The sequence below is a fragment of the Stappia sp. 28M-7 genome, assembly GCF_014252955.1.
GTDB lineage: Bacteria > Pseudomonadota > Alphaproteobacteria > Rhizobiales > Stappiaceae > Stappia.
In genome coordinates, this window is record NZ_JACMIA010000001.1 from 4451938 (window position 1) to 4677839 (window position 225902).

Here is a 225902-nt window from a genome sequence, read left to right on the forward strand (position 1 = left end):
CATGCCTGTCTGCCCGAAACCTGGCCGAACCGTCGGCCGAAACCATATCCGAAACTGCGTTCGAAATCACGCCCGTGCGAACCCGTGCGCCTGCCGGCCAAGGCGCCAGTATTGGCGCGCGCGCCCTGCAAGGCCAGTCACTTGGGAGTTACCCCGCCAGCGGCCTGTCCGCGGCTGCGGCCGGGAACACAACGGTTCCTGCGGCCCCTCCCTGCGGACGGTCCTCGCACTGCTCGCGCCTTGCTGACGCAAGATTCTGGCGTTTTGGCGGCAAAAGCGCGGGCTTGGCGCCCGCAGGCCTTACAGCGACCGGCCGATGGCCAGGAACTTGTCGCGGCGATGGGCGCGGATTTCCTCGCCGCTCATGCCGTCGAAACGGGCCAGCGCCTTGTCGATGGCCGCGCCCGCGCGGTCGATGACGATGGCCTTGGCCCGGTGCGCGCCGCCCAGCGGCTCCTCGACGATCTCGTCGATCACCTTGAGCTGGATCAGGTCCTGCGCGGTGATCTTCATGTTCGTGGCCGCATCCTGGGCCCTGGCGCTGTCGCGCCACAGGATCGAGGCGCCGGCCTCCGGCGAGATCACGCTGTAGATCGCGTGTTCCAGCATGGCGACATGGTTGGCCGTGGCAATCGCGATGGCACCGCCCGAACCGCCTTCGCCGATGATCAGGGCAAGGTTCGCCGTGCCCAGGCCCAGGCACGCATCCGTCGAGCGGGCGATGGCCTCGGCCTGGCCGCGCTCCTCGGCGCCGATGCCCGGATAGGCGCCGGCAGTGTCGACGAAGGAAACCACTGGCAGGCCGAACCGCTCGGCCATGTGCATGATGCGCACCGACTTGCGGTAGCCCTCGGGCCGCGCCATGCCGAAATTGTGCTTGAGCCGCGCCTGGGTGTCGGCGCCCTTCTCCTGGCCCAGGATCGCCACCGAGCGGCCGCGGAACCGGCCGATGCCGGCGATAATCGCCGCATCCTCGGCATAGCCGCGATCGCCGGCCAGCGGCGTGAAGTCCTCGATCAGCCCGGTAATATAGTCGGCCGCATGCGGACGGTCCGGATGGCGCGCCACCAGGGTCTTCTGCCAGGGCGTCAGCCGCGAATAGAGGTCGCGCAGCGTCTGCTCGGCCTTCTTCTCCAGCCGCTCGATCTCGCCCGATATCTCGACCGCCTCGCCCGAACCCGCGACCGACCGCAACTCATGGACCTTGCCCTGCAGGTCGGCGACGGGTTTTTCGAACTCGAGGAAGCTGTGCATCGGTTTACCGGTCCAGAAAGTCTGCGGCGCGGCCTCATGCCGCCGCCGGGTCATTTGCGGCGCGACACTGGCGAGGGAGGCTGCCCCTGTCAAGTTGCCCACCGCGTCGACATGGCGTGCGCGGGGCGAAAATGCAAGCGCCGGCGGGAACGATCCGCGCCGGCGCTTGCGAAAACCGGGATGTGTCCTGTGGTTTTTTCGTCCTAGCGGGCGGCCTGGTCCTGCCCCGACTTGAAGTCGAGCTGGCGCGGCTCCACCACCAGAGTGCCGCTGTTGGTGCCCATCTCGATGCGATAGGGCACGAAGACCCGGCCGGAGCCGAGCGGAGCCAGCCAGGCTTCCATGCGGCGGTTCTCGGCCATGTACTTCACCGACTTGGTCGAGGGACGATGGCCGGCGACCGGGATCCAGCGTGCCGAGCACACCACCACCTTGCCGTCATAGCCCTTGCCCGAGACTTCGCGGATTTCCTTGAAACCGAGCTGGATGTCGAAGCGCGTCCAGCCGTCGAAGACCGGGATGCGGCGCTCGCAGACCGAGGCGTCCGGCTGGCCCTTGGCCGCCTTGACCGGCATCAGGATGGCGCTCAGCGGGTCGACCACGTTGCGCGTGTGCTTCTTGGTGACCTCGATCCGCTCCGGGTTCGGCTTGAACTTCGGCGTCACGCGCATCGAGCGCACCTTGCCCGAGCCCTGCGCCAGATCGACGAAGAAGTCGCGGTCGGCCGCGCGCGAGGCCATCTTGTAGCTCGACGGCACCACCTTCTTGCCGGACACCCAGCCGGAGGCCTCCGCTCCGCCCTTGCCGGCGGAAAACAGCGTGCCGATGCCAGCCGGCTCCATGCCCACCTTGGCCGAATAGGCATTGGCCTGCACCACCAGCGACAGCGAGCCGCGGGCGATCTTGAAGCCCGCGACGGAGATATCGTAGACGCCGCCGAGCCGCGCGGTCTCGGCGCTTGCCGGGCCGGCGGCCAACGGCGCGACCAGGAGGGCAGCGGCGGCAAGGCCGGCGGGAAGCAGGCGGCGGATCTGGGCCCCGGAAGACGGCTGGGGCCTTGCAGACGAAAGGGAGAGCCTGGACATCGGAACCTCACACACCGCGCGGCCACGGCCGGCAGGACAACACACTCGACTTCGGCTTCGCTCCGGCGCCTTTGATTCCGCAGCCCGCTTGGGCGTCCGCGGAACCTGTCACCGCCTCCCGCCCGCGCCTTTCAGCCCGTCCCGCACCTGGCGTCCGTCGGCCGGACACGCCGTGTCGAAGAGATGGGCCGAAGCCGGATGGTTAAGCGAAAGACCGTCCCCGCGCGGTCCGGCCTGATGCCGGTCGGTTCCCGCGGGACGGCGAACCGTTCACGCATGCATTTTCAGCCAGCACGGTAACCGCATGGTTAACGGACTGCAAATGTCCTGCATCGACCTGCGCACGCAAGGCGCTCCGCGTTGCGCCCGCGCCACGCTTGCGCTATCGGGGGGCTGCGCCATCGACGGGCCGAAGCGCAAGGCGCCCCGCCCTGCCGCTTTCGCGCGATTTCGCGTGCAAGACGCCTTGACGGCGCGTCGCGCGCCCCGTATAGCAGGCCGACTTTTCGACCATTGCCGGACAATGGGCGCCGGGCCGTGCGGGTCCGCGAACGCCCCGGCAATCTCCAGCAGGGGCATCCGCCCCGTCTTGAAACGATCGGGGCTTGCTCCGAGAAGAAAGAAAAAGGTGTCCCATGGCACGCCGTTGCGAACTCACCGGCAAGGACGTGATGACCGGTAACAACGTCAGCCACGCCAACAACAAGTCGCGCCGCCGGTTCCTGCCGAACCTGTGCAACGTGTCGCTGATTTCCGACGCGCTGGGCGAGACCTACAAGCTGCGCATCTCTGCGCATGCGCTGCGCTCGGTCGAGCATCGCGGCGGCCTCGATGCCTTCCTTTTGAAGGCTGCCGAGAGCGACCTGTCGCCGAAGGCCCGCATCCTGCGCACCGAGATCAAGCGTCGCCTGGCCGCTTCGGCCGCCGCTGCGGCCTGATACGCGCCCAGGTCAGCGTCTGTCCGGCAGGCTCGCCCGCCGGACCTGATGCGACCATCGACGAACGAGCTTGCAGGAGGCGCCATGGCGCCTCTTTTCGCGTTTCCGGCATCCGCCGGGGCCGCTTCGTACCCGGCCGGCATGCGGCCGAAGGTCAGGACCCATCGACATGACGCAGACCCGCTTCGCACCGGCATCCTTCACCCTCGCGCAGGCCGTTCCCGCGGTCCTTGCCATGGCGGTCGTCGTCGTCGCCTCCAATATCCTGGTCCAGTATCCGCTGGACGCGACGCTGGGCGGGCTGAACCTTGCCGACCTGCTGACCTGGGGCGCCTTCACCTATCCGGCCGCCTTCCTCGTCACCGACCTCACCAACCGCCGCTTCGGCCCGAGCGCCGCACGCAAGGTCGTGCTGGTCGGCTTCGCGCTCGCAGTGCTGCTGTCGATCTGGCTCGCGACCCCACGCATCGCGGTCGCCTCCGGCTCGGCCTTCCTGATGGCCCACCTGCTCGACATCGCCGTCTTCGACCGGCTGCGCCGCTTCACCTGGTGGCTGGCGCCGGCCGTCTCCTCGACGCTGGCCTCGATCCTCGACACGGTGCTGTTCTTCGGTCTCGCCTTCTCCCTCGCTGCGACCCCGCTGCTCGGCTATGGCGACGAGTTCGCGACCTCCGCCGCTCCGTTCCTCAGCGTCTTTTCGCTGGAGCTGCCGCGCTGGCTGTCCTGGGCCGCCGGTGATTTCACGGTGAAGCTGCTGGTCGCCGCCGCCCTGCTCGTGCCCTACCGGCTGATGCTCGCGGTTCTGATCCCGGCCCCGGCCGGCGGAAACGCCAACCGCGCCTGATCCAGTCCAGTTCAGACAAACAAAAAGCGCGCCCTCCGGCGCGCTTTTTCGTTTTCGGGGTAGTGTTCAGGACGCTCTTTCGGAACAGCCCCCTCTCAGGATGTCATCCCGGTCAAGCGCAGCGCAGAACCGGGACCCATTGGCACCCTCGGCAGGCGTGAGGCGAACAGGCCTCTCCTGCGTCTTCCCGGGCAAGGCGTAGCCGCGACCCGGGACCGGAGAGCCACCGACCTGTCGTCAGCGCTCAACCGCCTGCGCCGATCCTCAAAGCGCCTTCCTACAGCGCCGGCGCGGGCAGCCCCCGGCGGGCGCAGGCCGCCTGCACCGTGTTCGCCAGCAGGCAGGCGATGGTCATCGGCCCGACGCCGCCCGGCACCGGGGTGATCGCCCCTGCGACCTTCACCGCCTCGTCGAAGGCGACGTCGCCGACGAGCCGCGTCTTGCCCTCGCCGCGCTCGGGCGCCGGCACCCGGTTGATGCCGACATCGATCACCGTCGCCCCCGGCTTCACCCAGTCGCCGCGCACCATCTGCGGCCGGCCGACGGCCGCGACCAGAATGTCGGCGCGCCGGCACAGCTCGGCAATATCGCGCGTGCGCGAATGCGCCATGGTCACCGTGCAGTTGGCGTTCTGCAGCAGCAGGGCCACCGGCTTGCCGACCAGGATCGAACGGCCGAGCACCACCGCATCGAGGCCGGAGAGATCCCCGCCATGCGCCTCGCTCGCCAGCATCACGCAGCCCTTCGGCGTGCACGGCACCAGGCCCGGCCGGCCGAGCACGATCCGCCCGGCATTGGTCGGGTGCAGCCCGTCGACATCCTTGGCCGGGTCGATGGCCAGCACCACCTTGTCCGTGTCGATCTGCGCCGGTAGCGGCATCTGTACCAGGATGCCGTCGACCTCCGGGTCCGCGTTGAGCCGCGCCACCAGGTCGAGCAGCTCCGCCTCCGGCGTGTCCGCCGGCAGCCGGTGTTCGATCGAGCGCATGCCGCATTCCTCGGTCTGGCGCACCTTGTTGGAGACATAGACCTGGCTCGCCGGATCCTCGCCGACCAGCACCACCGCAAGGCCGGGCGTCACGCCGTGGCCCGCCTTCAGCGCGGACACCGCCTCGCGCACGTCGCCGCGCAGGCGCGCCGCCCGCGCCTTGCCGTCGATCAGCTTTGCAGTCATGGAACCTCCGGAAGACACCGTCAAAGTTGGGCAAAGTCGAGTTACTTTAGCTGCCCGCCGCCGGCGATGTCGGCAAGACGAGCGGCAATTGCATGCGCATCCGCGTCATCGCGGGCGCCAAGGACAAACGTCTTGAGCCGGGCCGTCGCCCCGGCGGTCAGCCGCACATCGCGCTTCGCAAGGCCGAGTTCCGCGGCGAGAACGGCAGCGACGGCCGCATTGGCCGCCCCCTTGTCGGCGACCGCCCGCACCCGCACGCAGAGCACGGCGCGCCCGTCGGACAGGCGCGTCACCCCGTCGATGCCGTCGCGCGCGGCGCGCGGCGTTGCCCGCACCGCAAGGCGCACCCCGTCCCGCGCCACGCTCCAGGCCGTGTCGGCGTCACCGGTCATCGCGGCAGCGGGGCGGCGCGTCGTCAGAAGACGTTGGGATAGACGTAGTAGGCCAGCACCCGCTGCAGCAGGAAGATGCCGAGCAGCAGGATGATCGGCGACAGGTCGAGCCCGCCCATCGACGGCACGTAGCGGCGGATCGGCCGTAGCAAGGGTTCGGTCAGGTTGTAGAGCACCTGCCCGATCATCGCGACGAACTGGTTGCGCGAGTTGATCACGTTGAAGGCATAGAGCCAGGAGAAGATCGCGCTGGCGATGATCACCCACGTATACAGATTGAGGATGAGGAAGATCACGTCGAGGATGGCACGCATGGACGGCGGGTCTCCGGCTTGGACCGACGGGGGCTTTGACCGACGGGGGTGATTTCCCCTCATGTAGCCGCCACGCGCGCCCGCCGCAAGGCTCCTCGGGGCCGCGCGCCGGGCGGTGCACACGGCTTGTCTACAGGCTGTCCATGCGCACCGGGGAAATGCTTGACAGGGACACCCGCCCTCTCCTAAATGCCGCTCACGCTCGAAGAGCGGGGCCGTAGCTCAGATGGGAGAGCGCTGCAATCGCACTGCAGAGGTCAGGGGTTCGATTCCCCTCGGCTCCACCAATTTCCCCCGACCACTTCATATCACCAGCAGAACGCCCGGATCGCGGTCGTTCGCGAAGGCTCGCAGGCCGGTCTTCCGGATGCGGCCGCAGTCTGTCGCGGCGCTTGCACTCCCTCGCGCGGCCGATCCCTAAAATTGTAGCGATCCGGTTCAGCTGGTGTTCATCTGGCCTCTCCTACAGGGAGGCGACAGGATGATACCCGATGCCGCATCTCGACTTCATGACCCTTTATATTCTGGTGTTTCTCAACTCGCTCGCGGTGACCGCGGTGTGGGCGGGATTCGCCTGGATGTACCGCCCGTACCCGGCGGCCCGCTACTGGCTCGCCGGGACGCTAATGACCCTGCTGGGCGGTCTCGTGCTGGCGACACAGGGCAACGCGGGGGCGCTGGTGCCCGCCGTCCTGGGCAACACCATCGTCATTTTCGGCTTCATGCAGTTCTGGATCGGCTTGCGGCGCTTTGCCGGCCAGCCCGGCGGACAGACCGTTGCCGTCGCCTTCTCGCTGCTCGCCGCAGCAGCGATGATCGCCCTGCACGACAGCGACCGCGGCCGCGCCATCGTCTATGCCTCCGGCCAGTCCATTGTGATGCTGACCTGCCTCTTCCAGCTGCTGCGTCGCCGCATCTCCGGCATCGGCACGGTGATTGCGGCCGTCGCCTTCACGGTGGCGCTCACCGGCCAGTTCCTCGTCGTCGCCTCGAACGGCGCGGTCCTCGCCGGCGCGCTGGACTACAAGATCTATTACGCGCTCGCCTCCTACGCCCTGCTCTGCACGGTCTTCAGCGCCACCGTGTGGAACCTCGGCTTTGCCCTGATGGCCGTCGACAGTCTTCACCGGCAGCTGAGGGGCCTTTCGGAAACGGATGCGCTGACGGGCCTGGCCAATCGCCGCGCCTTCGCCGCGCGCGCGGACCAGCTACAGCAGCAGGCGGACACCCTTCCCTGGTGCCTGATCCTGATCGACCTCAACGACTTCAAGCCGCTCAACGACCGCTTCGGCCATCTTGCCGGCGACGGCGCGCTGAAGCATTTCGGTCAGGTCCTGGTGTCTTGCGCGCGGCCCGGCGATCTGGTGGCGCGCCTTGGCGGCGACGAGTTCGCCCTGCTGCTCCCCGACACCGCCCTTGCACAGGCCGCCGCTCTGGCGCAGACGATCCGCCGCAAGGTGGCCTCCTCTCCCTTCTCACTCGGCAAGGACAGCGTGCCGATGTCGGCCGCGATCGGCGTTGCAGGGTCGCAAGAGGAAACGGCGGGCCACGACCGACTGTTCTCTCTCGCCGACGCACGCCTTTACCAGGACAAGACGGCCTCGAAGGGCGACCAGCGCCCGCGTTCCGGGCAACTGTGGCTGCAGCTGGCCACGCAAGGCTAGAGCCATCATTCCGGTTCGTGTCGGGCGAGGCGGAGATCGCCCTGCTTCAGCATCAGATAGCGGTACATGACCGAGGAGAAATTCTGGTTGTCCGCGCCCGATGTCATCACGCCGGCGAGCAGGTCGAGATAGTCCTGCGCCCAGCGCGCGGACCATGTCGCGGTATCCTCTTCCGGCAAGGGGCCGGCCATGCGCCGCACGTCGACCCGCACCTCCGTGCCCGAGCGCAGGGCCTGCAGCCAGTAGATCGGCACCCCCAGCGCCTGGGCGACCTTCGGCACGGTGTCGAGCAGCGTGCAGCTCACCCCGAACAGGGTGCCGACCGCCTCGCTCCTGAAACCGACCTTCGTGTTGGCCTCGGCGGGAAAATCGGGGATGGAGAAGACGCTCATCCCCCCTTTCAGGAATTTGACGATCCGTGCCGCAGCCAGGCGGTCTGTCATCTGAATGACCTGGTAGCGGCTGTTCAGCTCCTCGTGACGGGTCGCCGAGCTCAACAGGAACGCGGTATTCCGGAAATAGCTCTCGCGAAGAACCACGTTGCCCTGTCCCTGATGCGTTCCGACGATCAGCGTGGGAACGCGCGACCGCATGCGGTCTTCCAGCTCGGCATAGGTGTCGGTCCGCTCGAATGCCAGTTCGATCTCGGGATGCACATTGCGCAAGCCTATGACCCGCTGGACGTAGGTCGCGCGCTGCGCGCGGGCGAGCCACGCTTGCCTGTCGCCATCGCCCTTGCCCTGCAGCTGCCATGCGATCTGCCCGGCGGTCGACGGCAGTGCTGGTTCGGCCAGCCCCTGCTCCGCAGCCTCGATCAGGTCGCAGACATCCTCGCCGCTCATCGGTCGATAAAGGGGATAGGCCGGGATAGTCAGCTGGCCCAGATCGTCGTGATGGCCCAGGAAATGCCTCAAAAGCGCGATGGCATTGGAAGAACCCGGCGCGCGACCGTCCGCCCGGCTGGCGATCAGCGCGGGGAGCACCTCCGGACAGTTCATCATCCGCAAGTCGCACAGCATCCAGGATTCGAGAGTCAGGGCGCCGGAGCAGACCTGCTCGACAAGAAACGCCGCCCCGCCCTTTGTATCGCCGAGCGCGAGGAACAGGGCATAACGCAGCTTCAATCCCGCCTCATGGACAGGATGATGCGCCAGCACGGCCTCGGTCGTCGCCAGCGCCCTGTCGAGCCGGCCCGTTTCGAATTCTGCCCGCGCCTTCAGCACCGACAGCTGGATATCGCGGGGCGACTGGCCACAGGCGCGTCCGGTGCGCTCCGCCAGCTCTGCCCACGCGCAGGTTCCCATGGCGACCTGCGCCCGCAACACGTCGAGCGTGAAGTCGGGAAACCGGCTCTCGGACTCGGCCAGTAGGTGCTCGAGCCTTGCCATGACCGCCCGCGACGGCGCCGTCCCGAAGCCCCACCGCCCCGCGGCCGAGACCAGCTTCCTGACATGTTCCAGAAGCGAGGGGGCGTGCCTTGCATCCTCGATCAGGAGATCGGCGAACGCCTCGATCTCCCCGAGCGTCAGATGCAGATGAGCCAGCGCCCGCCTGACGGCTGTGTGGCCCTTCAACTCGTCGGAAAGTCCGGCGACAAAGGCTTCCGCCTCCCCGATGCGCTCGGCGTTGACCAGTTCGTTCAGGACCAGTGCCGCTCCCTCCGGCGATGCCGGGTCGTCCTTCCAGAGCCCAAGCATCCTTGCATGGGCGACCTCGTGACGGCCCTCGCTGCGCAGCAGGCGGATCTCCAGCCGCTGCAGCGCCGGGGTGAGCTCGCCCCTCGCGATCTGCTCGTCCAGCCGGTTCCGCGCGCGTTCGAAGCGGCGCAGGTCGAGATCCAGCCCGATCCGCAGGTCGGCGTGTTGGTGACGCGAGGCGGACAGCACCGCCTCCATATCCGTCATATCGCCCGCCGGCCATAACGTCAGCACCTTTTGCCGGACGAGCCCCTCGTCGTCCGGCCAGCGGGCCAGCGCCCCGTCGCACAGCCGGAGCGCCGCCGTATGGTCGAGGGCGAGGCGCTCCAGCCCTATCGCCTGGAACACGGCATCGCGATTGTCGGGCGCCTCCCTCAGCGCCGCCCGCGCGGCCTCGAGCGCGGCCCGCGTCGCCCCCGTGTCGGCGAGACAGCGGGACGCCTCCACGTGCAACCTCGCCCGGTCCTGCGGCTTGAGCCCATCCGGCCTTGCCAGGATCCGCTCGACGATGGCCAGCGCCTGCAAGGGATCTGCGGCCCGGCGCAGCGCCACCGCATGGCGCAGCTCTGCCTGCCACTCGGCCGGGTGCTTTTGCGCGAGCACGGCACCGGCCCTGGCGGCCGCCGCGAAATCCTTCATCTGCGTCAGGATTTCGACCCGGGCATAGAGGGCCGGCTTGTGCGCCGGATCGACCGCGAGGATCTCCTCGGCCAGCGCCAGGCTTTGCGCATGCGCGCCGTGCCACAGCAGCGACAGGGAGAGCTCATGTTTGATCGAAAGGTGGTCCGGATGGCGCCGCAAGGCCTCGCTCAGCTGGCGAATGCTCTCCTCCACGCGCCGGCTCTGGCGCAAGGCCGCGCCCTGCTTGGCAAGCACGGCCGGATCGCCGGGAAAGCGCGCCAGCATCTGTCCGGCCGCCTCCAGCGCCGCATCGAACTCCCGCGCCTGCATGAAGGTATCGATCCTGGCATGAAGTGCCGGCCGGTGTGTCGGATCGGCCGCAAGGATCTCCTCCACCAGCGCCAGGCTTTGCGCATGCTTGCCCTGCCAGCGCAGGGACAGCGCCAGCTCGTACCTGATCGCGAGATTGCCTGGATGGCGTCCCAGGGCATCGGACAGATACCGGACGCTCTCCTCCACGCGCCGGCCCTGCCGCAGCGCGATGCCTTTGCTGATGACCGCTGCCGGGTCGTCGTCCGCCTCCCTCCCTGCAGCCTCTGACATGTCTGACATGAGCGACTTCTTGGTTTGGCTATCGCAGCTCAGCTCGCCGCGGTCTTCTCGATGAGCAGGTCCTCGATCACCAGCGCATCGATCCCCGAGGTCACGAAGACCGCCAGCGCATCCTCCGGCGAATGAATGATGGGCTTGCCCATGATGTTGAAGCTCGTGTTCAGGACGACGGGAACGCCGGTCCGCTCGCCGAAGCGCCGCACCAGCTTGTGCATCCAGGGCCCGGTACGGGGGGAGACCGTCTGCAGACGGCCGGTCCCGTCCGCGTGGACGACCGCCGGCACCTGCGCGGCCTTCTCGCCGCGCCAGCGCAGGGTGATCGACATGTATGGCGAGGGTTGGGCGCTCTCGAACCACTCCGCGACATCCTCCTCGCACAACACCGGAGCGAAGGGCCGATAGGGCTCGCGGCCCTTCACCAGCCGGTTGATACGGTCCTTCATGTCGGCGGGGCGGGGATCCGCCAGGATCGAGCGATTGCCGAGGGCGCGCGGACCGAACTCCGCCCGCCCGCGCATGACGCCGACGATCTTTCCCTCGGCCAGCAGCTCCGCGACCCTGTCCTCGCCGTTCATCGAGACATCGCTCACCCGCGCGATGCCGCGAAGGTTCTCCAGTCTGGATACTGCGTCCGGCGTTGCGGCCGATCCCAGATAGGGCGTGGCCGGCAGGACGGGCACCCGGCTCGTCTCCGCCGTGTCCATCCAGCTCAAAAGCGCCGCACCGACGGCGTTGCCGTCGTCCGCCGGGGCCGGTGGCACGAACAGGCGGTCGAACGGCATGCGCCCGGCGATCGTGCCGTTATAGGAGGAGTTCAGCGCGCATCCGCCGCCGAGGATGAGGTTTCCGTCGGCCCCCTCAGCCACCGCAGACAGGATCTGGTCGGCAAGGGCCGCATAGGCGGCCTGCCCGCTTGCGGCAAGGTCGGCCGCGTTCATCAACGGCGCGTCCGCCGGGCGGGCGAACTGCCGGATGCTGCCTGCAAGGGCGGCGAGCGCTTCCTTGTCCGCAAAGCGCAGGCGCCCCCGATCCACTTCCAGGAGCGCGACCATCGCATCGCGGATCTCGGGCCTGACCGTCCCGTAGGCGGCCAGCCCCATCACCTTCCACTCTTCCCCCAGCCGCCAGTCGAACCCGCACAGCTGCGTCAGCCAGGCATACAGCGTGCCCAGGCTCCCCGGCCCCCACGAGCGCCACCGGCGCTTGAGCACCCGGCCGCGAAGATCGAACATCGAAACCGCGCCGGCCTCGCCCTCCCCGTCGACGATCAGGCAGGATGCGGTGTCGACCGGTGCGAAGGCGCTGGCCGTCACCGCGTGGCACAGGTGGTGATCGTAGCGCCGCACCTCGGGCATCTGCCGCGCGATCCCCAGTCTCAGGAGCGAGGCACCCGCATGGGTGTTGATGCCGGCATGCAGTTCCCGCAGCCAGAGGGCATCCGTCACGGGCAGCAACTCGCCCATCAGCTCGACCGGCAGGTCCGCCTTGATCCGTTGCCAGGACGTGGCCACGGCCAGGCTGTCTGAGCCGAAATCGAAACCGACCTGGGTCAGGGCGGATTCAAGGTGCGGCACATGATCGGGCGTGATGCCCCAGGCCCGTTTGTCCTGTACGAAACGTTCCGTTGCCTCGGCGAAGAGAAGATTTCCATCGGCATCGACGATCGCCAGCGCCGGGTCATGCCCGGATGTCGAAAGCCCGAGGTGGAACAGCGCCATCAGGAACCCGCGCGCTTCAGGATGGAGCGTGCGAACTCGCCGAGCGTGTCGTGCTGGAAGATATCGGCCGGGTCCACCTCCACGTCGAAGCGATCTTCCACCTCGCCGCAGACCAGCACCGCATCGATCGACTGCAGCCCCAGATCCGCGAGCGACATCTCCATCCGGATATCGTCTACCGAGGTCTTGGTGCGCTGCGCGACCCTCTCGCGAAGAAACGAGAAAAACTGGGACTCGTCTATTTCAGTCATCTTGATGCTCTGTTCTTCTGAAAACGCACGGAAGCGTGCTGAGGGCGACGGTTTCCGACATGGGGTGGTAACGATGCGCCTGCGTAACCAGCGCCATGTCGGGAAAGGTCTGGAGGAGTGAGGGAATGGCGCGCTTGAGGACCATCACCGAAAGGGCCGCGCCGACGCAGCGATGCAGCCCCTTGCCGAACGAGACATGCCCGTTGCCGCCCGGGGTCTGCCGGTTCAGCACGCGGATGTTCAGCCGCGCCGTGTCGCCGGCCTTCATTGCCATCTCGCTGAGCGTCAGGTCGGCGCGGGCAACGCGGTAGATGAACTTCGGCCCGCTGCAACGCGCGACCAGTTCGTCGATATTCGCCTCGACCCACGCCGGATCGCCTGCCGCCGCCCGTTCCTCGGGAGGGAGCGAGAGGATCCACAGCAAGGCATTGGACAGCGTGTGGGACAGGTTGAAGCTCGCGCCGTAGAGCACCAGCACCACGGCCTTGAGATCCGCTTCGTCGAACCCGTCCGGCGCCTCGGCGACCAGGGCCTCCAGCAGCGAGGGCGGACCGTCGGAGGCGACGGGCACCTCCATCAGCGACAGCGCCTCGGCGAAGACCGCTTGGACGCGCCGCAGGTTCCGCATCGAAAGCCAGGGCTCCAGCACGTCCTGCAGGTGCGGCGCGATGGCGTCGAACCTGTGCGGATCGCGGCTGGAGATGCCGAGGATGCGCATCATCGTGCTCTTGCGCAGCGGATCGGAATAGCCCGAGACCAGATCCGGCGACGCCACCGCCGACAGGGCGCGCAGCGTCTCGTCCAGCGCCCCGTCGACGACACCCTGCCAGAGGGGCAGCTGCGCGGTGCCGAGGAAGCGCATCAGCGCCTGTTTCAGCGCTTCGTGCCGCGGCCCGTCCATGAAGAACAGCGCGTTGCGCGCGATCCTCGTCGCGTCCCCCAGATCCTCGCCGCTCGCCTGCGACAGCAGCGCGAGGTGGCTTTCCATCGGCGGCGGGGCAAAGGCCTCGTTGTCCCGCAAGACCCGGTGCGCGCTGGCCATGTCGCGGATGTCGCAAAGACGCGCGCTCACCCGCCGGGACCGCTTGTCGATGTCGCACGGCAGGGCCGTCGGGGCCTGCATCATCGGCGTGACCACGAACCGGCACTCGTCGGTCTTCAGGACGATATCGGGAAAGGACCGCGCCAGGGCGGGCAAGGCGGTTTCGATCAGCATCTCGCTGAGAAACACTCCGGGACACTTGTGCGCGCCGCTGCCGAAGCTCATGTGGCTTTGGCGCGTGCCCTGGCTGGCCCGCAACCGGCTGTTGGCCGCCACGATATCGACCACGGCGGACTCGCCCTGGCGATAGGGACAGCCGGCGACTTCGGTCGCCTCGCTCGCGACGCGCACCAGCGTGCGGGTGGACTGGTAGAGCCCCAGGATCTCCTGGGTGTGCCGCGCGCCCCATCCGGGCTTGCCGGCCTCGGCCCACAGATCAGCCGGACCGCTCAGCAATCCGTAAAGCGCGAAAGCCAGAGACTGGGTCGCCGAGTTCGAGCCGACCAGCAGGCCGACGACGAAGTACTCCGGCTCCAGAAAGTCCGGCAGATCGTCCCGGCGGCGGCGCAGATAGCCGAGCAGCGTTTCGGGCTCCGCACCCTCGCCGTCCCCGGCCGCAGGACACGTTGCGACCAGCAGGCTCGCCGCCGTGTTCAGGGCCTTCAGCGTCGGCACCGACAGATAGGGCTCCGTCAGGCGCTGCGCGGTTTCGGCCGCGCGAAAATAGTCGTCGTCGGGCGGCAGGTCGAGGCCGAGGATCCTCGGCATGACCTTGAGAAACAGCGGGATCGTGAAATCGCGGACGAGGTCGGGATCACCCGCATGCCTCAGCTCGGTACAGGCGCTGTCGCAGGCCTGCTCCATCAACGCCCGCCACGGCGAAAGCCCGGACTGGCTGAAGAACGGCGCGATCACGCGGCGGGTCTGCAGGTGGGCCGGCCCGCTCATCGCCACGAGCGTGTTGGCCGACAGGCGTCGCAACGCATCGAGGTCGACGCCCCCGCGCCCGGCGATCTCGTCGAGATACCGGTCGATCCGCGGCAGGTCGAGGCTCCGCAGCACCGCGGCCGCCATGGCCGGCGCCTTCACGAAACTGTCGGGATCCGACCAGACGTGGCGGGTCACGCGGCGCCCCCTGCCATCTGCGCCTCGTCGAGACAGATCGCCTGATCGTGCAGGCGGGACAGTTCGAGGGCTGCCTCTCGCCGCCTGATCTTGCCGCTGCTAGTGCGAGGAAGCGTCCCGCGCGGCAGAAAGGCGATACGTTCGAGCCGGACGCCGGTGCCGGCGGCAACCGCCTTGCGGATCCGCGCGGCAACCGCGTGGGGCTCGTCGATCGGGGCGCAGCCGGCACGCAGCTCGATCAGGAGATCCGCCCGGCCGGGCAAGGCTTGCAGACTGTCGAACGCCGCCGCCGCCGAGGCGCTGAGATCGCCATGTTCGCGCGCCGCGAGCCATTCGACCTCCGCGGCGGCCACATTGCGGCCGTTGACGATGATGAGGTCCTTCGCGCGCCCGGCAATGTAGAGCCGGTCGCCCGCAATGCCGCCCAGATCGCCCGTCCGCAGCCAGCGCACCCCGTCGGGCGCGTCGAAGAAGCCGTCCTCGTCGTCGCCCGTCTCGCCGAGATACCGGCGGCAGACGGACGGCCCGCTCAGCCAGATCTCGCCCGTCGCCCCCTCGGGCAGCGCCCGGCCGGTCTCCGGCTCGGCGATCCGGATGCGGCTGCGCGTCTCGGCGGAGAGCAGGCAGCCCTCGAAGCCCGCCCAGGGCTCAGGTGTCGCCGCAGCCTGCCCTGCGCCTCCCGCTTCGCCGGCCGCGAACAGCGTGCATTCCGCCATCCCGTAGCAGGCGAACACCGCGTCCCTGGCAAGCCCGTTCGCCGCAAAGCGCTGGTGGAACCTCTCCAGCAGGCCGCTCGGCACCGGCTCCGCCCCGCAGAACGCCCTCTCCCACGAGCCGAGGTCGAGCCTCTCCGCCTCCTCTTCGGAGATCCGGTTCAGGCATTCGAGAAAGGCGAAGGTCGGCCCGCCGCTGATCGTGCCGCGCCAATCGGAGATCGCCTCCAGCCAGACGGCCGGCCGGCGGATCATGTCGAACGGGCTCATCTGCACCGAATGCGCGCCGGAAAGCAGCGGATAGAGGATGCAGCCCATCAGCCCCATGTCATGATAGTGCGGCAGCCAGTTGATCATCACGCTGTCGCGGTTCATGCCCCAGAGCGACTGGATCAGCCCGCAATTGTGGCGGATCTGGTCCGCCGTCACCGGCACCGCCTTGGGAAAGTGGGTCGAGCCCGAAGTGTGCTGGATCACCGGGAAGGCGCAAGGCGCCGCCCCGCCGGATGCCACCTCCGGCACCGGGGCAGGATCGTCGACGACGAGCACCGGGCAGGCCGGCGCCCCGCCCTCGCCGGTCAGCTGCTGTTCCACGGCACCGCGGTTGTTCGAGGTGCACAGCACCGCTCTTGCACCGCAGGTCCGTGCCATGCGCGCCAGCCGTCCCGGCAGATCCGAGGCGCGGGGCGGGGCGACCGGCACCAGCGTACCGCCGCCGAGCAGCGTCGCCACCAGCGCGATCAGGAACTCCTCGCCGGCCGGCAGCGCCGCCATCAGCACATGCGGTCCCTCGCCGAGGCAGCGATCCCAGAGCGCCTGCATCTCCGTAGCACGCGCGCCCAGCTCCGCCCCGGTCATCGTGCGATACCGGCCGCGGCGCCCCAGCACGGTGATCAGCGGCGCGCCATGGCGCTGCTCGAGCGCTAGCGCGATCTCGCGCTGAAGGCTGGTTTCGGTCGCACGCCTGGTCATCGGGTTGCTTGATCTGGTCGTCGGTCAGGCCGGTTGCGCGATGGGTTTTTCACGGCTCAGGTGGACCTGCCGGCTGCCCTGCTGCGACAGCCGGTGCAGCGACGTGAAGGAATTGAGGAAGATGGAGAGGGCGAACGACAGGTCCCGCGCGATCTCGGGGCGCTGGTGCGACATCTCGTTGACGGCGTCGATGACACGGCGCGCCTGCGGGTCGCTTGCCGCCTGCCGGAAAAGCTTGAAGATTCCGAAAGCGCCCTTGCCCGGCGTCACCTTCCGGTCGCTCGCCCGCAGATGCTCCGGCGGCGGACCGAGGATCGCGGCAAGATGCTCGAAGCGCCTGATCGCGTTGTCCGGCTCGTGCAGCGCCTCGACCAGCCAGATGGCGCCCTCGGCCAGCTGGCGGCGCGTCATCTGCCGCGGCTCGATATTGGTCCACAGGTCGCCGCCCGGAAAGCTCGTTTCCGTCCCGTCGATGAACAGCCGGCCTTCGGCCGCCATCTGCTCGTAAAGCGGCGTGGCGATCGGCGCGACCAGCACCGACACCCGCAGGTTCACCACCGGCAGGGCCATGCCGAACTCGAACTGGCGCTCGAAACATCCCAGGTCGTCATGGTCGAAGCCGACCATCATGCCGCCGGTGACCGTCAGCCCGCCGGCGACGATCCGGCTGATCTCGGTCACGAGGTCCCGGCGCAGGTTCTGCCGCTTCTTGACCTCCTTGAGCGCCTCTTCGTTGCTGGTCTCGATGCCGACGAAGATGTCGCGCACCCCCGCCTGGTTGCACAGCTCGATCAGCTCCGCATCCCGCGACAGGTCGATCGAGGCCTGCGTCGCGAACTGGACCGGCTCGCGGCCCTCGCGCCCGTTCCAGCCGGCAAGCCCTTCCAGCAGGACGCGGGATTTCTTGCGGTGGACGGTGAAATTGTCGTCGGACAGGTTGATGCTGCGATAGCCGAGATCGTAGAGCACCTGCGCTTCGGCCAGCACGTTCTCGATCGGCTTGTGCCGCTGCACCCGGCCCAGATACTGGATCACGTCGCAGAAGCTGCATTCGAACGGGCAGCCGCGGCTGGTCTGGATCACGCCGCTGATCGCCCGGTCGTTGTTGTAGAGGTCCCAGCGCGGCACCGGCGCGCTTGCGAGATCGGCCTGACCGCACAGGTATCGCGGCTGCAGGGTATCGGCCAGCAGGTCGCGGCTCAGCGCGCTCGCGACGGTCTCGAACTCGCCGATGATCAGGCTGTCCGCCTCGCCGTCGAAATCGCCGGGCGCCAGCGACACATGCGGGCCGCCCATGATCACGCGCCGCCCCATGGCGCGGAACCGGCGGGCGATCTCGATGCCGCGGGAGGCCTGGGCAACGTTCATGCTGATGGCGATGACGTCGGACGGATCGTCGAAATCGACATCCTCGGTCATCTCGTCGCACAGCCGGATGTTGAAATCGCCCTCCAGCAGCGCGGCAACGGTGGTGATCCCCGCCGATGCCATCAGGGCATAGCGCTCGTCGATGTTCAAAATCTTGTCGGCAATGAGGGCTTCGCTGCCGAAATTCGGCAATGGCGCGATAAGATATATGTCCACCGGTATTCCGATCCTTGCCGCCCCCCTCGAGTGGCAGCGCGCATTATACACAACCCGTCCGGATTTAGTTACCGGTTTCAACAGGTTTCTCGCGCCTGCCCGCCCCCCCTTTGCACCCCTCACGAAGCGGAGAGCAGGATCACGCCCGCGATCAGCACCGCACAGCCGGCCAGCCGCCACGGGCCGACTCTTTCGCGCAGGATTACCATGCCCATCAGGGCGCCGACCATCATCGACATCTCCCGCATGGGCGCGACGAGGCTCAGCGGCGCGCCGTCGCTCAGGGCCGCGAGCACCAGGATGTAGGACGCCGGCGCCAGCAGCCCGACCCCGACCGCCGTCCACCAGTGGCCGCGCATCGCCGCCATCGCCTGGCGCGGGCGCGCCAGCACCACCGGCAGCAGCATGAAGAACCGCAACAGGTTCGAGACCCATTCCAGCACCACCGGCGCGATGCCGAGCGATTTCACCGCCACCGCGTCGACCACCGTGTAGCCGGCTATGAAACCGCCGGTGACCGTCCCCCAGCGCAGGCCCGCCTGGCCGCCGGGACGGGTGAAGGCGGCGATCTTTCCTTGCGTCGAGATCAGCAGGATGCCGGCAACCACCAGCACCAGCCCGACGACGCCGGTGCCGGTCGGCACCTCGCCCAGCAGCACGAAGGCCCCGAGGCTGGAGAGCATCGGCCCGGTCCCGCGCGCCACCGGATAGACGACCGACAGGTCGGCCACCTGGTAGCCGCGCTGCAGGCAGAGACTATAGGCCAGATGGATCAGGCTGCTCAGCACGATGAAGGCGGCGCCCATCGCCGTCCAGGCGATGCCGCCCTTGGCCAGCAGGTAGATCACCCAGGGCGCATAGGCGATGCAGGCGACGACGTTGTAGGCGAAGACGAAGGTCGCGCCGGCATGGGCCGCCCGTTTCGCCAGCAAATTCCAGGTGGCATGGATGAAGGATGCGAGAACGACGAGAAGCAGAGAGGCAAGCGTCACTGAGACCCCCTTGCGCGGTGCGCGGTTGATCTCGACGTCTCCTCCCCTGGGCTTTTGTCCCTTGGGTGCAGCCGGGGAACTCCCCCGGTTTCTGCAACGCTCGGTCCTGCGGCGAAGCGCCCGGATCCCTAGTTGCCACTCGGTCGATGGCCCATCCTAGCCGGGGCCCGCCCGCCATCGCAACCCGGCTAAGCAGTTTGCCACCGGAAGATGCCCCCCCTTGCGGGATCACTGCCTGGGCTTAAGACTTACCTGTGTGTTTCTCGCTTTCGTCGTCCTGCGCGCGTCTCTGCGCCTGAATCGCATCGGAAAACGCGGCGGCCAGAATGCCAGTCGGCATGGCGATCAAGCCGATCCCGGTCAGTGCGGTCAGGCCGGCGAAAATCTGTCCTGGCGTCGTTTGCGGGTAGACGTCGCCGTAACCGACGGTGGTCAGCGTCGCGATGGACCACCACATCGCCCTCGGAATGCTGCCGAAAGCCACCGGCTGATGCTCGCCTTCCACCAGATAGAGCACGGTCGAGGAGATGAGCAGCAGGATGCCGGCGATCCCCACGCTCATCATGAGTTCATAGCGGCGTGAGCGCAGCGCGGTCATGATCGCGTCGAAAGCCTGCGAAAACCGGCCCAACCGCGCCACACGCAGGATGCGCAACAGCCGGAACAGCCGCAGCAGAAACGCTTCACTGCCCAGAAAGGTGAGAAACAGCGGTGTGATCGCAAGCAGGTCGATCACTGCCGAAGGCGTTGTCATGTATTTCAGGCGACCGAAGAGCCCACGATATGCAGAGTTCTCTCCTGCCACCCAGAGCCGACCAACATATTCGACCAGGAACAGGAGGGTGAAAACGGCTTCGATGCCCAGAAACAGCTTTTCGCGCCCCTCGATGACAACCGGCTCGCTTTCGACGACGGCGACAACCGTCGCCACCATGATCAGCACTGAAATCACCTTGTTGAGCGGCGAGAGCCCCTTTTTCGGCCAAGCTGACGGCTCGAGGAGACAATAGAGCCGGCGACGAAGTGGCCGCTCTGCGTGCGGAGAGGTCATTCGCACCTCTTTTTTGCGGTGCGCCGAAGCGCTGGAAATGAGAAGCGAGAAAATGAATGCCTGAAAAAGCCGGGCGCCCTTGCCTATTTGTCGCGCCGTAGGAGGCAAAAGGTCAAGCGGGCCTGCGCTCTGCCCTCAGCCCCTCAAAAAAAACGCGCGCAAGCTGCCAGCTTGCGCGCGCCAGTCGCCATCCCCGCCGGAAGGGCCGGCGGAAGCTGCTTACATCTTGCAGTCCTGGGCCAGGCTGTCCTTGTAGTCCGAGACGACCTTGCGCACGAAGGACGTGGCGTACTTGCCGTCGTCCCGCTTCACCACCTTCAGCATGTGGAAGTCCTGGATCGGATAGTGATTGGTGTTGAAGGAGAACTTGCCGCGCACCGAGGCGAATTCGGCCGCCTCCAGCGCCTTGCGCATGGCCTCCTTGTCGTCCGTGTTGCCGCCGGTCTTCTCCAGCGCGCTGGCGATCAAGAGCGCCGCGTCATAGGACTGGGCGGCATAGGAGCCCGGCACATAGCCGTATTTCTCCTCGAAGGCGGCGACGAAGGCCTTGTTGGTCTCGTTGTCGAGATCCGGCGCCCAGGACCCGGCGGACAGGAAGCCGACAGCGGCGTCCTGCTGGCCCGGCAGCGTGGATTCGTCCGTGGTGAAGACCGAGAGGAACTTCATCTTGCCCGACAGGCCGGCCGCGTCGAACTGCTTGACCAGCCGCACGCCCATGCCGCCCGGCATGAAGGTGAACAGCGCGTCGGCGCCCGAGGTGGAGATGCGGGCGATCTCGGCCGAGAAGTCCTGATGGCCGAGCGGGGTGTAGACCTCGTCCGCCAGCGTGCCGTCAAAGCCCTGCTTGAAGCCCGCGATATTGTCCTTGCCGGCCTGGTAGTTCGGCACCATGGCGAAGACGTTCTTGAAGCCTTCCTCCGTCGCGATCATGCCGCTGACTTCGGCCGGCTGGTTGTTCTGGTAGGAGGTGACGAAGAAATACGGGTTGCAGTTGCGCCCGGCGAAGGTCGAGGGGCCGGCATTCGGGCTGATCAGGAAGGTCTCGGCCTCGACCACCGGCTTGAAGATCGCCTGCAGCATGTTCGAGAACACGGTGCCGACGACGAAGTCGACCTGCTCGCGCTCGATCAGCGAACGCGCCTTGAGCAGCGCCACGTCCGGCTTCAGCTCGTCGTCCTCGACGACCAGGCTGATCGACTGGCCGCCGAGCTTGCCGCCGTTCTGCTCCAGCGCCAGCTGGAAGCCGTCGACGATCTGCTGGCCGAGCGCCGCCGGCGGGCCCGACAGCGTCACCACCATGCCGATCTTGATGTCCTCGGCCAGCGCCGCCGAGCTCATCAAGGCGCCCAGCGCGACGCCCGCGGCAAGGCCGGTCAGTTTACGCGTCCACGTGCAAGTCATGGTCATTCCCCTCTTCTCGCCCCTTTGCCGGGGTCGATTTGCCTCTGGCGGCATCAAGGCGCCCAGCGCCCCTGCCTGCCGTATCGTCCTGCCGGCCTCCCGTCCGCCGGTCTTCTTCTGTCGTCTCTTCTTGTCTTGTGTCTTCTTGTCGGTTCTGTCTCGTGCCTCAGCCCGCCTTGCGCGCGGCAAAGCCAGCCATCTTGGCATATCCTTCGACGATTGCCTTGCGGTCCTCGTAAGACAGCACATGGTCGATATTGTCGAAGCGGCGCGGGCTCAGCCGCTCCACCTCGTCGATCACGCGCTCCGGTCCGCCGCGCCGGTTGGTGCGCACCACCTCCGCCGTCTTCGGCAGCCGCTCTTCCTCGTAGCGGTACAGCGCCTCGCGCGGATGCTCGGCCGCCGCCATGTGGTCGGCCAGGCACCGTGCATCGAGGATCGCCTGCGCCGCCCCGTTGGAGCCGACCGGATACATCGGGTGCGCGGCATCGCCGAGCAGCGTCACCCGGCCATGGGTCCAGCGCGGCAGCGGGTCGCGGTCCGCCATCGGATATTCGAAGATCGTGCCGCTGGCGCGCACCAGCGCCTCCACGTCGAAGCCCGGCACGGTGAAGCGCCGCGCATAGGGCAGCACCCGCGACAGCGGCGCCTGGCGCGACCAGCTCTCGGGCGGCGGCGGCGACACCGAGCCGTCGGCGACGCGCACATTGACCACCCAGTTCATCAGCTGCCGGCCGTCCTTGGCCGGGGCGATCGGGTAGAGCACCAGCTTGGCGCCCAAACCGCCGGCGATCGCCATCGTCTCGCCGTCCTCCCACACGGGCCATTCGGCCGCCCCGCGCCACATCACGACGCCGGCCCAGCTCGGCGGGCCCTCGTTGGGGTAGAAGCGCTTGCGCCCCATGCTGTGGATGCCGTCGGCGCAGACCAGCACCTCGCCGCGCAGCGTGCGCGAGGTCACGCCCTCGGCCGCATCGGTGAAATGCGCCGTGACGCCGGCCTCGTCCTGCACGAAGCCGGACAGCCGCAACCCGGTCAGCACCGCATCCTTGCCCATCCGCTCCACGGCCGCATCATAAAGCACCTTCTGCAGCCGGCCGCGATGGATCGAGAATTGCGGGAACTTGTGGCCGGCATGCAGGCCGCGCAGCTCGCGCCACACTTCCTGCCCCTGCCGGGTCAGGTAACGCAGCTCGCGCGTCCTCAGGCCCACCTCGTCCAGCCGGTCCAGCAGTCCCAGCCCCGCCAGCTCGGCGATGGAATGCGGCAGCGTGTTGATGCCGACACCCACCTCGCGCACCTGCGGCGCCTGCTCCACCACCGTGGCCTTGATGCCGCGCTCGTGCAGCATCAACGCGGTGGTGAGCCCGCCGATGCCTGCGCCCGCGATGAGGACGGTCATTGTCCCGCCCCGCTGTCTTCCGGCGGCAGGAAGTCGATGGCATGGGCGGCGGAGACCGCGACGATCTCGGCCGGATCCGCACCCGGGCCCATGTTGTGCAGCGCCCAGAACAGGTCGTAGAGCTGCAAGGTCGGCGTCACCCAGAACAGCGTCTTGATGGTGCTTTCGGACTTGTTGAAGATCCCGTGCGGCACGCCGCGCGGCAGCTTGACCAGATCGCCCGGCTCGCCGATCACCTCCTGGCCGTCGAGCAGGAAGGTGAAGCGCCCCTCGAGGATGTAGAGGAACTCGTCCTGGTCCGGGTGGATATGCGGCGGCACGAAGGTGCCGGGCGGCAGCGAGGCATGCCAGGAAAAGCACTCCTCGGTCATCTGCTTGGGCACGTAGGTCTGGCCCAGGATGTTCCAGCGGATCTGGTCCAGGCTCTCGCGGGACTTGACGATTCCGGGCTCCATCGCGGTCTTTCTCCGTTCTGTCTTGCGCGCGCCAGCCGCTCCCGCCGGGGAGCCGACAAAGGCGTCGGTGATCGGCGATGCCGGGTCCTTCAGGGCCTCCAGCACCGTGAAATGATTGTGCTCGCCGTCGACATGGGCGCGCGCCGGCACGTCCAGCCCGCCCCAGATGTCGGCGAGCAGCTTCGCCTGGCGGATGAATTCGGGCCGCTCGCCGCCGCCCACCCAGCAGGTCAGGGGAGCGGCCAGCCCCGGCTCGGCGAGCGCGGCGCTTTCGGCCCGCGCCTCAGCAAGGTCGAGATGCAGCGTGTCGTTCATGCCCGTATGCAGCAGCGGACGCAGGTCGTGCAGGCCGCTGATCGACAGCGTGTGCTCGATGCGATTGCGCACGCCCGCCTCCAGCGGGCTGTCTGCGCAGACCATGCGGGTGACCAGATGGCCGCCGGCCGAGTGGCCCGACAGGCGGATCGGCCCGTCGACACGCGCCGCCGCATGGGCGATCGCCCGGGCGATCTGTCCGGTGATCTGCGAGATGCGCGCCTCGGGGGTCAGCGTGTAGCTCGGCAGGCACACCGCCCAGCCGCGCGCCCGCGCCCCTTCGGCAAAGTCCGTCCAGTAGGACTTGTCGAGCCGCATCCAGTAGCCGCCATGCACGAAGACGGCGAGGCCGCGCGGCGTGCCTTGCGGCCAGACGATGTCGTACGTCTCGCGCGGATGCGCGCCATAGGCGATGTCGAGGTCGAGCCGGTGGCCGGCCGCCTGCATGGCGGCACGGTACTCGGCCGCACGCGCGGACCAGAAGCCGGGCAGCTCGTGCGAATTCGCCACATGGGCCATGTTGGCGAAGGCGTCGTCCCAGTCTCGGGCGGGGGGCAGCAGGGGCATGGGTCTCGCGTCTTGGATCTCGGGTGAAGACTGCGGCGGGCGCGGCGGCACGGCCTCGGGCGAACCGCCCGCCGCGGAGCCGCTCAACCGGGCGATGAGGCGGCGCAGCACGCCGCCCGCTCCCCGGCCCGGCGCGTCTGTGGTCACGCCAGCGGCCGGGCCTGTGGTCAGGCGCCCTCCGGCGGCGGCAGGAAGTCGACCTCGTGCAGGGCCGACAGGCGCACCAGCTCGGCCGGGTCCTTCACCCCGTCCAGCACGGTGAACAGCTCGTAGAGCTTGCGCGCCGGCGACACGCCGAAGACGCAACGTGCGGTCTTGCCCGAGCGGTTGAAGATGCCGTGGGCGATGCCCATCGGCATGCGCACCGTGTCGCCCGGCCCGGCACGCACCACGTCCGCGCCGAACTCGACCTCCAGGTTGCCCTCGATCAGGTAGATCCACTCGTCCTGGGTCGGATGGATGTGCGGCGGAACGAAAGTCCCGTCCGGGATCGTCGCATGCCAGATGAAGGCGTCGTCGCTCTTCAGCTTGGGCACATAGGTGTGCCCCACCACGTTCCAGGAATGTCCGTTGAGGCCGGTATCGGCCTTTGTCACGCCAGGTTGCATCGTCGAGGCTCCGTCTGGACAGGGGTTTTTGCGTTTTTGTTCAGCCGAGCCTGCACCGGAACCGCAAAATCCCTTATCCAGAAAACGAACGCGTGTTGCGGCGAAATATTTTAGACTTGAAATATCAGAGGGAACTTGCGTTGATCATGTCCTGAGAGGCTAAAGCCCCGGGGAACGCCATGACCGCCGAACGGACACTGCCGACGAGGGAGTACTTCGCGAGCCATCCGGTGCTGCGCACCAGCGACCTCGACGAGGCCCGCCATCGGGTCGGCCAGAAATTCTGCGACCACCGGCTGGAGATCGGCAACCGCCGCTCCAGCCTTTCCGTCCGCCACAATGCGGTGCGCGGACTGAACCTGTCGGTCAACTATCTGTCCTACGGCGCCGAGGTCAGCATCGATCCGGGCCTGCTCGGCTCCTTCTATCTCTTCCACCTGCCGCTGTCGGGCCGCACCCGCGTCCAGCATCGCGGCGAGGAGATGATGGCGACGCCGCAGGCTGCGGCGATCCTCAACCCGGACCGCACCGCGCGGCTGGACTGGGGCGAGGGCTGCAGCAAGGTGCTGGTGCAGATCGACCGCACCCATCTGGAGAACGTGGCGCGCGATCTCGTCGGCGCGCCGCTGCCCGGCCCCATCCGCTTCGACATGAAGGTCGACCTGACCTCGCCGCAGGGCCGGCAGCTGCACCGCATGGTCACCGCCTGCGTCGAGGCGGTGGAGGGTGGCCGCCTATTCCATCGCCCGCTCGGCGGCGGCGACCTGCGCGCCGAGCACGATCTCGCCCACGCGCTGTTGATGCTCCAGCGCAGCAACATCACCCACATCATCGAGCGCGCCGACAGCCAGGCGCGGCCCCGGGCGATCCGCCTGGCGCTCGACTACATCCATGCCAATCTCGCCGAGCCGATCACGCTGGCCGACATCGCCCGCGCCGCCGGCATCAATGTCCGCACCCTCCAGAAGGGCTTCCAGCGGGTCTTCGGCCTGTCGCCGATGCAGGTCCTGCGCAACGCCCGGCTGGACACCGCCCACTACCAGCTGCTCGCCCATCGCGACGCGCCCAGCGTCACCGAGGCAGCCTTCTCATGCGGCTTCTCCCACCTCGGCCGCTTCTCGCGCGACTACAAGGAGCGGTTCGGCCACTCTCCGAGCGACCGGCAGGGCCTGCGCACCGCCGGCAGCTGAGACCGGCCGGGTCGAGAGGCAAAAATCGAAATTTCGCGAGATTGAGACGGAATTTCGCAAAATCCTGCGCAAAATTCGAGACGGCTTCGATGCGCCCCGGCGCGGGGAAAGGCCCTGCACTGTCCCCGCCCCCGCCGAAAACGCCCTGCACCAAGGAAATTGATTTTTCACGCCAGTTTGCTATCAAGCCCGGCAGGATGGCGCAGCTGTCCCCGCCGCATAGGCAGCATGGTCCCGTAGCTCAGCAGGATAGAGCATCAGATTCCTAATCTGAGGGTCACAGGTTCGAATCCTGTCGGGATCACCACCTATCCCCGCGCCGCCGTTTCGGCCGCCTGCGGGGCCAGGGCCTCGGCCGGGCCGACACGGCGGGCGATCTCCAGGAAGCCCTGCAGGTAGTCGGTCGCAAGTTCTGCCCGCCGCACGCCGATATTGATGCTCTTGCCGAGCCCCTCCCGTCCGACCCCGATCCGGGCCAGATCCAGCCCCGCCGCGCTTTCGGCCAGCAGCCAGTCCGGCAGCACCGTCACGCCGCGCCCCGCCATCACCATCTGCAAGGTCAGCTCCACGCTTTCCACCGTCACCCGCCGCCGCGGGCGATAGCCGGCCGGAATGAGAAAACGGGTAAACAGATCAAGGCGTTCGGCCGCAACCGGTACGGTCAGGAGGTCCTCGTCCAACAGGTCGGCCGGCTCGATGAAGGCGCGCCGGGCCAGCCGGTGATCGGCCCGCACCGCCAGCTTCAGCTCGTAGTCGAAGACCGGTTCGAACTCCAGGTCCGGCACGTTCACCGGATCAGGCGTCACCAGGACGTCGATCTCGTGCGCCGCCAGCGCCGCGATGCCGTCGAAGCGGAAGGCGGTGCGGATCTCGATATCCACGTCCGGCCAGGCCACAAGGAACGGCCCCGTCACCCGCATCAGCCATTTTTCGCAAGGATGGCACTCCATTCCGATGCGCATCGCCCCGCGCCGGCCTTGCGCGATGTCCGCCAGAACCTGCTCGGCGTGGTCGAGTTCGGGCACCAGGCGGTCCGCCAGCCGCAGCAGATATTCCCCCGCACGGGTCAGCTGCAGGCTGCGCCCCTTCCGATGCCAGACCTTGATTCCGTAGCGGCTTTCCAGCTTGGCGACCGCATGGCTGATCGCCGACTGGCTGAGGTTCATCCTCGCCGCAGCGGCGGTCACACTGCCCGCCCGCACGACCTCGCGGATGAAGACGAGATGTTGCCGGTCGAGCATTTATGCGAGCCCTTCATCCATGTGTGAATTATCATCATTTCTGCTCATATTCCCGATCTGCTATGCGATGGTCAACGCCCGGCGCATCCATTTTGCGTGCCGGATTTTGCCCACCAGTCAGGTTCAAGCCCTCATGTCCGACGCCGCGGCGGCCCAGCCCGCTCCTTCCGAGCACTCGTCCCTCTACCCGTACGCCCGCAGCAACGTCGTTCGCCTCGCCATCGTTCAGGCGCTGGCTGGTGCGAACTCCGTCGTGGTCTTCGCCACCGGCGCGATCGTCGGGCATACGCTGGCGCCGACCCCGGCACTGGCAACGCTGCCGATCACGATTTTCGTCGTCGGCATGGCTGCATGCACCCTGCCCTCCGGCGCCATCGCCCAGCGCTACGGCCGGCGCGCGGCCTTCCTTGCCGGTACGGTTTGCGGTGTCCTGGTCGGCCTGCTGGCAGCGCTCGCCGTCATCATCGGCTCGTTCTGGCTGTTCTGCGCGGCGACCTTCTTTGGCGGCGCCTATGCGGCGGTTGTCCTCTCCTTCCGCTTCGCCGCCGCCGATTGCGTGCCGGCCGACAAGCGGCCCCGCGCCCTGTCGCTGGTCATGGCCGGCGGTGTCTTCGCCGGCGTCATCGGCCCGCAGCTGGTCACCCACACCATGTATCTGTGGATGCCCTACATGTTCGCCGCCACCTTCCTGGCACAGGCGGGCGTGGCGGCGCTTTCCGCACTTATCCTCGCCGGCATCCGCCTGCCCAAGCCGACCGCCGCGGAACGCGCCGGCGGCCGGCCGCTCGGCCTGATCGCCCGCCAGCCGCGCTTCATCGTGGCGGTGGCCTGCGGCGTCGTCTCCTATCTCTTGATGAACTTCCTGATGACCGCCGCCCCGCTCGCCATGCAGCTCTGCGGCCTGTCGCAGGAATCCGCCAATCTCGGCCTGCAATGGCACGTCATCGCCATGTATGCGCCGAGCTTCTTCACCGGCAGCCTGATCACCCGCTACGGCGCGACGACCATCGTCGTCACCGGCCTTGCGCTGATCGGCGCCTCGGCCGTCGTCGGGCTGACCGGCGTCGAGGTGACCCAGTTCTGGGTGACGCTTGTCCTCCTGGGCCTTGGCTGGAACTTCGGCTTCATCGGCGCCTCCGCCATGGTGCTGGAATGCCACCGGCCGGAAGAGAAGACCCGCGTCCAGTCGCTGAACGACTTCGTCGTCTTCGGCACCATGGCCTTCGGCTCGCTGCTCTCCGGCGGCCTGCTCACGGCCTATGGCTGGAGCACGGTTCTGTGGTTATCCTTCGTGCCGCTGACCCTTGCCTTCATCGCCATCGCCGTCTCGCGCAGCTTTTCCCCCGCGCGCGGCTGACTGGAAGGCAAGCCGCCTACGGACAGGAACGACGCGATGCGCATCAACGACGATCTCGACCGACCGGTAACGGTCCATTCGGCTGAGCTCGACTGGATCGCCAGTCCCGCCGCCGGCGTCGAGCGCAAGATGCTCTACCGGGTGGGCGGGGAAATCGCCCGCGCCACCTCCCTCGTGCGCTACGCGCCCGGCAGCGCCTTTCCCGCGCACACCCATGACGGCGGCGAAGAGATTCTCGTGCTGGAGGGAACCTTCCAGGACGAGCACGGCGACTATCCGGCCGGCACCTACTTCCGCAATCCCCCGGGCACCGCGCACAGCCCCGCCTCGGCCGAAGGCTGCGTCATCTTCGTTCGGCTCTGGCAGTTTCGCGGGTCCGACACCGCCCAGATCGTCCACCGCCCCGGCGAGGGCGATCCCGCCCCGCTGCGCAAAGGGGCCGCCGCCGCCCGCCTGCTGTTTGCCGATGCGGCCGAGCGGGTTGCGATCGAGGGCTGGCTGGGCGACACGGCCGTTGCGGTCGAAAACCCGCAAGGCCTTGAGATTCTCGTCATTTCCGGAAACCTTCAGGCCGATGGCGAGCCGCTTTTCGCCGGCAGCTGGTGCCGTCTGCCGGCCGGTATCGACTTCGCGGCGACGACCGGCCCGGATGGCGCATGCCTGTGGCTGAAGCACGCCCCGCTGCAGCACCCGGACGTGCTGGCGATGCCCGGCTGAGCGGCGATGTGCTCGCCCGCACGACCGATCACCGGATTGTGATCCTGCACACCTCGCGCACCACGCGCCATGTGCCCATACCCTTGCTCCCGCACGCGAACCGCACGGAAAATTAAGCCCCTCGGGCTAGATTCTCGCGGTTGACCCGAGAAGGAGCTCCCGGCGTTGCGCCTGTCACCTGTGACATGGGCCGAAAGGATCCTGCCCGCCGCCCTTTTCGCGCGCGTGCAGCCTGTGCTTGCCCGCTGCGAGCGTATCCTCAACGGCGAACCGGACACTTCGCGCGCCCAGCGCATGGCGCTGTCGGTGTTCGCGATCCGCGTGCTCGGCGCCGTGCTCGCCTATGTCATGCAGGTCATCCTCGCCCGGCTGATGGGCGGCCACGAATACGGAATCTACGTCGTTGTCTGGACGCTGGTCGTGGTTCTGGGCATCTTCGCACCGCTCGGCTTCTCGTCCTCGGTGCTGCGGCTCATACCCGAATACCGGGCGCAGGGACACCACGGCCGCCTCCGCGCGCTGCTTGTCGGCAGCCGGCTGGCCGGCGGCCTTGCCGCCACCGGGATCGCCCTTGCGGGCATCCTGGCCGTGTGGCTCGCCGGCGACCTGATCGCCTCCCACTACGTGCTGCCGCTGGCGCTCGGCGCCGTCTGCCTGCCGCTCTTCACCATCGGCAGCATCCAGGACGGCATCGCCCGCGCCCACGACTGGCCGCTTCTGGCCATGCTTCCGACCTTCATCTGGCGCCCGCTGGCGATCCTCGCCGGCATGGCCATCGCCATCTGGGCCGGCGTTCCCGCCACTGCGACCAATGCCTGCATCGTCACGATCCTCGCCACCTGGGGCGTGGCGCTGGTGCAGATGCTGGTTCTCTCCCGCTCCCTGCCGCCCGCCCCGGCAGGCCGCCCGCTGCGCGGCGACTGGACTTTTCGCGACTGGCTGCGGATCTCGCTGCCGATCCTGCTGGTGGAGGGATTCTTCCAGCTGATTACCAGCGCCGACGTGGTGATGGTCAGCCTGTGGGAGGACCCGCATCAGGTGGCGATCTACTTCGCCGCGTCCAAGACGCCGGCGCTTGCTCATTTCGTCTATTTCGCGGTGCGCTCGGCCACCGCCCATCGCTACTCGCACCTGTATCACGGCGGCGCGCGCGCGGAGCTCGGCGCCTTCGTCGCCGACACCGCCCGCTGGACCTTCTGGCCGACGCTGGCCATGTGCGTGCTGCTGGTGCCCGTCGGCCCGCTGCTGCTGTCGCTGTTCGGTCCGGACTTCATCAGCGGCTATCCCGCCATGCTGATCCTGCTGGCCGGCGTGCTCGCCCGTGCCTGCGTCGGTCCGGCCGACGCGCTTTTGACCATGGCGGACCAGCAGGGACGCTGCGCCCGGATCTATGCCCTCGCCTTCGTCCTGAACCTTGCGCTCAACATGACCCTGATCCCGCTGCTCGGCATCAACGGCGCGGCCATCGCCACCGCCGGCGCGATGATCTTCGAGGCCTGCGCCCTGCGCCACCAGGCGCGCCGCCATCTCGGCGTCGACCCGTTTATCCTCGCCCCCCGCGCCCCGCAGGCTGCACCGTGACACGGGGTGCCCGGCCCGCCCACGTCCCGGCAGGGTTAACCAAGGCTGAACGAAGCAGCTTCAATTGTCCCCGCTCTGTGGCATCTTCTGCCTCTGAAACCGACGGTTGCCCCCGACAGGGATCGGGACCGGCAGGCCGGCGGGCAAAGGAGCCGCAATGGCAATCGCCGAAGACGACAGGGCCGACGGCACACGCACGACGGGATCCGGCACCGAGCAGGCAGCACGCCCATCCGCTGCACGCGCCCGCCGTCGCAAGGCCCCCCGCCAGCCGGTCTCGGCGGCATCCAGAGGCCAGCACCGGGAGCGGACGATGAACGCCCTCGTCTTTCGCGCCAGCGAAGCCGAAGCCCATCTGCCGCAGTGGCGCGCGCTCGCCGAGACCGCGCTGGAGCCGAATCCCTTCTTCGGGCCCGATTTCCTGCTGCCCTATCTGGCGCATATGGAAACCGGCAACGTGCGCATCCTCGCCGTGCGCGATGCCGGCGACGGCAGCTTTCTTGCCCTTGCGCCCTTTCTGCGCCGCCGCGCCGGTCTTTTCGTTCCGGTGGCCAGCGCCTGCGCCAGCGACTACGGCCCGCTCGGCACTCCCCTGCTTGCCCCCTCCGCCGACAGCGCCACCTTGTCGCTGCTGCTGGACAAGGCGGCACTGGAGTTCGGCACCCAGACCTTCCTTGTCCCCTATCTGCGCACCGACGGGCCGGTCACCGAGCTGTTCGACGACCTCGCCCGGCAAGCGGGCTGGCGCGTGGCCTGCACTGCCAGAGCCGTGCGCGCCGGTCACTCCGCGGGACCGGCCGGCGAAGAGCAGTTCCGCCAGATCGGAACCCGCCGCCGCAGGGAGCTGAATCGCCAGTTGCGCCGGCTGGAGGAGGCGAATGCCACGGCCCGCTTCGACAGCCTGACGGATCCCGCCAGCGTCGGGGAAGCCTTCGAGAGATTTCTGGCTCTGGAAGCCTCGGGATGGAAGGGACGGCGCGGAACCGCGCTCGCGAGCACCCCGGAGCGCGCGGCCTTTGCCCGCGCCTTCATTTCCTCGCTGGCCGCAAGGGGACAGGTGCGCATCGACACGCTGGACGCCGGCAACACGCCGGCCGCCATGCTGGTGACGGTGCGCGACCGTGACCGGACGTTTTCCTGGAAGATCGCCTATGACGAGCAGCTTGCGCGTTTCTCGCCGGGTGCGCAGCTGACCCGCCGGGCGATGCGTCGCAATCTCGACGAAGCCGGCTTTTCCGACGCGGATTCGCTTGCCATTCCGGACCATCCGATGATCGCGCCGCTGTGGCGCGGCTCGGTGCCCTTCGCCACGCTGGTGGTCTCGAAGGGAACGGGAGGCGCCCTGCGCGGCGCGCTTGCCCGGCTCGACATCGCCGCCAATCGCCGGCTTCGCAAACTGGCGCGCGCGCTGCTGGCCAGGGTGCGCAAGGGCCGCGGCTGAACCGCGCGATCGGGAGGGAGGATTACTCCTCGGTCTCCAGGCCGCCGCGCACCGTTTCCTCGCGCAGCAGGCGGCGGATGACCTTGCCCGTCGTGGTCATCGGCAGTTCATCCACGAAGGCGATTTCCCGAGGATATTCATGCGCCGATAGCCGCGTGCGGACATGGTCGCGGATCTCCTCCTCGAGCGCGGTGTCGGGCGCAATGCCGGAGGTCGGCACGATGAAGGCCTTGACGATCTCCGTGCGCAGCGGGTCCGGCTTGCCGACGACGGCAGCCAGCGCCACCGCCGGATGCGACAGCAGACAATCCTCGATCTCGCCCGGGCCGATGCGATAGCCGGCCGAGGTGATGATGTCGTCGTCGCGCCCGACGAAGTGGACATATCCGTCCTCGTCGACCACGCCCTGGTCGCCGGTGGTCATCCAGTCGCCGATGAACTTGCCGAGCGTTGCCTCGTCCTGCCCCCAGTAGCGCAGGAACATCACCGGATCGGGCCGGCGCACGGCGATCTGCCCCTGCACGCCCGGCGCCAGGACGCTGCCGTCCTCGCCGATCACCGCCACCTCGTGACCGGGCACCGGCTTGCCGATGGCGCCCGACCGGCTGACGCCGAGGGCCGCACACGAGGCCAGGATCGCATTGCATTCGGTCTGGCCGTAGAACTCGTTGACGGTGAGACCGAGATCCTCGCGCGCCCAGTCGTAGGTCTCCCGGCCCAGCGCCTCGCCGGCGGAGCCGACGGTGCGCAGCGCCAGATCGAAGCGCGCGCGCGGATTGGCCACCGCACGCATCATCTTCAGCGCGGTCGGCGGGATGAAGGCATTGCGCACGGCAAACCGCTCGAGCAGCGCGAAGGCCCGCTCGGGATCGAATTTTTCGAAGCGGTAGGAGACGACCGGCACGCCGAGCGTCAAGGCCGGCAACAGCGCGTTGAGCAACCCGCCCGCCCAGGCCCAGTCGGCCGGGGTCCAGAACAGGTCACCCGGCTGCGGCAGGAACTCATGCGCCATCTGGATACCGGGCAGATGGCCGGCGAGCACCCGGTGGCCGTGCAGCGCGCCCTTGGGCTGGCCCGTCGTGCCGGAGGTGTAGATCATCATCGCCGGATCGTCCGGGCTGGTCTCCGCGCAATCGAAGGAAGCCGCCCCTTGCGCCACCAGCGTGTCGAAACACAGGGCGCCGGGCGCCACGCCGTCCGTGGACACGATCACGCGCAGCATGCCGAGCTCGTCGCGGATCTCCGACAGCTTGGCAAGCCCGGCCGCATCCGTGATCACCGCCGCCGCGCCGCTGTCGGCGAGCCGGTAACGCAGCGCGTCGACGCCGAACAGATTGGCGAGCGGCACCGCGACGGCGCCGAGCTTGTAGACCGCAAGATGGCCGAGAAGCGTCTGCGGCGACTGCGGCAGCAGCAATGCCACCCGCTCGCCGCGGGTGATCCCTTGTGCCTTCAGGGCATTGGCAAGCCGCGAGGAGGCCTCTTCGAGCCGGCCATAGGTCCAGCGCTCGATGCTGCCGTCCTCGCGAAGATGCAGCAGCGCCTCGCGCTCGGGCGCGCGGGCGGCAAAAGCGCTGCAGGCGACATCGGCGATGTTGTAGCGCGCCGGGATCCGCCAGCGGAATCCGGAAACGAGTGCCTCGTAGCTTTCGGCGCGCTCCAGCATCGTTCAAGCCGCCTCAGGGCTGCCCGGCCGGCCCGGCAAGCACCAGCGACCAGTACACCTTGTGCCGGGACCCGGGCGCGTAGGCCGTGGCGATGCCCATGCGTGTCGCCTTGCCGTCGAGCATCACCGCATTGTGCTTGGGCGAATCGCGCCAGCCGGAAAAGGCCTCGGCGACGGTCCGGTAGCCGGCGCTGACATTCTCCACCGCATAGGTCTTTTCCTCGCCGGCGGCCGCAAGGCGCACCGCGAGGCTGTTACCGCGCTGAAGCGAGGCCTGGATGTCCTGGGCGCGGGCCATGGCGAGGGCCTGCTTCTGCGCCACTTGCATCAAGGACGGATCGATGGTGAGCGAGCCTGCGCCGTTGGACTGGCGATAGCTGGTGATCATCTGCTGCGCCGCGGCCGCATCGACGGAGGCGTCGACCCGGGCGAGGTCCTTGTAATAGGGCGGAACGACGTTGCGCTCCGGCATGCAGGCGGCGGCAAGCAACCCGACAAGGGCGACACAGCCGATACGAAGCCGAAAGGTCATGGGAGTCTCATAGCGTCCCGCGCGGCGCGGGGCGAGGAAAAATGAAGGGCGGCGGCCGCGCGGCGCCCTTTGACCATGCTGCCCGCTCGTGCCGGCCATGGTCAGGGGCGCAAGGATAGGCCCCTCCCCTTGAGAAAGCGTTGATGGGCGAACCGCCCACGACCCCGCCGCGGAAAACCTCCCGCGGCGGAGCCTGGAAGAGCGGTTCTCGAGGGGTCAGCGTTCGCTTGCCGCCAAAACATCCTCGAACGTGCGCAGGCCCGTGGTCGGCGCGCAGACCAGCACCGCCATGTTGCCGGGCGCGTGCTGGTTCTTCCACATCTTGGTGTGGGCACGCGGGATGTCCTCCCACGGGAAAACCTCGCTCATGCACGGATCGATCCGCCGGTCGATGACCGCCTTGTTGGCCTCCGAGGCCTGCTTGAGATGGGCGAAATGCGAGCCCTGGATGCGCTTCTGCCGCATCCAGACATAGCGGGCGTCGAAGGTCAGGTTGAAGCCGGTCGTGCCGGCGCAGAACACGACCATGCCGCCGCGCTTGACCACCAGGCAGGAGACCGGGAAGGTCGCCTCGCCGGGATGCTCGAACACCATGTCGACATCGTTGCCCTTGCCGGTGACCTCCCAGATCGCCTTGCCGAAGCGCCGTGCCTCCTTCAGCCACTCGTTGTATTCGGGCGAGTTGACCTTGGGCATCTGGCCCCAGCAGTTGAAGTCCTTGCGGTTGATCACGCCCTTGGCGCCGAGCGAGAGCACGTAGTCGCGCTTGTCCTCGTCGGAGATGACGCCGATGGCATTGGCCCCGGCCGCGGCCGCCAGCTGGATGCCGAAGACGCCGAGGCCGCCCGAGGCGCCCCACACCAGAACGTTCTGGCCCGGGCGCAGCTGGTGCGGCGCGTGGCCGAACAGCATGCGGTAGGCGGTGGCCAGCGTCAGCGTGTAGCAGGCCGCCTCCTCCCAGGTCAGGTGCTTGGGACGCGGCATCAGCTGCTGCGACTGCACGCGGCAGAACTGCGAGAACGAGCCGTCCGGCGTCTCGTAGCCCCAGATCCGCTGGGTCGGCGAGAACATCGGGTCGCCGCCGTTGCACTCCTCGTCGTCGCCGTCGTCCTGATTGCAGTGAATGACGACCTCGTCGCCGACCTTCCAGCGCTTCACCTTGGAGCCGACCGCCCAGACGATACCCGAGGCATCGGATCCGGCGATGTGATAGGCCTCGTCATGCACCTTGAAGACCGAGATCGGCTCGCCGAGACCGGCCCAGATGCCGTTGTAGTTGACGCCCGCAGCCATCACGAGAACCAGCACCTCGTTGCTGTCGAGCTCCCAGGTGGGAACCACTTCCAGCTTCATCGCGTCTTCCGGCGGCCCGTGCCGGTCGGGCCGGATGGTCCAGGCATACATCGACTTCGGCACATGGCCGAGCGGCGGGATCTCGCCGATCTCGTAAAGGTCCTTCACCGGGCGATCCTCCGCCTCGCGATTGTCGTTTGCCTGCTGAGCATTGCCCATATCGCGCATGTCCTCCCGTTATGTCGCCGGCAGGTGCAGCAAGGGCCGAGACCGCCGCCGCACCGCCTTTCAGGTTTTCGCCCCCCGCGTCCTCTCCGGCGTCCCGTCCGCCCGTCCGGCGGAGGCCCGGATCGTTGCCGGCGCGAGGTCGTCGGCCGCCCGTCCCTTGCGGTCGATTGCTGCGACGCATCATTCCGAAAGAGGAAGATACGCCCCGCTCGCGAAACTATCGTACCAAAAATAGGCGTTCCGCTATTGGACTATTGCTTAATTGGCGCGTTTGCCCAAGAGTGTTTTTGCATCGCACCTAGAAATAGTGCGTTGCGGGCGCGGGAGGCGCGCTTGATTTCGGGAGGATGGCGCCCCGTCTCAGGACGAGGAGCTTGAGGAAAATCAGGAAGATGCCCGGTCATGCGGACCCCATTGGGCACCGCCGCGGGCACGAAGCTTGCGAGGAGTGTTTCCATGGGCGACAGAGCGACCCCCGGCACGGAACCGGCGACGAAGAGCGCGGGCGGGGCGACACCGGCCCGGCGCGACAGGCCCTGGATCTTCCGCACCTATGCCGGCCATTCGAGCGCGCAGGAGTCCAACGAGCTCTATCGCCGCAACCTCGCCAAGGGCCAGACGGGCCTGTCCGTCGCCTTCGACCTGCCGACCCAGACCGGCTACGACCCGGACCATCCGCTGGCGCGCGGCGAGGTCGGCAAGGTCGGCGTGCCGATTGCCCATCTCGGCGACATGCGGGCGCTGTTCGACCGCATCCCGCTGGAACAGATGAACACGTCGATGACGATCAACGCCACGGCCCCCTGGCTGCTGGCGCTCTATGTCGCGGCCGCCGACGAGCAGGGCGCCGACCGGGCCGAGCTGGCCGGCACGACGCAGAACGACATCATCAAGGAATACCTGTCGCGCGGCACCTATGTGTTTCCGCCCGCGCCCTCGCTGCGGCTGACCCGCGACGTCATCGCCTGGACCTACGGCGCCATGCCGAAGTGGAACCCGATGAACGTGTGCTCCTACCACCTGCAGGAAGCCGGGGCGACGCCGGTGCAGGAGCTCTCCTTCGCGCTGGCGACCGCGATCGCCATTCTCGACGAGGTGAAGGCATCGGGCGCGATACCGGCAAGCGACTTCCCACAGGCGGTCGGCCGCATCTCCTTCTTCGTCAATGCCGGCATGCGCTTCATCACCGAGATCTGCAAGATGCGCGCCTTCGCCGAGCTGTGGGACGAGATCTGCCAGACCCGCTACGGCGTCGATGACGAGCGCTACCGCCGCTTCCGCTACGGCGTGCAGGTCAACTCGCTCGGGCTCACCGAGCAGCAGCCGGAAAACAACGTCTACCGCATCCTCATCGAGGCGCTGGCCGTGGTGCTGTCGAAGAACGCCCGCGCCCGCGCGGTGCAGCTGCCGGCCTGGAACGAGGCGCTCGGCCTGCCGCGCCCCTTCGACCAGCAATGGTCGCTGCGCGTGCAGCAGATCCTTGCCTACGAGACCGACCTGCTGGAGTTCGAGGACATCTTCGACGGCTCCTCGGTGATCGGCCAGAGGGTCGAGGCGCTGAAGAGCGAGGCGCGCGAGGAGCTCGCCCGGATCGAGGAGATGGGCGGCGCCGTCGCGGCGGTGGAATCGAGCTACATGAAGCAGGCGCTGGTCGCCTCGAACGCCGCCCGTCTTGCCGCCATCGAGGCGGGTGAGCAGGTGGTGGTCGGCGTCAATCGCTTCACCGAGAGCGAGCCTTCGCCGCTCGCCACCGGCGAGGACGGCGGCATCCTGACCGTGCCCGAGCATGTGGAGGCGGACGCCGTCGCAACGCTCAAGGCCTGGCGCGAGGCACGCGACGAAGGCGCCGTGGCGGGCGCCATCGCCGCGCTGAAGCAGGCGGCAAGCGAGGGCACCAACATCATGGAGCCGTCGATTGCGGCGGCGAAGGCCGGCGTCACCACCGGCGAATGGGGCGCGGCGCTGCGCGAGGTGTTCGGCGAATACCGGGCCCCGACCGGCGTCGGCAAGGCGGCGCGCGCCGATGCGCAGGACCTTGCCCCGGTACGGGCGGCGGTAGAGAGCGTGTCGGCGAAGCTCGGCCGCCGGCTGAAGTTCCTGGTCGGCAAGCCCGGCCTCGACGGCCATTCCAACGGCGCGGAACAGATCGCCGTGCGCGCACGCGACTGCGGCATGGAAGTCGTCTACGAGGGCATCCGCCTGACCCCGGCGCAGATCGTCAACGCCGCGCTGGAGGAGGACGTCCACGTCATCGGCCTGTCGATCCTGTCCGGCTCGCACCTTGCCCTGGTGCGCGACGTGATGGACCGCCTGCGCGCGTCCGGCATCGACGATATCCCGGTGGTCGTCGGCGGCATCATTCCCGAGGAAGACGCCGCCAGTCTGCGGGCGATGGGCGTCGCCGCCGTCTACACGCCGAAGAACTTCCAGCTTACCGACATCATGAAGGAAGTGGTGGAGATCGTCGGCTCACGCGCGGAAGCAGCTGCGTGAGGGGACCGGAACGCCTCTGCGGTTAAGCCTGTCTGCACTATTTGCAACCGCACGCAAGGGCTGTGACACCACACGTCTTGCGCGCATCGCTCCGGCACGGCATGAAGCAAGGAGTTCGCTCCACCGTCAGACCGCCATGCCCTTGCGAGACAACCAGAAGACCCGACGCCCGCGCCTCGCTCTGCCGCCCCGCACGGTGGCTGCCCTGAGCCTTGCCGCCGTGCTGCTTGGTGCGGCTTGCACGCAAGACGATCCGCGATTTCCTGCTTACTTTCGGTACGCGGTGGATGTGAAGGTCGACGGCGTGCCTGTCACCATCGAGCGCGTCGTGAAATGCACTGGCACCCGTTCGTGGGGCACGTCTGCAGCACCGGGGCGCTGGACTGGCCAGAGCTACGTCAATCCTCCCGCAATAGGTGCCAAGGTTCCCGGCGGTGATGCAGCCGTCTATGTCCGCGTGCCGTTGGCGTGTGCCTGGGCAGCCAGTCCTGAAGCTGCGCAGCAGCGGCCCCCACCTCTCGTCCCTGGTGACATCGTTCCGGTGCTATGGACCGACAATTGGCAGCGGCTGGAGCAGATTGAATACTATTCGACCCGTCCAAGTCTTGCGGGACAGGACAGTCATGTGGAGTTTGTTCGCGTTCAGCCGCTGGAACGGGCGGACAAAAAGGCATTCGAGATGTCTGAGGTGCGAGCCGCGAGGGAAAGTCCCGATCTGCGCCCCGTGGCCCGAGTTCGAGCGAAAGGACACGACGAACCCATCTCCGCCCCCTCGTGGCTGGATCCTGATCGACCTAAGACACCCGCACCCGGTATGACTTGCTTTGCCGCCCTATCCCTGGACCGTGACAACTGGGACCAATGGCCGGCGTTGAAGCCGTGGGTGGACAGCCTCCCAAATGATGGACGATTTTACGAAGTCCGCCCCGCGTTGGGAGACATCGCCACCAGCCTGAACTTTGAAGGAGGGTTCTTCGCTGCGCAAAGTCTGAACAGGATATCTTTGAGCGCAGAAGTCACCTCGGGAGAAGGCGCGCGACGGGCGCTTCAACTATATAACTCCATGCATCCCATAGTTCCGAGCAGAGGCGGTGCATATATCGACAAGTCAAGGCAAGGAATCTCAAGTTGCTCGTTCAATCTATGGTACCATGATAGATCCTACGAGTACCATGTGAAGAAACCCGTCGGCGAACGAAAAAGTCGCGAACACACTGAAATATACTCGGACGCGAAGAGATTCCCGCTGATGATCTCGCCTGATAGAGAATCAGTAATGCTTATTGTTCAATTGGGGCCAATTTACTCTGACACGGATGAACCTGTCGCCATGGACATAATCCACTGACGGCGCGGGCGGAGCAGCCTCCGCCGCCCTCGCCCTGTCCGGTCAGGCCTATTTCTGCAGCTCGCCCTTGAGCCAGCGGCGCCACTGCGAGCGGGTACCGAAGAAGACGTTGCGGTCGACATTGCCGTTGATGCCGTCGACGCGGCCTTCCGCCGTGTACTGCCAGAACACCCAGTTCTGCCGCTTCTCGTACTTGCGGTCCGGGTGGCTTGCCACCGAGCGCAGCCAGAAATCGTAATTGTGCTTGGCATCGACCAGCCGGTCGCGGTGGAAGTCGACGGATGAGTAGATCACCGGGCGCTTGCCGTAATGCGCTTCCACCCGCTCCAGGAAGTAGCGCATGTCGCGGATGACCTGTTCGCGCGGCGGCCGGTCGCGGCAGGTGCGCGAATGGGCGTTCCACTCCATGTCCAGCACCGGAGGCAGCGCGTCCGGGTCGACCGGCACGTTCTGGATGAACCAGGCAACCTGTTCCTCCACCGGCCGACAGAAATAGTAGAAGTGATAGGCGCCGCGCGGCACGCCGGCCGCCTTGGCCTGCACCCAGTTGTCCATGAACTTGGGGTCGAGATAGTCGCCGCCTTCGGTCGACTTGATCCAGGCGAACTCCGTGCCGGCCCGCTTCACCCGGTGCCAGTCGATATCGCCCTGGTAGCGGGCGACGTCGATGCCATGGATGGCGAAGTCCTCCGGTGTCGGATCCGGAAAGTCGAAGGCCGCGCAGGACGCCATAAACAGGGTACAGAACAGGATCAGCACGCGCGCAATCATCGCTCTCTCTTTGGTCCAAAGCCCCCTTTCAACCGGGACCGGACATTATGGCCAAAGCGTTAAGGAAGCGCTTACCAATTGAGCGAAGCGAAAATGAGATGAGGCCAAACCTTACGGTTTGGCCTCACAAGATCGTGATCGAAACGTCCCGAAAGCCTCAGCCGAGCGGCGGGATGCGCAGCACCTGGCCCGGGTAGATCTTGTCCGGATCCGACAGCATCGGCTTGTTGGCCTCGAAGATGGCGGTGTACTTGGAGCCGTCGCCGTAAGCCTTCTTGGCAACGGCCCACAGCGTGTCGCCCTTCTCCACCGTGTGGAAGCCGGCTTCCGGCGCGCTGTCCGCGACCGCAATCTCTTCTTCGACCTTGGCGACGCCCAGCACGTTGCCGGCGGCCAGGATCAGCTTCTCGCGCGCTTCCTGCGTCGGGGCCGCGCCGGCGATCTTCACCGTGTCGCCGGACACCTCGACCTTGACGTCGCCGTCGAGACCGAGCGCGGCCACTTCCTTCTCGATGGCTGCCGCCGCATCGGCCTCCGGCTCGTCTCTGCCCCACAGGGACTTGCCCGCATCCTTCACGAAATCAAAAAAGCCCATGTGACGGCTCCCCTTTGTCCTGCCTCAGCACGGCCCCTGCCGTGCCCACTCAAACGACGCGGCGTGTGCCGCGCCTTTCGACACCAGTGTCGGCCCCAGTCATTACCGCCCGCAAGCGCCAATTCATGTGACAGGCAGCACACAAATCCGCCTCGCGCGCGAAAGCCCGGCCTTGCACGCCGGGTCCGCAACTGGCAATCAGGCAGGAAGCCGTCCAGGCTCCGTCCCGTCCTGCCCAGATCCGGATCGCCCATGACCGACCGCCTGACCATCGCCACCTGGAACATCAACTCGGTGCGGCTGCGCCTGCCGATCGTCGAGAAGCTGATCCTCGACCATGCGCCGGACGTGATCTGCCTGCAGGAAACCAAGTGCGCCGACGGCAACTTCCCGCTCTCCGCCTTCCGCAAGCTCGGCTACGAGCACATCGCGATCAAGGGCCAGAAGGGCTACCACGGCGTTGCGACGATCTCCCGCCGCCCCTTCCTCGACGAAGAGCGGATCGACTACTGCACCAAGGGCGACAGCCGGCATCTTTCGACCGGCATTCCCTTCGCCGGCGACCGCTTCACGCTGCAGAACTTCTATGTGCCGGCCGGCGGCGACGAGCCTGATCCCGAGATCAACGACAAGTTCGCCCACAAGCTCGCCTTTCTCGACGAGATGGCCGACCGCTTCGCCTCGATCTCCGGCAACGCCATGGTCGTCGGCGATCTCAACGTGGCGCCCTACGAGCACGATGTGTGGTCGCACAAGCAGCTGCTGAAGATCGTCAGCCACACGCCCATCGAATGCGAGAAGCTGGAGGCAGTGCGCACCGCCGCGGGCCTCACCGACGTGATGCGCGCCTTCGTGCCGCTGGAGGAAAAGCTCTACACCTGGTGGAGCTACCGCGCGAAGGACTGGTCGGCCGCCGACAAGGGCCGCCGGCTCGACCATGTGTGGGCGAACCCGGCCCTGGCCGGCCAGGCGGTCTCCATGCAGGTGCTGCGCGATGCCCGCGGCTGGCAACAGCCGTCCGACCACGCGCCGGTCCTGGTGCGGCTGGAGGCTTGAAGCCGCCTCCAACCTCCCGGCTCACCCGTCAGGGGCGGATGATCACCTTGCCCAGGACCTTGCGGTCGGCAAGCTCGCGCAGCGCCCTTGCCGTTTCCTCGATCGGATAGACCGCATGCAGGTGCGGCCGGATCCGCCCCTCGCGCATCCAGGCAAGCAGCTGCTCCATGTTGTCGCGATGCGCCTCCGGCTCGCGCACGATGGCATCGCCCCAGAATACGCCGAGCACGTCGCAGCCCTTCAGCATGACCAGATTGAGCGGCAGCTTCGGGATCTGGCCGGCGGCAAAGCCGATGACCAGATAGCGGCCGCGCCAGCCGGTGGCGCGCAGCGCCGCCTCGGCAAGATCGCCGCCGACCGGGTCGTAGACCACATCGACACCGCTGCCGTCGGTCAGCTGCTTCAGCCGCGTCTTCAGGTCTTCTTGCGTGTAGTTAACCAGGATGTCGGCGCCGTGGGCGCGGGCCAGCTCCAGCTTTTCCGCGCTGGAGGCGCAGGCGATCACCCGCGCGCCCATCGCCTTGGCGATCTCGACCGCGGCAAGGCCGACGCCTCCCGAGGCGCCGAGCACGGCAACCGTCTCGCCCGGCTCCAGCCGCGCCCGGTCGCGGAAGGCATGCAGCGAGGTGCCGTAGGTGACCGAAAGACCGGCCGCCGCCTCATCGGAGACCTCGTCGGGCAGGGCGACCAGATCGTCCTCAGTGGCGATCACCGCGCCGCGCACCGCGCCCCATCGCACATAGCCCATCACCCGGTCGCCCGGCTCGAAGGCCTCGATCCCCTCGCCCGTCTCCAGCACCCGGCCGGCAAACTCGGCGCCCGGCGAGAACGGCAGCTCGGGCCGGAACTGGTACTTGCCCTCGATGATCAGCGTGTCGAAGAAGTTGAGCGCCGCCGCGCTCACCTCCACCAGCAGTTCGCCCGGCCCGGGCGACGGCATCTCGATGTCCCGCAGGACAAGGTCCTCGGGCGCGCCGAGGCGTTCGCACAAAACGGCTTTCACACAAGTTTCCCCCAATGTTTCCCCAAGTTTCGCCTAGCACGGGATCAAGGTCCGGAAAAGCCGTGAAACTCGTCAATCTTGTCAGGGCGGCGCCCAGCCGCTATCTCCGGTCACCTGCGGTTGCCCGGCCGTTCGCGGGCACAACGACAAGGAGGTCGCAAGGACCATGCGCGGTTACTTCGCCGTCGGGGCGGAAGGCATTTCGAAGCAGATGAACCTGGGCAACCTGATGCGCTCGGCGCATGCCTTCGGGGCGAGCTTCTTCTTCACCGTCGATGCCGACAAGAGGATCCGCAAGGCTCCCGCGTCCGATACCTCCAAGAGCACCGGCCACCTGCCGCTGTTTCACTGGCCTTCGATCGAGGAAATGGATCTGCCGCAGGGCTGCCAGCTGGTCGGCGTCGAACTGACCGACGAGGCGGTCGACCTGCCGAGCTTCATGCATCCGCTGCAGGCGGCCTATATCCTCGGCCCCGAGCGCGGGTCGCTCTCGCCAGAAATGCAGGCGGCCTGCCAGCACATCATCAAGATCCCGACGAAGTTCTGCCTGAACATCGCGATTGCCGGTGCCGTGGTGCTGTACGACCGCCACCGGGTGCACGGGCAATATGCCGAGCGCCCGCTGACCGCAGGCGGCCCGAAGGCTCCCCGGCCGGCGCACAAGCATGGCGGGCCGATCATGCGCACGGGGCGCAAGATCCCCGGTCAGACCGGCTGAACCGAACGGAAAAAGAGGGATAGGGGCTCAGCGCCGGGCGCGCGAACGCGCCACCCGGCCGAGCGTCAGCAGCACGTCGCCGACCAGCGCCTCGGCAAGCGCCGGCGACTTGCGCGCCGCCGCCACCGCATCCGCCAGCCGCTCGCCCGCCTTGGCCAGATCGTCCCCCGACCACAGCGAGAGCTCGCGCGAAACAAGGTCCCGCCGTTTGTAGAAGATCGGCGGGCGCGCCTGCTCGACGACGCGGGCCGGTGGCACGCCGCGGTCAACCTCTGCCCTTGCGCGGGCGAGAAACTGGAAATGGCGTAGCGCCGCCGAGGCGATCATGTCCGCGCGCTGGCCGCTGGCCGACAGCCGCTCCAGCCCGTGGTCGAGCTTGCCGAGATCGCCGAGCGCAGCCGCATCGATCAACTCGTCGACGGCAAAGGCCGAGGCATCGCCGATCACCGCCTCGACATCGGCAAGGTCGATGCGCTCACGGCCATAGGCATAAAGGCAGAGCTTGCGCACCTCGCCGCGGCTCGCCAGCCGGTCGGCGCCGAGCAGTCCCATCAGCGCCTGCCGCGCCTCGCGGCTGATCGCAAGGCCGGCCTCGCGCAATTCGCCGTCGATGACACGCTCCAGATCGCGCACCTCGTCGCCATAGCACGGGATCGCCACCGCCTTGCGGTCACGCTCGAACTTGCCCCGAAGGCCGGTCCCCTTCTTGAGATCACCCGCTTCGATGACCACGAGCGCGCTTTCCGCGCGCTGCTCGCCGAACAGCGGGTCGACGGCCGGCGTCAGGTTCTTGCCCGCCCCGTCGCGCAGCCACACCACGCGGCGTCCGCCGAACAGCGGCACCGTCGAGGCCTCGTCGATCAGCCGCGCGGGATCCGAGACCACCTCGCCCGCATCCAGGCGGACAAGCGAAAAGGGGTCGTCGACGCCGCCGGAAGCACGCGTCACCAGCGCCTGGGCACGTTCCGACACGAGCCCGGTGTCGGGCCCGAAAACGAGGATCAGGGAGACGTCGGCCGGCGGATCGGCGATGAAACGGTCGATCTCGCCGGCCTTGAGCGCGACCATCGCGGATCAGCCGCGGGACGCGAAGAAGCCGGCAAGCCGCGTCTGGATGTCGCCGGCAACCATCTTCGCCGCCCGATCCTCCGCGTCGCGCTCGGCGCGCAGGTTGGCGAAGCGCTGGCTGGAGAAGTCGAAGGACGCGGAGCCGAAGGCCCGGCCCGTGGTCACCGTGCGTCCGGTGGCGAGATCGCTCAGCACATAGGAGGCGTTGACCGTGACCGTATAGGCGGAGGGCACGTCGGCAAGCCGCTCGACGCCAACCTCGTTCAGCGGCCGGTCGATCAGGATGCGCAGCCGGTAGCGCTGCTCGCCCGCCTCGCGACCCCGGCGGAAGCCGAAGATCAGCTCGTTGCGCAGCACCTGGCCGACCCGATCGAGATCCTCGCTCGAGGCGGTCTCGACCGTATCGATGTCGATGGCCGCAAGCTCGGTGGCGACGGCCGGCGTCGCGCCGGCCGGTCCGCCGATGGTGCCGTAGAGCGGGCGCACCTGACAGGCGCCGGCCAACAGTGCCGCCCCCATGACGAGAACGGCCAGCGCCCGCCGGCGGGCGGGCTGCTGCGGTTGCGGATGGTCACACGACGACATTCACGATCCTCTGCGGAACCACGATGATCTTGCGGGCGGGCTTGCCGTCCAGCGCGCGCTGCACGGCATCGAGCTGCAGCGTAGCCGCTTCGACCTCCTCTTTGGAAGCCTCGCGTGAGACGACGAGATCGGCGCGCTTCTTGCCGTTGACCTGCACCGGCAGGGTGATGGTCGCCTCGACCAGCAGATCCGCCTCGATCTCCGGCCAGCCCTGCGTCGCCAGCATGCCCTCGTGGCCGAGCGCATGCCAGCACTCCTCGGCCAGATGCGGAGCCATCGGCGCCATCATCTGCACCAGGAAGCCGGCCGCCTCACGCTGCGCAAAGCGCATGTCCTCGCCCTCGGCCCCGCCCTGCGCGGCGCGCGACAGGGTGTTGACCAGCTCGTAGATGCGGGCAACGGCACGGTTGAAGGACAGGGCCTCGATATCGGCCGAGACCGCCTGGCACGCCTTGTGGGTGGCACGGCGAAGGGCGGTCGCCGCCTCGCCGAACGCATCCGGGCGGGCCGTCTGCGGCACGCTCTCGCCGATCTCGGAGATCAGGCGCCACACGCGCTGCATGAAGCGCCATGCGCCCTGCACCCCATCCTCGGTCCACTGCACGTCGCGCTCGGGCGGGCTGTCGGACAGCATGAACCAGCGGGCCGTATCGGCGCCGTAGGTCTCGATGATGTCGGTGGGGTCGACGGTGTTCTTCTTCGACTTCGACATCTTTTCGATGGAACCGATGGCGACCTTCTCGCCGGTCTCCACCAGGAATGCCTGGCGCTCCTCGCCGTCGCCCTCGATGCGCACCTCGGCCGGCGAGACCCAGCCGCCGCCCGGCGCCTTGTAGGTCTCGTGCGTCACCATGCCTTGTGTGAACAGGCCGCGGAACGGCTCCTTCACGCTCAGATGCCCGGTCACGCTCATCGCCCTGGCGAAGAAGCGCGAATAGAGCAGGTGCAGGATCGCGTGCTCGATGCCGCCGATATACTGGTCGACCGGCAGCCACGCATCGGCGACGGCCTTGTCGGTGGGCGTCTTGGAGCGCGGATCGGTGAAGCGGGCAAAGTACCACGAGGAATCGACGAACGTGTCCATCGTGTCCGTCTCGCGTCGCGCCGGCTTGCCGCAGGTCGGGCAGGCAACATTGCGCCAGGTCGGGTGACGGTCGAGCGGGTTGCCCGGCTTTTCGAAGTCGATGTCGTCGGGCAGCTGTACCGGCAGGTCGGCGACCGGCACCGGCAGCACGCCGCAATCGTCGCAATGGATGACCGGGATCGGGCAGCCCCAGTAGCGCTGGCGCGAGATGCCCCAGTCGCGCAGGCGGTAGTTGACCTGGCGCTGCGCCTGCGGCGCCCCGTCCAGCGTCTCCGCCTCGAGCCGCGAGGCGACCGCGTCCTTGGCATCCGCGATCGACATGCCGTCCATGAAGGCGGAATTGTAGATCGTGCCGTCGTCGGTATAGGCCTCGTCGCGGATCTCGAACGTCTCCGGATCCGCCCCGTTCGGCAGCACCACCGGGCGCACCGGCAGGTGATACTTGCGGGCAAAGTCGAGATCGCGCTGGTCATGCGCCGGGCAGGCGAAGATCGCGCCGGTGCCGTAGTCCATCAGGATGAAGTTGGCGATGTAGACCGGCAGCGTGATCGAGGGATCGAGCGGGTGGACGACCGTCAGCCCGGTATCGATGCCGATCTTCTCGGCCGTCTCGATGGCCTCGGCGGACGTGCCGATGCGCCGGCACTCCTCGATGAAGGCCGCGATCTTCGGATCGCCCTCGGCGAGCTTGCGCGAGATCGGATGATCCGGCGACAGGCCCATGAAGGACGCGCCGAACAGCGTGTCCGGCCGGGTGGTGAAGATCTCCAGCGCCGCATCGCCAGTCGGCGCGGGCGTCGAGAAGGCGAAGCGCACGCGCAGGCCCTCGGACCGGCCGATCCAGTTCTTCTGCATCAGGCGGACCTTTTCCGGCCAGCGGTCGAGCGTGTCGAGTGCCGACAGCAGCTCTTCCGACCAGTCGGAGATCTTGAAGAACCACTGGGTCAGCTCGCGCTGCTCGACCAAAGCGCCGGAGCGCCAGCCGCGCCCGTCGATCACCTGCTCGTTGGCCAGCACGGTCATGTCGACCGGGTCCCAGTTGACCTTGGAGTTCTTGCGATAGGCAAGACCGGCCTTCAGGAAGTCGAGAAACAGGTGCTGCTGCTGGGTGTAGTACTCGACGTCGCAGGTCGCGAACTCGCGCTCCCAGTCGAGCGACAGGCCCATGATCTTCAGCTGGCCGCGCATCGTCGCGATGTTCTGGTAGGTCCAGTCGCGCGGATGCACCTTGTTCTGCATGGCGGCGTTTTCCGCCGGCATGCCGAAGGCGTCCCAGCCCATCGGATGCAGCACGTTGAAGCCGCGCGCCCGCTTGTAGCGCGCCACGACATCGCCCATGGCGTAGTTGCGCACGTGGCCCATGTGGATGCGCCCCGACGGATAGGGGAACATCTCGAGCACGTAATACTTCGGCCGGGGATCCTCGTTGCGGGTGGCAAAAACCTTCGCCTCGTCCCAGACCTTCTGCCAGCGGCTTTCCGCTTCGCGGGCGTTGTAGCGCTCCGTCGCCATGATCTCGTGTGCTTCGCTCGTTGCAGTGAAAAGAAATGATGTGGCGCGACTGTCACCAGAAATCGCCGGCCCGGTCAACCTGCAAGGCCCGCGCCGCGCGTCCTGCCGGTCCAGGACTTGCATTCGCGCGGCGCCCGTCGCATGTCCATGACAGCAACTCGCCCGCAAAAGCACGAAGAGGCAGCAAGATGTCCCCGCACGCCGCAGAACCGACCCCAACGGATGCCGCCGGACGGATCGCCGGGATCCGCGACAGGATCGCCGCCGCCGAGCATGATGGCGCGCGCGCGGAAGGCTCCGTCACGCTGATCGCCGTCAGCAAGACCTTCGATGCCGATGCCATCCGCCCGGTGATCGCCGCCGGCCAGCGCGTCTTCGGCGAGAACCGCGTGCAGGAAGCGCAGGGAAAGTGGCCGGCGCTGCGCGAGGAGTTTCCCGATATCGAGCTGCACCTGATCGGGCCGCTCCAGTCGAACAAGGCGAAGGACGCGGTTGCGCTGTTCGACGTGATCCACACGCTCGACCGGGAGAAGATCGCCCGCGCGCTTGCCGTCGAGTGCGCCGAACAGCAGAGAAACCTGCGCTTCTTCATCCAGGTGAACACCGGCGAGGAACCGCAGAAGGCCGGCATCGCGCCGCGCGAGACCGACGATTTCGTCGCCTTCTGCCGGGACGAGCTGCACCTGCCGCTGCTCGGCCTGATGTGCATCCCCCCGGTCGACGACACGCCCGGCCCGCATTTCGCGCTGCTGCGCAAGATCGCGGAACGCAACGGCCTTTCCGGCCTGTCGATGGGCATGTCCTCGGATTTCGAGAGCGCCGTGCGCGTCGGCGCCACCCATGTGCGCGTCGGCTCGGCGATTTTCGGCTCGCGCGACTACCCGTGAGCCGGCATGCCGCGTATGCGGCGTTTTGCAGGGGAATGCGCCAGCTCCCTTGACTTTCGCTGGCGTTTGCGGGTATCAGCCCGTCAACTCCGAAAGAGTGACGACAGCTCGATACGCCGCCCGGGACCCGCAAAGGTATAAAGAGATCCCGGAGGTTCACACCCGACAGCGCGATGCGCCCTCGGGTGCCATACCGCTTTGCGGATCGCGCTACGTCCCGTACGGGGGACACGGAAGCGGCTCCGGCCGCCACCTCGAAAGGGTTTAAGGAGACGGCATGTTCGAAAGTCTGTCAGATCGCCTCAGTGGCATTCTCGACAAGCTGACGCGGCGCGGTGCGCTGTCGGAGGCCGATGTCTCCGAGGCGCTGCGCGAGGTCCGGCGCGCCCTGATCGAGGCTGACGTCGCGCTTCCGGTGGTCAAGTCCTTCACCGACAAGGTGCGGACCCGGGCCGTCGGCCAGGAAGTCCTCAAGTCGGTCACGCCGGGCCAGCAGGTCGTCAAGATCGTCCACGACCAGCTTGTCGAGATGCTGGGCGGTGCGGGCGAGCCGATCGACCTCAACGCGGCCGCGCCCTTCGCCATCATGATGGTCGGCCTGCAGGGCTCGGGCAAGACCACCTCGACCGCCAAGATCGCCCTGAGGCTGACGAAGAACGAGCGCCGCAAGGTGCTCATGGCCTCGCTCGACACCCGCCGCCCGGCGGCGCAGGAACAGCTGAAGGTCCTGGGCGAGCAGACCGGTATCGACACGCTGCCGATCGTCGCCGGCCAGTCGCCGGTGCAGATCGCCTCGCGCGCCATGACCGCGGCGCGGCTCGGCGGCTACGACATCGTCATGCTCGATACGGCCGGCCGCACGCATATCGACGAGCCGCTGATGGTCGAGATGGCGGAGATCAAGGCGGCCGCCAATCCGCACGAGATCCTGCTCGTCGCCGACAGCCTGACCGGTCAGGACGCGGTCAACCTGGCGACATCCTTCGACGAACGCGTCGGCATCACCGGCATCGTGCTGACCCGCATGGACGGCGACGGCCGCGGCGGCGCGGCCCTGTCCATGCGCGCGGTCACCGGCAAGCCGGTCAAGCTGGTCGGTACCGGCGAGAAGTCCGACGCGCTCGAGGAATTCCACCCGGCGCGGATCGCCGACCGCATTCTCGGCATGGGCGACATCGTGTCGCTGGTGGAGAAGGCGGCTCGCGAGCTCGACCAGGAAAAGGCGGCCAAGATGGCCGCCCGCATGCAGAAAGGCAATTTCGACCTCGAGGACCTTGCCGAGCAGCTTCGCCAGATGGAGAAGCTCGGCGGCATGTCCGGGATCATGGGCATGATGCCCGGCGTCGGAAAGATGAAGAAGCAGCTCGATGCGGCCAATATCGACGACCGCGTGATCAAGCGTCAGGTCGCGATCATCCAGTCGATGACCCCGCAGGAGCGCCGCAAGCCCGACATTCTCAAGGCCAGCCGCAAGAAGCGCATCGCCACCGGCTCCGGCGTCGACGTCGCAGACGTCAACAAGCTGCTGAAGATGCACCGGCAGATGGCCGACATGATGAAGCAGATGGGCAAGGGCAAGGGCCTGCTCGGCAAGATGATGGGCGGCATGGGCATGCCCGGCGGCGGCATGCCGAACATCGACCCGAAGGAGCTGGAGCGCATGGCCCAGTCCGGCCAGATGCCTGGTCAGCTTCCGGGACAGATGCCGGGCCTGCCCGGCGGGCTTGGCGGTTTGGGTGGCCTGGGCGGCCTTGGCGGACTGGGCGGGGCAAAGCTGCCCGGCGGTCTCGGCGGCCTTCCCGGCCTGGGACGAGGGAAGAAGAAATGACCGACAGCGCCGAGGAAATCCTCGAGCCGGCGTCTGCCGCGATGGACGAGCTGCTGCGGCTGCGCGGCTCCATCGACAATATCGACGCCGCACTGGTTCACATGCTTGCGGAGCGCTTCAAGTGCACGCAGAAGGTCGGCCTGCTCAAGGCCACCCACAGTCTTCCGCCCGCCGATCCGGCGCGCGAGGAACGGCAGATCGCGCGGCTGCGCGCGCTTGCCCGGGACGCCAATCTCGATCCCGATTTTGCGGAGAAGTTCCTGAACTTCATCGTCAAGGAAGTGATCCGTCACCATGAAGCCATTCGCCGCTGACCCCGGCGTCGCACTGAAGTACTAAAGGAGACTACCATGGCCCTGAAAATTCGCCTTGCCCGTGGCGGCGCCAAGAAGCGTCCGTTCTACCGCATCGTCGTTGCCGACGTCCGCTCGCCGCGCGATGGCCGCTTCATCGAGAAGGTCGGCCTCTACAACCCGATGCTGCCGAAGGACAATGCCGACCGCATCGTCCTCGACGTCGAGCGCATCCAGCACTGGATGAGCCACGGCGCGCTGCCGACCGACCGCGTCCTGCGCTTCCTGGACGCCGCCGGCGTGCTGAGCCGCGAAGCTCGCAGCAACCCGAAGAAGGCCGAGCCGGGCACCAAGGCCAAGGAGCGTGCCGAGGCCAAGCGCCAGGCTGCCGAGGAGGCCGCTGCGGCCGAGGCCGAGGCTGCTGCCGGCGGCGAGGAAGCTGCTGCCGAGTAATCGGCGCGCTGCCTGCATGCACCTTCAGGACCCGCACCGTCTGCGGTGCGGGTCCGCCGGGTTTACCCGTTCGCGGATCGACCCGGCACGGGACCGCGGTGCCCTCATAAAGGGAGCCGGTCTCGAATGACATGTATCGGGGACTGCCACCCCGCCTCCCCCGTCAGGAGCACGGCCGCGTGAGCGAGGATCGCATTCTCATTGCCCGCATCGGCGCCGCCCACGGCGTGCGCGGCGAGGTTCGCGTCAAGCCCTTCGGCGACGATCCCCTGTCCTTTTGCGATTACGGCCCGCTGGAAACCGCCGACGGCAAGCGCCGCCTGGTGGTGAAGTCCGCGCGCCTGCAGAAGGCGATGGTCGTCACCCGTTTCGAAGGAATCGACGACCGCAATGCCGCCGAGGCCCTCAACGGCCTCGACCTCTACATTCCGCGCGACGCGCTGCCGGAGCTGGATGACGAGGACGAATTCTACCACACCGACCTGCTCGGCCTCGAGGCCGTCGCGCCGGGCGGAGAGACCATCGGCGAGATCGTCGCCCTGCCCGATTTCGGCGCCGGCACCCTGGTGGAAATCCGCCCGCAGGGCGCCCAGTCCTTCTACGTCCCCTTCACCCGCGAGGCGGTGCCGGAGATCGACCTGGCCGCCGGCAAGGTGACCATCGTCGTGCCGGAAAGCACGGAGGGCGACGAGGCTCAGGACGACGAGGAGCGGGATCCGCGCGCGGACAACGAAGCGGCCGGCTGAGCCTGCGCCGCATCGATGTCCTCGTCCCGGTCGGGAACCGGGGATCCGCCGGCAAGCGCCGCACGCACCTCAAGACGCAGCAGCAGGATCGCGGCGACGACGAGCGTCACGCCGAGCATGTTGGCGGCAATGTCCCCCAGCGAGAATTCGCGATTGGGCACCAGCGCCTGCACCAGTTCCGCCGTCAGCCCCAGCCCCGCGGCGATTCCAGCCGAAATCCGCAGGCGGCAGCAGAAGAATGCGTGGATCGACAGGGTCAGCAGGCCGAAGAACACAAGGTGCTGCAGCTTGTCCCAAGGATGGTCCATCCCGGGATTGTAGATGAAGCCCGCGACGATCCCGTAGGCGACGAGGACGCAGAGCGGCCAGACGCGCGCCGCCGACAGGTCGAGATAGTGCTGCCGCACCAGGGTGCGGACGAGTTCGGCGAGACGGACGAGCGGGCGCAGCATGAAGATCTCCGGGATCGGGCTTCCTTGCTACACGGGAAAGCCTTAAGCGGGGGTTGCGAGAGTTATCCGACGGGGGCCGGTGGCCTGCCGATCCAGGGAGTATGCGATGACGTTCCGGGCGTCGATCCTCAGCCTTTATCCGGAGATGTTTCCAGGCCCCCTCGGCACATCGCTTGCCGGCCGCGCGCTGGAGCGGGGCGACTGGGACTTGGAGCTCCACCAGATCCGCGACCATGCGACCGATCGCCACCGCTCCGTCGATGACACGCCGGCCGGAGGCGGCGCCGGCATGGTCCTGCGCGCCGATATCCTGGCCCTTGCCATCGATGCGGCAAGCCCTGCCGGCGACACGAGGCCGCGCCTGCTGATGAGCCCGCGCGGCCGGCCGCTCGACCAGGCGCGGGTCCGCGACCTTGCGCAAGGGCCGGGCGCGGTGATCGTCTGCGGCCGGTTCGAGGGCATCGACCAGCGGGTGATCGAGGCCCGGGGCCTCGAAGAAGTCTCGATCGGCGACTATATCCTGTCCGGCGGCGAACTGGCCGCCATGGTCCTTCTCGACGCGGTCGTCCGCCTGCTGCCCGGCGTCATGGGCAATGCCGAGAGCGGCGCCCTGGAAAGCTTCGAGACCGGCCTTCTGGAGCATCCGCACTATACCAGGCCGCGCGAGTTCGAGGGGCGCACCATCCCCGATGTCCTGACCTCCGGCGACCACGCCCGCATCGACCGCTGGCGGCGCGAGGAGGCCGAGCGGCTGACCCGCGAGCGCCGGCCCGACCTGTGGCAGCGCCATACGGGCGGCTAGGGCGCAGGTTTCTGCGCCAAACGGGCGCAAAAGGGCATGACAAACGCGGCGAGTTGCGCTAGATAGCGGCCACTCGGGCGCCTGCCGGCGCGAGCCGTGCCGATTGCCGTTTGCCTTTGCCCCGCCAGGACCGCGAAGACAGGACGCGAACGACCGGCCTCTCGCAAGCAGGATGACTCGAACCGAATTTCGCGGCCGGATGCGTCCGGCCAGGCCAAAAACGCGGTGAATTCGCCCCTACGGCTCGACCGTCAGCGGACGCTCTGACCGACACGAACCAAAAGGTAGTGCCATGAACATCATCGAACAGCTCAACGCCGAGGAAATGGCGAAGGTCGAAGCACAGCGCAAGCTGCCGAGCTTCTCCCCCGGCGACACGATCCGCGTGAACGTGCGCGTGACGGAAGGCAACCGTACCCGTACCCAGGCGTACGAAGGCGTGTGCATCGCCCGCTCCGGCGGCGGCATCAACGAGAACTTCACCGTCCGCAAGATCTCCTACGGCGAAGGCGTGGAGCGCGTGTTCCCGATCTTCTCGCCGATGCTCGAGGGCGTCGAGGTCGTGCGTCGCGGTAAGGTCCGTCGCGCCAAGCTCTATTACCTGCGCGGCCGTCGCGGCAAGTCCGCCCGTATCGTCGAGGCGACCAACGTTCGCGCCCGTCGCCTGAACGACGAGATCAAGGCCGACCTCGCCGCCGCCAAGGCAGCGAAGGAAGCCGAGCAGCAGGCTGCCGCTGCCAGCCAGAGCGCCGAATAAGACAAAGGTCCGGCGCGGCCGACCAGGCCCGCCGTTCCACACGATAGAAAAGCCCCGGCCAGATGGCCGGGGCTTTTTTCGTTTGCGCACACGTTCTTGCGGAAAGCCGCGCCCCTACTCGATCCGCCGCAGATGGGCGCGCACCGCAAGGCGCGAGGTCGCTGCCGTCAGCACCGTGACGAGGAAGATGATGGCCAGCACACCGAGATAGCCGCCGACCCCCACCGACACCCCGCCGAGCATGTCCATGGAGCGTGCAAGGCCCTGCAAGCCGGTGCGCTCGTCGGCCAGAAAGCCGAGGACGAGAAAGACGAGAATCGAGGCGACACCGCCGGCGAGGCCGCCCTGCAGACCCAGCAGCAGGAAATGGCGCTGGAACTCCCGGGCAACGAAACTGTCCTCCGCACCGACGAAATGCAGCACCTCGACCACGTCCCGGTTGCCGGCCATGGCCGCCCGCGTCGCGAAGACCACCGACAGGACCATCGAGCCGAGCACCAGCGACAGCACGGCGATGCCACCCAGCACGACCGCATTGGCCATGGCTGCCAGGCGGCTGGTCCACAGGCTGTGATCGTCAACGCTGGCCCGGCTGACCTCGGCGCTGATCACCGCGCGCAGTCCGGCAAGGTCGAAGACGGACGGTTCCGACACCTGCACCTGGATCAGGCGCGGCACCGGCAGGCTCTCCAGCTCCAGCCCAGCGCCGAGCCAGGGCTGCAGCAGTTCCCGCGTTTCCTGGTCGGACAGGGCCCGCACCGCGCCGACGCCGGCCTGCGCCTTGGCCGCGGCCGTTGCCTTCTCGATCTCCCGCAACATGTCGACCCCGTCCGCCGGGCGGATCTGGATCGTCACCTCGCGCAACAGGTCGTTGGACCAGGCGCTCGCCGCCTCGTGAATGATGGTCACCCCGCCGACCGTCAGGCAGGCGAGGAAGCTCATGATCGCGACGACCAGCGTCAGCGCACGCCCGGCAACGGCCTGCGGCGGCACGATGGGCGCGGACGGGCGCAGCTCGTCCGGGGCGCCGCGCTTGCGTGTCTTGGCGCCCGCCTTGGGGCGGCGGGACGCGGCCGGCCGGCCGCTGGGCGGACGGGAGCCGCGACGGCCCTCGCCTCCCGCGCCCCCTGCCGGGCCAGCCCTTGGTGTCCTGTCGTCGTCAGTCATGGATCTGCAACCGTCCTTCGCCCAGTTCCATGCGCCGCGCGTCGACCTGGTCCATCAGCGCCAGATCGTGGGTGGCGATCACCACCGACGTGCCGAGCCGGTTCAGCTCGATGAACAGGCGCAGCAGGCGCCGCGCCAGCGGCGGGTCCACGTTGCCCGTCGGCTCGTCCGCCAGCAACAGCTCGGGCCGGGTGATCAACGCCCGCGCGATGGCCGCGCGCTGCTTCTCGCCGCCGGACAGAACCGGCGGCAGCACGTGCATGCGCTCGCCCAGACCCACCCATTTCAGCAGTTCCACCACGTCGGAGCGGTACTGGCTCTCCTCCTGGCCGATGACGCGCAGCGGCAGGGCGACATTCTCATAGGTGGTCAGATGGTCAAGCAGGCGAAAGTCCTGGAACACGATGCCGATGCGCCGGCGCAGCGCCGGGATCTGGCTCTTCTTCAGCGCCGATGTGTCCTTGCCGAAGGCGCGGATCAGGCCGCGCGTCGGCGTCAGCGACAGGAACAGCAGGCGCATCAGGCTGGTCTTGCCCGCACCGGACGGACCGGTGAGGAACTGGAATGACTGCGGCCTGATCTCGAAGGTCAGGTCGCGCAGGACTTCCGGCCCCATGCCGTAGCGCAGACCGACATTTTCGAATCGGATCACGGCAACCTCTCGTTAACACGTTGGCCGGACACTATCGCTTTGGCATTAACGCTTCATTAACGATATCCGGGCGTCATGGAGGCGAAAACTCCGGTATGCGGCCGGCGGGACAAACCAATGTCTCGCCGTTTGCGGCGTGTTTACGGTCTTGGGCCGACACTGACCGTCTTGCGTACCGGCTTCACCGGATGTCGACCATGCCTTTCCGGCCGGTATTTGTGGGCAAGACGAGGCCGCCTCCACAATGAAGATAACCTGTCCGGATTGCGCAACCGCCTATCGGGTCACACCTGCGGCCCTGGGGCCTGAAGGCCGCGACGTGAAATGCGCGCGCTGCGGCACGCGCTGGCACGCCCTCCCCACCCCGGACACCGCCTCCATCGAGACCGAACTCCCGGACCGCGCCGAGGCGGAAGCCGAGGAGAGCCAGGCCGCGCGCGCCAGGGCCCCCGCCATGGCCGAGGCCGGCGATGCGGATGGCGACGATCTTGCCGACGACTGGGAAGCCGCCCTGGCCGGCGACGACGACCCGGCGGAGGACGCCGCCGGGGACGATGCTTCCATCGAAAGCGAGGGCGGAGACGAGAGCGAGGACGAGGGCGAGGACACCGACGGCGGCAAGGACGTCTTCGCCTCCATGTTCGATGCCGACGAGGCGGCGGACGAGGATGCGGGACAGGAGCTGGCGTCCGGCCTGCCGATGACCACCGATGCCGGAGCGGGCGACGACGCGGAAGCTGCCGCCGCCAAGACGGTCGACATCGAGAGCCTTGCCCGCAAGCCGAAGATCCACGTCAAGCCGCGCTCCAGCGAGCCGATCCTGCGTCGGATCCTGTCCGCAGCCGGCCGGCAGGCGCGCCGCGTGCGCCCGCGCCGGGTGGTCGGCATGCTGCTGTTCTGCGGCGCCATCGCCCTGGGCGCGCTGGCCGTCACCTTCCGCACGCCCATCGTCGCGCGGATGCCCGACCTTGCAGGCCTGTTCCAGCTCGCCGGGCTCGATGTCAACCTGCGCGGCCTCGAGTTCCGCGACCTGCGCACCTTCCGCGAAATGGAGGACGGCTCGATCGTCCTGGTGATCGAGGGCACGATCGCCAATATCGAAAAGCAGCCGATGCCGGTTCCCGCCATCCGCCTGGCCCTGCGCAGCGAGGATGCCCAGGAAATCTACGCCTGGACCATGGAACCGCGCTTGCGCCGGCTCGATGTCGGTGGCACGACGCGGTTTCGCACCCGCCTGTCGGCTCCGCCCGACCTGGCGGCGGACATTCAGGTGCGCTTCGTGGAGCGCAAACAACGGCAGGCCAGGCTGAAATGAGTGAAAGCGTCGACATCCGCACCCTTTACGACGAGGCGGCCATTGCGGCCCGGGTCGAGGAAATCGCCCGCGAGATCGCGGCATCCCGCCCCGAGGGACTTCTGGTCGTCGCGGTGCTGAAGGGCAGCTTCATGTTCGTTGCCGACCTCGTGCGCGCCATGCACCGGGCAGGCCTTGCCCCGGAGATGGAGTTTATCCATTTGTCCAGTTACGGCGCGGGAACGGAGTCAAGGGAAATCCGCGTTTTGCGCGATGTGGAGAGCGATGTCGCCGGTCGGGATGTGATTCTCGTGGATGACATACTGGAAAGTGGTCGCACACTGGCTTTTGCACGAGACCGACTCATCGAGCGCGGCGCAGGCTCAGTGCGCATCGCCGCCTTGCTCGACAAGCCGATGCGCCGCAAAACCGCCATTTCTGCGGATTATGTCGGGTTCGAGTGTCCCGACAAGTTCGTGGTCGGTTACGGGATGGACATGGGGCACAAGTGGCGCCAGCTCCCGTTCATCGGTCACGTGGTCCAGGACGCCCAGGCCTAGCACGCCGCTGCTTGAAGAACGGAGAGGGACATGGCTCGCATTCTGATCGCCGAAGACGACGACGCCGTTCGCAGCTTCGTCAAGCGCGCGTTGGAGCTGGATGGCCATGCCGTGGTCGCCCAGGAGGACGGCGCGGCAGCCGCCGAGACGCTGGCGAAGGAAAAGGGCGCGTTCGACCTGATCCTGTCGGATATCAAGATGCCCGTGATGGACGGCATCGCCTTCGCCCTGATCGCGGCGCGCGACCATCCTGAGATCCCGATCCTGCTGATGACGGGCTTTGCCGACCAGCGCGAGCGCGCCAACGGGCTCGACGCGCTGATCCACGACGTGGTGACCAAGCCCTTCTCGCTCGCCGAGATCCGCCGTGCGGTCAGCGATGCCCTGCTCGGCATCTGCCGCGAGGAAACCCGCCGCTACGCGTAACCGCGTGGCGGCGCGCTGCCGGCCTGTCTCTTTTCCCCGATATCGATAGCCTGACATGCAACGGGCCCGCGCTTGTCCCGCGCGAGCCCGATTGCCGTGTTGGTGCGCGCACCGGGCGCCGCATCGATCAGTAGCGACGCAGCAGCCGCTCCAGATAGTCGAGCTCCAGCATCGGCCGGCTGGGATCGGAGAACCGCCGGCGCAGCTCCTCCAGGATGCGGCGCGCGCGCTGCACGTCGATCTCGTCCGGCACCCGCACCCGGTCGCCGAAATCCGGCCCTTCCGTGCGGCGCGGCCGACCGAGCGGATCCTCGTCCATCGGGCCGCCCTGACGGCCCGCCATGCCCGGCCCTTCGCCCTGGCCCTGCCCCTGGCCGAACATCTGCTCCGCCATGCCCTGCGCGCCCCGGCGCAGCGCGTCGAGCGCGTTGCCCTGCTGGCCGACGGCATCGCCCGGCTGGCCCTGGCCGAGGCTGTCGCGGGCATTGCCCATCTCCTCACCGGCCCGGCCGAGGTCCTCGTTCGACGGCATGCCGTTGCGCGCCATCTTGTCGAGCAGCTGCTGCAGCCGCTCGCCCAGCTCGCCCTGCCCTTCCTGCAGCTGCCGCAAGGCCTCCGCCAGCTCCTCGGGCGTCATCTGCCCCTGCTGGCCTTGCTGGCCCTGCTGACCTCGTTGTCCCTGCTCGCCCTGCTGCTGCTGGCCCTGGTCGAACCGGTTGGTCTGATCCATCAGCTCCTGCTGGCGCTGGATCATCTGGCCGAGCTCGTTGAGGGCCTGCATCATCTCCTGGGTCATGCCGTTCGGCATCTGCTGCGGGCGGCCCGCCTGCAGGTTCTCCAGCATCCGCTGCATCTGGGCGAGAAGCTCTCGGGCGGCATCGCGGGACCCGTTGCGCGACAGTTCCTCGATCCGCGACAGCATCTCGTCGAGATCCTGCGGCCGCAGGATCTGCGCATTCGGGTCCATCTGCTGCATGGCCTGCGGGTTCTGCCGCATCTGTTCGGCCAGGGCCTGCATGTATTCGTTCAGCGCCTGGCGCAGCTCTTCGGTCAGCCGGGCGATTTCCTCGTCCGAGGCGCCCTCCTCCAATGCCCGGCGCAAGGCCTCCTGCGCATCGCGCAAGGCGCGCTCGGCCACCGACAGGTCGCCGTCCTCGATGTTCAGCGCCAGTTCCCACAGGAGGTCGACCACCGCCCGCAGCTCGTCGTCGCTTTCCGCTGCGACCAGCTCGGCCCGGGCGAACCGCATGCCGAGATAGGTCCGCACCTTCTCGCCGAACACCTCCGGGGCCAGCAACAGCCCGTCCAGCGCATCGAGTACGCGCACCTGGGCATTGGCATCGAGCGCCAGATCCCGGCGCTGCTCGACAATGGCCCGCGCCAGCGGCTTGGCGAAACGGCGCTGCGGCAGGGTGAAACGATGCGGTTCCGAATAACCGGTCTGGCCGGCATGGTCGCTGGCACTCAGCACCAGCGCCACCTCGGATCCCGCCCAGGGATGGCTGGTCAGGTCGCGGATCGTCTCGCCCGTGCCGGTGCGCCGCTCGCCGGCGGCCAGCGACAGGGGAAAGCTCGGCGCCTCGACCAGCGGCCGGATTTCCGCGCCGCTGTCCTGGTTGAGACGCTGCGCCGGGCGGATGTCGGCCTTCGCGGAGACGATGCCGTAATCGTCCTGCATCAGATAGGTCAGCTTGAGCGCGCCGCTGAGCTGCTCCTCGGGGTCGTCGAGCAGGCGGATGGTCGGCGCCTCGTCCGGCTCCACCGCAATCTGCCAGGCATGCAGCACCGTGTCGCCGTCGCGGATCTCCAGCGCCGCGGACGCCTCCAGCCGGCTGCGCAGCCCGTCGCCCGTGGTGTTTGCGGCAACGCGCGGCGTCGCTGCACCGCCTTCGCCGTCCGCCGCAGGCGGCGCGGCCAGATCCACGGTTTCCTCGGGCGAGACCAGCAGCACGGAAAGCGCGTCGACGCCCTGCGCCCGGACGATCACTTCGCTGCCTTCCGGCACGCTGATCGCCTTGCCGGGCTCGCGCAGCTCCGCCGTCGCCCCGGTCAGGAACACCGGCGCCCGCCCGGTATAGACCGGCGGGGTGATCCAGGCATCGATCCGGGCCGGAACCGCAGCGACCTGGGGCCCTGCGCCCGCGACGGGCGACAGGCGCGACAGATGGCTGCCTTCGGCCGCGAAATACCCCACCACCAGCAGCATCACCGCCAGCACGCGCAAGGCGAAGGGATCGCGGCGAAACGCCTGCGGGCTCGGCAGGTCGGTGCGCACGCTGGCAAGCGCCACGCTGGCGCGCCGGCGATGTACGTCCCAAAGCGCTCTGGTTTCGGGAGAGTCTCCGCCGCCGTCGAACAACCGGTCGTCGAGTGCGGCCAACGGGCGGTGGCTCAGTCCGGACACGCGCTCGATGCGCGACAGCGCCTCTGCCCGGCCGGGCAGGCGCAGACGGGCGAGCGGAAGAGCCTCCCGCACAGCCGCCGCGAGGAAGCCGAGCGCGGCGATGACCGACAGCCAGGTCGGCAGCAGCGACCACAGGCCGAGCCAGGACAGGCCGACATAAAGGGCAAGGACGATCAGGACGGATTGCAGGAGCGGCCAGGCCTGCTCCCAAAGAAGTGATAGGCGCGTTTGCAGGATCGCGCGTTCCAGACGCGCGCGCGCGGCGGGAACATCGCCGTCCGGCCGGGAAGCATCGTCCCCGGCGCCCTGCCCGGAGCCGGCAGGTTTCCTAGCGTCTGTCACTGTCTGCCTCCGCGGCCCGACCCTTGGGTCACACGCCCCCCTCGATCAGGAAGGGTGGGGCGTTTTGCCCGCTTTGGCAAGGCCGGGCCGGACAAAGGTGCCGGCCCGCCCTCTTCCCTTGTGCAGGCTATCGTCCCGGCTCTCAGTCCTCGTCGAGCCAGGACGGCAGCCGGTCGAGGCCCAGCAGCTCCTCGTAGGTCGGGCGCGGGCGTACCACCGCGTGGCGGTCGCCCTTCACCAGCACTTCGGGAACCAGCAGACGGCTGTTGTAGGTACAGGCCTGCACGGCGCCATAGGCACCAGCCGAATGCACGGCAAGCAGGTCGCCCGGCTCGACCGCCGGCATGTCGCGGTCATGGCCGAGATAGTCGCCGGTCTCGCAGACCGGGCCCACCACGTCCGCCTTGATCCGCGGATGGTCGGGCGCCTGGCGCACCACCGGCCGGATCTCGTGATAGGCCTCGTAGAGCGTCGGGCGGATCAGGTCGTTCATCGCCGCATCGACGATGACGAAGGTCTTCGCCGCGCCCTCCTTCACATAGACGACCCGGGTGACGAGGATGCCCGCATTGCCGGCGATCATCCGGCCCGGCTCGAAGATCACCTTGCAGTCGAGATGCTCGACATGCCGGCGCACCACCTGGGCATAGGCCTCCGGATGCGGGGGCGGCTCGTTGTTGTCGTGATAGGGGATGCCGAGACCGCCGCCGAGATCGACGTGATCGATCGTATGGCCGTCGGCACGCAGGTCCCCGATCAGCCCGCCGAGCCGCGAGAAAGCCGCGTCGAACGGCTCCAGATCGGTGATCTGCGAGCCGATATGCATGTCGATGCCGGAGACCTCGATGCCCGGCAGCGCCGCGGCATGGGCATAGACCTCGCGGGCCCGCCCCCAGGGAATGCCGAACTTGTTCTCGGCCTTTCCGGTTGCGATCTTGGCATGGGTGCGGGCATCGACGTCCGGGTTGATGCGGATCGAGACGCGGGCGGTCTTGCCCTTCTCCACCGCCACCTGCGACAGCTGCGCCAGTTCAGGCTCGCTCTCGACATTGAAGCACAGGATGTCTTCGTCGAGTGCGTAGGCCTGCTCCTGCGCGGTCTTGCCGACGCCGGAGAACATGATGCGCTCGCCGGGGACGCCCGCCGCGCGCGCGCGCCGCAGTTCGCCTTCCGACACCACATCCATGCCCGCGCCGAGCCGCGCCAGCGTCGACAGCACGGCCTGGTTGGAATTCGCCTTCATCGCGTAGCAGACGAGCGTCGGAATGCCGGCAAAGGCTTCCTTGAACACCTTGTAATGCCGCTCCAGCGTCGCGGTGGAATAGCAGTAGAACGGGGTTCCGACCTCGGTGGCGATCGTCTCCAGCGGGACGTCCTCGGCGAAGAGCCGGTCATCGACATAGTGGAAGTGGTGCAAGGCCGTATCCTGACCGTGGATGCGGGCGGGAGAGCCGCCCCTTCAGCCGGCGGAAAACCGCGACGGCTCAGATGATGCTGTCGAGAACGAAGGGCCGGTCCGGTTTCGACGGTGCGGGCGCGGCGGCGGGAGCCGGCTCGCCCGGTGCGGCAAACGCCGGATCGACGTCGCCCGGGCGGTCGAGCGCACCCCGGCGACCGCATCCGGCAAGCGTCAGCGCCAGCACGGCCACGATCAGCACGCCGCCATTCAGGACCCGAGACATGCCAGCTTTCGCCATTGTGAGCGCCGCTCCTCTAGAAGGCCGTTCGAAGCGGGCCGGCATGGCCGGCCCTTGCCGTTTCCTCGCATGCGGCGGCGTTTGCCGCAAGTCCCCCGGCCGCCTCTGGCGGCGGCAAGTCTCCTGCCCCGCCCTGCCGGCGAGGGCAGTGTGCGTCAGCGCCGCGCCGCCTCGCGCTCCAGCGCCTTCAGCCAGCGCTTGGCCTGCTTGCGGACATTGGCCGGGGCCGTGCCGCCATAGCTGGTGCGCGAGCGCACCGACTTGTCGACCGACAGCACGGTGAAGATGTCCTCGGTGATGCGCGGCTCGATCGCCTGCAGGTCTTCCAGCGGCAGCCGGTGCAGCTGCACCCCGCGCTCCACGGCAAGGCCGACGGCGCGCCCGGTGACGTGATGCGCCTCGCGGAACGGCATGCCGATCACCCGCACCAGCCAGTCGGCCAGGTCCGTGGCGGTGGAATAGCCCGAACCGGCGGCGGCCTTCATGGTCTTGGTGTTGGCGGTCAGGTCGCGGACCATGCCGGTCATCGCGGCCAGCGCCAGCGACAGGCTCGGCAGACCGTCGAAGGCCTGTTCCTTGTCTTCCTGCATGTCCTTCGAATAGGCCAGCGGCAGGCCCTTCATCATCACCAGAAGCGCCGTCAGCGAGCCGTAGATGCGGCCCGTCTTGGCGCGCACCAGCTCGGCCGCGTCCGGGTTCTTCTTCTGCGGCATGATCGAGGAGCCGGTCGAGAAGCGGTCGGACAGGGTGACGAAGGCGAACTGCGCCGAGCACCAGATCACGATTTCCTCGGCCAGCCGCGACAGGTGCATGGCGCAGATCGAGGCCGCACCCAGCGCCTCGATGATGAAGTCGCGGTCGGACACCGCGTCGAGCGAGTTGGCTGTCGGCCGGTCGAAGCCGAGCGCGGCCGCCGTCATCTCCCGGTCGATCGGGAAGGACGTGCCGGCCAGCGCCGCCGAGCCGAGCGGACACTCGTTCATCCGCTTGCGGGCATCGCGCATGCGCGAGCGATCGCGGGCGAACATCTCCACATAGGCCATCAGGTGGTGGCCGAAGGTCACCGGCTGGGCCGACTGCAGGTGGGTGAAGCCCGGCATGACGTCTCCGGCATGGGCGAGCGCGCGCTCGCTGAGCGCCTGCAGCAGGTCGGTCAGCTGCTCGTCGAGCGTGTCGAGCGTGTCGCGCACCCAGATGCGGAAGTCGGTGGCGACCTGGTCGTTGCGCGAGCGTGCGGTGTGCAGGCGGCCGGCGGTCGGGCCGATCAGCTCGGCCAGACGCGCCTCGATGTTCATGTGGATGTCTTCGAGCGCGCGGGAAAAGGCGAAATCGCCCGCCTCGATCTCTGACTTGATCGTGTCTAGACCGTGAGCGATCTTCTCGGCATCGTCGGCGGCGACAATTTCGCGCGCCGCAAGCATGCGGACATGAGCCTTCGAACCCTCTATATCCTGCCGGTAGAGCTTGCGATCGTAGTCGATGGAGGCGTTGATCTCCTCCATGATGGCGTCCGGCCCATCCGAGAACCGGCCTCCCCACATGCGATTGCTCATGAACGTGCCTTTCTGGCGCCCCTAAGGAACGGGTAATGGATCGATGACCAACGGAACCAGGCCTCCCCGGCGCACGCTCCTCGTCGGGATCGCCGCCGTGGCCCTGATGGCAGGACTGGCGGGGATATACGTGATCGGCGGGGCGGATGGCAACCAGCAGCAGGCCGGCTCCTGCAGCGCTGCCGCAACGCTTGCCGCCGAGATCGCCCCGCTCGCCCGCGGAGAGGTGGCCGCCTTCCTGCCCGCGAAGGCTCCCTCGCAGCTCTCCGAGCTTGCCTTCAGCAACGACGCCGGCGCGCCGCTCACCCTTGGCGACTTCCGCGACAAGGTGGTCCTGGTCAATCTCTGGGCCACCTGGTGCGCGCCGTGCCGCAAGGAAATGCCGGCGCTCGACCAGTTGCAGGCGGAGCTCGGCAGCGACGATTTCGAGGTGGTCGCCGTCAGCGTCGACCAGACCGGCGAGGAAAAGCCGCGCGCCTTCCTGAAGGAAATCGGCGTTTCCAATCTCGCCTTCTATGCCGATCCCACCATGAAGATCTTTCAGGACGTGCGCGCGCGCGGCCGGGCGCCGGGCCTGCCGACGACCCTGCTGGTCGACGGCAAGGGCTGCGAGATCGGCGCGCTGATGGGGCCGGCCGAATGGGCCTCGGAAGACGCCAAGGCCCTGGTGCGCGCGGCGATCGAGGCCCAACGCAAGACCGCGTCAAGCGGTTCGGGCAGCTGAAGAAGCCGGGACAGAGCGAAACAGAACGACAAAAGCGCCGGGCGGATGCGTCCGGCGCTTTGCGTTTCTCGGCAGGCTTTGAGCGAAAGATCAGGCGGTGACGTCGAGCTTGCCGCCCACGCCTGCCGGCGTCGGGGCCTTGGCCGCGGAGGCGGCAAGGTCGGCATTCTGCTCCAGCATGGCCGCGAGAGCGGCCGTGGCATCGGCATTCTGCTTCATGAAGGTCGCGGCAAGCTGGTTCTGCGTCTGCGCCTGCGACATGCCCACCATGGTGGCGGCAACACTGGACATGGGAGCCTCCTGGTTCGAGCCTTCCCCATCCCTCGCACGATCAGCGTTAACGACAGGTTAACCCGCCCGTTTCAGGCGCCTGGCGCCGGGTGCCCGCCCGCCTTCAGCGGGTGGGAACCGGCACGTCGCCGCGATAGTCGTAGAAGCCGCGCTGGGTCTTGCGGCCCAGCCAGCCCGCCTCGACATACTTCACCAGCAGCGGGCACGGGCGATACTTGGTATCGGCGAGGCCCTCGTAGAGCACCTGCATGATCGACAGGCAGGTGTCGAGGCCGATGAAGTCGGCCAGCTGCAGCGGGCCCATCGGATGGTTGGCGCCGAGCCTCATCGCCGTGTCGATGGCCTCCACCGAGCCGACGCCCTCGTAGAGCGTGTAGATCGCCTCGTTGATCATCGGCAGCAGGATGCGGTTGACCATGAAGGCCGGGAAATCCTCGGCGACGGCGATGGTCTTGCCGAGCTTGCGGGTGAACTCGCGCGCCGCCTCGAAGGTCTCGTCCTCCGTGGCGATGCCGCGCACCAGTTCCACCAGCTCCATCAGCGGAACCGGGTTCATGAAGTGGATGCCGATGAAGCGCTCCGGCCGGTCGGTGGTCGCCGCCAGGCGGGTGATCGAGATCGACGAGGTGTTGGTGGCGAGGATCGCCTCCGGCTTCAGCAGCGGACACAGCTGGCTGAAGATCTTGCGCTTGATCTGCTCGTTCTCGACGGCGGACTCGATGACGAGGTCGACATCGCCGAGCTCGTCCATGCTCTCGGCCGGCACGATGCGCGACAGGGCGGCGGTGCGCTCCTCCTCGCTCAGCTGGCCCTTGGAGACCTGACGGGCCATGTTGCCGTTGATCGAGGCGAGGCCGGACTGGATCCGATCCCGGGAAATGTCGTTGAGCTGCACGTCAAAGCCGGCCACGGCGCAGACATGGGCGATGCCGCTGCCCATCTGGCCCGAGCCGATCACGCCGACTTTCTTGATCTCGACCACCATCGTCCGTTCCGATTTCGTTTCGGTGCTGCCGTGTCGGCGCACGCCGGGAAAAGTGAGGGGCTATTCATGGCAACTTCGCGAGCCCGCCGCAAGGACCCCCCGCGCTTTTTCGCAAGGGGGTTACGGCCCGCCGCAAGGCGCCGCCCGCAAAGGGGAAGGGCCCGCGCATGGCGGGCCCTTCGAAAGGGTCGGGCGCACGCCGCAGCGCGCGCGCCGCGTCTCAGCCCTTAGCGGCTTCGACGGCAGCCTTGAACTGCGGCAGGACCTCGAACAGATCCGCGACGAGGCCATAATCGGCGACCTGGAAGATCGGCGCTTCCTCGTCCTTGTTGATCGCCACGATCACCTTGCTGTCCTTCATGCCGGCAAGATGCTGGATGGCGCCCGAGATGCCGCAGGCGATGTAGAGGTCCGGCGCCACGACCTTGCCGGTCTGGCCGACCTGCCAGTCGTTCGGCGCGTAGCCCGCATCGACCGCCGCGCGCGAGGCGCCGACAGCGGCGCCCAGGGCATCGGCGACCGGCAGCATCACCTCCTCGAACTTCTCCTTGGAGCCGAGCGCGCGGCCGCCGGAGATGATCACCTTGGCCGAGGTCAGCTCCGGGCGGTCGGACTTCGACAGCTCCTGGCCGACGAAGGTCGAGAGGTCGGACTGCGTCGCCGAGATGTCCTCGATCGAGGCCGAGCCGGTCTCCTCGGCGGCAGCGAAGCTCGCCGTCCGCACGGTCACGACCTTCTTGGCATCGTTCGACTTCACCGTCTGGATGGCGTTGCCGGCATAGATCGGGCGCTCGAAGGTCGACCCGTCGATCACGCCGGTCACGTCGGACAACTGCATCACGTCGAGCAGCGCGGCAACGCGCGGCAGGATGTTCTTGCCGTTGGCGGTGGCCGGCGCGACGATCGCGTCATAGCCCTCGGCCAGCGACACGATCAGCTCCGACATCGGCTCGGCCAGCTGCTGGGCAAGGCCGTCGCCGTCGGCGAGCAGCACCTTGGCGGCACCGGCGATCTTGGCGGCCTGCTCGGCGGCAGCGCGCGCGCCCTTGCCGGCGACCAGCACGTGCACGTCGCCGCCCATGGCGGCAGCGGCGGTCATCGCCTTGTGGGTTGCGTCGTTGACGGCGTCGTTGCTGTGTTCGGCAACAAGAAGGATGGTCATCGTCAGTGTCTCCCTGTCGGTCCGATCAAAGCACGCCGGCTTCGTTCTTGAGCTTGGCGACAAGCTCGGCAACGTCGGCCACCTTGACGCCGGCCTGGCGTGCCGGCGGCTCGACGGTCTTCAGCACCTCGAGGCGCGGAGCCACGTCGACGCCGTAGTCCTCCGGGGACTTCTCGTCGATCGGCTTCTTCTTCGCCTTCATGATGTTCGGCAGCGAGGCGTAGCGCGGCTCGTTGAGGCGCAGGTCCGTCGTGACGATGGCGGGCAGCTTCAGCTTGACGGTCTGCAGGCCGCCGTCGACCTCGCGGGTCACGTCGACCGTGCCCTCGCCCAGATCCACCTTCGAGGCGAAGGTGCCCTGGCTCCAGCCGAGCAGCGCGGCGAGCATCTGTCCGGTCTGGTTGCAGTCGTCGTCGATCGCCTGCTTGCCCAGGATCACCAGGCCCGGCTGCTCGTCCTCGACCACCTTCTTCAGGATCTTGGCGACGGCCAGCGGCTCGGTGGTGGCGTCGGTCTTGACCAGGATGCCGCGGTCGGCGCCCATGGCGAGGCCCGTGCGCAGCGTCTCCTGCGCCTGCTGCGGACCGACCGAGACCACGATGATCTCCTCGGCCTTGCCGGCCTCGCGCAGACGGATCGCCTCCTCGACGGCAATCTCGTCGAACGGGTTCATCGACATCTTCACGTTGGCAAGGTCGACACCCGAACCGTCCGCCTTCACGCGCACCTTGACGTTGTAGTCGATCACCCGCTTCACGGGCACAAGGATTTTCATGGGTTTTTCAACCTCCCGCTCACGCGACCGCAAGATTCCGCCGCCGGTCGCCTTTCGTATCCGCAACGTCTCAGGACACCCGGGAACCGCAGCTTTCCGCAGGTTCCTTTCGTCGGGCCGGGACCGTACTGACGCGCTTGATGGCTGTCAACGCCACGTAAGGGAAGCGGACTGCCGCAAAACCGGCATGCCTGCCTCGCGCGCCCCGGCTACAATCCCCCGTTACAATCCCCTGTCGAACAACGGCACGCCGCGCCGGCGCATCGGCACGACCAGCAAGGCCCCGGCGAGCGCGCCGGCGACATGAGCCCACCAGGCCACCTGGTGATCGCCGAAGCCGAAGGCCATCACCACCTGAAACAGGATCCACGCGCCCAGCACCCAGGAGGCCGGCAGGCGCAGCGGCAGCCGGCCGAAGGCCAGCACCCAGACCCGCACCCTGGGATGCAGCACCAGATAGGCGCCGATGACCCCGGCCACCGCGCCCGAGGCGCCGATCAGCGGCACCACCGATCCCGGCTCGGTCAGCGCATGGCCGTAGCCCGCCGCCGCCGCGCACAGCAGATAGAAGACCAGGAAGCGGAGATGGCCCATCGCGTCCTCGACATTGTCGCCGAAGACCCAGAGGAACAGCATATTGCCGCCCAGATGCATCCAGCTGCCATGCAGGAAGGCGTAGGTGACCAGCGCCGCCGGCTCGGGAAACACGGCCAGATGCGGGGCGAGGTCGCGCGCGTCGAACAGCACCGCCGGGATCAGCCCGTAGGACAGGCTCGAGGCCTGCATCGCCGGATCGGACAGCCCGCCCTGCTGGACCAGGACGAAGATCGCCACATTGGCGATGATCAGTCCCCATGTGACAAATTGCCGCCGCACATGCACGAGCGGCTTGTGGTCGTAGAGCGGAATGAACATGGGGCGAGGCGTCCTGTTGTCTGGGGCAGCTTTCCGGCGGACAGGGCCCCGCGTCAAGTGCGGCGAGACTGCCCGGGGGCCGTGCCCCTAGCGGTTCTGCCCCGGCACCCACAGCACGTCGGCCGCGCCCTTGTCGTTCGCCCAGCGCGCGGCAACGAAGAAGAAGTCGGACAGCCGGTTCATGTAGACCAGCGCCGGCCGGCTGACGGTCTCGCGCGAGGCCAGCTCCGTCATCAGCCGTTCGGCGCGGCGCGACACGGTGCGGGCGAGATGCAGCTGCGCTGCCGCCGGCGAACCGCCCGGCAGCACGAAGGAGCGCAGCGGCGACAGGTCCGCGTTGAACCGGTCGATGGCCGCCTCGATGGCCGAGACCTGCGCATCGGTGACGCGCAGCGGCGGATAGGCCGGCGGCTCGTCGCTCTCGGGCGTCGCAAGGTCCGCCCCCAGATCGAAGAGGTCGTTCTGGATCCGCGCCAGCACCGCATCGAGCTCGGGATGGGCCGCGGCCGTCGCCTGGCGCGCCAGCCCGACCACCGCGTTGGTCTCGTCGACCGTGCCGTAGGCCTCGACCCTGAGATCGTGCTTCGGCCGCCGTTCGCCGGAGGCCAGGGCCGTGGTGCCGGCATCGCCCGTCTTCGTGTAGATCTTGTTCAGCACCACCATGACATGTCCTTCTCCGCAATCGGTGTCATCTTGCGCGCCTTACGGCCGCGTGCCCGTCAGATAGAGCACCGCCATCACGATGACCACGGCGAGAAACTGCAGCCCGACGCGCCAGCGCATCAGCATCTGCGAACGCGACGAGGGTCCCCCGCGCATCATGTTCCACAAGCCCAGCAGCAGCACGACCGCCACCGCCCCGACGGCGAAGGGGATCGACATGCGCAGGAAGTCGGCCATGGGAAGTCCTTTCTCAGCGACGGCCGCGGCTCATGCCGGCCGGCCCTATTCCTCGGATCGCGCCGCCCGCGACAGCACCCAGTCGAGCCCGCGGGTCGGCAGAAGTCGTTTCAGTCCGGCCATCACGGTGGTCGGTATCGTCACCCGGTAGCGCGGGCGCGGGCGCTGCGCTTCCACCGCATGGACCACGTGCTTGACCACCGCGCGCGCCGGCAGCTTGAAGGGTGACGGCTCGCCCGCCCGCATGCGGGCAAGGCGCCGTTCGTAGATCGTCCGGTGAGGTGATACGGCCGTGCCCTCCTCGCCGATCACCGCCGCGAAATTTGCCATCGCATTCTCGGTGAAGCGGGTGGCGATCGGGCCGGGCTCGATCAGCGAGACATGGATGCCGGTGCCCGCGAGCTCCAGGCGCAGCGTGTCGCTATAGCCTTCCAGCGCGAACTTGGAGGCGTTGTACGCCCCGCGATAGGGCATGCCGATGAAGCCGAGGATCGACGAGCACTGCACGATACGTCCGTGCCCCTGCCGGCGCATATGCGGCACGACGGCCCGCGTCAGCGTGTGCCAGCCGAAGAAATTCGCCTCGAACAGCCCGCGCAGCGCATCGGAGGGCATGTCCTCCAGGGCGCCGGGAATGGCATAGGCCCCGTTGTTGAACAGCGCGTCGAGCCGGCCGGAGGTGCGTTCGAACAGCTCTGCCGCACCGGCGACGATGCTCGCCTCGTCCTGATAGTCGAGACGAAAGCTCTCGAAGCCCTCCGCGCGCAGCCGGTCGACATCCTCCTGCCGCCGCGCGGTCGCGAAGACGCGCCAGTCGCGGCCGCGCAGCGTATGGGCCGCAGCGGCGCCGATCCCTGAGGAACAGCCGGTGATCAGGATGATGCGTTGCGGCCGGACATGTTCGGCTGCCTGTGACCCGGCCATCTATCCGGTCTTCTCCCGTGCCCCTGCAGCCCGTCCCGATACCGTCAGATTGCCTCGCCGACCAGGAGCCGCGGCGAAGGGCCTTCCAGTCCCGCCGCCTGGCGAATGAAGAACCGCTTCAGCGAGGGCATGCGGTCCACGAGGCCGAGGCCCACGTCGCGCACCGCGCGCACGACATCCATATCGTTCGAAAAGAGCCGGTTCAAGACGTCGGTCACCACCCCCATGCGGAACGTGTCGAACCGCCGCCAGCGCTCGTAGCGCTCCAGCACGTCGAGCGCGCCGATATCCTCGCCGAGCCGCCGTGCCTCCACCAGCACCTCGGCCAGCGCCGCAACGTCCTTGAATCCGAGATTGAGGCCCTGGCCGGCGATCGGATGGATGCCGTGGGCGGCATCGCCCGCCAGCGCCAGCCGCGGCTGCACGAAGGAGCGCGCCAGCGTCAGGCCGAGCGGGAAGGCATGGCGCGGGCCGGCCAGTTCCAGCTTGCCGAGATGGTGGCCGAAGCGGCGCTCCAGCTCCAGTTCGAAGGTGAAGTCGTCGCCCTTCACCAGCCGCTCCGCATCGTCGCGCCGCTCGGTCCACACCAGCGACGAACGATTGCCGGTCAGCGGCAGGATGGCGAAGGGCCCGGAGGGCAGGAAATGCTCCTCGGCGCGGCCCTCATGCGGCCGCTCGTGGGCGACGGTGGTGACGATGCCCGACTGGTCGTATTCCCAGCGCACCGTGCCGATGCCGGCAAGCTTCCGCAGCTTCGAACGCACGCCGTCGGCGGCGACCAGCAGCTTCGCCTTGCGCATCCCGCCCGAGGCAAGGCGGATCTCCACCTCCGACGGCCCGCTGGCGAAGCCCGAGACCGCGTCCGGCGCGATCAGCTCCACGCCGAGCTCCTCGGCCCGGTCGGCGAGCACCGCCACCATGCGCCCGTTCGGCACCATGTGGGCGAAGGGCTCGCCCGGCTCCACCTCGCCGTCGAAGGTCAGGAACACCGGACGCACCGCATCGCGCAGGCGCGAATCGGTGACGATCATCTCCATCATCGGCTGGGCATGCGGCGCGATCTGCGACCATACGCCGAGCCGCTCCAGCATGCGGCTTGCCGCCGCCGCGACGGCCGAAGCGCGCGGATCCTTCTCCAGCGCCTCGCGCGGACGCATGTCGACCACGGCAACGCGGAGGCCGGGATCGGCCTGCTTCAGCGCCACCGCCAGCGAGAGGCCGACATAGCCTCCGCCGCCGACCAGAACGTCGAGCTCGTCCATCTGGATGCCCATCCTGTCGCTCCCGTGTTCCTTGCGACCCATGAGGCAGGTGCCCCTGGGTCAGTCTTGACATTGCCGCCCCGCGCCCCGAAGGCTCTCGCACTCTTTCCGTTCATGCGAACAGGTGCCGGATGCGCTCAGCCGTCGACGACCTCCTCTCGATACTCGATCTCGAGCCGCTGGAACACAATCTCTTCCGCGGCATGAGCCCGCAGGTCGGCTGGCAGCGCGTCTTTGGCGGCCAGGTGATCGGCCAGGCGCTGGTCGCCGCCTCGCGCACCGTGCCGCAGGAGCGCAGCGTCCACTCGCTGCACGGCTATTTCCTGCGCCCCGGCGATCCGGCCGTGCCGATCATCTACGAGGTCGACCGCATTCGCGACGGCGGCAGCTTCACCACCCGCCGGGTCGTCGCCATCCAGCACGGCAAGCCGATCTTCTCCGTCGCCGCCTCGTTCCAGACCTTCGAGGAGGGCCTCGACCACCAGGCGGTCATGCCCGACGTGCCGATGCCCGAGGACCTGCCCGGCGAGGCCGAGCTGAAGGAAAAGTTCCTCGCCCACGCGCCCGAGGCGGTGCGCCGCTACTGGGAGCGCGACCGGCCGATCGAGCTGCGCCCGGTCGACATGACCCACTATTTCAGCCGCAGCAAGCTGACGCCCTCGCAGAACGTCTGGGTCCGGGCCAGCGCCGCCCTGCCGGACGACCCGCGCATCCATTCCTGCGTGCTGGCCTACGCCTCGGACATGACGCTGCTCGACACGTCGCTCTTCGCCCACGGCACCAGCGTGTTCGATCCCAAGCTCCAGGTCGCGAGCCTCGACCACGCCATGTGGTTCCATCGCCCCTTCCGCGCCGACGAATGGCTGCTCTATGCGGAAGACAGCCCCTCGGCCTCGGGCGGGCGCGGCTTCACCCGCGGCTCGCTCTTTTCCCGCGACGGCCAGCTGGTCGCCTCCGTGGCGCAGGAAGGCCTGATCCGCGTGCGCCGGGAACGGTCTCAGGACTCGCAGGCCGACTGATCAGCGGAAGCTGCCGCTGAACCCGCGGATCGCCAGCGGATTGTCGGACAGCGCCGCCGCGTCGGGCGTGTCCGTCGCGGGCGTTCCGGTGAAGGCGTCGAACAGCTTGCGCACGAAGGCTTCCGGCAGGTCGCGGGTGATGAACACCAGCCGGCTGCGCCGGTCCGCATCCGGCCAGGCCGGCAGCGTTGCCGGCGGGTGAAACACGTGCTGCACCCCGTGCAGTACCACCGGCCGGTCCGGGTCCTCGGCGATCTGCACCACGCCCTTCATCCGCAGCAGTTTCGGCCCATGTGCCGAGCGCAAGAGGTCGAGGAACATCTCCAGCGCCGCCGCCGGGATCGGCCGGTCGGTCGACAGCGAGAAGGCGCGGATCGAATCGCCGTGGCGGTTCACGTCATGGGAATGGTCGTGGTCATGATGACCATGGCTGTGGTCGTGGTCGTGATCGTGCCCATGGTGGTGATGTCCGTGGGAATGGCCATGGCCGTCGCGATAGGCTTCTTCGTTGAGCCAGCGCGCCACATCCGCCGTCTTGGTCGCCGGATCGTAGAGCCCGGTGCCGATCAGCCGGTCGGCGCTGGCCTCGCCGCTGGCCGCAATGATCACCGGCGCCGCCGGGTTGAGGCGGGCGATGCGCCGGCGCAACGGGCTCTCCGGGTCGAGGGCAGCCGCCCCTTCCGCAAGATCGGTCTTGGTCAGCACGATGCGGTCGGCGACCGCCACCTGCTTCACCGCCTCTTCCTGGGTATCGAGCGTCGCCAGGCCGTTGACCGCGTCGACCAGGGTCACCACCCCGTCGAGCTGGTAGCGCATCACCAGATAGGGATGCTGCATCACCGTGTGCAGTACCGGGGCCGGGTCGGCGAGCCCCGTCGTCTCGATCACCACCCGCGACAGCCGCTCGGTTCGGCCGTTGTCGAGCCGGCGCAGCAGGTTTTCCAGCGTGGTCACCAGATCGCCGCGAATGGTGCAGCAGAGGCACCCGGAGGACAGCTCGACGATGCCTTCCTCGCCGCCTTCGACGAACAGGTGGTCGAGGCCGACCTCGCCGAACTCGTTGATGATCACCGCCGCGTCCGCGAGCGCGGGATCCTTCAGCAGCGCGTTGAGCAGCGTCGTCTTGCCGGCGCCGAGAAAGCCGGTGATCACGGTCATCGGTATCGGCGGCTTCGGCCCGCGCGGGCGCTTGCCGGTCTGGTCGGTCTCGGTCACGTCACAGTCCTCTCGCGGGCGCCGCCTTGCGGACGGCGCACCAGGCTACGGGCGGGGATTCGGGGAGGGGCGCGGCAGGATCACCAGCGGCTGACCGCGAAAGATCGCGCCCGGCTTTGCCTCTCCCGTCGGCACCTGCGTCGTGGCGGCGGGCAGCAGGGCCGGCGAACCCGTGCCCATGACGGCGACCGGCTTTTCCTTCGGCATCGGCACATCGGCGAGCGTCGCGATCTTCGCTTCCGAGGCCGGCGCCCGGCCCTTCGGCACGCCGAGCCCGACCTGCACCGCCTGGTCGACACGGGACCGCGGGCCGATGATCTCGTCCATCACCTTGCCCCAGTCGGTCTTGCCGTCGTCGCGGGTCGGCACGTCGTCATCGTCGGCCGAGACCACCTGCTGCGGCGCCTGACCGACGATCGGCCGGCGCACGCCGTTGGTCGCCGGGTCGAGCTGGGCATAGGACAGGGCCGTGGTGCCGCGCAGGCCGCCGGTGCCGTAGGTGGCCAGCAGTTCCTCGGCCGTCGGCTTGGTGTTGCGCTTGCAGTAGCCGTCGGCCGGCGGGCCGCCGGCGATGCCGGTCATGGTGTCGATATTGCGCCCGGAGCGCTGGCGAAAGCCCGCCTCGACCAGCACCCGCGCCTTGGCCGCGCGTTCCACGCCCGAGGCCGCGCCCAGCACCACCGCCAGCACGGTGCGTCCGCGGCGCGTCGCCGAGACCACAACATTCAGCCCGGAATTGCAGATATAGCCGGTCTTCATGCCGCTCGCGCCGGGCACCCGCGCCAGGAATTCGCGGTTGGCCGAGCGCAGCGTCTTCTTGCCGACCTTGATCGCCGGCAGGCCGTAATAGTCGTGGTACTGCGGGAACTCGCGCCACAGCGCCCGCGCCAGCACGGCAAGGTCGCGCGCGGAGGACACCTGGCGATTGTCCGGCAGGCCGTGCGGATTGACGAAACGGGTCGCGGTCATGCCGAGCCGGCGCGCCTCGGCGTTCATCATCTCGATGAAGGCGGGCTCGGAGCCGGCGAGCGATTCCCCGACCGCCACGGCGATGTCGTTCGCCGACTTGACGATCAGCATCTTCAGCGCGCTGTCGAGCGTCAGCTGCGTACCGGGCTTGAAGCCCATCTTGCTCGGCGGCTGCGCATGGGCATTGGCGCTGATCGCCACCGCGCTTTCCAGCGTCGCGCGTCCCTCGCGCACCGCCTTGAAGGCGAGATAGGCGGTCATCAGCTTGGTGATCGAGGCGGGGTACCACTGGCGCAGCGCGTCCCTGTGGTCGAGAACCGCCCCCGTCTCCGCGTCGATGACGATCCAGGCGGCGACGTCCGCCCTGGCGGTGTCCCCGGCCTGCAGCAAGCCCGCAACGGCAAGGCTGGCAGCGACCGCAAGGCCGCGCAGGCGCCTGCCCAGATGGCGTCCGGTAAAGTCCAGCACGTCTGAATGCCTCCGCATGTCCGGCCGCCGCGGCGATCCTGCGGCGATTGCGGACCGTCCCGGGTGGGAACGTCGGTCCGCCGATGCTCCCCCTATCTAACCGATCCTGAGGGCAGAATGCAAAGCGCGCTCGCAGGTGCACACGCCCGCCGCCAGCCTGCCCATGAAGACGGCAATTGCCTAACTTTGCGGCAATTAGGTGACCTGCGGGCCCGGCCGACGTCGCGCCTTCCCGGCGGCGACCGACTGGCCCCGCTCTTGCTAAGGTGGAGGAAGCAAAGGGGGACGCCCGTCGTTCTCGCCCCAGCCGATCCGGTACAAGTCCCGGATTCCCATCAGCATTCGATCAAGACCGGACACCGGAATGACCGTTGAACCCGCCGCCCCGGCAACACCGATCCCCGCCATGCAGCGGGTGCGCGGGCATGCGCATGTGTCCTTTGCCCGGCAAGGCGAGACCACCCGGCTGAAGGAGCTCGGCCAGAGCGGCTCCGCCAAGATCCGCCTGCCGAAGACCCACGGCACCCCGCCGGTCGCCGTGTTCCTCAACACCGCCGGCGGCCTGACCGGCGGCGACCGGATCGAGTTCGACGCCACCGCCGGCCCCGGCGCCCATGCAGTGCTGACCACCCAGGCGGCCGAGCGCGTCTATCGCAGCATCGACGGCGCGGCCGAGGTGGCGAGCGCCCTGCGCGCGGAAGAGGGTGCGGTGCTGGAATGGCTACCGCAGGAAACCATCCTGTTCGACCGGGCCGCCCTGCAGCGCTCGCTCACCGTGGATCTTGCGCCCGGTGCCCGGCTTCTGGCGATCGAGAGCCTCGTGCTCGGGCGCGAGGCGATGGGCGAGGACGTGCATGCCCTCGGCTTCCGCGACCGCTGGCGCATCCGCCGCGAGGGCCGTCTGGTCTTCGCCGACGAGGCGCGCATCCAGGGCGATGCCACCGACATTCTCTCCGGTTCGGCGACCGCCGCCGGCAGCCGCGCCTTCGCCACCCTGGTCGATTGCCGCGAGGGCGTCTCCGGCCTGCTGGACCGCGCCCGCGAGGTGATGAGCCCGCTGCTCGGCGAGCGGCTGCGCGGCGGCGTCAGCGCCCTTCCAGACCTTCTTGTCTTCCGCTTCCTCGCCGACAGCGGCCAGGACCTGCGCGCCGGCCTGGTTTCCTTCCTGGAGACCTGGCGCGGGGCGCGCCTGCCGCGCACATGGTATTGCTGAGCGAGCGGACGACGCAGATGAGGACCGAGCAATGAAACTGACCCCGCGGGAAAAGGACAAGCTGCTGATCGCCATGGCGGCGGAGGTTGCCCGCAAGCGGCTCGCCCGCGGCGTCCTGCTCAACTATCCCGAGGCCGTGGCCCTGATCACCGACTTCGTGGTCGAAGGGGCCCGCGACGGGCGCAGCGTCGCCGACCTTATGAGCGCCGGCGGCCAGGTGCTGACCCGCGACCAGGTGATGCCCGGCATCGCCGAGATGATCCACGACGTCCAGGTCGAGGCGACCTTTCCCGACGGCACCAAGCTCGTCACCGTCCACCAGCCGATCCGCTGAAGGAGCCCCAGATGATTCCGGGTGAACTGCTGCCCGCCGAGGGCGATATCGAGCTGAATGCCGGCCGCCGCATGCTGGAGATCGAGGTCGCCAACACCGGCGACCGTCCGGTCCAGGTCGGCTCCCACTATCATTTCGCAGAGACCAACCCGGCGCTCGCCTTCGACCGGGCGGCGGCGCGCGGCCACCGGCTCGACATTCCCGCCGGCACGGCGATCCGTTTCGAGCCGGGACAAAAGCGCAAGGTCACCCTCATTCCCTATGTGGGGGATCGCACTGTCTACGGTTTCAATGGCAAGGTGATGGGCACGCTCTGACCAACCAAGGGAGTCTCCTCGTGACCCGTATTGCCATCCTCACCACCTCCGCCGCCCTGCTCGCCCTGTGGCTGCCGGCCGCCCCCGCTGCCGCCCAGCAGGATCCGGACATCGACTGCGAGAACGCCGTCGTCCAGATGGAGCTCACTTACTGCGCCGAAAAGGAGTGGCAGGCCGCCGATGCCAGGCTCAACACCGCCTATTCGGCGGCGATGAAGTCGATGCGCGAGATGGACGCGAACCTGACCGCCGACCTCAAGGGCGCGGCCGAGGCGCTGAAGGAGGCCCAGCGTGCCTGGATCCCCTATCGCGACAAGGCCTGCGCCGCTGCCGGCTTCCTCGCCCGCGGCGGCTCGATGGAGCCGATGCTCATCTATTCGTGCCTTGCCGACATGACCAAGCAACGCACCACGGAACTGGAACAGCTGGCCGAGGGTCTGGGAAACTGATCCCAGTCCCGGTCGCCGCCGCGCAACGGAGACGCCGATGCCCTTCAAGATCAGCCGCGCCGCCTATGCGGACATGTTCGGACCGACCACCGGCGACCGGCTCCGCCTTGCCGACACCGATCTCGTCATCGAGATCGAGAAGGACTTCACCATCTACGGCGAGGAAGTGAAGTTCGGCGGCGGCAAGGTCATCCGCGACGGCATGGGCCAGTCCCAGCGCACGCGAGCGCAAGGGGCCGTCGACACGGTCATCACCAACGCGGTGATCATCGATCATACCGGCATCTACAAGGCCGATATCGGCCTGACCGGCGGGCGCATCTCCGGCATCGGCAAGGCCGGCAACCCGGACATCCAGCCCGGCGTCGACATCGTCATCGGCCCGGGCACCGAGGCCATCGCCGGCGAGGGCAAGATCGTCACCGCCGGCGCCCTCGACATGCATATCCACTTCATCTGCCCGCAGCAGATCGACGAGGCGCTGATGTCGGGCGTCACCACCATGCTGGGCGGCGGCACCGGCCCGGCGACCGGCACCAACGCCACCACCTGCACGCCCGGCCCCTGGCATATGGAGCGCATGCTGCAGGCGGCCGAGGCCTTCCCGATGAACCTCGCCTTCGCCGGCAAGGGCAATGCCGCGCTGCCGGCGGCGCTGGAGGAACAGATCCTGGCCGGCGCCTGCGCGCTGAAGCTGCACGAGGACTGGGGCACCACGCCCGCGGCCATCGACTGCTGCCTTGCCGTGGCGGACGCCTACGACATCCAGGTGATGATCCACACCGACACGCTCAACGAGAGCGGCTTCGTGGAAAACACCACCGCCGCCTTCAAGGGCCGCACCATCCACGCCTTCCACACGGAAGGTGCCGGCGGCGGCCATGCGCCGGACATCATCAAGCTGTGCGGCGAGGCGAACGTCATCCCCTCCTCCACCAACCCGACGCGGCCCTACACGGTCAACACCATCGACGAGCATCTCGACATGCTGATGGTGTGCCACCACCTCGACAGCTCGATCCCCGAGGACGTCGCTTTCGCCGAAAGCCGGATCCGCAAGGAGACCATCGCGGCGGAGGACATCCTGCACGACATGGGCGCCTTCTCGATCATCGCCTCCGACAGCCAGGCCATGGGCCGGGTCGGCGAGGTGATCATCCGCACCTTCCAGACCGCCCACAAGATGAAGGTCCAGCGCGGCCGTCTGGCCGGCGAGAGCGGCGAGAACGACAACCTGCGCGTCCGCCGCTACATCGCCAAGGTCACGATCAACCCGGCCATCGCCCACGGCATTTCGCAGCATGTCGGCTCGGTCGAGGTCGGCAAGCTGGCCGACCTGGTCCTGTGGGATCCGGCGTTCTTCGGCGTCAAGCCGGACCTGGTGCTCAAGCTCGGCACCATCGCCGCCGCACCGATGGGTGATCCCAATGCCTCGATCCCGACGCCGCAGCCCGTCCACTACCGGCCGATGTTCGGCGCCTATGGCCGTTCGATGACCGCCTCCAGCGTCACCTTCGTCTCGCAGGCCGCCTACGACGACGGCATCAAGGAGCGGCTCGGCCTCGACCGGCTGGTGCTGCCCGTCTCCAACACCCGCTCAGGGATATCCAAGGCCTCGATGGTGCTGAACGACGCAACCCCGGTGATCGAGGTCGACCCGGAGACCTACGAGGTGCGCGCCGACGGCGAGCTGCTGACCTGCGAACCGGCGGAGGTCCTGCCGATGGCCCAGCGCTATTTCCTGTTCTAGGGTCGGAAGCGGAGGAACCGTTACCGACCGGAGGATTTCTGCATGTACACGCTGATCGGCTATCCGCGCACCCGCGCCATGCGCGTCCTGTGGATGCTGGAGGAACTGGGCGAGCCCTACGACTACATCCCGGCGGCGCCGCACGCCGCGGAGGTCAATGCGCTCAACCCGACCGGCAAGGTGCCGGTGTTCAAGGACGGCGACACCGCGCTCACCGATTCCGTCGCCATCTGCCAGTATCTCGCCGACAAGCACGGTCAGTTGACCTATCCCGCCGGCACGCTCGAGCGGGCGCGCCAGGACGGGGTGACACAGTTCACCGTCGACGTGCTGGAAGGGGCGCTGTGGACGGCCGCCAAGAACAGCTTCATCCACCCGGAAGAGCTGCGCGTGCCGGAGGTCAAGCGCGTGTGCGCGGCCGAATTCGCCGAAGGCCTGCGCCATCTCGAGCACCTGCTGGGCGAAGGTCCCTTCGTCATGGGGGCGAAGTTCACCGTGCCCGACATCCTCATCGCCCACTGCGCCAACTGGGCGAGGCTGGCGAAATTCGACCTGCCGGAGAGCGGGCCCGTCGCCGATTATCTCGAGCGGGTCTGGTCGCGTCCCGCGCTTGCCGCCGCCATGAAACGAGGAGCCGAGGCCATCGCATGATCCGTGTGCAGGAGATCCTCGCCGCCGGCAGCTGGGAAGGCGCGCCGGCAGACAGCGTCGTGCTCGACCGGGAAGACCGGCACCGCCGCCGCGCGGTGCTGGATTGCGCCGGCGGTACCCGCGTGCTGCTCGACCTGCCGCGCGCGGTGCAGCTGCATCATGGCGACGCGCTCCTGCTGGAGGACGGCCGCATCGTCGCGATCCTCGCCGCCGGCGAGGATCTCGTCGACATCGAGGCGGAGACGGCCGACGACTTGCTGCGCATCGCCTGGCATCTCGGCAACCGCCACCTGCCGACCCAGCTCCTGCCGGGTGCCCTGCGCATTCGCCGCGACCACGTGATCGAGGACATGGTGGCCCGGCTCGGCGGCAAGATCACGCCGCTCGTCGCCCCGTTCGACCCGGAAGGCGGCGCCTACGGCCACGGCACGGTCGAGGGGCACGACCATGCCCACTCCCATCACGCGCATTCGCATTCCCACGCCTCTTCGCACTCCCATCAGGCCGGCCACCACCATCATCATGGCCATTCTCACGCCCATTCCCACTCGCACACGCATGCGCACTCCCATGACGGCACAGCTGCGGATGGCTCCTGAAACCGGTGCCGGGCCCGGCAGCTCTGCCGCGGTCTCCGGCGCGGGGCTGCATGTCCTGCTCGCCTGGATGTCCCCGTCCTTCCCCGTCGGCGCCTATACCTACAGCCACGGGCTGGAATGGGCGGTCGAGGAGGGCACCGTGCGCGATGCGGCAACGCTGCAGGCCTGGGTGACCGGGGTCCTGCGCCACGGTGCCGGCTGGAGCGATACCCTTCTCCTCGCGCAAGGCATGCGGGCAGCGACCCTCGGCGACGAGGCGGCCTTCCGCGAGCTGCTCGACCTTTCGCTTGCACTGCAGCCGAGCTCGGAGCGCCGGCTGGAGGCGACCGCACAGGGAGATGCCTTCATCGCCGCCATTGTCGGTGCCTGGCCGCCGCCCAGCGACACGGCGGCAACACGCCTCTTCGCCCGCCTGACCCAGGGAGAGGCAGCGCTTGCGCGCGGCAGCTGGACCTATGCGCTGGCGCTAGCAGCTTCCGCCGCCGCCTGGGGCCTGCCGGCCGGGCCGACCGCCACCGCCTTCCTGCACGCCTTTGCCGCCAACCTCGTCTCGGCGGCGGTGCGCGCCGTGCCGCTCGGCCAGACCGACGGCCAGCGGGTCGTCAACGGGCTGGGCGAAGAAATCACTGCCCTCGCCGCCGCCGCGCTGGAGGCCCCGCTCGACGAGATCGGCGGCTGTGCGTTCGCCGCCGACATCGCCTCCATGAAACACGAGACCCAGTACACCCGGCTCTTCCGCTCCTGATGAGCGGCGGCCGCGACGGCTTTTTCGAAGGAGATCAACCATGCCCTCCCCCAACGGCCCCCTGCGCATCGGCATCGGCGGCCCCGTCGGCTCCGGCAAGACGGCGCTGATGGACGCCCTGTGCAAGCGGCTGCGCGACACCTACGACATCGCCGCCATCACCAACGACATCTACACCCGCGAGGACGCCGAGTTCCTGACCCGCTCCGGCGCGCTGGCGCCCGAGCGCATCCGCGGCGTGGAGACCGGCGGCTGTCCGCACACGGCGATCCGCGAGGATGCCTCGATCAACCTTGCCGCCGTCGCCGAGCTGGAGGCCGCCTTTCCCGCGCTCGACCTGATCCTGATCGAGTCCGGCGGCGACAACCTGGCCGCCACCTTCTCGCCGGAGCTTGCCGACCTGACGATCTACGTCATCGACGTGTCGGCCGGCGACAAGATCCCGCGCAAGGGCGGGCCGGGCATCACCCGTTCGGACCTTCTCGTCATCAACAAGACGGATCTCGCCCCGCTGGTCGGCGCCTCGCTGGAGGTGATGGACCGGGACTCCCGCCTGATGCGCAAGGAGCGGCCCTTCGTCTTCACCAATGTCAAGGACGGCAAGGGCGTCGACGACGTGCTCGACTTCATCGTCGCGCGCGGCGGACTGGCGGCCTCGGCCGTCGCCTGAGGCACCGGCTCAGCCGGCGGCGAGCCTTGGCGCCATCGACTGGCGCAGCCGCTTGCCGAGCGCTTCCAGCCCATGGTCGCGGATGCCGATCTGCATCAGGTGGTCGACCGTGTTCAGCACGTAGTCGGGATTGGCGCCGGACTGGCCGACGGCACCGCTCACCAGTTCCAGCTGGCGCTCGGTCGACAGCACGCCGGCATATTGCGGGTGGGTACGGTCGGCCACATAGGTCAGCGCCGTGACCTGCCGGTCGGAGCGCCCTTCCAGCCGCACCCGGCGATGGGCTTCCAGATAGACCATGGTCGCCTGCTCGCGCTCGCGCAGATAGGCGATCACCTCGTCCCGCCGGCTGGCGGCCACGCGAAAGGCCATGCCCCGGCAAGCCCCGCCCCTGTCGAGACCGAGCACCAGGCCGGGCCGCGTCTCGGTGCCGCGATGGACCCAGGAATAGACGCAGAGCGAGCGATGGGCGCCGTGCAGCACGCCCTGCACCGCCTCCTCATACTCGAACCCCGGCCGCCACATCAGCGACCCGTAACCGAATACCCAAAGATCCTGCATCGCTCGCATCCGGCCTCGTGTCGTTCCGTCCGGGTCAGAGGACCTAACAATCCTCATCACCGCTGGCAACAGTGCCGAACGGCCTTGAATCCGCCTCCGGCCCGTGCTTTCAGGCATGACGGCGCCCGCTCGGGGCGCAAAACCGCAGGACAGCTGACATGACCGACGACACGCCCCGTTCCCCGCCGATCCCAGGCAAGCCCCCGCGCAAGGCCGGGTCGAAGCGCGGCTACATCCTGCTGGCGACGCTGGTGGTTCTGGTCATCGCCCTGTGGAGCGGCTACTGGACTGTTGCCCGCGGGATGGTCTCGGACCTGTTCACCACCATGCGCCTTGCGGCAAAGGCGGAAGGCGGCGAGATCGCCTGCACCGACCAGGATCTCGGCGGCTTCCCCTTCCGCTTCGAGCTGTCGTGCAAGCCGCTCGCCGTGACGGGCCTTGGCGGCGAACGCGCCAGTTTCGAGGGCTTTCGCGCCGTCGCCCTCGCCTACAATCCCTGGCATGTGATCGTCGAGGCCGACAGTCCGGCCGCCGTGGAAACGGACCGCCTGGTTCCCGGCCTCAAGGCCGCCTGGACCACCGCCCGCGCCAGCCTGCGCCTCGGCAACAGCGACCTCGACCGCGGCGACATCGAGATCGTCTCTCCGGTCTTCAGCCTTGCCGACGACAGCCTTTCGGCCTCCGCCGTGCTTGCCAACCTGCATCTGCGCAAGTCGCCGGACGTCGCGGGCGCCGCCGATGCCGCCCTGCGGCTCGACGAGCTCGCCCTGCCGGGAACGGCCGCACCCGTCGATGTTCTGGCCAATGTCGGACTTGCCGGCGGCGCGGCGCTGCTTTCCCCGCACGGTGCCGACGTGATCGCCCTGCTGAAAAACGAAGGCGCGCTCACCGTCCGCGAACTGCGCCTTGCCTCGGGCGGGGTCACCCTGTCGGCCAATGGCAGCCTCTGGCTGGACGAGGCCGGGCGGCTCAACGGCACGCTGCCGCTCACCGTCGCCGGGGCCGCCGGCCTGCCGCCGCTGCTCGCCCCGTTCTTCCCGCAAGGCTCCAACGTGCCGACCAGCCTTGCCGGGGCGCTCGCCGCCTTCGGTCAGCCGACGACGCTCGACGGAGAGCCGGCGGTCGCCGTGCCGCTCGCCTTTGCCGAAGGCACCGCGCGCGTCGGCTTCATTCCCGTCGGCACGCTCCCGCCGCTGCGCTGAGGCTGCGGCGGGCGCTCTTCAGGAAAGACCGGCGGCGGCTTCAGTTGCCGCCGCGGTCGATGGCCAGGATATAGCCCTTCCAGTCCGCCGGCTCGGCGATCTGGTCGTAGAGCGTCACGGCCGGGACATTCTTGCCCGGCACGATCCAGCGCAGCTCGTACCAGCCGCGCCGCGCGCCCTCGCCCACCAGCCACTCGATCATCCGCCGCGCCAGCCCGTTGTTGCGGGCGTCCGGATGCACGTAGATCTCGTCCAGCTGGCCGGTGCGCAGGCCGGAAATGATCTCCGGCAGGTCGAAATAGATGGCAAAGCCGACCAGCCGGCCATCGAACTCGGCGCCGATCACTTCCGCCGTCCGGTCGCCGAGGATGCGCTCGGCGTAATACTGGTCGGGCCGGCGCGGGGCGCCGCGCTTCAGCGCCTGCGCGTATTCGGCGATCAGCGGGGCCAGCGCCGGCGCGTCTTCCGGGCCGAGCTTCTTGATGGCGATGGTGCTCATGAACACTCCGAGACAATTCAGGACTTGCCGGACGATACCGGACCGGGCCGCCACCTTGCCCCGAATGGCGCGGCGATTTCAACTGCCTGATGCGCCGCTTGGTAACACCTCGTACGCGCACGATTGACGCGGTCGCAACCGGCTGCGAATAGTCAACGACCTGCCGTATTCCATCCGGAACCGACCCGATGTCCGAGATCAGCCCCGCAGCCACCGTCCGCCTGCGTGCCACCCTTGTCGGCCTCACCGCCGTCCTGATGTGGTCGACCCTCGGCCTGTTCGGCGCCGCCTCGGGAAAGGTGCCGCCCTTCCTGCTCAACGCCCTGTGCTTCGGCCTGTCCGGCATTGTCGCGACGCTCTGGCTCGGCCTGACCGGCCGCCTTGCGCGGATGCGCCAGCCTGTCGGGGTCCTCGCCTTCGGCACGCTCGGCCTCTTCGGCTTCCACTTCTTCTACTTCACCGCCATCCGCAACGCCCCGCCGGTCGATGCCAACCTCATCAACTACACCTGGCCGCTGCTGATCGTCGTCTTCTCGGCGCTGCTGCCGGGCGAGCGGCTGAAGCCCCATCACGTCCTCGGCACGATGCTTGGGCTGGCGGGCGCCGCGCTGCTCGTCACCGGCGGCAAGGGGCTGACGCTCGATCCCACCCATGCGCCTGGCTATCTCGCCGCCTGCGCCTCGGCCCTGTTCTGGTCCAGCTATTCGGTGCTTTCGCGCCGCCTCGGCAAGGTGCCAACGGAAGCGGTCGCCGGCTTCTGCCTCGGCACCTCGGCCCTGTCGCTCGCCGCCCATCTCGCCTTCGAGACCACCGTCTGGCCGGCGAGCGCCGGCGAATGGGGCGCGGTGCTGGCGCTTGCCGCCTTTCCCGTCGGCCTTGCCTTCTTCGTCTGGGACATCGGCGTCAAGCATGGCGACATCCAGGTGCTGGGCGCCGGCGCCTATGCGGCGCCGGTCCTGTCCACCCTGCTGCTGATCGCATTCGGCTTCGGCTCCTTCACCATGGTGGTGGCGCTGGCCTGCGGCCTCGTCACTATCGGCGCGATGGTCGCGGCAAAGGACATGATCTTTCGCGCTCCGACGAAAAGACGACTGGCCGAGACAGAGCCGAACGCCTAGACGAGAGGCTCAGTTCGGACACTTTCAGCAGACGAGGCCCCGATGACCGCACCTGCCACGATCCGCCCCCGCCGCAGCGTCCTCTACATGCCCGGCTCCAACGCCCGCGCGCTGGACAAGGCGCGCAGCCTCGATGTCGACGCGCTGATCCTGGACCTGGAAGACGCGGTCGCGCCGCACGCCAAGGAGACCGGACGCGAGCAGATCCGCGAGGCGCTGGCACAGGGCGGCTACGGCCACCGCGAGGTGGTGATCCGCATCAACGGCCTTTCGACACCCTGGGGCGCCGCCGATCTCGACATGGCGATCGCCGCCCGGCCGGATGCGATCCTGCTGCCCAAGGTGTCCTCGCCGGCCGATCTGGAGCGCGTCGCGCACAAGCTCAATGCGGCGCGCGTGCCGGCCAGCGTCCGCCTCTGGGCGATGATGGAAACGCCGCTCGCCATGCTGAATGCCGCCGCCATCGCCGCCTCCGCCGCCAATCCGGAGACGCGTCTTTCCTGCTTCGTCATGGGCACCAACGATCTTGCCAAGGAAACCCGGGCCGCCCTGGTGCCGGGCCGCGCGCCGATGCGGCCCTGGCTGATGACCTGCGTCGCCGCTGCCAGGGCCTATGGCATCGACATCGTCGACGGCGTCTACAACACGCTCGACGACGAGGACGGGTTTGCCACCGAATGCCGCGAGGGCGCGGAGATGGGCATGGACGGCAAGACGCTGATCCACCCGAAGCAGGTCGCTCCCTGCAACGCCGCCTTCACCCCGAACGAGGCCGACATCGCCTGGGCGCGCCGCATCATCGCCGAGTTCGAAAAGCCGGAAAACGCATCGAAGGGTGCGATCCAGGTCGAGGGCCGCATGGTCGAGCGGCTTCACGCCGACATGGGCGCGCGCCTCGTCGCCATTGCCGACGCCATCGCCTCGCGCAACTCGTGAACATCACCCAGAACGGACGAGATCCATGAAACTCTATCGCTTCATCACCGGACCCGACGACAGCGCCTTCTGCCACCGGGTCACCGCCGCCCTCAACAAGGGCTGGCAGCTCCAGGGCTCGCCGCAGCTTTCCTTCGACGCCGTGCGCGGCGTGACGATCTGCGGCCAGGCCGTGGTCAAGGAGGTCGAGGGTGTCGACTACCAGCCGGACATGAAGCTCGGCGACTACTGAGCGTCGTCCTTGCGGGAGGCGGGCTCGCCCGCCTCCTCCAGCGTGTGGCGCTGGATCAGCGGCAGCTGGGACAGGGTGAAGGCGATGGTGATCGGCATCACGCCGAACACCTTGAACGACACCCAGAAGTCGGTGGAGAAGAACCGCCAGACCACCTCGTTGACGATGGCCAGGAAGAAGAAGAACACGCCCCAGCGGAAGGTCAGCTTGCGCCAGCCCTCGTCATCGAGCCGGAACACGCTGTCGAAGACGTAGCCGAGCAGCGACTTTCCGAACAGCAGACCGCCGAGCAGCACCGAGCCGAACAGCATGTTGACGATGGTCGGCTTGAGCTTGATGAACAGCTCGTCGTGCAGCCACAGGGTCAGCGCGCCGAAGACCAGCACCACGACGCCGGAGACGACCGGCATTACCGGCAGGCGCCGCGTCAGCACATAGGACACGGCCAGCGACGCGGTGATCGCCACCATGAACACGGCTGTGGCGAGAAAGATCGGATCGCCCAGCGCTGCAAGCCCCGGAAAGCGCTCGTAGAGCACTTCGCCTCGCGCGTTGGCGAGGAAGAACAGGCCCAGCGGACCCAGTTCGAGCACCAGCTTGAGGAGCGGCGACAGCTCCTTGCGATCCGGTGCGTTGGGTCCGTGCTCGAATTCCATCAGTGCTCCGTATGCTTTCCGGCAATGGCGGAGGCGAAATCCTCCGCGGTAAACGGCTCGAGATCGTCGATACCCTCGCCGACGCCGATGAAATGCACCGGCAGCGCATGCTTGGCGGCAATGGCAACGAGAATGCCGCCGCGCGCGGTTCCGTCGAGCTTGGTCATCACCAGGCCGGTGACGCCGGCGACGCGGCCGAAGATCTCGACCTGGTTCATGGCGTTCTGACCGGTGGTCGCATCCAGCGTCAGCAGCACGCTGTGCGGGGCGGAGGGATCGTGCTTGCGGATCACCCGCACCACCTTCTCCAGCTCCGCCATCAGCTCGGCGCGGTTCTGCAGCCGTCCGGCCGTGTCGATCAGCAGCACGTCGCTGCCGGCATCGCGCGCCGCCTGCATGGCGTCGAACACGAGACCGGCCGCATCCGCGCCGGTGTCGCGGGCAACGACCGGCGCGCCGGTGCGCGCGCCCCAGATCTTCAGCTGCTCCACCGCCGCGGCGCGGAACGTGTCGCCGGCCGCCAGCATCACCTTGCGCCCCTCGGCCGAAAGTTTCGCCGACAGCTTGCCGATGGTCGTGGTCTTGCCGGTGCCGTTGACGCCGACCACCAGCACCACATGCGGCTTGTGGTCGGTGTCGAGCACGAGCGGCTGCGCCACCGGCGCCAGCACCTTGGTCACTTCCTCGGCCAGGATCCGGCGCACCTCGTCCGGCGAGATCTGCTTGTTGAAGCGCCCCTCGGAAATGCGCTCGGTGATCGCCATCGCCGTCTCGACGCCGAGATCGGCCTGGATCAGGAGGTCTTCCAGCTCTTCCAGCGTCGCCGCGTCGAGCTTGCGCTTGGTGAAGAGCGAGGAAATGCCGCCGGTCAGCGAGGCGGAGGAGCGCGACAGGCCCGCCGTCAGCCGCGACAGCCAGGAACGGCGCGGCGCATCTTCGGATGCCGGCTCCCCGAGGGGGTCGGCAACAGGTGCTTCGACGGGCGCCTCGACCGGCTCTTCGGCGGGCGCATCGGCCAAGGCCTCTGCCGCAGGGACATCCGACGCCGTGGCCTCTGCCCCCGGCTCTTCCGAGGGCGTCAGGGCCGGCTCGGCAACGCGGTCCTCGGCCGGCACAACCTCTGCGGCCTCGGGCGTCTCGGGAGCTGCCGTCTCTTCGCTGGCCGGCGCGTGGCCGGCCGGTTCGACCTGCGGCGCGCCGCTGTCTGGAGCCTGAGTTTCCGGTGCGCTCGTCTCGGGTGTCGTCTCTTGCGTCGTCTCGGGCGTTTCCGGCGTCTCGGGACGCGCCGGGGCCTGCCGTCCCCCGAACAGGCGTCCGAGGAATCCGCGTTTTTGCTCGCTCATGCCGTCATGCCGCCTGTCGACCGGTGGTTACGCCCAGTAGATGCCGCCCGGTATGCCCGGCAATGCGCAGCGTGACAAGGTCGCCCGCCCCCTTGCCGGCCGCGGCCTCGGGCGAGAACTCCACCTGGGTGAACTGTTCGCTGCGTCCAAGGCCCTCGCGCTCGATCAGGACCTGCCGCTCGCGTCCCTGCTCGGCTTCCAGATGGGCGAGCAGAGCCGCCTCGCCCTTTTCGCGCAGCCGTGCGGCGCGCTCCTTCACCACCTGGCGGGGCAGCTGCGGCATGCGTGCCGCCGGCGTGCCCTTGCGCGGCGAGAAGGGGAAGACATGCAGATGCGTCAGCCCGCAATCGTCGACGATGGCGAGCGAATTGGCGAACATCGCCTCGGTCTCGGTCGGGAAACCGGCGATGATGTCGGCACCGAACACCACGTCCGGGCGCAGCCGGCGCACCTCCTCGCAAAAGCCGATCGTGTCAGCGCGCAGGTGCCGCCGCTTCATCCGCTTGAGGATCATGTCGTCGCCGGCCTGCAGCGACAGGTGCAGATGCGGCATCAGCCGTTCTTCCTCGGCGATGGCCCGCATCAAGGCCGGGTCCGCCTCGATGGAATCGATGGAGGACAGCCGCAGCCGCTCCAGCCCCGGCACCAGCTTGAGGATCTTGGCGACGAGATCGCCGAGCTTCGGCGCGCCCGGAAGGTCCGAACCGTAGCTGGTGATGTCGACGCCGGTCAGCACCACTTCCCGGTAGCCGTTCTCGTTGAGCCGGGCGATCTGGTCGACCACGACGCCCATCGGCACCGAGCGGGAATTGCCGCGTCCGAACGGGATGATGCAGAAGGTGCAGCGATGGTCGCAGCCGTTCTGCACCTGGACGAAGGCGCGGGCGCGGCCCTCCAGCCCGTCGATCAGGTGCTCGGCCGTCTCGCGCACGCTCATGATGTCGTTGACGCGGATCTTCTCGCTGTCGTCGATGCCGAACTGCGCGACACGTCCGTAGGAGGCGCGCTCCAGCTTCTCCGAGTTGCCGAGGACGAGGTCCACCTCCTCCATGCCGGCGAAGGTGTCCGCCTCGGTCTGCGCGGCGCAGCCGGTGACGATGATGCGCGCGCCCGGATTGTCGCGCCGCGCCTTGCGGATCGACTGGCGCGCCTGGCGCACGGCTTCCGCCGTCACCGCGCAGGTGTTGATCAGGATGGCGTCCTTGAGGCCGGCGGCCTCGGCCTCGCGCTTCATCACCTCGGATTCGTAGGCGTTGAGGCGGCAGCCGAATGTGACGACGTCGATGCTCACCGGACCACCTCGAGGATCGGTCGGTCGCCGGGCGCTGTCTTCTCGAAGGTCAGCGTCTCCGGGTCCAGCAGCCCCTCGAACTCCACCTCGGTGTCGCCGGTCATCAGGATGTGGTCGTCGCTCTCGCGCCACTCGATGTCGAGCGGCCCGCCCGGCAGGTGCACACGCACCTTGCGGCCCGTGCGCCGGTCGCGCGCGGCGGCAACGCCGACGGCGCAGGCCGCCGTGCCGCAAGCTTCGGTCAGCCCGACGCCGCGCTCCCACACCCGCACCTCGACCTCCTCGTCCGACAGGACATGGGCGAGCGAGATGTTCGCCCGCTCCGGGAACATCGGATGGTTTTCCAGCATCGGCCCGATGCGCGAAAGGTCGTAGGCGCCCGGATCGCGCACCCAGAAGATCGCATGCGGATTGCCGACATTGACCACCGAGGGCGTGTGCAGGATCGGCGCGTCGATCGGCCCGATCTGCAGCTCGATCGCCCGCGTATCGTGGAATTCCTCGGCCAGCGGGATCTCGTTCCAGGCAAAGCGCGGGCGGCCCATGTCCACCGTGACGCGGCGCGCATCGTCCGTTGCGGAGGCCTTCAGCAGCCCGGCATTGGTCTCGATGGTCGCCGCCGCGCTGCCGTTTTCCTCCATCAGGAGGCGGCCGATGCAGCGCGTGGCGTTGCCGCAGGCATCCACCTCGCTGCCGTCGCGGTTGTGGATGCGCATGAAGGCATCCGCCCCGCCGGGGCTGCGTTCCACCGTGATCATCTGGTCGAAGCCGATGCCGCCGTCCCGCGCGCCGATCCGGCGGATCGCGTCCGGATCGAGGCGCACGGGGGCCTCACGGGCATCCCAGACAACGAAATCGTTGCCCAGCCCGTTCATCTTCAGAAAGGGAATCCTGCGCTCGCTCATCGCGAAAATCGTCCATCTCGCCGCCCGCCGCCTGTCACGCGGGGCTGGCTGTCTGCGGCGCGCCCTCCGATATCGACGGCGGCGCGACCGGCCGTTTCCCGACTATATGGCGGAAAAGGGCGCGCGGTTCCAGTGTTCGCGTGTTTTACAGCGCCGGCGGGTCGCAGAAAGCCGGGACGGGACGCCAGCGCGTCCGGGCGAACCTGCCGCCCGGACGCGCTCGTTTCAGCGCTTGGCACCCTCGCGGATGAAGGTGCCCTTCTGCAGCTCGGTCACCGCCTGGATCAGCTCCTGGCGGGTGTTCATCACGATGGGCCCGTGCCAGGCCACCGGCTCGCGGATCGGCGCGCCGGAGACCAGCAGAAAGCGGATGCCGTTCGGCCCGGCGGTCACGGTCACCTCGTCGCCGGTGCCGAAGCGCACCAGGGTGCGGTCGCCGCTCTCGTCGCGCACGTGCACCTCCTCGCCGTCGACCTCCTTCTCCAGCAGCACGCCGAAGGGCTGCGAGGCGTCGCGGAACGTGCCCGAGCCCTCGAAGATATAGGCGAAGGCCTTGCGGTAGGTGTCGACCTTGAAGCGCTTGGTGCGCCCGGCCGGCACGAAGATGTCGGCATAGCTGGGGTCCGCGGCGATGCCGTCGACCGGGCCGCGCTTGCCCCAGAACTCGCCGCAGATGACGCGCACATGGGTGCCGTCGTCGTCGGTGATTTCCGGGATCTCGGTCGAGGGCACGTCCTGGTAGCGCGGGCTCGTCATCTTCAGCGAGGACGGCAGGTTGGCCCACAGCTGGAAGCCGTGCATCCGCCCCCTGGCGTCGCCCTTCGGCATCTCCTGGTGCATGATGCCGCTGCCGGCGGTCATCCACTGGATGTCGCCCGCGCCGAGCGTGCCCTGGTTGCCGAGGCTGTCGCCGTGGTCGACGGTGCCGGCCAGCACATAGGTGATGGTCTCGATGCCGCGATGCGGGTGCCAGGGAAAGCCGGCCTTGTAGTCCTGCGGCCGTTCGTTGCGGAAATCGTCGAACAGCAGGAACGGATCCAGCGCTGTCGGATCGCCGAAGCCGAAGGCGCGGTGCAGCTTGACGCCGGCACCTTCCAGCGTCGGCTTCGCCGTTTCCAGATGGGTCACGGGTCTGACGGACATGGGATCTTGCCTTTCTCCCGCCGACAACGGGGCGGGCTGCCGCGCGCTGTCTCGCGCGCCGTTCCGCCAAAGATAGGCGCCCTGCCCCGCCGCACCAAGGCGCGCCGGCTGGACGCAGTGTTCAACGGATGCCGAACAATCGCACCCCGACGTTCAGCCGACCTCGATGGCGGCGCCCGGCCCGCAGGCCGCCAGCAGCAGCTCCATGTCCGCCCGCGCCACCGCCACGCAGCCTTCGGTCGGCGTGTAGCCGGGCCGGGCCAGGTGGAAGAAGATGGCGCTGCCGAGCCCGGGCACCGAAGGCTGCAGGTTGCAGTCGAGAACGACGACGATGTCGTAGAGCGAATCGTCCCGCCACAGCACCTCATGCGAGGCGGCAAAGGGCAGCGGCACCAGCGTGTTGTAGCGCGGGTGGCCGGGCGCATCGCACCAGCCGGCGCGCGGCAGCGGCGCAACCGGCAGGGCCGAGCGCGGCCGCACGCCCCGGTCGGGACGGTAATAGACCTGCAGCAGTTCGAAGCGTCCTGCCGGCGTTGCCCCGTCGCCCTCGCGCTTGAACCGGGAAATCCCGCCGCGCCCGATCGCACACGGCGCCGTGAAGGAGCCGAGCTGCAGCACGCCGCGCGTCGCCCGAGGCGAAAGCGCCCGGACTTTCAGGGTTTCCCCCCCCTTTTCCGGGCAAGGCAGGGCCGGCCGGCGGCGCGGTGCGACAAGGTCCAGCGTCATGGCGGCGGCGTCCTCACCCCGGTCTCAAGGTTGCGTGAGCAAGATTTGTTGGCGCAAGGCGGGCTTTGCGTCAATGCGCCCTCGCGCAATCGTGTCCGCTTGCTTATGTCAGGAAAACCGGTTCAGATTCCACAGCATGCTCATCGGCCAGGAAAGGACACGACCATGCCCGCACGCAAAATCCTCATCGTCGACGACGACGACGATCTTCGCGAGGCGCTGGTCGAGCAGCTGTCGCTCTACGACGAGTTCGAGACCCAGGAGGCGCCGAACGCCGCCACGGGCATCAAGCTCGCTGAGGAAGGCCACACCGACCTTCTCCTGATGGATGTCGGCCTGCCGGATATCGACGGCCGCGAGGCGGTGAAGCTGCTGCGCAAGAAGGGCTTCAAGGCGCCGATCATCATGCTGACCGGCCACGACACGGACAGCGACACGATCCTGGGGCTCGAGGCTGGCGCCAACGACTATGTCGCCAAGCCGTTCAAGTTCGCCGTGCTGCTCGCCCGTCTCCGGGCGCATCTGCGCAGCCATGAGCAGAGCGAGGACGCGGTCTTCACCATCGGCCGCTATTCCTTCCGCCCGGCGCAGAAGCTGATGACCGACGAGACCGGCGCCAAGATCCGCCTGACGGAGAAGGAAACCTCGATCCTGAAGTTCCTCTACCGGGCGGGCGAGAAGCCGGTGACCCGCGATGTGCTGCTGACCAAGGTCTGGGGCTACAATTCGGGCGTCACCACCCACACGCTCGAGACCCACATCTACCGCCTGCGGCAGAAGGTCGAGCGCGACCCGTCCAATGCCGAGCTGCTGGTGACCGAGGCCGGCGGCTACAAGCTGGTTCCCTGATCTTCCACGCTCCACCGCCCCTGCCGGCATCGCGCCCGGCGGGGCGAACTGTCCACCGGCAGTGCGGCCTCGGGCCCGTTCAGGCGGTTTCCGGGCTTGTGCAAATCGCCGGCTTCGGCGTAATGCTCAAGGCATGAGTCTCGTCCGGGATATGGAATTGTTGCGCCAGGTGCCCTTGCTCGCCGAGTTCCCGGAGGAGCAGATGCGCCTGCTCGCCTTCTCGGCCGAGAATGTCTCCTATCGCGATGGCGAGGTGCTGTTCATCGCCGGCGAGCGCGCCGATGCCGGGCTGGTGGTCGCCAGCGGCGAGGTGCTGCTGGAAGGCGGCGACGAGGAACGCAAGGAGCTCGGCACCTTCGGCCCCGGCAGCCTGATCGGCGAAACCGCACTCCTGGTCGAAACGCGCCGCCCGGCCCGGGCCGTCGCCGTCGGTCCGACCGAGGTGATCCGCATCCGCCGGGCGCTGTTCAAGCGCATGCTGCAGGAATTCCCCGACATCGCCAGCCGCCTGTTCGAATCGCGGGTCAACCGGTTCCGCGCGACCGCCGGAGCGCTTGCCCGTGTCGGCACCGTGCTGGAGCAGCTGGAGCGCGAGCACACGGCGCTGCGCGAGTCCCGCCGCCGCGCCGGCCCGCAGGACGACGACAGCGGCGAGAGCTGAGGGGGCCGCAAGCCGGGCGATGTTCCCGGCTCGGGCTGCCTTGAGGTCCGTCCCGGACCCCGGTCATTCGACGTTCCGCCTCACTTGACGTTCAGCGTCACCGGGATGTTGCCCCGCGTTGCGTGCGAATAGGGGCACACCACATGCGCCTTTTCCACCAGCGCCTGCGCGTCCGCCTTGTCGAGGCCGGGCACGGTGATGTTCAGCGTCACCGCGATGCCGAAGCCGGTGCCGTCGTCGCGCGGGCCGATGCCCACATCCGCGGCGACCTGCGTCTCTTCCGACAGCTTCAGCTTCTGCTGGCCGGCGACGAACTTCATCGCGCCGAGGAAGCAGGCCGAATAGCCGGCTGCGAACATCTGTTCCGGATTGGTGCCGGCACCGCCGTCGCCGCCGAGTTCCTTCGGCGTCGACAGGGTCACCTCCAGGCGGCCGTCGTCGGACTTGGCATTGCCGGTGCGCCCGCCGGTGGCGGAAGCGTGAGCGGTGTAGAGAATGGCCATGTCGATCTCCTTTGCGTGTGTGTTGGTGCGTCACGGAGTGTGGCTCGTTGCCGACCCCTATATAGGCGCAAATTAGATCGCGCACAATATAATTGTGCACGATTTATTTTTGCCGTCCGATCCTCCGCACAGGCTTGTTCGGAAAAATGGCGGAAATCTGCCGCTCGGACGGATCAGCCGCGTTCCGCGGCACCCTGCGCGACCGCCTGCCGCGCCCAAGAACCGAGCCTCAGGACCAGCGGTATGGCGGCAATTGCCAGCATCACGGCGAAGACCCACCAGGCCGGGCGGATCGAGTAGCGGAAGTCGAGATTGGCGGCGAGCACCCGCTCGGCCGGCACGCCGGTCGCCAGCGCGTACCACAGATATTCGGTGCCGGCGGTGGCAAGACCGGCGAAGACCGCGATCCCCGCCAGCACCAGCGGCGAGGTCAGCCGCAAGCCGAGCTTGTGGGCGATGCGGCAGGCGAAAAGCGCCAGGAGGAAGCCGGCCATCAGCACCGCCTCGGTCACGTCCGCCTTCGATTGCAGGAAGAAATGGACCGTCGCCAGCACGGCGATGGGATAGGTCAGCCGGTGCAGCCGGTGCCAGGTCGGCCCCATCCGCCGGATCGCCCCGTCGGTCGAGGTCGCGGCAAGCACCAGCAGGCCGACAAGCGCGGCGAACCCGATGGTGAGATAAACCCGCAGCACGATCTCGCTCGCCACCTTGGCAAGGTCGAAGGACTGGTCGACGACATAAAGGGTGAGATGCGTCAGCGCATATCCCGCCGCCGCAAGGCCGAGCATGCGGCGGATGCCGATCAGCCGTCCCCATCCCGACACCCGCCGCAGCGGACTCACCAGCAGCGACAGCAGCAGGAAGCGGATCGCCCAGTCGCCGGTCCCGTGCAGCACTTCCGTGACCGGCTTGGCACCGAGCGTACCGGCGAAAAGCCCGTAGGCGAGATGAGCGCCCGGCGCCAGGATCGCCAGGAACACCGCAAGCCCCAGCGGCGAGAACCGCCCGTTGCGCTCGCGCCACGGGATATAGGCCCGATAGGCCGGGGTCCTGGTTCCGGATGCCTGCATCTGTCCACTCACTCGGTCTGTCCCTCCAGCGCCCCCGTTACCGGACACATAGTCCCTTGCAGGGTGCAGGTCGCGGCACGCCTGTTCAAGCCTTGGTGAAGCCGCCGTGCACCGCCGTGAGGGAAAGCCTCGTTTGCGCCGGCAGGCGGCCCTCCAAGGGGAAGGCGCGACCCCGCCTCCCCTCCGCCGTCACCCCGGACGAGCGAACCCCACCCGCAGGATGTCATCCCGGTTTCGGCGCAGCCGAAGACCGGGATCCAGTAACCCCGAACGGTTCGAGTGAGGCTCTGGCGCTGCCGGCGGAATGCCAGTGGCGGCTGCCTTCGCGCGATCGCCAGCCCCGGCGGATACTGGACGCCTGCCTGCGCAGGCGTGACAGCGGAGGGTGGAACGAGCGCCGCCCGCCTCACCTCCGCCAAGGGCACCAATGGGTCCCGGCTCTGCGCTGACGCGCGGCCGGGATGACGCCCGAGAAAGTGGCAAGAACCCCGCATCCCCTCTGTCGTCACCCCGGACGAGCATCGCGAGATCCGGGGCCCATTCATTCCCAGAGCGGAGGTAAGGACACACCGCCATCCCCGCGTTTTCCGGCACTCCGCCCTCTCCCCTCGTCATCCCGGGCAAGCGAAGCGCGACCCGGGACCGGAGAGCCGAGGGCCTCTCCCCTCGCGCTCCCCGACAGCCCCCCAAAACAAAAAGGGCCGGCGCATGCGCCGGCCCTTGTCTCATGAAAAACGATCCGCCTCAGATCCAGGGGCGCTCGCCGTCGACCTTGGTCTCGAAGGCGCCGATCGACGGGGCCTTTTCCATCGTCAGGCCGATGTCGTCGAGACCGTTGAGCAGGCAGTGCTTGCGGAACGGGTCGATGTCGAAGCTGACGGAACCGCCGTCCGGGCCGCGGATTTCCTGGGCTTCCAGATCGACCGTCAGCGTCGCGTTGGAGCCGCGCTTGGCGTCGTCCATCAGCTTGTCGAGGTCTTCCTGGCTGACCACGATCGGCAGGATGCCGTTCTTGAAGCAGTTATTGTAGAAAATGTCGGCGAAGCTGGTGGAGATCACGCAGCGGATGCCGAAGTCGAGCAGCGCCCACGGCGCGTGCTCGCGGCTCGAGCCGCAGCCGAAATTGTCGCCGGCGACCAGGATCTGCGCCTTGCGATAGGCCGGCTGGTTCAGCACGAAATCCGGGTTCTCGGCGCCGTCGTCCAGCGTCCGCATCTCGTGGAACAGCGCGGTGCCGAGGCCGGTGCGCTTGATCGTCTTGAGGAACTGCTTCGGGATGATCATGTCCGTGTCGATGTTGATGATCGGCAGCGGCGCGGCGACCCCGGTCAGCGTGGTGAATTTCTCCATGGGCGTTTCTCCTGCGAAAACGGACGCGATCAGGCGGCGAGGCTCGTGGCGGCGTCGACACCGAGCATCAGGTTGAGATTCTGCACGGCGGCGCCCGAAGCGCCCTTGCCGAGATTGTCGTAGACGGCCATCAGCACCACCTGGGCCCGCGCATCGTTGGCGAAGACATGCAGGCGCATGCGGTTGGTGCCGTTGAAGGTCTCCGGATCGAGGTCCGGCGCCTTGTCGGAGCCGCTGAGCGGCGCGACATCGACGAAGGAACCCTGCAGCGCGCCGTAATGGGCCTCCAGCGCGCCGTGGATCTCGGCCGCGCTCGGCGCCTTGGCGAGCAGGTCGAGGCGCAGCGGCACCGCCGTCACCATGCCTTGCGCGAAATTGCCGACCGCCGGCACGAAGATCGGCGTTCCGGCAAGCCCGGCAAAGCGCGTCATCTCCGGCAGGTGCTTGTGGTTGAGGCTGAGCGCATACGGCAGGAAGGCCGGCTTGGCGGCTCCTTCAGCCTCGTAGGCCTCGATCATCTGCCGCCCGCCGCCGGAATAGCCGGAGATGGCGTTGACCGTCACCGGATAGTCGGCCGGCAGCAGTCCGCCATCGATCAGCGGCCGCAGGCAGGCGATCACGCCTTGCGGATAGCAGCCCGGATTGGCGACGCGCTTGGAGGCGGCGATCGCCGCGCCCTGCCCGGCCGTCATCTCGGCAAAGCCGTAGTCCCAGCCCTCGGCCACCCGGTGCGCCGTCGAGGCATCGATCACCCGCGTGGTGTCGTTCTCGATCAGCGCCACGCTCTCGCGCGCCGCATCGTCCGGCAGGCACAGGATGGTGACGTCGCAGGCGTTCAGCAGCTCGGCGCGCGCGCCAAGGTCCTTGCGCCGCTCCGGCGCGATGGACAGGAGTTCCAGGTCGCGGCGACGGGCAAGGCGCTCGCGGATCTGCAGACCCGTGGTGCCGGCTTCGCCGTCGATGAACACTTTCGCGACCATGGCTTGTCTCCGTGAAAAGAAAGACCCTGCCGGCGGGCGAAACGGCTCCGCCTGCCGGCACGGGCTTGCGTTCTACACCAGGGCGGTGCCCCTTGTCATGTGGCAGGGCTCATGTCGGCGCATTCCCGCGCGCCGTCGTCTTCAAGCCTTGGCCGGCTGGCGCGCCATCCCGTGATATTCGGGGTTGGGCCGCATGTCGGTCGCCGCCGCCACCCGGTTCGACATGTTGAAGAAGGCAGCCACCGCCGCGATGTCCCAGATGTCCCGGTCAGAAAAGCCGGCATCGCGCAGGGCCTGGCGGTCGGCTTCCAGGATCTCGGCCGGCCGCTCGGTCAGCTTCACCGAGAAATCGAGCATCGCCCGGTGGCGCGGCGACAGTTCAGCGACCCGGTAGTTCATCACCATCAGCTCGCCCAGCTCCGGATCGCCGGACAGTTGCCGCACCGCCGCCCCGTGCGCCGTCAGGCAGTAGAAGCAGCTGTTCACCGACGACACCGCCACGGCGATCATCTCGCGCTCCAGCTTGCTGAGGCCGCTGTCGGCCAGCATCAGGTCGTTGTACATCTGGGTGAAGGCGGAGAGCTTCGCCTCGTTGAACGCATAGGCGGAGAGCACGTTCGGCACCATGCCGAGCTTCTCGCGGCACTTGTCGAAATAGGCGCGCGTCGCCTCGCTGAGCTCGCTCTCGTCCTCGATCGCCAGCGCGATCGGCCGGTCCGTTGCGTTCATGTCATGCTCCTCCCTTAAGTCTTGCCGAGATGTCGGTCCGCCTCTCCCCGAATTCGGACACCTTTGACCGATAGCGGTGAATCCGGTTCGGGAAAGGATTCCCTCGCGCTCCTACTCGCTCTAGCATGCCGTGCTACCGGCGGCGACCGCGGGATGCACCCCGCGCCAGCCATGTCCGGTGCAAACACGAGAACCGGGCGCGATCGAACCAGAACCGATCAACATGACCCGGATGGTGGGGGACCAATGCCCGAAGCACGTGAGCAAGCAAAAGCCCGACTGATCGATACGGTGGTCGCGGCGCTCGAGCCCGAGATAGGGGAGTTCGCGCGCGACCTGTTCGCCCGCGGCGCGGCGGAGGATGTCATCAGCTACCCCGCGGCGGATCTCGTCGCCATCGCCCGCACTGCCTGGGCCGAGATGGCGAGCCATCCGCTCGGCACGCATCGCATTCACATCTACAACCCCGCCTCCGCCGGCGAGGGCAGCCGCGCCGACGAGATCACCGTCGTCGAGATCGTCAACGACAACATGCCGTTCCTCGTCGATTCGGTGATGGGCGAGTTGCAGGCGAGCGGCTTCGAGGCGCGCCTGGTGCTGCACCCGATCCTCACCGTCGAGCGCGACGCGGAAGGCCGGCTCCTGGCCTGCCACGGCACGACGAAGGCCAGGGCCGAGGGCGCCCGCCGCGAGAGCGTCATCCACATCCATGTCGGGCGGATCGATGCCAGCATCGAGCGCGAGCAGCTCGCCGAGCGGCTCGAGGCGGTGATGAAGGACGTTCGCGCCGCCGTCACCGACTGGAAGCCGATGCGCGACCGCCTCGCCGACGCCATCGCCACCTACAAGAACACCCCGCCGCCGGTGCCCGTCGACGAGCTCGCCCAAGCGATCCAGTTCCTGGAATGGCTCGCCGCCGACAACTTCACCCTGCTCGGCATGCGCGAATACTATTTCGAGGGCGGCGTTGCGGAAGGGGAGCTGTCGCACCGCCGCGGCTCGGGCCTCGGCCTGCTCGCCGATCCGGACGTGCGCGTCCTGCGCCGCGGCTCGGAATTCGTCGTCATCACGCCGGAGATCCGCGAGTTCCTGATGAAGCCGGAGCCGCTGATCGTCTCCAAGGCCAACGTCAAGAGCCGGGTCCATCGCCGGGTCCACATGGACTATGTCGGCGTCAAGCTGTTCGACGACAATGGCGAGCTCGCCGGCGAATTGCGCATCGTCGGCCTGCTTACCGCCACCGCCTATACGCTGTCCACCGGCAGCATTCCCTTCCTGCGCCGCAAGGCCGACAGCGTGCTGGCGCGGGCCGGCTACGATCCCGAGAGCCATTCGGGCCGCGCGCTGACCAACGTGCTGGAGAGCTATCCGCGCGACGAGCTGTTCCAGATCGACCCGGACCTGCTCTACGATTTCACCCTCGCGATCCTGCAGCTTGACGAGCGCCCGCGCATCCGCGTGCTCGCCCGCCGCGACCGCTTCGACCGGTTCGTATCGATCCTGTGCTACGTGCCGCGCGACCGCTACACGACCGAGGTGCGCCTGAAGATCGGCGCCTATCTGGCCAAGGTCTATGACGGCCGCCTGTCGGCCTGGTACGTCACCTATCCCGAAGGCCCGCTCGCCCGCGTCCACTTCATCGTCGGGCGCGACCGCGGCGAGACGCCCGACCCCTCCCAGGAGGAGATGGAACAGGCGGTCTCCGGCATCGTGCGCACCTGGGCCGACGGCTTCCGCGAGGCGCTGCGCGCCGCCTATGGCGGCAACAAGGCGCTGGAGCGGGCGACCCGCTATGCCGACGCCTTCCAGGCCGGCTACCGCGAGATCTACGGCGGCGAGACGGCGCTGGAGGACATCCGCATCGTCGAGAAGCTGGACGAGGCGTCCGACACCGCGCTCGCCTTCTCCCGCCGCGCGCAGGACGCGCCCAACCGCGTCGTCCTCAAGGTCTATCACCACCTGGTGCCGATCCCGCTGTCGGCCCGCGTGCCGATCCTGGAGAACATCGGCTTCAAGGTGATCAACGAGCGCACCTACCGCATCACCCCGGCCGACCGGCCGCTCGCCTATCTGCACGAGCTGTCGCTGGAGCCGGCGGGCGGGGGCGACATCGACCTCACCGACGACCTGCGCGGCCGGCTGGAGGCGATCTTCCTGGCGATCTGGCGCGGCCAGGCGGAATCCGACGGCTACAACGCATTGGTGCTCACCGCCGGGCTCGCCTGGCGCGACATCGCCATGCTGCGCGCGCTCTCGCGCTACCTGCGCCAGGCCGGCATCCGCTATTCCGAGGACTACATGTGGCGGACGCTGAACCGCTACAGCGATGTGGCCGCCCGGCTGGTGGAGCTGTTCCACCTGCGCTTCGATCCCGATCTCGACGGTGCCGACCGCTCGCTGGGCGCGGCCCGGGTCGAGCAGGAGATCACCGACGCGCTCGACAAGGTCGACAGCCTCGACGACGACCGCATCCTGCGCCGCTTCGGCAATGTCATCGCCGCGATGCTGCGCACCAACTTCTTCCAGCTCGACGCCCACGGCCAGCCGAAGCCGACCTTCGCCTTCAAGCTGGATCCGCAGCGCATCGAGGAGCTGCCGCTGCCGCGGCCCTTCCGCGAGATCTTCGTCTACAGCCCGCGGGTCGAGGGCGTGCACCTGCGCTTCGGCAAGGTGGCGCGCGGCGGCCTGCGCTGGTCCGACCGGGCGCAGGACTTCCGCACCGAGGTGCTGGGCCTCGTCAAGGCGCAGCAGGTGAAGAACGCGGTGATCGTGCCGGTCGGTGCCAAGGGCGGCTTCGTGCCCAAGCTGCTCCCCGAGGGCGGCAGCCGCGACGAGGTCTTCGCCGAGGGCACCAAGGCCTACAAGATCTTCATCTCCTCGCTGCTCGACGTCACCGACAACCTGTCCGGCGACAAGGTCTGGGCGCCCGAGCGCGTCGTGCGCCACGACGAGGACGACCCCTATCTGGTCGTCGCCGCCGACAAGGGCACCGCGACCTTCTCCGACACCGCCAACGGCATCTCGGAGAGCCGCAACTTCTGGCTCGGCGACGCCTTCGCCTCCGGCGGCTCGGCCGGCTACGACCACAAGAAGATGGCGATCACCGCGCGCGGCGCCTGGGAGGCGGTCAAGCGGCACTTCCGCGAGATGAACCGCGACATCCAGAGCGAGCCCTTCACCGTGGCCGGCGTCGGCGACATGTCGGGCGACGTCTTCGGCAACGGTATGCTGCTGTCGAAGCAGATCCGCCTGGTCGCCGCCTTCGACCATCGCGACATCTTCCTCGATCCCGATCCGGACGCGGCCGTGAGCTGGGAGGAGCGCAAGCGCGTCTTCGACCTCGGCCGGTCCTCGTGGAACGACTACAACACCGCCCTGATCTCGGAAGGCGGCGGCGTCTTCTCGCGCCAGGCCAAGTCGATCCCCCTGTCGCCGCAGGCGCAGGACATGCTCGGCCTCGCCAAGGCCAAGGCGACGCCCCAGGAGGTGATGAACGCCATCCTGAAGATGAAGGTCGACCTGCTGTGGTTCGGCGGCATCGGCACCTATATCCGCTCCGCCGAGGAAAGCGACGCGGATGTCGGCGACCGGGCCAACGACGCGATCCGCGTCACCGCCGGCCAGGTCGGGGCAAAGGTCATCGGCGAGGGTGCCAATCTCGGCATGACCCAGCTCGCCCGCATCGCCTTCAACCGGGGCGGCGGCCGCAGCAACTCCGACGCCATCGACAACTCCGCCGGCGTCAACTCCTCCGACATGGAGGTGAACATCAAGATCGCGCTCGGGGCCGCCGTGCGGGCCAACCGCCTGTCGGTCGCCGACCGCAACGTACTGCTTGCGGCGATGACCGACGAGGTCGCCGACCTGGTGCTGCGCAACAACTACCTGCAGACGCTGGCGATCAGCCTGACGGAAGCGCGCGGCATGGAGGACTTCGGCTATCAGCGGAGGATGATGCGCCAGCTCGAGCAGGCCGGCCTGCTCGACCGGACCGTCGAGCAGCTGCCCGACGAGGCCGCCCTCGACGAGCTCGCCGCCAGCGAGGCGGGCCTGACCCGTGCCGAGATCGGCGTGCTGCTCGCCTATGCCAAGATCACCCTGTTCGACCGGCTGCTCGACAGCTCGGTGCCGGACGACAGCTATCTCGCCCGCGAGCTCTTCCGCTACTTCCCGCCCGAAATGCAGGAAGCCTATGCGGCGGAGATCGAAGGGCACCGGCTGCGGCGCGAGATCATCTCCACGATGCTCGCCAACTCGATGATCAACCGCGGCGGACCGACCTTCCTCACCCGCATCGCCGACCAGACCGGGGCCGATCCGGCGCAGATCGCCCAGGCCTTCGCCGCCGTGCGCGATGCCTACGGCCTCACCACCCTCAACGGCGAGATCGACGCGCTCGACACCGTGATCGACGGGCAGATCCAGCTCGGCCTCTACCGCGCGGTGCAGGACCTGGTCCTCGAACAGACCGTCTGGTTCCTGCGCAACGTCTCCTTCGAGGGCGGGCTGCAGTCCATCGTCACCCGCTTCGGCACCGGCATCGACACGCTGGCGCCGGTGCTGGCCAGCGTGGTGCAGCCGACCCTCAAGGCGGAGATCGAGGCGGAGACCGAGCGCCTGTGCACTGCCGGCGTTCCCGATCCGCTGGCCGCCCGCATCGCCCGCCTGCCGGTCGAGGCCGAGCTGCCGGACATCGTGCTGATCGCCGAACAGACGGGGCGCGACCTCACCGATGTCGCCGAGGTGTTCTTCCGCGTCGCCGGCCATTTCCGGCTCGGCGCCATGGAGGCCAAGGCGCGGGGCCTGAAGATCTCGGACTACTATGACGGTCTGGCGCTCGACCGGGCACGGGCAACGCTTGCCGGCGCCCATCGCGACGTCACCGGCGAGGCGCTGGCCGCCGGCGGCTTCGATGCCTGGCTTGCCGCCAACGAGGGGCGCGTCGCGCGCACCGCGCGCGCGGCCGGCGAGATCATCGAGGGTGATCTCTCCGTGTCGAAGTTCTCCGTCGCCGCCGGCCTGCTCGCAGAGCTCGCCGGATGACGACACCCGGCGCCGGACATGCCCCGGGTGACATGACACAGACCGCAAACGACAAGGGAGCGCCCGCAGCTGCGGGCGCTCCCGCTCCAGGGCAAACCGGCCTGTTGCCGCCACGCCGCGGCGCGGTCATGAGCTGGCTGTTCTTCGACTGGGCGGCCCAGCCCTTCTTCACGCTGGTCACCACCTTCGTCTTCGCGCCCTATTTCGCCTCCGCGCTGGCGGCAACGCCGGCTGAGGGCCAAGCGCTGTGGGGCTATGCCACCGCCGCCGCCGGCCTGTCGATCGCCCTGCTGGCGCCCGTGCTCGGCGCCATCGCCGACCGCACCGGCGCCCGCAAGCCGTGGATCGCCGCCTTCTCGCTGCCGCTGCTGGCCGGTTCCGCCGCCTTGTGGTTCGCGGTGCCGGGCGAGCCCTGGGCCATCGCCATTGCGCTCGCCGGTTTTGCCGTTGCAACGCTTGGCGTCGAGTTCGCCACCGTCTTCACCAATGCCATGATGCCGGATCTGGTGCCCCGTGCCCGGCTCGGCCGCCTGTCGGGCAATGGCTGGGCGCTCGGCTATGCCGGCGGCCTCGTCTCGCTGGTCATCGCCCTCGGCCTGATGGCGTCGAACCCGCAGACCGGGCTGACCATGCTCGGGCTCGAACCGATCTTCGGCCTCGACCCGGCAACGCGTGCCGGCGACCGCGCCTCCGGCCCGTTCTCGGCGATCTGGTATCTCGTCTTCGTGCTGCCGCTGTTCCTCCTGGTGCCGGACGTGCCGCGCCGTCCCGTTGCGCTCGGCACCGCCGTGCGCCAGGGGCTCGCCGATCTTGCCGCCACCTTGCGCGAGGCGCGCTCCGACCGCCGCATGCTGCTCTTTCTCGCCGCCAACATGATCTACAAGGACGGGCTGGTCGCGCTCTTCGCCTTCGGCGGCATCTATGCCGCCGGCGTGCTCGGCTGGTCCTCCATCGAGATCGGCACCTTCGGCATCCTGCTGACCATCACCGGCACGCTCGGCGCGGTGATCGGCGGGCGGCTCGACGACAGGCTCGGGCCCAAGCCCGTGATATCGGGCGCCCTGTTCGTGCTGATCCTGTGCGGCCTCGGGCTGGTCTCGGTCGACCGCGACACGGTGTTCTTCGTCGTCGAGGCGAGCCCGGCCCAGCCGGGTGCCGGCCTCTTCTCCAGCCTGCCGGAACAGGTCTTCCTGGTGCTCGGCGGCATCCTCGGCGCGGCCGCCGGCCCCCTGCAGGCCGCCTCGCGCACGCTCCTGGTGCATGTTTCGCCGCCCGGCGCGATGACCCGCTATTTCGGTCTCTTCGCGCTCTCGGGAAAGGTCACGAGCTTTCTCGCACCGCTGCTGGTCGGCCTCGTCACCGCCGCCACCGCCAGCCAGGCAGCCGGCATGGCCGTGATCCTGGTTTTCTTCGCCGCCGGCCTCGCCCTGCTGTCGCGGGTCGGCGACCGGCCCGCTTGATCCCCCAAAAGAAAACGGGCGGGGTTTCCCCCGCCCGTTGAAAAGACATCCACTCGACCTTGCGACGCGTCAGGCGCTCTGCTTGGTCGCCGCACGCTCCGCGCGCTTGCGGTCATGCGGATCGAGCAGCGCCTTGCGCAGGCGGATGGTCTTCGGCGTCACCTCGACCAGCTCGTCGTCGTTGATGTAGGAGAGCGCCGCTTCCAGCGACAGGCGGATCGGCGTCGTCAGGCGCACCGCCTCGTCCTTGCCGGCCGCGCGCACGTTGGACAGCTGCTTGCCCTTCAGCACGTTGACCTCGAGGTCGTTGCCGCGCGTGTGCTCGCCGATCAGCATGCCGCGATAGACCTTGACGCCCGGATCGATCAGCATCGGGCCGCGGTCTTCCAGGTTGAACAGCGCATAGGCCACCGCCTCGCCGTCGCCGTTGGAGATCAGCACGCCGGTGTGACGGCCGGCGATCTCGCCCTTGTACGGCGCGTAGTCGTGGAACAGGCGGTTGAAGATCGCCGTGCCGCGCGTGTCCGACAGCAGTTCCGACTGGTAGCCGATCAGGCCGCGGGTCGGGGCGTGGAACACCAGCCGGGTGCGGCCGGCGCCCGACGGGCGCATTTCCAGCAGGTCGGCCTTGCGCTCCGACAGCTTCTGCACGACGACGCCGGAATGCTCCTCGTCGACGTCGATGATGACTTCCTCGATCGGCTCCAGCCGCTCGCCGTTATCGCCGGTCCGGAACACCACGCGCGGACGGCCGACGCACAGCTCGAAGCCCTCGCGGCGCATGTTCTCGATCAGGATCGCCAGCTGCAGCTCGCCGCGGCCCGAGACGATGAAGGCATCGGCCTCGGTGCTGTCCTCGATCTTCAGCGCGACGTTGCCTTCGGCCTCGTCCATCAGCCGCTTGCGGATGACGCGCGACTGCACCTTGTCGCCTTCCGTGCCGGCCAGCGGGCCATCATTGACGCGGAAGGTCATCGACAGGGTCGGCGGATCGATCGGCTGGGCCGGCAGCGCCTCGGTATATTCCGGCGCGCAGATCGTGTCGGAAACGGTCGCCTCGCTGAGGCCCGAGATCGAGATGATGTCGCCGGCGACGCCCTTCTCGATCGGCTGGCGCTCCAGGCCGCGGAAGGCCAGCACCTTGGAGATGCGGCCGGTCTCGACCAGCTTGTTGTCGCGCGACAGCGCCTTGACCGCCATGTTCGGCACTGCCTCGCCCGAGACGATGCGCCCGGTCAGGATACGGCCGAGGAACGGGTTGGACTGCACCGTCGTCGCCAGCATGCGGAAAGCGCCCGGCTCCGCCTTCGGCGGCTGGATATGGGCACGCACCAGGTCGAACAACGGGTCCATGGAGTCCTTCGGACCCTCCGGATCGGTCGCCATCCAGCCCTGCTTGGCCGAACCGTAGAGCACGGGGAAGTCCAGCTGCTCCTCGTTCGCATCGAGCGCGGCGAACAGGTCGAACACCTCGTCCAGCACCTCTTCGGCGCGCTGGTCCGGCTTGTCGATCTTGTTGATCGCGACGATCGGACGAAGGCCGAGCTTCAAGGCCTTGCCGAGCACGAACTTGGTCTGCGGCATGGGCCCCTCGGCCGCGTCGACCAGCAGAACCACGCCGTCGACCATGTGCAGGATACGCTCGACCTCGCCGCCGAAATCGGCGTGGCCCGGCGTGTCGACGATGTTGATGCGGGTGTCGCCGTGGGTCAGCGACGTGACCTTGGCGAGAATGGTGATGCCACGCTCCCGCTCAAGGTCGTTGGAATCCATCATCCGCTCTTCCGTGCGCTGATTGTCGCGGAAGGCGCCCGACTGCTTCAGCAGCACGTCGATCAGGGTGGTCTTGCCATGATCGACGTGCGCGATGATGGCGATGTTGCGCAAGTCCATGTTCGGGCTGCTCCGGAAATGACAACGCGGGCCCACCGGGACCCGCGGATTTTCGCGCCCTCTATAACCGCAGACCCCGATTCTTGCAACGCAGCATTACGCAGGGCCTCCTTGACAGATCCTCGGGACGGGCGCATTTGATAAGGAAACCATACTATCTGGAAAGCTTATGGAACCCGATCTTCCGACCCGGCCGATCGGCTTTCTCGTCGGTGACACCGCACGGCTGTTGCGTCGCCGCTTCGAAAAGGCCCTGGCCGAAGCCGATACCGGCCTGACCGCCGGCGAGGCCCGCACCCTCGCCTTCGTCGAGCACTATCCCGACCAGCGCCAGGGCGCGCTGGCCGAGCGTTTCGGCGTCGAACCGATGACCATGTGCGGTTTTCTCGACCGGCTGGAAAATGCCGGCCTCGTCTCGCGCCGCCCCGATCCGTCCGACCGGCGGGCCAAGCTCGTCGCGCTCACCCCGGCCGCCGAGCCCGTGCTCGACCGCATCCATGCCGAGGCGATCTCGATCCGCCGCGCCGCCCTGGCCGGCATGAGCCGGCAGGAGATGAACACGATCTACACCCTGCTCGAGCGCATGCACGCCAATCTCCAGGCGCAGCATGATCCTCCCGCCGGTGCCCCCGCCGGCGCTCCGGCCGAAACCGCGCTTGCAGACACGCACGACAACACCTGACGAACCAACCGGAGCGCTTATGAGCAGCACCGCCTCTTCCACCGTTTCAGACGCGATCGACGGCCTCCCGCCGTTCGATCCCGCCCTTGCCCCCGGCGCCCCGCGCTCGCAGACCCGGCGCCCGCCCCCGCCCGAGGGCGGCCCGATCATGAGCGAGATGCGGACGTCCCTGCTGGGCGCCGCGCTGGTCGCCATCGGCCCGATCACCATGGCGCTGTACACCCCGGCCATGCCCGTGCTGGCCGAGGCCTTCGGCACCTCCCAGTCGATGATCAAGCTGACGCTGACCGCCTATTTCGCCGGTTTCGCGCTGACTCAGCTGATCTGCGGCCCGCTGACCGACGCCTTCGGCCGCCGTCCGGTGACCATGGCCTTCCTCATGCTCTATCTGGCCTCCACCGTGGTTGCGACCTTCGCGCCCACCATCGAGTGGATGATCATCGCCCGCACCCTGCAGGGCATCGGCGCCTCGGTCGGCGTCGCCGTCTCGCGCGCCATCGTCCGCGACCAGTTCACCGGCCAGACCTCGGCCCGCATCATGAATACCATCGCCATGATGCTGGCGATCGGCCCGGCGCTCGCCCCCACCATCGGCGGCGTCACGCTGGAGCTGTTCGGCTGGCGCGAGATCTTCTGGGCCATGCTGATCTACGGTGTCGTCCTGATCATTGTGACGCAGATCTGCTTCCGCGAGACCAATCCCTATATCGACCGCAACAACCTGCGGCCGCGGGTGCTCCTGCACAATTACGCGACCCTGCTGCGCGACCCGCGCTACATGCAGCCCAGCCTGCTGGTCGGCTTCGGCATCGGCACGATCTACACCCTCGCCTCGGTGCTGCCCTTCGTCCTGATCGATCATGTCGGCCTGTCGCCCAGCCAGTTCGGCTTCGGCATGATGGTCCAGTCCGGCTCCTTCATCTCCGGAACCATCGTCACCGGCTTCGCCATGCGCCGGGTCGATGCCATGCGCCTGCTGCCCTTCGGCATGACCGGCATGGTCGTCGCCGCCTCGGCCCTGCTTGCCTCGCTGACGCTCTACCCGCCGACCTTCCTCGGGGTGATGCTGCCCGTCGGCCTCTTCGCCTTTTCGCTGGCGATGTCGCTTCCTTCCGTCACCAGCGCCGCCTTGCAGGGCTTCCCGCGCATGGCCGGCGCGGCCTCCGCGCTGATGGGCTTTCTGCAGTTCGGCGCCGGCCTGCTCGGCAGCCTGATCATCGCCGCCCTCGGCAATCCACTGCTCGGCATCATCCTGGTGCCGCCGGCGATGCTGTTCGTCGCCGTGGCCTCCTACCTGCTGCTCGGCCGGGTCAACGCCCGCCGCAGCGCCGCCGTCGGCACCGGCTGAAATCAGGCGCCATCCTTCTCGCGATTGGGCCTTGACGCGGCGTGACGAACGGCGCAAGACCGCCACGGAAACGGTTGCGTCGCCCGGGCTCCTGCCCGGACGGCGCGCCTGGGACGGCCCGCAATTTTCGGGCAGCCAATCCTTCGGGTCGGGGCATCCAGGTCGGGACATCCCGCTGGCCTCCCGACCGGACCGGGACACCAGGCCGGGGCAAGCGAATGACATCACTTGGCGGGGAGCACGCAGCCCCCATGCCGGCCCCGCAGGCACGGGCGCCGCGCGGTTTGCGCCACAGCACCGGCGTGCTGTCGCTCGAGCGGCCGCGGGTAATGGGCATCCTCAACATCACGCCGGATTCCTTTTCCGACGGCGGCCGGTTCCTCGCCCGCGACGATGCGCTGTCCAGTGCCCGGCGGATGATCGCCCACGGCGTCGACGTGATCGATGTCGGGGCCGAAAGCACCCGCCCGAATGCCGATCCGGTCTCGGCCGAGGAAGAATGGCGCCGCCTTTCGCCCGTGCTGGCGGAGGTCGTCGCCCTCGGCACCCCGGTCTCCATCGACACCTACAAGGCCGACATCGCCGCAAGGGCCTGTGCCCTCGGCGCCGTCATCGTCAACGATGTCTGGGGCCTGCAGAAGGATCCGGCGATGGCCGACACGGTCGCCGGGACCGGCGCCGCCGTGATCATGATGCACAACCGCGAGAGCGCGGATCCGGATATCGACATCCTCGCCGACATCGACCGCTTCTTCGAGCGTTCGATGGAGCTCGCCGCCCGCGCCGGCATCCCGGCCGAGCGGCAGATGCTGGATCCGGGCATCGGCTTCGGCAAGACCCAGGACCAGAGCTACCAGGTGGTCAACCGGCTGGAGCACTTCTCCCGCCACGGCCTGCCGCTGCTGGTCGGCGCCTCGCGCAAGCGCCTTATCGGCGCGGTGCTGGACGTCGACACCGAGGACCGGCTCTACGGCTCCCTTGCCCTGCACACCATCGCCTTCATCAAGGGCGCGGCCATGGTCCGCGTCCACAATGTCCAGCCGCATGTCGATGCCGCCCGCATCGCCCATGCCACCATGAGCGAGCACGTGGGATGAGCACCGCACAGAGAAAGACCCTGGTGCGCGCCGCGCTCGGCCTGGGGTCCAATATCGGCGACACGCTGGCCAACCTGGAAGCCGCGCTCGCCGCGCTTGCAGCAACGCCCGGCATCGTCGTCGTCGCCCGCTCCTCGGACTACCGCACCCCGCCCTGGGGCCCGGTGCCGCAGGACGACTACCGCAATGCCTGCGCGGTGATCGAGACCCGGCTGTCGCCCCGCGACCTGCTCGACCGCTGCCTGGAGGTCGAACGCAGCCTCGGCCGCGTCCGCGACATCCGCTGGGGGCCGCGCGTCATCGATATCGACGTGCTGATCTACGGCGAGGAGCGGATCGAGGAGGACGGCCTGACCATCCCGCATCCGCGCATGGGCGAACGCGCCTTCGTGCTGGTGCCGCTGGCCGAAATCTGGCCGGACGCGCCGGTCGGCGACGGGCGCACGGCCCGCCAGGCGCTCGCCACCTGCCCGGGCCGCGACGAGATCCGCCCCATCAGGGACTGATCCCGTCCGCCAGCGTGCGCCCGAAAACTCCGGTTATCGCTTGACGTCGCGGCCGAAGTTCGGCGCGTCGGTCTCCTGGCCCGCCTCGACGATCGAGCGGCGGATGCCGCGCGTGCGGGTGAACAGTTCGAACAGCGCATCGCCGTCGCCCCAGCGCACCGCCCGCTGCAGCGCCGACAGATCCTCGGAAAAGCGCGAGAGCATTTCCAGGATCGCGTCCTTGTTGTGCAGGCACACGTCGCGCCACATGGTCGGGTCTGAGGCCGCAAGCCGCGTGAAGTCGCGGAAGCCCGAGGCGGAATACTTGATCACCTCGGACTTGGTCACCGTCTCCAGGTCGTCGGCGGTGCCGACGATGTTGTAGGCGATGATGTGCGGCACATGCGAGACGATGGCCAGCACCAGGTCGTGATGCTCGGCATCCATCGTGTCGACCATCGAGCCGCAGGCCCGCCAGAACGCAGACAGCCGCTCCAGCGCGTCAGGGTCGGTGCCCGGCACCGGCGTCAGGATGCACCAGCGATTGCGGAACAGCTCGGCAAAGCCCGCATCCGGGCCCGAATGCTCGGTGCCAGCGATCGGGTGGCCAGGGATGAAATGCACGCCCTCGGGCAGGTGGGGCGCCATCTGCCGCACCACCGAAGCCTTGGTCGAGCCCACATCGGTGACGATGGCGCCGGGCGAAAGCGCCGGGCCGATCCATTTCGCCACCGCCTCGCTCGCGCCCACCGGCACGCACAGGATGACGAGATCGGCACCGTTCACCGCCTCGGCGGCGTCCAGATGATAGCTGTCGCCCAGCCCCAGTTCCTCGGCCCGGCGCAGCGTCTGCTCCGAACGGGTGGAAATGACGATCTCCTCGGCCAGCCCCTCGCGCCGCGCCACATGCGCGATGGAGGAACCGATGAGGCCGATGCCGATCAGGGCAAGGCGGCGGAATTTCGGATCTGACATGAAACGGCCTGACACTTGCGGTTCCCGCGCGCCGTGGCGCGGGAACCGTCGCCGTGGCGCCTCAGCGCCCGGCGAGGAACTCCTTCAGCACCGAGACGACCTCGCGGTTGGCCTCCTCGCTGCCGATCGACATGCGCAGCGCATTGGGCAGCCCATAGGCACCCACGGCCCGCAGCACGCATCCGCGCGCGCTCAGATAGGCATCGGCCTCCGCCGCGGTACGGCCCGGCTCGTCGGGGAAGTGGATCAGCACGAAATTGCCGACGCTCGGCGTGACCTCGAGGCCCAGCGCCGCCACTTCCTTGCTCACCCATTCCAGCCAGGTGTCGTTATGGGCCACCGCGGCTTCCAGGAAGGCACGGTCGCGCACGGCGGCGATGCCGGCGGCCTGAGAGGCGGAGGACACGTTGAACGGTCCGCGCACCCGGTTCAGCGCGTCGATCACATGCGCCGGGCCGTAGCCCCAGCCGATGCGCAGCGCCGCAAGACCGTAGATCTTGGAGAAGGTGCGCGTCATCAGCACGTTGTCGGCCGTCGCCGCCAGCTCGACACCGGCCTCGTAGTCGTTGCGGCGCACGTATTCGGCATAGGCCGCGTCGAGCACCAGGAGCACGTTCGACGGCAGGCCGGCATGCAGGCGGCGGATCTCGTCGAACGGCAGGTAGGTGCCGGTCGGATTGTTCGGATTGGCGAGGAAGACGACCTTGGTGCGCGGGGTCACGCGGGCCAGCAGCGCATCCACGTCCGTGGTCAGGTTCTGCTCCGGGGCGACGACCGGCGTGCCGCCGGCGGCCAGGATCGCGATCTTGTAGACCAGGAAGCCGTACTCGCTGTAGAGGCCCTCGTCGCCCGGCCCGATATAGGCACGGGCCACCAGCTCCAGGATCTCGTCCGAGCCGTTACCGCAGATCATCCGCTCCGGGTTGAGGCCGTAGACGTCGGCGATCGCCTCGCGCAGGCCCGTCGAACCACCGTCCGGATAGAGCTCAAGATGGCCGGCGCAGGCGCTGTACGCCTCCACGGCGCGCGGGCTCGGGCCCAGCGGCGTCTCGTTGGAGGACAGCTTGTGGAGCTTCGCACCCCCGGTCGACTTGGTCCGGCCGGGCACATACGGAGCGATCTCCATGATGCCGGGGCGCGGCTCGGGACGGGACGGGGAACGGGGATCGGCATTCGTCAGCATGGCCGAAATTTCCTGGCTGCAGCGGTCATGGCCGGCATGTGCCGGCCCGGCGGAGAAAGGCGGCCGACACGCATGCCGGCCTTGCGGAAAGACGGCCGGCACCCGCGGAAAACAGGGCGCCGGCCAGCGCATACTCATAGGCAACAGGCCTGTCGAAAGCAAAAGAAAACATTGACGTTGCCCGGACGGGCTCCTACGTCTGCTGGTCCCTGCGACCCGGCCCCTTTCGAGGGGAAAACCGGCCGTCGCGAGAGAGTTTGACCCCAGGCGGTGCCGGAAGGCCGTGCCACCGCCGCCAGGAGGATGTCCGGCACAGATGAGCAAGGACACGACCGCCGAGGAGAGCCCGCCCGATCAGAGCCCACGGGAGCTGCGGGCCGCGCCGGCCAGCGAGGCCGACACCCCGTCGAGCCGCGTCGAGAAGTTCGGCGGCGACAAGGCGCTGCGGCTCGATTCCGGCACCGTGCTCGATCCCTGGCAGATCGCCTACGAGACCTACGGCACGCTGAACGAGGACCGCAGCAACGCGATCCTCGTCTGCCACGCCCTGACCGGCGACCAGTATGTCGCCTCGCCCAATCCGCTGACCGGCAAGCCCGGCTGGTGGTCGCTGCTCGTCGGCCCGGGCAAGCCGGTCGACACCGACCGCTTCTTCGTCATCTGCGCCAATGTGCTCGGCGGCTGTCTCGGCACCACGGGACCGGCCTCCACCAACCCGGCGACCGGCCGGCGCTGGGGCCTCGACCTGCCGCTGGTGACGATCCGCGACATGGTCCGCGCCCAGGCCGTGCTGCTCGACCATCTCGGCATCGAGACGCTGTTTTCCGTGGTCGGCGGCTCCATGGGCGGCATGCAGGTGCTGCAATGGGCGGTGAGCTATCCAGAGCGGGTGTTCTCCGCCGTGCCCATTGCCGCCGCCGCGCGCCATTCCTCGCAGAACATCGCCTTCCACGAGGTCGGCCGCCAGGCGGTGATGGCCGATCCCAACTGGTGCGGCGGGCGCTATTTCGAGCGCGGCGTGCGTCCCTCCAAAGGGCTCGCGGTGGCGCGCATGGCCGCCCACATCACCTATCTCTCGGACCCGGCGCTGCACCGCAAGTTCGGCCGCAACCTGCAGGACCGCGAGGCGATCACCTTCGGCTTCGACGCCGATTTCCAGATCGAGAGCTACCTGCGCCACCAGGGCATGACCTTCGTCGACCGGTTCGACCCCAACTCCTATCTCTATGTCACCCGGGCGATGGACTATTTCGACCTGGCCGCCGATTTCGGCGGTTCGCTGCCGCGCGCCTTCCTGCATTCGCCGACCCGGTTCTGCGTCATGTCCTTCACCTCCGACTGGCTGTTCCCAACGGCCGAGAGCAAGGCGGTGGTCAAGGCGTTGAACGCGGCCGCCGCCAACGTCTCCTTCGTCGAGGTGGAGAGCGACCGCGGCCATGACGCTTTCCTGCTCGACGAGCCGGAAATGTTCCGCACCGTGCTCGGTTTCCTGACCGGCGCGGCGCATGCCCGCGGGATCGCCCCGCCGGCGGGAGGTGCCGCATGAGCGTGACGACCATCACCACACCCGAGGCCGCGGTGGACGCACCGCCCGTGCCGACGACCGCGCCGCAGGCCGCCGCCCAGCCGGGCAGCGCGCGCGGCGATCACCGCCTCGTCGCCGATCTGGTCATGCCCGGCTCGCGGGTTCTCGACATCGGCTGCGGCGAGGGCGAGCTGCTCGATCTGCTGATCCGCGAGAAGCAGGTGGACGGACGCGGGCTGGAACTGTCCCAGGCCGGCGTCAACGCCTGCGTCGCCCGCGGCCTGTCGGTCGTCCAGGGCGATGCAGACCGCGACCTGTCGGACTATCCGGACGACGCCTTCGACTTCGTCATCCTCAGCCAGACCCTGCAGGCGACCTATGCGCCGCGCCGGGTGCTTGAGGAGCTGCTGCGCATCGGCTCCAACGTCATCGTGTCCTTCCCGAATTTCGGCTTCTGGCGCAACCGCCTGCAACTTCTGTTCGGCGGCCGCATGCCGGTGACCGACTACCTGCCCTATTCCTGGTACGACACGCCGAACATCCACTTCTGCACCATCCGCGACTTCGTGCTCCTGTGCCAGGAGGCCGATGCCCGGATCGTCAAGTCGATGGCGCTGGATGCGGGCGGACGGCCGGTCGGCTTCACCGCGCCCTGGTGGGTCTGGAACCTGATCGGCGAACAGGCCCTGTTCCTGCTGAAGCGCTCGTAGGTCGTGAACTCATAATTGTGCCGGAAACGGCGTCCGGTCGGGCAAAGATATGCCAGGAGGATCGCGAGGGCCGGGGCAGGTCCCCCGGCCGAGCGGTCCGACGCCGCAGATCGCAGCTCGACCGACGCCCTTCGGGTATGCCGGAACCCGCCGGCAACAGCGTCGCAAACCCTTGAAAACATGATGGTTTGCTGCGGTCTTGCTTCTTGTATCCGATCGGGTTCGGGCATACCGTTTCTCGTCAGAATTATGAGTTCACGACCTAAGACCGGATCGCCTCAGGCCGGAACCGGTGCGCCCGTTCATGCCGGGCGCGGCGCCCTCCGGCACGAAGACCGGCCGCAGCGCCTTCATCAGCCGCGTCTCGCCGCCGGCCGGCGCGCCGCGGAAAATCTGCTTCTCCGCCTCGATCACCAGCAGTCCGGCAAAGGCCGGCCACAGCCGGCGTCCGACCCGGTCCCAGGCCGGCGCGCTGCGCAGCACCAGCCGCGAGCGGGTCGGCGGCAGGCACAGCGCCTCGTCGCTTCCCGACGGGCGGAACTGGCAGGCGCGCAGCAGGTCCTCGATCTGTCCCCGCGAGAACGGCCGCCCGTAGCCGAACGGGGATATCTCCGAGCGCGCCCACAATCCCCGCCGGTTGGCGACGACGACGATCATCCGCCCGCCCGGCACCAGCACCCGCCAGATCTCGCGCAGCAGCGCTTCCGCGTCGCCGCAATGATCGAGGCAATGGACCACCAGCGCATTGTCGAAGACGTGATCGGGGAACGGCAACTCGGTCTCGTCGACCAGCGTTGCCGAGTTGCGCCCGCCGCGCGGCCAGGCGACCACGCCCTGCGCCGCCGGCATCGCGGCGATGCACCGCTCCGCCTCTTCCAGATAGGGCCGCATGTACGGCGCGGCGTAGCCGACCCCGAGCAGGGCGCGCCCTTTCAGGTCGGGCCAGCGGGCGCGGATCCGCGCACCGACCAGCACACGCATCATGCGGCCGAGCGGCAGGTCGTAGAAAGTTCTCTGGTGCTGAACGTCGAGATACATGCTGACCCGCCTGAGGCAGACCCCGGCGGGGCGTGCGGGCTGATTGAACCCGTTGCGGCGTTTGGATGCAACAACGCAACTTTTCGGCAGATTGAGACGGAATTTCGCAAAATCCGTCTCAATCTCTCCAATAGTCCTCAGATTACTGTAATCAAAGGATTATTTGCCGGAAAACCCGTCGAAATCGGCGGCCGGGGCACCCGGTCCCGCCCTTTCGATCAGCCGCAGCAGGGCCCGGCGCAGCGTCTCCGTTTCCCCCTCGCCGATCGCCTCGACCAGCCGTGCCTGATGCGCTTTGGCGTCGAGGATAAGTTCATCGACATGCGCTTCGCCTGCCGGCGTCAGCCTTACCCAGACACGGCGCCGGTCTTCCGCGTCCGTCTGCCGCTCGACCAGCCCCTTGGCGACCAGCTTGTCCACGGTCTTGGAGATCGCCGGCTGGTTGGCAAGGCAGCTCTTCGCCAGATCGCCGACGGTCAGCCCCTCGCCCGTTCCCTTCAGGGAGGCGAGGATGCGCCACACCGCGACCGGCACCCCGCGCGCCCGCACCTGTTCGTGGAATTCCGCGCTTGCAACGCTGGAGGCCCGCGCCAGCAGATAGAGCAGGTAGCCGTCGACGAAGCGTCCGTCCCGGCCTGCGCTCGCGCTCTCCGGCTGGCTGCCGGCGGAGGGGCGGCTGGGTGCCGCGATATCGGTCATTGCACGCCTCTCATTCGGGCAGGACGGCCGACGCATCGGCATAGCTCGGGGTCGCGTACCGCCCCGAATGATAGAGCAACGGCTCGCGGTCGGCATGGTCGAAGGCCTCGACCTTGCCGAGGAAAACCAGGTGGTCGCCACCCTCCACCCGGGTCGCGTTGAGGCACTCGAACACCGCGGTTACCCCCGCCAGCACCGGCACGCCGCACTGCCCCGGCTGCCAGGAAACTCCGGCGAAACGGTCCTCCACCGGCCGCGCGAACCGGTCGGACAGCGCCCGCTGATCGGAGGCCAGAATGTTGACCGCATAGTGCCGGGACCGCTCGAAAACGGCGAGATTCTGCGATTTTCGGGCGAGGCTCCACAGCACCATCGGCGGATCGAGCGAGACCGAGTTGAACGAATTGGCCGTCAGCCCGACCGGCCGGCCGGCCTCGTCCAGCGTGGTGACGATGGTGACCCCGGTGACGAACCGCCCGAGGGCGCTGCGGAAGCTGCGGTGATCGCTCATCATGGCCTGTCCTCGTGCCTTCGGCTTGCGGAATGCCGGCGAGCCGCCGCCGGCAACAAGTTCATGCCTAAAAATATTCCTTTTCATACAATAACGAAATTGCTACGCTCCTCCAAGTTCTTTTCGCTTGCTGCGAAAATTGCCCGCCCGGCGCAACAAAACGTCGGACGGCACGGATCGGGCCGTGCCGGACGTCGGCGCGAAGCGATTGGCCGGGGCGGATCGGGAGGAGGATCTGATGCTCGCCGACAGGATCGAGGGAAAGTGGATCGACGCCTTCGCGGCCGTCTTCACCCTCTGCAAGGTGGCGCCGGGGGAGAGTGTCGCGATCCTCTCCGAAACCCAGTCACGCGCCCTCAACGTCCACATCGCGGAACTTGCCCTGCAGCGCCTCGGCGCCCGGCCTTTCCATGTGGTCGTGCCGACGCCCCCGCAGGATGCGCCGGTGCCGGTGCGCTCGACCGGTGCCTCGGCTGCGCTCACCGGACAGGACGCGGCGATTGCCGCCCTTGCCGCCAGCGGCCTTGTCGTCGACCTGACTGTCGAAGGCCTGCTGCACGCGCCGGAGCTGCCGCGCATCATCGCGGGCGGCGCCCGCATGTTGATGATTTCAAACGAACATCCGGACGCGCTTGAGCGCCTTCTGCCGCAGCCGCGCGACAAGGACCGGGTGCGAGAGGCCGTCTCCCGCATCCGTGCGGCGACCGAGATGACCGTCACTTCCGCCGCCGGCACGGATCTCAAGGTCGCCATGAAAGGCGCCTCGACCGTCGGCGTATGGGGCTGGTGCGACCGGCCGGGCTCCGTCGCCCACTGGCCGGCCGGCCTCGTTGTCAGCTTCCCTGCCGCCCACAGCGTCAACGGCACGTTGGTGCTGGATGCCGGCGACATCAACCTGACCTTCAAGCGCTATCTCGAGCGCCCGGTCCGCCTCACCATCGTCGACGACTACGTGACGGAGATCGAGGGCGAGGGCACCGATGCCGAACTGACCCGCCGCTATCTCGCCGCCTGGGGCGACAAGGAGGCCTATGCGGTCGCCCATGTCGGCTTCGGCATGAATGCCGGGGCACGCTACGAGGCGCTGACCATGTACGACCAGCGCGAGACCAACGGCACGGAAGTGCGCGCCTATTCTGGCAATTTCCTGTTCTCGACCGGAGCCAACGAGTTCGCCGGCCGTTTCACCAAGGGCCATTTCGACATCCCGGTACGCGGCTGCACCATCGCGCTCGACGGCGAGCCGGTGGTGATGGACGGCGAGCTGATCGAGGCGCTGCGATGAACGGGACCGACCACATCCGCAGGACCGGGGGCGAGCGCGCCATCGTGCTGCTGCACGGCATCGGCGCCGGTGCGGAGATGTTCGCGCCGCAGATCGAGGGGCTCGGCCAGGATCACGACGCCATCGGCTGGAACCTTCCCGGCTACGGCGGCACCGCGCTGCTGTCGCCGATGACCTTCCCCGCATTGTCTGAGGCCCTGCTCGCCTTTCTCGACCGGCTCGGGCTCGACCAGGTCGACCTGCTCGGCCACTCCATCGGCGGCATGCTGGCCCAGGACTTCGTCGCCCGCCATCCAAGCCGCGTGCGCACCCTGGTTCTGTCCGCCACCACCGCCGCTTTCGGCAGCCGCGACGGCGAGTTCCAGAAGCGCTTCGTCGCCGAGCGGCTGGCCCCGCTCGATGCCGGACGCACGATCCCCGAGCTTGCCCGCGAATTCGTGCCGGATCTCGTCGGACCAGCCTCGGACCCGGCTGCCGTACCAGTCGCGACCGCCGCCATGAGCCGGGTGCCGGAGGCGACCTATCGCGAGGCGATCCGCTGCCTTGCCACCTTCGATGCCCGCGATACGCTGGCCGACATCGCGGCGCCGGTTCTGCTCGTCGCCGGCGAGGTGGACCGCAACGCACCCGCCCCGACCATGCGCCGGATGAGCGAGAAGCTGCGAGACGCCCGCTACCTGGAGCTGCCCGGCACCGGCCATCTGGCCCCGCTGGAATGCCCGCAGGCCTTCGAGACCGCGCTCCGCGACTTCCTGAACCAGACCGAGACCACACCGCCGCAAGAGGGAGCAGGCCGATGACCGTCGCCGATCTCGAGACGCTCGACATGGACAAGCCGATCTTTGATCCCAAGGCCTTCCGCCTGACCGAGCAGGAGGAGGAACTTACCGCCCTCGCCCGCCGGGTGGCCAAGTCCCGCTTCGCTCCGCGTGCCGAGGCCATCGACCGCGACGCGGTGTTCCCGACCCAGAACTACCGCGACATGCACGAGGCCGGCCTTCTCGGCATCTGCGTGCCCAAGGAGGACGGCGGCCACGGCGCCCCGTTCCGCACCTACATGATGACGGCCGCCGAGATCGGCCGCTATTGCGGTGCGACCGCCCTGACCTGGAACATGCATGTGTGTTCCTGCCTGTGGACCGGCGCGCTGACCGACGACCTGGAAATCGAGGCCGGCGAGCGGGAGCTGCATCGCCAGCGCCGTGCCGTACACTATAAGCGCATCCTGGAAGACGGGGCCATCTACTCCCAGCCCTTCTCGGAAGGCGGCGCCGCCGCCGCTGGCGCTGCGCCCTTTTCCACCTCCGCCCGCAAGGTCGACGGCGGCTGGATCATCAACGGCAAGAAGATCTTCGCCTCCCTGTCAGGCCATGCCGACTACTACGGTATCCTCTGCGGCGAGATGAAGGAGGGCGAGCGCCCCTCCCGCCGCGACACGATGTATATCGCCGTGCCGGCAACGGCCGAGGGCGTCGAGGTGGTCGGTCCCTGGGACCCGCTCGGCATGCGCGGCACCGTCTCGCGCACCCTGCTGTTCAAGGACGTCTTCGTGCCCGAGGACGAGGCATTGATGCCGCGCGGCGTCTACTACCAGGCCGCCAGCCGCTGGCCGCACATGTTCATGACCCTGTCGCCGACCTACATGGGCATCGCCCAGGCGGCCTTCGACTTCACCGTCAAGTATCTGCGCGGCGAATGGCCGGGCCTGCCGCCGGTCAAGCGGCGCATGTTCCCCACCAAGCAGATGGGCGTTGCCCAGATGCACCTGATGCTGGAGCAGACCAAGGCCCTGTGGTTCCAGGCGATCACCGAGGCAGGTCCCGATCCCTCGCGCGAGCAGATGCTGCGCGCCTGGGCGGCACACTACACGGTGATGGAAAACGCCAACGAGATCTGCCAGCTCGCCATCCGCACCTGCGGCGGCCAGTCGATGCTGAAGTCCCTGCCGCTGGAGCGCCTGTTCCGCGACAGCCGCTGCGGCGCCCTGATGCTGCCCTGGACGGCCGAGATCTGCCTCGACCGGATCGGCCGGGAAAGCCTCTACCTGCCGGGAGAAACCGACGAGTGACGTCGATCGACCACTGGATCGAGGCGCATGCCCGCTTCACACCGGAGAAGACGGCGCTGGTCTTCGGCGACGAGCGGATCGATTACGCCGCTCTCGCCGCCCGCATCGGCCGTCTGGCCGGTGCCCTTGCCACCCGCCACGGGATCACCCGCGGCGAGCGGATCGCGTATCTGGGCACCAATTCGCCCGACCAGCTGCTGCTGACCTTCGCCGCGGCCCGGCTCGGCGCCATTCTCGTGCCGTTGAACTGGCGCCTTGCCCCACCCGAGCTTGCGCACGCCCTCGCCGACAGCGGCGCAAGACTGCTGGTGCATCAGCCCGACTTCGCCGCCACCCTTGCCGCGATGGCGGCCATCGCCCCACTTCCCGAGACGCTGGTCGCCGATCCGGCAACGGGCGGTCTCGCCCGCCAGACGCTGGATGATGCACCGCTCGGCCATGGCGAGGGAGACGGTGCGGCGCAAGATCCCCTGCTGATCGTCTACACCTCCGGCACGACCGGCCGGCCGAAAGGCGCCGTCCTGACCCAGGCCGCCGTCGAGGCCAACGCGCTGAACGCCCTGCACATGCAGGAGATCACCGCCGCCGACACGGTGCTGACGGTGCTGCCGATGTTCCATGTCGGCGGGCTCAACATCCAGACGACACCGGCGCTCTATGCCGGGGCGACGGTGATCCTGCACGACCGGTTCCACCCCGGCACGACGCTCGCCGCGATCCGCGACCAGCGTCCCGACATCACGGTCCTCGTGCCGGCAACGCTCGCCGCGCTGATCGCCCATCCCGAGTGGGAAACGGCGGACCTTTCCTCCCTGCGCCTTGTCGCGACGGGCTCCTCCGACGTTCCGCACGCCCTGATGCGCGCCTTCGTCGACCGCGGCGTTCCGGTGCTGCAGGTCTATGGCGCGACCGAGACCGGGCCGGTGGCGATCTATCAGCGCCGCGAAAACGTCGTCCCGGAATTCGGTGCCATCGGCCGGCCCGGCCTGCATACGAAGGCGCGCATCCGCATCGGCGACCGCGATGCCCGTCCCGGCGAGATCGGCGAGATCGAGCTCAAGGGCGGCAACATCACGCAAGGCTACTGGAACAACGAGACGGCGACCGCCGACACGTTCCGCGACGGCTGGTTCCGCACCGGCGACCTTGCCCTTTGCGACGAGGCGGGCGTCTTCTGGTTCAAGGACCGGCTGAAGAACGTCATCATCTCCGGCGGCGAGAACATCTATCCGGCCGAGCTGGAGCGGGTACTCGGCGAGATCGCCGACCTGAGAGAAGCCGCAGTGGTCGGCATTCCCGATCCGCGCTGGGGCGAAAGCCCCGTGGCGGTGGTGGTTGCGGAACCCGGCCGGGAGGTCACCGCCGAGGCGGTGCTGGCAGGGTTCGACGGACGTCTGGCGCGCTACAAGCACCCGAAATCCGTCGTCTTCACGCAGGAGCTGCCGCGCAATGCGCTCGGCAAGATCCAGCTGGAAAGGGTCAGGAAAATAGCCGAGGATGCGCTCAATGCGTCCGGCAAGAAGCAAAGCGCCTGACCGGAACAAGAACCAGACAGAGGGGACTGAAATGCGGAAATTCATCGGGATGCTGACCGCGGTTGCGGCACTTGGCCTCGCCACTGCCGCCTCCGCCGAGACCACCTTGCGCGTATCCAACTGGCTGCCGCCCTCCCACCCCATCGTCAAGGACATCCTGGCCCCCTGGGGCGAGCAGGTGGCCAAGGCGACCGACGGACGCGTCAAAGTCGAGATCATGGCCGCGCCGATCGGCAAGCCGCCGGCACAGTTCGACCTGATCCGCTCGGGCGCGGCCGATGTCGGCTATGGCGTGCATGGCTACACGCCCGGCCGCTTCAAGCTAACGCCGCTGGTCGAGGGGCCGTTCCTGTCCGACAGCGCCGAGGCGCTGTCCGTCGCCTACTGGAAGGTGCAGGAGGCGATGCTCTCCAAGGCCGACGAGCATGAGGGCGTCAAGCTGCTCACCGTCTTCACCCATGGTCCCGGCGGCATCTACACCACCAACAAGAAGGTCGCCTCGGTCGACGACCTTGCAGGCCTGAAGATGCGCATTGGCGGCGGCATCGTTGCCGAGATCGCCTCGCGGCTCGGCATGGTCGGCGTGCAGGCCCCCTCCCCGCAGGTCTACGAGATCCTCGCCAACGGCGTTGCTGACGGCATCCTGTTCCCGCCGGAGTCCGTGCCCTTCTTCCGCATCGACGAGGTGATCCGCAACGGCGTGTCGGTGCCGGGCGGCCTCTACAACACCTCCTTCTTCGTGGTGATGAACCGCGGCGCCTGGGACAAGCTCTCCGACGAGGACAAGGCCGCCATCGACAGCGTGTCAGGCGAGGCCATGGCCCGCATGGCCGGCCAGGCCTGGGACGCGGCCGACGCGGCCGGGATCAAGGTGATGGAGGAAAAGGGCGTCGCCCAGACCACCGCGGACGATGCCATGACCGCTGCCATCGCCGAAAAGCTCGCCGGTGTCGAGAAGGGCTTCCTCGACGCGGCCTCCGCCGCCGGCATCGATGGCCAGGCTGCCATCGACATGCTCAAGGCCGAGATCGCCGCAGCGAAATGACCGGCGAAACCCGCGACGGCGCGACCGGCCGGGGCGCAAGCCCCTTCCGGCCGCTCGCCGTGGCGACGCGCCTCCTCCAGCTCGTCGCCGCGCTGCTGCTGCTGGTGATGATGACGGTGACCTTCGTCGACGTCATTGGTCGCTATGTGTTCAACAGCCCGCTGCCCGGCGCGTTCGAGCTGACCGAGGTGCTGCTGGCGCTCGTCGTCTTCGTCGGCCTGCCGATCGTCACAGCACGGCGGGAGCATGTCACCGTCGACCTCGTCACCGGCCGGCTGCCCGGTGCGTTGCGGCGCGGCTTTGCACGGCTGGCGCTCACGGTGACCGCCGGCGTGCTGGGGCTCCTGTCATGGCGGCTCGCCCTGCTGGCGCGCGACTTCAGCTCCTATGGCGATGCCACGGTCTATCTCGGCATTCCGCTGGGGCCCGTCGCCCTCGCCATGGCCGTGCTGACCGGCATCTCGGCGCTGGTCGCCACCGTATTGATCCTGCGCCGGCAGCCCTGAGCGGCCGCCTCGTCCACCTCCCCCAGGGACCTTCGCAAGACCATGGAAACCTGGCTTCCCGGCCTCGTCATTCTCGTTGTCGTGATGTTCGCGGGCGTGCCGATCGCCGTCGCCATGGCCGCCGTCGGCGGCCTCGGCCTGACGATGATCCTCGGCTTCGCCCCGGCCATGGCGATGGTCGGACAGACCACCTTCGACACCGGCCTTTCCTACCCGTTGTCGGTGGTGCCGCTGTTCGTGCTGATGGGCAACCTCGTCACCCGGGCAGGCCTGTCCGACGAGCTCTACGCTGCCTGCCACGCCTGGCTCGGCCATCGACGCGGCGGCCTTGCCATGGCGACCGCCGTCGCCTGCGGCGGGTTCTCCGCCGTCTGCGGTTCCTCGCTCGCCACCGCCGCGACCATGGGCAAGGTCGCCCTGCCGCAGATGCGCCGCTACAAATATGACGACGGGTTGGCGAGCGGCGTGATCGCCGCCGGCGGCACGCTCGGCATCCTGATCCCTCCTTCCGTGATCCTGGTGCTTTACGGCGTCACCGCCCAGCAGGACATCGCCAAGCTGTTCATCGCCGGCATCATTCCGGGCATTCTCGGCATCCTTGGCTACATGGCCGCCGTCTGGCTGGTCTGCTGGCGGCGCCCGGAAGCCGGTCCGCCGGCCGAACGCCTGCCCTATCGCGAGCGCTTCCGCGCCCTCGCCGGCGTCGCCGGCATCTCCGCCCTCTTCGCGCTGGTGATCGGCGGCATCTATGCCGGCGTCTTCACCGCCACCGAGGCCGCCGGCATCGGCGCCAGCGGCGCATTCCTGATCGCGCTCGCCCGCCGCCGGCTGACCCTTGCCAACCTGCTGGAGACGCTGAGCGATACGGCCGCTACCACGACGATGATGTTCATGGTGCTGATCGGCGCGCTGATCTTTTCCAACTTCGTCAACATCGCCGGCCTGCCGGCGGCGCTCTCCGGCATGGCGGCGGCCTCCGACCTGCCGCCCTGGGGCATCCTGCTGGCCGTCCTCGGCGTCTATCTCTGCCTCGGCATGGTGCTGGAAAGCCTCTCCATGGTGCTGCTCACCGTGCCGATCTTCGCGCCGATGATGGCCGCCCTCGGCTACGACCTCGTGTGGTTCGGCATCGTCGTCGTCGTCGTCACGGAAATCAGCCTGATCACCCCGCCGGTCGGCCTCAATGTCTTCGTGCTGAAGACGGTGATGCCGGATGTCCCGCTCGGGCGGATCTTCCGCGGCATCGTGCCGTTCATCCTCGCCGATATCGTGCGTCTGGCGCTGATCGTCGCCGTACCCTCGCTGGTCCTGCTGCTGCCCGGCCTGATGCGCTGACCCCGTCCGCTCCGGCCGCTCGGGGCGGCCCGCGCAGGCAACTGCGGCCTTGACCCGGCAGGGCAATCGGCGCAAATGAAAGGGAACGGGCACGACATCGGCAGGCGCGGTTCCATCGAACCGGGCGCCGCCGGCAGCGTGGCCCGTCATCGATCGACATGCCGGCCGCCGCTTCAGGCGGGGAGGGAACCGGCAGCGTCGGAAGCTGGAGCCGCTGGAGACCATGCCGGTCGCATCGTGTGACAGGACGCCCGCGCCAATGCGCGGCAGGACATCGCAGCCGGACGGCACCGTCCGGGGCGCGCTTGACTGTACGCGTCCGCGCCCGACCCGCACCCGCCGCTGGCAGCGCATCGAGATCGGCGACCGCCGCCGCCTGCCTGCGCGCTTTCACGCCCTTTTTGCATCGCCGGGCGATCCCGGCCTTACCACCGGCCTCGCGCCGGCTGGTACCCCCGCTGGCTGAGAGGCCCGCACTTTTCTTCGAAGACCGCCATTCGCCGCGCTCCGTGCGGCACCCGGCCGGAGGCCCGACGGCCCCGTCCCGGACCTACAGATTATCAGGAGAGACAGATGAACGCTCCGCGCACACTCTATGACAAGATCTGGGACGACCACGTCGTCGAGACCCAGGAGGACGGCACCGTCCTGCTCTATATCGACCGCCACCTGGTGCATGAGGTCACCAGCCCGCAGGCCTTCGAAGGCCTGCGCATGACCGGCCGCAAGGTCCGCCAGCCGCAGCGTACGCTGGCGGTGGTCGACCACAACGTGCCGACCACCGACCGCAGCCACGGCATCGACGATCCGGAGTCCGCCCTGCAGGTCGACACGCTGGCGAAAAACGCCGCCGAGTTCGGCGTCGAGTATTACAGCGAGACGGACCTGCGCCAGGGCATCGTCCACATCGTCGGCCCAGAGCAGGGCTTCACCCTGCCGGGCATGACCATCGTGTGCGGCGACAGCCACACCTCGACGCATGGCGCCTTCGGCGCGCTCGCCCATGGTATCGGCACCTCGGAGGTGGAGCATGTGCTCGCCACCCAGACGCTGATCCAGAAGAAGGCGAAGAACATGCGCGTGACCGTCGACGGCATCCTGCCGGACGGTGTCACCGCCAAGGACATCATCCTGGCGATCATCGGCGAGATCGGCACGGCCGGCGGCACGGGCCATGTCATCGAATATGCCGGCGAGGCGATCCGCGCGCTGTCGATGGAAGGCCGCATGACCGTCTGCAACATGTCGATCGAGGGCGGCGCCCGCGCCGGCCTGATCGCCGCCGACGAGAAGACCTTCGACTACATCAAGGGCCGCCCGAAGGCCCCGAAGGGCGCCGACTGGGACAAGGCCGTCGCCTACTGGCAGAAGCTCTTCACCGACGAGGGCGCGCATTTCGACAGCGAACTGCGCCTCGACGCGGCCAACCTGCCGCCGATCGTCACCTGGGGCTCCAGTCCCGAGGACGTGATCTCGGTCACCGGCCGCGTGCCGGATCCGGAGGAGATCGAGGACGAGAACCGCCGCGCCTCCAAGCGCCGCGCGCTGCAGTACATGGGCCTGACCGCCGGCACCCCGATCACCGACATCTCCGTCGACCGGGTGTTCATCGGCTCTTGCACCAATGGCCGCATCGAGGATCTGCGCGCCGCAGCCTCGGTCATCCGCGGCCACAAGGTGCGCGAGAGCGTCAACGCCATGGTGGTGCCCGGCTCGGGTCTGGTGAAAGCGCAGGCCGAGGCCGAAGGCCTCGACAAGGTGTTCCGCGAGGCCGGCTTCGACTGGCGCGAGCCGGGCTGCTCCATGTGCCTTGCCATGAACGCCGACAAGCTGTCGCCGGGCGAGCGCTGCGCCTCCACCTCGAACCGCAATTTCGAGGGCCGTCAGGGCTTCAAGGGCCGCACCCATCTGGTGTCGCCGACCATGGCGGCCGCCGCCGCGATCGCTGGACATTTCGTCGACATCCGCGAGTGGCCGCACGGCTGACATCCCACGCCGTAGCGTCCAGGAGAATGAACGCGGGCTCTCGGGCCCGCGTTTTTTTTGCGTGCAAGCCCCTGCGTCAAAGACCGAGCCATGCGCTTTGTCGGGCTTCACAAGACTGTCACTGTGGCTCTACACTATGCTCGCGTTCGGTCGACCGGCCGGGGAAGCGAATCGCGGTTGCGATGCGCCTTCGCTGGGCCGGCGAAGCAGGCATGAGGAGCGAAGGTGTGACACTCGCCATCTCTCCAGGTGCTCACCCGGCCCTGGTGCTTAATGCTGACTACCGCCCGCTGGCATATTATCCGCTGTCGCTGTGGGCGTGGCAGGATGCGGTGAAAGCCGTGTTCCTCGACAGGGTCAACATTGTCTCCGAGTACGACATCACGGTTCGAAGTCCGAGCAGCGAGTTCAGACTTCCCAGCGTCGTCTCGCTGAAAAGCTATGTAAAACCGAGCCGCCACCCCGCCTTTACCCGCTTCAACGTCTTCCTGCGCGACCGGTTTCAATGCCAGTATTGCGGCTCGCGGGAGGAACTGACCTTCGACCATCTCGTCCCACGCTCCAAAGGCGGGCAGACTACCTGGGACAACGTGATTACGGCCTGCTCGCCCTGCAACCTCCGCAAAGCCAACAAGTCCTGTGGCGACATCGGCATGTGGCCGATGCACATGCCCTTCCCCCCGACCGTCCAGGACCTGCACAACAACGGTCGCCTGTTCCCCCCGAACTATCTGCACGAAAGCTGGCTCGACTTCCTCTACTGGGACACCGAGCTGGAGCCCTGAGCTCAACCGTCTGCCGTCGCCGCCCCGCGCAGGGCCGCGCCCGCGGCATCTTGGCGGTTTTACCCTTCGTCAACCTACTCTTTGAAACTCCCGTTTTTCGCAGAATGACTTAACCAACCGGTCGCTCCTTCGTGCCACTGTCCCGGCAACAGGCACGTGCCGCCGCATGGGCACGGGAGTGGGGAAAGATGCTGTCTCGTAATTCCGGCAAGAGGCTGAAGGCTGCAGGACGCCAGGCGCGGCGCTTCGGCAGGGACCGCAGCGGTTCCATCCTGCCGCTCTTCGCGATCGTTGCGATCTTCGCGATCGTCGCCGGCGGCGCCGGCCTCGATTTCGCCCGCGCCATCAATCAGCGCCAGAGCATTGCCCGCGGCCTCGACGCTGCAATGCTGGCAGTGGCCCGAGAGCTTTCGATCCGCAACATGACCGCCGAAGAGATCAAGTCGTATCTCAACGCCAACTACGAGGCCTATTTCGGGGCCAATACGAAAGGGTCCGGCAGCGCCAGCCCCATCGTCATCGACGAGCCGAAGATCAACACCGAGTCCCGGGTGATCGAGGTTTCGGCGCGCTCGAGCGTTCCGACCTATTTCATCCATCTCGCCGGCTTCGGCCCCAAGGAACTGAATGTCAGCGTCAACGCCGAGGCGGTCTATCCGAAGAGCGTCGAGGCGACGCTGGTCCTCGACGTGACCGGCTCGATGGGCGGCAGCAAGATTTCCGCGTTGCGCAGCGCCGCAACCAACTTCGTCAACACGCTGGTGCCGCCCGACATCGCACCCACCAACGAGAAGGTCCGGATCGCTGTCGTGCCCTATGCCAGCGGCGTCAATATCGGCTCCGCGCGCGCCTCGCTCGCCACCAAGGGGCTGAACGCCAGCCGCACCTCCTATCCCGGATGCGTGTCCGAGCGAGCTGGCGCCCAGGCCTATACGGACGTCAGCTATGTCACCGCGTCGATCGGCCCCGGCGCCCAGCAGGCCGGCTACAACAGCGGCTACTACTACGACGGCTGGAGCATGCTCAGCCACTCCGGCTTCGTCTGCCCCAATGCCGAAGTGGTGCCGCTGACGCTCGATCCGGGCTCTTCGTCCAAGCCCGGAACGCCGCTCTACACGATCTCCCGACTATCGGCGAGCGGCAACACTGCCGGCCAGACCGGCGTTGCCTGGGGTTGGTACACGCTGTCGGCCAACTGGTCGACCCTTTGGCCGTCGGCCAGCAAGCCCGCCGCCTATACCGACGAACGCGTGCTGAAATACATGCTGCTGATGACCGACGGCGATTTCAACACGTGGTTCGACGGGCCGATGCGCGTCAACCGGACAAACTACGATTGGGTCGCAAGGCTCGACCAGAGTTCGAACTCGGCCAACCGCGCCATCGCCCTGTGCGCTGCGATCAAGAAATCCGGCATCCGGATCATCACCGTCGGTTTTCAGATCGGCAGCAACTCTCAGGCGAAGAAGGTCATGAGCGAATGCGCCTCCTCGTCCGGCGACTACTATCTCGCCGAAAACGAGGCCGAGCTGAACGGGCGGTTCCAGGCGATCGCCAACCAGATCAAGTCAACCTACCTGTCGCGCTGAGGCCGCGCCGCCGGGGGCTGCGAAAGCGGGGATGGCGGGTGCAAAGCCTCTTGCGCACCGCTCGCTTGTCCGCTATCACACCGCCACCTGACGGACCGGTCGTCCGGCATCACCCTTCCCGTGGTATCGCCCTTGAGGCTCTGCCGAAGCGGAACGGGGTGCTTGCCGAGAAGACAGACCGCCCGGCGGGCAACCGGCCCGGCCCCGTGCCGCCGGTTCTGGCGGGAACCCGCCACACTCCCCGGGGCACTTCGTCCCGGTCTGGTACGCCGCTGTAGCTCAGTTGGTAGAGCACGTCATTCGTAATGATGGGGTCGTAGGTTCGAGTCCTATCAGCGGCACCACTTCCCTCTTCGACCTTACGGAAAATCCGCTTTTCCCCTTCGCCCTGCAAGGCAGGGTGCACGCGTATCGTGTCAAGGCTGCGCCTGCGGTCCGCCCTCGTGATATCTGCCGAGACGTCCAAGCCTGCCGCAGCGGCCGTACTGGCGCGCATTTGTGCTGGCGAGAGTTCACGATACGTTCTATCATCGCGGCATGACCGGACCCGTTGCAACCCTGCCGGCCGGCACGTCCGCCAGTGACGGCGGAACTGCCGGAACGGAGCATCGACCATCTTCCCCTGCCCGGCCCTCCGACGCGAGGGGCGAGCGCGCTGTTCCGCCCGCATCTCCAACAGATGCGGCCAGGCCGGCAGACAGCTCGGCAAGCGACCCCGCTGATCTTCTCTCCGCATCCTCCGTCGAGACGCCCATCGCGGGGCAGACGCTGGACGAACTGTCGGTTCCGGCGCAGGCGGGCGCGCCGCGCGCGGCCGAGGAACTTGGCCTCGGCGACCGTTACCGCTATCTCTCCGGGGCCTCGGGCAAGCGCTATCTGTTTTCCGGCGTCGATCTCGACGCGCTGGAGGACTTTCGCAACGCGGTCGTGGTGATCGGTCTCGGCGAGGCAAGCCCGGAGGGCGGTCATGCCCGCTGCGTGTGGATCGGCGAGATCGACCGAGACGGCATCCGCCGCGGTCCGGCCCTGCCGCGAGCCCTGTCCCGGGCAGCGGCAGAAGCACGCGGAACCGTTCTGGTCCACCTCCTGGCGGGCCGGGCGGCGGAGCGCCGCGAGGCGCTGGAGGATCTTGCGGCCGGCCTTGCCCGTGCCGGGCTGGAAACGCTGATCGCCTGAACGGCGAAAAATTGGAACGGATCAGGCTGATGATGTTCGACGGGATCGACCTTCTCGCCGTGCTGGCCGCGGCAGTTGCTTCCTTCGCCGCCGGGGCGGTGTGGTACGGGGTGCTCGGCAAGGTGTGGATGCGCGCCGCCCGCCTGGACGAGGCGGACATCAAGCCGCGACCGCTCCTGTTCCTCGCCACATTCGTCTGCCAGCTGGTGATGGCGCTGATCTTCGCCGGCATCATCTACCACGCCGGCCCGATGACCGTGTCCAACGGCATCCTGTCGGCCGTCCTGGTCTGGACCGGCTTTCTCGCCACCAGCCTGATCGTCAACCACCGCTTCCAGGGCTCCTCCTGGGCGCTCACCCTGATCGACGGCGGCCACTGGCTGGCCGTTCTCCTCGCCCAGGGAATCGTTCTCGGTCTGATGGGCTGACGGATCAGGCGGACTTAACGCCGCGTCCCGCCCCGCCTACGAAAGAACGATTGCAGCAAAGTGGACGGCCCCCGCCGCGATCACCATAATGCCCGGCGACAACTAGGGGTGCGCCGGCATTATGCGCGCGCTTCGAGATACTGGGAGGATCCGTATGTCCGAAAATCTCTATCCGGTTCCGGCTGCGATTGCCGCATCCGCCCTGATCGACGATGCGAAGTATCAGGAGATGTACGCCGCCTCGGTCTCCGACCCGGAGGCATTCTGGGGCGAGCACGGCAAGCGGATCGACTGGATCAAGCCCTATACCCGGGTCAAGAACACCTCCTATGACCCGCACAACGTCTCGATCAAATGGTTCGAGGACGGCACGCTGAACGTCTCCGCCAACTGCGTCGACCGCCATCTGGCCACGCGCGGCGACAAGGCGGCAATCATCTGGGAAGGCGACGACCCGTCCGAGCACAAGGTGATCACCTATCGCGAGCTCGCCGGCGAGGTGAACCGTTTCGCCAACGTCCTCAAGGACCTGGGCGTTGCCAAGGGTGACCGGGTGACCATCTACCTGCCGATGATCCCGGAGGCGGCCTACGCGATGCTGGCCTGCGCCCGGCTCGGCGCCATCCACTCGGTCGTGTTCGGCGGCTTTTCGCCCGACAGCCTGTCGCAGCGTATCTCGGGCTGCGAAAGCAAGGTCGTGATCACCGCCGACGAGGGCCTGCGCGGCGGCCGCAAGGTGCCTCTGAAGGCCAATGTCGACAAGGCCGCCGAAAAGGCGCCGGTCGACAAGGTGCTGGTCGTGCGGCGGACCGGCGGCAACATCGCCATGAAGGATGGCCGCGACGTGTGGTACCACGAGGCGCGCGAGCGCGTTTCGGACAGCTGCCCGCCGGTCGAGGTCAACGCGGAAGACCCGCTCTTCATCCTCTACACGTCCGGCTCCACCGGCCAGCCCAAGGGCGTGCTGCACACGTCCGGCGGCTATCTCACCTATGCCTCGATGACCCACCAATACGTCTTCGACTGCAAGGACGAGGACATCTACTGGTGCACGGCGGATGTGGGCTGGGTGACCGGCCACTCCTACATCGTCTACGGACCGCTCGCCAACGGCGCGACCACGCTGATGTTCGAGGGCATCCCGACCTATCCCTCCCCGGCCCGCTTCTGGGAGGTGATCGACAAGCACAAGGTGACGATCTTCTACACCGCGCCGACGGCGATCCGCTCGCTGATGGGCGCCGGCACCGACCATGTGAAGAAGACCTCGCGTGCCTCGCTCCGGATCCTCGGCTCGGTCGGCGAGCCGATCAATCCGGAAGCCTGGATCTGGTACTACGAGAATGTCGGCGACAGCCGCTGCCCCATCGTCGACACCTGGTGGCAGACGGAGACGGGCGGCATCCTGATCACGCCGCTGCCCGGAGCCACGGCGCTGAAGCCCGGGTCCGCGACGCGGCCCTTCTTCGGCGTGCAGCCGGCTCTCGTCGATGCGGAAGGCGCGATCCTGGAGGGTGCCGCCGAGGGCAACCTCGTCATCACCGACAGCTGGCCGGGGCAGATGCGCACGGTCTACGGCGATCACGAGCGCTTCGTGCAGACCTACTTCTCCACCTACAAGGGGATGTATTTCACCGGCGACGGCTGCCGCCGCGATGCCGACGGCTATTACTGGATCACCGGCCGCGTCGATGACGTCATCAACGTCTCCGGCCATCGCATGGGCACTGCCGAGGTGGAATCGGCTCTGGTCGCCCATCCCAAAGTGTCCGAGGCCGCGGTGGTCGGCTATCCGCACGACCTCAAGGGCCAGGGCATCTACGTCTATGTGACGCTGATGGCCGGCGAGCAGCCGAGCGAGGATCTGGCCAAGGAACTGCGCGCCTGGGTGCGCCAGGAGATCGGGCCGATCGCCTCGCCCGACCTGATCCAGTTCGCCCCCGGCCTGCCGAAGACCCGTTCGGGCAAGATCATGCGCCGCATCCTGCGCAAGATCGCCGAGGACAGCTTCGAGAACCTCGGCGACACCTCGACGCTGGCCGATCCGGCCGTGGTCGACGACCTGATCGAGAACCGCCAGAACCGCGGCGCCTGACGCAGGCAGGAAGACAACAAAGAAGGGGCGCGGGAGATGATCCCGCGCCCCTTTTGCATTCTCGTGCCCGCCGTCAATTGAAGAAGCGGTAACCCGGGTTCTTCGGCGGCTCCTCATCGTCGCCCCCATCCGGTCCCGGGTCGTCCGGCATGTGCTTCAGCGGAAACTCGATGGGCCGCGACAGGTCCTTGCCCTTGTCGTCCTTCGGCTCCGGTTTCGCATCGCCCTTCGCCGGGGCAGCCGGGGCTGCAGCTGCAGCTGCAGCCGCCGCTGCAGGAGCCGCCGCAGGCTTGGCCTCGCTCTTTTCCGCAAGGTCCTTCCCGGCGGCTGCCGTCTCGACCGGCTTTGCTGCCAGAGCAGGCGCAGGTGCAGGCTTTACCTCGGCCACGGGCTTCTCCGCGGCCTTCTCGGCCACCTTCTCCGGAGCCGTCTCCTCGACCTTGGCAACCGTCGCCGGCGTGTCGGCGGGCCTGGTTTCGGCAGCAGGCGCAGCCGGCGTCATCTCCATGACCGGCCCGTCGTTCAGTGCATCGATCTCATCCGGCCGAGCCGGGATCGAGGCAGCAACCGCGGGAAGCGCCTCGAACATCGCCTCGTCCAGCGCCTCCAGAGAGGTGTCCTGGTGGTCGAGCGCGGCCGGAGGCGAGGTCCACACGAAAGCGTCCAGGCGGCCGTCGACCGGAGACACCGGCGCCCAGGCCTCGCTGACGACGCCGTCGGCAACCCAGGCCGGATCTGCCGGCGCACGCACGGCGCGGGCGAGCCACTCGCGCACCCGTCCACGGTCGCCGTGCTGGGTTTCCTCCAGCTCCGCCATCAACAGGAAGGCCCGGCGGGTCGGCTCCAGCGTCATTGCCGCCTTGAGCTGGGCACGGGCCAGCGTGTAGTCGGAGGCCTCCAGCGCAGCACGAGCCAGCGCCAGCGCGCCTTCCGCATTGTGCGCGCGCAGGGCCGCCAGCGCCTTGACCCGCTTCAGCCGGTCGAGCGCGGAATCGCCGGTGCGCGCATGGGCATAGGCGTCCGCCAGATCGGGATGCGGCGAAAGCTTCCAGGTGGTCTCCACCACCTTCAGCGCCTTGCGGATGTCGCCGCGCCGGGTGGCAAGCCGTGCCGCAACCACCGCGGCCGGCACCAGATCGGGCGCAAGCCCGTGCGCCTCGGAGGCGAGCCCCTTGGCCTGATCCGGATCGCGGTCCTCCAGCTCAAGCGCCTGCGCGGTCAGCAACACCGCCTTGTGACGGCGGAAGGTCTTCTTGTCGATGAGCTTGGCCGCGTAATTGCGCTCCAGCGAACGGATCGCATCGGCCCAGTCGCCGGCAACGGCCTGATAGCCGAGCACCGCGCGGCCGGCCCAGGCAAGACCCGGCACCAGCTTCGCCGCTTCCTCGGCATAGTGGCGCGCGGCAACCGGCTCGCCGACCCGCTCCGCCTCGACGTAGAGCCCGTGCAGACCCACCGGCTTCAGCTGGGGATCCTCCAGCATCGCCTCGAAGCGGCCGCGCGCCTCCTCGTGACGGCCCGCCAGTTGGGCGCTTTGGGCGAGCAGCAGGGAGGTCGCCGGCTCGTGGCCGAGCAGCTTGGCTGCCTCGCCGCCATAGCGCGAGGCGCTGGTGGCATCGCCCACGCCCAGCGCCAGCATGCCCTTCGACAGTGCGTCATAGCCGCGATCCCGACGGCGACGGCGGAAGAAGCGGCCGACAAGGCCAGGCGAGCGCATCAGGAACAGCGCCAGGTTCCACAGGAAGATGCCGATGGCCAGCAGCGCCGCCAGCGCTACGGCCGCGGTCATCAGCCCGGTCTCGATCCGGTAACCCTGCCAGTCCAGCGTGACGAGGCCGGGCCGGTCGGCAATCCACGCCATGCCGAGCGCGGCGGCGAAGACCAGGGCGATGAAAATCAGCAAGCGGATCATGTCGTCTCTACTCCCGGCGGCTCGTTACCCGGCGATTGGTGCGCAACTGGCGCGGCGGTCGTCAGTTCGAGGCGGCCGGCGTCGCCGATCCGCCCATCGATTTCAGCACGTCGCCGGTCACCCGGTCCATCAGCTCGTCGGCGGCAAGCCGGGCCCTGGCATCCGCCACCCAGTCCGCGCCGGCGGCACGTACCGCCTCCGGCAGCTCCTCGTAGGCGGCGAGCGCGCCGGCGAGATCGCCGCTGTCGACCCGCGCTTCCATGCGGCCGAGCGCGGCCTCGGGCGTTGCCGCATCGCTTTCGCCGGGCTGGCGAACCGAAACGAGCGAGCGGGCATTGGCCAGCAGGCTGCCGACGAGGTCGCCATCGGCAGGCGCATCGATCTGCGCTGCCATGGCGCGCGCCGCAACGGCGAAATCTGCCCGCAAGGCGGCACGGGTCGGCACGCCGCTTTCAGCGCGCGCTGCAAGGGCGGAAAGATCCGTCCCCTCCGGCAGCGCCGAGGAGACTGCCGCGAGCTCGGTCGCGTAGGACTCGCCCCGGTCCATCGCCGCGCGCAGCGACGAGACGGCAACGGCACGCGCCGCCGTTTCCCGCGCGCTGACATCGCCCATCTGCGCCTCGACGGGGGCAAGCCGCTCATCCAGCTCGGCAACGCGCCCGATCAGGCCGGACAGCTCCTGCTCGAGCTTCGTGGCCAGGGCATCCTGGCTGCCGGAGATCGTGTCGAGATCGCCGCGCAGGCCCGAGAGCTCCGACTTCAGCCCTTCGACGTCCTGCCCGAGCGAGGCCGCGCGGTCGCGCAGCTCGGCAACGCCGCCGGAAAGCTCCGAGGTGTCGGGAACCTTGGCCGCAAGCTCGTCGAGACGGGCGGTCAGTGCCTGCTGGCCTTCCGAGATCTGCTTGAGCGTCGTATCCAGCGTGCCCTGCGCCTCCTGCAGGCTGGCAAGGCCAGCCGTCTCGCCGGCACCGCCGGAGGACACGAACCGGCGAAGCTCGGCAAGGCCGGACTCGATCTGGTCGATGCGCGTTGCCGCTTCATCGGACAGGCCGCTTGCCACCGACCCGGACGAGAGGTCACGCAAGGACGTTTCAAGCGCGGCGATGCGCTCCTGGACGGCACTCAACGCGGCATCGGCGGCCGGGGCTTCACGCTCGGCGAGCCCTGCGATCTGCGTCTCTAGGCCGGTGATGCGGCTCTGCGCGGCGGTCAGCGCCGACCGCAATTCGGCCGATCCGCTGCCCGGGGACAGAAGACCCGCCTGATTGGCACCCCAAACGCCGCCAAGAGCGATGGCACCGCCCAGCAGCGAGGCGGCAAGCAATCCGCCGAAACCGGTCGAGGACTTCGCCTCGCTTGCCGACGTAGAGGCTGCAGGCTTGTCCGGCTTGGCCTGCGAAGACGCGCCCGAGGCTGCGGCCGATGCCGAAGAGGTCGGCTTGGCGGCAGCCCCACTGGCTGAGCCGGCGGCACCCGACGATGCCGAGGAAGACGACGGAGTGGACGAGGAAGCCGCCCCCGAGGAGGGAGTTGCCGCAGCCGGCTTGGCTGCCGTGTCCGAGCCGGAGGATGACGGCGAGGGTGCCGAAGATGTGGGCGAGGCCTGCGAGCTGGCGGAAGACGCGCTGCTCCCGGTCGAGGCGGCCGAGGACGCGCCAGTGGACGGCTTCGCGCCGGCCGCGGCGGCAGACGGGGAAGCCGAGGCCCCGGGCGTCGAACCGCTTGCCGGGCCGGATGCCTGGCCGGGGGTGGGCTGGCTGCTCGTTGCGCTGCCTGCCGGCTTCGATGCCGCTCCAGGTGCAGCCGAAGTCTGCGAAGGAGAAGACGGCGACGCCGTCGAAGCCGAGGAACTGCCGGAAGACGCAGAAGCGGTCTTCGCCGCGCCCACTTCCTTGGCCTGCAGGTCGATGGTCACCGGCTTGCGCCCGGCGCCCGCCGCCCCCTTGGCGTCGGTCGCTTTCGGATCGCCCGCCTTCGGGTCGGCGGTTTTCGAAGCGGTGCTCCTGGGGTCCGGCTTCTTGCTGTCAGCAGCCATGAACGGTCTCTCCCTTGGGTCCTTCACCGGGGCCGGATATCGGCACGGGGCCAGTATAGCGCGTCCGGCGGCGTCCTTGCCCCTCACCCCTTTGTCTATGTTCGCCGGTCTTGCGGTGCAAAACAAATTTGCCCCTCGGCGAGTTTCGCCGCAGGCGAAAAAATCGTTTCAACACCCGCACATCACCGCGGCAGCAGTGCCATGAGGCCGGCCTCATCCGGAGTTTTCGCAAGGTCCACCGGCCCGAGGCCGGTCAGCGGTTCGCCCGCTTCCGCTGAGATGGCGAGAAAGCGAAACGGCGGCCGGTCGCCCCAGGCGGCTAGCACATCGGCCAGCGCCTGTGCGGACCGGCGCGAATAGACGGGCGCCAGCACCGGATCGGTACCATCCGACAAGGCCGCACGCACATCCTCCGGCAGGTGCCCCACCGGTTCCATCGCATAAAGCTCGACCAGCCGGCAGCCGATCCCGGCATCCTGCAAGAGCGCAGCGAGGTCGCCCGAGCGGTCGCGCCCGGCGAGATGCAGCACCTCGCCTCCGCTTGGGATCGCCGCCCTCAACGCCGCCGCAAGGGCGATGAGATCCCCCTCGGCCGCGTGGGTATCGGCAAAGCCCACCGCCCGTGCCGCGCGTGCGGTCGCCTCGCCCACCGCATGCAGCGGCAGGGCGTAATGGGCAGGCGACAGAAACGGAACCGCCGCCTCGATGCCCCTCGCGCTGGTCACCGCGATTGCCGCAAGGCTGTCCGCCGGCGGCAAAGCTCCCGGGCCGGGGTCGAGCGGCGCGAACGCCAGGAGCGGCGCCACATGCACCTGATGGCCGGCCGCGCGATACCGTTCGGCACTACGGTCGGCGGCAGGCGCCGGGCGGGTCACCAGGACGCGGGCCACGGTTCAATACGCGAAGAAGTGCGGGCCGCCGCGGCGCTTCAGCTCGGCGCCGGCATCGCGGCCCATCGCTTCGGCCTCGGCCGCCGTCCCCTCGCGCCGGGTCTCGTGCACCGTGCGCCCGTCCGGCGTCAGGATCAGCCCCTCCAGCACCAGCCGATCGCCAGACAGGCGCGCCAGGCCGCCGATCGGCGTGCGGCAAGAGCCGTCGAGTTCGCGCAGGAAGGCGCGCTCGGCCACAAGACAGGTCTCCGTTGCGGCGTCATGGATCGCGGCGATCATCTCGCGCGTTGCCGCATCGTCGGCGCGCGCCTCGATGCAGATCGCGCCCTGCCCCACCGCAGGCAGGAACTCCTCCACCTCCAGCAAGGAGGTGATGACATGGGCGAGGCCGAGACGGCGCAGGCCGGCATTGGCGAGCAGCGTCGCGTCGACCACCCCGTCGGCCAGCTTCTGCAGCCGGCTCTGGACATTGCCGCGATAGGTCACCACCTCGATGTCCGGTCGCAAGCGCTTGATCATCGCCTGGCGGCGCAGGCTCGAGGACCCGACCACCGCGCCCTGCGGCAGGTCGGCCAGACGCGCCGCCTTCGGCGAGATGAAGGCATCGCGCACATCCTCTCGCGGCAGGAACGCGATGATCTCGAGCCCGTCGGGAAGCACCGTCGGCATGTCCTTGGAGGAATGCACGGCAATGTCGATCTCCCCCTCCAGCATCGCCGTTTCCAGCTCCTTGGTGAAAAGGCCCTTGCCGCCCACCTCGGAGAGCGGACGGTCGAGGATGCGGTCGCCGGAGGTCTTGATCACGACGATCTCGAAGGCCTCCTGCGGCAGGCCATGGGCGGCCATCAGCCGGTCGCGGGTCTCGTGCGCCTGGGCAAGCGCCAGGGCGCTGCCGCGCGTGCCGATGCGCAAGGGAAGGCCGGAATGTTTTGTTTGCAAGAAACTCGTCCCTGGTGTTAGGCGGGGTGCGTCCGTTAGGCGGAACCGCGATGATAAGACCTGAAAGCGCATCGGCCAATGCGGCCAGCTCAAGTTTCCCCCTTGGTGGTCCTGGCTCCGGGGGGCCTGCCGGGCCGATGACGGTGTTGGGCATCGAGACCAGCTGCGACGAAACCGCCGCTGCCGTGGTGCGCGTGGCGCCCGATGGCAGCCGGCAGGTCCTGTCCGATGTGATCCGTTCGCAGACCGGCGAGCACGAAGCCTTCGGCGGTGTCGTACCCGAGATCGCCGCGCGAGCCCATATCCGCATTCTCGATGGACTGGTGAGCGCAGCGCTCAAGGATGCCGGAGTTGGCTTCGGCGAGCTCGACGCGGTCGCCGCAACCGCAGGCCCCGGCCTGATCGGCGGCGTCATCGTCGGCCTGACAACAGCCAAGGCCATCGCCATGGCCGCCGGCAAGCCGCTGGTCGCCGTCAACCATCTGGAAGGCCACGCGCTGACGGCACGGCTGACCGACGGACTGCCGTTTCCCTACCTTTTGCTGCTGGTTTCCGGCGGGCACACCCAGTTCCTGCTGGTGGAAGGCGTCGGCAGGTACCGGCGGCTCGGCTCCACCATTGACGATGCCCTGGGCGAAGCCTTCGACAAGACGGCGAAGCTCCTGCAACTCGGATTTCCGGGCGGGCCTGCCGTGGAACAGGCGGCCATGCGCGGCGATCCGTCGCGCTTCCACCTGCCCCGGCCGATGCTCGACCGGCCGGGCATCGACCTCTCCTTCGCCGGGCTGAAGACCGCCCTGCGCACCACCGCCGAGGCGAACGCGCCGTTGTCGCCGCAAGATGTCGCAGACCTGTGCGCCTCGTTCCAGCAGGCGGTGACAGACGTGATCGGCGAAAAGAGCCGGCGGGCGCTCGCCCTCTTCGCCGAGAGCCATCCGCAGACCCCGCCCGCGCTGGTCATCGCCGGGGGCGTCGCCGCCAACACGGCGATCCGGGCGCGACTGGAGGCGGAAGCGAGAAAGGCCGGCGCTCGTCTCGTCGCCCCACCGGGCCGCCTTTGCACCGACAATGCCGCAATGATCGCCTGGGCCGGCATCGAACGGCTTGCAGAGGCGCAGGCCGCCGGCAAGTCTCTGGACGAGCGCGACGCCCCGGCGCGGCCGCGCTGGCCGCTGGATGCGGAGGCCGCCGCCGTGATCGGATCGGGACGCAAGGGAGCCAAGGCGTGACCGCAGACCCCCGCTTTTTCGAGGGCGTCCTGTGCGACGTCATGCCGGACCGCTTCGACCGGCTCAAGCACAAGGCCTATATCTACCTTACCGCCGGGCGCGAGGTTCTGGTCTTTCGCCAGCCCGACCAGCCGGAGGTCGGCCTGCAGGTCCCCGGCGGGACGGTCGATCCCGGCGAGAGCCATCTTTGCGCTGCCTGCCGCGAGTTTCGCGAGGAAACCGGGCTGGAAGTCGCCCGCGCGCTCGATCCGCTCTGCGAGCAGACCGTGCTTTTCGACAATTTCCAGGGACGCGACATCCACGCCCGCCGGCTCTATCACGGCCGGCTGCGCGGCAACGAGACACGCCGGGCCCGCTGGGAGCACTACGAGATGACGCCCTCCACCGGCGGCGATCCGATCCGCTTCGAGCTGTTCTGGATGGATGTCGGCGAGGCCCTGCGGCTCGGTCCGGAGCGGTTCTTCACCGGCTTTCACGCCCCGCTCGCCGAGCTGGCCCGCCGGCTGGGGATCGCCCCGTGAGCGCTGCGGCGAACAAGGCGCTGGAGATCCACCGCATCGCCGTCATCGGTGGCGGGGCCTGGGGCAGCGCGCTGGCGCTGACCGCAACGCGGGCCGGACGCGACACGGTGCTGTGGGCCCGCGATGCCGAAACGGTTGCGGCCGTGGCCGCCGGGCGCGGCAATCCCGCCTATCTGCCTGACATTCCCTTCGATGCCTGCGTGGCCGCCACCACTGACCTTGCCGAGACACTGGAGGGCGCGGACGCGGCGCTGCTGGTGACCCCGGCCCAGACCACGCGCGCCATGGGCGCGGCGATCGCCCCGCTCGCCCGGCCGGGCTTGCCGATCGTACTCTGTGCCAAGGGCATCGAGCGCGAAACTGGACTGCTGCCGGCACAAGTGCTGGCCGAGACCGCCCCCGCCTGCCGGGCGGCGATCCTCTCGGGCCCGAGCTTTGCCGCGGACGTGGCGCGCGGCCTGCCGACCGCGGTGACCCTGGCCGCCGAGGACGGCGATCTCGCCGATGCGCTAGCATTGGCGCTGGCCAGCCGCCAGTTCCGCCCCTATGCCTCGACCGACCCGCTCGGCGCGCAGATCGGCGGTGCCCTGAAGAACGTGCTGGCGATCGCCTGCGGCGCGGTAGCGGGCAAGGGCTGGGGCGCGAGTGCGCTGGCCGCCCTGACCGCGCGCGGCTTTGCCGAGCTCAGTCGGCTCGGCCTGACGCTGGGCGCAAGACCCGAAACGCTGACCGGCCTCTCCGGTCTCGGCGATCTGGTCCTCACCTGCTCCTCCGCCCAGTCCCGCAACTTCGCCTTCGGCATCGCACTTGGAGAGGGCCGCACTGTGGCCGAGCTCGCCGCGACCGGAAAGCTGGCGGAAGGCGTGCATTCCGCCGCCGTTGCCGTCGATCTTGCCGCCCGGCACGGGGTCGAGATGCCGATTGCCGCCGCAGTGGCCGAAGTGCTGGCGGGCCGGCTCGCCGTCGACGATGCCCTGCAGCGGTTGATGACGCGCCCGCTGCGCCGGGAAACCTGACACGGGTCCTCAGCGCGGCTTGCGGACGCGTGCGAACCGGGTATCTATGCCGCATGACCTTCCGGTGCCCGCAAAGGGACACCGACATCACCTGAACCGATACGGGAGGCCCCGCCCATGCTTTATGCCCTCATCTGCACCGACAAGCCGAACGCGCTGCAGACCCGCCTCGACAACCGCGCCGACCACCTCGCCTTTCTCAAGGCGATGGGCGACAAGCTGAAGGCGGCCGGCCCGTTCCTGGACGACGACGGCGGCATGACCGGTTCTCTGGTGGTGATCGAGGCGGCAAACCGCGACGAGGCGCTCGCTGTCGCCTCCGAGGATCCCTATGCCCGTGCGGGCCTCTTCGAGAGCGTCGAGATCCGGCCCTGGAACTGGGTCATCAAGAACCCGGAGGCGTGAGCATGCGCTACTGGCTGTTCAAGTCCGAGCCGGACAAGTGGTCCTGGGAGATGCAGAAGGCGAAGGGCGAAGTCGGCGAGCAGTGGGACGGCGTGCGCAACTACCAGGCCCGCAACAACATGCGCGAGATGAAGCTCGGTGACCGCGGCTTCTTCTACCATTCCAACATCGGCAAGGAAGTCGTCGGTATCGTCGAGGTCTGCGCGCTCGCGCATCCCGACAGCACGACCGACGATCCGCGCTGGGAATGCGTCGACATCCGTGCCGTCCGCGACATGCCCAGGCCCGTGACCCTGGCCGACGTCAAGGCCGAGCCGCGACTGGCCGACATGGCGCTCGTCACCTCCATGCGCCTGTCGGTGCAGCCGGTGACGGAAGAGGAATGGAAGATCGTCTGCGAGATGGGCGGCCTGAAGGACGCATGACCACAACCGTCGATCCGCGCGCCTTCGTGCTGGCGAACACGCGGATCCACCCGGTCCCGCATGCGCCGGAGATCCGCCTGTACCTGGCCGACGAGGCGGTGGCGCTGTGGCAGAAGACCGAGGACGATCTCGGCGCCATCGGCCTGCCGCCACCGTTCTGGGCCTTCGCCTGGGCCGGCGGCCAGGCCCTCGCCCGCCATATCCTCGACGAGCCGGCGCTGGTGGCAGGCCGCAGCGTCTATGATTTCGCCACCGGATCGGGGCTGGCTGCCATCGCAGCCGCCCGCTCGGGCGCGGCGCGTGTGACCGCTTGCGACATCGACCGCTTCGCACTGGCGTCCGCCCGTCTCAACATGGAGCTGAACGAGGTCTCCTTCGCCCTTGAGGGCGAGGATCCGCTCGACCTTGCGCCGCCCGATGCCGAGGTGATCCTGACCGGCGACGTCTTTTACGAAAAACCGATGGCAAGCCGGGTGCTGGCCTGGGCCGACCGGGCGCTTGCACGCGGCTCGCGCGTACTGGTCGGAGATCCGGGGCGTGCCTATCTGCCCAAGGAGCGGATGCGGCACCTCGCCACCTTCGACGTGCCGGTGAACCGCTCTTTGGAGGATTTCGAGGTCAAGCGCACCAGCGTCTACGAGTTGCTGGCGTCGGACAGCTGACGTAGCGGCGAGGCGGCGCGGGCAAAACTGGGCCTGCAAAATGGCGCCGGGACTTGCGCAAGCCCCCGTTTTCGGCGTCAGATACGCGCCTCTCCGCGGCCACGCCGCAGCCTCGACAGCTTTTTGCCAAAACCAGAGGACCACCATGCCGATCATCAACCGCTTCGCCGATCTCGCCGAGGAGATCACCGAGTGGCGTCGTGACATCCATGCTCATCCGGAGCTGCTTTACGACACGCACCGCACCTCCGAGCTGGTCGCCGACAAGCTGAAGGCTTTCGGCGTAGACGAAGTGGTGACCGGCATCGGCCGCACGGGCGTGGTCGGCGTCATCAAAGGCAAGTCGAACGGCTCCGGCAAGGTGATCGGCCTGCGCGCCGACATGGACGCGCTGCCGCTCGACGAGATCACCGGCAAGCCCTACGCCTCCACGGTTCCGGGCAAGATGCACGCCTGCGGCCATGACGGCCACACGGCCATGCTGCTGGGCGCCGCCAAGTATCTCTCCGAGACCCGCAACTTCGACGGCACCGTGATTGTCATCTTCCAGCCGGCCGAAGAGGGCGGCGCCGGCGCCAAGGCGATGGTCGACGACGGCCTGATGGACCGTTTCGGCATCCAGGAAGTCTACGGCATGCACAACATGCCGGGTGAGCCGCTCGGCAGCTTCCACATCCGCCCGGGCGCGATGATGGCCGCCGCCGACCGTATCCAGATCGACATCGAGGGTGTCGGCGGTCACGCGGCCAAGCCGCATGATGCGGTCGATACGCTGCTGGTCGGCGCCCACATCATCCAGGCCGTGCAGTCGATCGCCAGCCGCAACGTTGATCCGCTGAAGTCGGTCGTCGTGTCGATCACCGCCTTCAACGGCGGCTTCACCGACAACGTCATCCCGCAGACGGCGCGCCTGCGCGGCACCGTGCGCACGCTCGACGCGGAAGTGCGCGATCTCGCCGAGAAGCGGCTGAAGGAGATCGTGCCGACCATCGCCTCCGCCTTCGGCGCCAAGGCCGAGGTCAACTATCTGCGCGACTATCCGATCACCATCAACCACGCGGAGCAGACCGAGTTTGCCGCCGGCATCGCGCGAAAGATCTCGGGCGACGACAATGTGGTGACGGACGTCGCCCCGACCATGGGCGGCGAGGACTTCTCCTTCATGCTGCTGGAGCGTCCGGGCGCCTTCATTTTCGTCGGCAACGGCAACAGTGCCAGCCTCCACCACCCGGCCTACGACTTCAATGACGAGCTGATCCCGGTGGGCTGCTCCTACTGGGTCAAGCTGGTCGAGACGGCCATGCCCTCGAACTGATGCAAGACCGGATGCGGGAAGCAACCTCCCGCATCCGCCCCTCCCCCTCTTGCGGGTCTCCCCTTGACCGCCGTTCTCGACACGCTCCAGCATCTTGTCTCCGCTCCCGGCATGTCGGCGGCCTCGCAAGTCCTGCTCATCGCCGTCAGCCTCGCGACATCCGCCGTTTCCGCGGCCTTCGGGCTGGGCGGCGGCATGATGCTGATTGCCGTGATGGCGCAGGTCATGCCGATCCCGGCGCTGGTCCCCGTTCACGGCGTCGTCCAGATGGGCTCCAACGGCGGCCGGACGCTGGTCTTGCTGCCGCATGTCAACTGGATCGCCGCCCTGTGGTACGCGCTCGGCGCGGTGGCCGGCGCCGCGCTCGGCGGTGCGCTGGCCGTCAACCTCCCGGCAGAGATTGTCCGTCTCGCCCTCGGTCTCTTCATTCTCTGGATCGTCTGGGGCCGCATGCCGCGCTTCGAGCGCGCGCCGAAGCGGGCCATGGCCGGCGCCGGTTTCATCGCGACCGGCCTCAGCATGGTGTTCGGCGCCACCGGCCCGATCGGAGCGGCTGTGCTGGCGGCCCTGCGCCTGCCGCGCCAGACCTTCGTCGCCACGCAGGCGGTCACCGCCCTGTCGCTCCACGTATTCAAGATTGCCGTCTTCGGCGTCCTCGGTTTCGCCTTCGCCCCCTGGACCGGGCTCATCCTGGCGATGATCGCCAGCGGCTTCATCGGCACGCTGATCGGCACGCGCCTGCTTGCGCGCATGTCGGAAGGCGCATTCCGTTACGGCTTCCGCCTCCTCATGACCGTCCTTGCCGGCGGTCTCGTGCTGCGCGGCCTTGCCGGGTTCCTGCCCGTCTGAACCGCAGCCCCCTTTCACCTCCCTCAAGGAGCCAGCCATGACCGACACGGCAGCAACGCCCCTTCCCGTCACCGCCGCCGATATCGAGGCCGCCGCCGCTCGGATCGCAGGCAGGGTCCGCCGCACGCCTGTGGTCGACAGCGGCGCGGGCAGCTTCGGCATCGACGCCTCTCTGTCGATGAAACTGGAACTCGTCCAGCACACCGGCTCCTTCAAGGCGCGCGGCGCCTTCAACACGCTGCTGTCGTCCGACGTGCCTACAGCCGGCGTCGCAGCCGCCTCCGGCGGCAATCACGGCGCTGCGGTTGCGTATGCGGCACGCGCCCTCGGCCATCAGGCGGATATCTTCGTTCCCGAGACCTCGGCCCCCGCCAAGATCGCGCGCATCCGTTCCGCCGGCGCAAGACTGCACGTGGCCGGCACGCGCTATGCCGATGCGGCGGAAGCTTGCGCCCGCCACCGGGAAGAAACCGGCGCGATGGACATTCACGCCTATGATGCGCCCGGCACCATCGCCGGCCAGGGAACGGTCGCGCTTGAATGGCTGGAACAGGTGCCCGATCTCGACACGGTGCTGATCGCCGTGGGCGGCGGCGGGCTGATTTCCGGCTGCGCGCTGTGGCTCGCCGGCAAGGTGCGTGTCGTGGCGGTAGAGCCGGAAGGCTCCTGCGCCCTGCACGCTGCACTCAAGGCCGGCGAGCCGGTCGATGTGCCGGTCGACAGCCTTGCCGCCGACAGCCTCGGCGCCCGGCGCTGCGGCGACCTGGTGCACACGATTTGCGCCGCCCATGTCGACCAGAGCCTGCTGGTGACCGACGAGGCCATCCGCAACGCCCAGACGCGGCTTTGGACGGAGCTGCAGGTGGCGGCCGAGCCCGGCGGCGCGACCGCCCTTGCCGCCCTGACCTCGGGCGTCTACCGCCCGGCTCCGGGCGAACGGGTCGGCGTGCTCGTGTGCGGCGGCAATGTCGCCCTCGACAGTATCGCAACGGCCTGAGCCGCATGCTTGCCAAGCGGCGCGCGACGTTCTAGCAGAAACCGGAAAGATCATCCCTTTCGCCTTCAGGAAAACCCACGAGGAAACGCTTCCAATGACGACCTACAAGCTTCTGCTCCTGCCCGGCGACGGCATCGGCCCCGAGACCATGGGCGAAGTGAAGAAGGTGCTCGGCTGGTTCAACGCCCGCGGCACCGCCAGCTTCGAGACCGAGGAAGATCTCGTCGGCGGCTGCGCCTACGACGCGCATGGCAAGGCGATTTCCGACGAGGCGATGGCCCGTGCGATGGCGTCCGATGCGGTGCTGTTCGGCGCCGTCGGCGGCCCGAAGTGGGACGGCGTGCCCTATGACGTGCGCCCCGAGGCCGGCCTGCTGCGCCTGCGCAAGGACATGGAGCTCTTCGCCAACCTGCGCCCGGCGATCTGCTATCCGGCGCTGGCCGACGCCTCTTCGCTGAAGCGCGACGTGATCGAAGGCCTCGACATCCTGATCCTGCGCGAGCTGACCGGCGGCGTCTATTTCGGTGAGCCGAAGGAGATCACCGAGCTCGGCAACGGCCAGAAGCGCGCCGTCGACACCCAGGTCTACGAGACCTACGAGATCGACCGTATCGCCCGCGCCGCCTTCGAGCTGGCCCGCACCCGTCGCGGCAAGGTCACCTCGATGGAAAAGCGCAACGTGATGAAGTCCGGCGTGCTCTGGAACGAGGTGGTGAGCCAGGCCCATGCCGACGGCTACCAGGACGTGGAACTCGAGCACATGCTGGCCGATGCTGGCGGCATGCAGCTGGTGCGCTGGCCGAAGCAGTTCGACGTCATCGTCACCGACAACCTGTTCGGCGACATGCTGTCAGACGTCGCGGCGATGCTGACCGGCTCGCTCGGCATGCTGCCTTCGGCCTCGCTCGGCGCTCCGGACCCGGAGACCGGCAAGCGCAAGGCCCTGTACGAGCCGGTGCACGGCTCGGCGCCGGACATTGCCGGTAAGGGCGCGGCCAACCCGATCGCGATGATCGCAAGCTTTGCCATGTGCCTGCGCTACTCCTTCGGCCTCGTCGAGGAAGCGGACCTGCTGGAGAAGGCGATCTCGTCCACGCTGGACAAGGGCCTGCGTACCCGCGACATCGCCGGCAAGGGCGAGAACACCATCGGCACCTCGGCCATGGGCGATGCCATCGTCGCCGAGCTCGATGCGCTGAGCGCCTGACGCACCTCGCATACCGCAATGAAAAGGGCCGGCCCCGCGGGGCCGGCCCTTTTTCGTTTCGGATGATCGCTCGCGATCCGCTCCGGTTCAGGCCCCGTCGCTATCGTCCAGCGGACGCGCCTCGTCCGGCAGCATGATCGGAATGCCGTCGCGGATCGGATAGGCGAGCTTGGCCGCACGCGAGATCAGCTCCTGCTTCTCCGCGTTGTATTCCAGCGTCGTCTTGGTCAGCGGACAGACCAGCAGCTCCAGGAGCTTGCGGTCGAGTGCATGGGCGGGTTCGCTCGCCATCCCGGTCTCTCTCCGTTGTCGGGCCCGGGCAGGCCCGGTTCTGAGCCGATTGCTGCCATGACCGGCCGGCCAATGCAACAGGGGCTCTATTGCCGTTGCCGAACCTATTGCAGCGTAACCCCGCCCTCGTCCCGGCTGCGGCGCGCGAGATCGACCTCGGTCAGGGCGACGAGCGTTTCGGCGCGCGTGCGAAGATCCGGCGCCTCCAGCAGCGCCTGCTTTTCGGCCGGACCATAAGGGCTCATCATCGCCAGGGCGTTGACCAGGATCTCGGTCGAGGCACGATCGATGCTATCCCAGTCGGCTTCCAGGTCGTTGGCATCGAGATAGGCCCGCAGCGTCTTCACCAGCCCGTCGCGGTCGACTTCGTCCTCGCCGAGCCCGGTGCCGAAATCCTCGGCAAAGCCGGCCGAAGCGATGCGCCCGATCCGGTAGGGCGTGAGCGTGGCCAGTTCCTCCTGGAGGCGGAAGCGGGCGATGCCCGTGAGCGTCACCAGATAGCGCCCGTCGCCGGTCTCCTGCACCGCGATGATGCGGCCGAGACAGCCGATGCCGACGAGCGGGGGAACCGGCTCCTCGGACTTTCCGGAGGCGAAGTCAGGCTGGATCATGCCGACCACCCGGTCGCTGGACAGCGCCGCGTCGATCATCGCCACATAGCGCGGCTCGAAGATGTTGAGCGGCATCTGCGCCTTGGGCAGCAGCACGGCGCCGGCGAGCGGAAACAGCGGAACCGTCGCCGGCAGGTCTGAGAAACTGGAATAGGTCGCGTTTCCGGCGCGCATGTCGGATCACCCGTTGGAAAGCGTTACGGCGGGCTCCAGCCCGCCTTCTCTCTTCCTATATGGGCGCACAGGCGCCCCGTGGCCAGCCGGGGGCCGCCACGGGATGAAAAAAGCCCGCTGACTCAGGCAAATGCCCGAGACTGCAAAGATCAGCGGAACAGGACTGCGGAGAGGCGACGACGACCATAGGCAGTCGCCGGGTCCTTGTGGCCCCAGGCCTCGAAGAACTGCAGCAGCTGCTTGCGAGCGCCGTCTTCGTTCCACTCCCGGTCGCGGCGGACGATCTCGATCAGCTGATCCACTGCCTCCTGGCGCCGCGCAGCGCTGGAGCCCAGCGCAACGGCCAGATCGAAGCGCGCCTGATGGTCGGACGGATCCTCGGCGATCCGCGCCTCGAGACCGGCGAGATCACCCAGATTGCTCGCCTGCTCGGCAAGGTCCAGCGCCGCACGGGCGGCGGAAATCGCCGGATCGGCGGCAGCAGCCTCCGGCGCCATGGCCAGAACCTCGCGCGCCTTGTCGAGCGCTTCGGCGGCGACATAGCACTGGGCAAGGCCGCCGATGGCGGCAGCGCTTTCCGGCTCCATCGACAGGGCGCCGGCGTAAAGCTGGGCAGCCTGCGCCAGATCGCCAGCCTCGCGTGCGGCCTCGGCCTGCGCCAGCACCTGCTCCAGGTCGCTTGGCCCGACCGGGCCGGCGATCCGCTCGATGAACGCCTTCACCTGGCTTTCCTGCTGTGCACCCATGAAACCGTCGACCGGCTGGCCGTTCTTGAACGCGATGACCGCCGGGATCGACTGGATGCCGAGCTGGCCGGCGACTTCCGGATGGTCGTCGATGTTCATCTTGGCGAGGATCACGGCGCCGCGCGCATCACGCACCGCCTTTTCCAGCACCGGGGTCAGCTGCTTGCACGGACCGCACCATGGCGCCCAGAAATCAACCAGCACCGGCTGCTTGCGCGAGGCCTCGATGACATCGGTCATGAAGGTCTGGGTGGTGACGTCGCGGATGACATCCGCGGCCGGCGCACCGCCGGGCGCCGGGCTGGCACCGCCTCCCGGTGCGGGCGGTGTTCCGTAGCCACCACCGCCGAAGGAGCCGCCGAAGCTGCCCCCGACCGAAAAACCGTCGTTGCTCATACCCTGTCGTCCCTGGTTGCGCGAATGGTCGCCATCGACCTGTCCGCCGCGTGATTCGTCTGGTCGCCCCGCCCTGCCGCCGGATGGTCCGGCGGAACGAAAGGGCTCCCGCATGTTGCGCCTAACATGGGCGCATCGGCGGCAAAATTCAAACTGCGCCTTGCTGCCCGGACACCGCGATGACCCGCGGTTCGTGGCCGCACGCGCGCGCGAAAGCCAACAGTCCCTTGCGTGAGATCGTCGTGGTCGCCGTGTTCTCCAGCGGATGGAAGTTGAGCGGCTCGACATCCATCATCGCCGCATCGAAGATCGGCGTGACCCTTTGCCCCTCGCGGTCGTTGATCAGGGCGAAAGGCGTGACCGAGCCGGGCAGCACGCCGAGCACCTCCATCAGGAGATCCGGCTTTCCGAAGGAAACCCTCCCCTGCGCACCGATGAGCTGGTGGATCGACTTCAAGTCGATCTCCGCATCATGCAGAGCGACGACCAGAAAGATGCGGCCCTTCTTGTCCTTCAGGAACAGGTTCTTGGTGTGGCCGCCGGGAATTTCGTCGTGGATTTCGGTGGATTCCGCGACCGTGAAAACAGCCGGATGGTCGCGCGTTGCGACATCCAGACCGAGGTCGGCGAGAAAGGCAAGAAGGTCCTGGCGACTGGCCGGCATGGGCTCGTATCCTGATCCTGCGAGCCGGAATTCCGGCGGGAAAGCTCGATTTTCGAGCCTTGCGAACGAAGGCCGTACCGGTCTAGCCGACAGGGCCGCAGGTAGACAAGCCGCAGCGTGTTCCAGTGCCGGCCACCCCCGGAAATCCACTGTTGATCCACAGGCTGCGGCGCACAAAAAACACTGTTGCAATCCGCATCGCCTTGGTTCATATACAGCCCACCTCAGGCGCCGGTCGCGACCGGCCGCCACAAACTGATGCGGGCGTAGCTCAGGGGTAGAGCACAACCTTGCCAAGGTTGGGGTCGTGGGTTCGAATCCCATCGCCCGCTCCAGTTTATCGAGGGTGCAACAAGCCGCGGTTCGCCGCGGCTTTTGTCGTTTCAGGACAGCTTTGCCGCCTCCGGTCTTCTGGCAGACTTGCGAAACACCCTGCCCGACCGCCCTCCCTCTCAGATCGGGATCTTGCCGGTTTCCTCCGGTCCTTTGGGCTGCACCGACCATACGGGGCGCGGAGCGGGCCGGCCGATAAAGAAGCCTTGCGCGATATCGCAGCCGAGCTGGTCGAGAAACGCGAGCTGAGCCTCAGTTTCCACCCCTTCCGCAACCGTGGTCATGCCGAGGCTGTGCGCCAGACCGATGATGGCACGCACGATGGCGACATCATCATCGGACTGCCCGATATTGCGCACGAAGGACTGGTCGATCTTCAGCCGCGACACGGGAAACCGCTTGAGGTGGGTGAGCGAGGCGTAACCGGTGCCGAAATCGTCGAGCGCCAGGGTGATGCCGAGCCGCCTGAGGGCCACCAGCGTCTCCGCGATCCGTTCGGCGGAACGATCGAGCAGCACGGTTTCCGTCACCTCGAACTCCAGTTGCCGCGGGTCCAGCCCGTACCGCGCCAGTGCCTCCATCACGTATTCGGGAAAATGAGGATCCTTCAGCTGCGACGTCGCAAGATTGATCGCAAGCTGGCCGGGGTCGGAACGCGCGCGCGCATCGGCGGCCGCGGCCGCGGAAAAGGTCGCAAAGGCCCGCTCCATGATTGCGCGGCCGAGCACCCCGCCCAGCCCGAGATCCTCGGCGATGCCGATGAATTCAAGCGGGCTGATCGCCTGCCCTCCATGCTGCCAGCGCGCCAGCACCTCGAACCCGACGATCCGGCGGTCGCCGAACCCCAGCTGCGGCTGAAAGGCCACATCGATCTCCTCGGCAGAAATCGCCTTGCGCAGCGCGTCGCCCAGTTCATGCCGGCGTTCCAGCCGGCGGCGCAGCTGCGGGTTGAACAGGGTCCAGCCGTTCCGGCCCTGGGCCTTCGACTGATAGAGGGCAATGTCGGCGTTCTTGATGATATCGGCCGGCGTGTCGCCGTCGGCGGGAAACAGTGTCACGCCCATGGAAATCCCGGGCCGCATCATCCGGTCGCCGAGCCGGATGCGCGCCGTCAGGGCCTTGTGCAGCTTTTCCGCGGTGCGCTCGGCCGCCAGCTCGTCCGAAAGGCCCGTGAGCAGCACGGCGAATTCGTCGCCGCCCAGCCGCGCGACGACATCGCCCCTTCGCAGCAGGCGGCGTAGCCGCCGGGCCACCACCCGCAGCAGCGCATCGCCTGCATCATGGCCAAGCGTGTCATTGATCGACTTGAAGTGATCGAGGTCGATGATGATGAAGACGCCCGACTGATCGCGTGCGCGCTTGCCCTGCAACGCCTTGTCCAACTCACGCGTCATCACCGAGCGGTTGGCCAGCTGCGTCAGTCCGTCCGTCTCCGCGGTGCGGCGGATGGCCAGCTCCGCCTGCTTCAGCGCGGTGATGTCGGTGCGCGCGCCGACAATGGCGCCGCTGGCCGAACGCCTTTCGCTGACCTGCAGCCAGCGCCCGTCCGACAAGAGCTGGATGCTCGGCTCGCTCGGCGGATTGCGATGGATCGCAATGCGGTTCCGGATCCAGGCTTCCCTCTGCTCCTCCGTCGCCCCCGGGTCCATGTACTGCCCCGCCGCCACGCCGTGGCGCAGGATGTCCTCGAACGGCGTGCCTTCGCGGATAAGCTTGGCAGACAGCGCGTAATAGTCGCGATAGGAGCGGTTGAAGAGGATCAGCCTGTCTTCGCCATCGAAGGCCGCGATGGCATCCGGGATCGTCTCGATGACATCGTGCAACAGCGCGCGCGCCTCGACGAGCTCCGTCACATCCGTCTGCACGCCGACGAAGCCTTCCGGCTCCCCGCCCTCTCCCCCGATTGGTCGGATATCGAGGTCGAGCCAATAACGCCGGCCGGTCCGGGATTCGTTGAGAACCTGCGCTCGCACGGCCCGCCCCTCGCGGATCGCGGCCCCCATCACCCTTATGGTTTCGGGATCGGTCTCGGAACACTGCAGCAAGGCGCCGGGCTTTTTGCCGAGAACCTCGGCTTGCGCGTAGCCGGTCAGGCGCTCGAAGGCGGTGTTCACCCACAGAATCCGGCCATCCCGGTCGCACACCACCATGGCGTTGTTGGTCGCGCGGATGACGATGTCCGAGCGGCGCAACTGCTCCGCCATGATTTCGCGCCGCGTCACGTTGCGCGTCACACCGCGATAACCGAGGAACCGGCCGTCTCGCGACAGGCGCGGACGCCCGTTGACCTCCACCCAAATCGGCTCGCCGTTGGCGCGCAGCCCCGGAAAGATGAAGTTCACGATCGGCAGTTGCCGCGTGACCGTTTCCACGTAGTCCCGCCAGAGCGGGTCGGTCGCCGGATCCCCGTTTGCCACATCCCAGCGGGTACGGCCGATCCACCCGGCAAAATCCAGTCCGAGCCGTTCGCCATCGCCCATCACGCTGGTGAAGCGATGCTTCTCATCCGTTTCCCAAACCCAGTCGGAGGAAACGGCCACGAACTCCGCCAGCCGCTGATGCGCCTCGTTGAGCCTGCGAACCGCATCCGTTCGGGAAGTCTGATCGACCGATACGCCGACGCCGCCGAGGATCACCCCATCGGCCATCACCGGCTCGATGGAGGTTTCGGAGACGATCCGGCCTTGCGAGGTTTCCATCTCGCGGCTGTAGTGAACGCGCTCGCCGCCGATCACCTTGAGATGCATTTCCGTCCAGGCCTGCCCCTCCTCGGGGCCGAGGCCCGCCTCGCTCGGCAGCAGCCCGACAGCGTTGCCGTGAATTTCCCGGTCGATGCGGTTCTGGAAGACATAGCGACCGCTGCGGTCGAAGATCCAGGCAGAATGGGGGAGACAGTCGAGCACGGCGGTCAGGCCGCGGGTGCTTTCGAGAATCCCGGTCTCCATGGCGGAGGCGGGATCGGAGGAAGAACCGTCCCGATCCATCGTGCATCCCGTCCGGCGGATGAGGCTGCGCCGATACGGGTCTCGGGCCGCAACCTGCCATCCCTGGTCAATTCCGTGGACCGATTGTTCGCATGTTCCTTGCGACGGCCCTGGTGCCTGCCCTGACGGGCAAGGCGCCTCCCGGGCCGACGCAAACACCCGTTGATGCGGAAAGCGCCGCCCCGCGAACGGCCATCCGCGAATCGCCCACCTGTAGAAATTTGCATGGCCGACCGATTTCTCAAAGCGGCAAGTCGCGGATCGGGCACCTTCCTCACCCGCGTAACCGGCACGGAACGCGACGGAAAGTTCGCTTCGGCGCCCTCGTCATGCGACCGTTACACACGCCGCGTATCAGTCCGTCTGGAAATTCTGACGTGTCTGCGGCGTTGCGCCACACGAAGCCCGAGGCTAACAATATGGAAACGCCGTTTCGTCGGCAGAAGAAAAACAGCGTGTATCTTGCGATGCACAGCTGTGCAAAGGGTGGAAAATGACGCAAGAGGGCTTCCTGAACATCGCGGGCCTGTCCGCGGGCTATGGCGCAACACGCGTGCTGGACGGTCTCGACCTGGCCATCGCCAAGGGAGAGTTCGTCGCCCTGCTCGGCTCGTCCGGTTGCGGCAAGACAACGTTGCTGCGCGCCATCGCCGGCTTCGTGAAGCCCTCGGGCGGCAGCATTTCCGTCGACGGCGCCGACGTGACGCGTCAGCCCCCGGACAAGCGCGGCATGGCGCTGGTCTTCCAGTCCTACGCCCTGTGGCCGCACATGACGGTGGCGCAGAACATCGGCTACGGACTGAAGCTGCGCGGCCGCCCCAAGGCCGAGATCGCCCGGCGCGTCGGTGAACTTGAGGATCTGCTCGGGCTGTCCGGCCTCGGCGGCCGCAAGCCCGGCGCCCTGTCCGGCGGCCAGCGCCAGCGCGTCGCCCTCGGCCGGGCGCTGGCGATCGACCCGCAGATCCTGCTGCTCGACGAGCCGCTGTCCAATCTCGACGCCCGCATCCGCCTCAAGGTCCGCCATGACATCAGCGCGCTGCAGAAGCGCCTCGGCATCACCGCCGTACATGTGACCCACGACCGCGAGGAAGCCATGGTGATGGCCGACCGCATCGTCATCCTCGACCGCGGCCGCATCGCCCAGCAGGGCACGCCGCAAGAGCTGTACAACCGTCCCGCCTCCCCCTTCGTCGCCGCCTTCATGGGCGCAGAAAACCGTATCGACCTTACCGGCCGGATCGCTGGCGACAGGGTCATCGTTGCCGCAGGCCCAGCCAATGCGGCAGCCGATCTGGCCCTGGACGGACGGCCGCTGGCCGACGGCCTTCTGGAAGGACGCTTTCGCGCCGAGGCCGCATCCATCCTTGCCGGCGAGGGCGACGGCAACGCGACCCGTGACGCGCTGGAACTGCCCGGCCGGGTCGAGGCGGCCAGCTATCCCGGCGGCGCGTGGCGCCATTCCGTGCGGGTCGGCGAGGAGACCCTGCTCGTCGACAGTCCCGATCCCTTCGCGCTCGGCGCGGCGGTGCGCATCCGCATCCCCACCGAAGCGCTCTTCCTCTTCGTCCGGCAGGGTACCCCCGCCGGCCCCGAAGGCTCCTTGAGCGACGGCACCAAGCGCCGCGTCCTGGAAGCATCCGAGACCTGATCGTCAATGATGTCTAGAAAGCGGAGTACCGACATGAGGAAACTTCTTTCGGCGACGCTGGTGCTGGGCCTTGCGTCCACGCCGGTGACGGCGGCCGAGCTCACCGTGATCACGGCCGGCGACCAGAACATGGTCGACTACATCAATGAATATCTCGGCCCGATCTTCGAGGAGCAGAACCCAGGCCACACGGTGCGCGCCGTCGGCACCGGCCCCGGCGATGCCGGCTCCCAGAAGATCCTGGAGCGCTTCGAAGCCCAGAAGCAGGCCGGCAGCGAGACCTGGGACACGGACGTTGCCGTGGTCCACGAGAAGTTCGCCGGCCCGATGGTCTCGGGCGGCTATCTCGAGGCCTATCGCGACAACATCTCCTCCGGCAAGCTGGTGACGCGGGCGAATGCCGACATGGCGCTCGGCTCGAACGTCAAGGGCTATGTCATGCCGATGTTCAACAGCCAGACCGCCCTGGCCTACAATCCGGCCCTGCTGCCCAACCCGCCGAAGAGCTACGAGGAACTCGCCGCCTGGGTGAAGGAGAACCCGAAGCAGTTCGGCTACAACGGCATCAAGGGCGGCGCCTCGGGCGTCAGCTTCGTCATGGGCTGGGTCTACGCCTTCGGCGATGGCGATGCCGCCAAGCTGATGAACGGTCCTTTCGAGGAAGCCGAAACCACCAAGTGGGACGCGGCCTTCGACAGCCTGAAGGAGTTCACCCAGAACGCCACCTTGACCCCGGGCAATGCCGGCACGCTCGACCTGCTGTCGCGTGGCGAGATCGCCATCGGCCCGGTCTGGGTCGACATGTTCTATTCCTGGCAGGCCAACGGCCAGCTGCCGCCGGAATTCAAGCTGGTGCTGCCGGCCCCCGGCATGCCCGGTCAGCCGATGCATTACGTGATCCCGGCCAAGGCTCCCAACAAGGACCTGGCGGAGAAGTTCGTCGAGCTCGCCACCAGCCCGAAGGTGCAGGCGGAAGGCATCGTCAAGCGCTTCAACTGGTACCCGGGCATCGACGCGCAGCATGTTCAGGCCGAGCTCGATGCCGAGACCTGGAACAAGCTGTTCACGGACGTGACGCCGGAAGACCTCGCCAGCTACGGCAAGCCCTTCCCGATCGCTCCGTACAACAACGCGATCCTCGAGGCCTACGAGGCCAAGGCCGCCAACTGACCTTCACCGCAAAGGCCGCCCGGATCTCCCGGGCGGCCCCCACCGGATCGATGCCACCATGCCACGACGCCTGCTCGGACTGCTTCTCGTCCTGCCCGCCCTGACGGTGATCCTGTTCCTGTTCGTGCTGCCGCTTGCCCTCTCGGTGATCGGCGCGTTCGAGACCGAGGCAGGCTACGGGCTGGGGAACTTCACGAAGTCCTTTGCCCTCTATAGCTCCGACATCCTCTTCACCGTGGTGATCGTCAGCCTGTCGACCTGTCTGATCGGGCTCTTCTCGATCGCCATCGGCGGCTATCTGACGCTGGGCGAGAACCCGCGCGCGGTGGCGATCCTGCGCTGGCTATACCGCTGGCCGCTGTTCATTCCCTTCATCGTCGTCGGCCAGGTGCTGCGCACCTTCCTCGCCAAGAACGGCTTGATGAACAACATTCTCGTGGGCGCCGGCCTCATCACCCCGCTGCAGGCGGTGAGCTTCCTCGACTGGCGCGGCATCGTCATCGCCTTCGTGTGGAAGCAGACGCCCTTCGTGACGCTGCTGCTCGCCGGCGCCATGGCCTCGGTCGACCGCGGCACGATCGAGGCGGCCCGCAATCTGGGCGCATCGCGGCTCCGCATCCTGATCGAGATCCTGGTGCCGCAGGTCGCCACCACGCTGATGGTCGGGCTGGTCCTGTCCTTCGTCACGATGATGTCGGTGCTCTCGGTGCCGCTGATGATCAACGCCCAGTCTCCGACCATGCTGACCGCCGACATCGCCTTCCGCATCAATGCCTATGGCGATTATGGCGTGGCCAACGCGCTCGGTCTGATCTCGCTCGCCGCGACCGCCTGCGTCGCGTGGTTCTACCTGCGCCAGAGCATGAAGGAGCGCGGATGAGCACCCTGTCGACACCCCTCCCGAGCAAAGCCGAGCCCGCGCGCATCCGTCCCGACCTGTGGTGGGTGCCGCGCGCCATCGTGCTCGGCCTCATCGCCTTCATCATCTTCGGCCCGCTGACGAACCTCGTCCTGTGGACCGTCGCGGAGCGCTGGTACTTCCCTCATGCACTGCCGCTGGAATACGGCTTCAGCTACTGGGAACGGGTGTTCTCGCCGCGCGGCAATGCGATGGAATCGCTCGCCAACAGCGTCCTGGTGGCGAGCCTCACCGTGGTACTGGCCATCGCGCTGGCGGTGCCCGCCGGCTATGCGCTGGCGCGCCTGCGTCTGCCTTTCCGAGCGCTGATCCTGCTGGCCTTCCTGATCCCCCAGGCCTTTCCGAACCTGCCCGTCTACGTCAACATCGCCCGGCTCTTCTACCAGATCGGCCTCAACGGCACGGTCATCGGCGTGGTCCTGGTGCATGTCACGCACGGGCTGGTCTATGCGGTCTGGATCGCAACGGCTGCCTTTTCCGCCGTCGACAGCGAACTGGAACAGGCCGCCCGCTCGCTCGGGGCCGGCGCTTTCCGCGCGTTCCGGGACGTCACGCTGCCGCTTGCAGCCCCCGGGCTGCTGGCCAGTGCGATCTTCGTCTTCCTGGAATCGCTCGACGAGTTCACCGGCAGCTACTTCGTCGGCGCACCCGACGTGAACCTTTTGCCGCTTCTGCTCTATACAGCGGGTGCGGGCGGAAACTATCAGGTGGCATCGATCACGGCGTTGTTGCTCCTGATACCGTCCATTGCTTTCATGCTCGTCGTCGAGCGTTTCCTCAGATCCGACGTGCTGTCGAAGGTTGGCCATTGAAACGGGACCAGGGCGACAAGACCCCCGCACGGCGCTTCATCAGCGCGCAGCAGGTGGCACAAAAGGCCGGCGTATCGCGCTCGGCGGTCTCGCGCGCGTTCACGCCGGGCGCCAGCATCGCGCCGGAGACCCGCGAGAAGGTCATGCAGGCGGCGGCCGAGCTCGGCTATCAGGTCAACGACCTGGCGCGCGGCCTGCTCGCCAATCGCAGCCGGCTCGTCGGGCTCATCGTCACCCGGCCCGAGGTGGGCTTTCGCGCCCATCTCGTCTCCGCCCTGACCCGGGCACTGATCCTGCGCGGCAGCGTGCCGCTGATCATCAACACCGGCAGTCTGGAGCAAGAACTGCAGGCCGCACAGAACGCGCTGTTCGGATACCGCGCAGCCGCAACGATCATCCTGTCCGGTTCGCCTCCGGCCTCCTTCGTGGAGCTGGCCCGGCGCAACGGCCAACCTCTGATCATGATCGGGCGTTCCGAGCCCGACTGCGACCATGTGCGGATCGACAACACCGGCGCCGCCCGTACTGCTGCCCGGCTGTTCGTCGAGCGCGGCTTCACCCGCCTTGCGGTGGCCGGCGTCGCCTCAGCCACGCCGAGCCTCGTCGAGCGCGAGGAGGCCTTTGCAGACGAGGCCCGGCGCCTCGGCGCAAGCGTTGCCCGCGCCCACGGCGAGGAAGCGAACTATGCCGGCGGCCAGGGAGCCGCCGACGCGCTTCTCGGGGGCGATACGACAGCCGAACGGCCCCAGGCCGTCTTCTGCGTCAACGACCTAGTGGCCATCGGCCTGATGGACCGGGCCCGCAGCCACTTTGCCATCGACATTCCTCGCGACCTGGCCGTCATCGGCTTCGACGACATTCCGGAGGCGTCGTGGGACGCCTACCGGCTCAGCACCTTCCGGCAGGATCCGGAAAAGATGGCAGAGGGCGCCGTCGCCCATCTGGAACGGCGGTTGACCGATCTGGACGCACCGCCCTCCACCTTGCGGCTGGAGGCCGCGTTCGTGGAACGCTCGACGACACCCGTGCGCTGACCGCCCGGCCGCCTTTGCGGCCGGCCGGGTCTGCCGCCGAGGGCAGAAAGATGCTACCTCCGGGGGGACACGCCTCGGCGAAGCATGTTTCACCATACGGAGAACGAGCCCATGAGCGCTGACGACCGGCGAGCGGTAATCCGCCAGTTCACCTGCCTCGACGACAATTTCGGTGTCCTTGTCCATGTGCCGGAAAGCGCAAGCGGCCCCGGCGGCACCATCGCCATCGACGTGCCCCATCCCGATCCATACAAGGCGGTGCTGAAGGAAACCGGCTGGACGCTGACGGACATTCTCGTCACGCACCATCACTGGGACCATGTACAGGGACTGGAAAAGCTGAAGGCCGACACAGGCGCCCGCGTCACCGGCCCAGCCCTGTCGCGCGACAAGATCGCCGAGCTGGACGCCTTCGTCGAGGATGGCGACGAGATCACGGTCGCGGGGGTCGCCTTCAAGGCGATCGGCACGCCCGGCCACACGCTCGACCAGATCTCGTGGTGGGCGCCGGAACTCTCCTTCGCCCATACCGGCGACACGTTGTTCTCGCTCGGCTGCGGTCGCATCTTCGAGGGCGATCCGGCAATGATGTGGGCTTCGCTGGAAAAGCTGATCCGCCTGCTGCCGCCGCAGACCTCCATCCATTGCGGCCATGAATACACACTCTCGAACGCCCGCTTCGCGCTGACCGTCGATCCGGACAACGCCACCTTGAAAGCGCGCGTTGCCGAGGTGGAGAGCCTGCGGGAACAGGGGTTGCCGACGCTGCCGACGACGATGGCGGCGGAGCTTGCCGCAAATCCGTTCCTGCGCCCCGGCGACCCTGCGATCCGCAAGCATCTGGGCCTCGAAGAGGCAAACGATGCGGCGGTCTTTGCCGAGATCCGGCGCCGCAAGGACACGTTCTGACCGCTTGCAGGAGCCGACCGCCATGTTCGACGCCGACATGACCGCCGCCGAGATCATCTCGATGCTCGGCCTCACGCCGCATCCCGAAGGCGGGCACTACCGGGAGACGTTCCGCGACAGCGAGACGGATGCCGCGGGCCGTGCCCGGTCGACCGCCATCTACTACCTGCTGGAAGCGGGCGAGCTCTCGGCCTGGCACCGGGTGGATGCGGTCGAGATCTGGCACTGGCATGCCGGCGGGCCGCTCGCCCTGACCATTTCGGAAAACGGGCACGACGCCCGCGCCCTGCATCTGGGGAACGACCTTGCCGCCGGCCAACGGCCGCAAGGGATCGTGCCGGCCGGCGCCTGGCAGACGGCCGAAAGCCTTGGCCGCTGGACCCTGGTCGGCTGCACGGTGGCGCCCGGCTTCGAGTTTGCCGGCTTCGAGATGGCGCCTCCCGACTGGCGCCCTGTTCCGCGCGGCTGAATTTCCGCGCGGAACCGCGGTGCTTCGGGGTTTCCCGGCTTGCGCTCCGGCGCCCAAGGGCTACAGTGCGCGCGGATTTCACCCACCGGCAAGCGTTGCCGGCCCATACCGGCGTGCGGATCGCCGCAACCCGCCTCAACCTGCCCAGGACTGGACTACGGACCCCATGGCACACAAAGACATCAAGAAGGTGGTGCTCGCCTATTCCGGCGGCCTCGATACCTCGATCATCCTGAAGTGGCTGCAGACCGAATACGGCTGCGAGGTGGTGACCTTCACCGCCGACCTCGGCCAGGGCGAGGAACTGGAGCCGGCACGCAACAAGGCAGAGCTGCTCGGCATCAAGGAAATCCACATCGACGATTTGCGCGAGGAATTCATCCGCGACTTCGTCTTCCCGATGTTCCGTGCCAATGCGGTCTACGAGGGCGTCTACCTGCTCGGCACCTCAATCGCCCGTCCGCTGATCTCCAAGCGGCTGATCGAGATCGCCCACGAGACCGGCGCCGACGCGATCGCCCATGGCGCCACCGGCAAGGGCAACGATCAGGTCCGCTTCGAGCTGTCCGCCTATGCGCTTGACCCGGACATCAAGGTCATCGCGCCGTGGCGCGACTGGACGTTCAAGTCCCGGACCGACCTCATCGAGTTCGCCGAGCAGCACCAGATCCCGGTGCCGAAGGACAAGCGCGGCGAGGCACCGTTCTCGGTCGACGCCAACATGCTGCACTCGTCGTCCGAGGGTAAGGTCCTCGAGGACCCGTGGGAAGAGCCGCCGGCATATGTCTACCAGCGCACCGTCGATCCGATGGAAGCGCCGGACGTCCCGACCGAGATCACCATCGGCTTCGAGAAGGGCGACGCCGTGTCGCTCAACGGCGAGAAGCTGTCGCCGGCAACCCTCTTCGCCAAGCTGAACGAGTATGGCCGCGAAAACGGCATCGGCCGCCTCGACCTCGTCGAGAACCGCTTCGTCGGCATGAAGTCGCGCGGCGTCTACGAGACGCCGGGCGGCACGATCCTGCTCACCGCCCACCGGGCGATCGAGTCGATCACTCTCGACCGCGGCGCCAGCCACCTGAAGGACGAGCTGATGCCGCGCTATGCGGAGCTCATCTACAACGGCTTCTGGTTCTCTCCGGAGCGCGAGATGCTGCAGGCCGCCATCGATAAGAGCCAGGAAAAGGTCGCCGGCGAGGTCCGCCTCAAGCTCTACAAGGGTAACGTCATCGTCGTCGGTCGCCAGTCGCCCTACTCGCTCTACTCCGAGGAGCTGGTGACGTTCGAGGACGATCGCGGCGCCTATGACCAGAAGGACGCGGCAGGCTTCATCCGCCTGAACGCCCTGCGCCTGCGGACCCTGGCCAAGCGCGACCGTCTGAAGTGAAAACGCACCCGGCGCGGGATGCAGCCTGGATCGCCGGTCTCGGCGACAGGCTCGCTCGCGCCGGGTTTTGCCTGCTCGGCCAGTTCGCGCCCGCCCCGGACGATGCGGTGCCCGGCGCAAGAGCCGGACATGCTGCCCGCGCGGTGCTCGTCGTCGGCAGCCTCTCCAATCCACTCTTCGAAATCTTCGGCACCAGTCCGGAAGCCATCGACGGCCTGCCGGACCCGTTGGACCGCTTCACCCGCCGGGTTCTGACCGGGCTGGCCGGCAGCGAAGGGCTCGGCATCGTCTTTCCCTTCGACGGTCCTCCTTACCATCCCTTCCAGCGCTGGACACTGAAGGCAGGCGGTTTCTCGCGGTCGCCGATGGGGGTTCTTGCACATCGTGAGTTCGGCCCCTGGACAGGACTGCGCGCCGCCCTCCTGTCGCCGGAGCCGATGGCCGTGCCCGAATCCTTGCCCGAACAAGGCCCCTGCCCGACCTGCTCCAACACGCCCTGCATGTCCGCCTGCCCGGCTGGTGCACTGTCGCAGACAGGATACGACGTGCCGCGCTGTCTGGCCTATCTGCGGGCGAATCCTGCCGCACCCTGCCATGCCGGCTGCATTGCAAGGCGTGCCTGCCTCTTCGGCCGCGCGCACGCGCAGTCGGAAGAAGCAGGCAGCTTCCACATGCGTGCCTTTCTGGGGTAAAACCCGGCCCCGGCCGGAACCTCAGCGATCGCGGACGGCAACGAAGCGGGCAAGGCCGGCGAGCTCAGCCGCCCGGGTGCCATAGGGAGCAAGCAGCGTCTCCGCCTCGCCGACCAGACGGGACAGCTCCGCGCGCGTCCACTCGGCGCCCTTGAGCGCCACCAGGGTCGCCTTGCCGGCAGCCGCGTCCTTCCCGGCGGCCTTGCCGAGCGCAGCCGCATCGCCTTCGACATCGAGCAGGTCGTCGGCCAGCTGGAACGCAAGGCCGATCACCTCGCCGAACCGGGTCAGCCGCTCGATATCCTTGGCCGACGCCCCGGCAAGCCGCGCGCCGGTGCGCGCCGCATAGCGGATCAGCGCCCCGGTCTTCATCGACTGCAGCAGGCGGATATCCGCTTCGCCGAGCGAGCTGTGCTCGGCCGCCAGATCCAGCATCTGTCCGCCAGCCATGCCGCCGACCCCGGCGGCGCGCGCCAGATCGCGCGAGGCCGCAAGCCGGACGCCCGCATCCGCGTGCACGCGCGGATCGGCGACGAGATCGAAGGCGAGCGTCAACAGCGCGTCACCGGCAAGGATCGCCGTCGCTTCGTCGAAGGCACGGTGAACCGTCGGCTGGCCACGACGAAGATCGTCGTCGTCCATCGCCGGCAGGTCGTCGTGGACGAGCGAATAGCAGTGGATGCACTCAAGGGCGGCGGCTGCCACGAGCACGCCTGCGTCGTCGCGGTCGAACAGCCTCGCAGCCGCGATCATCAGGCCCGGGCGCAGCCGCTTGCCGCCGCCGAGCGCAGCGTAGCGCATCGCCTCGATAAGTCGGCCGGGGCGTGCAGGCTCTCCGTCGGCCGGCTGCGAGGCAAGCAGCGTCTCGAGCATTGCCTCGAACCGCCCGGCATCGGCGGCAAGCTGGTCTGCGGCATCGGCGGTCACGGGCAGCTCCGAAAAACCTTGAGGAACGGGTGCCGGCGTCGATCCGCCGGCGCTCCGCCTCAGTGTCGAAAAACCCGGCGAAGGTCAACCACCTCGAGGGACGATCCGGCGCCGGCGGCCAACGGTCTGTTGTCTGACGCATCGCCAGCCTGTATTCCGGCGCCGCGGTGTGGCACCGTGCGCCGAAGGGTCGGCGAGACGGACTGCGGGGGCGAATGAGCGAAGGCGAAGTCAGGAGCGAGACGCGACGGGCGCGCGGCGGGCGCTTGCGGCGGATCGTGCTGCGCGCGCTTCTGGTCGTCCTGCTGCTGCCACCCGTCCTGACGCTGCTCTGGGCTGTCGTGCCCCCCGTCAGCACGCTGATGCTGGCCCGCTATGTGCAGGGCCTGTGGGTCGACCGCGACTACGTGTCACTGGACGATATCTCCCCTCATCTCGTGCGCTCGGTCGTCGCCTCGGAGGATGCCCGGTTCTGCCAGCATGGCGGCATCGACTGGGAGGCGCTGGAAAGCCAGATCGCCGCCCTGAACGAGGGCGACGGCGTGCGCGGCGCGTCGACCATCACCATGCAGGTCGCCAAGAACCTGTTCCTCTGGAACGACCGCAGCTATGTCCGCAAGGCGGTGGAGCTGCCGCTGGCGCTGATGATCGACGCCATGCTGACCAAGCGGCGGATCCTGGAAATCTACCTCAACATCGCCGAATGGGGCGAAGGCGTTTTCGGGGCGGAAGCCGCCTCGCAGGCCTGGTTCGGCAAGCCCGCCAAGGACCTCGACCGCACGGAAGCGGCGCGCCTGGCCACCGCACTGCCCAACCCGCTGGCTCGCAATCCGGCACGCCCGCGCCCCGGCCACGACCGGCTCGCGCGGATCAATCGCGGCCGGGCAGCGGCAATCGAACCACATCTGGAATGCATCCCGGGTTTCGGCCCCTGATCGCGACGTAAAGAATCGCCCGCAGACGACAAAATTTCTGACTTTCGGGCTGGCAAAGCGGCAAAAGGTCCGGTATAAGCCCGCCATTCCTGCACACCGTGTAGACCCACGCCCCGGGCTGACCCGGTCCGGGTTTCGCGGGATATTGCACGACGGAGAGTACGACAATGGCCGTTCCGAAGAGAAAAACCACGCGCATGAAGCGCGGCGCGCGTCGCTCCGCGGACGCCCTGAAGCAGCCGACCTATGTCGAGGACAAGGATTCGGGCGAACTTCGCCGCCCGCATCACGTCGACCTGAAGACGGGCATGTACCGGGGCCGCCAGATCCTGGCGGTGAAGGACGACGTGTGATCCTGAGGCGGCCGCAACGCGGCTGCCCGGGAAAACGCGAAAAAAAGGCCGGTGCGCAAGCGCCGGCCTTTTTCGTTTGGCGTTCTAAGATCCGACGGTAGCCGTGATACCTCTCATGCGAGCGTCAGCAAAAAAAGGCCCCTGCCGAGGCACGGGCCCTTTCGAAATCCTGTTCGCTCGCGCGTGCGATCAGCCGTTGGCGTAGTACTGGCCGCCGTTGATGGTCAGCACGGCACCAGTCATGAACGCAGCTTCCTTCGAGGCGAGATAAGCGACCGCAGCCGCGATCTCCTCTGCCTGTCCGAGCCGGCCGACCGGAATGCCGGCGATGATCCCCTCCAGCACCTTCTCCGGGACGGCTGCCACCATGTCGGTGTCGATGTAGCCCGGGCAGATGGCGTTGACCGTGATGCCCTTGCGGGCATTCTCGGATGCCAGTGCCTTGGTGAAACCGATCACGCCGGCCTTCGCGGCCGAGTAGTTGGTCTGCCCGAGCTGGCCCTTCTGCCCGTTTATGGACGAGATGTTGATGATGCGGCCGTGACCGCGCTCGCGCATGCCGTCGATGACCGGACGGGTCATGGTGAACATGGAATCGAGATTGGTGCGGATCACCGCCGACCACTGCTCGAAGTCCATCTTGTGGAACCAGCCGTCACGGGTGATGCCTGCGTTGTTGACGAGCACCTCCACGGCACCGAGGTCGGAAACCACCTGGCCCACACCCTGGTTGCACGCCTCGGCATCGGACACATCCCACTTGTAGACGTGGATGCCGGTCTCGGCCTTGAATGCCTCGGCCTTCTCGGTGTTGCCGGCATAGGTCGCCGCCACCGTGTAGCCGGCAGCCTTCAGGCCCTTGGAGATCGCAGCGCCAATGCCCCGCGTACCGCCCGTAACGATTGCCACATTGCTCATTCACTTCCTCCCGTTCAGCTTGCGCTGCCGCACCAGCCGCCGCTGACTGGCCCGGTCCGCCGGTTGCCGGCAGAAGCCCGATCCGGCCCACCCGCAATCCAGCCGATGCCGGCCGCCCGTGCCTTGATCGGCATCAAGCGGCCGTCATCAAATCGTGGTCAACGCTCCACGCAGAGCGCTACGCCCATGCCGCCGCCGATGCACAGCGTCGCCAGGCCCTTTTTCGCGTCGCGGCGCGCCATCTCGTGCAGCAGCGTGACGAGCACGCGTGCGCCCGAAGCGCCGATCGGATGGCCGATGGCAATGGCACCGCCGTTGACGTTCACGATGTCCGGGTTCCAGCCCATGTCCTTGTTCACCGCGCAGGCCTGGGCGGCGAAGGCCTCGTTGGCCTCAACGAGGTCGAGGTCCTCGACCTTCCAGCCGGCTTTGGCCAGCGCCTTGCGCGAGGCCGGGATCGGACCGGAGCCCATGATCGTCGGATCGACACCGGCAGTGGCCCAGGAGGCAACCCGCGCCAGCGGGGTCAGGCCGCGGCGGGCCGCCTCGGCCGCGCTCATCACGACCAGAGCCGCGGCACCGTCATTGATGCCGGACGCATTGCCCGCCGTGACCGAGCCTTCCTTGGCGAAGGCCGGGCGCAGCTTGGCCATGCTGTCGAGGCTGGCGCCGTGGCGGATATACTCGTCCTCCTCGACGATCCGGTCGCCCTTGCGCTCCTTGATCGTCACCGGCGTGATCTCGTCCTTGAAGCGGCCGGCCTTCTGCGCAGCTTCCGCCTTGTTCTGCGAGGCGACGGCAAACTCGTCCTGCTGCTCGCGCGAAATCTGCCACTTCTCGGCAACGTTCTCCGCGGTCTGACCCATGTGGTAGCCGTTGAAGGCGTCCCACAGGCCGTCCTTGATCATCGTGTCGATCATCTTGTAGTCGCCCATCTTGTAGCCGGCGCGCATATGGGCGCAGTGCGGCGACAGCGACATGTTTTCCTGGCCGCCGGCAACGATGATGGACGCATCGCCCGCCGCAATCTGCTGCATGGCGATGGCGACGGTGCGCAGGCCCGAACCGCAGACCTGGTTCAGAACCCAGGCCGTGGCGCTGTCGGGAATGCCGGCGAGAATGGCGGCCTGGCGAGCGGGGTTCTGGCCCTGGCCAGCCGTCAGCACCTGGCCGAACACGACCTCGTCGACATCGGCGGCGGCAACGGAGGCGCGCTCGAGTGCAGAACGGATCGCCACGGCGCCGAGCTCGTGGGCGGGCGTGTTCGCGAAGGCACCATTGAAGGACCCGACAGCAGTGCGCGTTGCGCTGACGATGACGACGTCGGTGGATGCGCTCATTTCATGATCTCCCGAAAAACCGGACCTCCCCTGGCGCGAGCAATCCCCTGGTTGTTGTTCGGCTGCCTGCGCGTATCTCGCAAACTAGAGACGCCCGCCCGCCAAGTGTCAACCGCAACACCCCTTAGCCACCGGCGATTTTCCCGCTCTCAAGGTCATCCTTTCGGTGCAGTCGGGGCGCTGCCTGACAAGTTTGACAAAACGGTGGTGCGCCCGCCTACGATTGGCTTATCGTGCGTCAGGACAAAGTCGCGGAAGAGGCAGGTCGATCTACCGCCGCGACCCAGGGAGGAATGCCGCAACGGCTTGCGGGCCGGGGCGCGAAGCCGGGATCTGAAAACCGATATGGCTACAAAGACCACCGAGCCGACCATCATCAAGAAATACGCAAACCGGCGTCTCTACAACACCGGGACCAGCACATATGTAACGCTGGAAGACCTCGCCCTGATGGTGAAGGACGAAGAGGATTTCGTCGTCTACGACGCCAAGACCGGCGACGACATCACCCGCTCCGTGCTCACCCAGATCATCTTCGAGCAAGAGAACAAGGGGCAGAACCTGCTGCCGATCACGTTCCTGCGTCAGCTGATCCGTTTTTACGGCGACAGCATGCAGAACGTCGTGCCGTCCTATCTCGACTTCTCCATGTCCTCGCTCACCAGGGAGCAGGACAGGATGCGGGAGCAGATGGCCAATGCCTTCGGCTCCACCGCCTTCGATGCGATCGAAGACCAGGTGAAGCGCAACGCCGAGATTTTCGACCGGGCCATGCGCATGTTCCTGCCGTTCGGTCCGGGCAAGGACGCGGAAGGGCAGCCCCGGCCGGTCGATCCCGCCAAGGGAGCGGGTCCTGCCAGCGCCGACGATCTCGACGCGCTCAAGAAGCAGCTGGCCGACATGCAGAAGAAGATCGACGCCATCGCCGGCGGCGGCCGCGAGTAGACCGCCACCAGACACGTCAAAAAAATGGTGGCCGGGCGCTTTGCCCGACCTTCGTTCACCCGCGGTCGGCGCTGAAGCCGGCCGCTTCGATCCCCGCCACCGCACAGGCCTCGTCATTGTCCGAGGTGTCGCCGCTGATGCCGACGGCGCCGAGGATCTCGCCGCCCTCGCCAGCGCGAATCAGCACGCCGCCCGGTACCGGAACGATGGCGCCACCCGCCACGCCGTTCAGGGCCTGCACGAAATGCGGACGCGTCTTGGCGTTCTCGTCGAGCCAGCGCGAACCGGCCCCCACGGCAATCGCCCCGTAAGCCTTGCCGCTTGCCACCTGCGGACGCAGGATCGAGGAACCATCCTGGCGCTTGAGCGCGACGAGGTGGCCGCCGGCATCGAGAACAGCGACGGTGAGCGGCTTGAGGCCGAGTTCCGCACCCTTGGCGAGTGCCGTATCGACAATCTTTTCCGCGCTGGAAAGGGTCAGTTTGCTCATTTTCTATGGTCTCCGTGCCGGCATCCGATAATCTTGCAGAACCATGGCTAGCAGTGTCACCGCTTGCCACCAACGGACAAGAACGACAAGCACTCGTTCCCTGGGGACGAAAATCCTCCCGCCGACCGGCGGACCTTCCCATATGACGACACTTGCGCCGACCACGGTCCCCGGATCTGCGGCCCGGCGCCAGAACTAAGGACAGGCGATGCGCGACTTCCATGCTCCGGGACGCTCCTGCGTCCATGCCACCACCGCGATGGCGGCAACCTCGCATCCGCTGGCGAGTGCGGCCGCACTGGAAATGTTGCAGGCCGGGGGCAATGCTGTCGACGCCGCCGTGGCCGCCTCGGCGGTGCTTGCGGTCGTCGAGCCGCAGATGACCGGGATCGGCGGCGACTGTTTCGCCATCGTCGCGCGCCCCGACGGGTCCATCCACGGCATCAACGGATCGGGACCGGCCCCCAAGGCGGCAACGCCGGCACGCCTCGCCGAGCTGGGGGTCACCAGCATCGATCCGCAAGGCCCTCACTCCGTCACCGTGCCCGGTGCCATTCGCGCCTGGCACGACCTGCTTTCCGCCCATGGCCGCCGCGGTTTCGCCGAGGTGCTCAAGCGCGCGATCTCCTATGCCAGAGACGGCTATCCGGTGGCACCGCGCGTTGCCCATGACTGGGCGCTGGCAGTGCCGAAGCTCGCCGCCGACCCCGGCGCGCGGGAAAGCTATCTCTTCGGCGGCGCCGCGCCCAAGGCAGGCGACATCATCCGCCAGCCGGCGCTGGCACGCACCCTGCAGAAGATCGCCTCGGAAGGCCCTTCCGGCTTTTACGAAGGCGAGGTCGCCCGCGATATCGTCGACACGCTGGCCGCGCGCGGCGGCCTGATGAGCCTCGACGATCTCGCCGGCATGACCACCCTGCCGATGCCGCCGGTGATCCGGTCCTATCGCGGCATCGACGTGGCCGAGCTGCCGCCCAACGGCCAGGGCTTCATTGCGCTGGTCATGCTGGGGCTGCTGGAACGCTTCGATCTCGCCTCTCTCGATCCGCTTGGCACAACCCGCTTCCATCTCGAGCTGGAGGCCGGCCGGCTCGCCTATTCGGTGCGCGACCTGTTTCTCGCCGATCCCGACCACATGCAGCACGGACCGGACGCCTTCCTGTCCCCCGCCTATCTCGACCGGCTGGCGGCACGGATCTCCCCGACGGCCCGCATTCCGGAGATTCCGCCTGCCCTGCTCGGCCCCTCGTCCGACACGATCTATCTCACGGTGGTCGACGGCGAAGGCATGGCCGTCTCCTTCATCAATTCCGTCTACAAGAGCTTCGGATCGGGCATCTGCGCGCCGAAGAGCGGTGTCATGCTGCAGAACCGCGGCGCCTGCTTCCGCCTGGAACCGGGACATCCGAACTGTATCGACGGCGGCAAGCGGCCGTTGCACACGATCATTCCGGCCATGGCGATGAAGGACGGCCGTCCGTACCTCTCCTTCGGCGTGATGGGTGGCGGCTACCAGCCCTGCGGCCATGCCCATGTGCTGAGCAACATCGTCGATTTCGGCATGGACCCGCAGGAGGCCATCGACGCTCCGCGCATGTTCTTCGACGAGACCACTCACGTGCTCCAGGCCGAACGCCACGTGCCGCAAGAGACGCTGGACGGGCTGCGCAAGCTCGGTCACCAGGTCGACCTCGTCCAGGAGGCAATTGGCGGCGGACAGGCGATCCTCATCGACCGCAGCCGTGGCGTGCTGATCGGCGGTTCCGACCCGCGCAAAGACGGCTGCGCTATCGGCTATTGAGCCGGCAAGCACAAGGCGAACGCAAAAAGGCCCGCGCGACACATCGCGCGGGCCTTTTGTCTCTCGGGGTCAGGACGGAAGGTGCCCGTCAGCGGCTGACGGCCAGAACCCGCCCGGGAGCCGCCATGCGCGGCTGGCGCTCTGCAACCCTGTAGGCGTCGATCGCCTGATCAGGAGCGGCCCGCCGCCTGACCCGCATCTGCGGAACATGTTCGCGCATGGCGATCAGCTGGGCCAGAAAGGCGGCATCCGGGCGATAGAGACGGGCGAAACGGTCAGCTCGCGGTTCGCTGACGGGCGCAACCGGCACAACTGCCCGCGCGGTGGAGCCTGACGCAGGCCCGCCGACAGCCATGGACGGGGCCGCATCTGCGACCCGTCGGCTCTCTCTTGGTCCTGCTGCGGGACGTCTGCCCTGCTCGATCCGCATTTCCGCCTCCCAGGCGTGCCAATTTGATACATTGGCGTTGTTCCTAGGGAATTTAGCGCAAATGCCGTGCCAGGCGATAACCTTTTGTTAACTTTTAACGTAGGGGCAGACTGAATCCACGGTTTCTCCCCGACTTCCTGGCGGCGAAAAACAACGCTTTGCCGTCTTTTGTAACCGGGGCCCGTGTCGCCGACTAGCGATAGGTATCGCCGTTGGAAACTCCGAAGTCGCGGCGAGCGCCCGTGATGGTGATCGAGAAACCCGCGATCACGTCGACCAGAGAAACACACATCAGGATGAAGAAGACCGACGTCGCGGCCTCGCGAACCGTCAGGAACTCGACCAGATAGGCAATGAGGACGAGCGTCGAGAAGATGTGGTCGGTCAAGGCCGAGACGCCCGTGCGGGTCGCCTTGAGCAGCTCGACGAAAAGCAGCACCAGCGCGCACAGGATCATCAGGTCGCCGCCCAGCAGCGAAAAGCTGGCACCCGACACGAGATCAATGGTCATCACCGGACCGGCCCAGGGCGTGCCGGCACCCCCGAGAAGGCTGAAAGCCAGCACGTTGTAGACGACCAGCGGCAACACGGTGAGCGGGATCGAAGCGATGAGCGGCATGACGTGTCCTCGTTGCATCCGGCACGGGGCCCATGCCGACGCCGCCTGGCTGCTGCTTGCACCGGCGGCCGGACGGGCGAATCGCGCAAACCGGACCAGAAGCGAAGATGACCGGCAGGATCTCGCCAGGCAACAATACCGCCGCGATCCGGCACGAAAAAAGCCCGGGGCAGACAGCCCCGGGCTTCAAGGTGCAGCCGTCGGTCACGCCGGCTGCTTCGGGAGATGGGTCGGAAGGGCTCAGACGCGCTGGCTGCCCTGACCGAATTCCGGATAGGCCTCGATGCCGACCTCGGCCTTGTCGAGACCAAGGGCCTCTTCCTCGGCCGAAGCGCGGATACCGATCGTCGACTTCAGGATCAGCCAGACCACCAGGCTGATGACGAAGGCGAACACGCCGTAGGCGACGATGCCGATGATCTGGACCGAGTAGGACGCATCGCTGTTGGACAGCGGCACGATCAGCGTGCCCCAGATGCCGGCCACGAGGTGGACCGGGATCGCACCGACGACGTCGTCGATCTTCAGCTTGTCGAGCAGCGGCACGGTGAAGACCACGATCACGCCACCGACGGCACCCACGAACACGGCCTGCCAGACGGACGGGGCGAGCGGCTCGGCGGTGATGGAGACCAGACCGGCAAGCGCACCGTTCAGGGCCATCGTCACGTCGACCTTCTTGTAGAGCACCTGCGTCAGGATCACCGCCACGACCACGCCGGCGGCAGCCGCCATGTTGGTGTTGGCGAAGATGCGAGAGACGTCGGTCACGTCAGCGATGGTGCCCATGGCGAGCTGCGAGGCGCCGTTGAAGCCGAACCAGCCGAGCCACAGGATGAACGTGCCGAGGGTCGCGAGCGGCATGGACGAACCCGGCATCGGGTGGACGCCATTGGCCGTGTACTTGCCGTTACGGGCGCCGAGCACCAGGGCACCGGCGAGCGCTGCCCAACCGCCGACCGAGTGGACGAGCGTGGAACCGGCAAAGTCGGAGAAGCCCATGCCGTCGAGCCAGCCCGCACCCCACTTCCAGGAGCCGGCGATCGGATAGATGAAGCCGGTCAGGACGACGGTAAAGATCAGGAAGGGCCACAGCTTGATACGCTCGGCCAGGGTACCGGAGACGATCGAGGCCGTGGTGGCGCAGAAGACCATCTGGAAGTACCAGTCGGAAGCGGTCGAGTAGCCCGTGTCGAGGGCATTGCCGCCGACCGCGTCAAAGGCGTACGGGCCGAAGGAGCCGAGGTAGCCGCCGTCGACGCCCGTGTACATCAGGTTGTAACCGGTGATCCAGAACATCAGGCCGGCGATCGAGTACAGCGTGATGTTCTTCAGGCACTGCATGGAGACGTTCTTGGCGCGGACCATGCCGGCCTCGAGCATGGCGAAACCGGCCGCCATCCACATGACCAGGAAGCCGCCGATGAGGAACAGCAGCGTGTTGAAGATATAGGCCGTTTCGGAGGCCAGCGCGAACTGCGGGGCTTCGGGAGCAGCAGCAGCCGTGTCCTGCGCGAAAGCCGTACCAGCCGCCGCGAGAAGCGCAAGCGAGGCCGTTCCGACAAGCTTCAGAGTTGTTTTCATTGGAATTCCCCTGCTCGAATGGATCAAAGCGCGGTGGCGTCGGTTTCGCCGGTGCGGATGCGCTGAACCTGGTCGAGCGCGTAGACGAAGATCTTGCCGTCGCCGATCTGGCCGGTCTTGGCGGCAGTGGCGATCGCCTCGACCACCTTGTCGGCGAGCTCCGAGGTGACCGCGACCTCGATCTTCAGCTTGGGCAGGAAGCTCACGGCGTATTCGGTGCCACGATAGATTTCCGTGTGCCCCTTCTGCCGCCCGTAGCCCTTGACCTCGGTCACCGTCAGTCCCTGAACGCCGATGCTCGTGAGGGCGTCGCGCACCTCGTCGAGCTTGAACGGCTTGATGATGGCCATCACGATTTTCATGCTCGCTTCCGTTCCTTTCCCTGCTTCGCTTCCCCGGCCCGTTGCGGCAGGCGCGTTTCGGCTGGATTTGGCGGACCGGAGGTTGCCGGCAGGGCCTGACAACCGGGCGATCCGTTTAACGCCGGCTCTCAGGTATCAAGGAGCGTGCCAACTCGTGCTGCGGCGCAAAAAAGCACCGGAAAGCAACGTCGGGAATTTCCAGAAAGCCAATGTTTACAAATAGATAAATACTAGCCTCGAGATCGCCTGCGACGGAGCGAACGACGCTTTCCGCCCCCACAGGATTTGCACAAAAAATAGCCACATCCGACAACCGGATGTGGCTAAATTATGTGCACAAGTTTTGGGCAATCCGATCAGGCGCTAAAGCCGCCATCAGCCAGATAGGCTGCTTCCGCTGCCGTCGTCTCGCGGCCCAGTGCCAGGTTGCGATGGGGGAACCGGCCGAACCGCCTGATCACGTCCAGATGGATCAGGGCATAGAGATAGGCCTGCTCTTCGCCGTGACGACGGAACAGGTCGACGCTGCGCTCCTGATCGGACATCTCCTCGGAGTGCTCGAACGGCAGGTAGAAGAAAGGGCGCGCCGCCTTCGGGAACGCACGGTCGAAGCCGGCGTCAACCGCCGCCCGGGCGATGCGGCGCGCCCGCTCGTCGGACGCAAAGGCCAGCGCATCGCCGCGAAACAGGTTTCGCGGAAACTGGTCGAGCAGGAGCAACAGGGCGAGCGCGCCATGCGGCGTCTGCGCCCATTCGTCCAAGGCCCCGTCCCGCGCCTCTTCGACAAGCGGAGCGAATTGCTCGCGGATCTTCGTGTCGAAGTCATCGTCACGCGTGAACCACTTCGCAGGCCCCGCCGTCCACCAGAAATCCAGAATGTCGATCGCCTCGGGCTTGCCGCTGCTGGTCACGGGCATATTCTCCTGTCTGATTGAGGATCCACCCACCTGGCCACAGGCAGAGGATGGACGAAAAGCGAGGGCACGCGGGCATCATGCCAGCCTGCCCTCTCATATCGGCGGGGAGCGCGCGTTGGACAAGGTCGATCTGGAGTTGGACCTCAAGGGGCTGAAATGCCCGCTTCCGGTCCTCAAGACCCGCAAGGCCATAACCGGTCTGAAGGCGGGTGCACGGGTGCGCGTGCTGTCGACCGACCCGATGTCCGTGATCGACATCCCGCATTTCTGCCAAGAGGCGGGGCACAAGCTGATCGCGCGCGAGACCGATGAGGACGAGGTGCACGTCTTTCTGCTGGAGCGTGGCTGACACCAAAGGTCACCCCTGGGCAAGCGCGTCCATCTTCCGCGCGAGCCGTATATCGAGGTCGCTGAGACCACCAGCATCATGGGTGGACAGCACAACCTCCACCGTCCTGTACACATTGAACCATTCAGGGTGGTGGTTCATCTTCTCCGCAACGAGAGCCACCCGCGTCATGAAACCGAAAGCTTCGTTGAAATCCTTGAAGACGAAGCTCCTGGTAATCGCATCACGCCCCTCCACCTCACGCCAACCCGACAACTCGGCAAGCGCATCGGAGCGGGCTTCGGGCGACAGTTTCTCGGTCATGGCGATCTCCTGCAAATATGGCGGCAGCCCTCGACAGCTTCTCCCCGCTCAAGGGATCATGCCTTGCCAGCCATGACAACCGCCCCACTCGAACGCCCGCCGGCGGACCATTCGCCCGGCAAGGAGGCCTTGTGACCGCAATCCTGTTCGTCTGCCTTGGCAACATCTGCCGCTCGCCGCTGGCCGAGGGCATCCTGCGCCATCGCATCGAGGCCGCCGGCCTCTCCGCTGCCGTCTCCGTCGACAGCGCCGGCACGGCCTCCTGGCACACCGGCAAGACACCGGATCCGCGCTCCATCGCGGTCGCCGCCCGAAACGGCATCGATCTCACGAGTCAGCGCGCCCGACAGGTGGCTCCGGCCGACTTCGAGACATTCGACATGATCCTGGCCATGGATGACGACAATCTCTCCGAACTTCACGCCCGCGCTACCGCCGGATCGCGGGCGGAAATACGCCGCTTTCTCGATCGTGACGTGCCCGACCCCTACTATGGCGGTCCCGACGGGTTCGATCACGTCTTCCGCATGCTGGACGAAGGGTGCGCCGCCCTGGTCTCCGAACTTTCTGGAAGTCTCTGACGCTGCCCCCATTCAAACCGACGACAAGCGTACCTACGTGTCTCTTGGGGCGGGGATCCCGTTCAGGGCTGGCAACCGGCAAGGTGGCCGCCGTCCGGACGGGCCGAAACGTCACGAAAGGAGGCCTGCTATGAGCGGTCTGCGCATCGAGCACGACAGCTGGGTTCTGGTCGGAGATGGCGAGAAGGCACTGTTCTTCCGCAACCAGGGCGACGCGGACTATCCCAATCTTGAGGTCCTGAGGGTCCTGGAGCAGGAGAACCCGCAAACGTCGGATCAGGGAACGGACGCGCCCGGGCGGCGCAGTGACGGCCCCGGCCCGCATCGCAGCGCCATGGAGCCGACCGACTGGCACATGATCGAAAAGCACCGCTTCGCCAGCCGCATTGCCGATACGCTCTACAAGGAGGCGCACAAGGGCCGCTTCTCCAAGCTCGTCGTCGTTGCCCCGCCGGTGACACTCGGCGATCTGCGCAAGGCCTTTCACAAGGAAGTGGCAAGCCGAGTGGTCGCCGAGGTCGACAAGACGCTGACCGGCCATCCGCCCGACGAGATCGAGCGGATCCTTTCCACCAAGAACTGATCGAAGGTTTGTAGCGGCAGCGGCGGCGCGTCAGCCCAAGGGCTCGCGCCGCCAGCCGTCGGCAAATACCACCCGCTCCATTCCGGTGAAGCGGGCCATGCGGGCGAACTCCGCCTCCAGGCGAGCAAGCCGCCCCTCACCCAGCCGCACGCCCGGCTCCGGCCAGAACGCCGTCACGAACAGCTCCCCTTCCGCACGCCGGCAGATCATGTCGACCCGGCCGATCATCCGGTCCTTCTCCATCACCGGATAGACATAGTAGCCGTAGGTGCGCTTGGGAGCCGGAACGAAGACCTCGATCCGGTAGAAGAAGCCGAACAACCGCTCGGCCCGCTTGCGGTCCCGCAACACCGGGTCGAACGGGCTGAGGGTGCGAATGCGCGCCGGCGGCTCCGGCGCATCAGCCAACAGAGAGGCGATGTCCGGCCGCGCGACGCTGGCGCGCTTCGGCTGACCGGGACCGAAATCGATCTCCACCGGCAGGACGGATTTTCCGGTCTCCTGCGTGCACCAGGCTTTCGCCTCTTCCGGCGAAACAAGGTCGTAGAAGGCGGCAATCTCGCCGGACGTGCCGACGCCCAGCCGCTGCAAGGCCTCGCGGCAGGCCCAGTCGACAAAGGCCTCGTGGCCGACTTCCTGCTCAAAGTGCTCGCGTGGGATCACCCGTTCCGACAAGTCGTAGATCTTGGCGAAATTGTCCCGCGCCGTGACGGCGATCTCGCCGGTCCGCCACAGATATTCCAGCGCCGTCTTGCCCGGCTGCCAGTTCCACCAGCCGGGCTCCTTGCGGATGCGATCCCCATCGAAATCCCGGCCCCGCGAAGGACCGTTCACCCGCACGTGGTCGCGAACCCGGTCGATCTCGCCATGGAAGTCGTGCCCGTGCCAGTTGGTCCAGCGCGCCTTCAGCCGCTCCTTCTGGCGCGCGAAGCGGTGGCGCCAGTAGGGATAGGCACCGGACGGGATCACCGCTGCATCGTGCGTCCAGTTCTCGAACAACGCCCGGTCCCGCTCCAGCAGCCTGGTCAGCTGCGGTTCCCGGTAGGTCTGGTTGCGGGAGAACAGGATCTGATGGTGGGCGCGCGTCACCGTGTTGATGCTGTCGACCTGCACGAAGCCGAGCCGGTCGATGAGATCGCACAGCTCCGCCTGCCCGAGGCGCCGCGAGGGGGCATCGGACAGGCCCTGCAGGTGCAGGAACACCCGGCGCAGGTCGGCAGCGGCGATCCTCAGCACCATCGGCGCATCAGCCCTCAGCCTCGAAGACCACCAGCAGGTCCTTCGCGTCGACCTGCTGGCCCGGCGTCGCCAGCACCTCTACCACCGTGCCCGCACGGTCGGCATGGAGCGCCGTTTCCATCTTCATCGCCTCGATCGATACCAGCACGTCGCCCGGCGACACGCTTTGTCCCGCCTTCACCGCGACAGTGGAAATGACACCCGGCATCGGCGCCCCGACATGGGCAGCATTGCCGTCCTCGACCTTGCGCCGTGCCGCGGCCCCGGCTGCTCCATGCGCCCGGTCCGGCACCTTGATGATGCGCGGCTGGCCATTGAGCTCGAAGAACACCTTGCACTCACCATTCTCGTCCGTCTCGCCGATAGCCTGGGTGCGCACGACCAGCGTCTTGCCGGGCTCCAGGTCGATCATCATCTCCTCGCCGGCCGGAAGGCCGTAGAAATAAACCGGCGTCGGCAGCACGTTGACCGGACCGTAGCGGTCTCTCGCGGCGGCAAAGTCGGTGAAGACCTTCGGATACATCAGGTAGGAGGCGAGATCGGTATCGGAGATCTCGCCGCCGGTCTTTTCCGCCGCTTCCTTGCGACGGGCGGCGAGATCATCGGCTGCAAGCAGCGAGCCGGGGCGCACGGTGATCGGGGTCTCGCCCTTCAGTACCTTGGACTGGATGTCCTTCGGCCATCCGCCGGGGGACTGGCCGAGATCGCCGCGCATCATCTGGACGACGCTCTCGGGAAAGGCGACGTCCTTGTCCGGTGCCATCACATCGGCCACCGACAGCCCCTGCGCCACCATCATCAGCGCCATATCGCCGACCACCTTCGACGACGGCGTCACCTTGACGATGTCGCCGAACATCATGTTGACGTCGTGATAGGCCTGCGCCACCTCGTGCCACCGGGTTTCCAGGCCCAGCGAACGGGCCTGTTCCTTCAGGTTGGTGAACTGGCCACCCGGCATCTCGTGCAGATAGACTTCCGAAGCCGGCGCCTTGAGGTCGCTCTCGAAGGCCCGGTACTGCGCCCGCGCCGCCTCCCAGTAAAAGGAGATCTCGCGAATGGCACGCGCATCCAGCCCTGTGTCGCGCGGTCCGTCGCGCAAGGCCGCGGCAAGCGAGCCCAGCGCCGGCTGCGAGGTCAGGCCGGAGAAGGCATCCATGGCGGCATCGACCGCATCGACCCCGGCCTCCACCGCGGCCAGCACCGTCGCGGCGGAAATGCCGGACGTGTCGTGGGTGTGGAAGTGGATCGGCAGGCCGATTTCCTGCCTCAGAGCGGAGAACAGGCGCCGCGCCGCCTCCGGCTTCATCAGGCCGGCCATGTCCTTGACGCCGAGAATGTGGCAGCCGGCCCGCTCCAGCTCCTTCGCCAGCTTCACGTAGTAGGCAAGGTCGTATTTCGGCCGCGCCGCATCCAGCAGGTCGCCGGTGTAGCAGATCGTTCCCTCGCACAGCTTGTCCGCCTCGATCACCGCATCGAGCGAGACGCGCATGTTCTCCACCCAGTTGAGGCAGTCGAAAACGCGGAACAGGTCGATGCCGTTCTCGGCGGCGCGGGAGACGAAATCGCGGACCACATTGTCGGGATAGTTGGCGTAGCCGACGCCGTTTGCGCCGCGCAGCAGCATCTGCAGCAGGATGTTGGGCACGCGCTCGCGCACGGCCCTCAGCCGCTCCCAGGGATCCTCGGTGAGGAAGCGCATGGCGACGTCGAACGTGGCCCCGCCCCAGCATTCCAGCGAGAACAGCTGCGGCAGGCCGCGCGCATAGGAGTCCGCCACCGCTACGATGTCGAAGCTGCGCATGCGGGTCGCAAGCAGCGACTGGTGCGCATCGCGCATGGTCGTGTCGGTAACCAGCGCGCGCCGCTCCGCCTTCATCCAGTCGGCGAAGCCCTGCGGGCCGAGCTCGTCGAGAAGCTGCTTGGTGCCCTTGCGGATCTCGCCCTCATAGACCGGCGCAACAGGTGCGGGCGCATCCGCGAGGGGCTGCGGCCGGTTGCGGGTCTCCGGGTGGCCGTTGACCGTGACGTCGGCAATATAGGTGAGCAGCTTGGTGGCCCGGTCCCGGCGTGTGACCTGGAGGAACAGGGCCGGCGTCTCGTCGATGAAGCGCGTCGTGTAGCTGTTGGCCCGGAAGTCCGGATGCCCGATGACGTTCTCCAGGAACACCAGATTGGTCGCCACGCCGCGGATGCGGAATTCGCGCAAGGCACGGTCCATGCGCTGCGCGGCCTCTTCCGCGGTCGGCGCCCAGGCCGTCACCTTTTCCAGCAAGGGATCGTAGAAGCGGGTGATCACCGCCCCCGAATAGGCCGTGCCGCCATCGAGCCGGATGCCGAAGCCGGTGGCCCCGCGATAGGCGGTGATCCGGCCGTAGTCGGGAATGAAGTTCTGCTCCGGATCCTCGGTGGTGATACGGCACTGGAGCGCGTGGCCGTTCAGCCGGATCTCCTCCTGTACCGGCACGCCGGAGGCCGGCTCGCCGATCATCGCGCCTGCCGCGATACGGATCTGCGCCTTGACGATGTCGATGCCGGTGACCTCCTCGGTCACCGTATGCTCAACCTGCACGCGCGGGTTCACCTCGATGAAATAGAAGCGGCCAGTGTCGGCATCCATCAGGAACTCGACGGTGCCGGCACCGCGATAGTGCGCTGCCCGGCCGATCCTCAATCCGTACTCGCTCAGTTCTGCGCGCTGATCCGCGTCGAGATAGGGAGCCGGCGCCCGCTCAACGACCTTCTGGTGACGTCGCTGGATCGAGCAGTCGCGCTCGAACAGATGCACCAGGTTGCCGTGCGCATCGCCGAGGATCTGCACCTCGACATGCCGCGCCCGCTCCACCAGCTTCTCGAGATAGATCTCATCCTTGCCAAAGGCCGCCTTGGCCTCGCGCTTGGCCGCCGCCACATCGCGCAGCAACGCCTCCTCGTCGCGAATGACGCGCATGCCACGACCGCCGCCGCCCCAGGATGCCTTGAGCATCACCGGATAGCCGATCCCGGCGGCGAGGCGGCGCACGTCGCCCATGTCGTCGGGCAGCGGATCCGTCGCCGGCATCACCGGCACCCCGGCCTCGATGGCCAGATTGCGGGCCGCAACCTTGTTGCCGAGCCGGCGCATGGTCTCCGGCGAAGGCCCGATGAAGACGATACCGGCTTCGGCGCAGGCCTCGGCGAATTCCGGGCTTTCCGACAGGAAGCCATAGCCGGGATGAATGGCGTCCGCCCCAGCCGCCTTAGCGACGCGCAGGATCTCCGGGATGGACAGATAGGCCTCGATCGGACCGAGCGGTTCGGGTAGCTGAGGGCCGCGGCCGATCTGGTAAGCCTCGTCGGCCTTGAACCGATGCAGCGCGAGCTTGTCCTGCTCCGCATAGACGGCAACGGTCCGCATGCCCAGTTCGTTCGCCGCACGGAAAATGCGGATCGCGATCTCCGAGCGGTTGGCAACGAGAATCTTCCGAATAGCCAAGTCAGCCCCTCCTCCTGATGGACGACCCGCAGGGCCGTCCGTGCCTTAGCGTCACCGCGTTCTAGCTGCTGCACCGCAACAAGGGAAGACGGCAGGGACGAGAGGCCCGATAGGCCCGGCAAATAGCAGTCGGCAAACCGTCCCGTAATGAAACGAAGATGTTAACGCGCGTCGATCGGACCTCGGCAACGCACTCGTCGCATCCTCATCATCCAGTCGGCTGCCCGCGCCGAGCCACAACATACGCCAGGAACATATCAGGAACAATATCCAGTCAGCGATTCGGACAGGCTTCGTTCGCGGTTTCGCCGTTTGATGAATTCGGCCCCGTAAATTTTAATGATCCGATTAACGATATCGAAAGCTTTCGAGCCGCCGGCGCAAATTCGTCCGGATCCGAATCGAATGGCGCAAATCCTTGAGCAGATTCACGATTTCGCCCTACATCAGACCGTCCACACAACATCTCGTAGGGAACGAAACCTGAATCTCCCGGAGTCATCGATTCGGTCCGGCTTTGTTCAGGACTCGTTCTGTTCACCCTTTTTCGGGCCTGCCCGCCCCCGATTTTCGAGCCCGTCCGGCGACAGCCGCAAGTCGGTTCGCCACGCCGTCTGCACCCCCTCGCCCCTTGCGGAAAACAGCAGGCGACAGCCCCGCGCAGACTGTGCTACCTCTCAGGTTAACGGGCTTGCGGTCGCCCGAAGCTTCCGCCGCAAGACCTCTCCGGACCCGGGCGCCTTCCCGTCGCGCGGTTCTACTTAGCAACGGATCTCGGCGGCTTTCGCCGTGGCACGGATCGCACAGCACAGCTGCAGCCAATGCTTCATTCCAGACAATCGAGGCCGTTTTCGGCCGGGGGCTACTCCGCCCCCACCTGGACCACGCTGCCGCCGCAGGCGCGCGCGCGGACGGTCACGGCGGTGCTTGGCCCGACCAATACCGGCAAGACCCACCTCGCCATCGAGCGGATGATCGCCCGCGAAACCGGCATCATCGGCCTGCCGCTGCGCCTTCTTGCGCGCGAGGTCTATGGCCGCATCACCGAGCGTGTCGGCGTCGACAAGGTGGCGCTGGTCACGGGCGAGGAAAAGATCATCCCCTCCGATACCCGCTACTGGGTGTCGACGGTGGAGGCCATGCCGCTCGATCTCGTGGTCGACTTCGTTGCCATCGACGAGGTTCAGCTCGCGGGCGATCTGGAACGCGGCCACGTCTTCACCGACCGCATTCTCAACATGCGCGGAACGCTGGAGACCCTGCTTCTCGGCTCGGCGACGGCGCGCCCGTTGCTCGAGCGCTTGTTGCCGGGTCTCAACGTGGTCACCCGGCCGCGCATGTCGATCCTGGCCTATTCGGGCCAGAAGAAGATCACCCGCCTGCCCGCCCGCTCGGCCGTGGTCGCCTTCTCCTCCTCGGAGGTCTATGCGATCGCCGAGCTGATTCGCCGCCAGCATGGCGGCGCCGCCGTCGTTCTCGGCTCGCTCAGCCCGCGCACGCGCAATGCCCAGGTCGAGTTGTTCCAGAATGGCGACGTGGAGCACCTGATCGCCACCGACGCGATCGGCATGGGCCTCAATCTCGACGTCGACCACATCGCCTTTGCCGGCATCCGCAAGTTCGACGGCTACCAGTATCGCATGCTGACGCCGGCCGAGATGGGCCAGATCGGCGGACGTGCCGGTCGCCACACCCGCGACGGCACGTTCGGTGTCACCGGCCGGGTCGATCCTTTCGACGAGGAACTGGTCGAAGCGCTGGAAAGCCACCGCTTCGATGCGCTCAAGGTGTTCCAGTGGCGCAACCGCGCCCTCGACTTCGACAGTGTCGAGAGCCTGCGCCGCACGCTGGACGAACCGCCGCGCGAACAGGGCTTGACGCGAGCCCCTCCCTCGGCCGACGAGACGGCCTTCGACCATGCCCTGCGCGATGAGGCCATCCGCCGGGTCGCCGCGACGCCAGAGCGGGTTCGCCTGCTCTGGGACGTGTGCCAGGTCCCCGATTACCGCAAGATCGCGCCGGCCAACCACGCCGACCTGATCGCCGGGCTCTATGCCCATCTGACCCGTAACGGGGTCGTTCCTGACGACTGGTTTGCCCGCCAGGTCGCCTTCGCCGACCGCGTCGACGGCGACATCGATACGCTGGCGAACCGCATTGCACATATCCGCACCTGGACCTTTGTTGCTAACCGTGGCGACTGGCTTGCGGATCCCGCCCATTGGCAAGGCGTGACGCGCGGCGTAGAAGACCGTCTGTCCGACGCATTGCACGACAGGCTCACCCAGCGCTTCGTCGACCGGCGGACGAGCGTATTGATGCGACGGCTGAGAGAGAACGCGATGCTTGAAGCGGAAATTACATCGGCAGGGGACGTGCTTGTCGAAGGACAGCATGTCGGACAACTGCAGGGCTTCCGCTTTGCACCGGATCCCTCGGCTGACGGCCCTGACGTCAAGGCCCTGCGCACGGCGGCCCAGAAGGCCCTGGCCAGCGAGCTTACCCAGCGCGCCGACCGCCTTTCGCGCGGCGCCAACGAGGACTTCGCGCTTGCCTCCGACGGGGCTCTGCGTTGGCACGGCGAGATCGTCGGCCGCGTGATCTCCGGCGGGACGGTGCTGACCCCGGGCCTCATCGTCCTGTGCGAGGACAGCCTCGACGCGGCCGACCGCGAGAAGGTCGAGGCGCGCCTCGTTCTGTGGCTGCGCACGCATATCGACACCGTGCTGAAGCCGCTGCGCGATCTGGAGATCGGGGAAGGCCTTGAGGGGCTTGCCCGCGGCATCGCCTTCCGCCTGGTCGAGGCGCTCGGCATTCTCGAGCGGTCCGAGATCGCCGAGGACGTCCGCCAGCTGGACCAGACGATGCGCGCCGGCTTGCGCCGCCTGGGCGTGCGCTTCGGCGCCTACCACATCTTCGTGCCCGCACTGCTGAAGCCGGCCCCGAGCCGCCTGATTGCCCAGCTCTGGGCGCTCAAGCACGGCGAGCCAGACATGCCAGGCCTCTCCGAGCTGCCCCAGCTGTCGGCCTCGGGCCGCACCTCGATCACGGTCGACCCGGAGATTTCCAAGGCGCTGTACAAGGTCGTCGGCTTCCGCGTCTGCGGGCCGCGCGCCGTGCGCATCGACATTCTCGAGCGTCTGGCCGACCTGATCCGCCCGCTTCTGGCCTGGAAGCCGCTGGACGCGGAAGTGGCCCCGCCCGAGGGCGCGGTTGCCGAAGGCGGCGGCTTCACCGTCACGGTGGCGATGACGTCGCTGCTCGGCTGTGCCGGCGAGGACTTCTCCGCCGTGCTGAAGTCGCTGGGCTATCGCTCCGAGACCCGCGAAGTCACGCGCCCGGTTGCCGCGACTGCGGATGCCGCAGCGCCCGAGGCACCTGTGAGCGAAACCCCGGTAGTCGAGGCTGAGGCAGAGACGGAAACGTCTGCGGACGAGCAGGCCGCAGCTCCGGTAGACGCCGAGCCGGAAGCGGCAGAAGCCGCCGCAGCTCCTGCGGAGCCGGATGCCGAAGCTCATGCAGAGGCGGCAGACGCGGTCGCTTCGGAGACGACGCCCGCCGAGACTGCCACCGAAACGGTCGCCATCGAAATCTGGCGGCCAGGCCGGCGCGACCGTCGCCCGCAGGGCGCCCAGCGCGGCGGCCGGCGCCAGGAAGCAGCAGGTGGCGACGCCGTCGAAGGTCAAGGCCAGGGCCAGGGCCAGAAGCAGCGGACCAAGGGACGCGGCTTCGGCAAGGGCGGCAACCGCCAGCAGGGCCGGCCTGACCAGCAGCGCAGCGGCGGCGGTGGCGGCAAGGGCCGGAACGAAGGCTCGCGTCCCGACAACCAGCGCCCGCGCGGCACCAGGCCGGAACGCCCGGCGCGCGAGATGGATCCGGATTCGCCCTTCGCGAAACTGGCGGCTCTCAAGGCCGATCTGGAGAAGAAGCCACGCTCCTGACCGCAAACCGGCAGGGCTGACGGAGGACTGCGGCAAGGGTGAGCGACAACGCGACCACCGGACCGGCCACACCGCCTGCGGACATGACGCCGCAGCGGCTCGACAAGTGGCTCTGGTTTGCCCGGATCGTGAAGTCGCGCAGCCTTGCCCAGAAGCTGGTGAATGGCGGCCATGTGCGGGTCAACCGCGACAAGGCTCAGGCGCCGGCCAAGGCGATCCGCCATGGCGATGTCCTGACCATCGCCGTGGCAAACCGGATCCTTGTCCTGAAGGTCCTGGCCCCCGGCACGCGGCGCGGTCCGGCACCCGAAGCCCGGTTGCTATACCAGGACCTGGATCCGTCGCCCAACGCATCGCCCATCTCCGACGATGGCGAGGATGAGGACGAGAACACCGCGAGCCCGGGTACGACCAAGGCGGGCCCGGCCGGCCGAGACGGTCCGGCGCCCGGCAGGCGCGAACGCGGCAGCGGCCGTCCGACCAAGCGCCAGCGGCGTCAGATCGACCGGCTCACGGACAAGGCCTGAGCCAGCTCAGGTGCTTGCGCGCATTGCCCTGCGACACACGGTCCGTCGGCGCGACGCTTCAATTGCGGAGAAAAATCTTCTCCGGGAGCTATCATCGGCAACATATTCCGAACTTGAAGCCCATCGCCAAACCCGGTACGCAGGCATCAATAACCGCCCGCACACCGGCCGGCGCCCTTCCGGTCTCTCGTCCGGGACGGAAGCCGGCATCCCGCATCGGACTGCATCCGCGGAACGGAGACCGGGCCTCGATCTGACGGCCGCGACACGGCAGCGGCATGGCCCGCCGGTCGGCGGCAGGAATGGCGCCGCGAGAGGACTGCGATGACCTATATCGTCACGGACAACTGCATCAAGTGCAAGTACACCGACTGCGTCGAAGTCTGTCCGGTCGACTGTTTCTACGAAGGCGAGAACATGCTCGTCATCCATCCCGACGAATGCATCGACTGCGGCGTCTGCGAGCCGGAATGCCCGGCCGATGCGATCAAGCCGGACACGGAGCCGGGTCTGGAAAAGTGGCTGGAGCTGAACACGGAATATGCTTCCAAGTGGCCTAACCTGACGGTCAAGAAGGACGCATTGCCCGAGGCGGAGGAGTTCGACGGCAAGCCGAACAAGCTCGAGGCCTATTTCTCTCCGGAGCCGGGTTCGGGCGACTGAGACCCGGCCGCCGCCCCGCGGCTCTTGACATGTCCGATCCCCGGAGCGCGCCCTTGGCGCTCGGCTATCCCTGACGACTGCGGCGCCGGTTTCGGCCGGCTGCCGGGTCCCGTTTTGAAATCCACAAGTTTTGTGCTATAGTCTTTTCCTCAGTAATCGAACCAGTGGTCTCCCCTCCACGCGGAGGTTTTTTTATGGTTGCGAACCCTTCGCCACATGCGAAGGGGGGCGGCATCCCTCCTAGAACTGATCCGAGACCAGAGTTCGGTCGGCTGATCATCGAATAACGAACTCCGACGGGTTGTGGCTTGCCACAAGCCCGGTGGACGTGCGTTCTCTCCATGGATGGGCGACGCATCAGGCGCCGCCCCCGGCTTCTGGCCGCAACTGCGCAGGAGTAGCATAGGCGTATGGCAACAACGATGAAGAAAACCGCGCAGAGACAGGGTTTCAAGACCGGTGAGTTTATCGTCTATCCCGCCCATGGCGTTGGACAGATCACCGCGATCGAGGAACAGAATGTCGCGGGATATGCGCTTGAGCTTCTGGTGATCAATTTCGAACAGGACAAGATGACGCTGCGCGTCCCGGTCGCGAAGATCGCTTCCGTGGGCATGCGCAAGCTTGCCGATGCTCCCGCCGTGAAGAAGGCGCTCGAGACCGTTCGCGGTCGCCCGCGCGTCAAGCGCACCATGTGGAGCCGCCGCGCCCAGGAATACGAGGCGAAGATCAATTCGGGCGACCTGATCGCCATCGCCGAGGTGGTCCGCGACCTGTACCGGTCCGAGAGCCAGCCCGAGCAGTCCTATTCCGAGCGTCAGCTCTACGAGGCCGCCCTCGACCGCATGTCGCGTGAGATCGCTGCCGTGAACAAGTGCTCGGACACCGAGGCGATCCGCCAGATCGAACAGAACCTCGCCAAGTCGGCCAGCCGCAAGGCCGCCGCCGCTGCGACCGAGGACGAGGACGGGGAACAGACCGAAGCCGCCTGATGGCGACAACGGAACCGTCCGACACTTCGACGCCCGGCGCCACCCGCGCCGGGCGTTTTCTTTTGGTGCCTGCAAGATGCGGCGCGCCATCGCAACCTGAGACCCGTCAATCAGGTAAACTTATCGCGATCTCGAGGAACTTCTATTGGTCCTGATCGCATACAGGAGTCATGCTTGGTCCAAGAAACGCTGTCACCGATCTCACCGAGGCGGGCGCGTGCATTCCATGCGCCGGCGAGTTGAACCGAAACCGTGGTGACTGCGTATCATATGTCGATAGCAGACCAGTGGCACCCGAGTGGCAGCTGCATCGCCGCCCGGGGCCGGGCTTCCATCAGGGGAGCCGGGACGCGGAGGGACACACCGTGAGTTATCTTTCGGGCAACCGGCGTCAGATTGTCAGGGCCGCGATGAACGCGCCCTATCTCAGCCGTGAAGAAGAGCAGCAGCTCGCCATCGCCTGGCGCGACCAGGGCGACCAGGCTGCACTCGACCGTCTCAGCCTGGCGCATATGCGCCTCGTCATTGCGGTCGCGGCGAAGTACCGCAACTTCGGACTGTCGATGAGCGACCTCATCCAGGAAGGCCATATCGGTCTGCTGGAAGCGGCCTCCCGGTTCGAGCCTGAGCGCGAGGTGCGCTTCTCCACCTATGCCACCTGGTGGATCCGCGCCTCGATCCAGGACTACATCCTGCGCAACTGGTCCATCGTTCGCGGCGGCACCTCGTCCACGCAGAAAGCCCTCTTCTTCAACCTGCGCCGCCTTCGGGCGAAACTCTCCAGCGGCACCACGCGCATCAGCGAGGACGAACTGGTCGAGAAGATCGCCGAGACGATGGGCGTGAAGGTGCGGGACGTGGCGACGATGAGCGCCCGGCTGTCGGGACCCGATACCTCGCTCAATGCCCCCGTGCTCGAATCCGACGGATCGGGCGCGGACCGGCAGGACTTCCTTGTCAGCGAAGATCCGCTGCCGGAGGAAACGGTCGGCGGCGTCATCGACACCGAGCGGCGCACCCGATGGCTGGAAACCGCGCTCGGGGTGCTCAGCGAACGCGAGCTGCGCATCGTCCGCGAGCGCCGGCTGAGCGAGGAAGGCGAGACGCTGGAAGCGCTTGGGCAGAAGCTCGGCATCTCCAAGGAGCGCGTGCGCCAGATCGAGAGCCGCGCCCTCGACAAGCTGCGCGACGCACTGCTGAAGGTGCAGCCGGACAAGCTCGCCTATTGCGGCTGACGCCCGCGCATCGACTGCACAACGCTGTCAAAAAACGACTTCCGTCGCCGCATCTCCCGTCAGGGAAAGCGGCGGCGGTTGCCCTTGTCCCTTACGTGCAGTAGGAGGAACGACTGACAAGCTCGTTCTTCAGGCATCCGCACAGGGACTTCACATGACCGCACCTCGCGCGCTCATCACCGGCGTGACTGGCCAGGACGGCGCCTATCTTGCCCGCATCCTGCTCGACAAGGGGTACGAGGTTCACGGACTGAAGCGCCGCTCCTCCTCGTTCAACACCGGGCGGATCGATCCGCTGATCCAGGACCGGCACGAGGACGGCAACCGCTTCTTCCTTCATTACGGCGACCTCACCGACAGCTCCTCGCTGATCCGTCTCGTGTCGGAGATCCAGCCGACCGAGATCTATAATCTCGCGGCCCAGAGCCATGTGATGGTCAGCTTCGAGACCCCGGAATACACGGCGAACGCCGATGCGACCGGCGTGTTGCGCCTGCTGGAGGCCCTCCGCATCCTCGGCATGGAAAAGTCCTGCCGCTTCTATCAGGCGTCCACCTCGGAGCTTTACGGCAAGGTCCGCGAGACGCCGCAGAGCGAAACGACGCCGTTCTATCCGCGCTCTCCCTATGCGGTCGCCAAGCTTTACGGCTACTGGATCACGGTGAACTACCGCGAAGCCTACGGCATCCACGCCAGCAACGGCATCCTGTTCAATCACGAGAGCCCGCTGCGCGGCGAGACCTTCGTCACCCGCAAGATCACCCGCGCGGTCGCGGCCATCGAGCTCGGCCTGCAGAAGCAGCTCTATCTCGGCAATCTCGACGCCCGCCGCGACTGGGGTCATGCCCGCGACTACGCCGAAGGCATGTGGCGTATCCTCCAGCAGCCGGAGCCGGACGACTACGTGCTGGCGACCGGCGAGACCCACACGGTTCGCGAATTCGTCGAGCGCGCCTTCGCGCGCGTCGGCCGCGAGATCGTCTGGTCCGGCAAGGACGAGGAAGAGACGGGCCGCGACCGGGCGAGCGGCGAGACGCTGGTTGCCATCGACCCCGCCTATTTCCGCCCGACCGAGGTCGACCTCCTGCTCGGCGATCCGACCAAGGCACGCGAGCGGCTGGGATGGAGCCACACGACCGGCTTTGCCGAGCTTGTCGACGAGATGGTGGATGCGGATCTCGAGCTGCTGCGCGTGGAGCGCCATGCCCGCCGCGCCTATGGCCGCGAGGACTAGGCGATGACTGCAGACAGTACCGCCGGTACGCCGCGCCGCATCTTCGTCGCCGGCCATCGCGGCATGGTCGGCTCGGCAATCTGCCGCCGCCTTGCGCAGGAAGAGGCAGAGATCATCACCCGCACCCGTGCGGAGCTGGACCTCACCGACCAGCGTGCGGTCGCCGCCTTCTTCGCCAGCGAACGGCCCGATGCCGTGATCCTGGCGGCCGCACGGGTCGGCGGCATTCTCGCCAACGACCGGCAACCCGTCGACTTCCTGCAGGACAACCTGCAGATCCAGACCAACGTGATCGCCGCCGCCGCCGACCATGGCGTCCGCCGCCTCGTTTTTCTCGGCTCGTCCTGCATCTATCCGAAATTTGCCGAACAGCCGATCCGCGAGGATGCGCTGATGACGGGCCCGCTGGAGCCGACCAACCAGTGGTACGCGATCGCCAAGATTGCCGGCGTCTACCTTTGCCAGGCGTATCGCCGCCAGCACGGGCTGTCCTACGTCTCGGCGATGCCGACCAACCTCTATGGTCCCAACGACAATTTCGATCTCGCCACCAGCCACGTCTTGCCGGCCCTGATCCGCAAGTTCGTCGAGGCGCGAGAGACCGGCGCCAAGACGGTCGAGATCTGGGGCAGCGGCACGCCGCTGCGCGAGTTCATGCATGTCGACGACCTCGCCGATGCGATCGTGTTCCTGCTCGATGCCTATGACGGCGACGAGCCGATCAACGTGGGCTCCGGCCAGGAAGTCTCGATCCGCGATCTTGCGACGCTGATCGCTCGCGAAGCCGGTTTCGCCGGCGAGCTGCGCTTCGACGCAACCAAGCCGGACGGCACGCCGCGCAAGCTGATGGATTCCGGGCGCCTGCACGCGCTCGGCTGGCGCCCCCGCGTGGCGCTGGAGGACGGCATCCGGCAGACGATCCGCTGGTACTTGGACAACCGCGCCGCTCTCGGCGCCGACGGCAGAACGGGCAGCACCCAATGAAAATCGAGAAACTCCACCTCGGCTGCGGCGTGAAGCACATTCCCGGCTTCTACCACGTCGATGCGCTCGACTATCCGCATGTCGACCGCATCGGACCGGTCGAGGACCTGTCCTTCATTCCGGACGGCACCGTCGAGCTGATCTATGCCTGCCATGTGCTGGAGCATTTCGGCCGCAAGGAGTACCGCGACGTCCTCGCCGAGTGGTGCCGCGTGCTGGCGCCGGGCGGCGTCCTGCGGATCGCCGTGCCGGACTTCCGGGCGGCCGCCGAGCTTTATCTCGACACGTCGAACGACATCGCGCTGCCGCAGGTGCTTGGCCTGCTGGTCGGCGGCCAGCGCGACCAGTACGACTATCACAAGATGGTCTTCGACGAGGAAACCCTGTCGGCGACGCTGATCGATGTCGGCTTTTCGTCCACGCGCCGGTGGGACTGGCGCACGACCGAGCACAGCGGCCTCGACGATTATTCGCAGGCCTATCTGCCGCACATGGCCAAGGACACCGGCCGCCTCGTCAGCCTGAACCTTGAAGGCGTGAAGTAAGCCTCTCAGCCTCCGGACGCAAAGCCGGAGGCGAAGATGGTCGGCGCGGCGACGAAGCGCTCGCTTTCCGGATCGAGCACCCGCAATTCGCCCGATCCGATGTCGAACCAGGCGCCGTGCAGGGCAAGGCGCCCCCGCTCTTCCAGGATCTGCACGCAAGGGAAGCTGCGCAGGTTCACCAGCGACTGGCGAATACCGGCATATTCCATCGCCAGCTGCGGATCCTCGTCGCGCTCCAGCTTCAGGCACTGAAACTGTGCCGCCGGCTCGAGCAGCGTCATCCACTTGCCGATGAAATCGCCCGGCGACAGCGGCACCGCATCCTGGTTCAGGAACGCCTTGACGCCGCCGCACTGGCCGTGGCCGAGCACGACGATATGCCGGACCTTCAGGGCCTGGACGGCGAATTCGAGCGCAGCACTGGTCGAATGATAATCGTTGTCGGGCGCATAGGGCGGAACCAGATTGGCAACGTTGCGCACCACGAAGAGCTCGCCCGGTCCGGCTGCGAACACGCCCTCCGGCGTCACCCGGCTGTCGCAGCACGAAATCACCATCACCTCGGGCTGCTGCCCATAGAGCGCCAGGCGCTCGTAATCGGTGCGATGCGGCCTGTGCGAATGCTCGCGGTAGCTGCGATATCCCGCGAGCAACTCCCGAGGAAAGGAGGGAAAGGACGCGGGCTTGCCGTCCTCCGTCCCGTGCTGCTCGTCTGCCATGATCTGGTCCCTCTTCTTGGCGGCGCCGGAAACATGGCTTCCGGGAGCATCAGCCTTGTTAAGCCCTTGTCGCCGCGCGGGCAACCTGCTCGTGAGCGCCGCAACCACCCAAGGTCGTGCTTGCGCAGCTTCCCTCCAGCCTGTCTTATTGCACCGCGAAAAGCGACGCGGGAGGATGCGGCATGACCAAGAGCAAGACCAGCCCAGGCAATTATTTCGAGGATTTCCGCATCGGCCAGGTCCTGCGCCATGCCACCCCGCGCACGGTGACCCGGGGCGACATCTCCCTTTACAACGCCCTCTACGGCTCCCGCTTCGCGGTGCAATCTTCCGACGATTTCGCCCAGCGCATCCGCTACCCCGAGGCGCCGGTCGACGACCTCCTGGTGTTTCACATCGTCTTCGGGAAGACGGTCCCGGACATCTCGCTCAACGCCGTCGCCAATCTCGGCTATGCCGGCGGCCGTTTCCTTGCCCCCGTCTATCCCGGCGACACGCTCTCGGCTGTCTCCGAGGTGATCGGCCTCAAGGAGAACTCGAACGGGCGCACCGGCGTCGTCTATGTCCGCTCCACCGGCTACAATCAGGACGGCACCGAAGTGCTGGACTATGTCCGCTGGGTGATGGTCAACAAGCGCGACCCCGCCAGCCCGGCGCCGGAGGCGGTGGTGCCGGAACTACCCGAGGCGATCACGCCGGACGCCCTCGGCGATGCCTGCCCGCTGATCGACGCCGAGGCCTGGGACGACGACCTTGCCGGCTCCCCGCATCGCTTCGACGATTACGAGGTCGGCGAGCGCATCGACCATGTCGACGGCATGACCGTCGAGGAGGCCGAGCACCAGATCGCCACCCGCCTCTACCAGAATACCGCCCGCGTCCATTTCAACCAGTTCACGGAAGGCCAGGGCCGCTTCGGTCGGCGGCTGGTCTATGGCGGCCATGTGATCTCCCTCGCCCGTGCGCTGTCCTTCAACGGACTGGGCAACGCCTTCCACATCGCCGGCCTCAATGCCGGGCGCCATGTCGCGCCGCTGTTTGCCGGAAACACCGTCTTCGCCTGGTCGCAGGTCGTCGAGAAGGCCGAGATTTCCGGCCGCCACGATGTCGGCGCCCTGCGCTTGCGGATGATCGCGACGAAAGACCGCCCCTGCCACGATTTCCCGTTCACGGGTCCGGACGGCGCCTACGATCCGAGCGTCATTCTCGACTTCGACATGTGGGTGCTGATGCCGCGCTGAGACGTCAGCTGCGGCGCGCCAGCGGGTGGTGGCCTTCGACCAATGCCGCCAGCCGCTCGTCGAGCACATGGGTGTAGATTTGCGTCGTCGAAATATCCGCGTGCCCCAGCAACTGCTGCACGACGCGCAGGTCCGCTCCGTTCTGCAGCAGGTGCGAGGCGAAGGCGTGCCGCAGCACATGCGGCGAGAGCGCTGAGGGGTCGAGCCCTGCCGACACCGCAAGCTCCTTGAGATCGCGCGCAAAGGCCTGACGGGTGAAATGCCCGCTCTCTCCATGCGAGGGAAACAGCCAGCGGCTCGTGGGAAACACGCCCTCCGCCCGCCGGCACGCCACATAGGCGCGCATCGCCTCGCGCGCCGCCAGGCCGAGCGGCACCAGCCTCTCCTTGTTGCCCTTGCCGGTCACCGCGATCAGCCGCTCGTCGCGCAGCGCGGCCGAAAGCGGCAGAGACACGAGCTCGGATACACGCAGGCCCGTGGCATAGAGCACTTCCAGCAAGGCGTACAGGCGCAGCGCCCTCAGCCGCGCAGCCGGGGACAGGCCTTCGACCTCGCTCGCCGCACGTGCGGCGCCTAGCAACCGGTCGACCTCCTCCTCGCCGAGCACCTTGGGCAGGGCCGCTCGCCGCTTGGGAGTGGAGATGGTGCGTGTCGGATCGTCTGCCCGCAGCCCGTCGGCGAACAGGTGCCGGTAGAACTGGCGCAGGGCAGACAGCCGCCGGGCTTGCGAACTGGCCGCATAGCCGCGCCGGGTGAGGTCGGAGAGATAGGCGGCGACATCCTCCCGCGAGGCGGTTGCCGCAGACGCCTTGCGCGCGTGTAGGAACCCGGCGAAATCGTCGAGATCCCGGCGGTAGCTTTCCAGCGTGTTGGCAGCGGCCCCGCGCTCGGCCGACAGCATCTCCAGGAAGCTCTCGATCAGCAGGGCGTCCCTTGCCATCCCGTCCTCCTGCCCCGGCCTAACGGCCGAAGCCGTCCATCTGCAGCCGCACCGTGATCTCGTGCGGCTCCGGCTCGACGAACGTGCCAAGGGCGAAGACTGTCCCGGCCGCCACACCGGCCAGCACGAGAAGGACGAACAGCAGTCGGAAGATCGTGGGCATTGGCGTTGTATCGGACTGTGGAACGGCCAGCGGATGCCTTCCTTATCGGCCAGTCCCCACCCGCGATGCAAGTGCCCGATGGGTCCCGGCACCGCAAGCGGACTTGACTAGGCGGGCAGGACAAGGGCAAAGCGATGGGTCACAAGGGGAGAGCGCCATCACATGTCCGTCCTGCCGAATCTCGTCGAGGAAGAGCGTGCCGCCCGCCTCGTGACCGGACTTGGCACGCGCTCCATCGTGCTGGTCGGGATCATGGGCTGCGGCAAGTCGAGCGTCGGCCGCCGTCTGGCCCAGACGCTCTCGCTGCCTTTCGTCGACGCGGACACGGAGATCGAGGCGGCTGCGAACCTGACGATCCCGGAGATCTTCGCCCAGCATGGCGAGGCCTATTTCCGTGCCGGCGAGCAGCGGGTCATCGCTCGCCTTCTGAAGAACGGGCCGCAGATCCTGGCGACCGGCGGCGGCGCCTACATGAACGCCGAGACCCGTGCGGCAGTGCGCGAGATGGGCCTCTCGATCTGGTTGAAGGCCGACTTCTCGCTCGTGATGAACCGGGTGCGCCGCAAGCCGAACCGGCCGCTGCTCAACGACCCGGATCCCGAAGGGGTGATGCGCCGGCTTTTGGCGGAGCGCGAACCGGTCTATGCGGAAGCGGAACTCACCATCCAGTCGCGCGACGTGCCGCATGAGGCCGTGGTCGCCGACATCGTTGCCGCGCTCGAAGCGCATTTCGGTTTCGCTCCGGCCTTGAGCGAACAGGCTGAAGGAGCATCACGCCCATGACACCGCAGACCGTGACGGCCGAGACCGAGACTGGGGCCCCGTTGCGCGTTCCGGTCGCTCTTGGCGAGCGCTCCTACGACATCCTGATCGGCCGCGGGCTGGTGGAGGAAGCCGGTACGCGCATCGCGGAACGGCTGCCGCGCTCCCGGGTCGCCATCGTCAGCGACGAGACCGTCGCCACCCATCATCTGGAGCGCCTGCAGGCCTCGCTCGAGGCCGCCGAGATCGGCTTTGCCACCATCCTGCTGCCGCCCGGGGAAGCGAGCAAGCGTTTCAGCGTCTACGAGACAGTCTGCGACCGGGTGCTGGAAGCCCGGCTGGAGCGCAATGACGCCATCGTCGCGCTCGGCGGCGGCGTGGTCGGCGATCTCGCCGGCTTCGTCGCGGCCAGCGTCCGGCGCGGCATGCCCTTCGTCCAGATGCCGACGACGCTGCTCTCCCAGGTGGATTCCTCCGTCGGCGGCAAGACCGGCATCAACGTGCGCCACGGCAAGAACCTGATCGGCGCCTTCCACCAGCCCGCGCTCGTGCTGGCCGACACCGCAACGCTCGACACGCTGCCGCTGCGCGAATTCCGCGCCGGCTATGCCGAGACCGTCAAGTACGGCCTGCTCGGCGATGCGAGCTTCTTCGCCTGGCTGGAGGACAACCACGCCGCCGTCTTCGCCGGCGGGGCGGAGCGCGAGGAAGCCATCGCCATCTCCTGCCGCGCCAAGGCGGCCATCGTCGCCGAAGACGAGTTCGAGACGGGCACCAGAGCGCTGCTCAATCTCGGACACACCTTCGGTCACGCGCTGGAAGCGATCGTTGCCTATGACGGCACGCGCCTCGTCCATGGCGAGGGCGTTGCCATCGGCATGCGCCTCGCCTTCGACTTTTCCGTGCGTCTCGGCCTCTGCCCGCCGCAAGACCGGGATCGCGTCGCCGCGCATCTTGCCAGCGTCGGTCTGCCCACCCATATCAGCGATATCCCGGGACAGATGCCGCCGGCCGAGAGCTTCCTCGACATCATGGCGCAGGACAAGAAGGTGAGCCGCGGGGCTCTGACCTTCATTCTGGTGCGCGGCATCGGCGAAGCCTTCATCGAGCGCGGTGTCGATCCCGCCGCGCTGCGTGATTTCCTGACGGATGAACTGGCCGGCCGGTCCTGATCGCGCGCGGCCTTCACCGCCGCGAACCCGGCGCCAACACGAGCGAGACGACAACAGATGAGTGACGCAAGCCTCTGGCTTTCCATCCTCGCGATCATTGTCCTGCTGGTCATGTCCGGTTTCTTCTCCGGCTCCGAGACCGCGCTGACCGCGGCCTCACGTGCCCGCATGCTGCAGCTGGAGAAAAACGGCGACCGGCGCGCGACCGTCGTCAGCCGCCTGATCATGGTCCGCGAACGGCTGATCGGCGCGCTCCTGCTCGGCAACAACCTGGTCAACATTCTCGCCTCGGCGCTCGCCACCAACGTGCTGCTGAGCCTGTTCGGCGATGCCGGCGTCGTCTACGCCACCCTGGTGATGACCGCCCTCGTGCTGATCTTCTCCGAGGTGCTGCCGAAAACCTGGGCGATCTCCAATCCGGACAGCTTCGCCATCGCCGTCTCGCCGGTGGTCCGCGTCGTCGTGATCGTCTTCGGGCCGGTCGTCAGCGCCGTCGAAATGATCGTGCGTGCCCTGCTGCGCCTGTTCGGTGTCGACGTGTCGGAAAACCGCAACGTGCTCTCGGCCCATGAAGAGCTGCGCGGCACCGTCGACCTGCAGCATCTGGAAGGCGGCCTGGTGAAGGCCGAGCGCGACCGTATCGGCGGTCTTCTCGATCTCGCCGACCTGGAAGTGTCGGACGTGATGGTCCACCGCACCAAGATGAACACGCTGAACGCGGACGAACCGGTCGACAACCTGATCCAGGAAGCCCTGGCCAGCCCCCACACGCGCCTGCCGCTGTGGCGCGGGCAGACCGACAATTACATCGGCGTCCTGCACGCCAAGGACCTGCTGCGCGCCCTCGCGGCGGCCGGCGGCGACACCTCCAGCATCGAGATCGAGCAGATCGTCTCTCCGCCGTGGTTCGTGCCGGACACCACGAGCCTGCAGGACCAGCTCAACGCCTTCCTGAAGCGCAAGGCGCATTTCGCCCTCGTCATCGACGAGTATGGCGAGGTGATGGGCCTGGTGACGCTGGAAGACATCCTGGAGGAGATCGTCGGCGAGATCTCGGACGAGCACGACGTGGAGCTTGCCGGCGTGCGTCCGCAGCCGGACGGCTCGATCATTGTCGACGGCGGCGTGCCGATCCGCGACCTCAACCGTGCCGTCGACTGGCGACTGCCGGACGACGAGGCGACCACGATCGCGGGACTGGTGATCCACGAGGCCCGCATGATCCCCGAGGAACGGCAGGCCTTCACCTTCCACGGCTACCGCTTCACCGTGCTGAAGCGCGAGAAGAACCGCGTGACGCGCCTGAAGATCACGCCGCTGTCCAAGGCCGTGGCCGGCTCGGTCAAGGCCGTGTTCGCCGGCCAAGCGGCCGCGACAGCCCAGGCACCGACCCCCACCGTCCAGCCGGGCTGATCGGCCCGGCCCGGCGAAGGGTCTGGTTCAGGCGAGAGACGCCGGTCCGCCACCGCGCGGGTCGCGCTCGTCGGGCGTGCGGACTTCAATCGCCAGCGCATGAAGGCCGGCGTCGAAAGCCGGCTTCAGGCAGTCGTTGACGGCCCGGTGTCGCGCGACGCGACTCTGGCCGGCAAGCGCCTGTGCCACCATGCGAATACGAAAATGGGTCTCGCCGCCCTCGCGCCAGCCGCCATGTCCGCGGTGGCGCTCGGATTCGTCGATCACCTCGAGGCTCTGCGGGGCGAAGGCCTCGCGCAGACGCTGTTCGATCAGGTCCCGGATGCTCATGCCCTCCATGTGACAGACTTTTCGGCGCCGTCAAGACCTTGCCGAAGGTGCCCCCCTCCCCCTATTTATGCGGATCGCCGTGGCAAGAGCCGCGCATTCCCGCCCCGCAGATCACGGAAACTGGACCAGGACCGGTGGCTTCGGACATCTTCGACCGCATTCGCATCAGCCCGAAGCGCAGCCGCGCTGCGGAGGAGGAGTTCGTGTGCGAGCGGACCTGCGACTGGGAAGGCTGCGACGAGCCCGGCACCCACAGGGCGCCGAAGGGGCGCCATGCCGATGGCGAGTACCACCATTTCTGCCTCGCCCATGTGCGGGACTACAACAAGTCCTACAACTATTTCGCCGGCATGGACGACGATGAGACGCGCGCCTACCAGCGCGACGCCCTGACCGGCCATCGCCCGACCTGGAAGATGGGCGTCAATGCCAAGGCGGCCGGCGAAGGTGCCCACGCCTGGTCGGATGTCGACCCGCGCCAGGCGGCCAAGGCCCGCGCGGAGGCCCGCAAGCGCCCCGGGCGCGGCGGCCGCACGGAAGGAAGCGGCGCCCGCGCGCCCAAGCTGAAGCAGCTGGAGGCACGCGCCTTCGACACGCTCGGCCTGCCGCATCATGCCCGCGACGCCGAGATCAAGGCCCGCTACAAGGAACTCGTGAAGCGGCTGCACCCAGATGCCAATGGCGGCGACAGATCGCTTGAAGACCGGCTACGCGAGATCATCAACGCCTATTCGCTGCTGAAAAAGGCCGGCTTCTGCTGAAGCCACCGGACTGCCTTGTCCTTAAGCAGGCTTGCCAGTTGGTCCGGATAGGCTATGAAATCGTAGACCTCCCGGTTTTGAGGATCGCGCCCGGCCCCGCCGGCCTGCGGTTTCCCGTCGCAGGGAGATCCCTTTCCCGGCGCAATTCGCGCCAGCGCCGCCAGCGACGAGGCGTTTTCACTTGGCCGAACGGGGCTCTGGCAATAGGGTCTGGTTCGAATTTCGCGCCGTGGCGGCATCACGGTGCAGTGCGACATCGCGGATCCCGCCGGCGGCGGGCCAGCGGAGGAAAGATGACTGACAAGACCATGCCCGTCGAAAACCTGCCGGATACCACCGTGTCCGTGCGCGAGACCTTCGGCATCGACAGCGACCTGACGGTTCCCGCCTACAAGGAGCCGACCTCGCATACGCCCGATCTCGATCCCGATTATCTCTTCGACCGGCAGACCACCCTGGCGATCCTCGCCGGCTTCGCCCACAACCGCCGCGTCATGGTCACGGGCTATCACGGCACCGGCAAGTCGACCCATATCGAGCAGGTGGCCGCACGGCTGAACTGGCCCTGCGTGCGCGTCAACCTCGACAGCCACATCTCGCGTATCGATCTGGTCGGCAAGGACGCCATCGTCCTCAAGGACGGCCGCCAGGTCACCGAGTTCCGGGACGGCATCCTGCCCTGGGCGCTGCAGAACAACATCGCGCTGGTCTTCGACGAGTACGATGCCGGCCGCCCGGACGTGATGTTCGTCATCCAGCGTGTGCTTGAGGTCTCCGGCCGCCTGACCCTGCTCGACCAGAACCGGGTGATTCGCCCGCATCCGGCCTTCCGCCTGTTTGCCACCACCAACACGGTCGGCCTTGGCGACACGTCCGGCCTCTATCACGGCACGCAGCAGATCAACCAGGGCCAGATGGACCGCTGGTCGATCGTCACCACGCTGAACTACCTGCCGCACGACAACGAGGTCGAGATCGTCCTGGCCAAATCGAAGCACTACCAGAACGAGGAGGGTCGCAAGACCGTCTCGCGCATGGTCCGCCTCGCCGACATGACCCGGAACGCCTTCATCAACGGCGACCTGTCGACGGTGATGAGCCCGCGTACGGTGATCACCTGGGCCGAGAACACCGACATCTTCAAGGACCTCGGCTTCGCCTTCCGCGTCACCTTCCTCAACAAGTGCGACGAGATGGAGCGCACGCTGGTGGCCGAGTTCTACCAGCGCTGCTTCGGCGAAGAGCTGCCCGAGTCCGCTGCCAACGTGGTGATGAGCTGACCGGCACTCCCATGCGCAATCCGCCTTCCGAGAAGAGCAAGCCCTCGAGCGAACCGCTGAAGCGGGCGATCGGCGACACGATGCGCGCCATCGCCGCCGATGCCGAGCTCGAGGTGCTGTTCTCCTCCGACAAGCCGTCGCTGTCGGGCCACACGGCCCGCCTGCCGGAGCCCTCGCGTCGCCTCACCGCCGACGAGATCGCCGTCACGCGCGGCCTCGGCGACGCCATGGCGCTCAAGCTCGCCTGCCATGACCCCGGCCTGCACCGCAAGCTGGTCCCGCAGGGCGAGACGGCCCGCGCCATCTTCGACGCGGTCGAGCAGGCGCGCTGCGAGGCGGTCGGCGCCAACCGCATGCCCGGCGTTTCCGACAATCTCTCCGCCATGCTGGAAGAGCGCAGCCGCAAGGCCGCCTATGCGGACGTCGCCAGCCGCGAGGATGCACCTCTGGAAGAGGCGATCGCCTACATGGTGCGCGAGCGCCTGACCGGCCGGCCGGCGCCCAGGAGCGCGGAGCCGATGATCGCCCAGTGGCGCGGCTGGATCGAGGATAAGGCGGGCGACGCGCTCGACCTGCTCGCCGACCGGATCGAGGACCAGCAGGATTTCGCCAAGCGTCTGCGCAAGGTGCTGACCTCTCTCGAGATGGACGAGGACATCGGCCAGGAGAGCGAGAACGAGGACGGCGAGAACGAGGACGCCGAAGGCCGCAACGAGCGCGGCGAGACCTCCGCCGATGGCGAGGAGGAAAGCGGCGAGGACGAGGGTGCGCCGCAGGAGATGGAACTCTCCGGCGAGGAGACCGAGGCGGGCGAAACCGAAGGTCTCGATGGCGACCTGCAGGAGCTCACCCAGGACGACCAGGCGGATCAGGCCGAGGAGCCGGGCGAAAGCCGGCGCCGCGAGCTGCCGTTTTCCAACCTGCCGCTGACCTCGGACTACAAGTTCTTCACCAGCCGCTTCGACGAGACGGTTCCGGCCGAGGAGCTGTGCGACACCGCCGAGCTCGACCGCCTGCGCAGCCATCTCGACAAGCAGCTGGTCAACCTGCAGGGCGCCGTCGCCCGGCTGGCCAATCGGTTGCAGCGCAAGCTGCTGGCCCAGCAGAACCGCTCCTGGTCGTTCGACCTGGAGGAAGGCATGCTGGACACGGCCCGCCTCACCCGTGTCGTCACCGACCCGATGCAGCCGCTCGCCTTCAAGCAGGAGAGCGACACCAATTTCCGCGATACGGTCGTCACGCTGCTGCTGGACAATTCCGGCTCCATGCGCGGCCGGCCGATCACCGTTGCCGCGACCTGCGCCGACATCCTTGCCCGTACGCTGGAGCGCTGCGGCGTGAAGGTCGAGATCCTCGGCTTCACCACCCGCGCCTGGAAGGGCGGGCAGTCGCGCGAGGCGTGGCTTGCCGCCGGCAAGCCGGCCCAGCCGGGCCGCCTCAACGACCTGCGCCACATCATCTACAAGTCCGCCGATGCGCCCTGGCGCCGTGCCCGCCGCAATCTCGGGCTGATGATGCGCGAGGGCCTGCTGAAGGAAAACATCGACGGCGAGGCGCTGGACTGGGCGCACAAGCGCCTGCTCGGCCGTCCCGAGGCGCGCAAGATCCTGATGATGATCTCCGACGGCGCCCCGGTCGACGACTGCACGCTGTCGGTGAATCCCGGCAACTATCTCGAGCGGCACCTTCGCTACATCATCGAGGAAATCGAGACCCGCTCGCCGGTGGAGCTCATCGCCATCGGCATCGGCCACGACGTCACGCGCTACTACCGCCGTGCCGTTACGATCGTCGATGCGGAGGAACTGGCCGGCGCCATGACCGACCAGCTCGCCGATCTCTTCGACGAGCAGACGCAGGCGACGTCGCGCGGTGGCCGCGGACGGCGTCGCGCGGCCCGCTGACACCATGATCCGCCTGCCGGCGATCCGGCTTTCCGCACAGCGCGGCCTCGCGCTGGCGGCTTCCCTGTTCGCCGCCTTGCTGGTGGTCGAACCGGCCCCGGCTCGCGCCGTCATCGACGTCCCCTTTCAGGACGTGACGGTCCGCAGCAAGCGGATCGAGGCCTTTCGCATCGGCCGCGCCGACGAGCCGCGCTTCGGCGAACTCACCTTTCTCGGTGGACTGGAGCTGCTGTCCGGCAATCGTCACATGGGCGGCCTTTCGGGACTGGTGCTGAGCCCCGACGGCAGCCGGATGACCGCCATCGCCGACAACGGCCTGTGGTTCACGGCAACCATCGACGCGGAGCCCGACGGGCGGCCGCTCGCGGTTCGCGACGCCCAGCTCAGCGCCATCGTCGGTCCTGACGGCCGGCCGCTGATGGATCGCGGCCGCGGCGATGCGGAGGCCCTGACGCTGCGCCGCAATCCGGATGGTACCGGCGAGCTCTACATGGCGACCGAGCGCTACCACGCGATCTACGCCTTCCCCTACCCGCTCGCCGACCTGCGTACGCCCGGACGCGAGCTCGACCTGCCTCCCGCCCTGCGTCAGCTGCGCCACAACAAGGGCATGGAGGCCATCGCCTTCGCCAATTCCGGCCCGCTTTCCGGCACGCTGGTCGTGGTCTCGGAGCGCGGACAGACCTTCAACTCGAACCTGCCGGGCTTCCTGCTCGGCGGACCGACGCCGGGTACCTTCACGGTTCTGCGACAGGACTCCTACGACGCGACCGACGCGACCTTCCTCGACAATGGCGACATGGTGCTGCTGGAGCGGCGGTTCACCCTGCGCCATGGCGTCGGCATGCGGGTTCGCCTGCTGCCGGCAGCGGAGCTGAAACCCGGCGCCATGGTGGTCGGCCGCGTGCTGCTGGAGGCGGGCTTTTCCGAGCAGATCGACAACATGGAAGGCGTCGCCATCCACCGGAACGACGCCGGAGAGACCATCCTCACCATCATCTCCGACGACAACCGCTCGATCCTGCAGCGCACGCTGCTGCTGCGCTTCCGCATCGACGGCTGACCCCGCCGCGACGCGCATCCGCAAGGCCATGTTGACAATGGCCGCGCATGACGGCATCTAGACGCCGTCGAGGTTCGGACACTTCCCGTCCGGATCCGCGAGGGATCCCATGCCGAAGCCGTGCGCCCTTTCCAACGCCCCGTTGACCGCGACGAAAGCCGCGAACGGTGTCGCGTGCGCCGGCACGACCACGACGACGACCCGCAAAACGACCGCCTGACGGCCCTCTCGACCCGCGCTCCCCCGGGTCTGACGGGGGACCGAAAGGACCTGAGGCTCCCGCAGGGATGGCGGCTTCGGGTTGGCGGGGAGCGGCAAGAGAGGACTGAACAACAATGGCTTACAAGATCGCAGTGGTCGGCGCGACCGGCAATGTCGGCCGCGAGATGCTCGACATTCTGGACGAGCGCGGCTTTCCGGCCCGCGAGGTCGTGCCTGTCGCCTCCCGCCGTTCGCAGGGCGTCGACGTCTCCTTCGGCGACCGGACGCTGACCTGCCAGGCCATCGACCATTTCGACTTCTCGGACGTCGACATCTGCCTGATGTCCGCCGGCGGTACCGTGTCCAAGGAGTGGTCGCCGAAGATCGCCGCCAAGGGCTGCGTCGTCATCGACAACTCCTCGGCCTGGCGTTACGACTCCGACGTGCCGCTGATCGTTCCGGAAGTGAATGCCGATGCCATCACCGGCTTCACCAAGAAGAACATCATCGCCAACCCGAACTGCTCGACCGCGCAGCTCGTCGTCGCGCTGAAGCCGCTGCACGATGCGGCCACCATTCGCCGTGTCGTCGTGTCCACCTACCAGTCGGTGTCCGGCGCGGGCAAGGACGGCATGGACGAGCTGTTCAACCAGACCCGCTCGGTCTTCGTGAACGATCCGATCACCCCGGAGAAGTTCACCAAGCGCATCGCCTTCAACGTCATCCCCCATATCGATGTCTTCATGGAGGACGGCTACACCAAGGAAGAGTGGAAGGTGCTGGCCGAGACCAAGAAGATGCTCGACCCGAAGATCAAGGTCACCTGCACCGCCGTGCGCGTGCCGGTGTTCATCGGCCATTCGGAGAGCGTCAACATCGAGTTCGAGCGCCCGATCACGGCCGAGGAGGCCCGCGACATCCTGCGTGAGGCGCCGGGTGTGCTCGTCGTCGACAAGCACGAGGATGGCGGCTACGTCACGCCCTACGAGAGCGCCGGCGAGGATGCGACCTATGTCAGCCGCATTCGCGAGGACGCCACGATCGAGAACGGGCTCAACATGTGGGTCGTTGCCGACAACCTGCGCAAGGGCGCGGCGCTGAACGCCGTGCAGATCGCCGAGGTTCTGGTCAATCGCGGCCTGATCACCCCGAAGAAGGTCGCCGCCTGAGGCATTCCTCCTTCCGATCCGTTTTCCGCGCGGCGCGGCCCCCTGGGGCCGCGCCGTTTTTCATCCACTCCCCGCAATCCTGACAGGGCTGGCCGCGCCGGACAAAAGCCGACAGACTGCCCGTCCAGAACATCATCCGGGGAGTGAGTGAGACGATGAACAGGACACCACCACTGGCATCGGCGCGCAGGATCGCCAGCGCCGCCCTTGCCGCCTGCCTCTTTTGGGCTGGGCCCGGCCTTGCCCAGACGGCAGCCCCCACCGCGCCGCAGCCCGCGCCGATCCTCTCCGGCTCGGACCGTTTCCACCCCGTACTCGCCCGCAGCGGCATGGTCGCCAGCCAGGAGGCGACCGCGACCCGCGTCGGCCGCGACATCCTCGCCGCCGGCGGCAATGCCGTAGATGCGGCGGTGGCGATGGGCTTCGCCCTCGCCGTGACTCTGCCGCGCGCCGGCAATATCGGCGGCGGCGGTTTCATGCTGGTCCACATGGCCGGTAGCGGCGAGACGCAGGCCCTCGACTATCGCGAGCTTGCCCCCGCCGCGGCCAGCCGGGACATGTTCCTCGATGCGGACGGCAATGCGGACAGCGAAAAGTCCCGCTACTCGGGTCTCGCCGTCGGCGTTCCCGGCACCGTTGCCGGCTTCCACACCGCCCATGCCCGCCACGGCAGCGGCCGCTTCAGCTTCGCCGACCTGATCGCGCCCGCCATCGCGCTTGCCCGCGACGGCTTCCCCGTTTCCGACGATCTCTCCGGGTCCCTGAAACAGGCCCATCCCCGCCTGTCGAAGGATCCTGCCGCGCTGGCGACCTTCTACAAGCCCGATGGCGGTTTCTATGAGCCCGGCGAGACCCTGCGCCAGCCGCAGCTCGCGGCAACGCTGCAGAAGATCGCCGACGAAGGCCCGGACGGCTTCTACAAGGGTCCGGTCGCGGAGGCGATTGCCGCAAGGGTCCGCGAAGGCGGCGGCGACATGACCGCTGACGACCTTGCCGCCTACGAGGCGAAATGGCGCACGCCTGTCTCCGGCACCTATCGCGGCTACGAGATCGTCTCCATGCCGCCCCCCTCCTCCGGCGGCGTGCATCTCGTGGAGATCCTCAACATGCTGGAGCCCTTCGACCTTGCCGCATCCGGCTCCGGTTCGGCGGCGACGCTCCATGTCATGGCCGAAGCGATGAAGCGGGCCTATGCGGACCGCTCGGAGTTCCTCGGCGATCCCGACTTCGTCGACATTCCGGTGAAGGGTCTGACCTCCAAGACCTACGCCGCCTCGCGGATGGCCGACTTCGACACGGCGAAGGCGACGCCCGCCGACGGGCTCTCTCCCGGCAAGCCGGCGCCTTACGAAAGCGAGGAGACCACGCACTATTCGGTGGTGGACGGACAGGGCAATGCGGTGTCGAACACCTACACGCTCAACTTCTCCTACGGCGTCGGCATGATGGCCGGCGATACCGGCATCCTGCTCAACAACGAGCTGGACGACTTCTCCGCCAAACCCGCCGTGCCGAACGCCTACGGCCTCATCGGCGGCGATGCCAATGCCGTCGCTCCGCGCAAGCGGCCACTCTCCTCGATGAGCCCGACGCTGGTCTTCCGCGATGGCCGGCTGGTGCTGGCCACCGGCTCGCCCGGCGGCAGCCGCATCATCACCACCGTGCTGCAGATCATCCTGAACGTGGTCGACCACGGCATGAACATCGCGGAGGCGACCGCCGCCCCGCGCATGCACCATCAATGGCTGCCGGACGAAATCCGTATCGAGGAAGGCTTCTCGCCGGACACGCTGGCGATCCTGCGTGAACGCGGCCACACGGTCGAGGAGCGCGCCACCATGGGCTCCACACAGTCGGTGATGGCGGTCGAGAACGGCCTTGCCGGTGCCTCGGACCCGCGGGTGCAGGGTGCGCTCGCCGCAGGCTACTAGGACAGCCGCAAATCGCCGGCGGGCTCAGCCCCGCCGGCGGGCCAGCGTCGCTGCCAGCAGCAGCACGTAGACGCCGCCGAGCAGCATCGGCAGCCCGTTGAGCCCGGCCGTATCGATGGCAAGACCGGAGATCGCCGGCCCGGCAAAACCGCCAACGCCCCACATCACGGCGAACCCGGCATTGCCAGCGATCAGCATGGCCCCGGTGAAGCGGCGGCCGAGCTCCATCAGCGCGATGGTGTAGACGCCATAGGCCGAGGATCCCCAGACGAAAAGCATGGCCCAGAGCGGCCACTTGGTTTCGATCAGCACGGGCAACAGGGCGGCACCGGCAATCGTCAGCAGGCACAGCACCACCATGACGAGGCGCGGTCCCCAGCGGTCGGCGACGGTCCCGATGGGCACCTGGAAGACGATGTTGCCGACGATCAGGACGGCAAGCGCCGTCGCCACCGCCGCCTCGTCGAGGCCATGCCCCAGGCCATAGATCGGGAACAGGGTCAGGATCGCCTGATCGAACGCGGCAGCGATTGCGGTAACCACCAGCAGGAACGGGATCAGAGGTGCGACGGTGCGGATCGACCCGGTTTCTCCGGCGGCAAACCGCGGCAGCCGATGGCGGATCGTGGCGATCAGCACCGCACATGTCAGACAGACCGCGATGCAGAGGAAGAACGGCGCGAGCGTTCGCGTGCCGGTAACGGCAAGCGTTGCCGGGCCGAGCGCAAAGCCGCCGGCGAGCGCCGTCGCATAGAGCCCGAGCATGCGCCCGCGGATCCGGTCGGGCGCCAGCTGGTTCACCCAGGTCTCGCTCGAGATGTAGAGCCCGTTGATGCCGACGCCGAGCAGGAAGCGCGCCGGAAACCACAGCCATAGCGACTGTATCATTCCGATCAGCGCGAACAGGACCGCAAGCAGCAGCGCGCAAGCAATCGCCAGCCGCGCCGCCCCGAAACGGATCGCCAGCTGCGGCACCAGGGGTGCGGACAGGATCAGGCCCAGCGCCATCATCGCGGCATTGCTGCCGATCAGCCAGGCCGGCGTTCCCTGCCGCTCCAGGATGAAGGACAGCAACGGATACGTCAGGCCCTGCGCAAGGCCGAACACGGCGATCAGCAACAAGACCACCGCGATCGCGGCCCGGTCGATCGTCTGCGGCGCACCGGGCAGATGCTCTGCCACCTCTGCCACCTGCGGCCGGTCGGGCACCGGGGCGGTCGGCGCCGGGATCAGGTCGGGTTTCTCGCGATCGTCGATCCCGCTCATGCGCTCCCGTCCGCCCTGCCGAGGTGATGCCGCATCGTCGTGACCGAGGCGAAGCCGAAAATCGGTCGCAGAAAGTCGAGCCGGCGCCGCCCCTCCTCCACGAATCCGCAACGCAGATACAGCGCCTTCGCCCGCGGATTGGTATCGACGACATCAAGCCTTACCGCGCGCTTTCCGGCGCGCCGGGCAATGGCCAGAATCTCGGCAAGCAGCGCGCTGCCGACACCGGCGCCGCGTGCTGCCTCCCCGACCGCGATGCCGTCCATCGCCAGCACGTCCTCGTCCTCTTCCTTGTCGAGAAGCGCGAGACCCGCAACCCGGATCGCCGTGCCCATCAGGCTGAAGCGCTCGCGGAAATGCCGCCATTTCGGCTCGAACAGCCCATGCCCGTCGAGGCGATAGCCGGCAATGCCGACGACGCGGCCGTCGATGATGGCGCTGACGCCGCGATCATGCTGCAGATGCGGCGCAAGGAATTCTGCCGCCGCATCCGCCGTTCCGAAGAACGGCCGCAGCTTCTGGAACAGCGCCTCGCAATAGATCCGCGTCGCCGAAAGCTCATCGCCGGGTCGCACATGGGAAAGCACGTTCATCGCCAGCTCCCGTCGCCTTGCCGTAATTTCACCCTGAGGTTGATCGGACAATTCGAGAGGTAATCGCCCTGCCGGGCCTTGCAAGAAAAATCGCATCGCAGGACATGAAACCGAAAGGCTTGCGCCCCGCGTCGCGGAGAATCAGGCTATCGGGGAGAGACGACAGCCTTTTGGGAAAGTGCTTCGGAACATGCCGGATATCGCCCCGCTCCTGGAATTCCTCGCCAGATCGCAGCTTGCCCGCGCGATGGCCGGCTCGGCAGACCTGCGCGAAGCCGCCGCGGCAACCCACCTTTTCGGGACATTGATGCTGATCGGCGCGGTGTTGCCGCTCAACCTGCGGCTGATCGGGTTCTGGCGCTCGGCCCCGCTTGCGGACCTTGCGCGCGTGCTCGGCCAGACGGCTTTTGTCGGCCTGCTGCTCGCCCTGGCCAGCGGCATCGCGCTGATGTCGACGCACCCTGTCGCGATTGCCGGCGACCCCGCCTTCCAGGCAAAGGCCGTCCTTCTTGCCGCGCTCGCCGTCAATGCCTTGCTGCTGCGGCTGGTCCCGGCCTGGCGCCTGCTGGACCAGGTCGACTCGCGCGGCACTATCTCGCGCTTCCGCCTGGCCGGCGTGCTGTCGCTCGTCCTGTGGGGTGGGGTCCTGGCCCTGATGCGCTGGCCCGGCCTGATCTGAGGGCCGCAGACGCCGCCAGGCCGTGACCTGCCCTACTGGGCGCGGCGATAGATGCCGGTATTCACCACCGACCCCTGTCCGGGCACCTCGACGCTCTGCTCCACTTCCAGGCTCTGCCCGTCGTCGGACAGGCGCCGCCGCGCCGTCATCAGGGTGAGATTGCCGCGCTTGGCCTCCGAGGTCAGCGTTTGCTCGTCCTCGAAATAGAGCAGCAGCCGGTCGGCGAGCCCGCTTTCCGACAGCCGCGCCCCCGGCGCTCCCGGCACGCCGGTGATCTCGCCGGAGATCTCCTCGCCGCTCGCCGAAATGATCGACATGCGGATGGTCACCAGGCCGAATTCCTCATCGATCCGGCAGGTCGCCGCCTGCGGCAGGTCGCTCTGGTCGAATTCGCTCTCGTCCAGGTCGAGGATCCAGGTTCCGAGAAAAGGGCCAATCTGCTCGCTGCTCATCGCTGCATTCCGCTTTGTGACGTTTCGCACCGGATCGTGACCCGGCGACCGCTTGCGCGACCTTGTAGCCGCGTTTACCAACCCTGTCATCGCCCCGCCCCTCCTCCGCCGCCGCGGAGCCTCTCCAGCCGGAGCCCCGCCCGTGACCTCGTCCGCCACCTCCACGCTCGTGCTTACCGGTGCCAATCGCGGCATCGGACTGGAACTCGCCCGCCGCTTCCTCGCCGCGGGCGGATGGCGCATCCATGCAGGCTGCCGCGCGCCGGAAAGCGCCGATGCGCTTGCAGAGCTCGCCAGTGCTCATCCGGACCGCTTGGTCGTCCATCCTCTCGAGGTGACGGATGCCGCATCGGTCTCCGCCTTCGCGCAGGCGCTCGGCGACACGCCGGTCGATCTGCTGCTCAACAATGCCGGCATGCTCAATCCGCACCAGACGCTCGACGATCTCGATTTCGATGCCTGGGAGCGCGAGCTGCAGGTGAACACGCTCGCCCCGATGCGCATGGCGCTGGCACTGCGCCCGCAGCTGCGGCGCGCCGCCAACCCGCGCATCGTCACGATTTCCAGCCAGATGGGCTCCCTCGCCCGTCCGCGGAGCGGCAGCTACGCCTATCGCAGCTCCAAGGCGGCGGTGAACAAGGCCATGCAGGGGCTCGCGCTCGACCTTCACGGCGAAGGCATCTGCGTCGTCGTGATGCATCCCGGGTGGGTCCGCACGGACATGGGCGGCGCCAGCGCCGAGATCGATCCGCAGGAGAGCGCCGCCGGCATCTTTTCCGTCGCGACCAAGCTCACCCTGGCCGATACCGGCCGCTTCCTGCAGTGGAACGGCGAAGAGCACCCCTGGTAGGGCGGCCGGCTCAGGCGGCAGCGGCAGCAGCCGCCCGCCGCTCCGCCATCCGGTCGACGACGAGATCCGTCAGCCCGGCCGCAGCCCACATGGCAAACAGCGTCGCCCAGGCGGTCAGCGCAAAGATCGACCCGCCGGTGACGCCCGCGCCCACGGCGCAGCCGCCGGCCAGCATGCCGCCGAACCCCATCAGGACGGCGCCGACGATGTAGCGGCGCATCGAGTGGCCGTCATGGAAGCCCTGCAGCCGCCATTCGCCGGCCAGCAGCGCGGCCAGCGCCGCCCCGGCGAAAACGCCCGGCACGAGGCCGATGTCGAAGTCGAGCGCCTCGCCCGGGGGCGTCAGCACAAGCATCAAGGTGTCGGCGGACGGCCCGGTGAAGGTCATGCTCTTCACCGTCATCGGCTCGAATGCCTGTCCTGCGAGCTGGTAGGTGAACCACCAGCCGGCCGCCACCGTCGCTCCCACCCCGGCAGCTCCGATCCAGCCCGAAAGGGACAGGCCGGCGCGAAAGGCGAAGACCATCGTCCCGGCGATGAACAGCAGGCCGATCCAGAGCCCTGCCTCGGGCGGCAGCTTCAGCAACAGCAGCAGATCGAGCGCCTCGCGCCCGCTGACGGTCCACATCCCGGCGATCCGGTCGCGCAGCGGCGAGAGGATGCCGTGGATCGAGGCTTCCGCCGCCACCGCGAAGATCAGTCCGGAGAGCAAGGCGCGAAGATTGCCCGTGGCCGAAAGCACCAGCAGCCGGCTGGCGCAGCCGCGTGCGAGCACCATGCCGATCCCGAACAGCGCACCTCCTGCAATCGCGCCGGACAGAGACCCGTGCGCCGCGAACTGCCGCGCCTCTGACACGTCGAGCGCTCCGGAAAAGATCAGCCATTGGGTCAGCAGGACCGCGCAGGAGAAGGTCACCAGCCACGTCGCGACCTTGATGCCAATGCTGCCGCGGGCGAACTCCACGGCCGCCGCCCGCAGGCAGAACCGGCTGCGCTGCGCAAAGGCGCCGAAGGCCATCCCGATCAGCAGCCCGCCGAGCGCCGAGGTCTCCGCCTCGCCGAGGGTCTCCAGAAGGCTGGTCATGTCCATTGCCGCGTCTCCAGGTCGTCCGGACACCCGCCCGGCCTCTCCATATTCGCATCCATGAATACATCGAACGCGCCTCGCCGACCTTGACCTTGCTCAAGCTTTCGCGCGGCTTCGCGCGCCGCGCTTGTCCGTTTCGGCGATGCCGACTAACAAGAGCGGATCAGCAAGGGCGGGGCGAGAGATGACAACCGGAGAAAGGCAGCAGGCGGAAGCCGCCGGAGCAAGCGGACAAGACCCGGTCTGCATGCGGATCTGGGGCGGGCTCGGCAACCAGATGTTCCAGTATGCTGCCGGTCATGCGCTGGCAAAGCGCCTCGGCGTCGAACTGCTTGTCGACCCGCTCGATCTCGACTTCGCCCATGCCGCCTTCGGTCTCGACCTGTTCGGCCTTTCCCCGCGCATCTGGCAGCCGGACACCGGCTCCCTGAAGGCGCGGCTGCTCGGCGCGCTGGGGCGCGGCGAGGGCAAGAAGCGGCAGAAGCTCTGGCCGGGGCCGAGCTATTTCCAGAAGGACTTCTGCCACGGCGATGAAGTCTTCTCGCTCGGGGCTGGTACCTATCTTGCCGGCTATTTCCAGTCCGAGCAGTTCTTCGCCGACTGCCGCGAGGAGATCCGTTCCCTGTTCTCGCTCGACCACGTCGCGGCGACCATCGACCCTGCCCGCCTGGCGCTCGCCGACGCCCCCGCCAGCGTCTCGCTGCATGTACGGCGCGGCGACTATGCCGCCAACGCCAAGACCACCGCCACCCACGGCCTGCTCGGCGCGGAGCACTACATGCGCGCGGCCGGGCTGATGGCGCAGCTGGTGCCGGACGCGACCTGGCTGATCTTTTCCGACGATATCGCGGCGGCTGACGAGCTGACGCGCGACCTGCCTCGCCGCACCCTCGTCGAGGGACAGAGCCGCGAGCAGGATCTGCACCTGATGAGCCGCTGCGCCCACCATGTCATCGCCAATTCCAGCTTCAGCTGGTGGGGTGCCTGGCTCGGCCGCAACCCGGACCGCCATGTCATCGCGCCGCGAAAGTGGTTCGCCCGCGACGAGCTGCGCCGGGTCTATGTCGACGAACTCTTCCCCTCCGGCTGGATTCTCGTCTGAGAAACAGGTACTCCCCTGACGGAAACAGGCCTCTTGCGGGCCAGGACACGGGGACCTGCGCGCTCATGAAACTCTGCGTCGCCATCTGCACGAGAGAACGGCCGAAGATGCTGCGGGCGTGCCTTGCCTCCGTCTGCGCGCAGTCGGTTCCGGACTGGGTGCAGGCAGAGATCGTCGTGGTGGAGAACCACGACCGCGAGACCTCCCGCCATGTCGCGGAAGAGGTGGCGGCGGAGACCGGCTGGGCCATCCACTACGTGCTGGAACCCGAGCTCGGCATTCCCTTCGCCCGCGATCGCTGCGGCACCTTTGCCGAGAGCGCCGGTTTCGACCGGGTACTCTATATCGATGACGACGAGATCGCCCATGCCGGCTGGCTCGAGACCATGGCCGAGGCGACCCGCGTGCTTCCCGCCGAGGTCCACTACGGCCGCGTTCTCTACACCTGGCCGCCCGAGACCCCCTCCTGGATGGTCCCCGAACAGGTCAACAAGCGCCCGTCCGGCACCGTTCTGACCAAGGCCGAGGGGCACAACACGCTGGTCGAGACGAAGGTGTTTCGCGCGCGCGAGGCCGGTGGCTTCGGCCTGCATTTCGACGGTTCCATGCGCTTTACCGGCGGCAGCGACACGGATTTCTTCACCCGCGTCCACGATGCGGGCGGGCGCATTGTCTGGATCCCGGATGCGCTGGTGGAAGAACTCGTTCCGGTCAATCGCACGACGCTGCGCTGGCAGCTGAACCGCACCTTCCGCGTCGCCGGCAACATCTCGCGCCTGCACGAAAAGCGCGCCGGCAAGCAGAAAGCCGCCCTCCGCAGCCTGCTGAAGGGCCTCGGCCGGATTGTCGGCGGCACCTTCCTGTTCATTCCCGCCGCCGCCAGCTTCGCCGTCTCGCCCGAGGGCGGGCGCCGTCGCGCCTTCAAGGCCGCCAAGCAGATCGCCTCCGGCCTCGGCTCCCTCGCCTATCTCGCCGGCCACCAGCAGCAGCCCTACGCCAAGGTCGATGGCGGCTGACGCCACCGCCGAAGACAGAACCATCGGTCATGAGCGACTTCTTCCGTTTCCCCTCCACTCCGCACCTTGCATGGCTGGGCGACAGAAGCGCACTACGCGATGACAAACTGCTGAGTGCAGAGCAGGCCGATGCCCTGTTGGCTCGACCTGTTGTGGTGGAAGAGAAGCTGGATGGCGCCAATCTCGGCCTGTCCCTGGATGCAGACGGCAACCTGCGCGCCCAGAACCGCGGCCAATATCTCGCCGAGCCCTATGGCGGACAGTTCTCCCGCCTTTCGGCGTGGCTCGGGCAGCACGGCCAGGCTCTAAGGAGCGTCCTGAAACCGGATTTGATATTGTTCGGCGAATGGTGTGCGGCGCGGCACTCGCTCGACTACGGCGCCTTGCCCGACTGGTTCCTTGCCTTCGATGTCTATGATGGTGCCAGCGGAAACTTCTGGAGCGCGCAGCAGCGAAATTCGCTGGCCGCGGAAGCCGGACTGACCGTCGTTCCCCGCATCCTCGAAGGACACACCTCACTGCCCGACCTGCTACGCCTCGTCGCCGAGACCCCAAGCCGCTATCGCACCGGTCAGCCGCTTGAGGGCGTGGTGGTTCGCCAAGACGCAGCGCTGACCTGCGAAGCGAAAGCCAAATTGGTGCGAGCCGATTTCGCTCAAGCTATCGAAGAGCACTGGCGCAGCCGCGCCATCGAGTGGAACTCGGTCGACTATACCCTGCGCGATTGAAGCGGTTGCCCGAGCAGCGATACGACCGTTTCGCTGGCACATGAGCCGGCGGTTAGCCGTCTGTAGGCTCTTTCCTGCCCAGCAGCCGCTTGCGGAAGGCGGGATCCGGCAGGGCGCACATGTCACCGCGCCCGAACAGGGCATAGCGGTTGCGGGCCAGCCATCCGTAGAGCCGGTCGCGCAGCGGCCGCGGCAGCACGAGGAAAACCGCCGTCAGCCGGCCCCAGCCGCCGAAGCTGCGACCGGCATGGATGATGGCTTCGAAGTCCGCATGCGCCACGCCGCGATCGATGAAAAGCCATGTCGAAGGATCGTCGGGCGCCAGCCCGTAATGCTCCAGCAGCGCCGCGCCGAGCGGGGTCTGGACCGGGCAGATGCGAACCCGTCCCGACCGGTCGAGCCGATGGATCATCCGTGCGCCCCAGCTGCAGACGGCGCATTCGGCATCCATCACCGCCAGCGGATCCGTATCGTCGAACGGCGGCACACGAGGATCGCTGCGGAAGGAAAACGGGTCTCTCGCCTGTCGCACCGACATCCGCCCTGTCCCCCGGTTGCCCGCTAGTCCTCGGTGCGGCCGTCGTCCGGACGGTCGTGCGCGTAGCGGTGTTTCAGCGGAAACTCCGGCAGCCAGGCTTCCCGCCGCACGGTCCACAATTCGTAGGTCGGCGTGAACTGGTCCGGCGCGTCGAGCGCACCGAGATTGATAATCACCTCGTCCTCGCTACGCCCGAAAACGGGCGATCCGCAGCGCGGACAGAAAAACCGGCCCTGATAGTCTGCGGCCTCTCCCTCGGTGGTCACCGCATCCGCCGGAAAGATCGCCGAGGCGTGAAACAGCGAGCCATGGTTCTTGCGACAGTCGAGACAGTGGCACAGACCGACGCGATAGGGGCGCCCCCTTGCCACGAACCGCAGATCGCCGCAAAGGCATCCGCCGGTGTGCTGTTCCATCACCCGTCTCCCATTTGTCCGGTGCGCCCTGCCCGCCGTCCTAGTCGACCACCAGCTTCAGCGGTGTGCCGGCCGGGATCGCCTGCCCCGGCGGGGTCTGGTTGAGGATCGAGAACAGCTCCAGCCGGCGGGCGGGCTCCACCCCGCTCATGCCGACAGCCAGCCGCTCCGGCGTGTCGCCGGCGTCGGCCCGGATCACCTTGATCCGCAGCGGCCGCAGCCGAGCGACTTCCGTCGGTGTCAGCTGGCGGAAGCTCTTCACCGTCGCCTCGTAGTCGCGGGTGAATTCCTCGCCGCCCGAGCGGGACGCGAAGATGAAGCGGTAACCGGTGCGCCCGATACGCACCACGGCGATGCGGAAGGACCAGCCCTCGGTCACAGCCGAGGCCGTGACCGCCGCCAACCCGTTCACCGTCTCCTCGCGCACGCTGTCGCGGATAAGACCGTTGATCCAGCCGCTGGTCATGTAGGCGGTCAGCGAGGGGAAATCGGTCAGGTCCGCGCCGTCGAAGCGCAGCGCCGTACCGTTCGGATTGCTGGCAAGAACCGCCTCCGGCGAGTTCTCGAGAATATAGCCCGGCGGCGCGGTGAAGCTGATGCCCAGCGCCTTGTGCAGGAACGACCGGCCGCGGATATAGCCCTCCAGCGGATCGTCGCCGTAGAGCATGCCGTCGATCTTGGTCAGATACGCATCGCGGTCGCGCTCGCCGAGACCGGGAGCACCGATCTGCCGTGCGGCACGCACCGCCGTCTGCACGCGCTCCGGTGTCGTCGGGTGCGAGGACAGGAAGTCGGGCGCGCCCTTGCCCGCACCCTGTGCGGACTGGAAGGCGGCGAACTGGCCCATGGCGGTCAGGAACCGCGCGGCGGCGAAGGGATCGTAGCGCGCCTTGGCCAGGGTGCGTACGCCGACGGCATCCGCTTCCAGCTCCTGGATCTGCGAGAAACGCGCGAAAGACAGCTGCGAGGAGACGATGGCCGCCCGCTGCTGGTCCGGGTCGCGCACCACATTGCCCAGCACCCGGCCGGCAAGCTCCGTCGCCTCGGCCCGCTGCTGGCGCTTGATCGCATGGCTCGCAGTGACATGCGCCATCTCGTGCGCCAGCACCGCCGCCACTTCGGACGTATCGGTCGCCAGCGCCAGCAGGCCGCGCGTCACATAGAGATAGCCGCCCGGCAAGGCGAAGGCATTGACCGCCGGCGAGTTCAGGATGGTGATCCGGTAGCTCTGCGAGGGATCGTCGGAGGCCTCGACCAACCGGCCGACCACCTGCGCCACGGCGCGTTCCGCGCCGCGATCCTCATAGACGCCGCCATAGGTCGCCACCACGCGCGGATGCTCGCGCGCGCCCAGATCGTTGGAAATGCCGGGCCGCAACGTGCCGGGTGCCGGCGTGCCGATCTCGATCGGCGACGACCCGGAAAACTGGCAAGCGGAAACGACCAGCGCCGCGGTGAAAACCACCGCGAGCCGGAGAGGATGCGCCGTCCGGCGCCGAACCAGACGCGCTGCTGTTCTGGACAAGCTGTTCACCGCCGATCGCCATTCCTGTCGAGCCGCTCGATCTGCGCAGGATGCACCAGGTCGATGGACGGACCGCCCGCCTGCCGCACCATGCCGCGCAGGCGAATAGCTGCCCCGTCAAGGGACGTGACGTCAAGCCCGGCATCCGCGAAGGCAGCCTTGCGCTCTGCGCTGATCGTCGCAGTGAAGTCGCGGCTCCAGCGGCCGCCGAAATTCAGGTAGACCATCGAGCGGGTCTCTCCGACAGATATCACCCGGCCCGCCACGAGAGTGTAGCGGCCGGTGCGCTCGGACAGCGCTTCAGGATCATGCGCCGACCACACCCGCTCATGCGCCCACAGGCCGGCCTTGCGCTGGCGCGCTGCGGTCTCTTCCTTCAGAAGGTGGGCAAGACAGTCGCGCCCGGCAAGCCTCGGCTCGACGACTGCCTGTCCCTGTCGCACCAGTTCGCGGGCAAGCCAGCGATCTCCGGGGGAAACCACCAAGTGGCCGGGGCGGCGCTGCCAGCGGTCCGTTTCCTTGCCCAGCGCCACGAACCGCACGCCCGCCGCACCGGTGTCGCCGGTTGCATCCGTACCCGCGATATCATCGACGACCAGTGACACCAGCTCCGCCTGTCGCAGCAGGCCGCCGGTCGACGTCCGCCACACATGCGGTTCGCCCGGCTCGGCCCGTGCTTCCAACGTTTCCGTGGCCGCATCGTTCCTACAAGCCTCAGGAAGTCCGTTCTCGTCGGCATTCGCCGCAGGAACGCTTCCCCAGACGCTGACGCCAGCACCAAGCATCAAGGCGCAAACGACCGCTCCCACGCCGTGAGGCGCGGGCCATGCCGCCATTGCAGTGTCGCTGCGCATCGCCATGATTGCGGGGCGTGTCTCCCGATGCTCGGTCCCGGTGCCGGACCGGATTCATCTTGCCGGAAATGGTGGCGGGAAAATGTCGCAGGCTCGCCCTCACGCCGCCAGCGCATCCTCCAGCGCACCGGACAGCTTGTCGACGATTTCGCCGATCTGGGCGTCTTCCAGGATGAACGGCGGTGCCAGCAGCACATGGTCCCCCTGCCGGCCATCGAGCGTCCCGCCCATCGGGTAGCAGACGAGGCCGCGCGCGAAGGCCGCCTTCTTCAGCACCGCGTTCAGCCGCCGCTCGGGCGAAAAGGGCGCCTTGCTCTCCCGGTCCTCGACCAGCTCGAGCCCCAGGAACAACCCGCGGCCGCGAATGTCGCCGACATGCGGATGCTGGCCGAACCGGTCGACAAGAGCGCCCATGAGCCGCTCGCCCATCTCGGCCGACCGCGCGACGAGCCCCCGGTCGACCAGGGCACTGACCACAGCGTGGCCGGCGGCGGCCGCTGCCGGATGGCCGATATAGGTGTGTCCGTGCTGGAAGAAGCCCGAGCCCTCCTCGATGGCGCGGTAGATGCGCCCGCTCGCCAGCATCGCGCCGATCGGCTGGTAACCGGCACCGAGCCCCTTGGCGATGCACAGGATGTCCGGCGCCACCCCATCCGCGTCGCAGGCGAACAGATGCCCCGTGCGGCCCATGCCGCACATCACCTCGTCGAGGATGAGAAGCACGCCGTACCGGTCGCAGATCTCGCGGATGCGGCGGAAGTAGCCCGGGACAGCAGGAACCGCGCCGAGCGTCGCGCCCACCACCGGTTCGGCGATGAAGGCTGCCACCGTCTCGGGACCGCGGGCCAGGATCTCGGCCTCCAGCTCGTCGGCAACGCGCAAGCCGTAGGCCTCCTCGCTCTCGCCATCCTCCTGGCCGCGATAGGCGTAGCAGGGCGAGATATGCGACATGTCGACCAGCAGCGGCGCAAACGGCTCCCGGCGCCACATGTTGCCGCCGGCGGACAGCGCACCCAGCGTGTTGCCATGATAGCTCTGCCGGCGGGCGATGATACGCGCGCGCGACGGCTCGCCGTTCTCGATGTGGAACTGCCGCGCCAGCTTGATCGCCGCCTCGGTCGCCTCAGACCCGCCGGAGACGAGATAGACCCGCTCCAGACCGGCCGGCGCATGGGCGATCAGCAGATCGGCGAGCTTCTCCGCCGGCTCGCTGGTGAAAAAGCCGGTATGGGCGAAGGCGATGGCATCGAGCTGCGCCTTGATCGCCTCGGTCACCTCCCGGTCGGAATGCCCGAGGCACGAGACCGCCGCCCCGCCCGAGGCGTCGAGATAGCGCTTGCCGGTCTCGTCGATGATGTAGCAACCGTCGCCGGCAACGGCGCGCGGCGGGCGCATGGCGGTATGGCGGGGGAAAATATGAGACATGGCAAGGCGTTCCCGGCGGATCGATCCCGAATGCGGTCCGGCGCCATGGCCCGAACAGGCTCGGCCCGACCGCTTCACGACAATAGGAAGCCCGCGCCGCCTTGGCCAGCCATTCCAGTCACTGCCCAGTCACTGCGTTGCGTGGGTCGCCAATGCGTGATCCATCGCCTGTTCCAGCCGGTCGTTGCCCCAGAACAGCTCCCCGTCGGCACAGGTGACGCTCGGCGCGCCGAAGATGCCGAGTGCCTTGGCTTCCTCGACGCTGGCACGCAGGCGCGCCTTCGCCTCGTCGCCCGCCGACAGTTTCAGGATCTCATCGGCATTCGCCCCGGCGCGCGTGATCAGCGTCGCCAGCATCTTTTCGTCGTCGATCCGCCAGCCTTCGCCGAACTCGGCCAGATAGACGGCGCGCGAGAACAGCGGCACCAGATCCGGTGCCAGCGCGGTGGCAATCCGCGCGGCCTTGAGCCCGTTCTGCGGAAACGGGTCGGGCCGGACGAACGGCAGCCCGGAGGCGGAACAGATCCGCTCCAGATCGCGCCACATATAGGCGCCCTTCACAGGCAAGAGGTTGAAGGGCGATGTCGTCCACCCGGCCTCGGCGAAGATCGGTCCGAGCAGAAACGGCCGCCAGCGCAGCTCGACACCGCGTCGCTCCGCCAGATCCTCGATCCGCATGGCCGCCGGGTAGCTGTAGGTGGAGGCGAATTCGTACCAGAACTGGACGACCGGACGGGGCATGGCGACTTCCTCTCCTGAACGCGGCTGCGACCGGCAGCCGCACGCATGGGGCCCGCCCCTTGGACAGGATGGGCCGGATCGCTATAACCCCTCAACCGCCCCAGGAAGACAACCGCAAACGCAGGTTCGATGACAGATACGCCCCCCTCGCCTGCGCCCTCCCCGGCTCCGCCCTCTGCCCGCAAGCAGACGGGTTTCGTCGCGCGGCTCGCAGGTGGAGAAACCCGAGCGCTTGCCCTTGCGGCGACCGGCTGCCTGATCGTCCTGTCGCTCTTCTTCCTGGCCTTTCCCGCCGTCGATATCGCCGCCTCGCGCCTCTTCCACGACCCGGCCGGCGGTTTCGTCCTGTCGCAGACCCCCTTCCTGCAGCGGCTGCGCGAACTCGGCCCCTTCCTGGTCAAGCTGATCGCCATCCTGTGCGTCGCGATCCTGCTGTGGCCCTTCGTCGTCGCGCCGCTGTCGCGGCGCCTGCCGCTGCGCGCACCGGTCTTCCTGTTGTCGACGCTGATCCTCGGCCCCGGCCTCCTGGTCAACGCGGTGCTGAAGAACAACTGGGGCCGCCCCCGGCCCAATGCGGTGGACCTGTTCGGCGGCGATGCGCCCTATGTCCGCGTCTGGCAGATAACCAACCACTGCGACACCAACTGCTCTTTCGTGTCGGGCGAGGCCTCCTCCAGTCTCTGGCTGGTGACGCTAGCTTTCCTCGCGCCGCCGTCCTGGCGCCGCGCGATCCTCGCGGTCGTCCTGCCGCTCGCCGTGATCCTGTCGGCCAACCGCGTCGCCTTCGGCGGCCATTTCCTCTCCGACACGCTGATTTCGTGGTGCCTGACGCTGCTGGTGATCCTCGGCGTGCATCATCTTCTCTGGCGCGTACCTGGCGCGGAGGCGCGCGCCGCCCGCTGGCGCAGCGCCTATGACGGGGCCGCCGATGCGGTCCGTGCCCGCGCGGTCGGCCTGCGGCAGCGCCTTGCCGCCTCCCTGCGCGCTTTCGCCGCGATGATGCGCTAAGGCCAGCGGCAGGCGCCCTTTTGCGCCCTTGGCGACGCCGCGTTTCCAACATTTTGCTGCCGCGAAGCTCTGGCATGGAAAAATGTCGGCACCTGCCGGCGGAACTCCGCCCCCATCCCCGCACCCTCGCGTGCGCGCGGGGGTGGAAAATCCGGCCGGCTTGCGCCTTAGTTAGCCGAGAGACGCATGCAAGCGATTCGCCCTCTTGCATCCGCCCGCCAGGCGGATATCAGACCGCGTGAAAGGAAGGCCGAGGGGCAGGCTCAGCCGATGAGTTCGCAGGACGATCAGCACACCGCGGCCGAGGGTACGGCCGGGGCCGACCGGTCCACGGCCGGGCGTTCCCGTTCGCGCGGACGACGGCTGTTGCGCATCCTGGTCTGCGGGTTCCTCGTCGCCGGTCTTGCCTTCTATGGCGGCTCCTTCCTGCGCTTTGCGGCCACCGTCGCCGGCTACCAGAACAACGACGCGGCCCGCGCCGACGCGATCGTCGTGCTGACCGGCGGCAGCGAACGGGTCAAACACGCGCTGAACCTCCTGCAGGCCGGCAATGCCGAACGGCTGCTGATCTCCGGCGTGCATCCCGAGACCACCCCGAAACAGATCGTCAGTTCCACGGCCAGCGACCTGTCGCTGTTCTCCTGCTGCGTCGATCTCGACCGCAATGCCAACAACACACTGGAAAACGCGTCCGAGACCGCGAAATGGGCCCGGGAAAACGGCTTTTCGCGCCTGCTGGTGGTCACCAGCGCCTATCACATGCCCCGCGCCCTGCTCGAGCTGAACTCGACCATGTCGGATCTGGACCTGGTGCCCGTGCCGGTACAGACGGCGGATCTCGCCTTCGACCGCTGGTACGAGGAGCCGCGCACAACGCTGCTGCTTGCCCGCGAGCACCTGAAATATCTGCTTGCCTGGGCGCGTATCGCGGTTATGGAAACGTCGGCGCCCTGACGGCACCGGCCTCGCGACTTGCCAGCGAAGCGGTCCGCGCGGCACCATGGCCGCAAGGTGCCCGTGTGCGGGCCCGGTCAGCCCGTCCCGCAACCGGTTGAGATCGATGCTGCTTCTTCGCTCGCTTGTGTTCCAGGTCCTGTTCTACCTCAGCACCTTCGTCCTGATGATCCTCGGCTCGCCGGTCTTCCTGCTGCCGCGCCGCCTCGGCTGGCCGCTGGTGCCGTTCTGGGCAAGGGTCGAGCTGTTCCTGCTGAAATGGATCGTCGGCATGAAGGTCGAGTACCGCGGCCTGGAGAACATTCCGCAAGGGGGCTACATCGTCGCGGCCAAGCACCAGTCGGCTTGGGAGACCTTCGCCCTTTTGCCGCTCTTCCCCTCGCCCACCTACGTGCTGAAACGGGAGCTGCGCTACATCCCGATCTTCGGCTGGTACACGGCGAAATTCCGCCAGATCCCCGTGAACCGGGGCAAGCGCTCGGCCGCGCTTGCCGCCATGACGGAGCGTGCCCGCGAGGCCGTCGCCGAGAACCGCCAGATCCTGATATTTCCCGAAGGAACCCGCAGGGGTGCCGGCGAGGAGCCGCGCTACAAGTACGGCGTCGCCCATCTCTACCGCTCGCTCAGCGCACCGGTCCTGCCCGTCGCGCTGAACTCCGGCATCTTCTGGCCCCGCCGCGGCTGGTGCCTCTATCCTGGAACGGTGGTGGTGGAATTCCTGCCGCCGATCATGCCGGGCCTCGACATCGAGACGTTCCATGCCCGGCTCGTCGAGGAGGTGGAGACCGCCTCCGACCGGCTGATCGACGAGGCTGCAGCCGAGGCGCCGGCCTCTCCGGTCGTCCGCCGGGCGCAGCAGCGCCGCGCCGCACGCGGTCTTCAATCTGCGTGAGGAATGATCAGGGCCGGGTCGAAGCGCCGGAAGACGGCGGCACGCGCCAGCAGCCGGACTGGCGCCCGGCGATCAGCCAATAGACGAAACCGGCCATGAAGCCGGTCGCCGCGGCGATCAGCGTCCCCGGCCGGATGTCCGCATGCGGGCCTCCCGGCCCCTCGCCGGACCACCACAGGAAGGTGGCAATGGCGCCGCCTGCCGCCAGGTGGAAGACAACCCCGCGCAGCCGCATCAGCTCTGCAATGGCGATCGCCACGAGCGCCGGCACGAAGGCCAGGCCGCCGATCACGCTCGCACCCACCAGCGACCAGCCGAAGGTCATGCCGACCACCACCGGATCTCCGGACGGATCCGCGAGCCCGCGCAGCAGGCCGAAGGCAACGAAGGCCGCCGCCGCCAGAAAGGCGAGGATCAGCCCCAGCACGATGCGGATGGACTGGGCCAGCAGCTGCCCGCCGTCGACCATCGCCTAGCTCGCAGCCGCAGCGGTTTCCGCCGCTGCCCGGTCGCGGGCGCGCATGCGCTCGGATTCCGACTTGAGCTGGCCGCAGGCCGCGAAGATGTCGCGGCCGCGCGGCGTGCGGATCGGCGAGGCATAGCCCGCCCGGTTGACCACCTCGGCAAAGGCCTCGATCTGCTCCCAGTCGGAGCATTCGTAGGGAGAGCCCGGCCAGGGATTGAACGGGATGAGGTTGATCTTCGCCGGAATGCCCTTGAGCAGGCGCACCAGTTCGCGCGCATCCGCAAGGCTGTCGTTGACGCCCTTCAGCATCACGTATTCGAACGTGATGCGGCGGGCATTGTTCAGCCCCGGATAGGCCCGGCAGGCGCCCAGCAGCTCGGCGATGTTCCACTTCTTGTTGATCGGCACCAGCTCGTCGCGCAGCTCGTCGCGCACCGCGTGCAGCGAGATCGCCAGCATGCAGCCGATTTCCGCGCCGGTGCGCTCGATCATCGGCACCACGCCGGAGGTCGACAGGGTGATGCGGCGCTTCGACAGCGACAGGCCCTCGCCGTCCGAAGCGATCAGCAGCGCCTTCTTGACGTTGTCGAAGTTATAGAGCGGCTCGCCCATGCCCATCATCACGATGTTGGTGACCAGGCGCCCCTCGCTCGGCACGGCCGCTCCCGCGGGTGTCTCTCCCTTGGGGAAGTCGCCGAGCCGGTCGCGGGCGACCAGGATCTGGGCAAGGATCTCTTCCGCCGTCAGGTTGCGCACCAGGCGCTGCGTGCCCGTATGGCAGAAGGTGCAGGTCAGCGTGCAGCCGACCTGCGAGGACACGCAGAGCGTCCCGCGCCCCTCCTCGGGAATATAGACGGTCTCGATCTCGACCGGACGGCCGGCTCCGCGCGGGGGGAAGCGGAACAGCCACTTGCGCGTGCCGTCGCTGGAGATCTGCTCAGACACCATCTCCGGGCGGCGGATGCTGAAGGCCTCGGCCATCTTCGCGCGAAGGTCCTTGGCGATGTTGGTCATGTCGGAAAAGTCCGACGCTCCGCGCACATAGAGCCAATGCCACAGCTGGGCGACGCGCATGCGCAGCTGCCGTTCGGGCACACCGATGCCGGCCAGCGCTTCGGCCAGCTCCGTGCGGTCGAGCCCGATCAGCACAGGCTTGTCTCCGGGCGCTTGCGCCACGGAAGGGACCTGCGCGGCCACGGAAGCTGCCGGGGCGTCCTCGGGCGTGCTGGTTGCGGTGTCGTGCTGCATCAGGCTCATGTCGTCGGTCCGTGATGACGTGGGTTTGCCGGGGCGCCCTGAAAGGATGCGGTCCGCCCGCCCTCTTCCGCAAACGCCGAAAAGGCGGCGCCGGTCTGGCTGCCGCCGGTGCTGTCCGGTCCTGATCTGCTTCCGCCCCATGCCGGAGCCGAAGACCGCAGTCCGGAAACGCCCGAACCGTCCCGCCCCTTAGCTAAGGGCGAGACGGTTCGTGTTTCGGGGGTCTTATACAGCAAGCCGGGCCGTTTGTGAGCCCCAAAGCGCATGCACCCCGCGCGGAGCGGGGTCGCTCCGGAGGGGTATGCTGGCTCGGAAGGGCCCGGCCACCGGCCGGACATCCTGGCTTGCTTGCAGGCGCTACTGGCAGGCCCTGTCCGCGGCGGTGACCGCAGCCGTGATGCCCGACAGGGAGAACTCGTAGGTGGTCTGCGTACCGCGCGCCGAAACGCCGGTAACGACCATGCCACGACCGGCCTTCATCGCGGCGACGAGCTGGCGCTCTTCGGTCGCGTTGGCCATCCAGGCGCCGTCGTTCTTCGTGAACATCGTGAACTTCTGGCCGTCCACGTCGACGGAAACCGACGACTGTTCCTTGAAGGCGTAACCGACGATCACGCTGGGCTCGTTGTTGACGTTCTCGCCAGGCCGGTTCGACACGAAGAAGAACACATCTCCGTGATTGCGATCGCTCGGCGAGAGCTTGGTCGGCTTGGACAAGGCATAGCACACCTTGCCCTTGGAACCGCCATAGGAGTAGGCGTCCCAATTATTGTGCTGACTGACAAGAGTCGGCGTCTGGGCATGCGCCGACGCGCCCGTGAGGACGAGTGCCAGAAGAGCCGGGAAGAGCGTTCTTGCTTGCATCATCTCCTAAACCGCTACTGCTAACTATCCGGAATGGATCGAATTTGCTGAGCAATCGTCACCTTGTCTTA

General features: G+C 67.7%; 216 protein-coding genes, 4 tRNA genes and 1 pseudogene (1 of these 221 running past the window's edge). 117 read left to right on the top strand and 104 right to left on the bottom strand.

Annotated features, from left to right (window positions below; genetic code table 11):
- The 3 genes from H7H34_RS19980 to H7H34_RS19990 all read right to left on the bottom strand — a co-directional run.
- Nucleotides 1-3 carry the 5' end (the start) of a L,D-transpeptidase family protein gene (locus tag H7H34_RS19980; RefSeq protein WP_185926220.1) on the bottom strand. It extends 1245 nt beyond the left edge of the window, so 3 of the gene's 1248 nt are visible here — the first part of the coding sequence; its start codon is at nt 1-3; its stop codon lies beyond the left edge, outside the window.
- A 297-nt stretch (nt 4-300) separates the two neighbouring features.
- Nucleotides 301-1254, bottom strand: coding sequence for an acetyl-CoA carboxylase carboxyltransferase subunit alpha (locus H7H34_RS19985; RefSeq protein ID WP_185926221.1), 954 nt, complete (start codon nt 1252-1254; stop codon nt 301-303).
- A gap of 203 nt (nt 1255-1457) precedes the next feature.
- The gene (locus H7H34_RS19990; protein ID WP_120270100.1) at nt 1458-2339 is read right to left on the bottom strand and encodes a DUF3108 domain-containing protein; all 882 of its coding nucleotides are present in this window, start codon (nt 2337-2339) and stop codon (nt 1458-1460) included.
- Nucleotides 2340-2974: 635 nt separating this feature from the next.
- Between H7H34_RS19990 and rpmB the strand changes: the two genes are divergently transcribed.
- Both rpmB and H7H34_RS20000 read left to right on the top strand, forming a co-directional pair.
- Nucleotides 2975-3277, top strand: a complete 303-nt coding sequence (gene rpmB / locus H7H34_RS19995) for a 50S ribosomal protein L28 (protein ID WP_120270099.1) — start codon at nt 2975-2977, stop codon at nt 3275-3277.
- Between the two features lie 169 nt (nt 3278-3446).
- Nucleotides 3447-4121 carry a VUT family protein gene (locus tag H7H34_RS20000; protein WP_185926222.1) on the top strand — a complete coding sequence of 225 codons (675 nt, stop codon included), beginning with the start codon at nt 3447-3449 and terminating at the stop codon, nt 4119-4121.
- A 277-nt stretch (nt 4122-4398) separates the two neighbouring features.
- Here the strand turns inward: H7H34_RS20000 and folD are convergent, their stop codons facing one another.
- Genes folD through H7H34_RS20015 form a run of 3 tightly spaced genes read right to left on the bottom strand, consistent with a single transcriptional unit; the run spans nt 4399 to nt 6001 of the window.
- Entirely contained in the window at nt 4399-5295 is an 897-nt protein-coding gene (folD, locus tag H7H34_RS20005) for a bifunctional methylenetetrahydrofolate dehydrogenase/methenyltetrahydrofolate cyclohydrolase FolD (RefSeq protein WP_185926223.1), read from the bottom strand.
- A gap of 41 nt (nt 5296-5336) precedes the next feature.
- Nucleotides 5337-5687 (bottom strand): DUF167 family protein, encoded by a 351-nt coding sequence (locus H7H34_RS20010; protein WP_120270096.1) that lies wholly within the window; start codon nt 5685-5687, stop codon nt 5337-5339.
- Between the two features lie 23 nt (nt 5688-5710).
- Entirely contained in the window at nt 5711-6001 is a 291-nt protein-coding gene (locus H7H34_RS20015; protein WP_120270095.1) for a YggT family protein, read from the bottom strand.
- Between the two features lie 211 nt (nt 6002-6212).
- Between H7H34_RS20015 and H7H34_RS20020 the strand changes: the two genes are divergently transcribed.
- A tRNA-Ala gene (locus H7H34_RS20020) sits at nt 6213-6288 on the top strand.
- Nucleotides 6289-6492: 204 nt separating this feature from the next.
- On the top strand, nt 6493-7665 hold the full coding sequence (locus tag H7H34_RS20025) for a GGDEF domain-containing protein (protein WP_185926224.1): 1173 nt from the start codon (nt 6493-6495) through the stop codon (nt 7663-7665).
- Nucleotides 7666-7670: 5 nt separating this feature from the next.
- Here H7H34_RS20025 and H7H34_RS20030 read toward each other — a convergent pair whose 3' ends face one another.
- The 13 genes and pseudogenes from H7H34_RS20030 to H7H34_RS20090 all read right to left on the bottom strand — a co-directional run bounded on the left by H7H34_RS20030 (nt 7671) and on the right by H7H34_RS20090 (nt 24791).
- Nucleotides 7671-10595, bottom strand: a complete 2925-nt coding sequence (locus H7H34_RS20030; RefSeq protein ID WP_185926225.1) for a tetratricopeptide repeat protein — start codon at nt 10593-10595, stop codon at nt 7671-7673.
- 29 nt (nt 10596-10624) lie between these two features.
- Entirely contained in the window at nt 10625-12313 is a 1689-nt protein-coding gene (locus H7H34_RS20035) for a carbamoyltransferase family protein (RefSeq protein ID WP_185926226.1), read from the bottom strand.
- Nucleotides 12313-12564 (bottom strand): acyl carrier protein, encoded by a 252-nt coding sequence (locus H7H34_RS20040; protein ID WP_120270091.1) that lies wholly within the window; start codon nt 12562-12564, stop codon nt 12313-12315. The genes H7H34_RS20035 and H7H34_RS20040 overlap by 1 nt, the downstream gene beginning before the upstream one ends.
- Entirely contained in the window at nt 12557-14731 is a 2175-nt protein-coding gene (locus tag H7H34_RS20045; protein ID WP_185926227.1) for a cytochrome P450, read from the bottom strand. The genes H7H34_RS20040 and H7H34_RS20045 overlap by 8 nt, the downstream gene beginning before the upstream one ends.
- Complete coding sequence (locus H7H34_RS20050) at nt 14728-16416, bottom strand: AMP-binding protein (RefSeq protein WP_185926228.1); 1689 nt, start codon at nt 16414-16416, stop codon at nt 14728-14730. Before H7H34_RS20050 ends, H7H34_RS20045 begins: the two co-directional genes overlap by 4 nt.
- A gap of 24 nt (nt 16417-16440) precedes the next feature.
- Entirely contained in the window at nt 16441-18000 is a 1560-nt protein-coding gene (locus H7H34_RS20055) for a B12-binding domain-containing radical SAM protein (protein WP_185926229.1), read from the bottom strand.
- A 119-nt stretch (nt 18001-18119) separates the two neighbouring features.
- Entirely contained in the window at nt 18120-18992 is an 873-nt protein-coding gene (locus H7H34_RS20060) for a DMT family transporter (protein ID WP_185926230.1), read from the bottom strand.
- 241 nt (nt 18993-19233) lie between these two features.
- Entirely contained in the window at nt 19234-20043 is an 810-nt protein-coding gene (locus H7H34_RS20065; RefSeq protein ID WP_185926231.1) for an ion transporter, read from the bottom strand.
- 219 nt (nt 20044-20262) lie between these two features.
- Entirely contained in the window at nt 20263-21450 is a 1188-nt protein-coding gene (locus H7H34_RS20070; protein WP_245165143.1) for an ABC transporter substrate-binding protein, read from the bottom strand.
- A gap of 160 nt (nt 21451-21610) precedes the next feature.
- Entirely contained in the window at nt 21611-22846 is a 1236-nt protein-coding gene (locus H7H34_RS20075; RefSeq protein ID WP_185926232.1) for a flavin-dependent oxidoreductase, read from the bottom strand.
- On the bottom strand, nt 22843-23301 hold the full coding sequence (locus H7H34_RS20080; protein WP_097174463.1) for a cupin domain-containing protein: 459 nt from the start codon (nt 23299-23301) through the stop codon (nt 22843-22845). The genes H7H34_RS20075 and H7H34_RS20080 overlap by 4 nt, the downstream gene beginning before the upstream one ends.
- 51 nt (nt 23302-23352) lie before the next feature.
- A pseudogene (locus H7H34_RS20085) lies at nt 23353-24183 on the bottom strand (alpha/beta hydrolase); the annotation flags it as partial.
- Nucleotides 24184-24350: 167 nt separating this feature from the next.
- A complete protein-coding gene (locus tag H7H34_RS20090) occupies nt 24351-24791 on the bottom strand; it encodes a cupin domain-containing protein (RefSeq protein ID WP_185926233.1) in 441 nt (146 codons plus the stop codon).
- A 179-nt stretch (nt 24792-24970) separates the two neighbouring features.
- Between H7H34_RS20090 and H7H34_RS20095 the strand changes: the two genes are divergently transcribed.
- Both H7H34_RS20095 and H7H34_RS20100 read left to right on the top strand, forming a co-directional pair.
- Nucleotides 24971-25981, top strand: coding sequence for an AraC family transcriptional regulator (locus H7H34_RS20095; RefSeq protein ID WP_185926234.1), 1011 nt, complete (start codon nt 24971-24973; stop codon nt 25979-25981).
- Nucleotides 25982-26211: 230 nt separating this feature from the next.
- Nucleotides 26212-26288, top strand: a tRNA-Arg gene (locus H7H34_RS20100).
- A gap of 1 nt (nt 26289) precedes the next feature.
- Here H7H34_RS20100 and H7H34_RS20105 read toward each other — a convergent pair.
- The gene (locus tag H7H34_RS20105) at nt 26290-27222 is read right to left on the bottom strand and encodes a LysR family transcriptional regulator (RefSeq protein ID WP_185926235.1); all 933 of its coding nucleotides are present in this window, start codon (nt 27220-27222) and stop codon (nt 26290-26292) included.
- Between the two features lie 133 nt (nt 27223-27355).
- Here H7H34_RS20105 and H7H34_RS20110 point away from each other — a divergent pair, with 133 nt between their 5' ends.
- From H7H34_RS20110 to H7H34_RS20125, 4 genes are all read left to right on the top strand, one after another.
- Entirely contained in the window at nt 27356-28579 is a 1224-nt protein-coding gene (locus H7H34_RS20110; RefSeq protein WP_120270081.1) for an MFS transporter, read from the top strand.
- A 36-nt stretch (nt 28580-28615) separates the two neighbouring features.
- On the top strand, nt 28616-29296 hold the full coding sequence (locus H7H34_RS20115) for a cupin domain-containing protein (protein ID WP_185926236.1): 681 nt from the start codon (nt 28616-28618) through the stop codon (nt 29294-29296).
- A gap of 165 nt (nt 29297-29461) precedes the next feature.
- Complete coding sequence (locus tag H7H34_RS20120) at nt 29462-30877, top strand: lipopolysaccharide biosynthesis protein (protein WP_185926237.1); 1416 nt, start codon at nt 29462-29464, stop codon at nt 30875-30877.
- A gap of 157 nt (nt 30878-31034) precedes the next feature.
- Nucleotides 31035-32318, top strand: coding sequence for a GNAT family N-acetyltransferase (locus H7H34_RS20125; RefSeq protein ID WP_185926238.1), 1284 nt, complete (start codon nt 31035-31037; stop codon nt 32316-32318).
- A gap of 22 nt (nt 32319-32340) precedes the next feature.
- On the opposite strand, the gene H7H34_RS20130 is transcribed toward H7H34_RS20125, so the two are convergent.
- From H7H34_RS20130 to ccrA, 3 genes are all read right to left on the bottom strand, one after another.
- Nucleotides 32341-33984 carry an acyl-CoA synthetase gene (locus tag H7H34_RS20130; protein ID WP_185926239.1) on the bottom strand — a complete coding sequence of 548 codons (1644 nt, stop codon included), beginning with the start codon at nt 33982-33984 and terminating at the stop codon, nt 32341-32343.
- A gap of 13 nt (nt 33985-33997) precedes the next feature.
- Nucleotides 33998-34516, bottom strand: a complete 519-nt coding sequence (locus H7H34_RS20135; protein WP_208996828.1) for a CAP domain-containing protein — start codon at nt 34514-34516, stop codon at nt 33998-34000.
- A gap of 216 nt (nt 34517-34732) precedes the next feature.
- Entirely contained in the window at nt 34733-36028 is a 1296-nt protein-coding gene (gene ccrA / locus H7H34_RS20140) for a crotonyl-CoA carboxylase/reductase (protein WP_067338077.1), read from the bottom strand.
- A 465-nt stretch (nt 36029-36493) separates the two neighbouring features.
- On the opposite strand from ccrA, the gene H7H34_RS20145 reads away from it, so the two are divergent.
- The gene (locus H7H34_RS20145; RefSeq protein WP_185926240.1) at nt 36494-38530 is read left to right on the top strand and encodes a protein meaA; all 2037 of its coding nucleotides are present in this window, start codon (nt 36494-36496) and stop codon (nt 38528-38530) included.
- Between the two features lie 220 nt (nt 38531-38750).
- The gene (locus tag H7H34_RS20150; RefSeq protein WP_185926241.1) at nt 38751-39878 is read left to right on the top strand and encodes a hypothetical protein; all 1128 of its coding nucleotides are present in this window, start codon (nt 38751-38753) and stop codon (nt 39876-39878) included.
- Nucleotides 39879-39926: 48 nt separating this feature from the next.
- Here the strand turns inward: H7H34_RS20150 and H7H34_RS20155 are convergent, their stop codons facing one another.
- Together H7H34_RS20155 and lysM are read right to left on the bottom strand one after the other, a co-directional pair.
- On the bottom strand, nt 39927-40649 hold the full coding sequence (locus H7H34_RS20155) for a glycoside hydrolase family 25 protein (protein ID WP_120270073.1): 723 nt from the start codon (nt 40647-40649) through the stop codon (nt 39927-39929).
- 157 nt (nt 40650-40806) lie between these two features.
- The gene (gene lysM / locus H7H34_RS20160; protein WP_185926242.1) at nt 40807-41244 is read right to left on the bottom strand and encodes a peptidoglycan-binding protein LysM; all 438 of its coding nucleotides are present in this window, start codon (nt 41242-41244) and stop codon (nt 40807-40809) included.
- Nucleotides 41245-41496: 252 nt separating this feature from the next.
- On the opposite strand from lysM, the gene H7H34_RS20165 reads away from it, so the two are divergent.
- The gene (locus H7H34_RS20165) at nt 41497-42300 is read left to right on the top strand and encodes an exodeoxyribonuclease III (protein ID WP_185926243.1); all 804 of its coding nucleotides are present in this window, start codon (nt 41497-41499) and stop codon (nt 42298-42300) included.
- 28 nt (nt 42301-42328) lie between these two features.
- Here the strand turns inward: H7H34_RS20165 and H7H34_RS20170 are convergent, their stop codons facing one another.
- Nucleotides 42329-43303, bottom strand: a complete 975-nt coding sequence (locus tag H7H34_RS20170; protein ID WP_185926244.1) for an NADPH:quinone oxidoreductase family protein — start codon at nt 43301-43303, stop codon at nt 42329-42331.
- Nucleotides 43304-43469: 166 nt separating this feature from the next.
- Here H7H34_RS20170 and H7H34_RS20175 point away from each other — a divergent pair, with 166 nt between their 5' ends.
- Nucleotides 43470-44021 (top strand): RNA methyltransferase, encoded by a 552-nt coding sequence (locus tag H7H34_RS20175; RefSeq protein ID WP_120270069.1) that lies wholly within the window; start codon nt 43470-43472, stop codon nt 44019-44021.
- A 27-nt stretch (nt 44022-44048) separates the two neighbouring features.
- On the opposite strand, the gene holA is transcribed toward H7H34_RS20175, so the two are convergent.
- Genes holA through leuS form a run of 3 tightly spaced genes read right to left on the bottom strand, consistent with a single transcriptional unit; the run spans nt 44049 to nt 48270 of the window.
- Entirely contained in the window at nt 44049-45089 is a 1041-nt protein-coding gene (gene holA, locus H7H34_RS20180) for a DNA polymerase III subunit delta (RefSeq protein WP_120270068.1), read from the bottom strand.
- Nucleotides 45090-45095: 6 nt separating this feature from the next.
- Nucleotides 45096-45674, bottom strand: coding sequence for an LPS assembly lipoprotein LptE (gene lptE / locus H7H34_RS20185; protein WP_120270067.1), 579 nt, complete (start codon nt 45672-45674; stop codon nt 45096-45098).
- Complete coding sequence (leuS, locus tag H7H34_RS20190; RefSeq protein ID WP_185926245.1) at nt 45661-48270, bottom strand: leucine--tRNA ligase; 2610 nt, start codon at nt 48268-48270, stop codon at nt 45661-45663. The genes lptE and leuS overlap by 14 nt, the downstream gene beginning before the upstream one ends.
- A gap of 188 nt (nt 48271-48458) precedes the next feature.
- Here leuS and H7H34_RS20195 point away from each other — a divergent pair, with 188 nt between their 5' ends.
- The 5 genes from H7H34_RS20195 to rimM all read left to right on the top strand — a co-directional run bounded on the left by H7H34_RS20195 (nt 48459) and on the right by rimM (nt 52477).
- On the top strand, nt 48459-49157 hold the full coding sequence (locus H7H34_RS20195; protein ID WP_185926246.1) for a YggS family pyridoxal phosphate-dependent enzyme: 699 nt from the start codon (nt 48459-48461) through the stop codon (nt 49155-49157).
- Nucleotides 49158-49434: 277 nt separating this feature from the next.
- Nucleotides 49435-50985 carry a signal recognition particle protein gene (gene ffh, locus H7H34_RS20200; protein ID WP_185926247.1) on the top strand — a complete coding sequence of 517 codons (1551 nt, stop codon included), beginning with the start codon at nt 49435-49437 and terminating at the stop codon, nt 50983-50985.
- Nucleotides 50982-51299 (top strand): chorismate mutase, encoded by a 318-nt coding sequence (locus H7H34_RS20205; protein WP_083202341.1) that lies wholly within the window; start codon nt 50982-50984, stop codon nt 51297-51299. The genes ffh and H7H34_RS20205 overlap by 4 nt, the downstream gene beginning before the upstream one ends.
- A gap of 36 nt (nt 51300-51335) precedes the next feature.
- Entirely contained in the window at nt 51336-51731 is a 396-nt protein-coding gene (gene rpsP / locus H7H34_RS20210) for a 30S ribosomal protein S16 (protein ID WP_067224266.1), read from the top strand.
- A 179-nt stretch (nt 51732-51910) separates the two neighbouring features.
- Nucleotides 51911-52477 (top strand): ribosome maturation factor RimM, encoded by a 567-nt coding sequence (gene rimM, locus H7H34_RS20215; RefSeq protein WP_371811433.1) that lies wholly within the window; start codon nt 51911-51913, stop codon nt 52475-52477.
- Here rimM and H7H34_RS20220 read toward each other — a convergent pair.
- Complete coding sequence (locus H7H34_RS20220) at nt 52426-52929, bottom strand: VanZ family protein (RefSeq protein ID WP_185926249.1); 504 nt, start codon at nt 52927-52929, stop codon at nt 52426-52428. The genes rimM and H7H34_RS20220 overlap by 52 nt on opposite strands.
- 106 nt (nt 52930-53035) lie before the next feature.
- On the opposite strand from H7H34_RS20220, the gene trmD reads away from it, so the two are divergent.
- Entirely contained in the window at nt 53036-53731 is a 696-nt protein-coding gene (trmD, locus tag H7H34_RS20225; RefSeq protein ID WP_185926250.1) for a tRNA (guanosine(37)-N1)-methyltransferase TrmD, read from the top strand.
- Between the two features lie 292 nt (nt 53732-54023).
- On the top strand, nt 54024-54488 hold the full coding sequence (gene rplS, locus H7H34_RS20230; protein WP_067224274.1) for a 50S ribosomal protein L19: 465 nt from the start codon (nt 54024-54026) through the stop codon (nt 54486-54488).
- A gap of 114 nt (nt 54489-54602) precedes the next feature.
- Here rplS and H7H34_RS20235 read toward each other — a convergent pair whose 3' ends face one another.
- Both H7H34_RS20235 and ftsE read right to left on the bottom strand, forming a co-directional pair.
- On the bottom strand, nt 54603-55655 hold the full coding sequence (locus H7H34_RS20235) for a cell division protein FtsX (RefSeq protein ID WP_120270060.1): 1053 nt from the start codon (nt 55653-55655) through the stop codon (nt 54603-54605).
- On the bottom strand, nt 55648-56307 hold the full coding sequence (gene ftsE / locus H7H34_RS20240; RefSeq protein WP_120270059.1) for a cell division ATP-binding protein FtsE: 660 nt from the start codon (nt 56305-56307) through the stop codon (nt 55648-55650). Before ftsE ends, H7H34_RS20235 begins: the two co-directional genes overlap by 8 nt.
- A gap of 244 nt (nt 56308-56551) precedes the next feature.
- On the opposite strand from ftsE, the gene H7H34_RS20245 reads away from it, so the two are divergent.
- The 3 genes from H7H34_RS20245 to H7H34_RS20255 are packed head-to-tail and all read left to right on the top strand — an operon-like array spanning nt 56552 to nt 58587.
- Nucleotides 56552-57622 (top strand): MJ0042-type zinc finger domain-containing protein, encoded by a 1071-nt coding sequence (locus tag H7H34_RS20245; RefSeq protein WP_185926251.1) that lies wholly within the window; start codon nt 56552-56554, stop codon nt 57620-57622.
- Nucleotides 57619-58161: a hypoxanthine phosphoribosyltransferase gene (hpt, locus tag H7H34_RS20250; protein ID WP_120270057.1), complete on the top strand. Its 543-nt coding sequence runs from the start codon at nt 57619-57621 to the stop codon at nt 58159-58161. The genes H7H34_RS20245 and hpt overlap by 4 nt, the downstream gene beginning before the upstream one ends.
- Nucleotides 58162-58191: 30 nt before the next feature.
- A complete protein-coding gene (locus H7H34_RS20255; protein ID WP_067224282.1) occupies nt 58192-58587 on the top strand; it encodes a response regulator in 396 nt (131 codons plus the stop codon).
- 127 nt (nt 58588-58714) lie between these two features.
- Here the strand turns inward: H7H34_RS20255 and H7H34_RS20260 are convergent, their stop codons facing one another.
- The 4 genes from H7H34_RS20260 to argH form a co-directional block, all read right to left on the bottom strand.
- Nucleotides 58715-61333, bottom strand: a complete 2619-nt coding sequence (locus H7H34_RS20260; protein ID WP_185926252.1) for a TIGR02302 family protein — start codon at nt 61331-61333, stop codon at nt 58715-58717.
- A 142-nt stretch (nt 61334-61475) separates the two neighbouring features.
- The gene (lysA, locus tag H7H34_RS20265) at nt 61476-62750 is read right to left on the bottom strand and encodes a diaminopimelate decarboxylase (protein WP_185926253.1); all 1275 of its coding nucleotides are present in this window, start codon (nt 62748-62750) and stop codon (nt 61476-61478) included.
- 67 nt (nt 62751-62817) lie between these two features.
- Nucleotides 62818-63015: an LPS translocon maturation chaperone LptM gene (gene lptM / locus H7H34_RS20270; RefSeq protein ID WP_185926254.1), complete on the bottom strand. Its 198-nt coding sequence runs from the start codon at nt 63013-63015 to the stop codon at nt 62818-62820.
- 170 nt (nt 63016-63185) lie between these two features.
- Nucleotides 63186-64583 carry an argininosuccinate lyase gene (argH, locus tag H7H34_RS20275; RefSeq protein WP_067338127.1) on the bottom strand — a complete coding sequence of 466 codons (1398 nt, stop codon included), beginning with the start codon at nt 64581-64583 and terminating at the stop codon, nt 63186-63188.
- A 43-nt stretch (nt 64584-64626) separates the two neighbouring features.
- On the opposite strand from argH, the gene tlpA reads away from it, so the two are divergent.
- Nucleotides 64627-65307 (top strand): thiol:disulfide interchange protein TlpA, encoded by a 681-nt coding sequence (gene tlpA, locus H7H34_RS20280; RefSeq protein WP_185926255.1) that lies wholly within the window; start codon nt 64627-64629, stop codon nt 65305-65307.
- Nucleotides 65308-65397: 90 nt separating this feature from the next.
- Here tlpA and H7H34_RS20285 read toward each other — a convergent pair whose 3' ends face one another.
- The 9 genes from H7H34_RS20285 to H7H34_RS20325 form a co-directional block, all read right to left on the bottom strand.
- Nucleotides 65398-65598, bottom strand: a complete 201-nt coding sequence (locus tag H7H34_RS20285) for a hypothetical protein (protein ID WP_158194068.1) — start codon at nt 65596-65598, stop codon at nt 65398-65400.
- A gap of 103 nt (nt 65599-65701) precedes the next feature.
- Entirely contained in the window at nt 65702-66583 is an 882-nt protein-coding gene (locus H7H34_RS20290) for a 3-hydroxybutyryl-CoA dehydrogenase (protein WP_120270051.1), read from the bottom strand.
- Nucleotides 66584-66803: 220 nt separating this feature from the next.
- A complete protein-coding gene (locus tag H7H34_RS20295; RefSeq protein ID WP_185926256.1) occupies nt 66804-67745 on the bottom strand; it encodes an electron transfer flavoprotein subunit alpha/FixB family protein in 942 nt (313 codons plus the stop codon).
- 25 nt (nt 67746-67770) lie between these two features.
- Nucleotides 67771-68520: an electron transfer flavoprotein subunit beta/FixA family protein gene (locus H7H34_RS20300; protein WP_185926257.1), complete on the bottom strand. Its 750-nt coding sequence runs from the start codon at nt 68518-68520 to the stop codon at nt 67771-67773.
- A gap of 222 nt (nt 68521-68742) precedes the next feature.
- Nucleotides 68743-69435, bottom strand: coding sequence for a rhomboid family intramembrane serine protease (locus tag H7H34_RS20305; protein ID WP_120270049.1), 693 nt, complete (start codon nt 69433-69435; stop codon nt 68743-68745).
- A gap of 87 nt (nt 69436-69522) precedes the next feature.
- A complete protein-coding gene (locus H7H34_RS20310) occupies nt 69523-70098 on the bottom strand; it encodes a cob(I)yrinic acid a,c-diamide adenosyltransferase (RefSeq protein WP_097174263.1) in 576 nt (191 codons plus the stop codon).
- A gap of 39 nt (nt 70099-70137) precedes the next feature.
- Nucleotides 70138-70335, bottom strand: a complete 198-nt coding sequence (locus H7H34_RS20315) for a twin transmembrane helix small protein (RefSeq protein ID WP_067224303.1) — start codon at nt 70333-70335, stop codon at nt 70138-70140.
- A gap of 45 nt (nt 70336-70380) precedes the next feature.
- On the bottom strand, nt 70381-71259 hold the full coding sequence (locus H7H34_RS20320; RefSeq protein WP_185926258.1) for an SDR family oxidoreductase: 879 nt from the start codon (nt 71257-71259) through the stop codon (nt 70381-70383).
- A gap of 44 nt (nt 71260-71303) precedes the next feature.
- Nucleotides 71304-72533: a ubiquinone biosynthesis hydroxylase gene (locus H7H34_RS20325; RefSeq protein WP_185926259.1), complete on the bottom strand. Its 1230-nt coding sequence runs from the start codon at nt 72531-72533 to the stop codon at nt 71304-71306.
- Between the two features lie 119 nt (nt 72534-72652).
- Between H7H34_RS20325 and tesB the strand changes: the two genes are divergently transcribed.
- Nucleotides 72653-73540: an acyl-CoA thioesterase II gene (tesB, locus tag H7H34_RS20330; RefSeq protein WP_185926260.1), complete on the top strand. Its 888-nt coding sequence runs from the start codon at nt 72653-72655 to the stop codon at nt 73538-73540.
- Here tesB and H7H34_RS20335 read toward each other — a convergent pair whose 3' ends face one another.
- Nucleotides 73541-74698 (bottom strand): CobW family GTP-binding protein, encoded by a 1158-nt coding sequence (locus tag H7H34_RS20335; RefSeq protein WP_185926621.1) that lies wholly within the window; start codon nt 74696-74698, stop codon nt 73541-73543.
- A gap of 102 nt (nt 74699-74800) precedes the next feature.
- The gene (locus H7H34_RS20340) at nt 74801-76210 is read right to left on the bottom strand and encodes a D-alanyl-D-alanine carboxypeptidase family protein (protein ID WP_185926261.1); all 1410 of its coding nucleotides are present in this window, start codon (nt 76208-76210) and stop codon (nt 74801-74803) included.
- Between the two features lie 346 nt (nt 76211-76556).
- Here H7H34_RS20340 and H7H34_RS20345 point away from each other — a divergent pair, with 346 nt between their 5' ends.
- The 9 genes from H7H34_RS20345 to ureG are packed head-to-tail and all read left to right on the top strand — an operon-like array spanning nt 76557 to nt 82920.
- Nucleotides 76557-77405: an urease accessory protein UreD gene (locus tag H7H34_RS20345; RefSeq protein ID WP_120270043.1), complete on the top strand. Its 849-nt coding sequence runs from the start codon at nt 76557-76559 to the stop codon at nt 77403-77405.
- 31 nt (nt 77406-77436) lie between these two features.
- On the top strand, nt 77437-77739 hold the full coding sequence (locus tag H7H34_RS20350) for an urease subunit gamma (RefSeq protein ID WP_120270042.1): 303 nt from the start codon (nt 77437-77439) through the stop codon (nt 77737-77739).
- An 11-nt stretch (nt 77740-77750) separates the two neighbouring features.
- Nucleotides 77751-78056, top strand: a complete 306-nt coding sequence (locus H7H34_RS20355) for an urease subunit beta (protein WP_120270041.1) — start codon at nt 77751-77753, stop codon at nt 78054-78056.
- A gap of 20 nt (nt 78057-78076) precedes the next feature.
- The gene (locus H7H34_RS20360) at nt 78077-78505 is read left to right on the top strand and encodes a lysozyme inhibitor LprI family protein (protein WP_371811434.1); all 429 of its coding nucleotides are present in this window, start codon (nt 78077-78079) and stop codon (nt 78503-78505) included.
- A 37-nt stretch (nt 78506-78542) separates the two neighbouring features.
- A complete protein-coding gene (gene ureC, locus H7H34_RS20365) occupies nt 78543-80255 on the top strand; it encodes an urease subunit alpha (protein ID WP_120270040.1) in 1713 nt (570 codons plus the stop codon).
- A 42-nt stretch (nt 80256-80297) separates the two neighbouring features.
- Nucleotides 80298-80906 carry a glutathione S-transferase family protein gene (locus H7H34_RS20370; protein ID WP_185926262.1) on the top strand — a complete coding sequence of 203 codons (609 nt, stop codon included), beginning with the start codon at nt 80298-80300 and terminating at the stop codon, nt 80904-80906.
- Nucleotides 80903-81505, top strand: coding sequence for an urease accessory protein UreE (locus H7H34_RS20375; protein WP_185926263.1), 603 nt, complete (start codon nt 80903-80905; stop codon nt 81503-81505). The genes H7H34_RS20370 and H7H34_RS20375 overlap by 4 nt, the downstream gene beginning before the upstream one ends.
- Nucleotides 81477-82250 carry an urease accessory protein UreF gene (locus H7H34_RS20380; RefSeq protein WP_245165148.1) on the top strand — a complete coding sequence of 258 codons (774 nt, stop codon included), beginning with the start codon at nt 81477-81479 and terminating at the stop codon, nt 82248-82250. The genes H7H34_RS20375 and H7H34_RS20380 overlap by 29 nt, the downstream gene beginning before the upstream one ends.
- A 40-nt stretch (nt 82251-82290) precedes the next feature.
- A complete protein-coding gene (gene ureG, locus H7H34_RS20385; protein WP_185926264.1) occupies nt 82291-82920 on the top strand; it encodes an urease accessory protein UreG in 630 nt (209 codons plus the stop codon).
- A 9-nt stretch (nt 82921-82929) separates the two neighbouring features.
- On the opposite strand, the gene H7H34_RS20390 is transcribed toward ureG, so the two are convergent.
- Nucleotides 82930-83481, bottom strand: a complete 552-nt coding sequence (locus tag H7H34_RS20390) for a gamma-glutamylcyclotransferase (RefSeq protein WP_185926265.1) — start codon at nt 83479-83481, stop codon at nt 82930-82932.
- A gap of 158 nt (nt 83482-83639) precedes the next feature.
- Here H7H34_RS20390 and H7H34_RS20395 point away from each other — a divergent pair, with 158 nt between their 5' ends.
- Entirely contained in the window at nt 83640-84683 is a 1044-nt protein-coding gene (locus H7H34_RS20395; RefSeq protein ID WP_185926266.1) for a DUF2125 domain-containing protein, read from the top strand.
- A gap of 40 nt (nt 84684-84723) precedes the next feature.
- Here H7H34_RS20395 and H7H34_RS20400 read toward each other — a convergent pair whose 3' ends face one another.
- Nucleotides 84724-85182, bottom strand: coding sequence for a GNAT family N-acetyltransferase (locus H7H34_RS20400; protein ID WP_185926267.1), 459 nt, complete (start codon nt 85180-85182; stop codon nt 84724-84726).
- A gap of 188 nt (nt 85183-85370) precedes the next feature.
- Between H7H34_RS20400 and yddG the strand changes: the two genes are divergently transcribed.
- Genes yddG through H7H34_RS20415 form a run of 3 tightly spaced genes read left to right on the top strand, consistent with a single transcriptional unit; the run spans nt 85371 to nt 87468 of the window.
- Nucleotides 85371-86300: an aromatic amino acid exporter YddG gene (gene yddG / locus H7H34_RS20405; RefSeq protein ID WP_185926268.1), complete on the top strand. Its 930-nt coding sequence runs from the start codon at nt 85371-85373 to the stop codon at nt 86298-86300.
- Between the two features lie 42 nt (nt 86301-86342).
- Nucleotides 86343-87236: an HpcH/HpaI aldolase/citrate lyase family protein gene (locus H7H34_RS20410; RefSeq protein ID WP_209006267.1), complete on the top strand. Its 894-nt coding sequence runs from the start codon at nt 86343-86345 to the stop codon at nt 87234-87236.
- Nucleotides 87237-87261: 25 nt separating this feature from the next.
- A complete protein-coding gene (locus H7H34_RS20415; RefSeq protein WP_067338160.1) occupies nt 87262-87468 on the top strand; it encodes a DUF1737 domain-containing protein in 207 nt (68 codons plus the stop codon).
- Here H7H34_RS20415 and H7H34_RS20420 read toward each other — a convergent pair.
- The 6 genes from H7H34_RS20420 to H7H34_RS20445 form a co-directional block, all read right to left on the bottom strand.
- Nucleotides 87462-88124, bottom strand: coding sequence for a septation protein A (locus H7H34_RS20420; protein WP_185926269.1), 663 nt, complete (start codon nt 88122-88124; stop codon nt 87462-87464). The genes H7H34_RS20415 and H7H34_RS20420 overlap by 7 nt on opposite strands.
- Nucleotides 88124-89467, bottom strand: coding sequence for a signal recognition particle-docking protein FtsY (ftsY, locus tag H7H34_RS20425; protein WP_185926270.1), 1344 nt, complete (start codon nt 89465-89467; stop codon nt 88124-88126). Before ftsY ends, H7H34_RS20420 begins: the two co-directional genes overlap by 1 nt.
- A 4-nt stretch (nt 89468-89471) precedes the next feature.
- Nucleotides 89472-90758, bottom strand: coding sequence for a tRNA (N(6)-L-threonylcarbamoyladenosine(37)-C(2))-methylthiotransferase MtaB (mtaB, locus tag H7H34_RS20430; RefSeq protein ID WP_120270031.1), 1287 nt, complete (start codon nt 90756-90758; stop codon nt 89472-89474).
- Nucleotides 90755-91663, bottom strand: coding sequence for a diaminopimelate epimerase (gene dapF, locus H7H34_RS23565; protein WP_185926271.1), 909 nt, complete (start codon nt 91661-91663; stop codon nt 90755-90757). The genes mtaB and dapF overlap by 4 nt, the downstream gene beginning before the upstream one ends.
- 225 nt (nt 91664-91888) lie before the next feature.
- On the bottom strand, nt 91889-92806 hold the full coding sequence (locus tag H7H34_RS20440) for a pirin family protein (RefSeq protein WP_185926272.1): 918 nt from the start codon (nt 92804-92806) through the stop codon (nt 91889-91891).
- A gap of 153 nt (nt 92807-92959) precedes the next feature.
- The gene (locus H7H34_RS20445) at nt 92960-93532 is read right to left on the bottom strand and encodes a L,D-transpeptidase family protein (protein WP_185926273.1); all 573 of its coding nucleotides are present in this window, start codon (nt 93530-93532) and stop codon (nt 92960-92962) included.
- 165 nt (nt 93533-93697) lie between these two features.
- Here H7H34_RS20445 and H7H34_RS20450 point away from each other — a divergent pair, with 165 nt between their 5' ends.
- Both H7H34_RS20450 and H7H34_RS20455 read left to right on the top strand, forming a co-directional pair.
- Nucleotides 93698-94381, top strand: coding sequence for a response regulator transcription factor (locus H7H34_RS20450; RefSeq protein ID WP_067224339.1), 684 nt, complete (start codon nt 93698-93700; stop codon nt 94379-94381).
- Between the two features lie 151 nt (nt 94382-94532).
- Nucleotides 94533-95042, top strand: a complete 510-nt coding sequence (locus tag H7H34_RS20455) for a cyclic nucleotide-binding domain-containing protein (RefSeq protein ID WP_209006268.1) — start codon at nt 94533-94535, stop codon at nt 95040-95042.
- 80 nt (nt 95043-95122) lie between these two features.
- Here the strand turns inward: H7H34_RS20455 and H7H34_RS20460 are convergent, their stop codons facing one another.
- The 5 genes from H7H34_RS20460 to H7H34_RS20480 all read right to left on the bottom strand — a co-directional run bounded on the left by H7H34_RS20460 (nt 95123) and on the right by H7H34_RS20480 (nt 99674).
- Entirely contained in the window at nt 95123-95545 is a 423-nt protein-coding gene (locus tag H7H34_RS20460; protein ID WP_120270026.1) for an organic hydroperoxide resistance protein, read from the bottom strand.
- Between the two features lie 173 nt (nt 95546-95718).
- Complete coding sequence (locus H7H34_RS20465; protein ID WP_371811435.1) at nt 95719-96627, bottom strand: protein-methionine-sulfoxide reductase heme-binding subunit MsrQ; 909 nt, start codon at nt 96625-96627, stop codon at nt 95719-95721.
- A gap of 732 nt (nt 96628-97359) precedes the next feature.
- A complete protein-coding gene (leuD, locus tag H7H34_RS20470; RefSeq protein WP_185926274.1) occupies nt 97360-97965 on the bottom strand; it encodes a 3-isopropylmalate dehydratase small subunit in 606 nt (201 codons plus the stop codon).
- A 29-nt stretch (nt 97966-97994) separates the two neighbouring features.
- Complete coding sequence (gene argC / locus H7H34_RS20475; protein ID WP_185926275.1) at nt 97995-98945, bottom strand: N-acetyl-gamma-glutamyl-phosphate reductase; 951 nt, start codon at nt 98943-98945, stop codon at nt 97995-97997.
- A 141-nt stretch (nt 98946-99086) separates the two neighbouring features.
- The gene (locus H7H34_RS20480; protein WP_185926276.1) at nt 99087-99674 is read right to left on the bottom strand and encodes a peroxidase-related enzyme; all 588 of its coding nucleotides are present in this window, start codon (nt 99672-99674) and stop codon (nt 99087-99089) included.
- A gap of 246 nt (nt 99675-99920) precedes the next feature.
- Between H7H34_RS20480 and H7H34_RS20485 the strand changes: the two genes are divergently transcribed.
- Together H7H34_RS20485 and H7H34_RS20490 are read left to right on the top strand one after the other, a co-directional pair.
- Nucleotides 99921-104717: an NAD-glutamate dehydrogenase gene (locus H7H34_RS20485; RefSeq protein WP_185926277.1), complete on the top strand. Its 4797-nt coding sequence runs from the start codon at nt 99921-99923 to the stop codon at nt 104715-104717.
- Nucleotides 104718-104845: 128 nt separating this feature from the next.
- A complete protein-coding gene (locus H7H34_RS20490; protein WP_245165150.1) occupies nt 104846-106177 on the top strand; it encodes an MFS transporter in 1332 nt (443 codons plus the stop codon).
- Between the two features lie 69 nt (nt 106178-106246).
- Here the strand turns inward: H7H34_RS20490 and typA are convergent, their stop codons facing one another.
- Nucleotides 106247-108070, bottom strand: a complete 1824-nt coding sequence (gene typA / locus H7H34_RS20495; RefSeq protein WP_185926279.1) for a translational GTPase TypA — start codon at nt 108068-108070, stop codon at nt 106247-106249.
- 169 nt (nt 108071-108239) lie between these two features.
- Between typA and H7H34_RS20500 the strand changes: the two genes are divergently transcribed.
- From H7H34_RS20500 to folK, 4 genes are all read left to right on the top strand, one after another.
- The gene (locus tag H7H34_RS20500; RefSeq protein ID WP_185926280.1) at nt 108240-108752 is read left to right on the top strand and encodes a MarR family winged helix-turn-helix transcriptional regulator; all 513 of its coding nucleotides are present in this window, start codon (nt 108240-108242) and stop codon (nt 108750-108752) included.
- 19 nt (nt 108753-108771) lie between these two features.
- Nucleotides 108772-110100 (top strand): multidrug effflux MFS transporter, encoded by a 1329-nt coding sequence (locus H7H34_RS20505; RefSeq protein WP_209006269.1) that lies wholly within the window; start codon nt 108772-108774, stop codon nt 110098-110100.
- 251 nt (nt 110101-110351) lie between these two features.
- Nucleotides 110352-111197, top strand: a complete 846-nt coding sequence (gene folP, locus H7H34_RS20510; protein ID WP_245165152.1) for a dihydropteroate synthase — start codon at nt 110352-110354, stop codon at nt 111195-111197.
- A complete protein-coding gene (gene folK / locus H7H34_RS20515; RefSeq protein ID WP_097174288.1) occupies nt 111194-111703 on the top strand; it encodes a 2-amino-4-hydroxy-6-hydroxymethyldihydropteridine diphosphokinase in 510 nt (169 codons plus the stop codon). Before folP ends, folK begins: the two co-directional genes overlap by 4 nt.
- A gap of 33 nt (nt 111704-111736) precedes the next feature.
- Here the strand turns inward: folK and H7H34_RS20520 are convergent, their stop codons facing one another.
- Both H7H34_RS20520 and hisC read right to left on the bottom strand, forming a co-directional pair.
- On the bottom strand, nt 111737-112657 hold the full coding sequence (locus H7H34_RS20520) for a prephenate/arogenate dehydrogenase family protein (RefSeq protein ID WP_185926281.1): 921 nt from the start codon (nt 112655-112657) through the stop codon (nt 111737-111739).
- 61 nt (nt 112658-112718) lie between these two features.
- A complete protein-coding gene (gene hisC / locus H7H34_RS20525; protein WP_185926282.1) occupies nt 112719-113840 on the bottom strand; it encodes a histidinol-phosphate transaminase in 1122 nt (373 codons plus the stop codon).
- 316 nt (nt 113841-114156) lie between these two features.
- Between hisC and metX the strand changes: the two genes are divergently transcribed.
- Nucleotides 114157-115386: a homoserine O-acetyltransferase MetX gene (gene metX, locus H7H34_RS20530; RefSeq protein WP_067224364.1), complete on the top strand. Its 1230-nt coding sequence runs from the start codon at nt 114157-114159 to the stop codon at nt 115384-115386.
- Nucleotides 115383-116075 (top strand): methionine biosynthesis protein MetW, encoded by a 693-nt coding sequence (metW, locus tag H7H34_RS20535; RefSeq protein ID WP_120270014.1) that lies wholly within the window; start codon nt 115383-115385, stop codon nt 116073-116075. The genes metX and metW overlap by 4 nt, the downstream gene beginning before the upstream one ends.
- A gap of 255 nt (nt 116076-116330) precedes the next feature.
- On the opposite strand, the gene H7H34_RS20540 is transcribed toward metW, so the two are convergent.
- From H7H34_RS20540 to H7H34_RS20550, 3 genes are all read right to left on the bottom strand, one after another.
- Nucleotides 116331-117113, bottom strand: a complete 783-nt coding sequence (locus H7H34_RS20540) for a class I SAM-dependent methyltransferase (protein ID WP_185926283.1) — start codon at nt 117111-117113, stop codon at nt 116331-116333.
- Nucleotides 117114-117272: 159 nt separating this feature from the next.
- Complete coding sequence (locus H7H34_RS20545) at nt 117273-117812, bottom strand: MarR family winged helix-turn-helix transcriptional regulator (RefSeq protein ID WP_185926284.1); 540 nt, start codon at nt 117810-117812, stop codon at nt 117273-117275.
- Between the two features lie 10 nt (nt 117813-117822).
- A complete protein-coding gene (locus H7H34_RS20550) occupies nt 117823-118323 on the bottom strand; it encodes a flavin reductase family protein (RefSeq protein ID WP_120270223.1) in 501 nt (166 codons plus the stop codon).
- 238 nt (nt 118324-118561) lie between these two features.
- On the opposite strand from H7H34_RS20550, the gene H7H34_RS20555 reads away from it, so the two are divergent.
- The 14 genes from H7H34_RS20555 to acs all read left to right on the top strand — a co-directional run bounded on the left by H7H34_RS20555 (nt 118562) and on the right by acs (nt 134156).
- Nucleotides 118562-119608, top strand: a complete 1047-nt coding sequence (locus H7H34_RS20555; RefSeq protein WP_097174291.1) for a 2,5-dihydroxypyridine 5,6-dioxygenase NicX family protein — start codon at nt 118562-118564, stop codon at nt 119606-119608.
- On the top strand, nt 119605-120408 hold the full coding sequence (locus H7H34_RS20560; RefSeq protein ID WP_185926285.1) for an alpha/beta fold hydrolase: 804 nt from the start codon (nt 119605-119607) through the stop codon (nt 120406-120408). Before H7H34_RS20555 ends, H7H34_RS20560 begins: the two co-directional genes overlap by 4 nt.
- On the top strand, nt 120405-121676 hold the full coding sequence (locus tag H7H34_RS20565; protein ID WP_185926286.1) for an acyl-CoA dehydrogenase family protein: 1272 nt from the start codon (nt 120405-120407) through the stop codon (nt 121674-121676). The genes H7H34_RS20560 and H7H34_RS20565 overlap by 4 nt, the downstream gene beginning before the upstream one ends.
- Nucleotides 121673-123211 (top strand): class I adenylate-forming enzyme family protein, encoded by a 1539-nt coding sequence (locus H7H34_RS20570; protein ID WP_371811436.1) that lies wholly within the window; start codon nt 121673-121675, stop codon nt 123209-123211. Before H7H34_RS20565 ends, H7H34_RS20570 begins: the two co-directional genes overlap by 4 nt.
- A 31-nt stretch (nt 123212-123242) precedes the next feature.
- A complete protein-coding gene (locus tag H7H34_RS20575) occupies nt 123243-124256 on the top strand; it encodes a TRAP transporter substrate-binding protein (RefSeq protein WP_120270008.1) in 1014 nt (337 codons plus the stop codon).
- On the top strand, nt 124253-124762 hold the full coding sequence (locus H7H34_RS20580) for a TRAP transporter small permease (protein ID WP_185926287.1): 510 nt from the start codon (nt 124253-124255) through the stop codon (nt 124760-124762). The genes H7H34_RS20575 and H7H34_RS20580 overlap by 4 nt, the downstream gene beginning before the upstream one ends.
- Before the next feature lie 42 nt (nt 124763-124804).
- Nucleotides 124805-126097 carry a TRAP transporter large permease gene (locus H7H34_RS20585; RefSeq protein ID WP_185926288.1) on the top strand — a complete coding sequence of 431 codons (1293 nt, stop codon included), beginning with the start codon at nt 124805-124807 and terminating at the stop codon, nt 126095-126097.
- A 573-nt stretch (nt 126098-126670) separates the two neighbouring features.
- Entirely contained in the window at nt 126671-128083 is a 1413-nt protein-coding gene (leuC, locus tag H7H34_RS20590; RefSeq protein WP_120270005.1) for a 3-isopropylmalate dehydratase large subunit, read from the top strand.
- 227 nt (nt 128084-128310) lie between these two features.
- Complete coding sequence (locus H7H34_RS20595) at nt 128311-128868, top strand: HNH endonuclease (protein WP_120270221.1); 558 nt, start codon at nt 128311-128313, stop codon at nt 128866-128868.
- Between the two features lie 188 nt (nt 128869-129056).
- Complete coding sequence (locus tag H7H34_RS20600; RefSeq protein WP_185926290.1) at nt 129057-130457, top strand: TadE/TadG family type IV pilus assembly protein; 1401 nt, start codon at nt 129057-129059, stop codon at nt 130455-130457.
- A 268-nt stretch (nt 130458-130725) separates the two neighbouring features.
- A tRNA-Thr gene (locus tag H7H34_RS20605) sits at nt 130726-130801 on the top strand.
- A gap of 193 nt (nt 130802-130994) precedes the next feature.
- On the top strand, nt 130995-131633 hold the full coding sequence (locus H7H34_RS20610; RefSeq protein ID WP_185926291.1) for a hypothetical protein: 639 nt from the start codon (nt 130995-130997) through the stop codon (nt 131631-131633).
- Nucleotides 131634-131662: 29 nt separating this feature from the next.
- Complete coding sequence (locus H7H34_RS20615) at nt 131663-132061, top strand: DUF1761 domain-containing protein (protein ID WP_185926292.1); 399 nt, start codon at nt 131663-131665, stop codon at nt 132059-132061.
- Between the two features lie 154 nt (nt 132062-132215).
- Nucleotides 132216-134156 carry an acetate--CoA ligase gene (gene acs / locus H7H34_RS20620; protein WP_120270001.1) on the top strand — a complete coding sequence of 647 codons (1941 nt, stop codon included), beginning with the start codon at nt 132216-132218 and terminating at the stop codon, nt 134154-134156.
- 73 nt (nt 134157-134229) lie between these two features.
- On the opposite strand, the gene H7H34_RS20625 is transcribed toward acs, so the two are convergent.
- Together H7H34_RS20625 and H7H34_RS20630 are read right to left on the bottom strand one after the other, a co-directional pair.
- The gene (locus tag H7H34_RS20625; protein WP_185926293.1) at nt 134230-136068 is read right to left on the bottom strand and encodes a heme biosynthesis protein HemY; all 1839 of its coding nucleotides are present in this window, start codon (nt 136066-136068) and stop codon (nt 134230-134232) included.
- A 61-nt stretch (nt 136069-136129) separates the two neighbouring features.
- A complete protein-coding gene (locus H7H34_RS20630) occupies nt 136130-137392 on the bottom strand; it encodes a COG4223 family protein (RefSeq protein ID WP_185926294.1) in 1263 nt (420 codons plus the stop codon).
- Between H7H34_RS20630 and H7H34_RS20635 the strand changes: the two genes are divergently transcribed.
- A complete protein-coding gene (locus H7H34_RS20635; protein WP_185926295.1) occupies nt 137361-138308 on the top strand; it encodes a hypothetical protein in 948 nt (315 codons plus the stop codon). The genes H7H34_RS20630 and H7H34_RS20635 overlap by 32 nt on opposite strands.
- On the opposite strand, the gene H7H34_RS20640 is transcribed toward H7H34_RS20635, so the two are convergent.
- Together H7H34_RS20640 and hemC are read right to left on the bottom strand one after the other, a co-directional pair.
- Nucleotides 138286-138993 carry a uroporphyrinogen-III synthase gene (locus H7H34_RS20640; RefSeq protein WP_185926296.1) on the bottom strand — a complete coding sequence of 236 codons (708 nt, stop codon included), beginning with the start codon at nt 138991-138993 and terminating at the stop codon, nt 138286-138288. The genes H7H34_RS20635 and H7H34_RS20640 overlap by 23 nt on opposite strands.
- Nucleotides 138994-138996: 3 nt before the next feature.
- Nucleotides 138997-139932, bottom strand: coding sequence for a hydroxymethylbilane synthase (gene hemC / locus H7H34_RS20645; RefSeq protein ID WP_209006272.1), 936 nt, complete (start codon nt 139930-139932; stop codon nt 138997-138999).
- 137 nt (nt 139933-140069) lie between these two features.
- On the opposite strand from hemC, the gene tsaD reads away from it, so the two are divergent.
- The 10 genes from tsaD (at nt 140070) to leuB (ending at nt 148558) form a co-directional block, all read left to right on the top strand.
- Nucleotides 140070-141161, top strand: a complete 1092-nt coding sequence (tsaD, locus tag H7H34_RS20650; RefSeq protein ID WP_185926297.1) for a tRNA (adenosine(37)-N6)-threonylcarbamoyltransferase complex transferase subunit TsaD — start codon at nt 140070-140072, stop codon at nt 141159-141161.
- Nucleotides 141158-141682 carry an NUDIX hydrolase gene (locus tag H7H34_RS20655; protein WP_371811437.1) on the top strand — a complete coding sequence of 175 codons (525 nt, stop codon included), beginning with the start codon at nt 141158-141160 and terminating at the stop codon, nt 141680-141682. The genes tsaD and H7H34_RS20655 overlap by 4 nt, the downstream gene beginning before the upstream one ends.
- Entirely contained in the window at nt 141679-142698 is a 1020-nt protein-coding gene (locus tag H7H34_RS20660; protein WP_371811438.1) for an NAD(P)H-dependent glycerol-3-phosphate dehydrogenase, read from the top strand. The genes H7H34_RS20655 and H7H34_RS20660 overlap by 4 nt, the downstream gene beginning before the upstream one ends.
- Nucleotides 142699-142815: 117 nt before the next feature.
- The gene (locus H7H34_RS20665) at nt 142816-143103 is read left to right on the top strand and encodes a YciI-like protein (RefSeq protein ID WP_120269994.1); all 288 of its coding nucleotides are present in this window, start codon (nt 142816-142818) and stop codon (nt 143101-143103) included.
- A 2-nt stretch (nt 143104-143105) separates the two neighbouring features.
- Nucleotides 143106-143528 carry an EVE domain-containing protein gene (locus H7H34_RS20670; RefSeq protein ID WP_185926298.1) on the top strand — a complete coding sequence of 141 codons (423 nt, stop codon included), beginning with the start codon at nt 143106-143108 and terminating at the stop codon, nt 143526-143528.
- Complete coding sequence (locus H7H34_RS20675) at nt 143525-144190, top strand: class I SAM-dependent methyltransferase (protein ID WP_185926299.1); 666 nt, start codon at nt 143525-143527, stop codon at nt 144188-144190. Before H7H34_RS20670 ends, H7H34_RS20675 begins: the two co-directional genes overlap by 4 nt.
- 145 nt (nt 144191-144335) lie before the next feature.
- Nucleotides 144336-145505: a M20 aminoacylase family protein gene (locus H7H34_RS20680; RefSeq protein ID WP_185926300.1), complete on the top strand. Its 1170-nt coding sequence runs from the start codon at nt 144336-144338 to the stop codon at nt 145503-145505.
- Nucleotides 145506-145568: 63 nt separating this feature from the next.
- Nucleotides 145569-146354 (top strand): sulfite exporter TauE/SafE family protein, encoded by a 786-nt coding sequence (locus H7H34_RS20685; protein ID WP_209006273.1) that lies wholly within the window; start codon nt 145569-145571, stop codon nt 146352-146354.
- A 37-nt stretch (nt 146355-146391) separates the two neighbouring features.
- The gene (locus H7H34_RS20690) at nt 146392-147351 is read left to right on the top strand and encodes a threonine/serine dehydratase (RefSeq protein ID WP_185926301.1); all 960 of its coding nucleotides are present in this window, start codon (nt 146392-146394) and stop codon (nt 147349-147351) included.
- A gap of 94 nt (nt 147352-147445) precedes the next feature.
- Nucleotides 147446-148558, top strand: a complete 1113-nt coding sequence (gene leuB / locus H7H34_RS20695; RefSeq protein ID WP_120269989.1) for a 3-isopropylmalate dehydrogenase — start codon at nt 147446-147448, stop codon at nt 148556-148558.
- An 87-nt stretch (nt 148559-148645) separates the two neighbouring features.
- On the opposite strand, the gene H7H34_RS20700 is transcribed toward leuB, so the two are convergent.
- The 4 genes from H7H34_RS20700 to H7H34_RS20715 form a co-directional block, all read right to left on the bottom strand.
- Nucleotides 148646-148849: a Trm112 family protein gene (locus tag H7H34_RS20700; protein ID WP_185926302.1), complete on the bottom strand. Its 204-nt coding sequence runs from the start codon at nt 148847-148849 to the stop codon at nt 148646-148648.
- A 104-nt stretch (nt 148850-148953) separates the two neighbouring features.
- The gene (locus H7H34_RS20705) at nt 148954-149634 is read right to left on the bottom strand and encodes an LON peptidase substrate-binding domain-containing protein (RefSeq protein WP_185926303.1); all 681 of its coding nucleotides are present in this window, start codon (nt 149632-149634) and stop codon (nt 148954-148956) included.
- A gap of 149 nt (nt 149635-149783) precedes the next feature.
- A complete protein-coding gene (trxA, locus tag H7H34_RS20710; RefSeq protein ID WP_185926304.1) occupies nt 149784-150776 on the bottom strand; it encodes a thioredoxin in 993 nt (330 codons plus the stop codon).
- A gap of 148 nt (nt 150777-150924) precedes the next feature.
- Nucleotides 150925-151440, bottom strand: a complete 516-nt coding sequence (locus H7H34_RS20715; protein WP_185926305.1) for a prolyl-tRNA synthetase associated domain-containing protein — start codon at nt 151438-151440, stop codon at nt 150925-150927.
- A gap of 260 nt (nt 151441-151700) precedes the next feature.
- Between H7H34_RS20715 and H7H34_RS20720 the strand changes: the two genes are divergently transcribed.
- Nucleotides 151701-151775 (top strand) — tRNA-Gly (locus H7H34_RS20720).
- A gap of 117 nt (nt 151776-151892) precedes the next feature.
- On the opposite strand, the gene H7H34_RS20725 is transcribed toward H7H34_RS20720, so the two are convergent.
- Nucleotides 151893-154757 carry an EAL domain-containing protein gene (locus tag H7H34_RS20725; protein WP_120269984.1) on the bottom strand — a complete coding sequence of 955 codons (2865 nt, stop codon included), beginning with the start codon at nt 154755-154757 and terminating at the stop codon, nt 151893-151895.
- 493 nt (nt 154758-155250) lie between these two features.
- Between H7H34_RS20725 and H7H34_RS20730 the strand changes: the two genes are divergently transcribed.
- The 9 genes from H7H34_RS20730 (at nt 155251) to H7H34_RS20770 (ending at nt 163797) form a co-directional block, all read left to right on the top strand.
- Nucleotides 155251-156405: an ABC transporter ATP-binding protein gene (locus H7H34_RS20730; protein ID WP_185926306.1), complete on the top strand. Its 1155-nt coding sequence runs from the start codon at nt 155251-155253 to the stop codon at nt 156403-156405.
- Between the two features lie 33 nt (nt 156406-156438).
- The gene (locus H7H34_RS20735) at nt 156439-157575 is read left to right on the top strand and encodes an ABC transporter substrate-binding protein (RefSeq protein ID WP_120269982.1); all 1137 of its coding nucleotides are present in this window, start codon (nt 156439-156441) and stop codon (nt 157573-157575) included.
- Between the two features lie 58 nt (nt 157576-157633).
- Nucleotides 157634-158455 (top strand): ABC transporter permease, encoded by an 822-nt coding sequence (locus H7H34_RS20740; RefSeq protein ID WP_067224418.1) that lies wholly within the window; start codon nt 157634-157636, stop codon nt 158453-158455.
- Nucleotides 158452-159306, top strand: a complete 855-nt coding sequence (locus H7H34_RS20745) for an ABC transporter permease (RefSeq protein ID WP_120269981.1) — start codon at nt 158452-158454, stop codon at nt 159304-159306. Before H7H34_RS20740 ends, H7H34_RS20745 begins: the two co-directional genes overlap by 4 nt.
- Nucleotides 159303-160340 carry a LacI family DNA-binding transcriptional regulator gene (locus H7H34_RS20750; protein ID WP_185926307.1) on the top strand — a complete coding sequence of 346 codons (1038 nt, stop codon included), beginning with the start codon at nt 159303-159305 and terminating at the stop codon, nt 160338-160340. Before H7H34_RS20745 ends, H7H34_RS20750 begins: the two co-directional genes overlap by 4 nt.
- Before the next feature lie 111 nt (nt 160341-160451).
- Nucleotides 160452-161249, top strand: a complete 798-nt coding sequence (gene gloB, locus H7H34_RS20755) for a hydroxyacylglutathione hydrolase (RefSeq protein WP_185926308.1) — start codon at nt 160452-160454, stop codon at nt 161247-161249.
- Nucleotides 161250-161286: 37 nt separating this feature from the next.
- Complete coding sequence (locus tag H7H34_RS20760) at nt 161287-161718, top strand: cupin domain-containing protein (protein WP_371811457.1); 432 nt, start codon at nt 161287-161289, stop codon at nt 161716-161718.
- 166 nt (nt 161719-161884) lie between these two features.
- Nucleotides 161885-163105, top strand: a complete 1221-nt coding sequence (locus H7H34_RS20765; protein ID WP_185926310.1) for an argininosuccinate synthase — start codon at nt 161885-161887, stop codon at nt 163103-163105.
- Nucleotides 163102-163797, top strand: a complete 696-nt coding sequence (locus H7H34_RS20770; protein WP_209006274.1) for a hypothetical protein — start codon at nt 163102-163104, stop codon at nt 163795-163797. The genes H7H34_RS20765 and H7H34_RS20770 overlap by 4 nt, the downstream gene beginning before the upstream one ends.
- A 21-nt stretch (nt 163798-163818) precedes the next feature.
- On the opposite strand, the gene H7H34_RS20775 is transcribed toward H7H34_RS20770, so the two are convergent.
- Nucleotides 163819-164670, bottom strand: a complete 852-nt coding sequence (locus tag H7H34_RS20775; protein ID WP_120270215.1) for a polyprenyl synthetase family protein — start codon at nt 164668-164670, stop codon at nt 163819-163821.
- Nucleotides 164671-164939: 269 nt separating this feature from the next.
- Between H7H34_RS20775 and mtgA the strand changes: the two genes are divergently transcribed.
- The gene (mtgA, locus tag H7H34_RS20780) at nt 164940-165659 is read left to right on the top strand and encodes a monofunctional biosynthetic peptidoglycan transglycosylase (RefSeq protein WP_185926311.1); all 720 of its coding nucleotides are present in this window, start codon (nt 164940-164942) and stop codon (nt 165657-165659) included.
- A 167-nt stretch (nt 165660-165826) separates the two neighbouring features.
- Nucleotides 165827-166012, top strand: coding sequence for a 50S ribosomal protein L32 (rpmF, locus tag H7H34_RS20785; RefSeq protein ID WP_067224425.1), 186 nt, complete (start codon nt 165827-165829; stop codon nt 166010-166012).
- 189 nt (nt 166013-166201) lie between these two features.
- Here the strand turns inward: rpmF and phbB are convergent, their stop codons facing one another.
- The gene (phbB, locus tag H7H34_RS20790; protein WP_097174324.1) at nt 166202-166930 is read right to left on the bottom strand and encodes an acetoacetyl-CoA reductase; all 729 of its coding nucleotides are present in this window, start codon (nt 166928-166930) and stop codon (nt 166202-166204) included.
- 158 nt (nt 166931-167088) lie between these two features.
- Nucleotides 167089-168270, bottom strand: a complete 1182-nt coding sequence (locus tag H7H34_RS20795; RefSeq protein ID WP_120269976.1) for an acetyl-CoA C-acetyltransferase — start codon at nt 168268-168270, stop codon at nt 167089-167091.
- Nucleotides 168271-168615: 345 nt separating this feature from the next.
- Between H7H34_RS20795 and phaR the strand changes: the two genes are divergently transcribed.
- Entirely contained in the window at nt 168616-169215 is a 600-nt protein-coding gene (gene phaR, locus H7H34_RS20800) for a polyhydroxyalkanoate synthesis repressor PhaR (protein ID WP_185926312.1), read from the top strand.
- A 55-nt stretch (nt 169216-169270) separates the two neighbouring features.
- On the opposite strand, the gene H7H34_RS20805 is transcribed toward phaR, so the two are convergent.
- Nucleotides 169271-169705, bottom strand: coding sequence for a GlcG/HbpS family heme-binding protein (locus tag H7H34_RS20805; RefSeq protein WP_120269974.1), 435 nt, complete (start codon nt 169703-169705; stop codon nt 169271-169273).
- 208 nt (nt 169706-169913) lie between these two features.
- On the opposite strand from H7H34_RS20805, the gene ggt (H7H34_RS20810) reads away from it, so the two are divergent.
- On the top strand, nt 169914-171506 hold the full coding sequence (gene ggt, locus H7H34_RS20810; protein WP_185926313.1) for a gamma-glutamyltransferase: 1593 nt from the start codon (nt 169914-169916) through the stop codon (nt 171504-171506).
- An 88-nt stretch (nt 171507-171594) separates the two neighbouring features.
- Here ggt (H7H34_RS20810) and H7H34_RS20815 read toward each other — a convergent pair whose 3' ends face one another.
- The 5 genes from H7H34_RS20815 to H7H34_RS20835 all read right to left on the bottom strand — a co-directional run bounded on the left by H7H34_RS20815 (nt 171595) and on the right by H7H34_RS20835 (nt 175418).
- Nucleotides 171595-171861, bottom strand: a complete 267-nt coding sequence (locus H7H34_RS20815) for a hypothetical protein (protein WP_185926314.1) — start codon at nt 171859-171861, stop codon at nt 171595-171597.
- A 268-nt stretch (nt 171862-172129) separates the two neighbouring features.
- Nucleotides 172130-172555 carry a hypothetical protein gene (locus H7H34_RS20820; RefSeq protein WP_185926315.1) on the bottom strand — a complete coding sequence of 142 codons (426 nt, stop codon included), beginning with the start codon at nt 172553-172555 and terminating at the stop codon, nt 172130-172132.
- Between the two features lie 240 nt (nt 172556-172795).
- The gene (locus H7H34_RS20825; RefSeq protein ID WP_120269970.1) at nt 172796-174139 is read right to left on the bottom strand and encodes an ammonium transporter; all 1344 of its coding nucleotides are present in this window, start codon (nt 174137-174139) and stop codon (nt 172796-172798) included.
- A gap of 23 nt (nt 174140-174162) precedes the next feature.
- Nucleotides 174163-174501, bottom strand: coding sequence for a P-II family nitrogen regulator (locus tag H7H34_RS20830; RefSeq protein ID WP_120269969.1), 339 nt, complete (start codon nt 174499-174501; stop codon nt 174163-174165).
- Nucleotides 174502-174857: 356 nt separating this feature from the next.
- A complete protein-coding gene (locus tag H7H34_RS20835) occupies nt 174858-175418 on the bottom strand; it encodes a DUF924 family protein (protein ID WP_185926316.1) in 561 nt (186 codons plus the stop codon).
- Between H7H34_RS20835 and H7H34_RS23795 the strand changes: the two genes are divergently transcribed.
- On the top strand, nt 175378-175767 hold the full coding sequence (locus tag H7H34_RS23795) for a sulfurtransferase TusA family protein (RefSeq protein ID WP_120270214.1): 390 nt from the start codon (nt 175378-175380) through the stop codon (nt 175765-175767). The two genes, H7H34_RS20835 and H7H34_RS23795, sit on opposite strands and share 41 nt — an antisense overlap.
- Nucleotides 175768-175776: 9 nt before the next feature.
- Here the strand turns inward: H7H34_RS23795 and H7H34_RS20845 are convergent, their stop codons facing one another.
- Nucleotides 175777-176070 (bottom strand): 4a-hydroxytetrahydrobiopterin dehydratase, encoded by a 294-nt coding sequence (locus tag H7H34_RS20845; protein ID WP_185926317.1) that lies wholly within the window; start codon nt 176068-176070, stop codon nt 175777-175779.
- Between the two features lie 131 nt (nt 176071-176201).
- Between H7H34_RS20845 and H7H34_RS20850 the strand changes: the two genes are divergently transcribed.
- Together H7H34_RS20850 and H7H34_RS20855 are read left to right on the top strand one after the other, a co-directional pair.
- Nucleotides 176202-176651 (top strand): low molecular weight protein-tyrosine-phosphatase, encoded by a 450-nt coding sequence (locus tag H7H34_RS20850; protein WP_371811439.1) that lies wholly within the window; start codon nt 176202-176204, stop codon nt 176649-176651.
- A gap of 130 nt (nt 176652-176781) precedes the next feature.
- Nucleotides 176782-177234: a baeRF12 domain-containing protein gene (locus tag H7H34_RS20855; RefSeq protein WP_120269965.1), complete on the top strand. Its 453-nt coding sequence runs from the start codon at nt 176782-176784 to the stop codon at nt 177232-177234.
- 30 nt (nt 177235-177264) lie between these two features.
- Here H7H34_RS20855 and H7H34_RS20860 read toward each other — a convergent pair whose 3' ends face one another.
- Both H7H34_RS20860 and pyc read right to left on the bottom strand, forming a co-directional pair.
- Nucleotides 177265-178473, bottom strand: coding sequence for a winged helix-turn-helix domain-containing protein (locus tag H7H34_RS20860; protein ID WP_185926319.1), 1209 nt, complete (start codon nt 178471-178473; stop codon nt 177265-177267).
- A 7-nt stretch (nt 178474-178480) separates the two neighbouring features.
- Nucleotides 178481-181948, bottom strand: a complete 3468-nt coding sequence (pyc, locus tag H7H34_RS20865; protein ID WP_185926320.1) for a pyruvate carboxylase — start codon at nt 181946-181948, stop codon at nt 178481-178483.
- A gap of 821 nt (nt 181949-182769) precedes the next feature.
- On the opposite strand from pyc, the gene H7H34_RS20870 reads away from it, so the two are divergent.
- From H7H34_RS20870 to H7H34_RS20905, 8 genes are all read left to right on the top strand, one after another.
- Nucleotides 182770-185889 carry a helicase-related protein gene (locus H7H34_RS20870; RefSeq protein WP_209006275.1) on the top strand — a complete coding sequence of 1040 codons (3120 nt, stop codon included), beginning with the start codon at nt 182770-182772 and terminating at the stop codon, nt 185887-185889.
- An 83-nt stretch (nt 185890-185972) separates the two neighbouring features.
- Complete coding sequence (locus H7H34_RS20875) at nt 185973-186416, top strand: RNA-binding S4 domain-containing protein (RefSeq protein ID WP_185926634.1); 444 nt, start codon at nt 185973-185975, stop codon at nt 186414-186416.
- 324 nt (nt 186417-186740) lie between these two features.
- Entirely contained in the window at nt 186741-187079 is a 339-nt protein-coding gene (fdxA, locus tag H7H34_RS20880) for a ferredoxin FdxA (protein ID WP_067224455.1), read from the top strand.
- Nucleotides 187080-187489: 410 nt separating this feature from the next.
- A complete protein-coding gene (locus H7H34_RS20885; RefSeq protein WP_067224457.1) occupies nt 187490-188071 on the top strand; it encodes a CarD family transcriptional regulator in 582 nt (193 codons plus the stop codon).
- A 365-nt stretch (nt 188072-188436) separates the two neighbouring features.
- Nucleotides 188437-189306, top strand: a complete 870-nt coding sequence (locus H7H34_RS20890) for an RNA polymerase factor sigma-32 (RefSeq protein ID WP_371811440.1) — start codon at nt 188437-188439, stop codon at nt 189304-189306.
- Nucleotides 189307-189460: 154 nt separating this feature from the next.
- Nucleotides 189461-190540 (top strand): GDP-mannose 4,6-dehydratase, encoded by a 1080-nt coding sequence (gene gmd, locus H7H34_RS20895; protein WP_120269961.1) that lies wholly within the window; start codon nt 189461-189463, stop codon nt 190538-190540.
- 3 nt (nt 190541-190543) lie between these two features.
- A complete protein-coding gene (gene fcl / locus H7H34_RS20900) occupies nt 190544-191524 on the top strand; it encodes a GDP-L-fucose synthase (RefSeq protein WP_185926321.1) in 981 nt (326 codons plus the stop codon).
- Complete coding sequence (locus H7H34_RS20905) at nt 191521-192069, top strand: class I SAM-dependent methyltransferase (RefSeq protein WP_120269959.1); 549 nt, start codon at nt 191521-191523, stop codon at nt 192067-192069. The genes fcl and H7H34_RS20905 overlap by 4 nt, the downstream gene beginning before the upstream one ends.
- 5 nt (nt 192070-192074) lie before the next feature.
- Here H7H34_RS20905 and H7H34_RS20910 read toward each other — a convergent pair whose 3' ends face one another.
- Nucleotides 192075-192788 carry a carbonic anhydrase gene (locus H7H34_RS20910; RefSeq protein WP_120269958.1) on the bottom strand — a complete coding sequence of 238 codons (714 nt, stop codon included), beginning with the start codon at nt 192786-192788 and terminating at the stop codon, nt 192075-192077.
- Between the two features lie 182 nt (nt 192789-192970).
- Between H7H34_RS20910 and H7H34_RS20915 the strand changes: the two genes are divergently transcribed.
- On the top strand, nt 192971-194029 hold the full coding sequence (locus tag H7H34_RS20915; protein WP_185926322.1) for a MaoC family dehydratase: 1059 nt from the start codon (nt 192971-192973) through the stop codon (nt 194027-194029).
- A 4-nt stretch (nt 194030-194033) separates the two neighbouring features.
- Here H7H34_RS20915 and xerD read toward each other — a convergent pair whose 3' ends face one another.
- Both xerD and H7H34_RS20925 read right to left on the bottom strand, forming a co-directional pair.
- The gene (gene xerD / locus H7H34_RS20920; protein ID WP_185926323.1) at nt 194034-194969 is read right to left on the bottom strand and encodes a site-specific tyrosine recombinase XerD; all 936 of its coding nucleotides are present in this window, start codon (nt 194967-194969) and stop codon (nt 194034-194036) included.
- A gap of 19 nt (nt 194970-194988) precedes the next feature.
- Nucleotides 194989-195132: a hypothetical protein gene (locus H7H34_RS20925; protein ID WP_185926324.1), complete on the bottom strand. Its 144-nt coding sequence runs from the start codon at nt 195130-195132 to the stop codon at nt 194989-194991.
- 162 nt (nt 195133-195294) lie between these two features.
- Between H7H34_RS20925 and H7H34_RS20930 the strand changes: the two genes are divergently transcribed.
- The 3 genes from H7H34_RS20930 to H7H34_RS20940 are packed head-to-tail and all read left to right on the top strand — an operon-like array spanning nt 195295 to nt 198479.
- Nucleotides 195295-195915 carry a shikimate kinase gene (locus tag H7H34_RS20930; protein WP_185926325.1) on the top strand — a complete coding sequence of 207 codons (621 nt, stop codon included), beginning with the start codon at nt 195295-195297 and terminating at the stop codon, nt 195913-195915.
- Complete coding sequence (aroB, locus tag H7H34_RS20935) at nt 195912-197066, top strand: 3-dehydroquinate synthase (protein ID WP_185926326.1); 1155 nt, start codon at nt 195912-195914, stop codon at nt 197064-197066. The genes H7H34_RS20930 and aroB overlap by 4 nt, the downstream gene beginning before the upstream one ends.
- Before the next feature lie 57 nt (nt 197067-197123).
- On the top strand, nt 197124-198479 hold the full coding sequence (locus H7H34_RS20940) for an HlyC/CorC family transporter (RefSeq protein ID WP_120269953.1): 1356 nt from the start codon (nt 197124-197126) through the stop codon (nt 198477-198479).
- A 27-nt stretch (nt 198480-198506) separates the two neighbouring features.
- Here H7H34_RS20940 and H7H34_RS20945 read toward each other — a convergent pair whose 3' ends face one another.
- The gene (locus tag H7H34_RS20945; protein ID WP_120270211.1) at nt 198507-198809 is read right to left on the bottom strand and encodes a BolA family protein; all 303 of its coding nucleotides are present in this window, start codon (nt 198807-198809) and stop codon (nt 198507-198509) included.
- Between the two features lie 134 nt (nt 198810-198943).
- Between H7H34_RS20945 and H7H34_RS20950 the strand changes: the two genes are divergently transcribed.
- The 6 genes from H7H34_RS20950 to ggt (H7H34_RS20975) all read left to right on the top strand — a co-directional run bounded on the left by H7H34_RS20950 (nt 198944) and on the right by ggt (H7H34_RS20975) (nt 207118).
- Entirely contained in the window at nt 198944-199570 is a 627-nt protein-coding gene (locus H7H34_RS20950) for a J domain-containing protein (RefSeq protein ID WP_185926327.1), read from the top strand.
- 293 nt (nt 199571-199863) lie between these two features.
- Nucleotides 199864-200850 (top strand): cobaltochelatase subunit CobS, encoded by a 987-nt coding sequence (gene cobS / locus H7H34_RS20955; RefSeq protein WP_120269952.1) that lies wholly within the window; start codon nt 199864-199866, stop codon nt 200848-200850.
- Nucleotides 200851-200861: 11 nt separating this feature from the next.
- Nucleotides 200862-202754, top strand: a complete 1893-nt coding sequence (gene cobT / locus H7H34_RS20960) for a cobaltochelatase subunit CobT (RefSeq protein ID WP_185926328.1) — start codon at nt 200862-200864, stop codon at nt 202752-202754.
- Nucleotides 202723-203817, top strand: a complete 1095-nt coding sequence (locus tag H7H34_RS20965) for an esterase-like activity of phytase family protein (RefSeq protein ID WP_185926329.1) — start codon at nt 202723-202725, stop codon at nt 203815-203817. Before cobT ends, H7H34_RS20965 begins: the two co-directional genes overlap by 32 nt.
- Nucleotides 203818-204152: 335 nt before the next feature.
- Nucleotides 204153-205187 carry an aspartate-semialdehyde dehydrogenase gene (locus H7H34_RS20970; RefSeq protein WP_120269949.1) on the top strand — a complete coding sequence of 345 codons (1035 nt, stop codon included), beginning with the start codon at nt 204153-204155 and terminating at the stop codon, nt 205185-205187.
- A 155-nt stretch (nt 205188-205342) separates the two neighbouring features.
- On the top strand, nt 205343-207118 hold the full coding sequence (gene ggt, locus H7H34_RS20975; protein WP_185926330.1) for a gamma-glutamyltransferase: 1776 nt from the start codon (nt 205343-205345) through the stop codon (nt 207116-207118).
- A 24-nt stretch (nt 207119-207142) separates the two neighbouring features.
- Here the strand turns inward: ggt (H7H34_RS20975) and H7H34_RS20980 are convergent, their stop codons facing one another.
- Nucleotides 207143-208384 carry an MFS transporter gene (locus H7H34_RS20980; protein ID WP_185926331.1) on the bottom strand — a complete coding sequence of 414 codons (1242 nt, stop codon included), beginning with the start codon at nt 208382-208384 and terminating at the stop codon, nt 207143-207145.
- A complete protein-coding gene (locus H7H34_RS20985; RefSeq protein WP_158592732.1) occupies nt 208381-208977 on the bottom strand; it encodes a GNAT family N-acetyltransferase in 597 nt (198 codons plus the stop codon). The genes H7H34_RS20980 and H7H34_RS20985 overlap by 4 nt, the downstream gene beginning before the upstream one ends.
- Nucleotides 208978-209167: 190 nt before the next feature.
- On the opposite strand from H7H34_RS20985, the gene H7H34_RS20990 reads away from it, so the two are divergent.
- Nucleotides 209168-209656, top strand: a complete 489-nt coding sequence (locus H7H34_RS20990) for a hypothetical protein (protein ID WP_185926332.1) — start codon at nt 209168-209170, stop codon at nt 209654-209656.
- Nucleotides 209657-209688: 32 nt separating this feature from the next.
- Here the strand turns inward: H7H34_RS20990 and H7H34_RS20995 are convergent, their stop codons facing one another.
- Nucleotides 209689-210108 (bottom strand): hypothetical protein, encoded by a 420-nt coding sequence (locus H7H34_RS20995; RefSeq protein WP_067224488.1) that lies wholly within the window; start codon nt 210106-210108, stop codon nt 209689-209691.
- A gap of 142 nt (nt 210109-210250) precedes the next feature.
- Here H7H34_RS20995 and H7H34_RS21000 point away from each other — a divergent pair, with 142 nt between their 5' ends.
- Nucleotides 210251-210958 (top strand): SDR family oxidoreductase, encoded by a 708-nt coding sequence (locus H7H34_RS21000; RefSeq protein WP_185926333.1) that lies wholly within the window; start codon nt 210251-210253, stop codon nt 210956-210958.
- Between the two features lie 10 nt (nt 210959-210968).
- Here the strand turns inward: H7H34_RS21000 and H7H34_RS21005 are convergent, their stop codons facing one another.
- A complete protein-coding gene (locus H7H34_RS21005) occupies nt 210969-212048 on the bottom strand; it encodes a YeeE/YedE family protein (RefSeq protein ID WP_185926334.1) in 1080 nt (359 codons plus the stop codon).
- Nucleotides 212049-212292: 244 nt separating this feature from the next.
- On the opposite strand from H7H34_RS21005, the gene H7H34_RS21010 reads away from it, so the two are divergent.
- The 3 genes from H7H34_RS21010 (at nt 212293) to H7H34_RS21020 (ending at nt 214891) form a co-directional block, all read left to right on the top strand.
- A complete protein-coding gene (locus H7H34_RS21010; RefSeq protein WP_185926335.1) occupies nt 212293-213147 on the top strand; it encodes an alpha-1,2-fucosyltransferase in 855 nt (284 codons plus the stop codon).
- Nucleotides 213148-213212: 65 nt separating this feature from the next.
- Nucleotides 213213-214163, top strand: a complete 951-nt coding sequence (locus H7H34_RS21015) for a glycosyltransferase family 2 protein (RefSeq protein WP_185926336.1) — start codon at nt 213213-213215, stop codon at nt 214161-214163.
- A gap of 29 nt (nt 214164-214192) precedes the next feature.
- On the top strand, nt 214193-214891 hold the full coding sequence (locus tag H7H34_RS21020) for an RNA ligase family protein (RefSeq protein ID WP_185926337.1): 699 nt from the start codon (nt 214193-214195) through the stop codon (nt 214889-214891).
- Nucleotides 214892-214943: 52 nt separating this feature from the next.
- Here H7H34_RS21020 and H7H34_RS21025 read toward each other — a convergent pair whose 3' ends face one another.
- From H7H34_RS21025 to H7H34_RS21050, 6 genes are all read right to left on the bottom strand, one after another.
- Nucleotides 214944-215429, bottom strand: a complete 486-nt coding sequence (locus H7H34_RS21025; protein WP_185926338.1) for a thiol-disulfide oxidoreductase DCC family protein — start codon at nt 215427-215429, stop codon at nt 214944-214946.
- A 23-nt stretch (nt 215430-215452) separates the two neighbouring features.
- Nucleotides 215453-215845, bottom strand: a complete 393-nt coding sequence (locus H7H34_RS21030) for a GFA family protein (protein WP_185926339.1) — start codon at nt 215843-215845, stop codon at nt 215453-215455.
- Nucleotides 215846-215885: 40 nt separating this feature from the next.
- On the bottom strand, nt 215886-217370 hold the full coding sequence (locus H7H34_RS21035) for a M48 family metalloprotease (RefSeq protein WP_209006278.1): 1485 nt from the start codon (nt 217368-217370) through the stop codon (nt 215886-215888).
- Between the two features lie 5 nt (nt 217371-217375).
- The gene (locus H7H34_RS21040; protein ID WP_209006279.1) at nt 217376-218158 is read right to left on the bottom strand and encodes a thermonuclease family protein; all 783 of its coding nucleotides are present in this window, start codon (nt 218156-218158) and stop codon (nt 217376-217378) included.
- Between the two features lie 165 nt (nt 218159-218323).
- Nucleotides 218324-219649 (bottom strand): aspartate aminotransferase family protein, encoded by a 1326-nt coding sequence (locus H7H34_RS21045; protein WP_185926342.1) that lies wholly within the window; start codon nt 219647-219649, stop codon nt 218324-218326.
- Nucleotides 219650-219778: 129 nt separating this feature from the next.
- Nucleotides 219779-220390: a 2-hydroxychromene-2-carboxylate isomerase gene (locus H7H34_RS21050; RefSeq protein WP_185926343.1), complete on the bottom strand. Its 612-nt coding sequence runs from the start codon at nt 220388-220390 to the stop codon at nt 219779-219781.
- A gap of 129 nt (nt 220391-220519) precedes the next feature.
- Between H7H34_RS21050 and H7H34_RS21055 the strand changes: the two genes are divergently transcribed.
- From H7H34_RS21055 to H7H34_RS21065, 3 genes are all read left to right on the top strand, one after another.
- Nucleotides 220520-221398, top strand: a complete 879-nt coding sequence (locus H7H34_RS21055) for a phosphatase PAP2 family protein (RefSeq protein ID WP_185926344.1) — start codon at nt 220520-220522, stop codon at nt 221396-221398.
- Nucleotides 221399-221668: 270 nt separating this feature from the next.
- Complete coding sequence (locus tag H7H34_RS21060; protein ID WP_185926345.1) at nt 221669-222352, top strand: YdcF family protein; 684 nt, start codon at nt 221669-221671, stop codon at nt 222350-222352.
- A gap of 106 nt (nt 222353-222458) precedes the next feature.
- A complete protein-coding gene (locus tag H7H34_RS21065) occupies nt 222459-223244 on the top strand; it encodes a lysophospholipid acyltransferase family protein (protein ID WP_185926346.1) in 786 nt (261 codons plus the stop codon).
- Nucleotides 223245-223251: 7 nt separating this feature from the next.
- Here the strand turns inward: H7H34_RS21065 and H7H34_RS21070 are convergent, their stop codons facing one another.
- The 3 genes from H7H34_RS21070 to H7H34_RS21080 all read right to left on the bottom strand — a co-directional run bounded on the left by H7H34_RS21070 (nt 223252) and on the right by H7H34_RS21080 (nt 225831).
- The gene (locus tag H7H34_RS21070) at nt 223252-223713 is read right to left on the bottom strand and encodes a translation initiation factor IF-3 (protein ID WP_120269931.1); all 462 of its coding nucleotides are present in this window, start codon (nt 223711-223713) and stop codon (nt 223252-223254) included.
- A gap of 3 nt (nt 223714-223716) precedes the next feature.
- Nucleotides 223717-224967, bottom strand: coding sequence for a dual-specificity RNA methyltransferase RlmN (rlmN, locus tag H7H34_RS21075; RefSeq protein ID WP_185926347.1), 1251 nt, complete (start codon nt 224965-224967; stop codon nt 223717-223719).
- A 357-nt stretch (nt 224968-225324) separates the two neighbouring features.
- Entirely contained in the window at nt 225325-225831 is a 507-nt protein-coding gene (locus H7H34_RS21080) for an invasion associated locus B family protein (RefSeq protein WP_208996808.1), read from the bottom strand.
- Between the last annotated feature and the right edge of the window lie 71 nt (nt 225832-225902).

Bases quoted from the DNA above. Each gene is read 5' to 3' on its own strand.
- H7H34_RS19985 (WP_185926221.1), bottom strand. From the start codon at position 1,254: ATGCACAGCTTCCTCGAGTTCGAAAAACCCGTCGCCGACCTGCAGGGC.
- H7H34_RS19990 (WP_120270100.1), bottom strand. From the start codon at position 2,339: ATGTCCAGGCTCTCCCTTTCGTCTGCAAGGCCCCAGCCGTCTTCCGGG.
- rpmB (WP_120270099.1), top strand. From the start codon at position 2,975: ATGGCACGCCGTTGCGAACTCACCGGCAAGGACGTGATGACCGGTAAC.
- H7H34_RS20000 (WP_185926222.1), top strand. From the start codon at position 3,447: ATGACGCAGACCCGCTTCGCACCGGCATCCTTCACCCTCGCGCAGGCC.
- folD (WP_185926223.1), bottom strand. From the start codon at position 5,295: ATGACTGCAAAGCTGATCGACGGCAAGGCGCGGGCGGCGCGCCTGCGC.
- H7H34_RS20010 (WP_120270096.1), bottom strand. From the start codon at position 5,687: ATGACCGGTGACGCCGACACGGCCTGGAGCGTGGCGCGGGACGGGGTG.
- H7H34_RS20015 (WP_120270095.1), bottom strand. From the start codon at position 6,001: ATGCGTGCCATCCTCGACGTGATCTTCCTCATCCTCAATCTGTATACG.
- H7H34_RS20025 (WP_185926224.1), top strand. From the start codon at position 6,493: ATGCCGCATCTCGACTTCATGACCCTTTATATTCTGGTGTTTCTCAAC.
- H7H34_RS20030 (WP_185926225.1), bottom strand. From the start codon at position 10,595: ATGTCAGACATGTCAGAGGCTGCAGGGAGGGAGGCGGACGACGACCCG.
- H7H34_RS20035 (WP_185926226.1), bottom strand. From the start codon at position 12,313: ATGGCGCTGTTCCACCTCGGGCTTTCGACATCCGGGCATGACCCGGCG.
- H7H34_RS20040 (WP_120270091.1), bottom strand. From the start codon at position 12,564: ATGACTGAAATAGACGAGTCCCAGTTTTTCTCGTTTCTTCGCGAGAGG.
- H7H34_RS20050 (WP_185926228.1), bottom strand. From the start codon at position 16,416: ATGACCAGGCGTGCGACCGAAACCAGCCTTCAGCGCGAGATCGCGCTA.
- H7H34_RS20065 (WP_185926231.1), bottom strand. From the start codon at position 20,043: ATGACCTCTCCGCACGCAGAGCGGCCACTTCGTCGCCGGCTCTATTGT.
- H7H34_RS20070 (WP_245165143.1), bottom strand. From the start codon at position 21,450: ATGACCATGACTTGCACGTGGACGCGTAAACTGACCGGCCTTGCCGCG.
- H7H34_RS20075 (WP_185926232.1), bottom strand. From the start codon at position 22,846: ATGACCGTCCTCATCGCGGGCGCAGGCATCGGCGGGCTCACCACCGCG.
- H7H34_RS20080 (WP_097174463.1), bottom strand. From the start codon at position 23,301: ATGGAGCCCGGAATCGTCAAGTCCCGCGAGAGCCTGGACCAGATCCGC.
- H7H34_RS20090 (WP_185926233.1), bottom strand. From the start codon at position 24,791: ATGCAACCTGGCGTGACAAAGGCCGATACCGGCCTCAACGGACATTCC.
- H7H34_RS20095 (WP_185926234.1), top strand. From the start codon at position 24,971: ATGACCGCCGAACGGACACTGCCGACGAGGGAGTACTTCGCGAGCCAT.
- H7H34_RS20105 (WP_185926235.1), bottom strand. From the start codon at position 27,222: ATGCTCGACCGGCAACATCTCGTCTTCATCCGCGAGGTCGTGCGGGCG.
- H7H34_RS20110 (WP_120270081.1), top strand. From the start codon at position 27,356: ATGTCCGACGCCGCGGCGGCCCAGCCCGCTCCTTCCGAGCACTCGTCC.
- H7H34_RS20115 (WP_185926236.1), top strand. From the start codon at position 28,616: ATGCGCATCAACGACGATCTCGACCGACCGGTAACGGTCCATTCGGCT.
- H7H34_RS20125 (WP_185926238.1), top strand. From the start codon at position 31,035: ATGGCAATCGCCGAAGACGACAGGGCCGACGGCACACGCACGACGGGA.
- H7H34_RS20130 (WP_185926239.1), bottom strand. From the start codon at position 33,984: ATGCTGGAGCGCGCCGAAAGCTACGAGGCACTCGTTTCCGGATTCCGC.
- H7H34_RS20135 (WP_208996828.1), bottom strand. From the start codon at position 34,516: ATGACCTTTCGGCTTCGTATCGGCTGTGTCGCCCTTGTCGGGTTGCTT.
- ccrA (WP_067338077.1), bottom strand. From the start codon at position 36,028: ATGGGCAATGCTCAGCAGGCAAACGACAATCGCGAGGCGGAGGATCGC.
- H7H34_RS20145 (WP_185926240.1), top strand. From the start codon at position 36,494: ATGGGCGACAGAGCGACCCCCGGCACGGAACCGGCGACGAAGAGCGCG.
- H7H34_RS20155 (WP_120270073.1), bottom strand. From the start codon at position 40,649: ATGATTGCGCGCGTGCTGATCCTGTTCTGTACCCTGTTTATGGCGTCC.
- lysM (WP_185926242.1), bottom strand. From the start codon at position 41,244: ATGGGCTTTTTTGATTTCGTGAAGGATGCGGGCAAGTCCCTGTGGGGC.
- H7H34_RS20165 (WP_185926243.1), top strand. From the start codon at position 41,497: ATGACCGACCGCCTGACCATCGCCACCTGGAACATCAACTCGGTGCGG.
- H7H34_RS20175 (WP_120270069.1), top strand. From the start codon at position 43,470: ATGCGCGGTTACTTCGCCGTCGGGGCGGAAGGCATTTCGAAGCAGATG.
- holA (WP_120270068.1), bottom strand. From the start codon at position 45,089: ATGGTCGCGCTCAAGGCCGGCGAGATCGACCGTTTCATCGCCGATCCG.
- lptE (WP_120270067.1), bottom strand. From the start codon at position 45,674: ATGTCGTCGTGTGACCATCCGCAACCGCAGCAGCCCGCCCGCCGGCGG.
- leuS (WP_185926245.1), bottom strand. From the start codon at position 48,270: ATGGCGACGGAGCGCTACAACGCCCGCGAAGCGGAAAGCCGCTGGCAG.
- H7H34_RS20195 (WP_185926246.1), top strand. From the start codon at position 48,459: ATGTCCCCGCACGCCGCAGAACCGACCCCAACGGATGCCGCCGGACGG.
- ffh (WP_185926247.1), top strand. From the start codon at position 49,435: ATGTTCGAAAGTCTGTCAGATCGCCTCAGTGGCATTCTCGACAAGCTG.
- H7H34_RS20205 (WP_083202341.1), top strand. From the start codon at position 50,982: ATGACCGACAGCGCCGAGGAAATCCTCGAGCCGGCGTCTGCCGCGATG.
- rpsP (WP_067224266.1), top strand. From the start codon at position 51,336: ATGGCCCTGAAAATTCGCCTTGCCCGTGGCGGCGCCAAGAAGCGTCCG.
- H7H34_RS20220 (WP_185926249.1), bottom strand. From the start codon at position 52,929: ATGCTGCGCCCGCTCGTCCGTCTCGCCGAACTCGTCCGCACCCTGGTG.
- trmD (WP_185926250.1), top strand. From the start codon at position 53,036: ATGACGTTCCGGGCGTCGATCCTCAGCCTTTATCCGGAGATGTTTCCA.
- rplS (WP_067224274.1), top strand. From the start codon at position 54,024: ATGAACATCATCGAACAGCTCAACGCCGAGGAAATGGCGAAGGTCGAA.
- H7H34_RS20235 (WP_120270060.1), bottom strand. From the start codon at position 55,655: ATGACTGACGACGACAGGACACCAAGGGCTGGCCCGGCAGGGGGCGCG.
- H7H34_RS20245 (WP_185926251.1), top strand. From the start codon at position 56,552: ATGAAGATAACCTGTCCGGATTGCGCAACCGCCTATCGGGTCACACCT.
- hpt (WP_120270057.1), top strand. From the start codon at position 57,619: ATGAGTGAAAGCGTCGACATCCGCACCCTTTACGACGAGGCGGCCATT.
- H7H34_RS20255 (WP_067224282.1), top strand. From the start codon at position 58,192: ATGGCTCGCATTCTGATCGCCGAAGACGACGACGCCGTTCGCAGCTTC.
- lptM (WP_185926254.1), bottom strand. From the start codon at position 63,015: ATGTCTCGGGTCCTGAATGGCGGCGTGCTGATCGTGGCCGTGCTGGCG.
- argH (WP_067338127.1), bottom strand. From the start codon at position 64,583: ATGAGCAATCGCATGTGGGGAGGCCGGTTCTCGGATGGGCCGGACGCC.
- tlpA (WP_185926255.1), top strand. From the start codon at position 64,627: ATGACCAACGGAACCAGGCCTCCCCGGCGCACGCTCCTCGTCGGGATC.
- H7H34_RS20285 (WP_158194068.1), bottom strand. From the start codon at position 65,598: ATGTCCAGTGTTGCCGCCACCATGGTGGGCATGTCGCAGGCGCAGACG.
- H7H34_RS20290 (WP_120270051.1), bottom strand. From the start codon at position 66,583: ATGGTGGTCGAGATCAAGAAAGTCGGCGTGATCGGCTCGGGCCAGATG.
- H7H34_RS20295 (WP_185926256.1), bottom strand. From the start codon at position 67,745: ATGACCATCCTTCTTGTTGCCGAACACAGCAACGACGCCGTCAACGAC.
- H7H34_RS20300 (WP_185926257.1), bottom strand. From the start codon at position 68,520: ATGAAAATCCTTGTGCCCGTGAAGCGGGTGATCGACTACAACGTCAAG.
- H7H34_RS20305 (WP_120270049.1), bottom strand. From the start codon at position 69,435: ATGTTCATTCCGCTCTACGACCACAAGCCGCTCGTGCATGTGCGGCGG.
- H7H34_RS20310 (WP_097174263.1), bottom strand. From the start codon at position 70,098: ATGGTGGTGCTGAACAAGATCTACACGAAGACGGGCGATGCCGGCACC.
- H7H34_RS20315 (WP_067224303.1), bottom strand. From the start codon at position 70,335: ATGGCCGACTTCCTGCGCATGTCGATCCCCTTCGCCGTCGGGGCGGTG.
- H7H34_RS20320 (WP_185926258.1), bottom strand. From the start codon at position 71,259: ATGGCCGGGTCACAGGCAGCCGAACATGTCCGGCCGCAACGCATCATC.
- H7H34_RS20325 (WP_185926259.1), bottom strand. From the start codon at position 72,533: ATGGGCATCCAGATGGACGAGCTCGACGTTCTGGTCGGCGGCGGAGGC.
- tesB (WP_185926260.1), top strand. From the start codon at position 72,653: ATGCGCTCAGCCGTCGACGACCTCCTCTCGATACTCGATCTCGAGCCG.
- H7H34_RS20335 (WP_185926621.1), bottom strand. From the start codon at position 74,698: ATGACCGTGATCACCGGCTTTCTCGGCGCCGGCAAGACGACGCTGCTC.
- H7H34_RS20340 (WP_185926261.1), bottom strand. From the start codon at position 76,210: ATGCGGAGGCATTCAGACGTGCTGGACTTTACCGGACGCCATCTGGGC.
- H7H34_RS20345 (WP_120270043.1), top strand. From the start codon at position 76,557: ATGACCGTTGAACCCGCCGCCCCGGCAACACCGATCCCCGCCATGCAG.
- H7H34_RS20350 (WP_120270042.1), top strand. From the start codon at position 77,437: ATGAAACTGACCCCGCGGGAAAAGGACAAGCTGCTGATCGCCATGGCG.
- H7H34_RS20355 (WP_120270041.1), top strand. From the start codon at position 77,751: ATGATTCCGGGTGAACTGCTGCCCGCCGAGGGCGATATCGAGCTGAAT.
- ureC (WP_120270040.1), top strand. From the start codon at position 78,543: ATGCCCTTCAAGATCAGCCGCGCCGCCTATGCGGACATGTTCGGACCG.
- H7H34_RS20370 (WP_185926262.1), top strand. From the start codon at position 80,298: ATGTACACGCTGATCGGCTATCCGCGCACCCGCGCCATGCGCGTCCTG.
- H7H34_RS20375 (WP_185926263.1), top strand. From the start codon at position 80,903: ATGATCCGTGTGCAGGAGATCCTCGCCGCCGGCAGCTGGGAAGGCGCG.
- H7H34_RS20380 (WP_245165148.1), top strand. From the start codon at position 81,477: ATGACGGCACAGCTGCGGATGGCTCCTGAAACCGGTGCCGGGCCCGGC.
- ureG (WP_185926264.1), top strand. From the start codon at position 82,291: ATGCCCTCCCCCAACGGCCCCCTGCGCATCGGCATCGGCGGCCCCGTC.
- H7H34_RS20390 (WP_185926265.1), bottom strand. From the start codon at position 83,481: ATGCAGGATCTTTGGGTATTCGGTTACGGGTCGCTGATGTGGCGGCCG.
- H7H34_RS20395 (WP_185926266.1), top strand. From the start codon at position 83,640: ATGACCGACGACACGCCCCGTTCCCCGCCGATCCCAGGCAAGCCCCCG.
- H7H34_RS20400 (WP_185926267.1), bottom strand. From the start codon at position 85,182: ATGAGCACCATCGCCATCAAGAAGCTCGGCCCGGAAGACGCGCCGGCG.
- yddG (WP_185926268.1), top strand. From the start codon at position 85,371: ATGTCCGAGATCAGCCCCGCAGCCACCGTCCGCCTGCGTGCCACCCTT.
- H7H34_RS20410 (WP_209006267.1), top strand. From the start codon at position 86,343: ATGACCGCACCTGCCACGATCCGCCCCCGCCGCAGCGTCCTCTACATG.
- H7H34_RS20415 (WP_067338160.1), top strand. From the start codon at position 87,262: ATGAAACTCTATCGCTTCATCACCGGACCCGACGACAGCGCCTTCTGC.
- H7H34_RS20420 (WP_185926269.1), bottom strand. From the start codon at position 88,124: ATGGAATTCGAGCACGGACCCAACGCACCGGATCGCAAGGAGCTGTCG.
- ftsY (WP_185926270.1), bottom strand. From the start codon at position 89,467: ATGAGCGAGCAAAAACGCGGATTCCTCGGACGCCTGTTCGGGGGACGG.
- dapF (WP_185926271.1), bottom strand. From the start codon at position 91,663: ATGAGCGAGCGCAGGATTCCCTTTCTGAAGATGAACGGGCTGGGCAAC.
- H7H34_RS20440 (WP_185926272.1), bottom strand. From the start codon at position 92,806: ATGTCCGTCAGACCCGTGACCCATCTGGAAACGGCGAAGCCGACGCTG.
- H7H34_RS20445 (WP_185926273.1), bottom strand. From the start codon at position 93,532: ATGACGCTGGACCTTGTCGCACCGCGCCGCCGGCCGGCCCTGCCTTGC.
- H7H34_RS20450 (WP_067224339.1), top strand. From the start codon at position 93,698: ATGCCCGCACGCAAAATCCTCATCGTCGACGACGACGACGATCTTCGC.
- H7H34_RS20455 (WP_209006268.1), top strand. From the start codon at position 94,533: ATGGAATTGTTGCGCCAGGTGCCCTTGCTCGCCGAGTTCCCGGAGGAG.
- H7H34_RS20460 (WP_120270026.1), bottom strand. From the start codon at position 95,545: ATGGCCATTCTCTACACCGCTCACGCTTCCGCCACCGGCGGGCGCACC.
- leuD (WP_185926274.1), bottom strand. From the start codon at position 97,965: ATGGAGAAATTCACCACGCTGACCGGGGTCGCCGCGCCGCTGCCGATC.
- argC (WP_185926275.1), bottom strand. From the start codon at position 98,945: ATGGTCGCGAAAGTGTTCATCGACGGCGAAGCCGGCACCACGGGTCTG.
- H7H34_RS20480 (WP_185926276.1), bottom strand. From the start codon at position 99,674: ATGAACGCAACGGACCGGCCGATCGCGCTGGCGATCGAGGACGAGAGC.
- H7H34_RS20485 (WP_185926277.1), top strand. From the start codon at position 99,921: ATGCCCGAAGCACGTGAGCAAGCAAAAGCCCGACTGATCGATACGGTG.
- H7H34_RS20490 (WP_245165150.1), top strand. From the start codon at position 104,846: ATGAGCTGGCTGTTCTTCGACTGGGCGGCCCAGCCCTTCTTCACGCTG.
- typA (WP_185926279.1), bottom strand. From the start codon at position 108,070: ATGGACTTGCGCAACATCGCCATCATCGCGCACGTCGATCATGGCAAG.
- H7H34_RS20500 (WP_185926280.1), top strand. From the start codon at position 108,240: ATGGAACCCGATCTTCCGACCCGGCCGATCGGCTTTCTCGTCGGTGAC.
- H7H34_RS20505 (WP_209006269.1), top strand. From the start codon at position 108,772: ATGAGCAGCACCGCCTCTTCCACCGTTTCAGACGCGATCGACGGCCTC.
- folP (WP_245165152.1), top strand. From the start codon at position 110,352: ATGCCGGCCCCGCAGGCACGGGCGCCGCGCGGTTTGCGCCACAGCACC.
- folK (WP_097174288.1), top strand. From the start codon at position 111,194: ATGAGCACCGCACAGAGAAAGACCCTGGTGCGCGCCGCGCTCGGCCTG.
- H7H34_RS20520 (WP_185926281.1), bottom strand. From the start codon at position 112,657: ATGTCAGATCCGAAATTCCGCCGCCTTGCCCTGATCGGCATCGGCCTC.
- hisC (WP_185926282.1), bottom strand. From the start codon at position 113,840: ATGCTGACGAATGCCGATCCCCGTTCCCCGTCCCGTCCCGAGCCGCGC.
- metX (WP_067224364.1), top strand. From the start codon at position 114,157: ATGAGCAAGGACACGACCGCCGAGGAGAGCCCGCCCGATCAGAGCCCA.
- metW (WP_120270014.1), top strand. From the start codon at position 115,383: ATGAGCGTGACGACCATCACCACACCCGAGGCCGCGGTGGACGCACCG.
- H7H34_RS20540 (WP_185926283.1), bottom strand. From the start codon at position 117,113: ATGTATCTCGACGTTCAGCACCAGAGAACTTTCTACGACCTGCCGCTC.
- H7H34_RS20545 (WP_185926284.1), bottom strand. From the start codon at position 117,812: ATGACCGATATCGCGGCACCCAGCCGCCCCTCCGCCGGCAGCCAGCCG.
- H7H34_RS20550 (WP_120270223.1), bottom strand. From the start codon at position 118,323: ATGAGCGATCACCGCAGCTTCCGCAGCGCCCTCGGGCGGTTCGTCACC.
- H7H34_RS20555 (WP_097174291.1), top strand. From the start codon at position 118,562: ATGCTCGCCGACAGGATCGAGGGAAAGTGGATCGACGCCTTCGCGGCC.
- H7H34_RS20560 (WP_185926285.1), top strand. From the start codon at position 119,605: ATGAACGGGACCGACCACATCCGCAGGACCGGGGGCGAGCGCGCCATC.
- H7H34_RS20565 (WP_185926286.1), top strand. From the start codon at position 120,405: ATGACCGTCGCCGATCTCGAGACGCTCGACATGGACAAGCCGATCTTT.
- H7H34_RS20575 (WP_120270008.1), top strand. From the start codon at position 123,243: ATGCGGAAATTCATCGGGATGCTGACCGCGGTTGCGGCACTTGGCCTC.
- H7H34_RS20580 (WP_185926287.1), top strand. From the start codon at position 124,253: ATGACCGGCGAAACCCGCGACGGCGCGACCGGCCGGGGCGCAAGCCCC.
- H7H34_RS20585 (WP_185926288.1), top strand. From the start codon at position 124,805: ATGGAAACCTGGCTTCCCGGCCTCGTCATTCTCGTTGTCGTGATGTTC.
- leuC (WP_120270005.1), top strand. From the start codon at position 126,671: ATGAACGCTCCGCGCACACTCTATGACAAGATCTGGGACGACCACGTC.
- H7H34_RS20600 (WP_185926290.1), top strand. From the start codon at position 129,057: ATGCTGTCTCGTAATTCCGGCAAGAGGCTGAAGGCTGCAGGACGCCAG.
- H7H34_RS20610 (WP_185926291.1), top strand. From the start codon at position 130,995: ATGACCGGACCCGTTGCAACCCTGCCGGCCGGCACGTCCGCCAGTGAC.
- H7H34_RS20615 (WP_185926292.1), top strand. From the start codon at position 131,663: ATGATGTTCGACGGGATCGACCTTCTCGCCGTGCTGGCCGCGGCAGTT.
- acs (WP_120270001.1), top strand. From the start codon at position 132,216: ATGTCCGAAAATCTCTATCCGGTTCCGGCTGCGATTGCCGCATCCGCC.
- H7H34_RS20625 (WP_185926293.1), bottom strand. From the start codon at position 136,068: ATGATCCGCTTGCTGATTTTCATCGCCCTGGTCTTCGCCGCCGCGCTC.
- H7H34_RS20635 (WP_185926295.1), top strand. From the start codon at position 137,361: ATGGCACCGCCCAGCAGCGAGGCGGCAAGCAATCCGCCGAAACCGGTC.
- tsaD (WP_185926297.1), top strand. From the start codon at position 140,070: ATGACGGTGTTGGGCATCGAGACCAGCTGCGACGAAACCGCCGCTGCC.
- H7H34_RS20665 (WP_120269994.1), top strand. From the start codon at position 142,816: ATGCTTTATGCCCTCATCTGCACCGACAAGCCGAACGCGCTGCAGACC.
- H7H34_RS20670 (WP_185926298.1), top strand. From the start codon at position 143,106: ATGCGCTACTGGCTGTTCAAGTCCGAGCCGGACAAGTGGTCCTGGGAG.
- H7H34_RS20675 (WP_185926299.1), top strand. From the start codon at position 143,525: ATGACCACAACCGTCGATCCGCGCGCCTTCGTGCTGGCGAACACGCGG.
- H7H34_RS20680 (WP_185926300.1), top strand. From the start codon at position 144,336: ATGCCGATCATCAACCGCTTCGCCGATCTCGCCGAGGAGATCACCGAG.
- H7H34_RS20690 (WP_185926301.1), top strand. From the start codon at position 146,392: ATGACCGACACGGCAGCAACGCCCCTTCCCGTCACCGCCGCCGATATC.
- leuB (WP_120269989.1), top strand. From the start codon at position 147,446: ATGACGACCTACAAGCTTCTGCTCCTGCCCGGCGACGGCATCGGCCCC.
- H7H34_RS20700 (WP_185926302.1), bottom strand. From the start codon at position 148,849: ATGGCGAGCGAACCCGCCCATGCACTCGACCGCAAGCTCCTGGAGCTG.
- H7H34_RS20705 (WP_185926303.1), bottom strand. From the start codon at position 149,634: ATGCGCGCCGGAAACGCGACCTATTCCAGTTTCTCAGACCTGCCGGCG.
- trxA (WP_185926304.1), bottom strand. From the start codon at position 150,776: ATGAGCAACGACGGTTTTTCGGTCGGGGGCAGCTTCGGCGGCTCCTTC.
- H7H34_RS20715 (WP_185926305.1), bottom strand. From the start codon at position 151,440: ATGCCGGCCAGTCGCCAGGACCTTCTTGCCTTTCTCGCCGACCTCGGT.
- H7H34_RS20725 (WP_120269984.1), bottom strand. From the start codon at position 154,757: ATGGATCGGGACGGTTCTTCCTCCGATCCCGCCTCCGCCATGGAGACC.
- H7H34_RS20730 (WP_185926306.1), top strand. From the start codon at position 155,251: ATGACGCAAGAGGGCTTCCTGAACATCGCGGGCCTGTCCGCGGGCTAT.
- H7H34_RS20735 (WP_120269982.1), top strand. From the start codon at position 156,439: ATGAGGAAACTTCTTTCGGCGACGCTGGTGCTGGGCCTTGCGTCCACG.
- H7H34_RS20740 (WP_067224418.1), top strand. From the start codon at position 157,634: ATGCCACGACGCCTGCTCGGACTGCTTCTCGTCCTGCCCGCCCTGACG.
- H7H34_RS20745 (WP_120269981.1), top strand. From the start codon at position 158,452: ATGAGCACCCTGTCGACACCCCTCCCGAGCAAAGCCGAGCCCGCGCGC.
- gloB (WP_185926308.1), top strand. From the start codon at position 160,452: ATGAGCGCTGACGACCGGCGAGCGGTAATCCGCCAGTTCACCTGCCTC.
- H7H34_RS20760 (WP_371811457.1), top strand. From the start codon at position 161,287: ATGACCGCCGCCGAGATCATCTCGATGCTCGGCCTCACGCCGCATCCC.
- H7H34_RS20765 (WP_185926310.1), top strand. From the start codon at position 161,885: ATGGCACACAAAGACATCAAGAAGGTGGTGCTCGCCTATTCCGGCGGC.
- H7H34_RS20775 (WP_120270215.1), bottom strand. From the start codon at position 164,670: ATGCTCGAGACGCTGCTTGCCTCGCAGCCGGCCGACGGAGAGCCTGCA.
- mtgA (WP_185926311.1), top strand. From the start codon at position 164,940: ATGAGCGAAGGCGAAGTCAGGAGCGAGACGCGACGGGCGCGCGGCGGG.
- rpmF (WP_067224425.1), top strand. From the start codon at position 165,827: ATGGCCGTTCCGAAGAGAAAAACCACGCGCATGAAGCGCGGCGCGCGT.
- phbB (WP_097174324.1), bottom strand. From the start codon at position 166,930: ATGAGCAATGTGGCAATCGTTACGGGCGGTACGCGGGGCATTGGCGCT.
- H7H34_RS20795 (WP_120269976.1), bottom strand. From the start codon at position 168,270: ATGAGCGCATCCACCGACGTCGTCATCGTCAGCGCAACGCGCACTGCT.
- phaR (WP_185926312.1), top strand. From the start codon at position 168,616: ATGGCTACAAAGACCACCGAGCCGACCATCATCAAGAAATACGCAAAC.
- H7H34_RS20805 (WP_120269974.1), bottom strand. From the start codon at position 169,705: ATGAGCAAACTGACCCTTTCCAGCGCGGAAAAGATTGTCGATACGGCA.
- ggt (WP_185926313.1), top strand. From the start codon at position 169,914: ATGCGCGACTTCCATGCTCCGGGACGCTCCTGCGTCCATGCCACCACC.
- H7H34_RS20815 (WP_185926314.1), bottom strand. From the start codon at position 171,861: ATGGCTGTCGGCGGGCCTGCGTCAGGCTCCACCGCGCGGGCAGTTGTG.
- H7H34_RS20820 (WP_185926315.1), bottom strand. From the start codon at position 172,555: ATGCCGCTCATCGCTTCGATCCCGCTCACCGTGTTGCCGCTGGTCGTC.
- H7H34_RS20825 (WP_120269970.1), bottom strand. From the start codon at position 174,139: ATGAAAACAACTCTGAAGCTTGTCGGAACGGCCTCGCTTGCGCTTCTC.
- H7H34_RS20830 (WP_120269969.1), bottom strand. From the start codon at position 174,501: ATGAAAATCGTGATGGCCATCATCAAGCCGTTCAAGCTCGACGAGGTG.
- H7H34_RS23795 (WP_120270214.1), top strand. From the start codon at position 175,378: ATGTCGATCGCCTCGGGCTTGCCGCTGCTGGTCACGGGCATATTCTCC.
- H7H34_RS20835 (WP_185926316.1), bottom strand. From the start codon at position 175,418: ATGCCCGTGACCAGCAGCGGCAAGCCCGAGGCGATCGACATTCTGGAT.
- H7H34_RS20845 (WP_185926317.1), bottom strand. From the start codon at position 176,070: ATGACCGAGAAACTGTCGCCCGAAGCCCGCTCCGATGCGCTTGCCGAG.
- H7H34_RS20855 (WP_120269965.1), top strand. From the start codon at position 176,782: ATGAGCGGTCTGCGCATCGAGCACGACAGCTGGGTTCTGGTCGGAGAT.
- H7H34_RS20860 (WP_185926319.1), bottom strand. From the start codon at position 178,473: ATGGTGCTGAGGATCGCCGCTGCCGACCTGCGCCGGGTGTTCCTGCAC.
- H7H34_RS20870 (WP_209006275.1), top strand. From the start codon at position 182,770: ATGCTTCATTCCAGACAATCGAGGCCGTTTTCGGCCGGGGGCTACTCC.
- H7H34_RS20875 (WP_185926634.1), top strand. From the start codon at position 185,973: ATGACGCCGCAGCGGCTCGACAAGTGGCTCTGGTTTGCCCGGATCGTG.
- fdxA (WP_067224455.1), top strand. From the start codon at position 186,741: ATGACCTATATCGTCACGGACAACTGCATCAAGTGCAAGTACACCGAC.
- H7H34_RS20885 (WP_067224457.1), top strand. From the start codon at position 187,490: ATGGCAACAACGATGAAGAAAACCGCGCAGAGACAGGGTTTCAAGACC.
- gmd (WP_120269961.1), top strand. From the start codon at position 189,461: ATGACCGCACCTCGCGCGCTCATCACCGGCGTGACTGGCCAGGACGGC.
- fcl (WP_185926321.1), top strand. From the start codon at position 190,544: ATGACTGCAGACAGTACCGCCGGTACGCCGCGCCGCATCTTCGTCGCC.
- H7H34_RS20905 (WP_120269959.1), top strand. From the start codon at position 191,521: ATGAAAATCGAGAAACTCCACCTCGGCTGCGGCGTGAAGCACATTCCC.
- H7H34_RS20910 (WP_120269958.1), bottom strand. From the start codon at position 192,788: ATGGCAGACGAGCAGCACGGGACGGAGGACGGCAAGCCCGCGTCCTTT.
- H7H34_RS20915 (WP_185926322.1), top strand. From the start codon at position 192,971: ATGACCAAGAGCAAGACCAGCCCAGGCAATTATTTCGAGGATTTCCGC.
- xerD (WP_185926323.1), bottom strand. From the start codon at position 194,969: ATGGCAAGGGACGCCCTGCTGATCGAGAGCTTCCTGGAGATGCTGTCG.
- H7H34_RS20925 (WP_185926324.1), bottom strand. From the start codon at position 195,132: ATGCCCACGATCTTCCGACTGCTGTTCGTCCTTCTCGTGCTGGCCGGT.
- H7H34_RS20930 (WP_185926325.1), top strand. From the start codon at position 195,295: ATGTCCGTCCTGCCGAATCTCGTCGAGGAAGAGCGTGCCGCCCGCCTC.
- aroB (WP_185926326.1), top strand. From the start codon at position 195,912: ATGACACCGCAGACCGTGACGGCCGAGACCGAGACTGGGGCCCCGTTG.
- H7H34_RS20940 (WP_120269953.1), top strand. From the start codon at position 197,124: ATGAGTGACGCAAGCCTCTGGCTTTCCATCCTCGCGATCATTGTCCTG.
- H7H34_RS20945 (WP_120270211.1), bottom strand. From the start codon at position 198,809: ATGAGCATCCGGGACCTGATCGAACAGCGTCTGCGCGAGGCCTTCGCC.
- cobS (WP_120269952.1), top strand. From the start codon at position 199,864: ATGACTGACAAGACCATGCCCGTCGAAAACCTGCCGGATACCACCGTG.
- cobT (WP_185926328.1), top strand. From the start codon at position 200,862: ATGCGCAATCCGCCTTCCGAGAAGAGCAAGCCCTCGAGCGAACCGCTG.
- H7H34_RS20970 (WP_120269949.1), top strand. From the start codon at position 204,153: ATGGCTTACAAGATCGCAGTGGTCGGCGCGACCGGCAATGTCGGCCGC.
- ggt (WP_185926330.1), top strand. From the start codon at position 205,343: ATGAACAGGACACCACCACTGGCATCGGCGCGCAGGATCGCCAGCGCC.
- H7H34_RS20980 (WP_185926331.1), bottom strand. From the start codon at position 208,384: ATGAGCGGGATCGACGATCGCGAGAAACCCGACCTGATCCCGGCGCCG.
- H7H34_RS20985 (WP_158592732.1), bottom strand. From the start codon at position 208,977: ATGAACGTGCTTTCCCATGTGCGACCCGGCGATGAGCTTTCGGCGACG.
- H7H34_RS20990 (WP_185926332.1), top strand. From the start codon at position 209,168: ATGCCGGATATCGCCCCGCTCCTGGAATTCCTCGCCAGATCGCAGCTT.
- H7H34_RS20995 (WP_067224488.1), bottom strand. From the start codon at position 210,108: ATGAGCAGCGAGCAGATTGGCCCTTTTCTCGGAACCTGGATCCTCGAC.
- H7H34_RS21005 (WP_185926334.1), bottom strand. From the start codon at position 212,048: ATGGACATGACCAGCCTTCTGGAGACCCTCGGCGAGGCGGAGACCTCG.
- H7H34_RS21010 (WP_185926335.1), top strand. From the start codon at position 212,293: ATGCGGATCTGGGGCGGGCTCGGCAACCAGATGTTCCAGTATGCTGCC.
- H7H34_RS21015 (WP_185926336.1), top strand. From the start codon at position 213,213: ATGAAACTCTGCGTCGCCATCTGCACGAGAGAACGGCCGAAGATGCTG.
- H7H34_RS21020 (WP_185926337.1), top strand. From the start codon at position 214,193: ATGAGCGACTTCTTCCGTTTCCCCTCCACTCCGCACCTTGCATGGCTG.
- H7H34_RS21025 (WP_185926338.1), bottom strand. From the start codon at position 215,429: ATGTCGGTGCGACAGGCGAGAGACCCGTTTTCCTTCCGCAGCGATCCT.
- H7H34_RS21030 (WP_185926339.1), bottom strand. From the start codon at position 215,845: ATGGAACAGCACACCGGCGGATGCCTTTGCGGCGATCTGCGGTTCGTG.
- H7H34_RS21045 (WP_185926342.1), bottom strand. From the start codon at position 219,649: ATGTCTCATATTTTCCCCCGCCATACCGCCATGCGCCCGCCGCGCGCC.
- H7H34_RS21050 (WP_185926343.1), bottom strand. From the start codon at position 220,390: ATGCCCCGTCCGGTCGTCCAGTTCTGGTACGAATTCGCCTCCACCTAC.
- H7H34_RS21055 (WP_185926344.1), top strand. From the start codon at position 220,520: ATGACAGATACGCCCCCCTCGCCTGCGCCCTCCCCGGCTCCGCCCTCT.
- H7H34_RS21060 (WP_185926345.1), top strand. From the start codon at position 221,669: ATGAGTTCGCAGGACGATCAGCACACCGCGGCCGAGGGTACGGCCGGG.
- H7H34_RS21065 (WP_185926346.1), top strand. From the start codon at position 222,459: ATGCTGCTTCTTCGCTCGCTTGTGTTCCAGGTCCTGTTCTACCTCAGC.
- H7H34_RS21070 (WP_120269931.1), bottom strand. From the start codon at position 223,713: ATGGTCGACGGCGGGCAGCTGCTGGCCCAGTCCATCCGCATCGTGCTG.
- rlmN (WP_185926347.1), bottom strand. From the start codon at position 224,967: ATGAGCCTGATGCAGCACGACACCGCAACCAGCACGCCCGAGGACGCC.
- H7H34_RS21080 (WP_208996808.1), bottom strand. From the start codon at position 225,831: ATGCAAGCAAGAACGCTCTTCCCGGCTCTTCTGGCACTCGTCCTCACG.